This window comes from Afipia sp. GW821-FHT04G03, assembly GCF_059419985.1.
The window spans coordinates 681112-909672 of record NZ_JBWKSV010000002.1 but is presented as its reverse complement, the minus strand read 5'-3'; the positions used below and the strand labels follow the sequence as shown (position 1 = coordinate 909672).

Annotated in this window: 207 protein-coding genes, 3 tRNA genes, 1 other RNA gene and 1 pseudogene (2 of these 212 cut by a window edge); 110 read left to right on the top strand and 102 right to left on the bottom strand. The window is 61.8% G+C overall.

Annotation, left to right across the window (positions count from 1 at the left end; all coding sequences use genetic code 11):
* Positions 1 to 1894, bottom strand: the 5' portion of a protein-coding gene (locus AC07UB_RS13575) for a 3-hydroxyacyl-CoA dehydrogenase NAD-binding domain-containing protein (protein ID WP_492791001.1). Its footprint begins 194 nt before the window's first position; only the first 1894 of its 2088 coding nucleotides appear in the window; it begins with the start codon at positions 1892 to 1894; the stop codon falls past the left edge of the window.
* Between the two features lie 124 nt (positions 1895 to 2018).
* Here AC07UB_RS13575 and AC07UB_RS13570 point away from each other — a divergent pair, with 124 nt between their 5' ends.
* The 9 genes from AC07UB_RS13570 (at position 2019) to AC07UB_RS13530 (ending at position 12007) form a co-directional block, all read left to right on the top strand.
* A complete protein-coding gene (locus tag AC07UB_RS13570) occupies positions 2019 to 2900 on the top strand; it encodes an IclR family transcriptional regulator (RefSeq protein WP_492791002.1) in 882 nt (293 codons plus the stop codon).
* A 60-nt stretch (positions 2901 to 2960) separates the two neighbouring features.
* Positions 2961 to 3758: an ABC transporter ATP-binding protein gene (locus tag AC07UB_RS13565; protein ID WP_492791003.1), complete on the top strand. Its 798-nt coding sequence runs from the start codon at positions 2961 to 2963 to the stop codon at positions 3756 to 3758.
* A complete protein-coding gene (locus tag AC07UB_RS13560) occupies positions 3755 to 4468 on the top strand; it encodes an ABC transporter ATP-binding protein (RefSeq protein WP_492791004.1) in 714 nt (237 codons plus the stop codon). The genes AC07UB_RS13565 and AC07UB_RS13560 overlap by 4 nt, the downstream gene beginning before the upstream one ends.
* Positions 4469 to 4478: 10 nt before the next feature.
* The gene (locus AC07UB_RS13555; RefSeq protein WP_492791005.1) at positions 4479 to 5357 is read left to right on the top strand and encodes a branched-chain amino acid ABC transporter permease; all 879 of its coding nucleotides are present in this window, start codon (positions 4479 to 4481) and stop codon (positions 5355 to 5357) included.
* A gap of 2 nt (positions 5358 to 5359) precedes the next feature.
* A complete protein-coding gene (locus AC07UB_RS13550) occupies positions 5360 to 6373 on the top strand; it encodes a branched-chain amino acid ABC transporter permease (RefSeq protein ID WP_494653442.1) in 1014 nt (337 codons plus the stop codon).
* A gap of 139 nt (positions 6374 to 6512) precedes the next feature.
* A complete protein-coding gene (locus AC07UB_RS13545) occupies positions 6513 to 7742 on the top strand; it encodes an ABC transporter substrate-binding protein (RefSeq protein WP_492791007.1) in 1230 nt (409 codons plus the stop codon).
* Positions 7743 to 7909: 167 nt separating this feature from the next.
* Positions 7910 to 9139 (top strand): ABC transporter substrate-binding protein, encoded by a 1230-nt coding sequence (locus tag AC07UB_RS13540; RefSeq protein WP_492791008.1) that lies wholly within the window; start codon positions 7910 to 7912, stop codon positions 9137 to 9139.
* Positions 9140 to 9322: 183 nt separating this feature from the next.
* Complete coding sequence (locus AC07UB_RS13535; RefSeq protein ID WP_492791009.1) at positions 9323 to 10549, top strand: ABC transporter substrate-binding protein; 1227 nt, start codon at positions 9323 to 9325, stop codon at positions 10547 to 10549.
* A gap of 174 nt (positions 10550 to 10723) precedes the next feature.
* Positions 10724 to 12007 carry a glycerate kinase type-2 family protein gene (locus AC07UB_RS13530; RefSeq protein ID WP_494653635.1) on the top strand — a complete coding sequence of 428 codons (1284 nt, stop codon included), beginning with the start codon at positions 10724 to 10726 and terminating at the stop codon, positions 12005 to 12007.
* Between the two features lie 103 nt (positions 12008 to 12110).
* Here the strand turns inward: AC07UB_RS13530 and AC07UB_RS13525 are convergent, their stop codons facing one another.
* On the bottom strand, positions 12111 to 12623 hold the full coding sequence (locus AC07UB_RS13525) for a MarR family winged helix-turn-helix transcriptional regulator (RefSeq protein ID WP_494653438.1): 513 nt from the start codon (positions 12621 to 12623) through the stop codon (positions 12111 to 12113).
* A gap of 229 nt (positions 12624 to 12852) precedes the next feature.
* On the opposite strand from AC07UB_RS13525, the gene AC07UB_RS13520 reads away from it, so the two are divergent.
* The 4 genes from AC07UB_RS13520 to AC07UB_RS13505 all read left to right on the top strand — a co-directional run bounded on the left by AC07UB_RS13520 (position 12853) and on the right by AC07UB_RS13505 (position 17544).
* Complete coding sequence (locus AC07UB_RS13520; RefSeq protein ID WP_494653437.1) at positions 12853 to 13893, top strand: branched-chain amino acid ABC transporter permease; 1041 nt, start codon at positions 12853 to 12855, stop codon at positions 13891 to 13893.
* A 3-nt stretch (positions 13894 to 13896) separates the two neighbouring features.
* Entirely contained in the window at positions 13897 to 15666 is a 1770-nt protein-coding gene (locus tag AC07UB_RS13515; RefSeq protein WP_492791013.1) for a branched-chain amino acid ABC transporter ATP-binding protein/permease, read from the top strand.
* Positions 15663 to 16397 carry an ABC transporter ATP-binding protein gene (locus tag AC07UB_RS13510; RefSeq protein WP_494653436.1) on the top strand — a complete coding sequence of 245 codons (735 nt, stop codon included), beginning with the start codon at positions 15663 to 15665 and terminating at the stop codon, positions 16395 to 16397. The genes AC07UB_RS13515 and AC07UB_RS13510 overlap by 4 nt, the downstream gene beginning before the upstream one ends.
* A 139-nt stretch (positions 16398 to 16536) precedes the next feature.
* The gene (locus AC07UB_RS13505; protein ID WP_494653435.1) at positions 16537 to 17544 is read left to right on the top strand and encodes an adenylate/guanylate cyclase domain-containing protein; all 1008 of its coding nucleotides are present in this window, start codon (positions 16537 to 16539) and stop codon (positions 17542 to 17544) included.
* 74 nt (positions 17545 to 17618) lie between these two features.
* Here AC07UB_RS13505 and AC07UB_RS13500 read toward each other — a convergent pair whose 3' ends face one another.
* A complete protein-coding gene (locus tag AC07UB_RS13500; protein WP_492791016.1) occupies positions 17619 to 18773 on the bottom strand; it encodes an ABC transporter substrate-binding protein in 1155 nt (384 codons plus the stop codon).
* Positions 18774 to 19068: 295 nt separating this feature from the next.
* On the opposite strand from AC07UB_RS13500, the gene pobA reads away from it, so the two are divergent.
* Both pobA and AC07UB_RS13490 read left to right on the top strand, forming a co-directional pair.
* On the top strand, positions 19069 to 20238 hold the full coding sequence (gene pobA, locus AC07UB_RS13495; protein ID WP_494653434.1) for a 4-hydroxybenzoate 3-monooxygenase: 1170 nt from the start codon (positions 19069 to 19071) through the stop codon (positions 20236 to 20238).
* Between the two features lie 170 nt (positions 20239 to 20408).
* Entirely contained in the window at positions 20409 to 20840 is a 432-nt protein-coding gene (locus AC07UB_RS13490) for a PaaI family thioesterase (protein ID WP_494653433.1), read from the top strand.
* Between the two features lie 3 nt (positions 20841 to 20843).
* Here AC07UB_RS13490 and AC07UB_RS13485 read toward each other — a convergent pair whose 3' ends face one another.
* Positions 20844 to 21743 (bottom strand): LysR family transcriptional regulator, encoded by a 900-nt coding sequence (locus AC07UB_RS13485; RefSeq protein WP_494653432.1) that lies wholly within the window; start codon positions 21741 to 21743, stop codon positions 20844 to 20846.
* A 108-nt stretch (positions 21744 to 21851) separates the two neighbouring features.
* On the opposite strand from AC07UB_RS13485, the gene AC07UB_RS13480 reads away from it, so the two are divergent.
* Complete coding sequence (locus tag AC07UB_RS13480) at positions 21852 to 22478, top strand: pyridoxamine 5'-phosphate oxidase family protein (protein ID WP_494653430.1); 627 nt, start codon at positions 21852 to 21854, stop codon at positions 22476 to 22478.
* A 64-nt stretch (positions 22479 to 22542) separates the two neighbouring features.
* Here AC07UB_RS13480 and AC07UB_RS13475 read toward each other — a convergent pair whose 3' ends face one another.
* Complete coding sequence (locus tag AC07UB_RS13475) at positions 22543 to 23271, bottom strand: glutathione S-transferase family protein (RefSeq protein WP_492791020.1); 729 nt, start codon at positions 23269 to 23271, stop codon at positions 22543 to 22545.
* Positions 23272 to 23363: 92 nt separating this feature from the next.
* Here AC07UB_RS13475 and AC07UB_RS13470 point away from each other — a divergent pair, with 92 nt between their 5' ends.
* The 3 genes from AC07UB_RS13470 to AC07UB_RS13460 all read left to right on the top strand — a co-directional run bounded on the left by AC07UB_RS13470 (position 23364) and on the right by AC07UB_RS13460 (position 24662).
* On the top strand, positions 23364 to 24068 hold the full coding sequence (locus AC07UB_RS13470) for a helix-turn-helix transcriptional regulator (protein WP_494653427.1): 705 nt from the start codon (positions 23364 to 23366) through the stop codon (positions 24066 to 24068).
* The gene (locus tag AC07UB_RS13465; RefSeq protein WP_494653425.1) at positions 24065 to 24403 is read left to right on the top strand and encodes a YkgJ family cysteine cluster protein; all 339 of its coding nucleotides are present in this window, start codon (positions 24065 to 24067) and stop codon (positions 24401 to 24403) included. Before AC07UB_RS13470 ends, AC07UB_RS13465 begins: the two co-directional genes overlap by 4 nt.
* 76 nt (positions 24404 to 24479) lie before the next feature.
* Entirely contained in the window at positions 24480 to 24662 is a 183-nt protein-coding gene (locus AC07UB_RS13460) for a hypothetical protein (protein ID WP_492792708.1), read from the top strand.
* A 21-nt stretch (positions 24663 to 24683) separates the two neighbouring features.
* On the opposite strand, the gene AC07UB_RS13455 is transcribed toward AC07UB_RS13460, so the two are convergent.
* The 8 genes from AC07UB_RS13455 to AC07UB_RS13420 form a co-directional block, all read right to left on the bottom strand.
* Positions 24684 to 25088: a hypothetical protein gene (locus AC07UB_RS13455; protein ID WP_492791023.1), complete on the bottom strand. Its 405-nt coding sequence runs from the start codon at positions 25086 to 25088 to the stop codon at positions 24684 to 24686.
* A gap of 228 nt (positions 25089 to 25316) precedes the next feature.
* Complete coding sequence (locus tag AC07UB_RS13450) at positions 25317 to 26009, bottom strand: nitroreductase (protein ID WP_494653423.1); 693 nt, start codon at positions 26007 to 26009, stop codon at positions 25317 to 25319.
* A 5-nt stretch (positions 26010 to 26014) separates the two neighbouring features.
* Positions 26015 to 27259: an acyl-CoA dehydrogenase gene (locus AC07UB_RS13445; RefSeq protein ID WP_494653421.1), complete on the bottom strand. Its 1245-nt coding sequence runs from the start codon at positions 27257 to 27259 to the stop codon at positions 26015 to 26017.
* Positions 27260 to 27272: 13 nt separating this feature from the next.
* Positions 27273 to 28400 carry an acyl-CoA dehydrogenase family protein gene (locus AC07UB_RS13440; protein WP_494653419.1) on the bottom strand — a complete coding sequence of 376 codons (1128 nt, stop codon included), beginning with the start codon at positions 28398 to 28400 and terminating at the stop codon, positions 27273 to 27275.
* A gap of 30 nt (positions 28401 to 28430) precedes the next feature.
* A complete protein-coding gene (locus AC07UB_RS13435) occupies positions 28431 to 30335 on the bottom strand; it encodes an AMP-binding protein (RefSeq protein ID WP_494653417.1) in 1905 nt (634 codons plus the stop codon).
* 110 nt (positions 30336 to 30445) lie between these two features.
* Positions 30446 to 31204: an SDR family NAD(P)-dependent oxidoreductase gene (locus tag AC07UB_RS13430; protein WP_492791028.1), complete on the bottom strand. Its 759-nt coding sequence runs from the start codon at positions 31202 to 31204 to the stop codon at positions 30446 to 30448.
* Between the two features lie 37 nt (positions 31205 to 31241).
* Complete coding sequence (locus tag AC07UB_RS13425; protein WP_494653414.1) at positions 31242 to 32366, bottom strand: CaiB/BaiF CoA transferase family protein; 1125 nt, start codon at positions 32364 to 32366, stop codon at positions 31242 to 31244.
* 133 nt (positions 32367 to 32499) lie between these two features.
* A complete protein-coding gene (locus AC07UB_RS13420) occupies positions 32500 to 33222 on the bottom strand; it encodes a TetR family transcriptional regulator (RefSeq protein WP_492791030.1) in 723 nt (240 codons plus the stop codon).
* Positions 33223 to 33357: 135 nt separating this feature from the next.
* Here AC07UB_RS13420 and AC07UB_RS13415 point away from each other — a divergent pair, with 135 nt between their 5' ends.
* Both AC07UB_RS13415 and AC07UB_RS13410 read left to right on the top strand, forming a co-directional pair.
* Positions 33358 to 34530 (top strand): acetyl-CoA C-acetyltransferase, encoded by a 1173-nt coding sequence (locus AC07UB_RS13415; protein ID WP_492791031.1) that lies wholly within the window; start codon positions 33358 to 33360, stop codon positions 34528 to 34530.
* A 132-nt stretch (positions 34531 to 34662) separates the two neighbouring features.
* On the top strand, positions 34663 to 36216 hold the full coding sequence (locus tag AC07UB_RS13410; protein ID WP_492791032.1) for an acyl-CoA synthetase: 1554 nt from the start codon (positions 34663 to 34665) through the stop codon (positions 36214 to 36216).
* Positions 36217 to 36228: 12 nt separating this feature from the next.
* Here the strand turns inward: AC07UB_RS13410 and AC07UB_RS13405 are convergent, their stop codons facing one another.
* A complete protein-coding gene (locus tag AC07UB_RS13405; protein ID WP_492792709.1) occupies positions 36229 to 36849 on the bottom strand; it encodes a hypothetical protein in 621 nt (206 codons plus the stop codon).
* Positions 36850 to 36961: 112 nt separating this feature from the next.
* The gene (locus AC07UB_RS13400) at positions 36962 to 37423 is read right to left on the bottom strand and encodes an Lrp/AsnC ligand binding domain-containing protein (RefSeq protein ID WP_492791033.1); all 462 of its coding nucleotides are present in this window, start codon (positions 37421 to 37423) and stop codon (positions 36962 to 36964) included.
* Positions 37424 to 37535: 112 nt separating this feature from the next.
* Between AC07UB_RS13400 and putA the strand changes: the two genes are divergently transcribed.
* A complete protein-coding gene (putA, locus tag AC07UB_RS13395; protein WP_492791034.1) occupies positions 37536 to 40547 on the top strand; it encodes a bifunctional proline dehydrogenase/L-glutamate gamma-semialdehyde dehydrogenase PutA in 3012 nt (1003 codons plus the stop codon).
* A 2-nt stretch (positions 40548 to 40549) separates the two neighbouring features.
* Here putA and AC07UB_RS13390 read toward each other — a convergent pair whose 3' ends face one another.
* The 3 genes from AC07UB_RS13390 to AC07UB_RS13380 all read right to left on the bottom strand — a co-directional run bounded on the left by AC07UB_RS13390 (position 40550) and on the right by AC07UB_RS13380 (position 42773).
* Positions 40550 to 41047: a TPM domain-containing protein gene (locus tag AC07UB_RS13390; protein ID WP_492791035.1), complete on the bottom strand. Its 498-nt coding sequence runs from the start codon at positions 41045 to 41047 to the stop codon at positions 40550 to 40552.
* A gap of 13 nt (positions 41048 to 41060) precedes the next feature.
* Complete coding sequence (locus AC07UB_RS13385; RefSeq protein WP_492791036.1) at positions 41061 to 41948, bottom strand: TPM domain-containing protein; 888 nt, start codon at positions 41946 to 41948, stop codon at positions 41061 to 41063.
* Positions 41949 to 42125: 177 nt separating this feature from the next.
* Entirely contained in the window at positions 42126 to 42773 is a 648-nt protein-coding gene (locus AC07UB_RS13380; protein WP_492791037.1) for a LemA family protein, read from the bottom strand.
* A gap of 301 nt (positions 42774 to 43074) precedes the next feature.
* Between AC07UB_RS13380 and AC07UB_RS13375 the strand changes: the two genes are divergently transcribed.
* Positions 43075 to 43917 (top strand): enoyl-CoA hydratase, encoded by an 843-nt coding sequence (locus tag AC07UB_RS13375; RefSeq protein ID WP_492791039.1) that lies wholly within the window; start codon positions 43075 to 43077, stop codon positions 43915 to 43917.
* A gap of 64 nt (positions 43918 to 43981) precedes the next feature.
* On the opposite strand, the gene AC07UB_RS13370 is transcribed toward AC07UB_RS13375, so the two are convergent.
* The 3 genes from AC07UB_RS13370 to AC07UB_RS13360 form a co-directional block, all read right to left on the bottom strand.
* A complete protein-coding gene (locus AC07UB_RS13370; RefSeq protein WP_494653408.1) occupies positions 43982 to 45271 on the bottom strand; it encodes an acetyl-CoA C-acyltransferase in 1290 nt (429 codons plus the stop codon).
* Between the two features lie 109 nt (positions 45272 to 45380).
* Positions 45381 to 46019, bottom strand: coding sequence for a GNAT family N-acetyltransferase (locus AC07UB_RS13365; protein ID WP_494653406.1), 639 nt, complete (start codon positions 46017 to 46019; stop codon positions 45381 to 45383).
* 100 nt (positions 46020 to 46119) lie between these two features.
* Positions 46120 to 46332 (bottom strand): DUF1127 domain-containing protein, encoded by a 213-nt coding sequence (locus tag AC07UB_RS13360; RefSeq protein ID WP_494653404.1) that lies wholly within the window; start codon positions 46330 to 46332, stop codon positions 46120 to 46122.
* A 112-nt stretch (positions 46333 to 46444) separates the two neighbouring features.
* Between AC07UB_RS13360 and AC07UB_RS13355 the strand changes: the two genes are divergently transcribed.
* On the top strand, positions 46445 to 47368 hold the full coding sequence (locus AC07UB_RS13355) for a transcriptional regulator GcvA (RefSeq protein ID WP_494653402.1): 924 nt from the start codon (positions 46445 to 46447) through the stop codon (positions 47366 to 47368).
* Between the two features lie 128 nt (positions 47369 to 47496).
* On the opposite strand, the gene AC07UB_RS13350 is transcribed toward AC07UB_RS13355, so the two are convergent.
* On the bottom strand, positions 47497 to 48108 hold the full coding sequence (locus AC07UB_RS13350; protein ID WP_494655270.1) for an invasion associated locus B family protein: 612 nt from the start codon (positions 48106 to 48108) through the stop codon (positions 47497 to 47499).
* A 31-nt stretch (positions 48109 to 48139) separates the two neighbouring features.
* Positions 48140 to 56401 carry a hypothetical protein gene (locus AC07UB_RS13345; protein ID WP_494653398.1) on the bottom strand — a complete coding sequence of 2754 codons (8262 nt, stop codon included), beginning with the start codon at positions 56399 to 56401 and terminating at the stop codon, positions 48140 to 48142.
* 191 nt (positions 56402 to 56592) lie between these two features.
* On the opposite strand from AC07UB_RS13345, the gene AC07UB_RS13340 reads away from it, so the two are divergent.
* Positions 56593 to 58338, top strand: coding sequence for a winged helix-turn-helix domain-containing tetratricopeptide repeat protein (locus tag AC07UB_RS13340; RefSeq protein ID WP_492791046.1), 1746 nt, complete (start codon positions 56593 to 56595; stop codon positions 58336 to 58338).
* 256 nt (positions 58339 to 58594) lie between these two features.
* On the opposite strand, the gene AC07UB_RS13335 is transcribed toward AC07UB_RS13340, so the two are convergent.
* The 4 genes from AC07UB_RS13335 to AC07UB_RS13320 form a co-directional block, all read right to left on the bottom strand.
* Positions 58595 to 59422: an acid phosphatase gene (locus tag AC07UB_RS13335; RefSeq protein ID WP_492791047.1), complete on the bottom strand. Its 828-nt coding sequence runs from the start codon at positions 59420 to 59422 to the stop codon at positions 58595 to 58597.
* A 115-nt stretch (positions 59423 to 59537) separates the two neighbouring features.
* Entirely contained in the window at positions 59538 to 60320 is a 783-nt protein-coding gene (locus tag AC07UB_RS13330) for an outer membrane protein (protein ID WP_492791048.1), read from the bottom strand.
* A gap of 135 nt (positions 60321 to 60455) precedes the next feature.
* The gene (locus AC07UB_RS13325; RefSeq protein ID WP_492792710.1) at positions 60456 to 60809 is read right to left on the bottom strand and encodes an HdeA/HdeB family chaperone; all 354 of its coding nucleotides are present in this window, start codon (positions 60807 to 60809) and stop codon (positions 60456 to 60458) included.
* Between the two features lie 289 nt (positions 60810 to 61098).
* Positions 61099 to 62049: a DUF1254 domain-containing protein gene (locus tag AC07UB_RS13320; protein ID WP_492791049.1), complete on the bottom strand. Its 951-nt coding sequence runs from the start codon at positions 62047 to 62049 to the stop codon at positions 61099 to 61101.
* Between the two features lie 451 nt (positions 62050 to 62500).
* Here AC07UB_RS13320 and AC07UB_RS13315 point away from each other — a divergent pair, with 451 nt between their 5' ends.
* Positions 62501 to 63502, top strand: a complete 1002-nt coding sequence (locus AC07UB_RS13315) for a helix-turn-helix transcriptional regulator (protein ID WP_492791050.1) — start codon at positions 62501 to 62503, stop codon at positions 63500 to 63502.
* Between the two features lie 157 nt (positions 63503 to 63659).
* On the opposite strand, the gene AC07UB_RS13310 is transcribed toward AC07UB_RS13315, so the two are convergent.
* Together AC07UB_RS13310 and AC07UB_RS13305 are read right to left on the bottom strand one after the other, a co-directional pair.
* A tRNA-Arg gene (locus tag AC07UB_RS13310) sits at positions 63660 to 63736 on the bottom strand.
* 117 nt (positions 63737 to 63853) lie between these two features.
* Entirely contained in the window at positions 63854 to 65326 is a 1473-nt protein-coding gene (locus AC07UB_RS13305; RefSeq protein WP_492791051.1) for an ATP-binding protein, read from the bottom strand.
* A 337-nt stretch (positions 65327 to 65663) separates the two neighbouring features.
* Between AC07UB_RS13305 and rpmH the strand changes: the two genes are divergently transcribed.
* The 11 genes from rpmH to AC07UB_RS13250 all read left to right on the top strand — a co-directional run bounded on the left by rpmH (position 65664) and on the right by AC07UB_RS13250 (position 74772).
* Positions 65664 to 65798, top strand: a complete 135-nt coding sequence (gene rpmH / locus AC07UB_RS13300) for a 50S ribosomal protein L34 (protein WP_011471298.1) — start codon at positions 65664 to 65666, stop codon at positions 65796 to 65798.
* A 43-nt stretch (positions 65799 to 65841) separates the two neighbouring features.
* The gene (gene rnpA / locus AC07UB_RS13295; protein ID WP_492791052.1) at positions 65842 to 66225 is read left to right on the top strand and encodes a ribonuclease P protein component; all 384 of its coding nucleotides are present in this window, start codon (positions 65842 to 65844) and stop codon (positions 66223 to 66225) included.
* A 29-nt stretch (positions 66226 to 66254) separates the two neighbouring features.
* Positions 66255 to 68096 (top strand): membrane protein insertase YidC, encoded by a 1842-nt coding sequence (gene yidC, locus AC07UB_RS13290; RefSeq protein WP_494653393.1) that lies wholly within the window; start codon positions 66255 to 66257, stop codon positions 68094 to 68096.
* 106 nt (positions 68097 to 68202) lie between these two features.
* On the top strand, positions 68203 to 68868 hold the full coding sequence (yihA, locus tag AC07UB_RS13285) for a ribosome biogenesis GTP-binding protein YihA/YsxC (RefSeq protein WP_494653391.1): 666 nt from the start codon (positions 68203 to 68205) through the stop codon (positions 68866 to 68868).
* A 59-nt stretch (positions 68869 to 68927) separates the two neighbouring features.
* Complete coding sequence (locus AC07UB_RS13280) at positions 68928 to 69308, top strand: DUF423 domain-containing protein (protein ID WP_494653389.1); 381 nt, start codon at positions 68928 to 68930, stop codon at positions 69306 to 69308.
* Positions 69309 to 69384: 76 nt separating this feature from the next.
* On the top strand, positions 69385 to 70281 hold the full coding sequence (gene argB / locus AC07UB_RS13275) for an acetylglutamate kinase (RefSeq protein ID WP_492791056.1): 897 nt from the start codon (positions 69385 to 69387) through the stop codon (positions 70279 to 70281).
* Between the two features lie 88 nt (positions 70282 to 70369).
* The gene (locus tag AC07UB_RS13270; protein ID WP_494653387.1) at positions 70370 to 71419 is read left to right on the top strand and encodes a DUF1036 domain-containing protein; all 1050 of its coding nucleotides are present in this window, start codon (positions 70370 to 70372) and stop codon (positions 71417 to 71419) included.
* The gene (locus tag AC07UB_RS13265) at positions 71416 to 72117 is read left to right on the top strand and encodes a pyrimidine 5'-nucleotidase (RefSeq protein WP_494653385.1); all 702 of its coding nucleotides are present in this window, start codon (positions 71416 to 71418) and stop codon (positions 72115 to 72117) included. Before AC07UB_RS13270 ends, AC07UB_RS13265 begins: the two co-directional genes overlap by 4 nt.
* Before the next feature lie 76 nt (positions 72118 to 72193).
* Entirely contained in the window at positions 72194 to 73039 is an 846-nt protein-coding gene (gene dapD / locus AC07UB_RS13260) for a 2,3,4,5-tetrahydropyridine-2,6-dicarboxylate N-succinyltransferase (protein WP_494653383.1), read from the top strand.
* Positions 73040 to 73048: 9 nt separating this feature from the next.
* On the top strand, positions 73049 to 74203 hold the full coding sequence (dapE, locus tag AC07UB_RS13255) for a succinyl-diaminopimelate desuccinylase (RefSeq protein WP_494653381.1): 1155 nt from the start codon (positions 73049 to 73051) through the stop codon (positions 74201 to 74203).
* Positions 74200 to 74772 (top strand): phosphorylase family protein, encoded by a 573-nt coding sequence (locus AC07UB_RS13250; RefSeq protein ID WP_492791060.1) that lies wholly within the window; start codon positions 74200 to 74202, stop codon positions 74770 to 74772. Before dapE ends, AC07UB_RS13250 begins: the two co-directional genes overlap by 4 nt.
* A gap of 38 nt (positions 74773 to 74810) precedes the next feature.
* On the opposite strand, the gene AC07UB_RS13245 is transcribed toward AC07UB_RS13250, so the two are convergent.
* From AC07UB_RS13245 to def, 4 genes are all read right to left on the bottom strand, one after another.
* Positions 74811 to 75098 carry a GIY-YIG nuclease family protein gene (locus AC07UB_RS13245; RefSeq protein WP_492791061.1) on the bottom strand — a complete coding sequence of 96 codons (288 nt, stop codon included), beginning with the start codon at positions 75096 to 75098 and terminating at the stop codon, positions 74811 to 74813.
* A 74-nt stretch (positions 75099 to 75172) separates the two neighbouring features.
* Complete coding sequence (gene truA / locus AC07UB_RS13240) at positions 75173 to 75910, bottom strand: tRNA pseudouridine(38-40) synthase TruA (protein WP_492791062.1); 738 nt, start codon at positions 75908 to 75910, stop codon at positions 75173 to 75175.
* Positions 75910 to 76842, bottom strand: coding sequence for a methionyl-tRNA formyltransferase (gene fmt / locus AC07UB_RS13235; protein ID WP_494653378.1), 933 nt, complete (start codon positions 76840 to 76842; stop codon positions 75910 to 75912). Before fmt ends, truA begins: the two co-directional genes overlap by 1 nt.
* Positions 76843 to 76868: 26 nt before the next feature.
* Positions 76869 to 77384 carry a peptide deformylase gene (def, locus tag AC07UB_RS13230; RefSeq protein ID WP_494653376.1) on the bottom strand — a complete coding sequence of 172 codons (516 nt, stop codon included), beginning with the start codon at positions 77382 to 77384 and terminating at the stop codon, positions 76869 to 76871.
* Between the two features lie 172 nt (positions 77385 to 77556).
* Here def and AC07UB_RS13225 point away from each other — a divergent pair, with 172 nt between their 5' ends.
* Together AC07UB_RS13225 and AC07UB_RS13220 are read left to right on the top strand one after the other, a co-directional pair.
* Positions 77557 to 78771 (top strand): DNA recombination protein RmuC, encoded by a 1215-nt coding sequence (locus AC07UB_RS13225; RefSeq protein WP_494653633.1) that lies wholly within the window; start codon positions 77557 to 77559, stop codon positions 78769 to 78771.
* Between the two features lie 144 nt (positions 78772 to 78915).
* Positions 78916 to 80271, top strand: coding sequence for an AmpG family muropeptide MFS transporter (locus AC07UB_RS13220; protein WP_492791065.1), 1356 nt, complete (start codon positions 78916 to 78918; stop codon positions 80269 to 80271).
* A 22-nt stretch (positions 80272 to 80293) separates the two neighbouring features.
* Here AC07UB_RS13220 and AC07UB_RS13215 read toward each other — a convergent pair whose 3' ends face one another.
* From AC07UB_RS13215 to ffs, 6 genes are all read right to left on the bottom strand, one after another.
* A complete protein-coding gene (locus AC07UB_RS13215) occupies positions 80294 to 80863 on the bottom strand; it encodes a GDSL-type esterase/lipase family protein (protein ID WP_494653374.1) in 570 nt (189 codons plus the stop codon).
* A gap of 66 nt (positions 80864 to 80929) precedes the next feature.
* Positions 80930 to 81355, bottom strand: coding sequence for a hypothetical protein (locus AC07UB_RS13210; RefSeq protein ID WP_492791067.1), 426 nt, complete (start codon positions 81353 to 81355; stop codon positions 80930 to 80932).
* 44 nt (positions 81356 to 81399) lie between these two features.
* Positions 81400 to 82005, bottom strand: a complete 606-nt coding sequence (gene recR / locus AC07UB_RS13205) for a recombination mediator RecR (protein ID WP_492791068.1) — start codon at positions 82003 to 82005, stop codon at positions 81400 to 81402.
* A 2-nt stretch (positions 82006 to 82007) separates the two neighbouring features.
* Positions 82008 to 82328 (bottom strand): YbaB/EbfC family nucleoid-associated protein, encoded by a 321-nt coding sequence (locus tag AC07UB_RS13200; protein WP_492791069.1) that lies wholly within the window; start codon positions 82326 to 82328, stop codon positions 82008 to 82010.
* Positions 82329 to 82405: 77 nt separating this feature from the next.
* The gene (locus tag AC07UB_RS13195; protein WP_494653371.1) at positions 82406 to 84283 is read right to left on the bottom strand and encodes a DNA polymerase III subunit gamma/tau; all 1878 of its coding nucleotides are present in this window, start codon (positions 84281 to 84283) and stop codon (positions 82406 to 82408) included.
* Positions 84284 to 84355: 72 nt separating this feature from the next.
* Positions 84356 to 84452: signal recognition particle sRNA small type (gene ffs, locus AC07UB_RS13190), an RNA gene on the bottom strand.
* Between the two features lie 220 nt (positions 84453 to 84672).
* On the opposite strand from ffs, the gene AC07UB_RS13185 reads away from it, so the two are divergent.
* The 6 genes from AC07UB_RS13185 to AC07UB_RS13160 all read left to right on the top strand — a co-directional run bounded on the left by AC07UB_RS13185 (position 84673) and on the right by AC07UB_RS13160 (position 89661).
* Complete coding sequence (locus tag AC07UB_RS13185; protein WP_494653369.1) at positions 84673 to 85095, top strand: HIT domain-containing protein; 423 nt, start codon at positions 84673 to 84675, stop codon at positions 85093 to 85095.
* Between the two features lie 22 nt (positions 85096 to 85117).
* A complete protein-coding gene (gene nudC / locus AC07UB_RS13180; RefSeq protein ID WP_494653367.1) occupies positions 85118 to 86062 on the top strand; it encodes an NAD(+) diphosphatase in 945 nt (314 codons plus the stop codon).
* A gap of 79 nt (positions 86063 to 86141) precedes the next feature.
* Entirely contained in the window at positions 86142 to 87092 is a 951-nt protein-coding gene (locus AC07UB_RS13175) for a sugar kinase (RefSeq protein WP_494653631.1), read from the top strand.
* Positions 87093 to 87184: 92 nt separating this feature from the next.
* Positions 87185 to 87694 carry an Lrp/AsnC family transcriptional regulator gene (locus tag AC07UB_RS13170; protein WP_492791074.1) on the top strand — a complete coding sequence of 170 codons (510 nt, stop codon included), beginning with the start codon at positions 87185 to 87187 and terminating at the stop codon, positions 87692 to 87694.
* Positions 87695 to 87742: 48 nt separating this feature from the next.
* Positions 87743 to 88153 (top strand): hypothetical protein, encoded by a 411-nt coding sequence (locus AC07UB_RS13165; protein ID WP_494653365.1) that lies wholly within the window; start codon positions 87743 to 87745, stop codon positions 88151 to 88153.
* Positions 88154 to 88170: 17 nt separating this feature from the next.
* Entirely contained in the window at positions 88171 to 89661 is a 1491-nt protein-coding gene (locus AC07UB_RS13160; protein WP_494653363.1) for a methyl-accepting chemotaxis protein, read from the top strand.
* Positions 89662 to 89669: 8 nt separating this feature from the next.
* Here AC07UB_RS13160 and AC07UB_RS13155 read toward each other — a convergent pair whose 3' ends face one another.
* Positions 89670 to 91169 (bottom strand): phosphomannomutase/phosphoglucomutase, encoded by a 1500-nt coding sequence (locus tag AC07UB_RS13155; protein ID WP_494653361.1) that lies wholly within the window; start codon positions 91167 to 91169, stop codon positions 89670 to 89672.
* A gap of 145 nt (positions 91170 to 91314) precedes the next feature.
* Here AC07UB_RS13155 and AC07UB_RS13150 point away from each other — a divergent pair, with 145 nt between their 5' ends.
* A complete protein-coding gene (locus AC07UB_RS13150) occupies positions 91315 to 91917 on the top strand; it encodes a DUF938 domain-containing protein (RefSeq protein ID WP_494653359.1) in 603 nt (200 codons plus the stop codon).
* A 99-nt stretch (positions 91918 to 92016) separates the two neighbouring features.
* Here the strand turns inward: AC07UB_RS13150 and AC07UB_RS13145 are convergent, their stop codons facing one another.
* From AC07UB_RS13145 to AC07UB_RS13135, 3 genes are all read right to left on the bottom strand, one after another.
* Positions 92017 to 92556 carry a TIGR02281 family clan AA aspartic protease gene (locus AC07UB_RS13145; RefSeq protein WP_494653357.1) on the bottom strand — a complete coding sequence of 180 codons (540 nt, stop codon included), beginning with the start codon at positions 92554 to 92556 and terminating at the stop codon, positions 92017 to 92019.
* 172 nt (positions 92557 to 92728) lie between these two features.
* Positions 92729 to 95200, bottom strand: a complete 2472-nt coding sequence (gene hrpB, locus AC07UB_RS13140) for an ATP-dependent helicase HrpB (protein ID WP_494653355.1) — start codon at positions 95198 to 95200, stop codon at positions 92729 to 92731.
* A gap of 152 nt (positions 95201 to 95352) precedes the next feature.
* Complete coding sequence (locus AC07UB_RS13135; protein ID WP_494653353.1) at positions 95353 to 96663, bottom strand: UDP-glucose dehydrogenase family protein; 1311 nt, start codon at positions 96661 to 96663, stop codon at positions 95353 to 95355.
* A gap of 154 nt (positions 96664 to 96817) precedes the next feature.
* Between AC07UB_RS13135 and AC07UB_RS13130 the strand changes: the two genes are divergently transcribed.
* The 3 genes from AC07UB_RS13130 (at position 96818) to AC07UB_RS13120 (ending at position 101893) form a co-directional block, all read left to right on the top strand.
* On the top strand, positions 96818 to 97876 hold the full coding sequence (locus AC07UB_RS13130) for an acyltransferase family protein (protein WP_494653351.1): 1059 nt from the start codon (positions 96818 to 96820) through the stop codon (positions 97874 to 97876).
* A 134-nt stretch (positions 97877 to 98010) separates the two neighbouring features.
* Complete coding sequence (gene polA, locus AC07UB_RS13125; RefSeq protein ID WP_494653349.1) at positions 98011 to 101133, top strand: DNA polymerase I; 3123 nt, start codon at positions 98011 to 98013, stop codon at positions 101131 to 101133.
* Between the two features lie 55 nt (positions 101134 to 101188).
* The gene (locus AC07UB_RS13120) at positions 101189 to 101893 is read left to right on the top strand and encodes a glutathione S-transferase N-terminal domain-containing protein (protein ID WP_494653347.1); all 705 of its coding nucleotides are present in this window, start codon (positions 101189 to 101191) and stop codon (positions 101891 to 101893) included.
* Positions 101894 to 101929: 36 nt separating this feature from the next.
* Here AC07UB_RS13120 and AC07UB_RS13115 read toward each other — a convergent pair whose 3' ends face one another.
* Entirely contained in the window at positions 101930 to 102556 is a 627-nt protein-coding gene (locus AC07UB_RS13115; protein WP_492791085.1) for a glutathione S-transferase family protein, read from the bottom strand.
* Between the two features lie 160 nt (positions 102557 to 102716).
* Between AC07UB_RS13115 and pyrE the strand changes: the two genes are divergently transcribed.
* The 4 genes from pyrE to AC07UB_RS13095 all read left to right on the top strand — a co-directional run bounded on the left by pyrE (position 102717) and on the right by AC07UB_RS13095 (position 106550).
* On the top strand, positions 102717 to 103280 hold the full coding sequence (gene pyrE / locus AC07UB_RS13110) for an orotate phosphoribosyltransferase (protein WP_494653345.1): 564 nt from the start codon (positions 102717 to 102719) through the stop codon (positions 103278 to 103280).
* Positions 103281 to 103283: 3 nt separating this feature from the next.
* A complete protein-coding gene (locus AC07UB_RS13105; RefSeq protein WP_494653343.1) occupies positions 103284 to 104708 on the top strand; it encodes a sodium:proton antiporter in 1425 nt (474 codons plus the stop codon).
* A 34-nt stretch (positions 104709 to 104742) separates the two neighbouring features.
* The gene (locus tag AC07UB_RS13100; RefSeq protein ID WP_494653341.1) at positions 104743 to 105648 is read left to right on the top strand and encodes a ketopantoate reductase family protein; all 906 of its coding nucleotides are present in this window, start codon (positions 104743 to 104745) and stop codon (positions 105646 to 105648) included.
* Positions 105649 to 105773: 125 nt separating this feature from the next.
* Positions 105774 to 106550 (top strand): DUF2865 domain-containing protein, encoded by a 777-nt coding sequence (locus tag AC07UB_RS13095; protein WP_494653629.1) that lies wholly within the window; start codon positions 105774 to 105776, stop codon positions 106548 to 106550.
* Between the two features lie 6 nt (positions 106551 to 106556).
* Here AC07UB_RS13095 and AC07UB_RS13090 read toward each other — a convergent pair whose 3' ends face one another.
* Both AC07UB_RS13090 and AC07UB_RS13085 read right to left on the bottom strand, forming a co-directional pair.
* The gene (locus AC07UB_RS13090; protein WP_492791089.1) at positions 106557 to 106988 is read right to left on the bottom strand and encodes a hypothetical protein; all 432 of its coding nucleotides are present in this window, start codon (positions 106986 to 106988) and stop codon (positions 106557 to 106559) included.
* 130 nt (positions 106989 to 107118) lie between these two features.
* Positions 107119 to 107337: a hypothetical protein gene (locus tag AC07UB_RS13085; RefSeq protein WP_492791090.1), complete on the bottom strand. Its 219-nt coding sequence runs from the start codon at positions 107335 to 107337 to the stop codon at positions 107119 to 107121.
* Between the two features lie 226 nt (positions 107338 to 107563).
* On the opposite strand from AC07UB_RS13085, the gene AC07UB_RS13080 reads away from it, so the two are divergent.
* A complete protein-coding gene (locus AC07UB_RS13080; RefSeq protein ID WP_494653338.1) occupies positions 107564 to 108418 on the top strand; it encodes an acyl-CoA thioesterase in 855 nt (284 codons plus the stop codon).
* A 188-nt stretch (positions 108419 to 108606) separates the two neighbouring features.
* Positions 108607 to 109494, top strand: a complete 888-nt coding sequence (locus tag AC07UB_RS13075) for a hypothetical protein (RefSeq protein ID WP_494653336.1) — start codon at positions 108607 to 108609, stop codon at positions 109492 to 109494.
* A 78-nt stretch (positions 109495 to 109572) separates the two neighbouring features.
* On the opposite strand, the gene AC07UB_RS13070 is transcribed toward AC07UB_RS13075, so the two are convergent.
* A complete protein-coding gene (locus AC07UB_RS13070; RefSeq protein ID WP_492791093.1) occupies positions 109573 to 111189 on the bottom strand; it encodes a phosphoenolpyruvate carboxykinase in 1617 nt (538 codons plus the stop codon).
* 190 nt (positions 111190 to 111379) lie between these two features.
* Complete coding sequence (locus tag AC07UB_RS13065; protein ID WP_492791094.1) at positions 111380 to 112120, bottom strand: HugZ family pyridoxamine 5'-phosphate oxidase; 741 nt, start codon at positions 112118 to 112120, stop codon at positions 111380 to 111382.
* Between the two features lie 243 nt (positions 112121 to 112363).
* On the opposite strand from AC07UB_RS13065, the gene AC07UB_RS13060 reads away from it, so the two are divergent.
* The 5 genes from AC07UB_RS13060 to AC07UB_RS13040 all read left to right on the top strand — a co-directional run bounded on the left by AC07UB_RS13060 (position 112364) and on the right by AC07UB_RS13040 (position 116428).
* Entirely contained in the window at positions 112364 to 113065 is a 702-nt protein-coding gene (locus tag AC07UB_RS13060; protein WP_492791095.1) for a response regulator transcription factor, read from the top strand.
* 171 nt (positions 113066 to 113236) lie between these two features.
* Positions 113237 to 115063 carry a stimulus-sensing domain-containing protein gene (locus AC07UB_RS13055; protein ID WP_492791096.1) on the top strand — a complete coding sequence of 609 codons (1827 nt, stop codon included), beginning with the start codon at positions 113237 to 113239 and terminating at the stop codon, positions 115061 to 115063.
* On the top strand, positions 115063 to 115506 hold the full coding sequence (locus AC07UB_RS13050; RefSeq protein WP_494653334.1) for an HPr kinase/phosphorylase: 444 nt from the start codon (positions 115063 to 115065) through the stop codon (positions 115504 to 115506). The genes AC07UB_RS13055 and AC07UB_RS13050 overlap by 1 nt, the downstream gene beginning before the upstream one ends.
* A gap of 209 nt (positions 115507 to 115715) precedes the next feature.
* Entirely contained in the window at positions 115716 to 116117 is a 402-nt protein-coding gene (locus AC07UB_RS13045) for a PTS sugar transporter subunit IIA (protein WP_006022367.1), read from the top strand.
* Entirely contained in the window at positions 116114 to 116428 is a 315-nt protein-coding gene (locus tag AC07UB_RS13040; RefSeq protein ID WP_494653331.1) for an HPr family phosphocarrier protein, read from the top strand. Before AC07UB_RS13045 ends, AC07UB_RS13040 begins: the two co-directional genes overlap by 4 nt.
* Here the strand turns inward: AC07UB_RS13040 and AC07UB_RS13035 are convergent, their stop codons facing one another.
* Positions 116429 to 118138 (bottom strand): glycosyltransferase family 39 protein, encoded by a 1710-nt coding sequence (locus AC07UB_RS13035; protein WP_494653330.1) that lies wholly within the window; start codon positions 118136 to 118138, stop codon positions 116429 to 116431.
* A gap of 185 nt (positions 118139 to 118323) precedes the next feature.
* Here AC07UB_RS13035 and lepA point away from each other — a divergent pair, with 185 nt between their 5' ends.
* Complete coding sequence (gene lepA / locus AC07UB_RS13030) at positions 118324 to 120129, top strand: translation elongation factor 4 (protein WP_494653328.1); 1806 nt, start codon at positions 118324 to 118326, stop codon at positions 120127 to 120129.
* Between the two features lie 679 nt (positions 120130 to 120808).
* Positions 120809 to 120997, top strand: a pseudogene (locus tag AC07UB_RS13025) (YegP family protein); the annotation flags it as partial.
* Between the two features lie 195 nt (positions 120998 to 121192).
* On the opposite strand, the gene AC07UB_RS13020 reads toward AC07UB_RS13025, so the two are convergent.
* Positions 121193 to 123430: a putative bifunctional diguanylate cyclase/phosphodiesterase gene (locus tag AC07UB_RS13020; RefSeq protein ID WP_494653326.1), complete on the bottom strand. Its 2238-nt coding sequence runs from the start codon at positions 123428 to 123430 to the stop codon at positions 121193 to 121195.
* A gap of 365 nt (positions 123431 to 123795) precedes the next feature.
* Between AC07UB_RS13020 and mepA the strand changes: the two genes are divergently transcribed.
* From mepA to modC, 4 genes are all read left to right on the top strand, one after another.
* Entirely contained in the window at positions 123796 to 124749 is a 954-nt protein-coding gene (gene mepA, locus AC07UB_RS13015) for a penicillin-insensitive murein endopeptidase (RefSeq protein ID WP_494653324.1), read from the top strand.
* Between the two features lie 227 nt (positions 124750 to 124976).
* Positions 124977 to 125789, top strand: a complete 813-nt coding sequence (modA, locus tag AC07UB_RS13010) for a molybdate ABC transporter substrate-binding protein (RefSeq protein ID WP_494653322.1) — start codon at positions 124977 to 124979, stop codon at positions 125787 to 125789.
* Between the two features lie 5 nt (positions 125790 to 125794).
* Positions 125795 to 126490 carry a molybdate ABC transporter permease subunit gene (modB, locus tag AC07UB_RS13005; protein WP_492791106.1) on the top strand — a complete coding sequence of 232 codons (696 nt, stop codon included), beginning with the start codon at positions 125795 to 125797 and terminating at the stop codon, positions 126488 to 126490.
* A 1-nt stretch (position 126491) separates the two neighbouring features.
* Positions 126492 to 127163 (top strand): molybdenum ABC transporter ATP-binding protein, encoded by a 672-nt coding sequence (modC, locus tag AC07UB_RS13000; protein ID WP_494653320.1) that lies wholly within the window; start codon positions 126492 to 126494, stop codon positions 127161 to 127163.
* Positions 127164 to 127173: 10 nt separating this feature from the next.
* Here modC and AC07UB_RS12995 read toward each other — a convergent pair whose 3' ends face one another.
* Positions 127174 to 128046, bottom strand: coding sequence for an ABC transporter substrate-binding protein (locus tag AC07UB_RS12995; protein WP_494653318.1), 873 nt, complete (start codon positions 128044 to 128046; stop codon positions 127174 to 127176).
* A gap of 71 nt (positions 128047 to 128117) precedes the next feature.
* Here AC07UB_RS12995 and AC07UB_RS12990 point away from each other — a divergent pair, with 71 nt between their 5' ends.
* Both AC07UB_RS12990 and AC07UB_RS12985 read left to right on the top strand, forming a co-directional pair.
* On the top strand, positions 128118 to 129140 hold the full coding sequence (locus AC07UB_RS12990) for a FecCD family ABC transporter permease (protein WP_492791109.1): 1023 nt from the start codon (positions 128118 to 128120) through the stop codon (positions 129138 to 129140).
* On the top strand, positions 129137 to 129922 hold the full coding sequence (locus AC07UB_RS12985; protein ID WP_492791110.1) for an ABC transporter ATP-binding protein: 786 nt from the start codon (positions 129137 to 129139) through the stop codon (positions 129920 to 129922). The genes AC07UB_RS12990 and AC07UB_RS12985 overlap by 4 nt, the downstream gene beginning before the upstream one ends.
* Positions 129923 to 129925: 3 nt before the next feature.
* On the opposite strand, the gene AC07UB_RS12980 is transcribed toward AC07UB_RS12985, so the two are convergent.
* Positions 129926 to 131722, bottom strand: coding sequence for a potassium/proton antiporter (locus AC07UB_RS12980; RefSeq protein WP_494653316.1), 1797 nt, complete (start codon positions 131720 to 131722; stop codon positions 129926 to 129928).
* Between the two features lie 244 nt (positions 131723 to 131966).
* Between AC07UB_RS12980 and AC07UB_RS12975 the strand changes: the two genes are divergently transcribed.
* The 4 genes from AC07UB_RS12975 to radC all read left to right on the top strand — a co-directional run bounded on the left by AC07UB_RS12975 (position 131967) and on the right by radC (position 135824).
* Positions 131967 to 133280, top strand: a complete 1314-nt coding sequence (locus AC07UB_RS12975; protein WP_492791112.1) for a mechanosensitive ion channel family protein — start codon at positions 131967 to 131969, stop codon at positions 133278 to 133280.
* A gap of 6 nt (positions 133281 to 133286) precedes the next feature.
* Entirely contained in the window at positions 133287 to 134015 is a 729-nt protein-coding gene (sfsA, locus tag AC07UB_RS12970) for a DNA/RNA nuclease SfsA (RefSeq protein ID WP_494653314.1), read from the top strand.
* Between the two features lie 128 nt (positions 134016 to 134143).
* Positions 134144 to 134968 carry a type I methionyl aminopeptidase gene (gene map / locus AC07UB_RS12965; protein WP_492791114.1) on the top strand — a complete coding sequence of 275 codons (825 nt, stop codon included), beginning with the start codon at positions 134144 to 134146 and terminating at the stop codon, positions 134966 to 134968.
* A 136-nt stretch (positions 134969 to 135104) separates the two neighbouring features.
* Positions 135105 to 135824 (top strand): RadC family protein, encoded by a 720-nt coding sequence (gene radC / locus AC07UB_RS12960; protein WP_492791115.1) that lies wholly within the window; start codon positions 135105 to 135107, stop codon positions 135822 to 135824.
* A gap of 57 nt (positions 135825 to 135881) precedes the next feature.
* Here radC and AC07UB_RS12955 read toward each other — a convergent pair whose 3' ends face one another.
* The 5 genes from AC07UB_RS12955 to AC07UB_RS12935 form a co-directional block, all read right to left on the bottom strand.
* Positions 135882 to 136529: an AprI/Inh family metalloprotease inhibitor gene (locus AC07UB_RS12955; protein WP_492792715.1), complete on the bottom strand. Its 648-nt coding sequence runs from the start codon at positions 136527 to 136529 to the stop codon at positions 135882 to 135884.
* 83 nt (positions 136530 to 136612) lie between these two features.
* Entirely contained in the window at positions 136613 to 137596 is a 984-nt protein-coding gene (locus AC07UB_RS12950) for a 2-hydroxyacid dehydrogenase (RefSeq protein ID WP_492791116.1), read from the bottom strand.
* On the bottom strand, positions 137596 to 138396 hold the full coding sequence (locus tag AC07UB_RS12945; protein ID WP_492791117.1) for an ABC transporter permease: 801 nt from the start codon (positions 138394 to 138396) through the stop codon (positions 137596 to 137598). The genes AC07UB_RS12950 and AC07UB_RS12945 overlap by 1 nt, the downstream gene beginning before the upstream one ends.
* Positions 138393 to 139223 carry an ABC transporter ATP-binding protein gene (locus AC07UB_RS12940; protein WP_494653311.1) on the bottom strand — a complete coding sequence of 277 codons (831 nt, stop codon included), beginning with the start codon at positions 139221 to 139223 and terminating at the stop codon, positions 138393 to 138395. The genes AC07UB_RS12945 and AC07UB_RS12940 overlap by 4 nt, the downstream gene beginning before the upstream one ends.
* Before the next feature lie 10 nt (positions 139224 to 139233).
* On the bottom strand, positions 139234 to 140259 hold the full coding sequence (locus AC07UB_RS12935) for an ABC transporter substrate-binding protein (RefSeq protein WP_494653310.1): 1026 nt from the start codon (positions 140257 to 140259) through the stop codon (positions 139234 to 139236).
* Between the two features lie 151 nt (positions 140260 to 140410).
* On the opposite strand from AC07UB_RS12935, the gene AC07UB_RS12930 reads away from it, so the two are divergent.
* The 3 genes from AC07UB_RS12930 (at position 140411) to AC07UB_RS12920 (ending at position 143981) form a co-directional block, all read left to right on the top strand.
* Complete coding sequence (locus AC07UB_RS12930; protein ID WP_494653309.1) at positions 140411 to 141229, top strand: creatininase family protein; 819 nt, start codon at positions 140411 to 140413, stop codon at positions 141227 to 141229.
* Positions 141230 to 141365: 136 nt separating this feature from the next.
* The gene (locus AC07UB_RS12925) at positions 141366 to 141632 is read left to right on the top strand and encodes a hypothetical protein (RefSeq protein ID WP_492791120.1); all 267 of its coding nucleotides are present in this window, start codon (positions 141366 to 141368) and stop codon (positions 141630 to 141632) included.
* A gap of 333 nt (positions 141633 to 141965) precedes the next feature.
* On the top strand, positions 141966 to 143981 hold the full coding sequence (locus tag AC07UB_RS12920; RefSeq protein ID WP_494653307.1) for a carbohydrate porin: 2016 nt from the start codon (positions 141966 to 141968) through the stop codon (positions 143979 to 143981).
* On the opposite strand, the gene AC07UB_RS12915 is transcribed toward AC07UB_RS12920, so the two are convergent.
* From AC07UB_RS12915 to AC07UB_RS12900, 4 genes are all read right to left on the bottom strand, one after another.
* The gene (locus AC07UB_RS12915; protein ID WP_494653305.1) at positions 143978 to 145645 is read right to left on the bottom strand and encodes an FMN-binding glutamate synthase family protein; all 1668 of its coding nucleotides are present in this window, start codon (positions 145643 to 145645) and stop codon (positions 143978 to 143980) included. The genes AC07UB_RS12920 and AC07UB_RS12915 overlap by 4 nt on opposite strands.
* A gap of 197 nt (positions 145646 to 145842) precedes the next feature.
* The gene (locus AC07UB_RS12910) at positions 145843 to 146715 is read right to left on the bottom strand and encodes a patatin-like phospholipase family protein (RefSeq protein WP_494655269.1); all 873 of its coding nucleotides are present in this window, start codon (positions 146713 to 146715) and stop codon (positions 145843 to 145845) included.
* Between the two features lie 127 nt (positions 146716 to 146842).
* A complete protein-coding gene (locus AC07UB_RS12905) occupies positions 146843 to 147604 on the bottom strand; it encodes an N-acyl homoserine lactonase family protein (protein ID WP_494653627.1) in 762 nt (253 codons plus the stop codon).
* Between the two features lie 128 nt (positions 147605 to 147732).
* Positions 147733 to 148428 (bottom strand): HoxN/HupN/NixA family nickel/cobalt transporter, encoded by a 696-nt coding sequence (locus tag AC07UB_RS12900; RefSeq protein ID WP_492791124.1) that lies wholly within the window; start codon positions 148426 to 148428, stop codon positions 147733 to 147735.
* A gap of 328 nt (positions 148429 to 148756) precedes the next feature.
* Between AC07UB_RS12900 and AC07UB_RS12895 the strand changes: the two genes are divergently transcribed.
* On the top strand, positions 148757 to 149734 hold the full coding sequence (locus AC07UB_RS12895; protein ID WP_492791125.1) for a Bug family tripartite tricarboxylate transporter substrate binding protein: 978 nt from the start codon (positions 148757 to 148759) through the stop codon (positions 149732 to 149734).
* A gap of 155 nt (positions 149735 to 149889) precedes the next feature.
* Positions 149890 to 150312, top strand: a complete 423-nt coding sequence (locus tag AC07UB_RS12890; protein ID WP_492791126.1) for a CAP domain-containing protein — start codon at positions 149890 to 149892, stop codon at positions 150310 to 150312.
* A gap of 116 nt (positions 150313 to 150428) precedes the next feature.
* Here AC07UB_RS12890 and AC07UB_RS12885 read toward each other — a convergent pair whose 3' ends face one another.
* Positions 150429 to 151763, bottom strand: coding sequence for an enolase C-terminal domain-like protein (locus AC07UB_RS12885; RefSeq protein WP_492792718.1), 1335 nt, complete (start codon positions 151761 to 151763; stop codon positions 150429 to 150431).
* Positions 151764 to 151824: 61 nt separating this feature from the next.
* Positions 151825 to 152796 carry a Bug family tripartite tricarboxylate transporter substrate binding protein gene (locus tag AC07UB_RS12880; RefSeq protein WP_492791127.1) on the bottom strand — a complete coding sequence of 324 codons (972 nt, stop codon included), beginning with the start codon at positions 152794 to 152796 and terminating at the stop codon, positions 151825 to 151827.
* Positions 152797 to 152914: 118 nt separating this feature from the next.
* Between AC07UB_RS12880 and AC07UB_RS12875 the strand changes: the two genes are divergently transcribed.
* A complete protein-coding gene (locus AC07UB_RS12875; protein WP_494653302.1) occupies positions 152915 to 153604 on the top strand; it encodes a GntR family transcriptional regulator in 690 nt (229 codons plus the stop codon).
* A gap of 58 nt (positions 153605 to 153662) precedes the next feature.
* On the opposite strand, the gene AC07UB_RS12870 is transcribed toward AC07UB_RS12875, so the two are convergent.
* Positions 153663 to 153736, bottom strand: a tRNA-Arg gene (locus AC07UB_RS12870).
* A 133-nt stretch (positions 153737 to 153869) separates the two neighbouring features.
* Between AC07UB_RS12870 and AC07UB_RS12865 the strand changes: the two genes are divergently transcribed.
* Positions 153870 to 155228, top strand: coding sequence for a tyrosine-type recombinase/integrase (locus tag AC07UB_RS12865; protein ID WP_494653301.1), 1359 nt, complete (start codon positions 153870 to 153872; stop codon positions 155226 to 155228).
* Here AC07UB_RS12865 and AC07UB_RS12860 read toward each other — a convergent pair.
* The 9 genes from AC07UB_RS12860 to AC07UB_RS12820 all read right to left on the bottom strand — a co-directional run bounded on the left by AC07UB_RS12860 (position 155215) and on the right by AC07UB_RS12820 (position 165928).
* Positions 155215 to 157719: a bifunctional DNA primase/polymerase gene (locus AC07UB_RS12860; RefSeq protein WP_494653299.1), complete on the bottom strand. Its 2505-nt coding sequence runs from the start codon at positions 157717 to 157719 to the stop codon at positions 155215 to 155217. The genes AC07UB_RS12865 and AC07UB_RS12860 overlap by 14 nt on opposite strands.
* Before the next feature lie 147 nt (positions 157720 to 157866).
* The gene (locus AC07UB_RS12855; protein WP_494653298.1) at positions 157867 to 158121 is read right to left on the bottom strand and encodes a hypothetical protein; all 255 of its coding nucleotides are present in this window, start codon (positions 158119 to 158121) and stop codon (positions 157867 to 157869) included.
* A 156-nt stretch (positions 158122 to 158277) separates the two neighbouring features.
* Positions 158278 to 159303, bottom strand: coding sequence for a hypothetical protein (locus AC07UB_RS12850; protein ID WP_494653296.1), 1026 nt, complete (start codon positions 159301 to 159303; stop codon positions 158278 to 158280).
* A gap of 21 nt (positions 159304 to 159324) precedes the next feature.
* A complete protein-coding gene (locus tag AC07UB_RS12845) occupies positions 159325 to 159792 on the bottom strand; it encodes a hypothetical protein (RefSeq protein ID WP_494653294.1) in 468 nt (155 codons plus the stop codon).
* Positions 159789 to 160274, bottom strand: a complete 486-nt coding sequence (locus AC07UB_RS12840; protein ID WP_494653292.1) for a hypothetical protein — start codon at positions 160272 to 160274, stop codon at positions 159789 to 159791. Before AC07UB_RS12840 ends, AC07UB_RS12845 begins: the two co-directional genes overlap by 4 nt.
* A 12-nt stretch (positions 160275 to 160286) precedes the next feature.
* Positions 160287 to 160514, bottom strand: a complete 228-nt coding sequence (locus AC07UB_RS12835; protein WP_494653291.1) for a helix-turn-helix transcriptional regulator — start codon at positions 160512 to 160514, stop codon at positions 160287 to 160289.
* 851 nt (positions 160515 to 161365) lie between these two features.
* Positions 161366 to 164053, bottom strand: a complete 2688-nt coding sequence (locus tag AC07UB_RS12830; RefSeq protein ID WP_494653289.1) for a hypothetical protein — start codon at positions 164051 to 164053, stop codon at positions 161366 to 161368.
* Positions 164050 to 165279: an SIR2 family protein gene (locus AC07UB_RS12825; protein WP_494653287.1), complete on the bottom strand. Its 1230-nt coding sequence runs from the start codon at positions 165277 to 165279 to the stop codon at positions 164050 to 164052. Before AC07UB_RS12825 ends, AC07UB_RS12830 begins: the two co-directional genes overlap by 4 nt.
* Positions 165280 to 165310: 31 nt before the next feature.
* On the bottom strand, positions 165311 to 165928 hold the full coding sequence (locus AC07UB_RS12820) for a hypothetical protein (protein ID WP_494653625.1): 618 nt from the start codon (positions 165926 to 165928) through the stop codon (positions 165311 to 165313).
* 297 nt (positions 165929 to 166225) lie between these two features.
* Here AC07UB_RS12820 and AC07UB_RS12815 point away from each other — a divergent pair, with 297 nt between their 5' ends.
* Complete coding sequence (locus AC07UB_RS12815) at positions 166226 to 167053, top strand: hypothetical protein (RefSeq protein WP_494653285.1); 828 nt, start codon at positions 166226 to 166228, stop codon at positions 167051 to 167053.
* Positions 167054 to 167177: 124 nt separating this feature from the next.
* On the opposite strand, the gene AC07UB_RS12810 is transcribed toward AC07UB_RS12815, so the two are convergent.
* Positions 167178 to 167254: transfer RNA gene (locus AC07UB_RS12810), tRNA-Arg, on the bottom strand.
* Positions 167255 to 167408: 154 nt separating this feature from the next.
* On the opposite strand from AC07UB_RS12810, the gene AC07UB_RS12805 reads away from it, so the two are divergent.
* Together AC07UB_RS12805 and AC07UB_RS12800 are read left to right on the top strand one after the other, a co-directional pair.
* Positions 167409 to 168032, top strand: coding sequence for a YidB family protein (locus tag AC07UB_RS12805; RefSeq protein WP_492791129.1), 624 nt, complete (start codon positions 167409 to 167411; stop codon positions 168030 to 168032).
* Positions 168033 to 168126: 94 nt separating this feature from the next.
* Positions 168127 to 168399: a GlsB/YeaQ/YmgE family stress response membrane protein gene (locus AC07UB_RS12800; protein WP_494653283.1), complete on the top strand. Its 273-nt coding sequence runs from the start codon at positions 168127 to 168129 to the stop codon at positions 168397 to 168399.
* 63 nt (positions 168400 to 168462) lie between these two features.
* Here AC07UB_RS12800 and AC07UB_RS12795 read toward each other — a convergent pair whose 3' ends face one another.
* The 4 genes from AC07UB_RS12795 to AC07UB_RS12780 form a co-directional block, all read right to left on the bottom strand.
* Positions 168463 to 169245 carry an SDR family NAD(P)-dependent oxidoreductase gene (locus tag AC07UB_RS12795; protein ID WP_494653281.1) on the bottom strand — a complete coding sequence of 261 codons (783 nt, stop codon included), beginning with the start codon at positions 169243 to 169245 and terminating at the stop codon, positions 168463 to 168465.
* A 122-nt stretch (positions 169246 to 169367) separates the two neighbouring features.
* A complete protein-coding gene (locus AC07UB_RS12790; RefSeq protein ID WP_494653279.1) occupies positions 169368 to 170117 on the bottom strand; it encodes a VOC family protein in 750 nt (249 codons plus the stop codon).
* Between the two features lie 38 nt (positions 170118 to 170155).
* Positions 170156 to 170944 carry an enoyl-CoA hydratase gene (locus AC07UB_RS12785; RefSeq protein ID WP_492791133.1) on the bottom strand — a complete coding sequence of 263 codons (789 nt, stop codon included), beginning with the start codon at positions 170942 to 170944 and terminating at the stop codon, positions 170156 to 170158.
* Between the two features lie 43 nt (positions 170945 to 170987).
* Positions 170988 to 172193, bottom strand: coding sequence for an ABC transporter substrate-binding protein (locus AC07UB_RS12780; RefSeq protein WP_492791134.1), 1206 nt, complete (start codon positions 172191 to 172193; stop codon positions 170988 to 170990).
* A gap of 238 nt (positions 172194 to 172431) precedes the next feature.
* On the opposite strand from AC07UB_RS12780, the gene AC07UB_RS12775 reads away from it, so the two are divergent.
* Together AC07UB_RS12775 and AC07UB_RS12770 are read left to right on the top strand one after the other, a co-directional pair.
* A complete protein-coding gene (locus tag AC07UB_RS12775; protein WP_492792719.1) occupies positions 172432 to 173238 on the top strand; it encodes a thermonuclease family protein in 807 nt (268 codons plus the stop codon).
* The gene (locus AC07UB_RS12770; protein WP_492791135.1) at positions 173225 to 174730 is read left to right on the top strand and encodes a M48 family metalloprotease; all 1506 of its coding nucleotides are present in this window, start codon (positions 173225 to 173227) and stop codon (positions 174728 to 174730) included. The genes AC07UB_RS12775 and AC07UB_RS12770 overlap by 14 nt, the downstream gene beginning before the upstream one ends.
* Before the next feature lie 88 nt (positions 174731 to 174818).
* Here AC07UB_RS12770 and AC07UB_RS12765 read toward each other — a convergent pair whose 3' ends face one another.
* The 5 genes from AC07UB_RS12765 to AC07UB_RS12745 all read right to left on the bottom strand — a co-directional run bounded on the left by AC07UB_RS12765 (position 174819) and on the right by AC07UB_RS12745 (position 181440).
* A complete protein-coding gene (locus AC07UB_RS12765; RefSeq protein WP_494653276.1) occupies positions 174819 to 175778 on the bottom strand; it encodes a CarD family transcriptional regulator in 960 nt (319 codons plus the stop codon).
* Positions 175779 to 176037: 259 nt separating this feature from the next.
* Positions 176038 to 176376, bottom strand: a complete 339-nt coding sequence (gene fdxA, locus AC07UB_RS12760) for a ferredoxin FdxA (RefSeq protein ID WP_006022415.1) — start codon at positions 176374 to 176376, stop codon at positions 176038 to 176040.
* A 93-nt stretch (positions 176377 to 176469) separates the two neighbouring features.
* Complete coding sequence (locus tag AC07UB_RS12755; protein ID WP_492791137.1) at positions 176470 to 176739, bottom strand: RNA-binding S4 domain-containing protein; 270 nt, start codon at positions 176737 to 176739, stop codon at positions 176470 to 176472.
* Positions 176740 to 176905: 166 nt separating this feature from the next.
* Positions 176906 to 180298 (bottom strand): helicase-related protein, encoded by a 3393-nt coding sequence (locus AC07UB_RS12750; RefSeq protein WP_494653273.1) that lies wholly within the window; start codon positions 180296 to 180298, stop codon positions 176906 to 176908.
* A gap of 368 nt (positions 180299 to 180666) precedes the next feature.
* Positions 180667 to 181440, bottom strand: a complete 774-nt coding sequence (locus AC07UB_RS12745) for a DUF3108 domain-containing protein (protein ID WP_494653271.1) — start codon at positions 181438 to 181440, stop codon at positions 180667 to 180669.
* A gap of 460 nt (positions 181441 to 181900) precedes the next feature.
* Here AC07UB_RS12745 and rpmB point away from each other — a divergent pair, with 460 nt between their 5' ends.
* Positions 181901 to 182194, top strand: a complete 294-nt coding sequence (gene rpmB / locus AC07UB_RS12740) for a 50S ribosomal protein L28 (protein ID WP_492791139.1) — start codon at positions 181901 to 181903, stop codon at positions 182192 to 182194.
* Between the two features lie 58 nt (positions 182195 to 182252).
* Here rpmB and AC07UB_RS12735 read toward each other — a convergent pair whose 3' ends face one another.
* The 3 genes from AC07UB_RS12735 to cobS are packed head-to-tail and all read right to left on the bottom strand — an operon-like array spanning position 182253 to position 186213.
* Positions 182253 to 183278, bottom strand: coding sequence for an esterase-like activity of phytase family protein (locus tag AC07UB_RS12735; RefSeq protein WP_492791140.1), 1026 nt, complete (start codon positions 183276 to 183278; stop codon positions 182253 to 182255).
* Positions 183279 to 183281: 3 nt separating this feature from the next.
* Positions 183282 to 185180 carry a cobaltochelatase subunit CobT gene (gene cobT / locus AC07UB_RS12730; protein ID WP_492791141.1) on the bottom strand — a complete coding sequence of 633 codons (1899 nt, stop codon included), beginning with the start codon at positions 185178 to 185180 and terminating at the stop codon, positions 183282 to 183284.
* 37 nt (positions 185181 to 185217) lie between these two features.
* The gene (gene cobS / locus AC07UB_RS12725) at positions 185218 to 186213 is read right to left on the bottom strand and encodes a cobaltochelatase subunit CobS (protein ID WP_492791142.1); all 996 of its coding nucleotides are present in this window, start codon (positions 186211 to 186213) and stop codon (positions 185218 to 185220) included.
* A 299-nt stretch (positions 186214 to 186512) separates the two neighbouring features.
* On the opposite strand from cobS, the gene AC07UB_RS12720 reads away from it, so the two are divergent.
* Together AC07UB_RS12720 and AC07UB_RS12715 are read left to right on the top strand one after the other, a co-directional pair.
* Positions 186513 to 187160 carry a DedA family protein gene (locus AC07UB_RS12720; protein WP_492791143.1) on the top strand — a complete coding sequence of 216 codons (648 nt, stop codon included), beginning with the start codon at positions 186513 to 186515 and terminating at the stop codon, positions 187158 to 187160.
* The gene (locus AC07UB_RS12715) at positions 187157 to 187657 is read left to right on the top strand and encodes a DUF1801 domain-containing protein (RefSeq protein ID WP_492791144.1); all 501 of its coding nucleotides are present in this window, start codon (positions 187157 to 187159) and stop codon (positions 187655 to 187657) included. Before AC07UB_RS12720 ends, AC07UB_RS12715 begins: the two co-directional genes overlap by 4 nt.
* Here the strand turns inward: AC07UB_RS12715 and AC07UB_RS12710 are convergent.
* On the bottom strand, positions 187629 to 188282 hold the full coding sequence (locus AC07UB_RS12710) for a J domain-containing protein (protein ID WP_492791145.1): 654 nt from the start codon (positions 188280 to 188282) through the stop codon (positions 187629 to 187631). The genes AC07UB_RS12715 and AC07UB_RS12710 overlap by 29 nt on opposite strands.
* 139 nt (positions 188283 to 188421) lie before the next feature.
* Here AC07UB_RS12710 and AC07UB_RS12705 point away from each other — a divergent pair, with 139 nt between their 5' ends.
* On the top strand, positions 188422 to 188727 hold the full coding sequence (locus AC07UB_RS12705) for a BolA family protein (RefSeq protein WP_492791146.1): 306 nt from the start codon (positions 188422 to 188424) through the stop codon (positions 188725 to 188727).
* Between the two features lie 175 nt (positions 188728 to 188902).
* Here AC07UB_RS12705 and AC07UB_RS12700 read toward each other — a convergent pair whose 3' ends face one another.
* From AC07UB_RS12700 to AC07UB_RS12690, 3 genes are read right to left on the bottom strand one after another with little or no spacing between them, the layout of a single operon-like run.
* Complete coding sequence (locus AC07UB_RS12700) at positions 188903 to 190252, bottom strand: HlyC/CorC family transporter (protein ID WP_492791147.1); 1350 nt, start codon at positions 190250 to 190252, stop codon at positions 188903 to 188905.
* 24 nt (positions 190253 to 190276) lie between these two features.
* Positions 190277 to 191419 carry a 3-dehydroquinate synthase gene (gene aroB, locus AC07UB_RS12695; protein ID WP_492791148.1) on the bottom strand — a complete coding sequence of 381 codons (1143 nt, stop codon included), beginning with the start codon at positions 191417 to 191419 and terminating at the stop codon, positions 190277 to 190279.
* Complete coding sequence (locus AC07UB_RS12690; protein WP_492791149.1) at positions 191416 to 192039, bottom strand: shikimate kinase; 624 nt, start codon at positions 192037 to 192039, stop codon at positions 191416 to 191418. Before AC07UB_RS12690 ends, aroB begins: the two co-directional genes overlap by 4 nt.
* Before the next feature lie 189 nt (positions 192040 to 192228).
* Here AC07UB_RS12690 and AC07UB_RS12685 point away from each other — a divergent pair, with 189 nt between their 5' ends.
* From AC07UB_RS12685 to AC07UB_RS12660, 6 genes are all read left to right on the top strand, one after another.
* On the top strand, positions 192229 to 192375 hold the full coding sequence (locus AC07UB_RS12685) for a histidine kinase (RefSeq protein WP_492791150.1): 147 nt from the start codon (positions 192229 to 192231) through the stop codon (positions 192373 to 192375).
* 14 nt (positions 192376 to 192389) lie between these two features.
* The gene (gene xerD / locus AC07UB_RS12680) at positions 192390 to 193349 is read left to right on the top strand and encodes a site-specific tyrosine recombinase XerD (RefSeq protein ID WP_492791151.1); all 960 of its coding nucleotides are present in this window, start codon (positions 192390 to 192392) and stop codon (positions 193347 to 193349) included.
* Between the two features lie 166 nt (positions 193350 to 193515).
* Entirely contained in the window at positions 193516 to 194478 is a 963-nt protein-coding gene (locus tag AC07UB_RS12675; protein WP_492791152.1) for an acetyl-CoA carboxylase carboxyltransferase subunit alpha, read from the top strand.
* Between the two features lie 380 nt (positions 194479 to 194858).
* Complete coding sequence (locus AC07UB_RS12670) at positions 194859 to 196316, top strand: L,D-transpeptidase family protein (RefSeq protein ID WP_492791153.1); 1458 nt, start codon at positions 194859 to 194861, stop codon at positions 196314 to 196316.
* 128 nt (positions 196317 to 196444) lie between these two features.
* On the top strand, positions 196445 to 197815 hold the full coding sequence (locus tag AC07UB_RS12665; RefSeq protein ID WP_492791154.1) for an MBOAT family O-acyltransferase: 1371 nt from the start codon (positions 196445 to 196447) through the stop codon (positions 197813 to 197815).
* A gap of 11 nt (positions 197816 to 197826) precedes the next feature.
* A complete protein-coding gene (locus tag AC07UB_RS12660; RefSeq protein ID WP_492791155.1) occupies positions 197827 to 198912 on the top strand; it encodes a hypothetical protein in 1086 nt (361 codons plus the stop codon).
* Between the two features lie 7 nt (positions 198913 to 198919).
* Here AC07UB_RS12660 and AC07UB_RS12655 read toward each other — a convergent pair whose 3' ends face one another.
* Both AC07UB_RS12655 and secA read right to left on the bottom strand, forming a co-directional pair.
* Positions 198920 to 199792 (bottom strand): SDR family oxidoreductase, encoded by an 873-nt coding sequence (locus AC07UB_RS12655; RefSeq protein ID WP_492791156.1) that lies wholly within the window; start codon positions 199790 to 199792, stop codon positions 198920 to 198922.
* Positions 199792 to 202626 carry a preprotein translocase subunit SecA gene (gene secA, locus AC07UB_RS12650; RefSeq protein ID WP_492791157.1) on the bottom strand — a complete coding sequence of 945 codons (2835 nt, stop codon included), beginning with the start codon at positions 202624 to 202626 and terminating at the stop codon, positions 199792 to 199794. Before secA ends, AC07UB_RS12655 begins: the two co-directional genes overlap by 1 nt.
* A 374-nt stretch (positions 202627 to 203000) precedes the next feature.
* Here secA and AC07UB_RS12645 point away from each other — a divergent pair, with 374 nt between their 5' ends.
* From AC07UB_RS12645 to AC07UB_RS12635, 3 genes are all read left to right on the top strand, one after another.
* On the top strand, positions 203001 to 203957 hold the full coding sequence (locus AC07UB_RS12645) for a peptidylprolyl isomerase (RefSeq protein ID WP_492791158.1): 957 nt from the start codon (positions 203001 to 203003) through the stop codon (positions 203955 to 203957).
* Positions 203958 to 204145: 188 nt separating this feature from the next.
* The gene (gene argJ, locus AC07UB_RS12640; protein WP_494653262.1) at positions 204146 to 205387 is read left to right on the top strand and encodes a bifunctional glutamate N-acetyltransferase/amino-acid acetyltransferase ArgJ; all 1242 of its coding nucleotides are present in this window, start codon (positions 204146 to 204148) and stop codon (positions 205385 to 205387) included.
* A complete protein-coding gene (locus AC07UB_RS12635) occupies positions 205384 to 205788 on the top strand; it encodes a (deoxy)nucleoside triphosphate pyrophosphohydrolase (RefSeq protein WP_494653260.1) in 405 nt (134 codons plus the stop codon). The genes argJ and AC07UB_RS12635 overlap by 4 nt, the downstream gene beginning before the upstream one ends.
* A 642-nt stretch (positions 205789 to 206430) precedes the next feature.
* Here the strand turns inward: AC07UB_RS12635 and AC07UB_RS12630 are convergent.
* Positions 206431 to 207294 carry a methyltransferase domain-containing protein gene (locus AC07UB_RS12630; protein ID WP_494653258.1) on the bottom strand — a complete coding sequence of 288 codons (864 nt, stop codon included), beginning with the start codon at positions 207292 to 207294 and terminating at the stop codon, positions 206431 to 206433.
* A 99-nt stretch (positions 207295 to 207393) separates the two neighbouring features.
* Here AC07UB_RS12630 and AC07UB_RS12625 point away from each other — a divergent pair, with 99 nt between their 5' ends.
* Genes AC07UB_RS12625 through AC07UB_RS12605 form a run of 5 tightly spaced genes read left to right on the top strand, consistent with a single transcriptional unit; the run spans position 207394 to position 210337 of the window.
* Complete coding sequence (locus AC07UB_RS12625; protein WP_494653256.1) at positions 207394 to 208218, top strand: ComF family protein; 825 nt, start codon at positions 207394 to 207396, stop codon at positions 208216 to 208218.
* Positions 208219 to 208251: 33 nt separating this feature from the next.
* The gene (grxC, locus tag AC07UB_RS12620; RefSeq protein ID WP_492791164.1) at positions 208252 to 208527 is read left to right on the top strand and encodes a glutaredoxin 3; all 276 of its coding nucleotides are present in this window, start codon (positions 208252 to 208254) and stop codon (positions 208525 to 208527) included.
* Positions 208524 to 209414: a carbon-nitrogen hydrolase family protein gene (locus tag AC07UB_RS12615; protein ID WP_494653254.1), complete on the top strand. Its 891-nt coding sequence runs from the start codon at positions 208524 to 208526 to the stop codon at positions 209412 to 209414. Before grxC ends, AC07UB_RS12615 begins: the two co-directional genes overlap by 4 nt.
* A complete protein-coding gene (locus AC07UB_RS12610; protein ID WP_494653252.1) occupies positions 209411 to 209866 on the top strand; it encodes a DUF1178 family protein in 456 nt (151 codons plus the stop codon). Before AC07UB_RS12615 ends, AC07UB_RS12610 begins: the two co-directional genes overlap by 4 nt.
* Before the next feature lie 21 nt (positions 209867 to 209887).
* Positions 209888 to 210337 (top strand): EamA family transporter, encoded by a 450-nt coding sequence (locus AC07UB_RS12605; protein WP_492791167.1) that lies wholly within the window; start codon positions 209888 to 209890, stop codon positions 210335 to 210337.
* Here AC07UB_RS12605 and AC07UB_RS12600 read toward each other — a convergent pair whose 3' ends face one another.
* From AC07UB_RS12600 to AC07UB_RS12590, 3 genes are all read right to left on the bottom strand, one after another.
* Positions 210338 to 211237 (bottom strand): EamA family transporter, encoded by a 900-nt coding sequence (locus tag AC07UB_RS12600; protein WP_494653250.1) that lies wholly within the window; start codon positions 211235 to 211237, stop codon positions 210338 to 210340.
* Between the two features lie 99 nt (positions 211238 to 211336).
* Entirely contained in the window at positions 211337 to 212086 is a 750-nt protein-coding gene (gene ubiG / locus AC07UB_RS12595; protein ID WP_492791169.1) for a bifunctional 2-polyprenyl-6-hydroxyphenol methylase/3-demethylubiquinol 3-O-methyltransferase UbiG, read from the bottom strand.
* Positions 212087 to 212120: 34 nt separating this feature from the next.
* Entirely contained in the window at positions 212121 to 212576 is a 456-nt protein-coding gene (locus AC07UB_RS12590; protein ID WP_492791170.1) for a PH domain-containing protein, read from the bottom strand.
* A gap of 165 nt (positions 212577 to 212741) precedes the next feature.
* Here AC07UB_RS12590 and AC07UB_RS12585 point away from each other — a divergent pair, with 165 nt between their 5' ends.
* From AC07UB_RS12585 to AC07UB_RS12565, 5 genes are all read left to right on the top strand, one after another.
* Positions 212742 to 213995 (top strand): aspartate kinase, encoded by a 1254-nt coding sequence (locus tag AC07UB_RS12585; RefSeq protein ID WP_492791171.1) that lies wholly within the window; start codon positions 212742 to 212744, stop codon positions 213993 to 213995.
* 276 nt (positions 213996 to 214271) lie between these two features.
* The gene (ptsP, locus tag AC07UB_RS12580) at positions 214272 to 216539 is read left to right on the top strand and encodes a phosphoenolpyruvate--protein phosphotransferase (protein ID WP_492791172.1); all 2268 of its coding nucleotides are present in this window, start codon (positions 214272 to 214274) and stop codon (positions 216537 to 216539) included.
* Between the two features lie 58 nt (positions 216540 to 216597).
* Positions 216598 to 217680, top strand: a complete 1083-nt coding sequence (gene prfA / locus AC07UB_RS12575; RefSeq protein WP_492791173.1) for a peptide chain release factor 1 — start codon at positions 216598 to 216600, stop codon at positions 217678 to 217680.
* On the top strand, positions 217677 to 218567 hold the full coding sequence (prmC, locus tag AC07UB_RS12570) for a peptide chain release factor N(5)-glutamine methyltransferase (protein WP_492791174.1): 891 nt from the start codon (positions 217677 to 217679) through the stop codon (positions 218565 to 218567). The genes prfA and prmC overlap by 4 nt, the downstream gene beginning before the upstream one ends.
* Positions 218568 to 219014: 447 nt before the next feature.
* The gene (locus AC07UB_RS12565) at positions 219015 to 219755 is read left to right on the top strand and encodes a DUF4167 domain-containing protein (protein ID WP_494653246.1); all 741 of its coding nucleotides are present in this window, start codon (positions 219015 to 219017) and stop codon (positions 219753 to 219755) included.
* Between the two features lie 77 nt (positions 219756 to 219832).
* Here the strand turns inward: AC07UB_RS12565 and AC07UB_RS12560 are convergent, their stop codons facing one another.
* Positions 219833 to 220588 carry a methyltransferase domain-containing protein gene (locus tag AC07UB_RS12560; protein WP_492791176.1) on the bottom strand — a complete coding sequence of 252 codons (756 nt, stop codon included), beginning with the start codon at positions 220586 to 220588 and terminating at the stop codon, positions 219833 to 219835.
* A 128-nt stretch (positions 220589 to 220716) separates the two neighbouring features.
* Between AC07UB_RS12560 and gloB the strand changes: the two genes are divergently transcribed.
* Both gloB and AC07UB_RS12550 read left to right on the top strand, forming a co-directional pair.
* Positions 220717 to 221484, top strand: a complete 768-nt coding sequence (gene gloB / locus AC07UB_RS12555; RefSeq protein ID WP_492791177.1) for a hydroxyacylglutathione hydrolase — start codon at positions 220717 to 220719, stop codon at positions 221482 to 221484.
* The gene (locus AC07UB_RS12550) at positions 221481 to 221933 is read left to right on the top strand and encodes a cupin domain-containing protein (RefSeq protein ID WP_492791178.1); all 453 of its coding nucleotides are present in this window, start codon (positions 221481 to 221483) and stop codon (positions 221931 to 221933) included. The genes gloB and AC07UB_RS12550 overlap by 4 nt, the downstream gene beginning before the upstream one ends.
* Here the strand turns inward: AC07UB_RS12550 and yddG are convergent.
* The 3 genes from yddG to AC07UB_RS12535 all read right to left on the bottom strand — a co-directional run bounded on the left by yddG (position 221930) and on the right by AC07UB_RS12535 (position 224896).
* Positions 221930 to 222805, bottom strand: coding sequence for an aromatic amino acid exporter YddG (gene yddG, locus AC07UB_RS12545; RefSeq protein WP_492791179.1), 876 nt, complete (start codon positions 222803 to 222805; stop codon positions 221930 to 221932). The two genes, AC07UB_RS12550 and yddG, sit on opposite strands and share 4 nt — an antisense overlap.
* Before the next feature lie 54 nt (positions 222806 to 222859).
* Entirely contained in the window at positions 222860 to 223585 is a 726-nt protein-coding gene (gene phbB, locus AC07UB_RS12540) for an acetoacetyl-CoA reductase (RefSeq protein ID WP_492791180.1), read from the bottom strand.
* A gap of 135 nt (positions 223586 to 223720) precedes the next feature.
* A complete protein-coding gene (locus AC07UB_RS12535; RefSeq protein ID WP_492791182.1) occupies positions 223721 to 224896 on the bottom strand; it encodes an acetyl-CoA C-acetyltransferase in 1176 nt (391 codons plus the stop codon).
* Positions 224897 to 225196: 300 nt separating this feature from the next.
* Here AC07UB_RS12535 and phaR point away from each other — a divergent pair, with 300 nt between their 5' ends.
* The gene (gene phaR / locus AC07UB_RS12530; RefSeq protein WP_492791183.1) at positions 225197 to 225793 is read left to right on the top strand and encodes a polyhydroxyalkanoate synthesis repressor PhaR; all 597 of its coding nucleotides are present in this window, start codon (positions 225197 to 225199) and stop codon (positions 225791 to 225793) included.
* 66 nt (positions 225794 to 225859) lie between these two features.
* On the opposite strand, the gene AC07UB_RS12525 is transcribed toward phaR, so the two are convergent.
* Positions 225860 to 227566 carry an EAL domain-containing protein gene (locus tag AC07UB_RS12525; RefSeq protein WP_492792721.1) on the bottom strand — a complete coding sequence of 569 codons (1707 nt, stop codon included), beginning with the start codon at positions 227564 to 227566 and terminating at the stop codon, positions 225860 to 225862.
* Positions 227567 to 228185: 619 nt separating this feature from the next.
* A protein-coding gene (locus AC07UB_RS12520; RefSeq protein WP_492791184.1) for a hypothetical protein crosses the window boundary here: on the bottom strand, positions 228186 to 228561 show its 3' portion. 365 nt of this gene lie beyond the right edge of the window; the window shows 376 of its 741 coding nt (coding positions 366–741); its start codon lies beyond the right edge, outside the window; it ends in the stop codon at positions 228186 to 228188.

Genomic DNA, 228561 nt, shown 5'->3' with positions numbered 1-228561 from the left:
AGACCACATCGATGTCGCTCGGGCGCGCCGCGATCTTCTCTTCAAGGATGCGCGCACCCTCGTTGATCATCGGGTACATCAGGCGTTCAAGGATTTCATCGTCGCTGATCTGGCGGCGCTTGAGGCCGAGCTTGGCGGTGGTTTCCTCGATCAGCTTTTCGATTTCCGGATCCGGCAGCGGCGCGCGCGAGCCGGCTTCGTACTTGTAGTAACCCTTGCCGGTCTTCTGGCCGAAGCGCCCGGCCTCGCAGATCGCGTCGGCGATTTCCGACTTGATGCCGCGGTCCTGGCGCGAGCGCCAGCCGATATCGAGACCCGCAAGATCGCCCATGGCGAACGGACCCATCGGCATGCCGAACTTGGTGAGCACCGCATCGACCTGCTGCGGCAATGCGCCTTCGAACAGGAACTTTTCGGCCTGCTTGCCGCGAGCGGCCAGCATACGGTTGCCGACAAAGCCGTCGCACACGCCGACGACCACCGGCACCTTGGCGATGCGCTTGGCGATGGATACCGCCGTCATCAGCGCGTCCGGCGCGGTCTTCTCGCCGCGCACGATTTCGCACAGCTTCATGACGTTGGCGGGTGAGAAGAAGTGCATGCCCAGCACGTCCTGCGGACGCTTGGTCATGGCGGCGATGGCATTGATGTCGAGATACGAAGTGTTGGTGGCAAGAACCGCGCCGGGCTTGGCGAACTGGTCGAGCTTGCCGAACACCTCCTTCTTGATCGCCATGGTCTCGAACACGGCCTCGATGATGAGGTCAGCATCCTTGACGTTCTCGATGCCAACCACGCCCTTGATGAGACCCATGCGCTTGGCGGGCGCGTCAGCCGGAATGCCGCCGCGCGCGGCGGTGGCGTCGTAGTTCTTCTGCATGATGCCGAGGCCGCGCTTGAGCTGCTCCTCGCCGGTCTCGATCAGCGTTACCGGGATTCCGGCATTGACGAACGACATCGCAATGCCGCCGCCCATGGTGCCGGCGCCGATGATGGCGACCTGCTCGACCTTGCGCGGCTTGGTACCTTCGGGAACGCCCGCGACCTTCGCGGCTTCGCGCTCGGCGAAAAACGCATAGCGCTGCGCCTTCGACTGATCGCCGTTCATCAGCTTGAGGAAAAGTTCGCGCTCGGACTTCAAGGCCTGATCGAACGGCTGGTCGAGCGAGTGGCTGACGGCTTCGGCTGCGGCGAGCGGCGCTTCCAGTCCGCGATTGCGCTTATTTGCCGCGGCAGCCGCGTTGGTGAAGATCGACTTGTCGGCCTTGGCCGCGGCGAGCTTGGAATCGTCGTCGCGCAGCCTGAGCGCCGGACGCTTTTCCGCGAGCACCTTGCGCGCGAACGCTTCGCCGCCCACCGCGGGCGCTCCGTCGACGATTTCCTGGATCAATCCGTTCTTGAGCGCGTCCGCGGCGCCGATCGGCTCGCCGGTCACAATCATCTTGACGGCGAGTTCGGGACCGACCGCGCGCGGCAGGCGCTGCGTGCCGCCCGCGCCCGGCAGCAAGCCGAGTTTCACTTCCGGAAGGCCGAGCTTCGCATCCTTGGTGGCGACGCGGAAATGCGCGCCGAGCGCGAGTTCCAGCCCGCCGCCCAGTGCTGTTCCGTGAATTGCGGCAATGACCGGCTTCGGGGAATTTTCAATCCCGGCGATCACATCATGCAGGCTCGGCGACTGCGGCGGCTTGCCGAATTCGGTGATGTCCGCACCGGCAATGAATGTTCGCCCTGCGCACGCGATCACGATGGCCTGAACTTGGGGATCCGCCGCCGCGCTCTGAACGCCTTCCAGAATACCTTTGCGCACCGCAGCGCTCAGCGCGTTTACCGGAGGGCTATCCACAGTGACGATAGCAACCGCGTCACGACGTTCCACCTTGACCACTTCGCTCACGCAACTCTCCTTGGACTGCTTGTTTTCATGTTTCGCAGTGCGGAATTTAATTCCACATCTTGACACGGAGGGATATTTTGAAGCACGTCGCTTGTCAACGAAGACCACCCATGCGGCAGGACCGATGAAACGCCCTCCCAAAAAACCCGCGACAGATCGAAGTTTTGTCATCGCACTCTCGCGAGGGCTCGATGTCTTGCGCGCGTTTCGTCCGAGCGACGGCCTTTTGGGAAATCAGGAAATCGCCGCGCGGACAAATTTGCCGAAGCCGACCATCTCGCGGCTGACCTACACGCTGACAAAGCTCGGTTATCTCACGCCGGTTCCGCGCTTCGAGAAATACCAGCTGGCGCCCGCCGCGATGGCGCTCGGATATTCGGCGCTCGCCAACATGGGCATTCGCCATCTGTCCGATCCGTATCGCGACCAGTTGATGCGCGAGACCGGCGGCGCCGTCGCGATCGGCGCGCGCGACCGCCTGAGCATGATTTATTTCGGACAGAGCCGCAGCGAACTCACCGTCGGCGTGCTGCTCGACGTCGGATCTAAAGTGCCGATCGCAACAACCGCGATGGGCCGCGCTTACCTGTGGGCGCTGCCCGACGACGAGCGCGCGAACCTGATGCGCGAGATCAAGGAACATGTCGGCAGCAACTGGCCGAAGGTGCGGGACGGCATCGAACGCGCCGGCGAATGCATCGCCAAGCACGGCTTCGCGATGTCGGCCGGCGAATGGCACAGCGACATTCACGCCGTCGGCGTCGCCCTCAAGCTGAACGACGGAACCGGACCCTACGCCTTTAATTGTGGCGCACCGGCTTTCAAATTCAGTGAAGTTCTATTACAGAACTCTATTGGACCTCGCCTCGTGGCGATGGTAAGGAACATCGAAACCGCGCTGACGGGCAGTGTCGCGCGCGGATCGCAAAACAAAGAAACTACACACATCAAGAAAATGAAAACTCCAGGAGGGAAAGTTGCCCGTATTGTTGAGGGGATCAGATAGCCGCCGTCGTCGCGGATTCAGGCAGATCTGGGCAAGACAGTTCCACAAAGGAACCAAGGCATGATGCAGGCTCAGGTCGCGCAGGGGCATCAGCCTTTGCTCGCGGTACGCGACGTCAGCGTCGTGTTCGGCGGCATCATCGCGTTGAATGGCGTGTCGTTCGACATGAAGAAGGGCCAGATCCTCGGCTTGATCGGCCCGAACGGCGCCGGCAAGACGACGCTCTTCAATTGTCTCAGCAGGCTCTATCAGCCCAGCAAGGGCGATATCCTGATGGAAGGCGAGAGCATTCTCGATCGCCAGCCGTCGAAGATCGCCGAGACCGGTATCGGCCGCACGTTCCAGAACGTCGCGCTGTTTCCGCGGCTGACGGTGCGCGACAACATCCGCATCGGCGGCCACTGCCGCACCAAGAGCGACATCATCAGCGACGCCTTGAAGCTGCCGTGGATCCGCGAGCAGGAACGCCTTCTCAACGACAAGGTGCATGAAATCCTCGACTACCTCGAACTGCACGACGTCGCCGACCGCGAGGTCTCGGGTCTGCCGTTCGGAACGCAGAAGCGCGTCGAACTCGGCCGCGCGCTCGCCGCCGAACCGAAGATCCTGCTGCTCGACGAGCCCGCCGGCGGCCTCAACCATGAGGAGGTCTATGTGCTGGGCGACCTGATCTGCCGCATCCGCGACGAACGGCACATCACGGTTCTTCTGGTCGAACATCACATGGGACTGGTGATGAAGATCGCCGACCATGTCGTCGCGCTGAATTTCGGCAAGAAGCTTGCTGAAGGCACTCCGTCCCAGGTGCAGTCCGACCCCGACGTCATCAAGGCCTATTTGGGGAGCAAGGACTCATGAAGACGATGCTGACGATCAAGGATCTGCGGGCCTATTACGGCCAGATCCAGGCCCTTCACGGCCTTGAGTTCACGCTCAACGAAGGCAGCGTAACCACGCTGCTCGGCGCCAACGGCGCCGGCAAGACCACGACGCTGCGCGCGATCTGCAACATGATCCGCTCGACGGGCAATATCGAGTTCGAAGGCAAGCCGCTGACCGGCATGTCGACCGAAAACGTCGTCCGTCTCGGCATCGCCCACGTTCCGCAGGGCCGCGGCACCTTCACCAACATGACGGTTGAGGAAAACCTGCAGCTCGGCGCGATCTCGCGAAGCGACACCAAGAACATCGAGGGCGATATCGAGCGCATGTACGCGCACTTCCCGGTGCTCAAGCAGCGTCACACCCAGCAGGCCGGCACGCTGTCCGGCGGCGAACAGCAGATGCTCGCGGTCGCCCGCGCGCTGATGCTGCGTCCCCGGCTGATGCTGCTCGACGAGCCGTCGTTCGGTCTCGCGCCGCTGGTCGTGCGCGACCTGTTCGGCATTCTCGGCAAGATCAACCGCGAGGACAAGGTGACGATCCTGGTGGTCGAACAGAACGCCCAGCTCGCGCTTGAACTCGCGGAAAAGGCCTATGTGATCGAAACCGGACGCATCGTGATGTCGGGAAGCGCGAAGGAAATCGCGAACAACGAAGACATCCGCAAATCCTATCTCGGATACTGAGGACGCAGCCATGGAACTGTTTACCAACCAAGTCCTGGCTGGCATTGCCACAGGCGCGATCTACGCCTGCATGGCGCTGGCCATCGTCATGATCTACCAGGCGATCGACCACCTCAACTTCGCCCAGGGCGAAATGGCGATGTTCTCGACCTTCATCGCCTGGCAATTGATGCAGTGGGGTCTCGGCTTCTGGCCGGCCTTCCTGCTGACGCTCATCATCTCGTTCGCCGGCGGCATCGTCATCGAACGCGCGCTGTTCAAGCCGCTCACCAACGCGCCCATCCTGGCGCAGGTGGCGGGCTTCATCGCGCTGTTCGCCATTCTCAACAGCGTCGCGGGCCTGACCTGGGATTTCACGATCAAGCAGTTCCCCTCGCCGTTCGGGTCATCCGGCTTCCTCGGCAGCCAGCTGATCTCGACCCATCAGGCCGGCATGATCGGCGTCACGCTGCTGCTGCTGATCCTGCTGTTCATCTTCTTCCGCTTCACGCGCATCGGCCTCGCAATGCGCGCCGCGGCGTCGCTGCCTGAATCCGCGCGCCTCGTCGGCATCAACACAAGCTGGATGATCGCGCTCGGCTGGGGCATGGCCAGCGCCATCGGCGCCATCGCCGGCATGCTGATCGCACCGGTGGTGTTCCTCGAGCCCAACATGATGGGCGGCATCCTGCTCTACGGCTTCGCGGCCGCGGTACTCGGCGGCCTCACCAGCCCGCTCGGCGCGGTGATCGGCGGCTTCCTGGTCGGCGTCTTCGAAAACCTCGTGGGCACTTATATTCCAGGTGTCGGCAATGAACTGAAACTGCCCATCGCGCTGGCACTGATCATCCTCGTGCTTGTCATCAAACCGTCCGGCTTGCTTGGCCGCGCCATCGTACAGCGAGTTTAATCATGAGCACAGTTCAGGACTCAGTCTCCCAACCCGCAGCGGTCGCCGCGCCGTCCAAGAAATCGATGACGGTCGGCACCACCGCAACACTGGTGATGCTCGCACTGCTGGTTCTCACGCCACTGTTCGTGAAGAACTTCATCATCTTCCAGATGACGATGGTGCTGATCTACGCCATCGCCATCCTGTCCCTCAACATCCTGACCGGCGGCAGCGGACAGTTCTCGCTGGGCCAAAGCGCCTTCTATGCTGTGGGCGCCTATACCGCCGGCATCATGATGGAGCACATGGGCGTCAACTACGTGCTGACGCTGCCGGCGGCCGGCATCATCTGCTTCATCTTCGGCTTCCTGTTCGGCTTCCCCGCGTTGCGGCTTTCGGGCGTGTATCTGGCGCTCGCGACATTTGCTCTGGCGGTCGCGATGCCGCAATTGCTCAAGCTCGGCGCGTTCGAACACTGGACCGGCGGCGTGCAGGGTCTCGTCATCACCAAGCCGGACGCTCCGTTCGGCCTGAAGATGTCGCAGGACATGTGGCTGTACTACTTCACACTGTTCGTCTCGGCACTGATCTACATCCTGGCCCTCAACCTGCTGCGAAGCCGGTCCGGCCGCGCCATGATGGCGATCCGCGACAACCCGATTGCAGCCTCGGCCATGGGCATCGATCTGCCGCTGTACAAGACGCTGACATTCGGCGTCAGCGCCGCTTTCACCGGCATCGCCGGTGCGCTCGGCGCCATCGTGGTGCAGTTCGTGGCGCCCGACAGCTTCACCATCCAGCTCGCGATCGCCATCTTCCTCGGCATGGTCGTCGGCGGCGTCGGCTGGCTGCCGGGATCGCTGGTCGGCTCGGCGTTCATCGTGTTCGTACCAAATGTGGCCGAGCACATCTCAAAGGGCCTCTCGGGCGCCGTCTTCGGCGTGCTGCTGTTCGTGGTCATCTTCCTCGTGCCGCATGGTGCGCGGCAGGTGGCCTACATGATCGAGGCCTTGTTCCGCAGGAAAAAGACTTAACTCCTAAAGTCTGATTACATTCATCTGAATTCAGGCTTGTTGTTATCCGCCTGTTTGAGCATGATCTTTTCGGAAAACCGGTTTCCATCGAAACCGGTTTTTCGCTATGCGGAATACCGCACTCTAGGGAGAAATTAAAATGTTATCTAAACTCAAGTTTAGCGCGGCAGCTGTGTCGGCAATCGCCGCGCTCGCCATAACGAGCGGCAGCGCTCTCGCGCAAAAGAAATACGACACCGGCGCGACCGACACCGAAATCAAGATCGGCAACATCATGCCCTACAGCGGACCGGCATCCGCCTACGGCGTCATCGGGAAGATGGAAGAAGCCTACTTCAAGATGATCAACGATCAGGGCGGCATCAACGGCCGCAAGATCACCTTCATCACCTATGATGACGGCTACTCGCCTCCGAAGGCTGTCGAGCAGGCGCGCAAGCTTGTCGAGAGTGACGAAGTGCTGCTGGTGTTCGGACCGCTCGGCACGCCGTCGAATTCCGCAATCCAGAAGTATCTGAACGCGAAGAAAGTGCCGCAGCTGTTCGTCGCCACCGGCGCCACCAAGTTCGGCGAGCCGAAGGAGTTCCCGTGGACCATGGGCTGGCAACCGGCCTATCAGAGCGAAAGCCGCGTCTACGCCAAGCATCTGCTCGCGACCAAGCCCGATGCGAAGATCGCGGTCATGTACCAGAACGACGACTTCGGTAAGGACATGCTCAAAGGCCTGAAGGACGGCCTCGGCGCGAAGGCGTCGCAGATCATCGCGGAGGAAAGCTATGAAGTGTCCGAGCCGACCATCGACTCGCACATCATCAAGCTGAAGGCCTCGGGCGCTGACGTCTACTTCAGCTTCACGACACCGAAGTTCGCGGCGCAGAGTCTTAAGAAGGTCGCGGAACTCGGCTGGAAGCCGATGTACTTCCAGAGCAACGTCGGCGCGTCCGTCGGCAGCGTGCTCAAGCCTGCCGGCTTCGAGACCGCGCAAGGCATCCTGTCAGCGGCCTACGCCAAGGACGGCGCGGACCCGCAGTGGGACAACGATGAGGGCATGAAGAAATTCTACGCCTTCCTCGCCAAGTATGCGCCGGACATGAACAAGACCGACGGTTCGGTCGTGTACGGCTACGGTCAGGCGCAAACCCTGGTGCAGGTTCTCAAGCAGGCGGGCGACAACCTCACCCGCGAGAACGTCATGAAGCAGGCCGCAAGCCTGAAGGACTTCACCCCGGACACCTTGCTGCCGGGCGTCAAGATCAACACCAGTGCGACCGACTTCTACCCGATCGACCAACTGCAGATCATGCAGTTCAAGGGCGAGAAGTACGAACTGATCGGCCCGATCATCAACGGCGGAATGGGCGGCAGCTAAGGTTCGCGCTGCGAAACTGACTGAAGATTAAATCAGCCCCCTGCGACCCGGTCGCGGGGGGCTTTTCGTTGAACGCGCCCGGCAAAGGGTATTGAATATCTCCGGGCCGCAAAGAGCTCCAATCCAAAAAGCGAAGAGGACACACACCAGGATCAGGGAGTAAACGAATGACTATAACGAGATCTCGAGTTGCTATTGCCACGGCGGCTTTCGCCCTTCTCGCGGCGACAAGCACCGGCGCACTGGCCCAGAAAAAATACGACACCGGCGCAACCGATACCGAAATCAAGATCGGCAGCATCATGCCCTACAGCGGACCCGCTTCCGCCTACGGCATCATCGGAAAAACCCAGGCCGCCTACTTCAACATGATCAATGCCCAGGGCGGCATCAACGGCCGCAAGATCAACTTCATTTCCTACGATGACGGCTATTCGCCGCCGAAGGCCGTCGAGCAGGCCCGCAAGCTGGTCGAAAGCGACGAAGTGCTTTTCATCTTCAACTCGCTCGGCACGCCGTCGAATTCGGCGATTCAGAAATACATGAACGCCAAGAAGGTGCCGCAATTGTTCGTCGCCACCGGCGCGACCAAGTGGAACGACCCCAAGGAATTTCCATGGACCATGGGCTGGCAGCCCAACTATCAGAGCGAAGGCCGCATCTATGCGAAGTACCTGATGAAGGAGAAGCCGAACGGCAAGATCGGAATCCTTTATCAGAACGACGACTACGGCAAGGATTTGCTGAAGGGCCTGAAGGACGGCCTCGGCGCCAAGGGTGCGTCGATGATCATCGCGGAAGAACCCTATGAGACAACCGTTCCGACCGTCGATTCGCAGATCGTGGCACTGAAGTCCAAGGGCGCCGACGTCTTCGTCAGCATCACCACGCCGAAGTTCGGTGCGCAGTCGATCAAGAAAGTCGCTGAACTCGGCTGGAAGCCGCTGTTCATCCTGAACAACGTCGCCGCATCCGTCGGCTCGGTCATCAAGCCCGCCGGATTCGAAAACGCTCAGGACATCATCTCGGCGGCTTACGCCAAGGACGCCACCGATCCGCAGTGGAAGGACGATGCCGGCATGAAGGGATTCGACGCATTCCTCGTCAAGAACTTCCCCGAAGCCAACCGCACCGACGGCTCGGTGATGTTCGGCTACAACACCGCGATGACGATGGTGCATGTGCTGAAAGGCGCGGGCAACAATCTCACGCGTGAGAACATCATGAAGCAGGCGGCGAGCATCAAGAACCTTGAATTGCCGGGCTTGCTGCCGGGCATCAAGATCAACACCAGCGCGACCGATTTCGCGCCGATCAAGCAGCTCCAGCTTCAGAAGTTCAAGGGCGAGCGCTGGGAACTGTTCGGCCCGATCATCAGCGGCGAGGTGGGCGGCTGATCTTTCGCCCTGCGAAACGAAACTATTCAATCTGCTTCCGGACAGGCCTCTCTGCGACATTGTCGCAGGGGGGCTTTTCGTTTGAACGGTCCATGCAAACGGTATTGAATATGCCGCGAAGCAAAAAGCTTCCCATGCAAAAGCATGAAAAAAACATCAAGAACAGGTCAGGGAAACAAAAGAATGTCCGTCAAAAACATTCAGCGAGTTCTTTGTCTCGCTACCGTCGCGGCTCTCGCCGCCACAACGAGCGCGTTCGCGCAGAAAAAATACGACACCGGCGCGACCGACACCGAAATCAAGATCGGCAGCATCATGCCGTACAGCGGTCCGGCTTCCGCCTACGGCATTATCGGCAAGACCCAGGCGGCCTATTTCAACAAGATCAATGCTGAAGGCGGCATCAACGGCCGCAAGATCAATTTCATTTCCTACGATGACGGCTACAGCCCGCCGAAAGCCGTGGAGCAGGCCCGCAAGCTGGTCGAGAGCGACGAAGTCCTGCTGATCTTCAATTCGCTGGGAACGCCGTCGAACTCGGCGATCCAGAAATACATGAACACCAAGAAGGTGCCGCAGCTGTTCGTCGCCACCGGCGCAACCAAGTGGAATGATCCGAAGAACTTTCCGTGGACCATGGGCTGGCAGCCCAACTATCAGAGCGAAGGCATCATCTACGCGAAGTACCTGATGAAGGAAAAGCCGAACGGCAAGATCGGCATTCTCTATCAGAACGACGATTTCGGAAAGGACGTGCTCAAGGGCTTGAAGGACGGCCTCGGCGCCAAGGGTGCGTCGATGATCATCGCGGAAGAGCCCTATGAAACGTCGGTTCCGACCGTTGACTCGCAGATCGTCGCGCTGAAGTCCAAGGGCGCCGACGTCTTCGTCAGCATCACCACCCCGAAGTTCGGTGCGCAGTCGATCAAGAAGGTGGCGGAGCTCGGATGGAAGCCGCTGTTCATTCTCAACAACGTGGCCTCGTCCACGGGTTCGGTGATCAAGCCGGCCGGCTTCGAGAATGCGCAGGGCGTCATCTCGGCGACCTACGGCAAGGACCCGACCGACCCGCAGTGGAAGGACGACGCCGGCGTCAAGAACTTCGACGCGTTTCTGGTCAAGTACTTCCCTGAAGCCAACCGCGCCGACAGTTCGGTCGCGTTCGGCTACAGTTCAGCTCAGACCATGGTGCATGTCCTCAAGGCCTGTGGCGACAATCTCACCCGCGAGAACGTCATGAAGCAGGCGGCTAGCATCAAGAACCTGCAACAGGAAATGGGCTTGCCGGGTATCAAGATCAACACCAGCGCGACCGACTTCGCCCCGATCGAACAGTTGCAGATGATGAGGTTCACCGGAGAGCGCTGGCAGCTGTTCGGCCCCATCATCAGCGGCGAGATCGGCGGCTGATACGAAGCGCCTGCCGGGCGAGGCCTCGGATTTCCAGTTCTGAAATCCGGATTCCTCGCCCCGCACAGCCATATCGGACGACGTTTCCACCCTCCGCAATAACCTTGCGGAAGGTCTTTTACTGACCGGCTGATCGTGCGATCTCTGTCATCCCACAATGCACGCGATGACATGATGACCGATAAACGTCCCCTGCTGCGCGCGATGTTCGACGCCGCGGTCTCCGCCGCCCATCCCGACCGGATTCTCGGCAAGCACCTGCCTTCGCCGCCGAAGGGCCGGATCATCTGTCTCGCCGCCGGCAAGGCCGCCGGCGCTTTAGCCCATGCCGCGGAGCGGCATTATCTCGGCGAAGGGCGGATCGATCCGGCGCGGCTCTCGGGGCTCGCTACCACGCGGCACGGACACGGCATGCCGACCAGCCGCATCGAGATCGTCGAAGCCGGTCATCCGGTGCCCGATGAAGCGGGACTGAAAGCCACCGCCCGCACGCTCGATCTTGCCGCGAGCGCCACCGCCGACGATCTGGTTCTGGTGCTGCTGTCCGGCGGCGGTTCGGCCAACTGGATCGCGCCTACCGACGGCGTGTCGTTCGTACAGAAGCAGGCGATGAACAAGAGCCTGTTGCGGTCTGGCGCGCCGATCGGCGAGATGAACACCGTGCGGAAACATCTGTCGCGCATCAAGGGCGGCCGGCTCGCCCGCGCCGCCTCGCCCGCGCAGATCCTGACGCTCGCGATTTCGGACGTGCCGCACGACGATCCCGCGACCATCGCATCGGGACCGACCGTGCCGGACACCACGACGCTCGCGGATGCCCGCGAGATCGTCGCGCGCTACGGCATCAAGGCCGATGATGCCGTGACCAAGGCGCTGAACGATCCGCGCAACGAAAGCTGCAAGCCCGGCGACCCAGCCTTCGGACGCGCGGAATTCCGGATCATCGCGCGGCCGCAGGAATCGCTCAATGCCGCCGTCGCGATTGCGCGAGAGGCCGGCTACGAGATTCTCGATCTCGGCGCGGACCTTGAAGGCGAAGCGCGTGACGTCGCGGCCGCTCATGCGCGGATCGCACTGAAGGCACAAGCCGACGGCAAGAAACTCGCGATCCTGTCCGGCGGCGAATTGACGGTGACCGTGCGCGGCAACGGGCGCGGCGGTCCCAATCAGGAATACGTGCTGGCGCTTGCGGCGCTGTTCGCGGACACCAGGGGCATCTCCGTACTGGCCGGCGACACCGACGGCGCGGACGGCGGCGCGGGCTCCGCGGACGATCCGGCCGGCGCGTTGGCCGACCGGCGCACCTTCGCGAAAATGCGCGAACTGAAACTCGATCCTGCGGCGTACCTTGCCAACAACGACGCGACGGCGTTCTTCGCAACGACCGGCGATCTGCTGAACGTCGGCCCGACACTGACCAACGTCAACGACATCCGCATCATTCTGGTAGATGTGTAACGCGCTTCGTCATAGCGAGCGGAGCGAAGCAATCCAGTCTGGACAGCATCAAGCAAGGACTGGATTGCATCGTCGCAAGCGCTCCTCGCAATGACGTAACGTCCTAAAATTCTCCGGCGATCTTGCCCAGCATCGCCAGCAAGAGATCGCGGTTGTCTTTGCCGAGCAATTCCTCCAACCGCGCTTCGTGCCGGGTCTCGATCAATTTTTTGGCGCGCGCCAGAACGGCGCGGCCTTTCTCCGTCAATTTCAGGATATGCGAGCGGCGATCGTTGCTCGAGCGGACCCGAACGCAAAGATCGCGGCTCTCCAGTTCGTCGAGCATGACCACGAAGTTCGGGCGCAGAATTCCGAGCGTGCTGGCGATCTCGGTCTGGTTGCGTCCCGGATTGGCATCCACCAGCATCAGGACGGAAAACTGCGCCGGTGTCAGTTGCAGCGGTGCGACGCACCCGATGAAGTCGTCGAAAATCCTTAACTGGGCGCGCTTGAGCGAATAGCCGAGGAACTCGGACAGTGCACCGAGCTTGATCGGGCCGCTGGCCGCCGCCGGCTGCGCCAATCCCCGCGCCGGGCGCTTGGCTTTCGATGGACCGGCAGTTCTGGAAGCAACCATTGCGCTGTCTCGGGTGTACCGTCTCGGGTGTACTGTCTTGGACGCGCGGCCTCGGTAGCAAGGCGCGATCATTCTGCTATAAAGCCGGGCGCTCCGGCCTTGAGATTATAATCGATAATCGTTATGAAACATATCAAATAGCGACGGCGGGTTTCAACCGCTGATTGGAGCGCCGGGCCTTCAAAACCCGCGTTCGACGCTTGAGGAAGCGCCGCTTTAAGGGGATGACTTGGACAGCACGATCCTTCTGTTTTTGTTGCAGGACGGAATCACCAGCGGCGCGATCTATGCGCTGCTCGGTCTCGCGCTTGTTCTGGTGTTCGCGGTCACGCGTGTCATCCTCATTCCGCAGGGCGAGTTCATCACGTTCGGCGCGCTGACCTACGCGACGCTGGCCGCCGGAAAAATGCCGGGTACAGCACTGCTGGCGCTCGGGATGGGCGTCATCGCTTTCTGTTTCGATATGGTCGCAGGCCGCAACGCCATGTCGGCAAAGCGGGCAGCCCGTTCGCTTGCGGTGAACATCGTGCTGCCGCTGGCGATCTGGGGCGTCGCGATGGCGATGGCCGGGCGGCAGAACGGCGTCGCGGTCAACTTCGTGCTGTCGATCGTCATCGTGGCGCCTATTGGCCTCTATCTCTATCGCATCGCCTATCAGCCGATCGCCCATGCCTCGGTGCTGGTGCTGCTGATCGCGTCGGTCGGCATTCACCTCGCGTTGCAGGGACTGGGCCTCGTTTTCTTCGGCCCCGAAGGATTGCGCGGACCGGCGATTTCCGCCGCCGCGCTCACCATCGGGCCATTGAGATTCACCGGCCAGAGCCTCGGCATCTACGCAATCACGATCGTCCTGATCGTCGGACTATGGCTGCTGTTCGGCTACACGCTGTACGGCAAGGCGCTGCGCGCCACCGCCGTCAACCGCCTCGGTGCGCGCCTTGTCGGCATCCGCACCACCATCTCGGGACAGTTCGCGTTCCTGCTCGCCGCCATCATCGGCACGATCTCGGGTATCCTGATCGTGCCGATCACCACGATCTATTACGACACAGGCTTCCTGATCGGGCTGAAAGGCTTCGTCGCCGCGATCATCGGCGGGCTCGTGAGCTATCCCCTCACCGCCGCCGCGGCGCTGGTGGTCGGGATCGTCGAGGCGTTCTCGTCGTTCTACGCCAGCAACTTCAAGGAGGTCATCGTCTTCACGCTGCTGCTGCCGGTTCTCGTCCTGCGCTCACTGGCTTCGCCCGAAGTCGAAGAGGAAGAGGACTAGGGCATGACGCAGCGATGGGCCATGATCGTGTTTGCGCTGGTAATGGCGGTGATTCCGTTCATTCCGGGTATGCCGCCGTTCTGGATCGTGCTGCTCGACAATATCGGCCTCGCGGCGCTGGTGGCGATGGGCCTCGTGCTGCTGACCGGCGTCGGCGGCCTCACCTCGTTCGGCCAGGCGGCGTTCTGCGGCTTCGGCGCCTACACCACGGCAGTGCTGACCACGTCTTATGGATTTTCTCCGTGGGTGACGCTGCCGCTGTCGCTGATCGTCAGCGGCGGCGCGGCAGTCATTCTCGGTCTGGTCACGGTACGCCTGTCCGGCCACTACCTGCCGCTCGGCACCATCGCCTGGGGCATCAGCCTCTTTTACCTGTTCAGCAAGCTGGAATTCGTCGGCCGCAATGACGGCATCTCCGGCATTCCGCCGTTGGCGATCGGATCGCTGCAACTGACCGATCCCGGCAAGATCTATTTCGCGATCTGGTTCGCGGTGATCGTCTGCGCGCTGCTGACGGTCAACCTTCTGGACTCGCGCACCGGCCGCGCCATTCGTGCTTTAAGGCGCGGCCACATCGCTGCCGAAGCGTTCGGCGTGCAGACCGCGCGTGCCAAGCTTCTGGTTTTCATCTATGCGGCGGTGCTCGCGGGATTGTCCGGCTGGCTCTACGCGCATTTCCAGCGCGCCGCGAACCCGACGCCGTTCGGCCTCAACGCCAGCATCGAATACCTGTTCATCGCCGTGGTCGGCGGCGCAGGTTACGTCTGGGGCGCTGTGCTCGGCGCGAGCATCGTCGTGGTGCTCAAGGAGATCTTGCAGAGCTACCTGCCGCTGGTGTTTCACGGCAACGCGCAACTCGAGACGGTGATTTTCGGAATCCTGCTGGTGGTTCTGTTGCAGATCGCGCCCGGCGGCATGTGGCCGAAGCTCGCCGCGCTGCTGCCGTTCAGCGTCCGGTTGCCGAAGCCGCGCGCAGCCGACGCCCTGCCCCCACGCGCCAAGGCCGTCGCCACGTCGGACACGCTGCTCGACATCAAGGACGCCCGCAAGCAGTTCGGCGGTGTCATCGCCGTCAATGACGTGTCGTTCAACGTGCAGGCGCGCGAGATCGTCGCGCTGATCGGCCCGAACGGCGCCGGCAAGAGCACCACATTCAACCTGATCACCGGCGTGCTCCGGGCCTCCGGCGGCACGATTTCCATTCTGGGCCGGAACGTGGACAACGCGCCGCCGCAAGACATCGCGAAACTCGGCGTCGCCCGCACCTTCCAGCACGTCAAGCTGGTGCCCGACATGAGCGTGCTGGAGAACGTCGCCATCGGCGCGCATCTGCGCGGACATGCCGGCGCGATCGCCAGCATGCTGCGGCTCGACCGCAAGGACGAAGCTGGATTGCTGGCGGAAGCCGCGAAGCAAATCGCGCGCGTCGGCCTCGGCGACCAGATGCACCAGCTCGCCGGCAGTCTCTCGCTCGGCCAGCAGCGCATCGTGGAAATCGCCCGCGCGCTCTGCGTCGATCCGATCCTGCTGCTGCTCGACGAGCCCGCCGCCGGTCTGCGCCACATGGAAAAACAAAAGCTCGCGGCATTGCTGCGGCAACTGCGCTCCGAGGGCATGTCGGTGCTGCTGGTCGAACACGACATGGGCTTCGTGATGGATATTGCCGACCGCATCGTGGTGCTGGAGTTCGGCACCAAGATCGCGCAAGGCACCCCGGCGGAAGTTCGTGCCAATCCCGACGTCATCAAGGCTTACCTTGGAGCAGCGTCATGACATCAAAGCTGCTCGCCGTTGACGATGTGCATGTCTCCTACGGCAAGGTCGAAGCCGTGCGCAACGCCACGCTCGACGTCGGCGCCAATGAGATCGTCACCATCATCGGCGCCAACGGCGCGGGCAAGACCACGCTGCTCAACGCCATCATGGGCATTCTTCCGCTGACCGGCAGCGTCACCTTCGCGGGCCAGCAGATCGCCAGGCTCGAGATCGAGGATCGCGTCGCTTTGGGCCTGTGCATCGTGCCCGAGCATCGCGAACTGTTCGGCTCCATGACGGTTGAGGAGAATGTGCAGCTCGGCGGCTTCCGCGTGCCCCGCGCCGAGGCCGCGCGCGAGCAGGAGCGCGTTTACGCATTATTCCCACGATTGAAAGAACGGCGCACGCAGCTTGCGGGCACGCTGTCCGGCGGCGAGCAGCAGATGCTGGCGATGGGCCGTGCGCTGATGAGCCAGCCGCGCCTCTTGATGCTGGACGAGCCGTCACTTGGGCTCGCACCGCTGATCGTCGCGGATATTTTCCGCACCATCGGCGAACTGAGGCAGGCCGGCGTGTCGGTGCTGCTGGTCGAGCAGAATGCCCGCGCGGCGCTGGAAATCGCGGATCGCGCCTATGTGATGGAGCTTGGTGAATTCGTCATGAGCGGATCGGCGAAGGACATCAGCGGCGATCAGCGTGTGGTGGCGAGCTATCTCGGATTCCAGCACGCCGAAGAGAGCAAGCTCTGAGTTCAGCGCCGGCCCGCGAGGTTGGCCATCTCAGCGGTCCCAAGATCGTCCGGTTTCAGCAGCCGAAATCATCTAACAATATGTCCCGTTCTGGCTGATACTCGTTCCCGCAACGTCTTGTTGCGGGGGCATGTCGATTATGGATGCAAGGTCCGAGCGCAAACTGCGCATGTTCATGACGATCCTGCTCGCCGGCATGGCCGGAGGGACTGTTTTTATCTTCGTCAATGTCGGGTTCTCACCATTACAGTTGCTGATCGGCATGATTTACGGCCTTCTCATCAGCGCCGCCATCGGGGCTTTCGAATTTACTGCGGCGGGACCGATGCGCGACTGGCTCGGAGCACTGCCGTTCAGCGCCAGCCTTGCGGTTCGCAGCGCATTCTACGCCGCCGTCATTGTTCTCATCCAGTACTTTGAGCTTGGCGTCCGCATCGTCGGGATGACGCCCGATCCGGCCAAACAAGGATTCTGGGACGCCGTTATCTTTTCGGCGGTCCTGTCGGTGGTGCTTAATCTCGTCTTTGCGATCACCAACATCATCGGCCGTAACACGCTGCTGAATCTCGTGACCGGGCGCTATCACACCCCCGTCGAGGAAAACCGGTTCGTCCTCTTCGTCGATATCGCGGGATCGACGGCCCTGGCCGAGCGCCTGGGCGGCCTCGGCATTCATCGCTTTCTCGACAAGACGTTCCGCACCTTGACCGGGCCCGTTATCGATTATCGCGGCGAGGTTCTGGATTACGTCGGTGACGAAATCATCGTCACCTGGACGGAGGTGTCAGGGGCGGTGGATTGCCGACCGCTGCGCTGCTTTCTTGCGATGCGAGCCACCCTGCAGCAGCTTCAAGAACGGTTCGAGAAGGAGTTCGGCGTCGCACCGAGAATCCGCGGAAGCCTGCACTTTGGAAACGTGATTATCGGCGAGATCGGCGATATCAAGCGCGCCATCGTCTTCAACGGCGACGTCATGAACACGGCCGCGCGCCTTGAAGAGCAAAGCCGCAATGTCGACGGCGGCTTTCTCGCCTCCCGCGCCGCCATCGAGCGCTTCAAATCCGCGCCGCCAGTGCCGATGCATGATCTCGGCGTGCGGGACATCCGCGGCAAGTCCGATGGCACCGCCGTCATGGGCCTTGCCTGACGCAGGCGCGTCGCACAAACGAAAATGCCCGGCACAAGGCCGGGCATTTGTAGATCGGTCTCAAACAGCAGCGCTTACTTTACGACTTCATACTTGCCGTTCTTGACGGTCAGGATGATGCGCGAACGATCGTCGGTGCCGAAGCGATCCTTCTCGGTGAAGTTGTAGACACCCTGGCTCGCTGCGATTTCCTTCTCGGAGAGCAGCGCCTGACGAAGGCCTTCGCGGAATTCCGGCGTGCCGGGCTTGCCCTTCTTCAGCGCCACGGGAACGATGCGCTTGAGCACTTCGAACGTGTCGTACATGTGGCCCGCGAACTGGCTGCGGGTGTTGGCGCCGTACTTCTTCTCATACGCTTCGTTCAAGGCCAGTCCAGGCTTCTTGGTCAGCGCGCTGTCGGCCTGCCCTTCGGGAGCCATCACCGGACCTGCGGCCATGATGACGCCCTCCGCTGCCGGACCGCCGATGCGGATGAAGTCCATGCTCGCAGCGCCGTGGGTCTGATAGATCAGCCCCTTGTAGCCGCGTTCGCGCAGCGCTGCCTGCGGCAGCGCCGCGCCGGTGCCCGATGCGCCGATCAGGATGGCATCAGGATTGGCCGCGACCAGTTTCAGCGCCTGACCCGTCACCGACGTATCGGGACGCGCATAGCGTTCCTCGGCGACAATGCTGATGCCGCCCATGGCGCCAGTCTGGGTCTTGATGTCGTTCAGCCACAGATCGCCGTAGGAATCCGAGAAGCCGATATAGCCGACGGTCTTGATGTTGTTCTTCTTCATGTGCTCGTAGAGCACCTTGCCCATGATCGGCACCGGCTGCGGCATCACCGCGGTCCACTTTTCGCGTGCCGGCGTGATCGGCATCGGCGCGAGGCTGAAATGCGGCACGCCGACTTCATTGGCCACTGTGGACATCGCGATCGACGGCGGCGTGGTCGAAGAGCCGACGATGATATCCGCGTTGGATTCAGTCACGAACCGGCGCGCATTGGTGGTGGCGGCGGTCGGATCGCCGGCGTCGTCCAGCACGATGGTCTTGATCTTCGCGCCACCGATTTCGGTCGGCACGAACTCGAGCGCATTCTTCTCGGGAATGCCGAGCGCGGCAGCGGGGCCGGTGGTGCTGACGCTGACGCCGATAGTGATATCCTGCGCCGAAGCCAGGGTCACGGCGCCCGGCAGTGTCACGGACGCCGCCAGTACCACGGCCGTCCAGGTTAGGTTCTTCATCAAGTCCTCCCTAAAGTGCTCTTTTCAAGTTTCGTTCAGCGGCCGAAAGCGCGGCGTGGTGTTATTTGCGGTGCACCATCGCGTCCGGAATTTCCGCCATTCAGATAGAAGTTATCGGTCATTTGCAATGCCCGGCGCCTCTGCCATTGGTATGACAGTCAATCGGTAAGACAGTCCGGCTTTGACCACGTCGACAACCTTTTCCTATATTGTTATCTAGTATAATCAATTTTCCCGAGGCCGCAAAACCCTATTCGGGGGTTGGGAAACGATGCCGCAGGCGGGAGTGAAGTCGTTGCGAACACAGGTCGCCATCATCGGCGGAGGCCCGGCGGGCCATCTGCTCGGGCAGTTGCTGCACCATTACGGCGTCGACAACGTCATCGTGGAGCGCAAGGACCGCGACTACATTCTCGGGCGAATCCGGGCCGGTGTTCTCGAACAGGGCACCGTCGACCTGCTGGACAAGGTGGGCATCGCCGAGCGGCTGCACCACGACGGCCTGATCCACCACGGCATCGAACTGGCGTTCGGCGGCAAGCGCCATCGCATCGACATGACAAAAGCCACCGGCAAGGTGGTGACGGTTTACGGCCAGACCGAGGTCACACGCGACCTGATGGATGCGCGCGCTAGGACCGGCCAGAAAACCATCTATGACGCCGGCGACGTCAGCCTGCATGATTTCGAGGGCGAGCACCCGCGCGTGCGCTACGTCAAGGACGGCACGACCCATGAAATCGCCTGCGACTTCATTGCTGGCTGCGACGGTTTCCACGGTGTCAGCCGGCAAAGCGTCAAGCCGGATGCGCTCAAGACCTATGAGCGCGTTTATCCGTTCGGCTGGCTCGGGATCCTGTCCGAAACCCCGCCGGTCTCGCCCGAACTGATCTACAATAATCATCCGCGCGGCTTTGCGCTGTGCTCGATGCGCTCGAACACCCGCAGCCGTTATTACCTGCAATGCCCGCTCGACGATCACATCGACAACTGGTCCGACGACAAGTTCTGGGACGAGTTGAAACGCCGGCTCGATCCGGAAGCGGTGGATCATCTGGTCACGGGGCCGTCGATCGAAAAAAGCATCGCCCCGCTGCGCAGCTTCGTCGCCGAGCCGATGCGGTTCGGCCGCCTGTTTCTGGCGGGCGACGCGGCACACATCGTGCCGCCGACCGGCGCGAAGGGCCTGAATCTCGCGGCCAGCGACGTTCACTACCTGTCGCAGGCGCTGCGCGAATTCTATTCCGACAAATCGGCAGCCAGCATCGATGATTATTCGCGCCGCGCGCTCAGCCGGGTGTGGAAGGCCGAACGCTTCTCGTGGTGGATGACGTCGATGCTCCACCGATTTCCCGACACCGATGAATTCAGTTCGCGCATCCAGATCACCGAATTGAACTACCTCGTCGATTCCGACGCTGCAAAAACATCGCTGTCGGAAAACTACGTCGGGCTGCCGTACTGACGAGCGGCTGCTTCCTCGCCCTGCTCTTACGTAAAGAAAAAATGACACTGCCGCTGTTTCAAACATGCGGCGTCGTGTTGTTTCAAACTTGATTCCGAATGCCCGCACGCGCGGTCCGCCTTATGCTGCGGATCAGGCGATATGCAATGCGCAGCATTTGAAAGAGAAACATGGCAATAGCAGAAACTTCAGCCGACGTTCCGGACGGCTTCGAGCCGCATCCGCGGCGCAGTCCGATCACCGAGCCGTGGGAGCCGATCTATTTCAAGAAAACGTCGAAGGCCTACATTCTCGGGCTTCGGCTGGCGATGGCGCACACCAATTCGCGCGGGCTGGTCCACGGCGGGCTGATCGCAACGCTGGCCGATAACGCCATGGGATTGAGCTGCGGCGTCAACATGGCCGACCCGCAGCGGCTGGTGACCATCAGCCTCGCGGTCGACTATCTCGGATCGGCGAATGTCGGCCAGTGGCTTCAGGTCGACACCAACTTCGTCAAGGTCGGCGGTTCGATCTGCTTCGCGCAAAGCCTCATCACGGCTGACGGCGAACCCTGCGCGCGCGGCAATGCGACCTTCAAGATTTTGCGGAAGAAGGACTAGGCATCACGCCGTGCCGAAGCGCCAATCGGTTTGCGTAACGACCAGATCGATAAACGCCCTGACTTTCGCCGACAGCAGGCGCGAGGTCGGATAGACGATGTGGATCGGCAACGGTGGCAGTTCGAAATCGGCCAGCACGATTTTCAGCCGGCCCGCCTTGATCGATTCCGCAGCCTGATAGGCCAGAATGCTGACCAGGCCGCCACCCTGCTCCGCATACAGCAATGCCGCATCGGTGCTGTTGGTGGTGAAGCGCGACGCGGTCGGAACGCGCATCTCGCGGCCGTTCTCGACGAGACGCCACTCGGACTGCGAATTGCCTCCCGCGAACTGAATGATCTCGTGCCCGGCGAGATCGGACGGCTTCAATGGAGTGCCGCGTGTCTTGAGATAACGCGGCGAGGCCGCCACCACGCGGCGCATGTCTCCGACCATGCGGGCCACCACGCTGGAATCCGTCAGGTGGCCGATGCGCACCGCGAGATCAATGCCCTCGTCCACCAGGTTGACCATGCGATCTGACAGCCTGAGTTCGGCGCTGACATCCGGATATTTTTTCAGGTAGGCCGACATCAGCGGCCCGACATACAACCGGCCGAACATCAGCGGCGCGGAAACGATGATCTTGCCGGACGGCCGCGCGCGCTCGGCCTGAACCGAGCCGTCCGCCTCCTCGACATCGGCCACGATCCGCCGCGCGCGTTCCAGATAGCGCGCGCCGACGTCGGTCAGCGTTACCGAACGCGTGGTGCGCTGGAGCAGCCGCGCGCCGAGTTGCGCTTCAAGCCCGGCAATCAGCCGTGTGACGGCTGAAGCCGACAGCCCGAGCTTGCGCGCCGCCGGGGCAAATCCCTCAAGGTCGGCAACGGACACAAAAGCGCGCATGGCATCGAGACGGTCCATGGCATTATTTCATAATCTGCAACGATGAACTGTCAATGCCGGCGATTATGCTCGGCCGGAGATTGCCTAGATTCGAACTATGTTAGCGAGCGATCAGGAGGGCCAGTGATGACCGTTGCCCATGCTTTTTCAAGCGATGTCGCGTTTACGCTTGCGGTGAAGGAGATCCAGGCCCGCAAAGGTTCACGCGATGCCTATGCCCGCGTCGAGGAGAACGGCGGCTGGCGCACCGAGATCGACGAGTCGCTTGCGGCCTTCATCGGCGAACAGACCAGTTTCTTTCTGGCGACGGCCACCGCCGACGGGCAACCCTATATCCAGCATCGCGGCGGCCCGGCGGGCTTCATCAAGATCCTCGACAAGCAAACGCTCGCCTTCGCGGATTACAAAGGCAACCGGCAGTTCATCACGCAGGGCAACCTCACCGAGAATCCGAAGGCCTATATTTTCCTGATCGATTACGTCAACCGCCGCCGCGTCAAGCTCTGGGGCGAGGCGCGCGTGGTCGAGGACGATCCCGCGCTGACCGCCTCGCTGATGCCGCGTGATTACAAGGCAAAGCCCGAGCAGGCGATCCTGTTCAAGATCGCCGCCTGGGATACCAATTGCCCGCAGCATATCCCGATGAAATTCGACGCCGCCGATGTTGCAACCGCGATCGCAGCCCGCGATGAGCGCATTGCCGAACTCGAGGCCGAAGTCGCGCAGCTGAAGCAGCGGCACTCATCGACATAGCGACACGAGATAGTGGCAGCGGGGAGATGCTCGCTCTCCCCGGCCGCGGGGGAAGCAGGGTGCGTCACGCCGCTTCCGACAACCGCTGCCATGGATGTTCCGGATAGTACCGCCCCATCATCCGCTCGACATAGGCGACGAGATTGGAGAACTCCAGCACCCGGTCGCGCAACGGCGAATCGAAGAACGGCGTCAACAGGCCGGCCAGCACGCCAAAAACGATGGCGTCAGCGCCGCACGGACGATCCCCCATCAGATAGTCCTTCCAGCCAAGCTGCATCGACAGCGCGGACAGTGACAGCGTCCCGAACTCGACGATTTCCGGCAACGAATGGCGCGCAGGCCCCGCCATGCGGACAACGTCCGCCACACGCGCACGGGCATCATCCCTCAGCTGCTCGCGAATGGCATCCGGCGCGGCATCGAAAAAATGCGATGGCCCCTTGGCGAAATTCTCGGGGATCATCCAGCGCATATGGACCAGCATCCAGTACAGATGATTTTCGACCATGCGTTCGGTCGTCCAGGCTTCGGCGCGTTGGCGCTCGTCGAGCGCGGCATCAAGATCGATGCCACGGGTTTTTTCCAGATGCAGCCTGATAAAGGTGGTGTCCGAGATGCGCTCATCGCCATCGTCGATGTAGGGCAGTTGCCCCTTGGGCGAATCCTCGCGCGACCCCACCGCCTTGACATAGGCCAGCTTCGCCATTTTTAGCTGCACCTCGGCCTTCATGACATAAGGGCTGGCCTCCGGAAGGCCGAAATAAGGACCAAAACCGTAAAGCGTGATCATCGGGGCATCCTTTGAGCGTTGAAAAGATGCCCATTTGTAGCTACCCCCTGCTGCCAACGTGGTGTCAGCAGCGGACCTGCAGGACCAACAGAATGCGGCGCGCCGACCGGCTATTTCAGATCATTCAGGTGCTCCGGCGCACCGGCAAGCCGCTGACCGCGGAGGCCATTGCCAACGAACTGGAAACCTCGAAACGCACGATCTACCGCGACATCGCCACCCTTATCGGCCAGCGCGTACCGATCCGGGGCGAGGCCGGCACCGGCTATGTGCTGGAAAAAGGGTTCGACATGCCGCCGCTGATGCTGACCCCGGACGAGATCGAGGCGGCGGTGCTGGGCGCGCAGTGGGTTGCCGGGCGAGCCGATCCGGTGCTGGCGAAGGCGGCGCTGGATCTGATCGCCAAGATCGTCGAGACCATCCCGGAACGGCTGCAGCCGCTTGCGCTCGAACCCGCGAGCCGGACGCCGCTGAAACGGAGCGATACGCAGGACAGCATCGATATGACGCGATTGCGTGCCCATATCCATGCCAGCAAAAAAGTCCTGCTGCACTATTGCGACGAGCAGGGCCGCGACAGCCGGCGCACGGTGTGGCCGATTGCCGTCGGCTATCTTGAAACGGTACGGCATCTCGCGGGATGGTGCGAGTTGCGCAAGGACTTTCGCAGCTTCCGGATCGACCGGATCGCTCAGGCCGTGTTTCTGGACGAGAAATATCCTGAACGCCGCACGGCGTTGCGAGTCAAATGGATGAAGAGCATGCATGATGCCCGCATGCGCGAGTGCACATCATGACCGCGAGCGACAATCCCTGCCAAAGCTGCGGCGCCTGCTGTTCCTATTCGAGCAACTGGCCGCGCTTCACGGTGGAGGGCGACGCCGCGCTCGATCTTATTCCCGAGAAATTCGTCAATGACCGGCTGTCGGGGATGCGCTGCGACGGCGACCGGTGCACGGCGCTGACCGGCAAGGTCGGAATTTCCACGGCGTGCGGGATCTATGCCGTGCGGCCCGAGGTCTGCCGGACCTGCATGCCCGGCGATCCGGAATGCGCGATGGCGCGGCGCAGGTTCGGGCTTCCGGAACTTTCGGTGGAACTCACGGCAGGTTTCCTGCCGGATGGTCATTAATCGCGGAACGAAACCACCTCTTTGGGCGTCAACCATTCCACCGACAGAATTGCCTCAAGTGGAGGAGCACGATGCCATGCAGGAAACCGAAATTCACACCTATGCCCGGCAGTTGATGGAAATCCATGGGCCGCAGGCGATTGCAAAGGCCGCACAACGGGCGGTCGAGTGCGAAGCGCAGGGCGAGGCCGAACAGGCCAGGACATGGCGGCACGTTGAGGACGCATTGAAGATCATGCGTGGGCCGCGCCAGAGTTGAACAGGCGCGGTCGTCGTCGGCTCAGGCCGGCATTGCCGCGAAGTCGCTGTCGTCGTCCATCTCGTCCATCGCAGGAACGAAGGTGCTGAGCGGCTTGGTCGACAGCGTGATGCCGCGCCGGTTGCCGTAGGACGATGCGACTGGCTGTGACGACGGCGCTTCCCGCGACATCGCGAACAGTGTCGATCCGACGATGCCGCCCTGCTCGACCAGATCGCGTTCCGTGCAGGTCGCGGCAATGGCGAGGCTCATGCCGTGCAGATGCGCGCGCTTGTAACAGAACAGCGCCAGCATCGCCCGGACATCCGAAGACACCGATTCTACAAGTTGAGGAAGGCCATGTTCGCTGGCACGGTACAGGCTTCCGAGCATTTCGTCGCCCACGGGGCAGACATCGTTCTCAAAGGCTTCGCGGCTGGACCACATTGGTAATCTCCCGAGCGCGATCTGCCAAAAACGGAATTCACTTTTGCCGATTGCGCTGAAAGGGAAGATGCAGTGCAATTTCCTAACGCAGAGTTAACCACCCTCTCCGTTACGAGCCCGCGTTCATATTATGTAGAGGGTTACCGAAACGGGTTCCCTGACGTGATTCGGCTGTGTGATTCGGCGCGGCGCGCTTCCGAAACCGGCTTCCACTTTCGAGATCATGCCCTAGCCGATGAACGTCACAGCTTCCGGGATCGTCGCGCGGTTGGTGCGGTAGCTGTTGGCGAGATGCGTCGCGTCCGCATAACCGAATGAGATGCCGCACACCACGCGGCGATCCTCACCGACGCCGAGATGCTTGCGCACCACGTCCGCATGACCTGCCAGCGCTGCCTGCGGAACGGTCGCGAGACCTGCGGCCTGCGCGGCGAGCATGAAGTTACTGACATAGCCGCCGCAGTCGATCGCGCCATAGACGCCGAGAGCTTCGTCGCTGGTGATGATGGCCACATGCGGCGCACCGAAGAAGCGGAAATTTTCCAACATCTGCTTGTTGTATGCAGCCTTGTCGCCGCGCGGGATACCGAGCGCGTTATAGAGCTGGAAGCCGCTTTCGCGCCGGCGGTCCAGGTAGACGCCCTGATACTCGCGCGGAAACTCGAAATCGGTGACGGGCGGCGCGCGTTCGCTCGCCGCCTTGTACATTGCCTCGCCGAATGTCTTGACCGCATCGCCGGAGAAAATCGCAACCTGCCACGGCTGGCTGTTGCACCATGACGCAGTCTTTTGCGCGGCAGTCAGCACACGTTCGATGGTCGCGCGCGGCACGGGGGCAGACTTGAACGCACGACAGGAGTACCGCGCGGCCAGAAGCTTCTCCACGACCTCGATGTCGCGGTTGTCGGGCTGTGCAAGCATGGCGTTCAGCGTCCCTTGGTCGGAATGGCAATGAAGGGGACATCCTTGTCGACGCGGATGTCGCCCGGCAATCCGAGCACGCGCTCGGCGATGATGTTGCGCAGGATCTCGTCGGTGCCGCCCTCGACCCGCGTCGCGGGCGAGCGCAGCAGCATCGACTGGAACTGCCCGGCGGCCGCGACAGAGTCCGCATCGTTGAGAACGCCGGCAGCGCCCTGAAGATCGAGCGCGAACATCGCAATGTCCTGAAGCATCGAGCCCGACACCAGCTTGCCGATGGAGTTCTCGGGACCCGGACGCTCGCCGCGCGACAGCGCCGAAATCGAGCGATAGCTGGTATATTTCAGGCCGCTCGCCTTCACAGCCCAATTCGCGAGCTTCGAGCGAACGTTTTTGTCATCGATCGCCAGTCCGTCATCGAGCATCAGCTTGCTGCAAAAATCGAACATCTCCGGCACGCCGGTGACGATGCGCGCGCCGATCGACATGCGCTCGTTCATCAGTGTGGTGAGCGATACGTTCCACCCGTCATTGACCTTGCCGAGACGCTGCGAGTCCGGGATCCGCACGTCGTTGAAGAAAACCTCGTTGAATTCGGCCTGGCCGTTGGCCTGCTTGATCGGCTTCACCACAACGCCTGGGCTCTTCATGTCCAGGAAGAACATCGTGAGGCCCTTGTGCTTCGGCTGCGTCGGATCTGTTCGGGTGATGACGATGCCGTAGTCCGAGAAATGCGCCCCCGTGGTCCAGACCTTCTGGCCGTTGATGATCCAGTCGTCGCCCTGTTTCTCCGCGCGCGTGCGCAAACCGGCAACGTCGGAACCCGCCGCGGGTTCAGAGAACAACTGACACCAGATATTCTCGCCGGACGCGAGTTTGGGCAGATACTTCTTTTTGTCCTCTTCGCCGGCATAGGCCATCATGGTCGGGCCGCACATGCCCTGCCCAATCAGGAACACGCTTTCCAGTTTGATGAAAACGCCTTCTTCCTGCTGCCAGATGACTCGCTCGATGGGAGACGCGCCGCGCCCGCCATATTCCTTCGGCCAGTGCAGACAAGCCCAGCCGGCCTCGGCTTTCTTCTTCTGCCAGTTCTTCGACTCGGAGAGAATATCGCCGCTGCGCAACTTGATGCGGCCGACCGACGGTTCGGAAAGCTCGCTCTCAAGGTGCTTCGGTGCGTTGGCCTTAATCCACGCACGGGCCTCGGCGCGAAACGCGGCTTCCTGTGGAGTGTCATCGAAATTCATGGACGTGATCCTCTCAAGAAGCGTTTCGGAAGCGCATCCGGTCAATCAGCCGGTTCTCCCAGTAGGTCTGGCTTCCAAGCATCAGCGCCAGTGCATTGGCGCGGCGGTAATACAGGTGGCAGTCGAACTCCCAAGTGAAGCCCATGCCGCCATGAACCTGATTGTTGTTCTTCGCGCAGTGCAGGAACGCCTGCGTTGCGCTGACGCGCGCGGTGGCGGCAGCTTCCGGCAATTCTCCCGCATCCGTCGAAAGCGCCCATGCGCCATAATAGCAATTCGAGCGCGCCAGCGTCGCGGACACATACATATCGGCCAGAAGATGCTTCACCGCCTGGAACGATCCGATCTGACGCCCGAAAGCAATGCGATCCAGCGCATAGTCGCGCCCCATCTCCAGCGCGCGATCCGCGCCGCCGACCTGCTCGAACGCGACCAGCACCGCTGCACGATCGAGCACGCGGGTGAGAATGCTCCAGCCTTCGGTGGCAGCCCCCAACGGCTCTGCCTTGCACTTGTCGAAAACGATCTCGGCCTGACCGTGCGCCTGATCGATATTCGACAACGGCCTGCGCGTGACGCCTGCGCCATTGAGATCGACAATAAACAGACCGATATCGGTTTCGCGGCCGGTCGATCCGGTGCGCGCCGCCACGATGGCGAAATCGGCGATGGCGCCGTCCGGCACCGGCTTTTTGGTGCCGCTGACTGTCCCCTGCGAACCCGAGACATTGATCGCCTTCGGCGACGGATTGCCTGCGCCCTCAAACAGCGCCAGCGTTCCGATGGCTTCGCCCGACGCAATCTTCGGCAGCCATTTGGCTTTCTGCTCATCGCTGCCTGCGAGCATGATGGCTTCTGCCGCGAGGTAGATCGTGGACGAGAACGGCACCGGCGCCAGCGCACGGCCCATCTCCTCGGCGATCACGCAGAGTTCGAGATGCCCCGCGCCCGCGCCGCCAAATTCTTCAGGAATCGCGACGCCGAGAAAACCCATCTCGGCGAGGCCTTTCCATAGCGCCTTGTCATAAGGCGCGTTGCCTTCCAGCACGAAGCGCACGGCTTTCGGCGGCGAATGCTCGGCAAGATAGCGCCGCGCCTGATCGCGCAACTGTTTCTGATCGTCGGAGAATTCAAAGTTCATGGGTTTGCGACTCGTGTTGTGAACATGACATTATGTGAGGACGATGACGTCCGGCCCGGGCTTGTCGGCATAGAGTTGCCCGACTAGCGCGGCGCGGCGCTCAAGCCCCGCGCGCTGATTGATGTAACCCTTGTCGGTAAGTTCGTTGCCGTCGATGGATGGCGGCTCGGCCATCAGCATGGCGCGAACAATCTTCATGCTGCTGGCGCCGCCGCAGGCCTTGTTGTGCGCCAGCAATCCGTCGCGCAGATGTGCGCGAATCCTGGGATGGTTCACCACCGTCTCCATCGACGCATCCATGTCGTCGATCAGCCGGCGGCACGCATCGAGGTTCGGCCATGCCAACAGTCCGATGAAGGGGCGGTCCGGCCCCGCGACCAGCGCGTCCTGAATCACAGGCGATGCGGCTGCAATCGCATCGGTGCGCACAGAGCTGACCAGAACAAAGGTTCCTGTGGTGAGTTTGAAGTCCTCGACCACGCGGCCCGAGAAAATCAATCCCTTCGCAGGATCTTCCGGATCGACGAACACGCCGGCATCGCCGATGCAGTAGAAGCCTTCGTCGTCGAAGGCCTTTTGCGTCAGCTCCGGCTGGCCCAAATAACCGGGCGTGACGTTGACGCCGCGCAAACGCAATTCGTATTGCGGCCCGGCGGGAACCATCTTCAATTCGACGCCGGGGAACGGCAGACCGATCAGGCCGACACGCTCGGTGTCCCAGTAAGTGCCGGTGGAGGTCGGCGCGGTCTCGGTGGAGCCCCAGCCGGTATAGAACACGATGCGTTCGCCGGTGGCACGCACCGCCAGCGCCTGCATCCGCTCATAGAGATCGTCCGGCAACCGCGCTCCGCCATACGCAATGAGACCGAGGTCTTTGAAGAAGTTGCGGCACAGCGCGTCGTCCTTCTCCATCGCTGCCGCCAGCGCGGCGTAACCCGCTGGCACGTTGGCGTAGTAGGTCGGCGAAATCTCGCGCAAGTTGCGCAGTGTCTCGTCGATCATGCCGGGGATCGGCTTGCCGTCGTCGATGTAGAGCGTGCCGCCCTCCGTCAGAACCGGGTTGAACAGCGCGTTGCCGCCCATAGTGTGATTCCACGGCATCCAGTCGAGATAGATCGCCTCGGAATCACCGGGCGCGCGCGGGCGCACCTGCATCATCATGCGGGCATTGGCGCACATCATCTGCTGGGTATTGATGACGGCCTTCGGCATTCCCGTCGAGCCCGACGTGAACAGCAGCTTGCCCACCGTGTCCGGCGTGATTTGCGCAATCGATGCTTCGACAGCCGACGTCACCGGCGTCGCGGCGAGATCGGCGTAGGAGACACTCGTGATGCTGGCGGGCGCGCGATCGACATGCACGACCCTGATGCCGTCGAGGTCGAGCGCGGCCAGTGCTTTCTCAAAGGTGGGTCCGTCCTGCACCATCACCACGGCGGGCTTCACGAGGCCGAACAGATATTTCAGCTTGGCGTGATCCTGGCTCATCAGCGAATAGGCCGGCGACACCGGAGCTGCGGGAATCCGCGCCTGCATTGCCGCCTGCGTCATCAAGGCGTGTTCGATGGAATTGCCGCTCAGGATCGCCACCGGACGACCGGCGGGAAGTTTCATGTCCAGCAGCGCCTGCGTCAGCGCATCGGCCGTGCGCTTGGCCTCGCCGTAGGATACCTTGCGCCATTGCCGCTCCGGACCCTTGCGCTGCGCGAGCCAGGTATGACCAGGCCGCGCCGCGGCCCACTTCGCCAATGACGCCGGAATATGCGGCTCGAACGGATCCAGCGGCGTGCGCGATTTCAGGACGATGACGCCATCGGGACGGCGCTCGACGCCGATGTCCCGCGCAAGCCATTCGATCTTGCGGAACGGCGGCTTTTGCGGCGCCTGCGCCGTTTGCTTTTCAGCAAGACCCGAACCGGCAAAACTCGCACTCATCGCAGCTTCCTCCCGAGGAAAACCGGCGGGGGCTTTTTTATTATGGCGCCCCTCGCCGGCCGATTACGCGCAACAGGTGCGTGACGTATCACGCGCCTCGAAGTTTCCTGCTACCGCGGCGCCATGCGGATCGCGCCGTCGAGGCGGATCACTTCGCCGTTGAGCATCGGATTCTCCACGATATGCACGGCGAGATTGGCGTACTCGCTCGGGTCGCCGAGCCGCGCCGGATGCGGCACCTGCTTGCCGAGGCTGTCCTGCGCTTCTTGCGGCAATCCTTTCAGCAGCGGCGTCAGGAACAGGCCGGGCGCGATGGTCATGACGCGGATGTTGAGCGACGCAAGATCGCGGGCCACCGGCAGCGTCATGCCAACGATGCCGCCCTTCGACGATGAATAGGCCGCCTGGCCAATCTGGCCGTCATAGGCCGCGACGCTGGCCGTGCTGATGAACACGCCGCGCTCCTCGCCGATCGGAGGCGCCGTCTGCATCCGCTCGGCGACGAGCCGGATGCAGTTGAACGAACCGATCAGGTTGACCTTGATGACGCGCGTGTAGTCCGCGAGCGAGTAAGCGCCATTCTTGCCGACGGTTTTTCCGGCGTTGCCGATACCGGCGCAGTTCACCAGCACCCGAACGACCCCGTGCGCGGCCTCGGCCTTTGCAATCGCTTCCTTGACCGGCGCTTCCTCCGACACGTCGCCGACCAGCGCGAGGCCCTTGATCTCCTTGGCGACGGCTTCCGCGCCGTCCTTGTTCATGTCGATGACGGCGACCTTCGCGCCCTTTGCGGCCATGGCGCGCGCGGTCGCCGCGCCGAGGCCCGAGCCGCCACCCGTCACGAGTACTGAAATATCCTTGAGCTGCATGATCTGGTTTCCTGTTCTGGTTTTAGGGAGTGAAATCTTAAGACGCGCGAGCAGCGGCCGCTTGCGACCACTGCGCGAGAATGTCGGACGCCTGCGTCGGAGGAACAGCAGGCGAACCTTGAATCGCCGACGGCGTGCGCGAGAACCGTGGCGCGGGCGCGGGCTGAACGTGGCCATCCGCGGTCACGAAGGTCTTGCGCGCGGCGAGATGAGGATGTTTCGGCGCATCGAACATTCCCATCACGGGCGCCGCGCAGGCATCGGATCCCTCGAGAATATTGGCCCATTCGTCGCGCGTCTTGGTCTTGAACAAAGCGGCCATCTTGTCCTGCATGTTCGGCCATTCGCCGCGATTCATCTGCGCGTCGTAGCAATCCTCGGTGAGGCCGGCGAGCTGGCGCAGTTCCGCGTAGAATTGCGGCTCGAGCGCGCCGATCGCCATGAAGCCTCCGTCCTTGCATTCATAGGTGCGGTAGAAATGCGCGCCGCCGTCGAGCAGGTTGGTGCGCGGCTGGTCCGTCCAGCGCCCGATCGCCTTCATGCTGTGGAACATGGTCAGCATGCTCGACACGCCGTCGCACATCGCAGCATCGACGACCTGACCCTTGCCGGAGGTGCGCGCCTCGATCACGGCCGCCAGCACGCCAACAACAAGATAGAGCGCGCCGCCGCCATAATCGCCGACGAGATTCAGTGGCGAAACCGTTTCGCCGTTGCCGGCGCGGAATGAATCCAGCGCGCCGGTGATCGCGATGTAGTTGATGTCATGGCCCGCCGCCTGCGACAGCGGACCTTCCTGGCCCCAGCCGGTCATGCGGCCATAGACCACGCGCGGATTACGCTTGAGCACGACGTCGGGACCGAGGCCGAGACGTTCCATGACCTGCGGACGGAAGCCTTCGATCAGAACGTCGGCCGCAGCAATTAGGTCGAGCACTTGGCGGATGTGATCCGGGTTTTTCAGATCCAGCTCGATCACGCGGCGGCCGCGGTTGACGAAGTCCCGCACGTCGCGCTTGCCCTGTCCGGGCCGCGCAATCGACACCACATCCGCGCCCATGTCGGACAACAGCATCGATGCGAATGGTCCCGGTCCGATGCCGGCGAACTCGACCACACGCACGCCGCGCAATGGTCCCGTTGCCGCCGATTGCTCCTTCATACGCCTCTCCCGAACGAACGTCTTCTTGGTTTGGTTTAGAGCCTGATCAGCTTCGCAGAAATCAAACTCGTCGTTTTTCCATTTCGGCATGATCTTTTCCGAAAACGGTTCCCACTTTTCGGATCATGCCGTATCACGCCTTGGTGGCGGGCTGGTCCTGCGCGCTGGACGACATGCGCGCCTTGTCGGTCAGCAACCCGCCCAGCACCATTTTCGTCATGTGATCGATATATTGCCGCCGGACCTCGTCGGTCACGCCGCCCGATCCGACAAAATGCGAGTTCATCTGCCGGCCATAAAACAGATGATCGCATGCGCCGTTGAGGCTGATGTAGAACAGCGCCGGATCGACTTTCCGGAATTCACCGCTCGCCATGCCCTGCTCAAGCAGCCGCTTCACGAATTCGAACAGCGGGCCCACGAAGAAGCGATGAACTTCTTTCGCCGTGGCTGGGCTGCCCTGATGCAGCAGCAGATGGATCAGCCGGTTGAGATAGGGAACGCGGTAATAGGCATTGACGATGCCGGCGATGTGCCGCCGCATTTTTTCGGTTGGTGAAATCGGCTGGTCGAGCACGAAGGCCAGATTCGCCATTTCCGCGCCGGCGTCCCGCGCCAGCAGCGCCAGCAGCAAACCATCCTTGTTGCCGAAATGGTATTTTACCAGCGCGGCATTGACGCCGGATTTCTGCGCGATCTCGCTCAGCGACACTTCAGTCGTGTTTCGCTCGATCATCAAATCGCCCGCCGCCACCAGAAGCTTGGCGGCGGTCGCGTTCATCGGCGCGGCTTCCTTTTCAGGAGCGGGCTTCGGCGCGGCCCTGCGCGGGGCTTTTGTGGTGAGGGTCGACGACATGCATCTCTCTTTATAGGAACCGATAACTAAGCCGATGATCGGGCCGCGCTCAAGAGTTAATTGAGCGATTGACTAAATTGCCGTCGGCCTTTTTAATCCGCGCCAACACATAACAAGTCATCAGGGAGCACCACCATGGCCGAAGCCTATATTGTTGCCGCCGCCCGCACCGCAGGTGGACGCAAGGGAGGCCGCCTCGCTGGCTGGCATCCGGTCGATCTCGCCGCTTCCGTGCTGGACTCGCTGGTGGACCGCACCGGCGTCGATCCCGCCCAGATCGAAGACGTCATCATGGGGTGCGTGATGCAGGCCGGCGAGCAATCCAACAATGTGGCGCGCAACGCGGTGATGGCCTCGAAGCTGCCGGAAAGCGTGCCCGGCACTTCCGTCGACCGCCAGTGCGGTTCCTCGCAGCAGGCGCTGCACTTCGCGGCGCAGGCCGTGATGGCCGGCTCCATGGACATCGTGATCGCCGCCGGCGTCGAGGGCATGACCCGCGTGCCGATGGGACTTCCGGCCACGCTCGCCGCCAAGAACGGCTTCGGCACCTATATGAGCCCGAACATCCAGAAGCAGTATCCCAACATCCAGTTCAGCCAGTTCACCGGCGCGGAAATGATGGCGGAGAAATACGGCCTCGCGAAAGACGATCTCGACGCCTATTCCTACCAGAGCCATCAGAAGGCGATTGCGGCGACGCAGGCCGGCGCCTTCAAGAATGAGATCGTTCCGCTCACCATCACCCGCGCCGACGGCTCGACCGATACCCACAACATCGACGAAGGCATTCGCTTCGATGCCACCATCGAAGGCATTCGCGGCGTCAAGACGATTGCCGAGAACGGCAAGCTTACTGCCGCCAGCGCCAGCCAGATTTGCGACGGCGCGTCCGGCGTCATGATCGTGAACGAAAAGGGCCTGAAGGCGCTCGGCATCGCGCCGCTGGCGCGCATCCATCACATGACCATGATCGGCGGCGATCCGGTCATCATGCTGGAAGCGCCGTTGCCCGCGACCCATCGCGCGCTGAAAAAGGCCGGCATGTCCATCAATGACATCGACCTGTTCGAGGTCAACGAAGCTTTCGCGTCGGTGCCGACCGCGTGGCTCAAGGACACCGGCGCGGACCCGGCGCGGCTCAATGTCAACGGCGGCGCGATTGCGCTCGGCCATCCGCTCGGCGGCTCCGGCACCAAGCTGATGACCACGCTGGTCAACGCGCTGAAGCAGCGCAACAAGCGCTACGGCCTGCAAACCATGTGCGAAGGCGGCGGCATGGCCAACGTCACTATCGTCGAGCGGCTGTAACGGAATTCAAAAGGGCGGGTGCTTCACCCGCCCTTTTTTTTTGTGGCCTGATGACGGGCCCACATCCCATCCCCAATCAATCAACGAGCGGCAAAAGCCGCCGAGGTCTACGGGAAACGCCAAGGGAGCTTCATGTCTCATCCATCTGTTCACGCGCAGAAGAATCCCGACAAGATCGCCTACCAGATGGCGAAGTCGGGCGACGCCATTACCTATCGCGAGCTGGACCACCGCTCCAATCAGGGCGCGCAACTGTTTCGATCGCTCGGCCTGCGCACCGGCGATCACATCGCGCTGTTGATGGAGAACACGCCGACTTTCATGGAAATCTGCTGGGCCGCGCAACGCAGCGGGCTCTATTACACCGCGATCAGCCGCTATCTCACCCCCGACGAGATCGCCTATATCGTCAAGGACTGCGGCGCCAAGGCCGTCATCACGACGCCGAAATGCGTGGAGGCCATCGCGCCGCTGGTGACCAACGCTGCGGACGCGCCGGCGTTCTATATCGCCGGAGGATCGCATGCGGGATTTCGCTCGTGGGACGACGCGCTCGCCACCCAACCGGCGACTCCGATTGCCGACGAATCCGCCGGCTACGACATGCTGTATTCGTCGGGCACGACGGGCCGTCCAAAGGGCATCAAGCGCCCGCTGCTTGAACCTTCTATCCTGGTGCCGAATCCGCTGCTGAAACTGCTGTGTTCCGGCATGTGCGGCATGACGGAGGACAGCATCTATCTATCGCCCGCGCCGCTCTATCATGCGGCTCCGCTGCGCTTCAACATGATGTCGGCCGCACTCGGCGGCACCTCAATCATCATGGAATCGTTCGACGCGGAAGAATTTCTGCGACTGATTGAAAAGCACAGGGTGACGCAATCCCAGCTTGTGCCGACGATGTTTGTCCGGATGCTGAAACTGCCGGACGAAGTTCGCGCGAAATACGACGTTTCGTCGCTCAGGGGCGCGGTGCACGCCGCGGCGCCCTGCCCGAGCGACATCAAGGCGCGGATGATCGACTGGTGGGGTCCGGTGCTGATCGAATACTACGCCGGATCCGAAGGCAACGGCGTCACGGTGTCGACGTCGAAAGACTGGCTCGCGCATCGCGGCACCGTGGGCCGGGCCGTGGTCGGCACGATCAAAATTCTCGATGACGACGGCAAGGAATTGCCTATTGGCGAAACCGGCACGGTGTATTTCGCCGATGGCCCGAAGTTCGCCTATCACAACGATCCCGACAAGACGCAGCGCGCCTTTAACGATCGCGGCTGGTCGACACTGGGCGATGTTGGTTATCTGGACAACGACGGTTTTCTCTATCTCACCGACCGCAAGGCCTACATGATCATTTCCGGCGGCGTGAATATCTATCCGCAGGAAACCGAGGATATTCTGATCTCGCATCCGGCGGTGGCCGATGTCGCAGTGTTCGGCGTGCCCAACGAGGAAATGGGCGAAGAGGTCAAGGCGGTGGTGCAGCCGCATGACATGGCGCGCGCAGGCAAGGAACTCGCGGACGAGCTGATTTTATTTTGCCGCAAGCACCTGTCGCCGATCAAATGCCCGAAGAGTGTCGACTTTGAAGCTGAATTGCCGCGCACTCCAACCGGCAAACTGTTGAAGCGGCATCTGCGGGACAAATATTGGACGAAGGTGAACAAGTCTCCCGCCAAGGCGTGAGCGAGCGCGTGCTCACTCCTCCTTCAGCCACTGCTCCGCGAGCTTGACGTCGGGCGGCTGCGCGTAGCGCGTGGTCCACATGTCGACCACCCATTCCACGCGACTGACTTTTTCCACCAACACCGCCGTGTTATGCGGCGTCTGCATCGCCAGCACATTGCCGCGGTAGCGCGGATTGCCGACCGTGTGGTGCTTCAGCAAGCCCCACTCCTGCAGCACCAGCAGCATGCTGGACGTGTTTCGCGTGGTGTCCCAGCAATCGTAGTTGTTGGCGTCGGCGCGATTGCGGATGTCCGCTCGCGCCACGCGCGTCGTCGTGCCGATGATCGGGCCCATCCGCTTGTCGAACCAGACGATGGCCTTCTGAACTGCCACGCGTTCGGCGGCGGCGGACGCCTTGCCGGCGGCCATGATCTGCGAAAGCTGCTTCTGATCCGACGCGGTGAAGTCGAGCGACGCCCGGCGGCGGCAGACGAAACCGTAACACACCGTTATTCCGTTCGGCGACGGCGGATTGATCGATACGGACGAATAGAGGTCCGCCTGCTCCGGACTGAGTTGTATGGCGGGCGCGGCTCCGGCGCCGAGCACAAGACAAGCCAGAGACGCGACAATTGAGATAGATCGGGACATGACGTGGAACACGGCGATTTCCTGAACAAGCTGCGTTGCAGGACTATGGCCGATTTTCTACACAATCAACAGTTCATCGGCCTTATCGCCCAACGTTCCCGTGAACGCGCGATCACACCGGCAGCGGCGCGTCGCGCTTCACTTCTTCCATCACCGCATACGTCCGCGTCTCGCGCACGCCAGGCAGCGCCAGCAGTGTCTCGCCGAGAAACCGCCGGTACGCCGTCATGTCGGCAACGCGCGACTTCACAAGATAATCGAATCCGCCGGCGACCATGTGACACTCCAGCACTTCAGGCGCGCGACGCACCGCCTCGGCGAACCGTTCGAATACATCGGGCGTGGTCTTGTCGAGCAGCACTTCGACAAACACGAGCAGCCCCAGTCCGAGCTTGTGCGGGTTCAGCCGTGCACCATAGCCCTCGATGAAGCCGTCACGCTGCAACCGCTTGAGCCGCTCGCCGATCGAAGTTGGCGACAGCCCTATACGCTCGGCGAGCTCGACATTGGCGATGCGACCATCCGCCTGAAGGATGCCGAGGATTTTCCGGTCAATTTTGTCGATGTCGATCATTTATGCGGTAACTCTCCCATAATTCCGTATTTTATAATGAATTTTCCTTGATTTGTCTATCGAACCACGGCGAGGACTGGAGTTAGTATTCGGGTGATCCACGAGGGACGTCATGCTCAACCCATCCAGCCCTGTTCCATTCTTTGCAGCACCCTACGCGCCCGACGACAGCGAGATCGCCGCGCGGCTGCTCGCCATGCCGCCGCTGGACGCCGGACAAGAAGCCCGCATCGACCGCACCGCCACGCGGCTGATCGAGGCGGTACGCACGGGGGACGGCGGCTTTGGCGGTGTCGAGGACATGCTGCGCGAGTTCGCGCTCTCCACCAGGGAGGGCCTCGCACTCATGGTGATGGCGGAGGCGCTGCTGCGCGTGCCGGACGCTGCGACCGCCGACCGCTTCATCGAGGACAAGCTCGGCCAGGGCGATTTCGCCCATCACCAGACCAAATCCAGCGCACTGCTGGTCAATGCGTCGGCCTGGGCGCTCGGCCTTTCTGCACGCGTGATCCAGCCCGGCGAAACTCCGCACGGCACCGTCGGCCTCATCGCGAAAAGGCTCGGCCTTCCGGCGGTGCGCGCCGCGACCCGGCAGGCGATGCGCCTGATGGGAAATCATTTCGTGCTGGGCGAAACCATCGACTCGGCGCTCGCGCGCGCATCCGATGACGACGGCCCGTATCATCACCGTCGCTATTCGTTCGACATGCTCGGCGAAGGCGCGCGCACGTCAGATGACGCCACACGCTATTTCGAATCCTATGCGTCGGCGATCGAAGCCATCGGCCGCGCCGCAGGCAACGCGCCATTTCCCGACCGGCCGGGCATTTCCGTGAAACTGTCGGCGCTGCATCCACGCTATGAGGCGCTGAGCCGCGCGCGCGTCATGGCCGAACTCGTGCCGATCACGCTTGAGCTCGCGCAACGCGCGAAGGCGCACGACATGAATTTCACCATCGACGCCGAGGAAGCTGACCGGCTCGAACTGTCGCTCGATGTGATCGGCGCGGTTTTCGCGGATCCGTCTCTCGATGGCTGGGACGGTTTCGGGCTGGCCGTGCAGGCCTATCAAAAGCGCGCCGAGGCCGTGATTGATTACGTCCACGATCTCGCCCAGACGCATGACCGGCGCATGGTCGTGCGTCTGGTGAAAGGCGCTTATTGGGACACTGAGGTAAAGCGCGCGCAGGAGCGCGGTCTCGACGGCTATCCCGTGTTCACGCGCAAGGCGATGACGGACCTCAACTACATCGCCTGTGCCCGCAAGCTGCTCGGCCTGCGCCCGCGCATCTTCCCGCAACTCGCCACCCACAACGCGCTCTCGGTGGCGACGATTGCCGAACTGGCCGGCGACGACGAAGGCTTCGAGTTTCAGCGGCTGCACGGCATGGGCGACGCACTCTATGCGCAAATCCACGCCGACAAACCCGCGCTTGGCTGCCGCATCTATGCGCCAGTCGGCAGCCATCGCGACCTGCTGGCCTATCTGGTGCGGCGATTGCTGGAGAACGGCGCGAACTCGTCGTTCGTAGCACAGGCGGCGGACCCGAATATTCCCGTCGCATCGTTATTACAGAGGCCCGAGCACATCGTCACATCGCCGGATCAGGCGCGTCATGCCCGCCTGCCGCTGCCGCACGATCTCTACCTGCCGCGGATCAATTCGCGCGGCATCGAATTCGGCGACCGCACATCGCTCGACAATCTGTTGACATCGGTCGCCGCCGAAACTCTCCCCACGGATGCCGTGACCAACGCCACGGAGAAAGATGTCGCGATTGCGGTGGCGCTGGCGCGCACCGGCTTCGCATTCTGGGGCCGGACCTCCACCGACGCGCACGCCACGGCGCTGGAGCGCGCCGCCGATCTCATCGAACAGCGAATGTCGCGTTTTGTCGCGCTGCTGCAAACCGAAGGCGGCAAGACCATCGACGATGCGGTGTCGGAGATTCGCGAGGCGGCGGACTTCTGCCGCTACTATGCAATGGAGGGCCGGAAACTATTCGGCGACGGACTGCCGCTTCCCGGTCCCACCGGCGAGAGCAACACGTTGCGGTTGCGCGGGCGGGGCGTGATGGTCGCGATCTCGCCATGGAATTTTCCGCTGGCGATTTTCACGGGCCAGATCGCGGCGTGCCTGATGGCCGGCAACGCCGTCGTCGCCAAGCCTGCCGAGCAGACGCCGCGTATCGCGGAGGAGGCCGTGGCGCTGCTGCATGAAGCAGGCGTCCCGGCTTCCGCGCTTCAGCTCGTGCAAGGCGACGGGCGCATCGGCGCCGCACTGGTCGAAGGCAACGAGATCGCCGGCGTGGTGTTCACCGGCTCCACCGAGGTGGCGCGCTCCATTAATCGCGCGTTGGCCGCGAAGGACGGGCCCATCGTACCGCTGATCGCGGAAACCGGCGGGATCAACGCCATGATCGTGGATGCGACTGCATTACCCGAACAGGTTGCCGACGATGTCGTGACCTCGGCGTTCCGGTCCGCCGGACAACGCTGTTCCGCCCTGCGGTTGCTGCTGGTGCAGGAGGACGTGGCGGATCGCATGATCGAGATGATCGTGGGCGCGGCGCGTGAACTTCACGTTGGCGATCCGCGCGATCCGGCGACGCAAATCGGCCCGGTGATCGACGCCGAGGCGAAAGCGCGGCTCGATGCGCATATCGCGCGCATGAAAAACTCAGCGCGACTGCATTTCGCAGGTGACGCGCCCTTATCCGGTCATTTCGTCGCGCCGCACATCTTCGAGCTGGCGAGCGCGGACCAACTGACCGAGGAGGTCTTTGGCCCGATCCTGCATGTGGTGCGTTACAAGGCGGCGGATTTCGAGCGCGTGCTGCAATCCATCGCGGACAGCGGCTATGGCCTGACACTCGGAGTTCATTCGCGCATCGACGACACGGTCGCAGCGGTGATCGAGCGGCTCGCGGTTGGGAATGTTTACGTCAACCGCAACATGATCGGCGCGGTGGTCGGCGTACAGCCGTTCGGCGGCCACGGACTGTCGGGCACCGGGCCCAAGGCCGGCGGGCCGCACTATCTGCCGCGCCTTGCGGTCGAGCAGACGGTGACGATCAACACCGCAGCCGCTGGCGGCAATGTCGGACTGATGACGGGGGATTAGGGTTACAACACCACCGGCTTGTCCGGCAGTTCATTGCGGTGCGCGCCCGTCGCCGGGAAATGCTTCGCGAGCAGTTGCGTCGCTGCCCCAATGCCTTTCAGCACCCCGCCCTCGAAATTCCCAGCGCGGAATTCCGCTTCCATCGCCCGGCAGATGGTTTCCCAATCCGCTTGCGTGACCTTCGCATTGATGCCGCGATCGGCGACGATCTCGACGTCGCGGTCGGCGAGCAGCAGGTAGATCAGGATGCCGTTATTATGGGTCGTGTCCCAGAGCCGTAGCTCTCCGAAGACGTCGATGGCGCGGTCGCGCGCGGACTGATCTCGAAACAGCGGCGCGCCGTCGAGCGCGCCTTCCACCGCAAAGCGGATCTGCCCGGAGTGAGCCGCTTCGCTGGTCTTGATTGCCTTCTCGATGTTGGCCAGCGCCTGACGCGGAAACGCGCGCCGGACCCGCCAGCGATTGAGAAGAAGATGCTTGCCGATGCGCTTGATGCCCATTGCTATCTCTCGGCTACCAACTGCCCGATGCGCCGCCGCCGCCGAAGCTGCCGCCGCCTCCGCTGAACCCGCCGCTTGAACTGCTCGATCCGCCTGAACTGAATCCGCCGCCGTAGCCGCCCCTGCCACCGCCGCCGGAAGACATGACGCTGTCGCCGACCAGCGTGACAACGAAGGCGATCATTCCCCCGATGGCCGCGATCGGCAACACGCCGAGAAAGAACCAGATGAACGCTGCGACGCCGCCGCCCGCGACGAGCGAGCCGAGCAACCTTCCGAAGATCGCTCTGAAAATTCCGCCACCGACCAGCGTGAGAATAAGGAGAAACGGGAAATACTCGCCGATCGCGCTCAAGTCGGGCAGTTCGCCCTCGGGCTTCGGCGCAGGAAGTGGTTCGCCGTCGATCACCCTCAGGATGCGATCGACACCGTCGGAAATGCCGCCGGCAAAATCGCCGCTCTTGAACTTCGGCGTGATGATCTCGTCGATGATGCGCTTCGATGTGGCGTCATTGAGCGCGCCCTCGAGACCGTAGCCAACCTCGATCCGCAGCTTGCGGTCGTTCTTGGCGATCAGCAGCAACGCGCCGTCATCGACTTTCTTGCGCCCGAGCTTCCATTGTTCGACCACGCGCAGCGCATACTGTTCGATAGTTTCGGGCTGCGTCGTCGGCACGATCAACACCGCAAGCTGGCTGCCCTTGCGATCCTCGAAACTCTTAAGGGTCTGTTCGAGGGTGGCGGCCTGATCGGCCGACAGCGTCGCCGTCTGATCGACGACGCGTCCGGTCAAGAGCGGCACCGCGACGTCCGCCCGCACGACAAAGGTCGAGCCGGCAAACGCCCAGCACAGCATGGACGCGAGAACGACCGCGAGACTAGCCCTTCTTGCCGCTTTCATCACGCTAGTATCCCGTATTCGACGTTCGCTTCATTCTACCGCATCTCCCGAACGAACGTCGGATACGAAAGGACACTAGCAAACCATAATTCTAGTGATCCTTTGGTTCTGACATTCGTAGCACTCGCTGGAAGTGTGACACGAATGTCAGAACCGGATCACTAGCTGTCAGGCGCCCTACTTCGCGGGCGCCGGTGCAGGCGCTGGCGCGGGGACAGCAGGCGCGGCCGGCGGAGGTGCGTTGAAATCGACCTTCGGCGCGGTGGAAATCGACTTCTCATTCTCGACCGTGAAGTTGGCCTTTTCCTTATAGCCGAACACCATGGCGGTCAGGTTGTTCGGGAAGGTCCGGATGCCGACATTATAGTCCTGCACGGATTTGATGTAGCGATTGCGCGCCACGGCTATACGATTCTCGGTGCCCTCAAGCTGAGCCACCAGATCGCGGAACAACTGATCGGACTTCAGTGTCGGATAATTTTCCGTCACGACCAGCAGGCGCGCCAGCGCGCCGGTCAATTCGCCTTGCGCCGCCTGGAATTTCTGTAGGGCGGCCGGATCGTTCAGCACCTCGGGCGAGACGTTGACGCCGCCGACCTTGGCGCGCGCATTGGTCACGCCGAGCAGCACGTCTTTTTCCTGTTGCGCAAAGCCCTTCACCGAATTGACAAGGTTCGGCACCAGATCGGCGCGGCGCTGATACTGGTTCACCACCTCCGACCAGCTCGACTTCACCGATTCGTCGTTCTGTTGAATTGCGTTGTATCCGCAGTTCGTGAGGCTCAGCGAGGCGAGTGCTGCGAGGATGGTGAAAAACTTGCGCATGAATGATCTCCAGTAAGATGCCGGATGCCGGATGCCGCAACGGAACACGGCGGGCGCGGCACACCCGCGCCGGGATCATATACATCCGGATCGTCCGGGTCATTGTCTTGGTTGTTCTCTTTTTAGCTACTTTGATCTCGCAAAATCGATGAATGCGCGCAACCGCACGAGGATGACAGCGCAGAATCTGACCGGACCGGACACTGGCCACGCAACATGACAGCGTTGCGTCAGGTTTGTCTGGCGTCACGCCTCGGTTCCGTTCAAAGTTCTGTTTCAAAACTATCTACGGAGCAGCGCCATGACCGTCACATCCGCCGCAACGATCATCGACACCGGCACGGACGAACTGCTCTGCGAAGTGCGCGAGCGCGTCGCCGTCATCACGCTCAACCGTCCGCACGCGCGCAATTCGCTGTCGGACAATCTCACGCCGGCATTGCGCAAAATGATCAAGCTCTGCGGCGAAGACCCCAGTGTCGGCGCACTCCTTATTACTGGCGCGGGTCAAGCCTTCTGCGCTGGCGGCGACGTCAAGGGCATGGGCGGCAAAAGCGGCAGCAGCAATGCGCCCGAACTGACCTTCGACCAGAAGGTCTCGCGGTTGCAGGAACGCCAGCGCACGCTGACCGGCGCTCTCGTCAATGTCCGCAAACCTACCATCGCGGCACTCCCCGGCCCGGCCGCAGGCGCGGGTCTTTCGCTCGCTCTGGCATGCGACCTGCGGATCGCCGCGGAATCCGCGTTCGTCACCACGGCCTATGTAAAAATTGGGCTCAGCGGCGACTACGGGATGGCATGGCTGCTGACGCGCCTCGTCGGAACGTCGCGGGCGCGCGAACTGATGTTCTTCGGCGAGAAGATCGACGCCAGACGATGTGAGACGCTCGGCATCGTCAACCGCGTGGTTGCAGACGACAAGCTGCGCGACGAAGCCTTCGCTTGGGCGAAGACTCTCGCCGCCGGTCCCGCGACGGCGTTACGCTTTCTCAAGGACAATCTCGACGAAGCGCTGATGAACGATTTCCTGACCTCGCTCGATCACGAGGCCGAGCGCATGGTGCGATCAGCCGGAACGGCGGATCACAAGGAAGCAGTGAAAGCCTTCATCGAAAAGCGCAAGCCGGTATTCGGGGCAAGCTAGGCCGCTTTTTTTCAACAAGGCATGATCTTTTCCGAAACCGGTTTCCACTTTTCGGGATCATGCCCTAAGCCGCTTCCAGCAGCGCAACCGTGCCCTGCCCGCCATCGGCGCAGATACTGACAATGGCGCGGCTGCCTTTCGGCATCGCCGCCAGCGCCTTCACGGCCTGACTCAAGATGCGCGCGCCGGTCGCGCCGAACGGATGCCCGAGCGCGGTCGAGCCGCCGTTCGGATTCATGCGCTCGCGCGGGAATTTTCCGAACTCCGCCGTCACGCCGGCCTTGTCGCGGATGAATTCGGAGCTTTCCAGCGCCTTGATATGCGCGAGCACCTGTGCGGCGAACGCTTCGTGGATTTCCCAGAGATGGATGTCCGCATAAGTCAGCCCGTGACGCTTGAGCAGGCGCGGAATGGCATAAGGCGGCGCCATCAGCAGGCCCTCGGTGCGAAAATCCACCGAAGCCATTTCCCAGTCGATCAGTTTCACCCGCGGCGTGTTCGCGGGAAGCCGCGCAAGACCCTTCGTCGAGGCGACCCAGATGCTCGACGCGCCGTCCGTCAACGGCGATGAATTGCCGGCGGTCAGTGTGCCCTTGCCGCTGGTGCGATCGAACGCGGGCGACAGCCGCGCCAGCTTTTCAAGCGACGTGTCCTTGCGCGGAATGGTGTCGCGCTTCACGCCGCCGAACGGAATCACGAGATCGTCGAAGAAACCGCGATCCCATGCGGCGACAGCGCGCTGATGGCTTTCCAGCGCGATCTGGTCCTGCGCCTCGCGGGAAATATTCCAGACCTTGGCGGTGATCTCGGTATGCTCGCCCATGCTCATGCCGGTGGTGCGGTTGCTGACCGCCGGAATGTAGAGCCGCACATCACTCAGCTTGAGATCGATGGCGTGGGTGAGTTTCTGCCCAAGGGATCGAGCGACCTGAAACTGGCGCACCCAGTTTGACAGCGACATGCCGAGGCCGAGCTGAATCTGGCTGAGGCTATCGACGCCGCCGACCAGCGCAAGATTGCGCGCATCGCCGTCCATCATTCCGGCGGCTTCAAACACGCCCGCCATGCTGGTCGAGCACGCCATGACCGTTGAGAAGGCGGGGACAGTCGGGTCGACACCGGCATCCATGAGAATTTCGCGGGCGATATTGCTCCAGGTCAGGTTGGGCACGACATTGCCCCAGACCGCGAAGTCCGGCTTGCCGCCATTGAGGCGCCCGATCATGCTCTGGACGACGGGCACCGACAATGCGATGGCGTCGACGCCGCTCAGCGGGCCATCGACCTTGGCGAACGGCGTGCGGACGCCCGCCCCCAGCCAGATGTCGGTTTGTTTCGATGCGGACTCGGCCATGCGGAACTCCTGGATCGCGCACACGCGAGCGCTGCGAAAAGACTATGCGATCCAGTCGGTCGGTTACAAGCCAGCGCCGCGCGGAGATGGGGCAGCAATATCAATACGATCAGTGCACCGGCCCGGCGTCCTGCGAGAACCAGCCCGTCATCGCGACCTGCTTCCAGCTTTCGCACGGAATGTCCGCAGCATGATGTAGCGGCTTTTCAAACCGCACCTGCCGCCAGTCGCTCGCTCGCGGCATGAAGGTGAAGCCTGATTTGCGGGCGAGACCGATCATCTGCTCGTTGTTGCGGAGTGTTTCGCCGAACAGACGCAGCGCACCCAGCGCCGCTGAACGGCATTCCAGATTCGCCAGCATCGCGCGGCCAATGCCCTGCCCCTGCCACGCATCGCCGATCGACAGCCCGAACTCGCTGTCCTGTGTCGCGGCGTCGAAACTGTAGCGCGCCTCACCGACGATGGTGTCGAGGCCATCGACTTTCATTTCCGCGATCACCGCAAAACGATTGCCTTCTCCAATGTGCAGCGCCTTGTCGAGCTCCGACGGCGGCAACTCGCTCACAGCCCCCATCAAGCGGCTGTAACGCGAACGCTGCGATAACGACCTGAAGTAAGTCAGCAGCGCGTCGGCGTCACGCGGCGTGAGAAAACGCACCGTCAACGGCCTGCCGCCTTTCAGGCGAAGCACGTCGGTATAGCGGTCAAGATTGCTCGGGATGAAACGATGATCGGCGGCGGCAAGCATGGCGGCGCTCCATCGAAAATCGGTGCGGGTCGTTGCGACAAACAGTGAGACAAAAAGCGAGCCCGGTCCGGGGAGATCGGATCGGGCTCGCGCGCGTCGCCTAGGCACGCCAGAACGGCTTGTTCGCCTCGTAGGCAAAATCGCTCCAGCTGGCGCCGACGTCGTGGAAATCTTTGTCGGTGAGCCGAGCCAGTTCGGCCCGCCGCTTGTAACGCTGACGCCAGATGTGCAGCACATCTGCAACCGAAGTGAGCGGGTGGGCGAGAAAATCATGATGATGATTTGTCATCAGATCGTTTGAACAAACAGACATAGCGGCCTCCTGAAATCAACTTGATGGCGTTAATATCTGCCCGCATTACCCCGTTGACAAACGACAGCTTGTCCTCTGTAATATGAGAATATCTCATGCATGAGGGATCTTCATGATCGCCCGGCTCCCTTCTTTGAACGGATTGCGCGCCTTTGAGGCCGCCGCCCGGCATCTCAGCTTCACCAATGCGGCGCAGGAGTTGAACGTCACCCAGACGGCCATCAGCCACCAGATCCGGCGGCTTGAGGAGGAACTCGGCATCCGGCTTTTCATCCGGCAAAACCGGTCGCTGGCGCTGACACCACAGGCCGCCGAGTATCTGCCGGGCATCCGCGCCGCATTTCAGGATCTGCGCGCCGCCACCGACCGCCTGCTGCGCACCGGCAGCGACCGCGTGCTGACCGTCAGCACGCTGACATCGCTCGCAGTGAAATGGCTGCTGCCGCGGCTGGCGCCGTTTCAGGAACAGCATCCGGACATCGACGTCCGCATCACCACCTCGACCGAACTGGTCGATTTTCGTAACAGCAACGTGGACGCGGCGATCCGTTACGGGCGCGGGCAATGGCCCGGCCTGCGCTCCGACTGGCTGATGGCGGAAGATCTGTTTCCGGTCTGCAGCCCGGAACTGCTGAAAGGCGAGCGCGCGCTGCGGCAGCCTGAAGACCTCGCGCGCACCACACTGCTACATACGTCTGTCACGCGGGAGGACTGGCGTTTATGGCTGACGGCGGCCGGCCTTCCAGTTCGGATCGCGGAAAGTCCGGGACTGACATTCGATCTGGCGTTCATGACAATTCAGGCGGCGATCGACGGCCTCGGTGTCGCGATGGGACACACGGCCTATGTCGCGGACGACATCGCCAAGGGGCGTCTCGTGGTGCCGTTCGATATCACCATGCCGTCGGCGGGGTACTATTTCGTCATGCCCGAGGACAAGGTCGTGACGCCGGCCATCGGCGCGTTTCGCGACTGGCTGATCGCGACAGCCAAAGCGCGGCCGATCCCGACCAACATTGCGCAACCGAGATTATAGAAATCTCGCCGCTATCACTGCGCATCGTCTGCCGTGCTCATCGTTCACGGAATGCGCGGCTCATCTGATCGATGAAGGGCTTCATGAGATACGAGACGGCGGTTCATTCCTTATTGACCGGCTATCGATCAGTTGATTTTGTCATAACCTTCGGCAAAGCCTGAAAGCACAAAGGCCAGGTTCACATTCTCTTTGTTGAGATTCTGAAAGATAACCGAGAGGCGTTTTCCGGACTTCATCGATCCCAGCATGTCCAACGAAACAGTCGTCGCGGCGTAGCATCCTTTCAGATCGCAGGTTTGAATCGGCAGCACCTGCGGCTTGCTTTCATCGATCTGCAAACTGACTCCAGCCGGGAGGAACAATCCCACTGGAAGTTGAACCATCAACACGGGCTGACGCGTATCGGGAGGCAGCTTCACATTGACAGAAGCCACCAGCTGCCCCGTCTTGGTCATGTAAAGACTTTGCTCGACCTCGCAAAGAAGCACCGCCTTTCTGCCATCGCTCGCGCAACGCGACGTCCAGACCGGTTGAGGTGGCGCACTGCCGTCCGCCGGAGCGGGGGCCGCCGCAGCGCCGGTCGCGGTCGAGGGTCCTGGCGATTTCGGCGCGGCAGTCGCTGACTTCGTCGTCTTTTGCTGAGGCTGCTGCGCGATGGCCGGATTGGCGAGAGCGATGCAGGAAACGCCCGCAACCAAAAGAAGTGTCCGCGCTATCTGTCTCATCGTTCCATCCATCACATCGCTTCGCGCGCAGCTGAAATCGAGCCTACCACGCAATCTTGATACCACCTGTGCCGGCGTAAGCCAGACTTTGCGACGCAATCTGGGTCGCGAGCGAACTGAACAGCGCCACCTGCTTCGACAGAGTGAGCTCGCTGCCGATCACGATTTGGGCCGAATCCGCTGACGCAGGCGTGCCTACGGTGCTGAACAGAAACCCCGGTGCGGTGTTGAACGATGCCGTGATACGCCGATCCGGAAAGAATTCATGAACCCATACCGCTCGCAGGTAAGGAGCCAAGGTCACGCCATCTGTCAGCGCCAACCTGCTGTCCAACTGGAGACCGAGGGACGCCGGCAGGGACATCGTCGACTGCGATTGATACGTCAGTCCGAGAATCCCAGCGGGCCCGCCCGACGCTGGTGTTTCGATGTAGCTGCGCTGCCATGTGTTCGCGAACTGCAGGGCACCGAAAGGCGTCACCGCGATATTGCCGGCCATGTGCCGCCATCCCAGTTCGACGCGTCCGGAAAACTGATCGCTTGCGAACTGGCCCGACACGAATTCGCTCGGAAGACCGGCGACCGCGATTTCGCGGGTCATGCGATTGTCGAAGCGGCCATAGCCAAGACTGCCGCTTAGATAAAGCGGACCATCGCGGACCGCGCCATAGACACCCAGATGTCCGCCTTCGATGCGGCCATTGGTCGAGCGGTCAGCCACAGAGTATGTCGAACTGCTTCCACCCGCGCTAAATCCGAAGACGGCATTGTCGCCGAACTGCCGCTCGACGCCAAATCCGCCGCCGGCGCTTGTCGTCGCCGACCCCGGGGCTCCCGAAGCGGCGTTGCTGCCGATGGTCTGTCTCGATCCGAACGGAGCAGCCCAGGCGCGCCAGCGATCCGAGAAACTCGGCGGAGGAGCATTCCGGACATTCCGGAACGCGGTGTCCGCAATCACATCGGCAGGAGATACCGCGGCATAGGCCCGCGCGTTATCGTCGAACACAACCCCGTTGTTGTTGCCCGGCGCGCCGGCAACCCAGGAAGTCATCTGATCGAACATCATGGACGCGAAACCGGTGCCGGCGCCGAAACTGGCTTGCTGCGTGGCCGCCGTGCCGCCGCCGCCGACGGCATTATAAAATTTTGACAGTGCAGGCTGATCGGGCAGGTCGAACAGTGCCGATGCAATCGGCGCAAATGCGGGCGAACTGCGGGCGGTCTGGATGGCGTTGATCGCGTTGCCGATCGATGCGAACTGCGTCGGCAGGCCGACCGGATTGAACGTGACATTATAACCGAGCACCACGTCATTGGGATTTGGATACAGGAGTTTGTAGGTGACGATCGCAGAAGATGCCGCATCGAGCGTCAATCCGGCGTTGGTAAAGCCACCCGCTGCCGAGACAATCGTCATCTGATGATCGCCGGGCAAAACCTGCGCCTTGTTCAGGAAGTTGACCGAAACCTTTCCGGCCAAAGCTCCGGTGCCTGTCGCATTGATACGATCCGCCGTGCTCGGCCCGAAATCGAGGTCGAGTTGATAAGTGCCGCCCGTTGACTGCACGACATTGCCGGTCACCGCGCTCGTGAAAACATTGTTGATCGCGCCGGGCGACATCGTCCCGTTGTTGGTGAAGAAATTCCCGGTGCCGAGCATGACGCTCGCACCCATGTCGAACAAGGCTGCGGCTTTGTTGTTGAAGGCGTTGAGGCCCGTACCAAGATTAACCGAACCGATCATGGTGCCGTAGTTGTCGACCGTGTCGTCGCCACTGGTGGCGGTCATCGCATAACCGGCGATCCGGTTGATCGATGTAATCCGGCCGTGGTTGGTCAGCAGGTTGGTCGCGCCGTCGAGGAAGCCGACGCCCGCGCCGGTCCCGCTGCCGCCGGTGATCGTCGTGCCGGCGGTGACAGTGACGTCCATATTTCCATTGCCGGTGCCGCCCGCGCTCTGAACCAGCAACGCAACCGAGTTGAGGCCGATCGCCGCGACGTCGCGGTCCTGCGTCAGCGATACGCTCGCGCCGGTGCCGATACCGCCAGACGTGCCTTGAAACATGGGATCGAGGCCGAGCAAGTCACCAGACTTGCCGACAACGCCACCGCCGCCACCCACGCTCTGCACGAAGACGCCGGCAGCGTTGTCGCCGGTCATGATAATGGAGCCGTGGTTGACGACGCTCACGGTGCCGCCATTGCCGTTGCCCTGGGCCTGGAGCGCGAACGTCGCCGCTCCGTCAGCCGTTGCGATACCGCCGCCGCCGCCAACGCTCTGCGCGAAAAGACCGACAGAGCCCGCGCCCGTCATCACAATCGTGCCGGTGGCGGAGTTCGTGATCGAGACATCGCCGCCCAATCCGACCGAGCCGGAGCCGCCGCCGATCGGAACAACGGCGCCGATGGTCGCCGCGATGGCCGAGCCTCCCGAACCGCCGCCCCCGCCGACGCTCTGCGCAAAGATCGCAACAGAGTTGATCCCTGTCGTGGTGATCGCGCCGTCATTGGTGACGCTGATCGTGCCGCCGTTGCCACCATTACCACCTGCGCCGCCCACGGCTACGGTGCCGCCGCCTGCCGTCGCCGAAACGGTCAGCGCGGCACCGCCATTGCCGCCGCCCCCGCCAACGCTCTGCGCGAAGATCGCCGTCGAACCGGCGCCCGTTGTTGTGATCGCTCCGGTCTGGCGGTTTGTGATCGTGATGTCGCCGCCGTTGCCGCTTGAACCGCCGCCACCACCCACGCCGATTCCCACCGGCGCGGCGGCGCCGTAACTTCCTGACGTGCCGCCATTACCACCGCCACCGCCGATGCTTTGCGCAAAAATGCCGAGGGCGATAGCACCATTCGTGCGGATCGCGCCGTAGTTATCAATGGTGATGGCACCACCATTGCCGGAAGATGCGCCGTTGCCGCCAACCGAAATCGAAAGCCCGATTCCTCCCGACACAACATTGCCACCTCCACCACCGCCACCGCCGACACTCTGTGCGTAGATGCCGTAAGCCATGTCGCCCGATGTCGTGATCGATCCGGTCGCGGAGTTGGTGATGGAGACCGCACCGCCATCGCCGCTCGAACCGCCTGAGCCGCCAAATGCCATCAAGCCGTTGGCCGCAGCACCGCTGCCGCCGCCACCGCCGACGCTCATGGCCATGATGCCGTTCGCGCTCGCGCCGCTCGTTACAATGGCCCCGGTGTTGGAAACGGTGACGAGGCCGCCCGAACCGGAATTTCCGCCGGTGCCACCGATGGCAAGCACACCCGATGAGGCGCGTGCCGAACCGCCGCCGCCGCCGATGCTTTCCGCCATGATGGCGTGCGACTGAGCGCCATGGGTCGTGATCGATGCATTGTTGGTGACGCTGACGATACCGCCGTCACCGCTGCCGCCGCCGTCACCGCCGATCGTGATGATGCCTAGCAGATCACCGCCGCCGCTTCCGCCGCCGCCGCCGATGCTAGACGCATAAACACCGCGCGAATTACGTCCGTTCGTGACGATGTTGCCGCCGCTCGCGATGGTGACAGTCACGTCACCGCCATTGCCGCTCGAGCCACCCGAACCGCCAATGCCGAGCAGACCAACGATACCGGGCGAGGCGTTGCCGCCGCTGCCGCCGCCGCCGCCGATGCTCTGCGCCATGATCGCATCGGAATTGACGCCGCTTGTCGTGATCGCGCCCGAACTCGTAACGGTCACGGTATTGCCGGCTCCGGAGTTGGCACCGGTGCCACCGATCGCGATCTTCGGACTGAGGGGCGTCGCGTTGCTGATCGGGATGAGAATCGTGCTGGGGTCAACCGGCAAAGGCGTCAATCCACCGCCGAGGCCGACCGAGCCGTTGCCGCCTTCGCCACCACCGCCGCCGATGCTCTGCGCAAGAATGCCGACAGAGTCGTCGCCCGTGGTGGTAATGGCACTGTGGTTGTTGACGTTCACAGTGCCGGCATCGTTGCCAGATCCGCCATTGCCGCCCACCGCAATCGCAATGTTGATGTTGGTGCCTCCGCCCGGCGACGGGCAAACCGGCAAACCGCAAGCCGCGCCGAGCGCGAAGGCAAGCGAGTTGGCTCTTCCGCCGACGCCACCGCCGCCGCCGATGCTCTGTGCAAGAATGCCATGCGCGCCATCGCCGGTGGTTGAAATTCCACCGGTCTGATCGATGGTGACATTGCCGCCAATGTTACCCGTTCCACCGTCGCCGCCGACGGCAACCGACGCGTTGACGGTATTGCCGGGACTGCCCGCAGCAAAGCCAACAACAGCGCTGATCGATCCGCCGCCATTGCCGCCGCCGCCGCCGATGCTTTGCGCCTGAATGCCGTAAGCGCCATCGCCCTGCGTGCTGAGCAGACCGTTGTTGGTGACGTTGACTGTCCCGCCTGTTCCGCCCGCGCCGCCTGATCCGCCGATCGACACGCCCATGTTGACGCTGGTGGCCGTGCCGCCGACGCCGATGGCGCTGGCGACGGAGAACCCGCCGTTGCCGCCACCGCCGCCGATGCTTTGCGCAAGGATCGCCGTGGAATCCGTTCCGCCGGTAGAAATCGCGCCTGTATTGTTGACGGTGACGGCTCCGCCCGTGCCACCGACAGCGCCCGAACCACCAAGCGCAAAGTTCACGTTGTAAGAGTTGCGCTGCGCGAAACCGCCCGCGAATGAAAAGCCGCCGCTGCCGCCGCCGGCGCCGATGCTCTGCGCCAGAATTCCGAAAGATTGCGAGCCCGACGTCGAGATGCTGCCGTTACGGGTGACGTTCACAATGCCACCATCACCACCTGCACCGCCGGAGCCGCCGATGCTCAGTGCAAGGCTGAGATTGGTATTGCAGCCGCAGTCGGGCGCCGCTGTCAGGGAGACAGCGCCTGCGAAACCACCGGTGCCGCCGCCGCCGCCGATACTCTGCGCAAAGACCGCCGCCGATGTATCGCCAACCGTCGTGAGTGAGCCGGTGCTGTTGACGGTCACAGTGTTGCCGTTGCCGCCACCGCCGCCTTTTCCGCCGACGGACGCCGTCAATGCTCCCGACATCGCCGCGGAATTGAAAGCGAGCGACATGCTCTGGCCACCGTCGCCGCCGCCGCCACCGATGCTTTGGGCCAGGATCGCATTCGAGCCCTTGCCGCTGGTGAAGATGTTGTCGACGCTCGTGACATTGACCGTGCCGGCTTGTCCGGCGGTGCCGGCATTGCCGCCAACGCTGACGCCGACATTGACAAACGTCCCGGCCGTGCCCGCCGACAGCGCGCCGCTGAAGCCGCCGCTGCCGCCACCACCGCCGACGCTCTGTGCATAGATCGCGGAGGCGTCGTCGCCGGATGTTCGCATTGTCAGGGTCGAGCCCGGCGTCGATCCGACATTGCTGTTGACCACGACGCTGCTCGCATCCTGACCGCCGCTTCCGCTGCCGCCGACACTCACGCTTCCGGCGCCCGGTCCGGTCGTCAACGTCCCGGCGACGCTGAAGCCACCGTCGCCGCCGCCGCCGCCGATGCTTTGAGCCTGAATGCCGCGTGCGCGATCACCATCGGTCGAAACCGTTCCGGTATTGGTGACGGTGACCGAGCCCGCAATGCCACCGAGGCCACCTGCTCCACCGACACTGACACCCACCGCTCCGGTTTGCGCGCCAGCCGCCGAGAGACTGAATCCGCCGTTACCGCCGCCGCCGCCGACACTCTGCGCCAGGATCGCAGTCGATCCGCTTCCGCTGGTCGATACATTGCCATTGCTCGATACGCTGACACTGGCGGCATTGCCGCCGCCCGATCCGCTGCCGCCAACACTGACGGCCGCCGCGCCAGTCACGCCGCCGCCTGCGGAGAACGCCCCCGCGACGCTGAACCCGCCATTGCCGCCACCGCCGCCGATACTTTGCGCGATGATCGCCTGCGCATTCTCACCGTGGGTCGTGATGTTACCTGTACTCGACACCGAGACTGACGAGCTTGTTTGTCCGGCACCGCCGCTGCCGCCAAGACTGATGCCGACGGACGCCGCTCCCGGAACGAGGGGCGGCGTAAAACTGAATGCGCCGCTCACCGCGAAGCCGCCGTTGCCGCCACCGCCGCCGATGCTTTGCGCAACGATGCCGCGCGATTGCGAACCGAACGCAGTGATCGCGCCATTGCTTGTCACCGACACGGTGCTTCCGGTGCCGCCGCCACCGCCGCTGCCGCCAAGACCAATCGCCGCGGCGATGCCGCCACCGCTGGCCGCAACCGCGAACCCGCCGTCGCCGCCACCACCGCCGATGCTCTGCGCGATGATGCCGTTGGAATCCCGTCCCGACGTGGTGATCGCACCGGTGTTGCTCACCGTCACGTTGTTCGCAGCGCCGCCGCTGCCGCCCTTTCCGCCCAGCCCGACGGAGACGCTGACGCCTGACAATCCGGCCGCGACAGCAAATCCGCCATTGCCGCCGCCACCGCCGATGCTCTGCGCGGAGATGCCATTCGATTGACTGCCGCTGGTGGATATGGTCGCGGCGGTCGTCACCGTGACCGACGAACCCGCGCCGCCACTGCCGCCGGTGCCGCCAAGGGCGACCGCAGCCGAGAAGTCGGTCGGGCCGGATGCGCTGACTGCGAATCCCCCGTTGCCGCCACCACCGCCGACGCTTTGCGCAAGGATACCCGAGGCGCTATTGCCGGATGTGTTGATGTTGTAGGCCGGAGTGCCGCTCGTGCCCTGCACGATCACCGCGCCCCCCGCGCCACCGGCACCGCCGCTGCCGCCCATCGCCAGACTTAAAATGCTTGTAGTGAACGCAACCGAGTTACCGCCATTGCCGCCGCCGCCGCCGACACTCTGAGCCTGAATGCCGATTGAATTGACGCCTTGTGTGGTGATCGAGCCGCCATTGCTGACGGTCACGTTGCCGCCAACGCCGCCGCCGCCTCCGCTGCCGCCGAAGGAAAACGTGCCACCGGCTGTGCCGCCGTTGCCGCCACCGCCGCCAATGCTCTGCGCGAGAATGCCCTGAGAGTCCGCGCCCTGAGTGTTCAGCGTGCCCGTGTTGCTGACGCTGACGGTGCCGCCGGGCGTCGTCGAAGATCCGTTGCCGCCTAACGAAACGAGCCCGCCGGAATTTCCGCCGTCGCCACCGCTGCCGCCGACGCTTTGTGCGAAGATCGCGATGGACTTTGCCGCGCTGGTGGAGATGGCTCCGCTATTGGTGACCGACACATTGCCGCCGTTGCCGCCGCTCGATCCGCTGCCGCCAAGCGACACCAGACCGCCCGAACTGCCGCCACCGCCGCCACCGCCACCGATGCTCTGCGCGAAAATGCCGTAGGAGTTTGCCGCATGTGTCGTGATCGAACCGGCATTCGTAACGGTAACGGTCCCGCCATCACCAGCGCTTGCGCCGCTGCTGCCGAACGCGACGACGCCGTAGGAACCTCCACCGCCGCCGGCGAACCCGCCGATACTTGCTGCATAGATGCCGTTGGAATAGGTGCCGAATGTTTCGATGGCCGATGTCGACGTGGTCGAGACATTGACAGTCGAACCATAAGCCGCGCCGCCGCCGCTGTTCGATCCGCAATAAATTCCGGTGCAGTCGCCTGCGGAGCCTCCAGCGCCGCCGCGGCTCACGGCGCTGATGCCGTTTGCATCGGAGCCGCTGGTTCTGACAGATCCGTTGAGAGTTACCGATACCGCGTTGGCATGACCACCTTCGCCGCCGTTGCCTCCGCTTCCGCCGAGGCCGGCAGAATCGCCGCCGTTACCGCCGTCGCCGCCAACGCTGGCCGCGACAATGCCCGCCGCGCCGTTACCGGATGTCGAGATGGCGCCTGTGGCTGAAACGGTTACGGTGCCGCCGGCCCCACCGTCGCCGCCGCCGCGTCCATTGCCCGCGACATAGGCGTCGCCACCGCTACCGCCGTTGCCGCCTCGCGCTGTGACGACGATGCCGGATGCATTCGTCGTAACGATCGCACCGGAGCTTCCTGCCGAAGGATTTGCGCCGGGCTGCGAATAGGTGAGATTGAGAGTGTTGGCGCCGTTGCCGTTGTCGCCAGGCTGAACGCCGATTCCTACGCCGCCATCGCGGCCGTTGTCTCCATCATCGGCGCGGGCCGTAAGACTTAATCCCGATACGCCGCTGGAAGGCGTGACATTGTTGGTCAGGGAGTTGACGTTGAGGGTCGTGACCGAGTTGCCGTCATAGCTGACGCCGCCCGAGATATCCCCCGAGCAGTTGACGACACCGTCGCAAACGGCGGCCGCCGGAATGACCGACGCGACCAGACAGACGCAGCCGAGGACGGTGGCCCGCAACCGACGGACCATCCCAAATCGTCCCCCCTGATTCCGCAACGCTTGCCCTCCCCCCCGCAGCTAACAGCCCCGCGCTTGCAGCCCCCGGCCAGCGAAGCAGGGCATCTACATCTCATGGCGACGCAACAAGTGTCCTGAATCGGCAGGAATTTGTTCTGAAATTTTTCTGAAATTCCTTTTTCAAGCCGCGCGGGTTAAGCTGCTTGGATATTTCCTTCCTTCAGGAATGCGAGGACCGGGTGTTTCGCTTTGCGGGTTTTGCGCTGGATGAGAAGCGGGCCGAGTTGCGCGGCAACGATGGCGCGTTGATCAAGCTCCGTCCCAAGTCGTTCGACATGCTTCAACACTTCGCCAGCAATGCCGGCCGGGTCCTCAGCAAGGAGGAACTGATGGAGGCGGTCTGGCCTGACGTCCATGTCGGTGAAGACAGCCTGTTCCAGTGTATCCGCGAGATTCGCTCGGCGCTTGGCGACGACCAGCGGCAGATGGTCAGGCTTGTCTCCGGCCGCGGCTACCTGTTTGCCGCCGAGGTCTCGACCGGACCGGCCGACATCGCCACTCCCGCCCAGATTGCGCTGCCCGAGCAGGCCGTCGCGCCGACGATTATTCCTGACGCTGCAAGATCGCAGCGGATGTTCAGCCTGCGCGGGCCGGTCGCCATCGCGACCGTGGCTGCGCTTTGCATGATCATCGGGCTTGCGGTCGCGGCGCCGGCCTTCAGGTCCGGCCTCATCTTCAAGCGCACGCCGCCGACCGTTGCGGTGATGCCCATTGCCGAGTCTGGCGATTCTCCGGACGCAGGGATGGCAGGCGCTGTCACCAACCGCCTGATCGATGGCCTTGCCAGAATAGACTATATCCGGGTGATCGCGCCGCAATCGGCAGCCGACGCACATCAACCCGAGCAGGCGTCCATAACCACCGCACAAGCGGACTTCGTCGTGCGCGGCGAATTGCAGCGCGGTTCGCAAGCCTGGACCCTTCAGGCGCGCATGATCGAAACGGCGACTGGTGATATCCATTCCGTCGCCACGGTTTCGGTCGACCTCAACGACCTCGATCTGCAACTCCAGCAATCGCGGCTTGCGGCGGGAGCCGGTCATCAGCTTGCGCAGCAATTGAACCGGCTGCTGGAGAACAAGAAATCCGCGACCGGAGTCTCGCCCACCGGCAAGGCCAGAGTCACGATCGAACAGGCGACCGCCTCGATCAATCAAACATCACGCGAGCGCTTTGGCGTCGCCCAGACGATGTTGCAGAAGGAGCTTCTCGCCGAGCCCGATAACATCGACATCGCTGTCGCGCTCGCTGCACTCCAGATGCGCGGCATCCAGATGGTCTGGTACACCCCGACCGATGCGATCGCGGCGGAAGCGCAAGCCGGCGCGACGCTGGAGCGCGCGCTGCGAGCGAAACCCGACTCGATCCCGGTGCTGGAGACCTATTGCCGCTTCCTGAGCGCAACCAATCGTTTTGCCGACAGTCTTGTAACCTGCGCAAAGGCGCTGAATTACGATCCGTGGAATGGGCTTGCTCTTTATCTTGTCGGCCTCGGCCAGATTCACCTCGGCCGTTTTGAAGATGCGCTCGCAACATTCCAGCAAGCCGACCGTTTCGATACGCCGCGCGTGTCGCGCTGGACGTGGCTGCTCGGCGCGGGTTGGGCGAATGCTCTGCTGGATCGATACGACGATGCGCTGCCATGGGTGCAGCGATCAATCGACATTACGCCGGCGTCGGGGCGCTCGCACATGCTGCTGGCAGCAGTCTATCAGAAGCTGGGCCGTATCGACGACGCAAGGGCGGCCATGAAAAAAGGGCTGGAGTTACGGCCCGGCACCACGGCGCTGAACGTCTCCCCTCCGACGAAGAATGCCAGCCCGTCATTCGTGGAAGGGTCCGAGCGCCTGATCCGGTCCATGGTTGCGGCCGGGCTGCCGGAGGGCTGAACCCGACGGTACTTATCCGCAGGGATAAATACGAGTGCCTACCTCAACGGAGGTCAGCACCAGGTTCGAGATTTTATTTAAGTGATGGCAAAATGGCGCGCCATTCAGAATAAAACTGCGAACTCTTATACTATTGAAATTGTTACTTAATCCTACCAACGTCGAACGCTTCAGGTCGCGAGTTCGCGTTTCAAGCGGATGGTCCGGAAACCCGGATTAGCGCGATTGTTTCGATTGAAGGCCCTTCAGCGCCCGCTTATTGCGCCGACAAGACTGCGGCTTCGGCAGCGCAATCCGGCATCAAAGCTGATGGCGTCGCCTTGGCTGCGTTCACCTCCGCTTCTGCCGCCTTGAGATCGGCAAGAAAGGCCGGATCGGTCTGCAACCGCGCAACGGTCGCCGCTCCCATGATGCGCCCCGCATCGACGTCGCTCTGCCAGTGAGCGTTGCAGATCACCCGACTCTGGCCGAAGGCCAGACCACGCCGGAACAGCTCATTCGAGCGTTCGGGATTGATCTGTGAGAAAACCAGCGCCCATCCCCATCCGGCAGCGGTGTGGCCGGAGGGGTAGGAGCCGTCCCCCCGCAAGATCGCTTCCTGATCCGCTCTGCATGTCGCCTCCTCATGGACGACGAAGGGCCGAACACGATTGTACTTGTTCTTTACACCGTAGGTGGAGAGTCCGAAGTCGGACAACACCTTTTGCATCATGGCATAGAGCCGAGGGGTCTGCGTTTCGGTGATCTTGATACCCATCGCGCAGGAAAAATTGTCGGCCGCCTGCGGGAAGGCGAGATCGGCGTCTGTGATAGCAAGCTTCCAGCGGTCGGTGCCTCGCAGCGGGATCGTCGCCTTGCGCGCCTCTTCGTCCCTGGCCAGAGCCGCCGAACCCGCCTCAGGGGGCGGACCCAGCAGCACCAAGCTGTTCGGCAATTCGGACGGCTTCAGATAGCCGGGTGCAATCTTGAAATGTGGATCAGTGACGTTCGGTCGAGCTTCGCTCGATTGCGCGAGGGCCTGCCCGCAAATCGCGAGCAGCAAGAAGATGGATGCACCTGCGGGTCGAGCCAGGTTCGCAGTCATGGATCGTCTCCGTTCATTTCAATATCGCCGAGATGATCAAGCGACTGGAATTCCTTGAAATACGGGTCCCGACCGTCTGGCCGAGGCGCGCCACAAGGTGAGTGAGAGTTGCCGGTTAGAAACGGTAGGTTGCTGCAACGGCGGGACCGTGCAGGGTTACGTCGTACGAAAATCCGCCGTTGCGATAGTCGACGTGCAATGCGCGATAGCCGGCTTTCAACGTCCAGTTTTCATTCCATGCGTAGTTGACCGTACCCAATGCCTGCCACGTCGAGCGCGAGCCGACACCAAAGCCGCCAACGTCGCCTGCGACCGTCAAGGTCCATGGGCCGCCGAGATTCAGTCCGAGCCGGGCACCGAACGTGGGATCCGCCCACGTCTCGGATTGGCGATGATCAACGTGAAGATTCGCCAGACCAGGCTGGATCTCCAGCTTGTTGTTCAGGTTCCAGAACCGGATGCCTGCTCCGACATCCAGCGAAAGAGCCGCGTCCTCGTAAGTCCGGTAGAGGGCCGAGACTTGAATGGTCGTGCTTTGGGAGCGCACCTTCAGCGATGAGAAGAACGGACCAGGCAGGTTGCCTCCGGCCGTAACCTGACCAAATTGCCCGTCGACCAGAAAGCTCCACCGATCAGCGCGCATTTCTGCGGCAATCATCATCCCGCCGTCCAATTCCTTGAGGACATCTCGGAAACGGAGGCTGATGTCTGCTGCCGGCAGTGGCGGGAACGTCGCGCTCTTTCCGTCAATCGCGGTTGCCCAGAGATAGCTTGTGACGGAGAAGCTTGGTGCTGATGCGATGACAGGAGTGCGCGGCGAGCCGGGCTGTGGAAGATCGGAGGCCCAAGCTGGCATGTGCAATGATGCCGACGTCAACCCGATGACGAGATAGCGCACAACTTCCCCTGACATTGATGTCTTGACCTTGGCGCTTCCACAGCGTCACCGCCGCCACACGCAGCCACAGGACACGCGAGGAGGTGAACCGGCGCACGATCGGGCGGCACCCGATCGCGCGCGCTGCGTTCGTGTTTACTTCATCTTGATTCCCGCCGCGGCTCGCGCGTCTTTGAAGACAACGGCGATCGCCTCGATCATCTTTTTGCTCGGATTGGCTTTGCAATACACGATCACCTCGTGCTCGAGCTCTTTTCCTCGCTTGATGTTCAACAGGTGCTTGCGAGCAAGGCCATTGTACCAGCCGCTGTACCAGCTGGTGAGCATGTCCGCATCCTGCTGCCACGTGCCGGCGAGTTGAGCGCACGTCAGTTTTTGAACGTCCAAATACCCGTTGGCGTCGGCGTAGGTGCTGAGGTCGGTCTGCGCGCGCGCCGCTTGCATCGATGTGACGCCGACGACTGCTGCGATGATCAGTGTTCTGAACATAATGGTACCAATTCCACTTTCGGAAGCATCAGGGAGGCGGAATAGACAGCCGAGCTGGCGCCGATCCACTTGCGGATCATTTTGTGCGCACGCAGATCGCCAGTCTTGCCATTTCGTGCCAATCGCTATGCGGCGACCGCATTCCCCATCTAGAGACAAAGACGCGAACTGCGATCGCTTTTTTGCTTCGCTATGACATCAGCGGCAATTCGGGATGCGGGCGATTGAGGTGTGACAGTGAGGGGCGACGAAACCGATGTCTCCTCCTCGAAAGCCAATCCTTTGAGACTTAGATTGAGGGCTTCGCCTCCGGGAGTTTCCACTTGCCGCTGGCAAGGGGTTGCTCTGGCCGATAAAGCCGGACGGTGTAGTTCCAGCCTTCAACGATCGGCAGACAGTTCGGGATCTTGCCGTCACAGCCGCCGAACTGCACGGTCACAGAGCCGTCGGCATTCTTTTTCGCGGTGATGTCGTTGATCGAATAGGCATTGTATTCGTTTTTCTCGAAGAAGCCCTTCGCGTTGTACACGCTGACCGACCAGAACTCCTTCACCGGCACAGTCTTCGGCATATTGAAGGTGTAGACCGTCTTGCCGTCGTTCTTCGCAGGCGTGAAGCTTACGTAGATGGCGTCCTTGTCCGGAATGCCGCCCCATCCGGCAGCGGTGCCGATCAGGTGTTGGATCGGATCGACCTGGCCACGGGCGCCAAAGGAACCGCGAAACGACGTCTGGAACTTTGCCAGTCCGAGCAGCGCATTGCGGACGTCCGTCAGGCTTCCTTCATCCCAGTTTGGAAGCTCGAGCTTGCCTGTCGCCTTCTGGCTGACCTTGATGGCGTCCTGAAGCTTGTGGACCTCACCAAGGTCCTTCGGATCATTGGGATTAACCAGCGTCCGGATAGCGACGAAGGCATACCGGGTGCCAACAGATTTCTGCGTCAACGTAACCGGCTTTGTGCCGTAGGCGACGATTGGCAGGTAATGATCCTGATCGACGACCATCATCGACATGTAGCGCTTGCCCGTGTCGGGCAGCGAGAGCGTGACCGATCCGCCGGCAAGATCGAACACCGCAAACGAATAGAGCGTATCCCGATTCATGCGGATGACCGTTTGCTTATCGATCGATACGGGCTCCCGGGAATGCTGAAATTTGCCCAGCCCGCCTACGGCCTTTGCATTCGCCGCAAGGTAATGGTCGGTCTCGGCGCGGGCGAAATTGTCAACGGTGACCGGCATTTTGCTGTCTGGCGTCTGGGCAAATGCTGCACCGGTCAGTGCAACTGAAGCAAATGCGAGACTGATTCCAACCGAGTGGAACATGGACATACCTCTTCATTCAAAGCCGTGCTGAGTAACGGCGCGGGACCATTCCGCACGGCGCGGCGCGGGACAAGTCAAATGCCATCTAACCGATCACTGTCTGATCGGCATCCGAACTCTGTTCGGATCATTTTGAGAATAGACAGATCGCTAGTCTTGCCATTTCGCGCCAATCGCTAGCGACCGGGCCATCTGCAGGTGAATTATTACCACTGCGCACGCTGCGGCTACTTTGACGCGAACCGCTACGCTTCAAGACCGGCATGTGCCGGCAACAGAACGGCGAAATCTCGATGCTCGCCGGTAGCGAATCCGGCCAAATTCTGGTTGGTGGAAAGCTTCAACTCTATGATCGCGACGAGATCCGATGGTTAACATCCCTTTGACGCGCTGCCAGTTTCTTCTTCCTTTCGCCGGGATTCTTGACGATATCGGCGCGCCGACGAATTCGCTTCTGGAAAAGTTTCGGCTTCCGTCGTCTCTCGAGGCAAAGAGCGATCTCTACATCCCGCTACTGCCGGCAATCCGCTTCATGGAAACCGCCCAGAAAAGCCAGGGTATTGAAGAATTCGGATTCCTGGCCAGTCAGCGGCTGCACTTTTCCCATCTGCGAGAAAAAACTCGGGCCTTGATCGCTCACTCCCCGACATTGCTTGTTGCGCTACAGCATTCCTGCAGATGGGCGTCGCGGGAGGATACAATTCTGAATATGTGGATCGAGCACGACGACGATCACGTGCGGATTTGCAGCAGGCTCGCCGGGACAACCGGGCTCTTGCATCTGGAACACGCGCAATGGATCCAGAACATTTGCTCCATACACATCGTCCGGCAGTTTACAGGGCCGGACTGGATGCCGGCGACGATCGCCTTTGAAGCTCGCTACACGCCGAGTCCGGCGACGCAATCCTCCTGGCCAAATGTACGTTTTCTGTCGGGCCAGCACGCCGCTTGGATCGATGTGCCGAGCTCGCATCTGAGTCTCTCTAACTGCCCGATCGAAATAAGTCCGTCGCCGCGCGATGACGAAGATGGCCCTTCTGGCTATGACATCGTTGACTTACTTAAACTGATGCTGCCGTCCTATCTGGACGAAAGAACTCCATATCTTGCTGAAGTCGCGGAGATGGCGGGCGTTAGCACACGAAGCTTTCAACGCAAGCTCTCGCACATCGGCCTTACGTATTCAGACTTACTCGACACCGTCAGATATGAGAACGCGAGTAAGCTTTTGCGTGACACTGATTCCAAGATTATCGAAATCGCATTTTCTTCCGGCTACACGGATCCGGCACACTTCAGCCGCGCCTTCCGCCGAATTGCCGGTGTTACGCCGCGACAGTTTCGCGAGCAATCGCGGCTACGATAAGCGCCACCCGCAAGCGGACGTCGCCAAGGTCGCCTATGGGGCAGAACGCGAAAACCCTCGACCTGTCTGCAACGTCAGCTATCTGAAGAACACGGAAGAATACCACCGCGCCCACGAGCCGACATAGTTCGCAGTTTTATTCCGAATGGTGGGAAAATGGCGCGCCCGAAGAGATTCGAACTCCTGACCCCTAGATTCGTAGTCTAGTGCTCTATCCAGCTGAGCTACGGGCGCGCATTTCGCGGATTTGAGGGCCGGAGGCCGCTCCGCGAAAGAGCGCCATAGCTACCGGCTCCGGGATGGCTTTGCAAGATCGATAGGCAAGGGATTTCGGGCCAAAACGCAGGTTTTTCAAGCCCGGGCCCGCGCCTCCCGGTGGCTGAGCAGCTCCACGGCACGATCCGGAATCGTGATTCGGAACGCGGCTCCGATGGTCCCCTCCACCAAATGAAGCTCGCCGCCATGCGCGCGGACCAGTTCCGCTGCAATCGCGAGCCCCAATCCGGTCCCGCCGTCGCGTGACGAGCCCTGAAAGGCCTCGAACAAATGCGCGCGCGCCTTCTCCGGGATGCCGGGGCCGGTGTCCGAAATTTCCACGATGGTCACGCTGCCCTCGCGGCGGCCGGTGACGCGGATCTGCCGCGCCGCGTTCGATCTGTCGCTCCCCAGCGCCTGTGCTGCGTTCCGTACGAGATTCAGCAGCACCCGGAACATCTGATCGGGGTCGGCATCGACGGTGAGCCCGCGCTCGATGGCGCTGATCCACTCAATCGACGTGTCAGAGGCGATCCCCGCCGATTCGCGGACCTCATTGATGATCGGCTCGATCAGGATCATGCGGCGGTCAGGCGGCGCTTCCTGCGCCTTGCCATAAGAGAGTGTTGACTGACAAAACGCGATGGCGCGCTCCAGCGAGCGCATCAGCTTCGGCGCGAACCGCTGCACGCGCGGATCGGGCACGCTCGCCAGCTGATCGGACAGCAATTGCGACGACGCCAGCAGATTGCGCAGGTCGTGGTTGATCTTCGACACCGCAAGGCCGAGCGCCGCGAGATGGCTTTTCTGATGCAGCATCGACACGAGGTCGCGCTGCATGTCGGAGAGCTCGCGCTCCGCGAGGCCTATTTCATCGCTGCGTTTCGAGGGTTCGATGATCCGCGCCGTGCTTTCCGGATTCTCATGGAAGGCGACGAGGTTGGCCGTGACGCGCCGCATCGGCCGCACGAACAGATGGTGTAGGGCGTAGTAAATCAGCCCCGCGGTGATGATCGCCATCACCAGCGACAACAGCAGCACGTTGCGCGAAAAGCGGAACATCGCGGCGCGCAGCGGCTTCTCGTCGACCACCACCTCGATGAACTGCCCGCTGCCGGGGGCGGGACCGAGAATACGCATCACTTCGTCGCCGCTGTCGAGCATCACCTGGAATGCATCGACGATGGCCGACCACGCATTCATGTCGCGCATGTCGACATCGTGGTCGATCTTCGCCGGCATGTCAGCTGCGGCCAGAAGCCTGCGCTGCTGGCCGGTCTTGATGGCGACGGCGCGGGCACCGATGCTCGCCAGAATCTGGCGGGCCAACGCGTCGGGCACCATGCCGCTCGGAGCGGCGTCCAGCACCAGCGCCGCCGTGCTGGCCGCAGCCAACCGGTCGTTGAGCCGGTTCATCCGGAAATTGGCGATGGAAGGAACGTAGATCAGGACTTCGGCGATCAGAATCAGCGGAATGGTCAGCAGCAGCAGCTTGCCGGACAGCCCGAACCGCAGCCCGGTTGGGGGCCGGGCCGTGCTCCGATTGGGCTCTGGGCCGGATACCGCCATGGAATAAAAAGCCTGTCTTTTGCCGTGATTTCCCCGCGCAGGATGCGCCCGGCCGGGAGCCGGGTCAAACCCCGGAAATATCTATGGTTTAGGCCATAGCATGCCCCCGGCTGCCAAACCGGCTCCAGTTCATGTTAATAGCTCTCTCGATTGACGAAAACGGGAGCCTCCCGTATAAGCCCCGCCAACTGTCCTCGATGGCCCGGCTTGACCGGGCCGGTTCATTTTGGATCGAAATTGGTCCTCTTCAGGGCCAACATCGCAGGATTTCATCTCAATATCGGCGAATTGCCTCCGACACGTTGGTCGGACGAGCATTTGGCAGCGGAGAACGACCGTGAAGCGGACTTATCAACCCAGCAAACTGGTGCGCAAGCGCCGTCACGGCTTCCGTGCCCGTCTCGCGACTGTCGGCGGCCGCAAGGTTCTCGCCGCCCGCCGTGCGCGTGGCCGCAAGCGTTTGAGCGCCTGACCGGACCTTATCCGAGACACTTTCCCATGCGCCGGTTGAGATCATGGACCGGTTGAAGCAGCGCGCGGATTTCGTCGCAGCGGCCAGTGGACCACGCATGGCCGGCCCCGCCTTTGTGGTGCAGACCCGCGCGCGCGACGACGGTGGCCCGGTACGCGTCGGTTTCACTGTGACCAAAAAGGTCGGCACCGCCACGGAACGCAACCGCGTCCGGCGCAGGCTTCGCGAATTGGTGAAGCGACTCGACGTCATATCCATGCGACCTCACCATGATTATGTGATAGTGGGCCGTCGTGCCGCGCTGGACCGCGGCTTTGAAACCATGTTCAACGATCTGCGCTCGGCGCTCAGCCGCCTCGAGCGCCAGACGTCGAGACAGTCCAGCGCCTTAAACACTGCGAATTCCCAAACCCGCCCGGTCGAATGACGCGACCTGAACGATGCGAGCCCTAGAGAATGATTGAAAATCGCAACACCATCCTCGCCGTCATTCTGTCGGGCCTCGTGCTGATCGCATGGCAGTATTTCTACAACATTCCCACGATGGAAAAGCAGCGCGCCGCGCAGCAGGCCGAGCTTGCGCAGAAGCAGGCGGCTAACCCCGCGCCGACGCCGGCCAATCCTGCATCGCCGCAGCCGGGAGCGACCTCGCAGGCCCCCGTTCCGGGTGGTCCAACCGTCACGCCGGCCGCGACCGTGCCTGTGCAGAGCCGGTCCACCGTGATCGCCGCCGGCCCGCGCGTGAAGATCGAAACGCCGAGCATCAGCGGCAGCATCGCGCTGACCGGCGGCCGCATCGACGACGTCGCGCTGGTGAAGTATCGCGAAACCGTCGATCCGAAATCGCCCGCGATTGAGCTGTTCTCGCCGTCGGGCACCAAGGAGCCGTTCTACGCCGAATTCGGCTTCGTGCCGGCCGCAGGCGCGACGACGAAAATGCCGGACAAGGACACCGTCTGGAAACAGGAAGGCGCGGGCTCGCTGACGCCGGCGACGCCGGTCACGCTGACCTGGAACAACGGTCAGGGCCTGACCTTCAAGCGCACCATTTCCATCGACGACAAGTATCTCTTCACCATCAAGGATGACGTCGCGAATGTCGGCGACGCTCCGGTGACGCTGTATCCATTCGGCTTGATCTCCCGCCACGGCGCGCCGCACGTCTCGGGCTACTACATCCTGCACGAAGGCCTGATCGGCGTTCTCGGCGACCAGGGCCTACAGGAATACGGCTACAAGAAAATCGACGACGCCAAGGCGGTCGAGTTCAAGGTCACCAACGCGTGGATGGGCATCACCGACAAGTACTGGGCCGCGACGCTGCTGCCGAGCCCGAAGGCCTCGTTGCAGGCGCGCTACTCGTCGAACCTCGTAGGCACCCTGCGGACCTACCAGACCGATTACCTGCTCGACCCGATGACGGTCGCAATCGGCGGCACCGCGACGACGACGACCAGCCTGTTCGCAGGCGCCAAGGAAAGCGCCACCGTCGACACCTATGACAAGCAGCTCGGCCTCAACAAGTTCGACCGCCTGATCGACTGGGGCTGGTTCTACTTCATCACCAAGCCGATGTTCTGGGCCATCGACTGGTTCTTCCACATCTTCGGCAACTTCGGCGTCGCCATCCTGGCGGTGACGGTGCTAGTCAAGCTGATCTTCTTCCCGCTCGCCAGCAAGTCCTACGCGTCGATGGCCAAGATGAAGGCCGTGCAGCCGCAGCTCGCCGCGTTGAAGGACAAGTATCCTGACGACAAGATGAAGCAGCAGCAGGAGATGATGGAGATCTACAAGAAGGAGAAGATCAACCCGATCGCGGGCTGTCTTCCGATTCTGATCCAGATTCCGGTGTTCTTCTCGCTCTACAAGGTTCTGTTCGTCACCATCGAAATGCGGCACGCGCCGTTCTTCGGATGGATCAAGGACCTCTCCGCGCCCGACCCGACCAACCTGTTCAACCTGTTCGGCCTGCTGGCATTCGACCCGACCCAGCTTCCGGTGCTCGGCTATTACCTGCACCTCGGCATCTGGCCCATCATCATGGGCATCACGATGTGGTTCCAGATGAAGCTGAACCCGACCCCGCCGGATCCGACGCAGAAGATGATCTTCGACTGGATGCCGCTGATCTTCACCTTCATGCTCGCAGGTTTCCCGGCCGGTCTCGTGATCTACTGGGCCTGGAACAACCTGCTGTCGGTGCTGCAGCAGAGCTACATCATGCGCAAGAACGGCGCGAAGGTGGAGCTGTTCGATAATCTGAAGGCGGTGTTCGCCGGCAGCAAGAAAACGACGTAGCCCGGCGCCCGCTATTGCCTGCGCTTTCGTCATGCCCGGCTTCGTGCCGGGCATGATATTATTGGAGACGTCGTGATTTCATCGACGCATGACTGGATACCTTCGCATGAACGATAAAACCGATGCGGAGCTGATCGAGGCCGGACGAAAGATCTTCGCGGGCGACTGGCAATTCTTCTGGGCCTCGCCGTCGATCGAGACGCTGCCGCCGATGGCCGGCGTCGAGGTCGCATTCGCCGGCCGCTCCAATGTCGGCAAGTCGAGCCTCATCAACGCCCTGACCGGCCGCAACGCATTGGCGCGCACCTCGCACACGCCGGGCCGCACCCAGGAACTGATTTTCTTCGAGGGCCCGACGCCTGCGGACGGCAAGGATGCCGGGCTGCGGCTAGTGGACATGCCGGGCTACGGCTATGCGTCCGCGCCGAAAACCAAGGTTGCGTCGTGGACCACGCTGATCCACAAATTCCTGCAAGGCCGCGCCAACCTCGCCCGCGTCTATGTGCTGATCGACTCGCGTCACGGCTTCAAGGACGTTGATGCCGAAATCCTGAAAACCCTCGACAAGTCCGCCATGAGCTATCAGGTGGTGCTGACCAAGGCCGATCAGGTAAAAAAGTCCGAACTCGAAGCGACCATGGCCGCCACCCTCGCGACGCTATCGAAACATCCGGCGGCGTTTCCGGAATTGCTGGTCACATCCTCGCGCACCGGCGACGGCATGCCCGAACTGCGCGCCGCCATGATCCGTCTTTTGAGGGAAAGGGCATGATCCCGAAAAGTGGGAACCGGTTTTCGGTTCAGATCATGCCCAAACAGAAAGATTAGTTGATGACCCGGAATGGCGCGTTACGCCTCGCGGTCGTGCTGGCCGGATTGATGGGCGCCGCGGGTGTCGTACTGGCTGCGGCCGCCGCCCATCAGCCTGACGCAACACGGCTCGGCTCTGCGTCTTCAATGCTGCTGTTCCACGCCAGCGCCGTGATCGGCGCGGCACTGCTGACCGGGCACGGCATCGCCCAGCGTCACCTGGGCCTCACCGCGACCTTTGGCTTCATCGTCGGCGCTGCGCTGTTCGCGGGCGATCTGGCGATGCGCCAGTATGCCGGTCACGGATTGTTCACAATGGCTGCCCCGACCGGCGGCACGCTGCTGATTTTAAGCTGGCTTGTGCTGGCGATCGCCGCCGCCTGGCCGCGACGGGCTGCCTGATCCGCGATGCGGGCGCTTTGCGCCGCTGCCGCAATCGGCTAAACCCCTGCCACCCCCGCGTGAACGAGATCCCCTCATGATCGATTTGCACGACATCAGCCCGCAGGATCAGGCCCGCATCCTGTCCGAAGCGCTGCCGCATATGCAGCGGTACGACGAGGAAACCATCGTCATCAAATACGGCGGCCACGCCATGGGCGAGGAAAATCTCGCCAGGCAGTTCGCCCGCGACATCGTTCTGCTCGAGCAGACCGCGATCAATCCCGTGGTCGTGCATGGAGGAGGACCGCAGATCGCGGCGATGCTGACGCGCCTCGGCATCAAGTCGGAGTTCGCCTCTGGACTGCGCATTACCGACGCCGCGACCATCGAGATCGTTGAGATGGTGCTGGCCGGTTCGATCAACAAGCAGATCGTCAGCCATATCAACGAGGCTGGCGGCAAGGCCGTCGGCCTTTGCGGCAAGGACGGCAACATGGTGACCGCCACCAAGGCGACGCGCACCATGGTCGATCCCGGCTCGAACATCGAGAAGGTGATCGATCTCGGCTTCGTCGGCGAACCCGACAAGGTCGATCTTACGCTGCTCAATCAGTTGATCGGATACGAACTGATCCCGGTGCTGGCGCCGCTGGCGTCATCCGCCACCGGCCAGACCTTCAACGTCAACGCCGACACCTTCGCCGGTGCGGTCGCCGGTGCATTGAAGGCCAAGCGCCTTTTGCTCCTGACGGACGTGCCGGGCGTGCTCGACAAATCGAAGAAGCTCATTCCCGAACTGTCGATCAAGGACGCGCGCAAGCTGATCGCCGACGGCACGATTTCCGGCGGCATGATCCCGAAGGTCGAAACCTGCATCTACTCACTGGAAGCCGGGGTCGAGGGCGTGGTCATCATCGACGGCAAGACACCGCACGCGGTGCTGCTCGAACTGTTCACCAATCAGGGCACGGGAACGCTGATCCACAAGTGATGCGCATACTCAATGTTCGACGTCGTCCCCGCGAAAGCGGGGACCCATCTTCTTGTTGGCGAACAGCAACCACGATGAGTACGGCATAATGCGGAGCCTAAGGCGCACTGTGGGTCCCCGCTTTCGCGGGGACGACATCAAAATAAAAAGCGCCGTCACAGCTTTTTTGCTGCTCCTCATCTTTGCCACCCCCGCCCGCGCCGACCTGAGAATCTGCAACCGCATGAGTTACGTGGTCGAAGCCGCCATCGGCATCGACGACAAGACTGCGACCGCGACGCGCGGCTGGTTCCGCATCGATCCGGCGACCTGCCGCGTGGTGGCGATCGGGACCATTGCCGCGGATCGCATTCTGCTTCATGCGCGCTCGCTTCCCGTTTATGGCGCATCGCCCGCGCCGCAGAACGGCACCGACAATCTCTGCATTGCGCCGAAGGATTTCGTCATCGCGGCCGCGCGGAGCCAGTGTCGCGGCGGCCAGAGCGCTGCCGCCTTCACCGAGATCAAGCCGACCACCGGCGAGGACGGCCATCAGGTCGCGTATCTGGCGGAAGGCGCGGAATATGACGACGAGCAGGCGCGGCTTGCGGCGATCCAGCGGCTGCTGGTGATCGCGGGCTACGACGCCGCGCCCATCGACGGCGTGGACGGGCGAAAGACACAGAATGCGCTTGCCGCGTTCCTGAAAGCGCGCGGGCTCAACGCGGATGCTACGCAGGCCCCGAACTTCTTCGAGACCATGATCGCCGCGGTGGAATCTCCCTCCGGCACCGGCCTCACCTGGTGCAACGACACGCAGTATCGCGTGATGGCCTCCATCGCCACCGACGACGGCAAGGCCGTCACCAGCCGCGGCTGGTATCGCATCGAGCCCGGCAAATGCCTGCACCCGGATGTGACCGGCCAGCCGCGCAGGATTTTCAGCTTCGCCGAGGCAGTCGATACCGATGGCCGCACCATCAAGATCAACAGCCGCCCGCTGAACTGGGGCGGCAGCACGACGCTCTGCACCCGCGAGACGCAATTCGAGTTCACCGAGCAAGGCGACTGCGGCGCGCGCGGCCTCAACGCCAGCGGCTATGAACGCATCGACATGGCCGCGGGCACGGGCAAGACCTTACGATTTGGAATGCCATGACAAAAAAAGAAAAACGCGGCTTCGCCCATATCGAGACATGGGTGTTCGATCTCGACAACACGCTCTATCCGCATCACGTCAATCTCTGGCAACAGGTCGACGTGCGCATCCGCGATTTCGTCGCGCAATATCTAAAGGTGCCGAAGGACCAAGCCTTCAAGATCCAGAAGGATTACTACAAGCGCTACGGCACCACCATGCGCGGCATGATGACCGAGCACGGCCTCAAGGCCGACGACTTTCTCGCCTATGTGCATGAGATCGACCATTCGCCGCTGGAGCCCAATCCGGTGATGGGCGCTGCCATCGAGAAACTGCCCGGCCGCAAGCTGATCCTGACCAACGGCTCGCGCGCCCATGCCGGCAAGGTGCTGGAGCGCCTCGGCATCGCGAAAAACTTCGAGGACGTGTTCGACATCGTCGCTGCCGAACTGGAGCCGAAGCCCGCACGGCAGACCTACATGAAATTCCTCAAGCTGCACGGCGTCGATCCGGCGAAGGCCGCGATGTTTGAGGATCTGGCGCGCAACCTGGTGACGCCGCACGATCTCGGCATGACCACCGTTCTGGTGGTGCCCGACGGCACCAAGAATGTGGTGCGTGAGGACTGGGAGCTGGAAGGCCGCGACGCCGCCTATGTGGATCACATCACCGACGACCTGACCGGGTTTTTGGCGGCGATAAAGCCCTCAAACTGACCGCATCAGCTTGACTCAAAGCCGCCAAATCCCGACAAAAGCGCATCCCGCGACTGCTTTTTCCCAAGGAATCCCGATGTCACTGACCGCTCTCGAAACCACGCTGAATGCCGCCTTCGACGCCCGCGACACCATCAACGCCAATACCAAGGGCGAAGTGCGCGACGCCGTGGAGCTGGCGCTCAACCTGCTCGACAAGGGCGAGGCGCGCGTGGCCGAACGGCAGGCGGACGGAGTGTGGAAAGTGCATCAGTGGCTGAAGAAGGCCGTGCTGCTGTCGTTTCGCCTCAACGACATGTCGCCGATCACCGGCGGCCCCGGTGGTGCTGCATGGTGGGACAAGGTGCCGTCGAAATTCGAAAACTGGGGCGAGAACCGTTTCCGCGAAGCCGGCTTCCGCGCAGTGCCCGGCGCGATCGTGCGCCGCTCGGCCTTCATCGCAAAAAACGTCGTGCTGATGCCGTCCTTCGTCAATCTCGGTGCGTATGTCGATGAATCGACCATGATCGACACATGGTCCACCGTCGGCTCCTGCGCCCAGATCGGCAAGAACGTGCACATCTCCGGCGGCGTCGGCATCGGCGGCGTACTGGAGCCGTTGCAGGCCGGCCCCGTGATCATCGAGGACGACTGCTTTGTCGGCGCGCGTTCGGAAGTCGCCGAAGGCGTCGTCGTGCGCAAGGGCGCGGTGCTGTCGATGGGCGTGTTTCTCGGCGCATCGACCAAGATCGTCGACCGCGAAACCGGCGAGACGTTCATCGGCGAAGTTCCGGAATATGCGGTGGTGGTGCCGGGATCGCTGCCCGGCAAGCCGCTCAAGAACGGCCAGCCCGGTCCGTCGCTGTCCTGCGCCGTCATCGTCAAGCGCGTCGACGAGCGCACCCGCGCCAAGACCAGCATCAACGAACTGCTGCGGGACTGATACACACCGATGACCGATGCGCTGACCATCGCCCGTGATCTGCTGCGTTGCCCGTCGGTGACGCCAGCAGATGCCGGCGCGCTCGGCGTGCTGGAGAAGCTGCTGGGCGATGCCGGCTTCGACGTGCATCGCGTCACCTTCTCCGAGCCGGGCGCAGCCGACATCGACAATCTCTATGCCCGCATCGGCACCGGCGCGCCCCACATCACCTTTGCGGGACACACCGATGTTGTGCCACCGGGCGATGAGACCGCGTGGACCCATGGCGCATTCGCCGGCGACGTCAAGGACGGCATGCTTTACGGACGTGGCGCAGTCGACATGAAGGGCGGCATCGCCTGTTCGGTCGCTGCCACGCTTGAATATCTCAAAGCGAATGACGGCCAACCGAAAGGCTCGATCTCATTTCTGATCACCGGCGATGAGGAAGACGTCGCGGTCAACGGCACCGTCAAACTCCTGAAGTGGGCGGCGGAGCGCGGCGAAAAATTCGATCACTGCGTGCTGGGCGAACCGAGCAACGTCAACGAGATCGGCGACACCATCAAAACGGGGCGGCGCGGCTCGCAATCAGGAACGATCATTGTGGATGGCGTGCAGGGCCATGTCGCTTATCCGCACCGCGCATCCAATCCGGTGCCGGACATTGCCGCGCTGATCGCAGCACTGAGCGGTGATCCGCTGGACAAGGGCACCGAGTACTTCCAGCCCTCGAATCTCGAATTCACGTCGGTGGATGTCGGCAATCCGGCGTGGAACGTGATCCCCGCGCAGGCGCGCGCGCGTTTCAACATCCGCTACAACGACTGCCACACCCGCGAATCCCTGCGCGCGCTGATCAAGGATCGCGTGACCAAGGCGAGCGGCAACCGCATCAAGGCGCATATCGCGTGGGAGCCATCGAACGCCGACGTGTTCCGGACCAGGCCGGGGCCATTCACCGATCTCGTTGTCGCCGCCATCGAAGACGTGACGGGCCGCAGGCCTGAATTGAATACCGGCGGCGGCACGTCGGACGCGCGCTTCATCGCCAATTATTGCCCGGTGCTGGAATTCGGCCTTGTCGGTCAGACCATGCACCAGATCGATGAACGCACGCCGGTCTCCGACATAGAGAAGCTCACAAAAATCTATCGCGGCGTGCTGGAGCGTTACTTCGCATGAGCAGCCCGAACATGAGCGGCCATGTCGTCATTCTCACGGCGATCGACACCGAACTCAACAAGGCGCGTGCGCCTGAAGGCGTCGAGGTGATCTACACCGGCGTCGGCAAGGTCAACGCGGCAAGCATCGCGACGCTGGCGGTGATGGCGCTGCAGCCGAAGCTCATCGTCAACTACGGCACCGCCGGCAAGATCGCGCATATCCACAATGGCCTCGTGGAGGTCGCGCACACTGTTCAGCGCGACATGGCGGCGATGCCGCTGGCGCCGCGCGGACGAACGCCGTTCTCGCCAGAGATGGACCGGCTGTCATCCGGCTTCGGCAACGTGGTTTGCGGCACCGGCGACAGTTTCGTCACCGCGGTCGATCCCTGGCTGGTGGAAAACAACATCGACATCGTGGACATGGAGCTGTTTGCCATCGCGCATGTCTGCCAGCGTCATGGCGTGCCGTGGCGCGCCTTCAAGTTCATCACCGACGCCGCCGACGACAACGCCGCCGATCACTGGAACGAGAATGTCGCGGGCGGCGAAGAGCTGTTCTGGGACGCGTTGAAGGGGATAGCTTAAGTTCGTCATGGCCGGGCTTGTCCCGGCCATCCACGTTCTCAAGTTATAAAATCATATAGATCATTCCACTCTGGATTTTCAGCGAGAACGAGTCTGACTTTCCATTTTCTCGACCAATGCTTCATGTTGTGCTCGCGCTGAATAGCTGTCTGGATATTTTCATACTGCTCGAAATAAACGAGCCGCTTAATTCCATACTGTTTTGTAAAGCCAGCAACCAATCCGGACCGGTGCTCATAAACACGGCGAACGAGGTCGTTCGTAACGCCGACATACAGTATGCCGTTCGGCGCGCTGGCGAGTATGTAGACGTAACCTTCAGCCATACTTCTAATGATGAAGGACGTGGATAGCCGGGACAAGCCCGGCCATGACACCGAGAGCGCAGCGCGCAGCCGCCCTAATATTCAACCTTTACCAGATAGAGCCCATCCGGCGGCGCGACGGGGCCGCACGCGGCGCGGTCCCGCGCGTCCAGCGCGCTGCGCATATCCTTCGCCGTCCATTTGCCGTGCCCGACCCACACCAGCGAGCCGACCATCGAGCGCACCTGACTGTGCAGAAACGAGCGTGCAGAGGTGGTGATATTCACATTGTCGCCGTCGCGTGTCACGTCGAGCGCATCGAGCGTCTTCTCCGGCGACTTCGCCTGACATTCGGTATCGCGGAACGTCGTGAAATCGTGCTTGCCGATCAATACCTGCGCCGCCTCCTGCATCGCGCTCGCATCGAGCGGCCGCGCCACGCGCCAGGCATGACCGGCGTTCAGCGCGAGATTGGCCCGGCGGTTGGCGATCCGGTAGATGTAGTGTCGCTTGGTCGCGGAGAAGCGCGCATCGAATGTCTCCGGCACGATCTCAGCCGACAGCACGCCGATGGGATGCGGCCGCAGATGCGCATTCAGCGCGTCGCGCACGCGGTCGGCTTTGTAGTCCTTCGCAAGATCGATATGTGCGACCTGCCCCAGCGCGTGCACGCCGGCGTCGGTGCGCCCGGCGCCGTTGACGCGCACGTCGCTGCCGGTCATCGCCTTCACGGCGATTTCGAGTGCACCCTGCACCGACGGACCGTTGTCCTGATACTGCCAGCCGCAGAACGGCGATCCGTCATATTCGATGAGGAGTTTGTAGCGGGGCATCAGCTCACACGTACCGGCGGCTTGAGCGGCGTGCCGTTCAGAAACGCCTCGGCCTTCATCGGCGGCTTGCCGGCGCGCTGCAACTCCAGAATCCGGATCGCGCCGTCGCCGCAGGCAACGGTGAGCTTGTCATCGAGCAGATCGCCCGGCGCGCCGGAGCCTTTCGCCAGTTCACAGCGCAGAACCTTGATCCGCACGGGCTCGCCCTCGAGCGCAATCTCGAACCATGCGCCAGGGAACGGCGACAGGCCGTGAATATGCCGCAGCACCGCGCGCGCGGGCTTCGTCCAGTCGATCCGCGCCTCGGCCTTGTCGATTTTTGCTGCGTAGGTGACGCCCTGCTCGCTCTGCTTGGTCAATTGCAGCCGCCCGCGCTCCAGCGCGCCGATCGCGCGCACCATCAGGTCAGCGCCGAGCGGCGACAGCGCATCGTGCAGATCGCTGGCGGTCATCGCATCGGTGATCGCAAGCCGCTCCGCCATCGCGACGTCGCCGGTGTCGAGGCCGACATCCATCTTCATGACCATGACGCCGGATTCAGCGTCGTCCGCCATGATGGCGCGGTTGATCGGCGCGGCGCCGCGCCAGCGCGGCAGCAAGGATGCATGAAGATTGAAGCAGCCAAGCGGCGCTGCTTCCAGAATGGTTTTCGGCAGGATCATGCCGTAAGCGACGACCACGGCGGCGTCGGCGTTGTGCGAACGAAACTCCACTTCGGCTTCCGGTGTCTTGAAAGATTTCGGCGTCAGCACCGGAACGCCGAGCTGCCGCGCCGCCTGCTCCACCGGCGTCGGCTGCAACTTCATGCCGCGCCCCGCCGGTTTGGCCTCGCGCGTATACACCGCCGCGATCTCATGGCCATGGGCCGCGAGCGCGAGCAGCGTCGGCACCGCGAAATCCGGCGTGCCCATGAAGATCAAACGAAGCGGCATTTACAAATCGCTTTCGGCGACTGGATTTATTTCGCCGCGAGCTTGGCGGCCTTGGTGAACTTCTTCATCACGCGGTCGCGCTTGAGTTTCGACAGGTAATCCACGAACAGCACGCCGTTGAGGTGGTCGATCTCGTGCTGGATGCAGGTGGCATAAAGCCCGTCGGCATTTTCCTCGTGAACCTTGCCGTCGAGATCCATGAACCGCACGCGCACCTGCGCGGGCCGCTCGACCTCCTCGTAATATTCCGGGATCGACAGACAGCCTTCTTCATAGACCGAGAGTTCTTCCGACGCCGACAGAATCTCCGGATTGATGAAGACGCGCGGGTTGGTCTCGCCTTCCTTCTTGGACAGATCCATCGTGATCATCCGCAGCGGCTGCGCGACCTGGATCGCGGCAAGGCCGATGCCCGGCGCCTCGTACATGGTCTCGAACATGTCGTCAGCGAGCGCGCGGATTTGCGGCGTGATTTTCTCAATGGGCTTGGAGACGAGCCGAAGCTGCGTGTCCGGCAGGATGATGATGTCGCGAAGTGCCATGCTGCGCGATGTAATGGGAGCGCCCGCCGCGGTCAAACCTCTTGTTGCGCCAAGCGCTTGAGTGCGGCGATAGGCTGTTAACCGGCGATTAACCATAAAAATCAGGGACTTGTTAACCAAAAATGTTCCCTATTCGTTCGCATTTGTCGCCGAATCGCGCTACAAGGGCGGCATGAACGAGATCCTTTTCATTGTCGGCGATGTGCCGGTTCGCATGAGCGCCGCCCTCATCGCCTTCGGCGTGCTGGCGCTGCTGCTGCTTTTGACCATCGCCATCGTGATCGCGCGCTCCGGCCGCAAAGGGGCCGAGGCCGCCATGGCGCAGGCCGTGCGCGCCGACGAGCTTGAAGAGCGGCTGTCCGAAGTGCTGCGGATGCAGAGCGAATCCACCGGCCGCGTCCATGAGATGGGACAGGCGCTGGTGGGGCGGCAGGCGGAGATGTCGCGCGCCGTCAACGAACGGCTGGATTCGGTGACCCACAAGGTCGGCCAGTCGATGGAGCAGACCACGCGCAGCACGATGGATTCGTTGCGCGTGCTGCACGAGCGCCTCGGCATCATCGACAACGCGCACAAAAACCTCACCGATCTCACCTCGCAGGTGACGACGCTGCGCGACGTGCTCGCCAACAAGCAGTCGCGCGGCGCATTCGGCCAGGCTCGGATGGAAGCCATCGTGCAGGACGGGATGCCGAAGGGCTCCTACGCATTCCAGCACACGCTCTCCAACAACAAGCGGCCGGACTGCGTGATATTCCTCCCGGACCAGCGGCCGCTGTGCGTCGACGCGAAGTTTCCGCTTGAGGCCGTGACCGCGCTGCGCGACGCGCGCAGCGACGAGGAGAAAAAAGTCGCCACGCAGCGGCTGCGGCAGGACGTGATGAAGCACGTCACCGACATCGCGGACAAATATCTGATCCCCGGCGAGACGCAGGACACCGCGCTGATGTTCGTCCCGTCGGAATCGGTCTACGCGGAAATCCACGACGGCTTCGACGACGTGATCCAGAAGGCCTATCGCGCACGGATCGTGCTGGTGTCGCCGTCACTGCTGATGCTGGCGATCCAGGTGATGCAGCAGATCCTGAAGGACGCGCGGATGCGCGACGCCGCCGATCTGATCCGCACTGAAGTGATGCACATGTCGGACGATCTCGCGCGCCTGCGCGAGCGCGTCGTCAAGCTGCAGAAGGATTTCGGCAACGTGAATGAGGACGTTCGCCAGATCCTGATTTCCGCCGACAAGATTGAAAAACGCGCCGGGCGCATCGAGGAACTGGATTTCAGCAAATCCAGCGACCCGGCCGAAACGCCGCGTCTCGTCGCGCCCACCGGCAGCGATCTGTTTCCGCCCCACCCGCTGCGCAAATTGCAGGCGGGGGAATAAGGCTTGTCATTGCCGGGCTTGACCCGGCAATCCATCTTTTCATCGGTCTTGAAGATAGACCCCCGGATCAAGTCCAGGGGTGACGCTCCGTGAATGTCGCAGGCACGGCGGCCCATAGTCATCCGAATCTGCTAACACCCCCTCATGACAACGCCTGACACAGCCCGCACGACCCCGCCTCCCCGCGCCGCGTGGCGCGAGGCGATGGCGGTCTATCTGCAACCGCGCGTGCTGATCGTGCTGTTTCTCGGGTTCTCGTCGGGGCTGCCGCTCGCGCTCTCCGGCTCGACACTGCTGGTCTGGATGCGCGAGTCCGGCGTCGATCTCGGCACCATCGGCCTGTTCGCCCTTGTCGGCACGCCTTACACGCTGAAATTCCTCTGGGCGCCGCTGGTGGACGCGCTGCATGTGCCGGTCCTGACACGGCTTCTCGGCCGGCGGCGCGGCTGGCTGGTGTTCGCGCAACTGCTGCTGATCGCGGCGATCCTGCTGCTGGCGCTGACCGATCCCGCGCGGTCGCCGTTCTATGTGGCGCTCGGCGCGCTGCTGGTGGCGGCGGCCTCCGCGACGCAGGACATCGTGGTCGATGCCTTCCGCGTCGAAAGCCTGCCTGAAAGCGAGCAGGCCGCCGGCATGGCGTCGTATGTCGCGGCCTATCGCGTCGGCATGCTGATCTCGACCGCGGGCGCGCTGTTTCTGGTCAGCGGGTTCGAGGCAACCGGGCAAACCAAATCCCACGCATGGATGTGGGGCTATATCGCAATGGCCGGCATGGTCGTAATCGGCATGATCGCGGCGCTCATTGCCACCGAACCAGAGCAATCCCGCAAGGCCGAGCAGGCCACCAGCGGCGACAGCGCCATCACGCGCGTCATGACCGCCGCCGTCGGCGCGTTCACGGAATTCCTCACCCGCAAGGACGTCTGGGCGGTTCTCGCTTTCGTCATTCTCTACAAGTTCACCGATTCGTTTTCCGGCACCATGACCGCGCCGTTCGTGATCGATCTCGGCTTCACCCGCAACGACTACGCCGCCATCGTCAAGGGCGTAGGCCTCGCCGCAACATTGATCGGCGGTTTCGCCGGCGGCTTTCTCGCGCGCGTATGGTCGCTCGAAGCCTGCCTGTGGACCGGCGGCGTTCTTCAGGCGGTGTCGAATCTGGCGTTCGCCTGGCTCGCGTTCGTCGGGACCAACCAATGGGCGCTGGCGCTGGCGATCACGGTGGAGAATTTCACCGGCGCCATCGGCACGGTGATCTTCGTCGCCTATCTGTCGTCGCTCTGCCGCAGCCCGTTGCACACCGCGACCCAGTATGCGCTGCTTACAGCCTTTGCGGCGATTGGCCGGACTTATTTATCGGCAGGTGCGGGCTACGTCGCACAAGCCACCGGCTGGCCGATGTTCTTCGTGCTGAGCGTGCTGGTTGCGGTGCCAAGCCTGATCCTGCTGGCGTGGCTGCAGCGCCGCGGTCATTTCGCGGCGTTGCGAGCCACTGCCTGAGGCAGCCCCATTCTGATGCGGATCAAGCCGCCTTCTTCTTTGCGGCCTTGCTGACCAGCGAACCAATCGGTCCAATCGTCTTGCCGACCATCTTTCTATAGCCTGCCGCGTTGAAATGCTTGTCGCCGCCGCCGACAACGAGTGCGGGGTTCTGATGATCCGCGACATTGTAAACCGGCGGCCGGATTACATAGCTCTCAATTCCTCTTGCCCTCAACCGACTTACAATGCCCGCGACATGCGCCTGAACCTCCGCCATGCTTGCGCCGCGGCGGATATCGTTGATGCCAACCCAGATCACCGCGACCCGCGTGCCGGAAGGGACAGCCGAGTCCAGGCGCCCCGCCAGCCCGGCGCTGGTGTCGCCGTTGATGCCGCCGTTGCTGACACTCACGTTGAGGCCCCGGGCGTTAAGCGCGACCTGAAGCTGGCTCGGATAATTCTCGGAGGTTGAAACGCCCTTGCCGTAGACATTGCTGTCGCCGATCACCGCGACCTGAACCTGCGCGAGCGCCGAATGAATGGCCGCCGGAGACAAAAAGACAAAGGCGGCAAGAACAAAGGAAACAAACAGATTTCGCTGCAATGACATGACCTGCCCCACAACTGATGTCTAAACCAGCAGACTAGGGCGGGTGCCTGAACACCGTCAAGCGCTTCAATGCTTGGTGACAACACTCCACTTGGTGACGATGGCGTCGCTCAACTGACCGGCCGCCTGGGCGCAGGACAATTCATTCGCCTTCAGCGCGATGCTCTTTCCGATGAAGGGCTTGAGCGCCGCCGCTTCCGCGTCGCTGCTGGTCACGATCTGAAACGTTTCCGGGCCGGTTTCGAGATTGCACATGCCGGACGGCGCCGGCAGACGTCGCGGTTCGCTGGTGAGCTGATAGGTGATGACGCGCTTTTTCTTCGGGCCGGATCGCATCGCCGTCAGATTGCCCGACAGCACTTCGCCGGTGTTGATCGGCTTCGCCTTCTGCTGCGCAAGCGCGCCGGACGGCATGACCACGGCAAAACAACATGCAGCGAGGAGACCGGCCGTGCATGTTGCAAACCGGTTTACGAACAGACGTAGAATCATACCGCTTCCAATTCCGTGAATTTCAAATCGAGCCCGGAGTGATTTCAGAACAGCGTTCGCTGTCGCATGGCAGCGGATAGCGTCCCTTCGTCGAGGTAGTCAAGCTCCCCGCCAACAGGCACGCCGTGTGCCAGCCGTGTAACCTTGACGTTGGCGTCCTGTAACAAATCGGTGATGTAGTGCGCGGTGGTTTGGCCATCGACAGTGGCGTTCAAGGCAAGAATGATTTCCGTGACGCGCGGGTCGAGCGCGCGCGCAACCAGCGCGTCGATGGTCAAATCCTGCGGGCCGACGCCGTCGAGCGGCGACAGCGTCGCGCCGAGCACATGATAGAATCCGTTGGTGGCGTGCGCGCGTTCCAGCGCCCAGAGATCGGCAACATCCGCGACCACGACAATGATGGACGGATCGCGCCGCGTGTCGGTGCAGACCGTGCATGGATTTTTCGTGTCGATGTTGCCGCAGGTATTGCAGACCTGAATCGTGTCGATCGCCACCTGCAATGCCGACGCCAGCGGCGTCATCAGCGCTTCGCGCTTCTTGATCAGATGCAGCGCCGCGCGCCGCGCCGAGCGCGGGCCAAGCCCCGGCAGCCGCGCCAGCAACTGGATCAGACGTTCGATCTCCGGACCTGCAACGGCAGTGGCCATAACTAACCGAGACCCAGCCCCGGAGGCAGGCCGAGGCCGCCCGTCAGCGCCTGCATCTTCTCCTGCATGGCGGCTTCGGCCTTGCGGCGCGCATCGTTGAGCGCGGTCACCAGCAGGTCTTCGAGTATCTCGCGCTCGTCGGCCTTCACCAGCGACGGATCGATCTTCACGGCCTTCACTTCGCCCTTGGCGGTCATGCGCACATTGACGAGACCACCGCCGGACAGGCCTTCGACCTCGACGGTATCGAGTTCATCCTGCAACGCCTTCATCTTGGATTGAAGCTGCGCCGCCTGTTTCATCATGCCGAGAAAGTCAGCCATGAACGCGTGTCCTCTTATACTTATGTTCGGGCATGATCTGATCCAAAAACCGGTTCCCACTTTTCGGGATCATGCCTCTAGAGATCGTCGTCTTCTTCGGCGGCGGCGACTGGTCCGGTATCGTCGTCGCCGGACGCATTATCCGGCGCGATGCGCCGCACCTCCACCAGCTGCGTGCCGGGGAAACGTGACATCACGGCCTGCACGCGCGGATCCGCCTGCACGCCGTCGGTGAGCTTGTCCTTCGCCACCTGCGCTTGCGCGCGCAGCGTCGGCTGTCCTGCCTCATTGGAAACGGCGACCGTCCACCGCCGCCCGGTCCATTGTTCAAGCTTGCGCGACAGATCCTGGATCATCGAGCGCGCAGCGCTGCGCTCCAGCGACACTTCGAGCTTGCCGTCTTCCATCCGCACCAGCCGGACGTCGGCTTCCAGCGCGGCCTTGATCTGCAAATCGCGTTTTTCACCGGCCAGCGCCACCAGCTCGGCAAATGTCGTCAGACGCCGCGCAGGTGCTGCTTCAACAGGCGCGGGCGCAGGCACGCTCATTTGCGGGCGCGGTGACGTGTCGAGCGCAGGCCGCGTGCTGGACGCCACCGCGCGCAACTGCGAGCCCTCATCGCCGCTTGAAGACTGCATCCCGGACGAGCCGCGCGGCGAAGCATTGCTTGAGTGACCGGCTGCACCGTTCCCGCCCAGCGTCGGCGACGAACCGCCACCCTGATCGATCATCTTGATGGCTTCGTCGGGCGTCGGCAGATCGGCGACATAGGCGATCCGCACCAGCACCATTTCAGCGGCGGCCTGCGGCCGGGTCGCGGCCTGCACTTCGGCGATACCCTTGAGCAGCATCTGCCACATCCGCGACAGCACGCGCATCGACAGCTTGGCGGCGAAATCGCGGCCGCGCGTGCGCTCGGTTTCGCCGAGCGCCAGATTGTCCGCCGTCGCCGGCACGACTTTGACTCGCGTGACGAAATTCACGAACTCGGCGAGATCGCTCAGCACCACCACCGGATCGGCGCCGGTGTCGTACTGGTCGCGGAATTCCTTGAAGGCCGCCGCAATGTCACCGCTCGCCAGCGACGCGAACAGGTCGATGATCCTTGTCCGGTCCGCAAGGCCGAGCATCTGCCGCACGTCCTCGGCGCGGACCGTGCCCGCCGCGTGAGCAATCGCCTGATCGAGCAACGACAGCGAATCGCGCACCGAGCCTTCGGCGGCGCGCGCGATCAATCCCAGCGCTTCGGGTTCGGCCTTGACGCCTTCCTTGTCGGAGATGGCGGCCAGATGCGCCATCAGCACATCGGCATCGACGCGCTTGAGATCGAAGCGCTGACAGCGCGACAGCACCGTGACCGGCACCTTGCGGATTTCAGTGGTGGCGAACACGAACTTGGCGTGCTCGGGCGGCTCTTCCAGCGTCTTCAGGAAGGCGTTGAACGCCTTCTCCGAAAGCATGTGAACCTCGTCGATGATGTAGACTTTATAGCGCGCGCTTGACGGCGCGTAGCGCACGCCGTCGGTGATCTGGCGCACGTCGTCGATGCCGGTGTGGGACGCGGCGTCCATCTCCAGAATATCGATGTGGCGGCTTTCCATGATGGCCTGGCAATGCACGCCCATGGCCGGCATGTGGATGGTCGGGCCCTTCACCGAACCGTCCGGCAATTCGTAATTCAGCGCGCGGGCGAGAATGCGCGCGGTGGTGGTCTTGCCGACGCCGCGCACGCCCGTAAGAATCCAGGCCTGCGGAACGCGTCCCGCCTCGAACGAATTCGAGATGGTGCGAACCATCGCTTCCTGGCCAATCAGATCCTCGAACGTGCCGGGACGATATTTGCGCGCCAGCACGCGATAGCCGGGACCGGAACCTGTCGAGGGGGTTGGGCTTCCGCCGAGTTGAAAACCCGGCTGATCGTCCACAGTCGCGCCGGTCATGTCAGCATCGGTCATCAATCGATCCGCGATTGAGCACGCTAGGCACCAGGCGCGCGTTGCGCCGCTGCGGACGCACGAAAAAGAGAGGTAGGAGACTGACGAGCGACCCGATCCGGACCTCGTTAGGGCTGCTTCCTTCCGGACCTGACCCGGTTGGCGAGTGGCTCGTCCACCGCCAATCTCCCGGTCCCTATTTGGGGCCAAAAGCGCCGGAAAGCAAGCGCGCGGCGGACCTTCGCACCACGTTGTTTCAGCTTGCGAAATGGCCTGCATTCCGACCCTCCCGCCACGGGTCCCGCCCCGGCCGAACAAAGGCATGGAAGCCCCGCGCAAAGCCGGGCATGACAGGTGTTGTTCGCAGCACCGCACTCTGCAAAATTGCGGAACCCTTCCGAGAATCGTTCATGTCCGCCTCCCCCGCCTGGTCGCTCAATTCACAACTCGAAAAAGACACGATCAACATCGGCGATCTGCCGCTGTCGCGGGTGCTTGTGATCAAGGACGCGAATTATCCATGGCTGCTGCTGGTGCCGCGCCGCCCCGACGCCACCGAGATCACCGACCTTAGTGAAATCGAGCAGGCGCAGCTCATGACCGAAATCAACCGCGTCGCCCGTGCGCTGAAAGAGATCACGAAGCCCGACAAGCTGAACATCGCGGCGCTGGGCAATGTCGTGCCGCAGCTGCACGTCCATCTCATCGCGCGCCGGGCCACTGACGCCGCATGGCCGCGGCCGGTGTGGGGCGTGGTACCCGCGCTGGCTCACGACCCGCAGGAAGTCGAGACATTCATCGCAGCCCTTCGCCGAAAAATATGGCTAAGCTAATTTCCCACAGAGCTGAAAATCAATGACAACAAAAACAAGCGATCCCTTTCCGCTCGGACAACCGGGCTTCGTGTCCCATCCCATCGACCGTGCGGCGCATGTGCGCACCGACGCCGAGAAACTGTTCGCGCTGGAGGGCGACCGCAAGGCGCGCGCCTATGTGATGCATCGCGATTCGATCGTGGTGACGCAGGGCGCGGACGGCCCGCGCGCGCTACTGACGCTGGATGAGGCACGGAAGTTCGGCGCCAATCCCGGCACCATCTTTCTCGGCCTGCTCGAGGGCGCGGCGATTTTCGGAATGGGCATCAGCGCCGCCGCCGCCGAGGATCTGATGGGCCGCCAGGATGTCGGCGTGGAAAACCTGCGCGCCGTCGCCGCGAGCGGAGCTATACCGGCGCGCGAACTGTCCACCATTGCGATGGCGAAATCGCTGGTGAGCTGGCATCAGCGCCACGGCTACTGCGCCAATTGCGGCACGCGCACCGCAATGACGCAAGGCGGCTGGAAACGCGATTGCCCGAGCTGCAAGGCCGAGCATTTTCCGCGCACCGATCCGGTGGTCATCATGCTGGTGACATCCGGCGACAAATGCCTGATGGGGCGTCAGTCGCAGTTTCCACCGACCATGTGGTCGTGTCTCGCCGGATTCGTTGAAGCCGCCGAGACCATTGAAAACGCCGTTCAGCGCGAAATCCTCGAAGAGGCCGGCATCCACTGCACCGATGTGCGTTACTACATGACGCAGCCGTGGCCCTATCCGTCGTCGCTGATGATCGGATGCACCGCGCGCGCCACCACCACCGACATTGTCGTCGACAGGACCGAACTTGAAGATGCGCGCTGGTTCACGCGCGGCGAAGCGGTGGCGATGCTCGCCAGGACTCATCCCGAGGGCCTGACGGGCCCTCATCCGGTCGCAATCGCGCACCACCTTCTGGCGAACTGGCTCGCGGAAACAGCTTGAGGGTTCCCTTGAATGGGAACCGCATCGCGGGTCATTGATTGTCTTGATCACCGGCCATTTCGGGCGAGGCGCAGTGTCAGTGAATATCCACGATCAAGCACGCAAGACATCACCACGCATTGTCTGCATCGGCATGCCGGTACGCGATCTCATTTTTCGCGTGCCGGAAGTTCCTGCTCGCGGACAAAAGGAATATGCCAGCGAGTTCGTCGAGGTCGCCGGCGGTAATTCGCCCAACGCCGCCATTTCGATTTCACGGCTCGGCGGACGCGTTCTGCTCACAGGCCCGATCGGCGGCGCGCTCGCCGCGAGCAATGTCACCATCAACGACCAGTTCAGGAGCGAAGGCATCGACACCAGCGGTCTTGTTGTCGTCGATGATGTGGTCACGCCGATCTCCAGCGTCCTGATCGATCCGAGCGGTGAGCGCACCATCGCCACTTTTCGCGATCCGAAACTGTGGACCGTGGCGCTGCCGTCATCGGACATCCTGCTCGCGGACTGCGCCGCCATTCTGATCGAAAGCCGCTGCGCTGAATTCGGCACCGATGTATGCGCAGAGGCGCACCGCCGCGGCATTCCCGTCGTCATCGACGGCGACCGGATGATGTCGATGCGCGAAGGGCTGCTGCAGGTCGCGTCGCATGTCGTCTTTTCCGCGGAGGCGCTGCATGCCACCGCAGGCGAGAACGATGACGTGACCGCGCTGCGCAAGCTCGCACAGGTGACCCACGCATTGCTCGGCGTCACGTCGGGCGCCAAGGGCGTGATCTGGCTCGACCGGCAGGGCGAGCCGAAACACATGCCGGCTTTCCCGGTTCATACGGTCGATACGCTGGGCGCGGGCGACGCCTTCCACGGCGCATTCACGCTGGCCGTGGCGGAAGGACAGCCGCTGGAACAGGCGATGCGATTCGCCTCCGCGACGGCCGCCTTGAAATGCACCCGCTTCGGCGGCGCCTTCGGTTCCCCCCAACGTATTGAAGTTGACGCTCTTTTGGCCTCCAGCACGGCCGCCCTTCCCGCATAGAGGCTCTCTAAAGCCGCAAATCCGGGCTTGTCAGAGAATGTTTTTCTATATATGAGGGAAAGAACCCTTTTTTATGGAAGAAAGTTCTTCTCATGTCTGACGCTGCTGTAGCAATTCTTGATGCCCCGCGCCGCCTCGACGCCATCGACCGCAAGATTCTGACCGTTCTGCAGGACGATGCCTCCCTGTCGGTGGCCGAAATCGGCGACCGGGTCGGCCTGTCCTCGACGCCGTGCTGGAAGCGCATCCAGCGCATGGAGGCCGAAGGCATCATCCTGCGCCGCGTTGCGCTGGTGGACCAGAACAAGATCGGCCTCGGGATTTCGGTGTTCGTCTCGGTCGAAAGCGGCGACCACTCCGACGCCTGGCTGAAGAAATTCGCCGACGCCGTCAGCGCCATGCCCGAAGTGATGGAATTCTATCGCATGGCCGGCGACGTCGACTACATGCTGCGCGTGGTCGTGGCCGACATGCAGAGCTACGATATTTTCTACAAGAAGCTCATCAGCGCGGTGGCGCTGAAGAACGTCACGTCCCGCTTCGCGATGGAAAAGATCAAGTCGGTGACGGCGCTGCCGGTGCCGGCGCTCAGCGCGGCGTAAGGCCCGCTCTTCCAGGCCGATATTATCCACCAGGCGCCGGGCCCATCGATGGTCCGGCGTTTCCGCAGCTGCTTACCGAAATCCGAAATTTACCGGAACTTATTGCTTTTGCGCGATCATCCTGTCCGGTTGAACGGGAAAACCATCGTGCAACGTCGTTTGCTGACATGGCTCCTTCCGGCTGGCTTGCTGTTGGCGAGCTGGCTCGCAATCGCCTCGTTGTCGTTGCGGCTTCCCGTCGGTGCCGAAGCCGCGGCGATCATATTCCCGCCGTGGTGGACGACGCAGCAAAGCATGGCCGCGATCGCCTCGACCGACAACGCCATCATCAGAACCACAGCCATTCCGGCGATCATCGTCGTCCAGTTGGCCAGACAGGACGGCCTCGTCCGCTTGCGCAAGGCCGGCGCATGGTTCGCCATTGATCCACAAGCCCTCGCCAGCTGCTTCAAGATATGACGCGGAAAGAGCACGACATGCAGGCCGACAATTCAGATGCCGCCCCCACAGACATGGATGCCTTGCGCGAGACGGCAAGCAAGGCGCTCCTCATCCTGCTCTGGGTGCACGTGCCCCTGTCGGCCGCGATCGGCCTGATGCGGGATACCGACTGGCTGGTACCGGCATTCGTCATGGCGGCCATGGCCATGACGGCGACGCTGTCGTGGCGCGCGTCCGGAAGTTCGCCTGCGACCCGCCTTACCGTAGCGGTTGCGCTGATGGGCGGCGTGTCGCTCTTCGTCTATCAACTGTCAGGGCACCCCTGGCAAACCGACGGCCACATGTACTTCTTCGCGGCGCTCGCCGGCCTCGCCGTCTACTGCGACTATCGCGTGATCATCATCGGCGCCGCCGCGGTGGCGCTGCATCATCTTGCGTTGAATTTTCTTCTTCCGGCGGCCGTCTATCCCGGCGGCTCCGATTTCGGCCGCGTCGTTCTCCATGCCGTTATCCTCATCCTCGAAGCCGGCGCACTGATCTGGCTCGCCGCCAAACTTTCCGAACTGTTCGAAACCACAGCGCAAAAGACCGCCGAGGCAGAAATGGCGCTCGCCGAAGTTCAGTCGGCGCACGCCGGGGAAGACCGCGCCAAGGCGCAGCAAAGAGCGAAGGAAGAAAGAGAAGCGGCGATGCATGCACTCGCCGCGAGCTTCGAGCAGAAGATCGGCCATATCGTCGATGCCGTCGCAACGGCGGCGACCGAGTTGCAGGCTATGTCCGAATCGATGAGCGGCACCTCCGAGGAGGCGACACGTCTGGCGACCGCGGTCGCCGCAGCGTCGGCACAGGCAACATCCAATGTGGAAACCGTCGCCGCCGCGGCGGAAGAATTGACCGGCTCAATCGGCGAAATCGGCCAGCAGGTCACGCGCTCGACCCAGGTCGCCGGCAAGGCCACCGAAGAGGCCAAACGCACCAACACGATGGTCGAAGGCCTGTCGCTCGGAACGCAGAAGATCGGCGAGGTGGTGACATTCATCCAGGGTATCGCGAACCAGACCAACTTGCTGGCCCTGAATGCAACCATCGAAGCGGCGCGCGCCGGCGAGCATGGCCGCGGCTTCGCCGTGGTCGCCAGCGAGGTCAAAGCCCTCGCCAGCCAGACAGCGAAGGCGACCGAGGAAATATCCGCCCAGATACAAGGCATCCAGGCCACCACGCGCGAGGCTGTGAACGCGATACAGGAGATCGGCGGAACAATCCGCGAGATCAACGAAATATCCGGCGCGATCTCCGCCTCCGTGCAGCAGCAGGACGCAGCGGCGCGCGAGATCGCGGGCAATGTCGATCAGGCGGCGCGCGGCACGCGTGATGTGAATTCAAACATCGCCGGCGTCACCCGGTCTTCGGCCGACGTCGATGCGGCTTCGGCGAAGCTGCTTGAGGCAGCGACCGGACTGTCGGCGCAATCCGGGCGGCTGAAGACCGAAATCAACAACTTCGTCCGCTCGATCCGCGCGGCATAGGACGTCGTTCAGATCTTCTGATTGTACTCGCCGACTTCCGGATGGGTGCGCAGCACCGAATCCATCGCCTCGAACATGTCGCGCATGCGCGCCTCCGACACCGGGCTCTCGACCACGACCACAAGCTCAGGCTTGTTGCTTGAGGCGCGCACCAGACCCCAGCTGCCGTCCTCGCAGGTGACGCGCACGCCGTTGACCGTGACCAGATCGCGGATCGGCTGACCGGCCACCTTCGCGCCCTTCGCCTTCAGATCCTCGAAGTGCTTCACGACCTGCGTGACGATTCCATATTTAGTTTCGTCCGAGCAATGCGGCGACATGGTCGGCGACGACCATGTCTTCGGCAGCGCGTCCTTCAGGTCCGCCATCGTCTTGCCGGTTGCGCGATCCAGCATCTCGCAGATCGCGATGGCCGAGACGAGGCCGTCGTCATAGCCGCGTCCGACCGGCGCGTTGAAGAAGAAGTGGCCGGACTTCTCGAAGCCCGCCAGCGCCTTCAATTCATGGGTGCGACGCTTCATGTAGGAATGGCCGGTCTTCCAGTAGGTGGCCTGCGCGCCCTGCTTTTGCAGCACGGGGTCCGTGACGAACAATCCGGTCGATTTCACGTCGACCACGAACTGCGCATTCTTGTGGATCGCGGACATGTCGCGCGCCAGCATGACGCCGACCTTGTCGGCGAAGATTTCCTCGCCGGTGTTGTCGACCACGCCGCAGCGGTCGCCGTCACCGTCGAAGCCGAGACCCACATCGGCCTTGTGCTCGAGCACCGCATCGCGGATCGCGTGCAGCATTTCCATGTCTTCGGGATTCGGATTGTATTTCGGGAAGGTGTGATCCAGTTCGGTATCCAGCCGGATCACCTCGCAGCCGATGGCTTCCATCACCTGCGGCGAGAATGCGCCCGCTGTACCGTTGCCGCACGCGACCACAACCTTCAGCTTGCGCTTCAGCTTCGGGCGCTTGGTGAGATCGGCGATATAGCGCGCCGGGAAATTCTCGTGAAACTGGTAGCCGCCTGCCGGCTTCAGCTTGAACGCGGAATTGAGCACGATCTCCTTCAGCCGCGTCATCTCGTCGGGTCCAAAGGTGAGCGGACGATTCGCGCCCATCTTCACACCGGTCCAGCCGTTGTCGTTATGCGAGGCCGTCACCATGGCGACGCACGGCACGTCGAGCTCGAACTGCGCGAAATACGCCATCGGCGTCACCGCAAGCCCGATGTCATGCACCTTGCAGCCCGAGGCCAGCAGGCCCGAGATCAGCGCATACTTGATAGAGGCCGAATAGCTGCGGAAATCGTGCGCGGTGACGATCTCCTGCTTCTGTCCCATCTCGCCGATCAAGGTGCCGAGGCCCATGCCCAGCGCCTGAATACCCATCAGGTTGATTTCCTTGCCGAACAGCCACCGCGCGTCGTATTCGCGGAAACCGGTCGCCTTCACCATCGGCTCGGATTCATAGGCATAGGTATTGGGGACGAGTTCGGGCTTCGGCTTCGGAAACATCAATGGCCTCGCGGGAAAAACGAAAGATATCCTGCAGCCTTAGCGAATGCCGCGACTGGAGGAAAGGCGGGAGCGGAGTATTTAGGATCGAAATGCGGCATATTGGCAGCATCCTCGTACAGCCTTCATTCAGATCGAGCGCGCCATGACCGACAGCCGCCTTCAGTATCCCGCAACCGAGCGCAATCGCGACGCCATTCTCGGCGTCCTGCGCGGCGTGCTTCCCGCGACGGGCCTTGTCCTCGAAATCGCCAGCGGATCGGGCGAACACATCGTGCATTTCGCGCGGGCTTGTCCGGGCCTGACCTTCCAGCCGTCCGACCCTGAAGACGCGGCGCTGCAAAGCATCGCGGCATGGACGCAGCACACCGGCACAGCCAACGTGTTGCCGCCGGTGATGCTGGACGCCGTATCGGACAGCTGGCCGCTGGCGTCGGCCGACACCGTGCTCTGCATCAACATGATCCACATTGCGCCATGGCGCGCGACGGAAGGACTCCTGCGCGGAGCATCGAAACTGTTGGGCGAAGGCGCGCCGCTTTATCTGTATGGGCCGTACCGGCGCGCAGGCGTGGTCACCGCTCCGAGCAACGACGCGTTCGACCAAAGCCTGAAAGCGCGAAATCCGGAATGGGGATTGCGCGACCTGGAAGCCGTCGCAGCACTGGCGCGGGACGCGGGATTTTCAGCGCCGGCCGTGACCGAGATGCCGGCCAATAATCTCAGCGTGGTGTTTCGGCGGGCGTAATCGTCATTGCGAGCGAAGCGAAGCAATCCATGGCGGGAAACACGAAGCTGGATTGCTTCGTCGCGAGGGCTCCTCGCAATGACGGCGAATCGGACGGCCTTACTGTTCCATCACCAGCTTGCCGCCGGCCATTTCAAAGCGCTTGAGCTTCGACAAAAACGACAAGCCGAGCAGGTTCTCCGACAACGCTTCGTCGGGCAGCACCAGCGCGTCCACGTCACGCACCACGAGTCCTCCGATGTCCACCATCGCAAGGCGCGTGCGCGCGGCCTTGATCGAGCCGTTGGCGGTGGAGACGTTTGCCGTGTAATCGCTGGGCCGCGGTCGGACACCGATCTGCGCCGCGGATTTTTCGTTCAGCGCAATCACCGACGCGCCGGTATCGACCATGAACCCGAGACGCCGGCCATCCACGCGGCCTTCGGTCTGGAAATGACCGCGGCCGTCCCGCGGAATCGTCACGCTGCGGACGCCGGCATGTCCGGTTGTCTGCGGCTGCACCGACGCGAAAGCATTCATGGCCCTCGTCTTGTCGACGGCCCTGGCCTGCGCCTTTTCGCTGCTGATCTTGTCGGCGACCGTCGCCATGGACGTGCCCAGCACGATGAGAATGGCCGCCAGAATCATGATGCTACGCATAACGCACACACCTGTACTCAACCGGTCCGGCGTGAATCCGCCTTGAACTCGACCTGGACCTGACCATGCCGGACGGAACTTGAACCCAATGGCCCCGGCAAGAGAGCGTTTTCCGCGATAAGGGTGAGCGAAGCGTTAATTTCAGCGCCATCCGGGCGGCGGCGGGCGGTGTTTATGTCCCGCGCGGTTTGACGCGGCGGGTCGGCGGCGCGGAGGCGGGGTCTTCCGGCCAGGGATGACGCGGATAGCGGCCGCGCAGGTCCGTGCGCACGGCGGCATAGGAGCCGCGCCAGAAACCCGGCAGATCGCGCGTCACCTGCACGGGACGATGCGCGGGCGACAGCAATTCCAGCACCAGCGGAATCTTGCCCCTCGCAATCGACGGATGAACCGTGAGCCCGAACAGTTCCTGCAACCGCACGGCGATGGTCGGTCCCTGCTCGGCTTCATAATCGATCGGCAGCGACGTGCCGGTCGGCGCTTCGAAATGCGTCGGCGCATCGCGGTCGAGCCGCGCGCGGCTCTCCCACGGCAGCTGCGCCATCAGTGCCTCCGACAGATCGCCCGCCGAGAAACCTGCCAGCGAGGTCTTGTCGAACAATGCGGGCACCAGCCATTCGCCGCGCGTCTCCGCCAGTGCGCTGTCAGACAGGTCCGGCCATTCGTCCGGCGACGCCGCGCGTAGAAACATGATGCGGTCCCGCCATTGCTTGAGCGGCTTCGACCATGGCAAGCGGTCCATGCCGGCCGCGACAAGACCATCGGCCAGCACCCGCGCGGTCTCCGCCGAGGGTGAGACCGGCAGGGTTTGTTCTGACAGCGTGATTGCGTGCAGCTTCTTCCTGCGCCGGGCGCGCAGCGCCATCGCGGATCTGTCGAACGTCACCTCGTCGTCGGTCTGGATGTGATCGGCGAACTGCTGTTCGATTTCTGTTTGGGTGATCGGCGCAGCCAGAAGGATGCGCCCGTTCGCCGCCGTGCCGGTCAGTTCGGCCACCGCGATGTAAGGCGACTTCGCCAGCGCCGAGGTCTGTTCGATGGAGGCGCCACGTCCGTTGGCGAGCACGAACGATCCGTTGCCGCGATTGCGCGCCACGCGATCGGGAAAGGCGAGCGCAAGCATGATGCCCGTCGAGAGCGAATGATCGTCAGCGTCAAACGGTTCGCTCGCTGCCACCTGCCTCGCCCACCGCTCCGCCAACTGCCGCGCGCTTTGCGCGCGCTGGGAGCGGTCGCGGCGGAAGTTATCCAGCCGCGCGTCGAGATCGGCGCTGTCGCCGCCGAGTCCGCGCTCGGTGAGAATCGCCGCAATGTGCGCCGCCTCCTCGCCTGCACCCAGCCGATGCGAGTCCACGATCATGCGCGCGAGCCTTGGCGGCAGCGCCAGCGCACGCAGGCTATTGCCTTCCGGCGTGATGCGGCCTGCGTCGTCGAGCGCATTCAGTTCACGGAGCAGCGCACGCGCTTCGGTCAACGCAGGCAGCGGCGGGGAATCGAGAAACGCCAGCGTAGACAGATCGCTCGCGCCCCAATGCGCGAGGTCAAGCACCAGCGAGGACAAGTCCGCCGACAGAATCTCCGGCCGCGTGTAGGCTTCAAGCGACGCGGTCTGCGGCTCGTCCCAAAGCCGATAGCAGATGCCTGGCTCGGTGCGTCCCGCGCGGCCCCGGCGCTGGTCCACTGCCGCGCGCGAGGCACGGATGGTTTCCAGCCGCGTAAGGCCAATATCCGGCTCGTAACGCGGTACCCGCGCCATGCCGGAATCGACCACGATCCGCACGCCCTCGATGGTGAGCGAAGTCTCTGCAATCGACGTCGCCAGCACCACCTTGCGCTGGCCTTTCGGCGGCGGCGAGATCGCGCGGTCCTGCACGGCAGCATCGAGCGCACCGAACAGCGGCACGATCTCGGTGTTCGGATCGCTGACGCGCTCGCTGAGAAACGTCTGGGTGCGGCGGATTTCAGCGGCACCCGGCAAGAACGCCAGCACCGAACCGGCATCGGCGCGCAACGCCGTGGCGATGGCGTCCGCCATCTGCCGTTCGATCTGCACGTCCGGCTTGCGGCCGAGATAGCGCGTGTCCACCGGAAATGCGCGGCCTTCGCTGGCAATGACAGGCGCGTCGCCCAGCAGTTTTGCGACCCGCGCACCATCGAGCGTCGCGGACATCACGAGAATTCTTAAATCCTCGCGCAAGCCCTGCTGCGCGTCGCGCGCCAGCGCGAGCCCTAAATCCGCATCCAGCGATCGCTCATGGAATTCATCGAACAGAACGGCAGCGACACCGGACAATTCCGGATCGTCCAGAATCTGCCGCGTGAAGATTCCTTCGGTGACGACCTCGATCCGGGTGCTGCGCGAAATCTTCGAGCCGAACCGAACGCGATAGCCGACGGTCTCGCCGACCTTCTCGCCCAGCGTCTGCGCCATGCGCTCGGCGGCAGCGCGCGCGGCGATGCGGCGCGGCTCCAGCACGATGATCTTCTTGCCTTTCGCCCATGCGGCATCGAGCAGCGCCAGCGGCACGCGCGTGGTCTTGCCCGCGCCCGGCGGCGCGACCAGCACGGCGGTGCTGCTGCGCGCCATCGTATCGGACAACTCGCCGAGAACCGCGTCGATGGGAAGGGACGTGGAGAAGTTCATTGCATCATCATCGTCGTCCCCGCGAAAGCGGGGACCCATAACCACTGAAGGTCGTTGGCGCCATGTCTATATCAGCTTGCTCGGGAAGTATGGGTCCCCGCTTTCGCGGGGACGACATCGTATTTGGAACACAAGCGCGTCCTGGAGCAGACTCAAATCGCCCCGCGCCCGACGCTCTCATAGATGAAGCCGAGCGCTTCCATGTCCTCGCGGCGATAGATGTTGCGCAAATCGACGATCACCGGCGTCGCCATTTCGCGCTTCAGCCGCTTGAGATCGAGCGCGCGGAATTGCCGCCACTCGGTGACGATCACCAGCGCGTCGGCATCCTTGGCGACAGCATAGGCATCGTCGCAATAGGTGATGTCCGGCAGTTCGGTTTTCGCCTGCTCCATGCCCGCCGGATCGTAGGCGCGCACTTTCGCTCCGAGATCAAGCAGTCCCGTCACGAGCGGAATCGACGGCGCCTCGCGCATGTCGTCGGTGTCGGGCTTGAAGGTCAGGCCGAGCAGACCGACGGTCTTGCCGCGCAGGTTGCCGCCGAGCGCGGTCGAGACCTTGCGCGCCATCGCGCGCTTGCGGTTGTCGTTGACCGCCAGCACCGCCTCGACGATGCGCAGCGGCACATCATGATCCAGCGCGGTCTTCACCAGCGCGCGGGTGTCCTTCGGAAAACACGAGCCGCCGAAGCCGGGACCGGCGTTGAGAAACTTCGGGCCGATGCGGTTGTCGAGCCCGATGCCGCGCGCGACCTCCTGCACATCGGCGCCGACCTTTTCGGCAAGGTCCGCCATCTCGTTGATGAAGGTGATCTTGGTCGCGAGAAAAGCGTTGGCGGCGTACTTGATCAACTCCGCCGTGCGCCGCTCGGTGTACATGATCGGCGCCTGATTGAGATACAGCGGCCGGTAGACCTCGCCGAGGACCTTGCGCGCACGTTCGTCATCGGTACCAACCACGATGCGGTCGGGATGCTTGAAGTCACGGATCGCCGCACCCTCACGCAGAAATTCCGGGTTGGATGCGACCGCGACATCCGCCTGGGGATTGGTCTCGCGGATGATGCGCTCAACCTCGTCGCCTGTGCCGACCGGCACGGTGGATTTGGTGACGATCACCGTGAAGCCTTGCAGGGCCTTGGCGATGTCGCGCGCTGCGGCATGAACATAGGTGAGGTCGGCATAGCCGTCGCCGCGCCGCGACGGCGTTCCGACCGCGATGAACACCGCATCCGCCTTGCCGACAGGTCCGGCGAGATCGGTGGTGAAATCGAGCCGCCCCGCCTGCACGGACGCCGCCACCAGCCGGTCCAGATCGGGCTCGAAAATCGGAATTTCGCCCCGGTTCAGCGCGGCGATCTTGCCGGCGTCGGTGTCCACGCAGGTGACGCGATGGCCGAAATCCGCGAAGCAAGCCCCGGAAACCAGCCCTACATAGCCCGTGCCGATCATGGCAATCCGCATGAAGCACCTATCCCCAAAGCAAAATTAACGACGTTGTTTTCGCGGGCCTTTTAACGCAAATCCACGTGAATTGGGCACAACATTTGTATGAATAAAGGAGAATGAAACCCCTGCGCCCCAAAGTGGCGCCGGATTGGACCGAAACGAGACACCCATGAGCAATATCAGCACATCCGGCATACACCCGTCGCCAGCCTCGGGGCGGCTCGACTGGGTCGATTACGCCAAGGGCATCTGCATCGTCATGGTGGTGATGATGCACTCGACGCTGGGCGTCGAGGCCGCCGCCGGCAAGCAGGGTTTCATGCACCTGCTGGTGGAGTTCGCACGGCCGTTCCGGATGCCGGATTTCTTCCTGATCTCGGGGCTGTTCCTGGCGCGGGTGATCGATCGCGACTGGCGCACCTATCTCGACCGCAAGGTGGTCCACTTCGCCTATTTCTACGTGCTGTGGGTGACGATCCAGTTCGCCTTCAAGGCGCCTGGCTTCGCCGCCGAGCAGGGCTGGGTACATGTCGGCGTCATGTACCTGCAAGCGTTCATCGAGCCGTTCGGCACGTTGTGGTTCATCTACCTGCTGCCAATCTTTTTCGTGGTGACGAAAGCGACGTTGCGGATTCCGGCGCCGGTGATCTGGCTCGCCGCAGCGGCGCTTGAGATGACGCATATCACGACCGGCTGGACCGTGATCGACGAGTTCGCCTCGCGCTTTGTGTATTTCTATTCCGGCTACCTGTTGGCGAACTACGTGTTCGTGCTGGCCGATCGCGCGCGCGCCCAGCCGGGCGTCGCCCTGCTCGGCCTCGCCGCATGGGCGGTCGCCAACGCCGTGCTGGTGTTCTCCGGCTTCAGCGAACGGCCGGGCATTTCGCTCGCGCTCGGCTTTGCCGGCGCCTGCGCCATCATCATCATGGGCACGCTGCTCGCCCGCGCCAACTGGCTCGGAGCCCTGCGCTATTGCGGCGAGCACTCCATCGTCATCTATCTCGCCTTCTTCCTGCCGATGGCCATCGTGCGCGTGGTGCTGCTCAAGACCGGCATCATTCCCGACATCGGGCTGGTCTCGCTGATCGACACCGCCGCGGGCGTCCTTGGTGCGCTGGCGATGTGGTGGGGCGCGAAACGCGCCGGGCTCAACTTCCTGTTCGAGCGGCCGGCCATGTTCTGGCTTACGCCGAAACAGCCGCGCCCGGCCTTGCAGGCGGCAGAGTAAATCCATCCATCCGCGATGTCGTCCCCGCGAAAGCGGGGACGACACTGATTTTCCGGGAACGGCACCCAAGATTCCAGTGCGCATCTACCTCCCAAAGGGGTGTTAATCGCGGCCAAAATCCTTAAGTTGCCGCCATGCCGAAAAAGCCTGCATCCCCCGCGAAATCGCCCGCCGCCACGAAGGCTGAAAAGCCCGCTGCCGCGAAACCCGCCACCCAAGCTGCCGCCGCCAAACCGCCAGCCGCAACAAAGGCCGCTGCCTCCAGTGCGCCCTCAAAAGGCGACCACGTCTTTCTGGTGGACGGTTCCGGCTACATCTTCCGCGCCTATCACGCGCTGCCGCCGCTGAACCGCAAGTCCGACGGCTTGCAGGTCAACGCCGTGCTCGGCTTCTGCAACATGCTGTGGAAGCTGATGCGCGATATGCCGCCCGATAACCGGCCGACACATCTGGCGATCATCTTCGACAAGTCCGAAGTTACCTTCCGCAATAAATTGTATCCCGAATACAAGGCGCAGCGCCCGCCCGCACCGGACGATCTCATTCCGCAGTTCGCCCTGATCCGCGAAGCGGTGCGCGCGTTCGACCTGCCGTGCCTCGAACAGGCCGGTTTCGAGGCCGACGACCTGATCGCAACTTACGTCCGCGAGGCTTGCGAGCGCGGCGCGACCGCAACCATCGTCTCCTCCGACAAGGACCTGATGCAACTCGTGACCGACTGCGTCACCATGTACGACACCATGAAGGATCGCCGCATCGGCATTCCCGAGGTGATCGAGAAGTTCGGCGTGCCGCCCGAGAAGGTAGTCGAGGTGCAGGCGCTCGCGGGCGACTCGGTGGACAACGTGCCGGGCGTGCCGGGCATCGGCATCAAGACCGCGGCGCAACTGATCATCGAATACGGCGATCTCGAAACACTGCTCAAGCGCGCGCCCGAGATCAAGCAGCCGAAACGCCGCGAGGCGCTGATCGAGAACGCCGAGAAGGCGCGCATCTCGCGCCAACTCGTGCAACTCGACGATAGAGTTAAGCTCGACGTCCCACTCGACGACCTCGCCGTGCATGAGCCGGATTCGCGCAAGCTGATCTCGTTTCTGAAAGCGATGGAATTCTCGACGCTGACGCGGCGCGTGGCGGAATATTCGCAGATCGATCCGGCGGATGTCGAAGCCGACGCCGGCATGAAAAGCGCGTTCGCACCCGCCGATGTCGCCGCAGGATCGCCCGCCACGCCGGCGCTGGGCGGCGAGCCTGATCTGCTGGCCCAGGGTACTTCAAACGCAACGTCCAATGCCGGCCAGTGGTCCGGATCTGCAAAACCAAAGCAGGCCACAGACAACGGTGGACCGCAGACGCCGAAAGCGCTTGCCGATGCCCGTGCCGCCGAAGCACGCAGCGCGAAATTCGACCGCGCCAAATACGCGACAATCAGTTCGCTCGACGAGTTGCAGCGCTGGATCGCGCGCGCTTACGACATCGGCCATGTCGCGCTGACCATCGAGACCAGCACCGCCGATCCGATGCAGGCCGAGATTTGCGGCATCTCGCTTGCGCTCGGTGCGAACCAGGCCGCTTACCTTCCGCTGGCGCATACCAAGCCCGGCGACGGCTCCGGCCTGTTTGCCGGAGGCCTCGCGCCCGATCAGATCAAGGCCGCCGATGCGCTGGCCGCGCTGAAGCCGCTGCTCACGGATGTCGGCGTCATCAAGATCGGCCACGATCTGAAATTCGATTCCGTCGTGCTGGCGCAGCACGGCATCGCCATGGCGCCCATCGACGACACGATCCTGATTTCCTACGTGCTCGACGCGGGCCGCGCGAAACACGATCAGGAGTCGCTGGCGGAGAGCTGGTTCGGCCACAAGACCATCGGCTTCACGGACCTGACCGGCACCGGCAAGAACCGCATCGCCTACGATCAGGTCCCCGTCGACAAGGCGACCGCATACGCTGCCGAGCGCGCCGACATCGCGCTGCGGCTGTGGCGCGTGCTGAAGCCGCGCCTGCTGTCGTATCGCGTCAACACGGTCTACGAGACACTGGAGCGGCCGCTGGTGCCGGTGCTCGCGCGCATGGAACGGCGCGGCATTTCCATCGACCGTCAGGTGCTGTCGCGCCTGTCGGGCGAGTTTGCGCAGACCGCCGCACGGGTCGAAGCCGAGATTCAGAGGATGGCGGGCGAGCCGATCAATCCGGGAAGCCCGAAGCAGCTCGGCGACATCATGTTCGGCAAGATGGGCCTGCCCGGCGGCGCGAAGACCAAGACCGGCGCGTGGTCAACGTCAGCGCAGATTCTCGACGAACTGGCCGAAGCCGGACACGAATTCCCGAAACATGTTCTGGAATGGCGGCAGGTCACCAAACTGAAGTCGACCTATACCGACTCGCTGCCGGAATACGTCAACCCGCAGACCCATCGCGTGCACACGACTTACGCACTCGCGGCGACGACCACGGGAAGACTCTCATCCAACGAACCGAACCTGCAGAACATTCCGGTGCGCACCGAGGATGGCCGCAAGATCCGCAAGGCCTTCATCGCCGCCAAGGGCTACAAGCTGGTGTCGGCGGATTATTCGCAGATCGAGTTGCGGCTGCTGGCCGAGATCGCGGATATCCCGTCGCTGAAGCAGGCGTTCCAGGACAAGCTCGACATTCACGCCATGACGGCGTCGGAAATGTTCGGCGTGCCGATCAAGGACATGCCGGCCGAAGTGCGCCGCCGCGCCAAGGCGATCAACTTCGGCATCATCTACGGCATCTCGGCGTTCGGGCTTGCCAATCAGCTCGGCATTCCGCGCGAGGAAGCGGGTGCGTACATCAAGAAATATTTCGAACGCTTCCCCGGCATCCGCGCCTACATGGACGCGACGCGCGACTTCTGCCGCGAGCATGGCTATGTCGAGACGATCTTCGGCCGCAAATGCCACTACCCGGACATCAAGGCGAGCAATCCGTCGATCCGCTCGTTCAACGAGCGCGCCGCCATCAATGCGCGCCTGCAAGGCTCCGCCGCCGACATCATCCGCCGCGCCATGATCCGGATGGAAGACGCACTCGCCGAGAAGAAACTATCGGCGCAGATGCTGTTGCAGGTCCACGACGAACTGATCTTCGAGGTGCCGGACGACGAGGTCGCGAAGACGCTGCCGGTGGTGCAGCAGGTGATGCAGGACGCGCCGTTCCCGGCGGTGGCGCTGTCGGTGCCGTTGCAGGTCGATGCCCGCGCCGCCAACAACTGGGACGAGGCGCACTAGACGCCTCAATCTGCTTTGTCCTTCGACACACTCCCTGCTGGAACACATCGCCCACATGCCTGACCTGTCCGCCTTTCCGATCACCAAGCGCTGGCCGCCGAAGCATCCCGACCGCCTGCAGCTCTACTCGCTGCCGACGCCAAACGGCGTGAAGGTGTCGATCATGCTTGAAGAAACCGGATTGCCGTATGAGGCGCATCTGGTCGATTTCGGCAAGAACGACCAGCACACGCCTGAATTCCTGTCGCTCAATCCGAATGGAAAGATTCCGGCGATCATCGACCCTGACGGTCCCGGCGGAAAGCCGCTCGGACTCTTCGAATCCGGGGCGATCCTCGACTATCTCTCCGGAAAAACTGGCAAGTTCATTCCGCTCGACCCCGCGCGCAGGATCGAGACTATCCAGTGGGTCCATTTCCAGATGGGCGGTATCGGGCCGATGTTCGGGCAGCTTGGATTTTTCAACAAGTTCGCCGGCAAGGAGTACGAGGACAAACGTCCGCTTCAGCGCTACGTGAACGAGTCGAAACGGCTGCTCGGCGTGATCGAGCGCCGGCTCGACGGCAGGCAATGGATCATGGGCGACGACTACACCATCGCCGATATTTCAATGCTCGGCTGGGTGCGCAACCTGATCGGTTTCTACGAGGCTCGCGAACTGGTCGAATTCGATAACCTGCAGCACGTTCCTGCCTGGCTGGAACGCGGTCTGGCGCGGCCAGCGGTGCAGCGTGGCTTGACTATCCCGGCCCGGCCCTAAACCCGATTGCAGCGTGATGGGAAACATCTCGCCGCATCAGCCCAGCTTCACCTCAAACCCGCGCTTCACGCCGGGCCGCGCCATCATCGCATTGTACCAGCGCTCGACCTCCGGAAACTCGGCGAGCGGCACCTTGTGGCGCTCGTGACGCCACGCCCAGCCGAGAATGGCGAAGTCGGCCACCGACAGTTTGTCAGCGACGAACTCGCGGCCCCTGAGGCGGCGGTCGAGCACGCCATAGAGCCTGCGCGTCTCCTTTGAAAATCGCTCGAGGCCGTAGCGGCGGTCGTGCTCGTTCTCCAGCGCGATGAAATGATGCACCTGACCCGGCATCGGACCGAAACCACCCATCTGCCACATCAGCCATTCCAGCACCGGAATCCGCTCGCCCAGGTCCTTCGGCAGGAATTTTCCCGTTTTTTCCCCGAGGTACAAAAGGATCGCCCCGGACTCGAAGACGCTGACCGGCTTACCGCCCGGACCGTCCGGATCGACGATGGCGGGAATCTTGTTGTTCGGGCTGATCTTCAGGAAATCCGGCGCAAGCTGCTCGTCCTTGGAGATATTGATGGGATGCACCTTGTAGGGAAGGCCCATTTCTTCCAGCGCGATACTGATCTTGCGGCCGTTGGGCGTGTTCCAGGTGTAGAGATCGATGGTCATGGGCCTGCCTTTATTGATCTTGCGCTGTTGACGGTGTGCGATCCGCTGTGGAATGTCCACGCCAGCTTCGGTTTGGGCATGATCTTTTCCGAAAACCGGTTTCCACTTTTCGGGATCATGCCGTAAATTCCCGCAAATCCCTTAACTCGAAGAGATCGCCTTGTCCAAATCAGCGTCCCGCGCCCGCCTCAAAGACATCATCCACAAGCGTTCGTTCGGGCGTGGCGAAATCACCCTCGCCTCCGGCCGCAAGAGCGATTTCTATTTCAACCTCAAGCCCACCATGCTCGACCCTGAGGGCGCGGCGCTGCTCGCCGAACTGTCTCTCGACGCGCTGAAGGACGACCAGATCGATTACATCGGCGGGCTGGAAATGGGCGCGGTGCCGATCGCCGGCGCGATCGCGCAACTGTCGTGGCTCAAGGGACATCCCATCGCGGCATTCTTCGTGCGCAAAAAGCCGAAGGAACATGGCGCACGGCTCGCGGTCGAAGGCCTCGCCAAGGGCGAGAGCCTCGCCGGCAAGCGCATCGTCATCGTCGAGGATGTCACCACCACCGGCGGCTCGGCCGTCAAGGCCGTGGACGCCGTGAAGGACTCCGGCGGCGAGGTCGTGCTGGTGTTCACCATGGTCGATCGCGACGAAGGCGCGACCGAAGCGTTCGAGAAAGCCGGCATTCCCTTCCGCGCGCTCTACAAGGCGGGCGAGTTTTTGAAAGGCTGAGATTTGTTTGATCGATTTCATTCGCGGCGGCTCGCCGCGCTCTCGCTTTTTCTCCTGTTGTGCCCGGACGTCGCCTTCGCCGCCGAAGGCCTGAACGGCGCGAAGCTCTCGATCCTGTGGGCGCTGCCGTTCATCGGTATCCTGCTGTGCATCGCCACCGGACCGGTGTTCTATCCGCATGTCTGGGAACATCACTTCGGCAAGTTCACCACGCTCTGGGCGGCGCTCATCGTCGTTCCGTTGTTCCTGACCGTTGACATTTCCACCGTCACGACGACGCTCGCACACACGGCGCTGCTGGAATACATGCCGTTCATTCTGCTGCTGCTGGCGCTGTTCACGGTCGCCGGCGGCATCTATCTCGAAGGCAATCTGCACGACAGCGTGTTCACCAACACCGTGCTGCTCGCCGTCGGCGCAGTGATGGCCAGCATCGTCGGCACCACGGGCGCCGCGATGATCCTGATCCGTCCGCTGATCCGCGCCAACGACAGCCGGCGGTACAACGCCCATGTGGTGGTGTTCTTTATTTTTCTGGTCGCCAATATCGGCGGCGCATTGTCGCCGCTCGGCGATCCACCGCTGTTCATCGGATTCCTGAAAGGCGTCGACTTCTTCTGGACGACGAAACATCTTTGGCAAGAGACGCTGGTGGTCGGCGGAATCGTGCTCGCGATCTTTTTTGTGATCGACCTTTATCTGCATCACCGCGAAGGCCGTTTCTCGCAAAAGAAGGACCCGACGCCCGACTCGCCGCTGAAACTTCACGGCAAGATCAACCTCCTGCTGATCGCCGTTATCATCGCCGCCATCCTGATGAGCGCGCAATGGAAGCCCGGCGTGTCGTTCCACGTCGCCGGCGTCGAATTGCAGATACAGGATCTCGCGCGCGACGTGATCTTCGTTCTCGTGACGATCTGGTCGATCGCCATGACCCGCAAGGCGGATCGGGAGGCCAACGGCTTCTCGTGGGGGCCGATCCAGGAAGTCGCAATTCTCTTCGCGGGCATCTTCATCTGCATCGTGCCGGTGATGGCGATGTTGCAGGCGGGCGCGCAAGGGCCGTTCGCCGCCCTGCTCGGCCTCGTCACCAATGCCGACGGCAGCAACAACGCCGCCGCCTACTTCTGGCTTACCGGCATCCTGTCGTCGTTCCTCGACAACGCGCCGACCTATCTGGTGTTCTTCCAGCTGGCAGGTGGCGATCCGCAGGTGCTGATGACGGCGAAATCCGCGACGCTGGCGGCAATCTCGTCGGGCGCGGTGTACATGGGCGCCAACACCTATATCGGCAACGCGCCGAACTTCATGGTCTACGCCATCGCGCGGCAGGCCGGCGTGAAGATGCCGAGCTTCTTCGGCTACATGATCTGGTCCGTGCTGGTGCTGATCCCCACCTTTATCCTGGCGACGTTCCTGTTCTTCTGAACGGAGATTCTTCTACGGTCATGAAAGCGGCATCATGAAAGCAGCCGTCATGGGCGCCGGCGCCGTCGGGAGCTATATCGGCGCGATGCTGGCGCGCGCGGGTCATGACGTGACCCTGATCGCGCGGCCTCATCATGTCGAAGCCATCAAGGCGCACGGTCTTGTGCTTGAAAGCCGCAGCTTCCACGGCAGCATTCCGGTGCAGGCGACGGCGGACGCATCCGGCGTCGCAGGCGCGGACGTGGTGCTGCTGTGCGTGAAATCGGCCGACACCGAAGCCGCGGGCCGCGCGATCGCCCCGCACCTCAAGCCGGATGCCACGGTGCTGTGCCTTCAGAATGGCGTGGACAACGCGGAACGCCTGCAAGCAACCATCCGGCAAGTTGCCGTTCCCGCCGCCGTCTATGTCGCCACCGAGATCGCAGGCCCGGGGCATGTCAGACATAAAGGGCGGGGCGATCTCATCATCGGCCCTTCGCCGGCGAGCGAGAGCATTGCCAGGCAATTCAGCGACGCCGCTATTCCCACGACGGTTTCGAAAAACGTCATCGGCGAGTTGTGGGTCAAGCTCATCCTGAACTGCGCCTACAATGCGCTGTCGGCGGTGGCCGAACTTCCCTATGGACCCATGCTCAAAGTCCAGGGCGTCACCGACGTCATGGAGAGCGCGATCGGCGAATGCGTCGCGGTGGCTCGGGCGCTGAACATTCCGATTCCGGCCAACATCGGCGACACCGTGTTCGCGCTGGCCGGAACGATGCCGGCGCAATACTCATCGACCGCGCAGGATCTCGCGCGCGGCAAGCCCACTGAAATCGATTATCTGAACGGCTACGTCGTCCGAAAGGGCGCGGAGCTTGCCATTCCGACGCCGACCAATCTCGCGCTTCAGGTCATGGTCAAATTGCGCGAAGCCCGGCGCTCGCATCCGCGCTCCTAACCTCGCGTTTACCATCTCGCATTAAGGTCATTGACGCTGCGGCAATCGATGCCGCGGGCGTCAGCGTTGCGTGAGTGGGGCCAAAGTTGCGTAAACAGTTGCGTAGTTCGCGCGCGCCGCGCCGCATGGCGCTTGTTCTCGCTGCCGCCATGGCATTCGCGATAGCGCCCGGCGCGGCGTCCGCCGGCATTTTCGATTTCCTGTTCGGCAACGAAAAGCCTGAGCGGCCATCGCCGCAATCGCAAAGCAATTCCTTCGCCGATCCGCTGGGCCTTTTCTCCAATCCGAATCCCGCGCCCGCCCCGGCTGCATCCCCCGGCGGACGTTTCACCAGCTATTGCGTGCGAAGCTGCGACGGCCGCTATTTCCCTCTGACCTCGCGCGGCGGCAGCACGCCGGCGCAGATGTGCCAGGCGTTCTGCCCGGCGAGCCCGACCAAGGTTTATTCCGGCAACAGCATCGATTACGCGGTCGGCAACATGGGCGAGCGCTATGTCGATTCGCCGAATGCATTCGCCTATCGCAAGGCACTGAAAGCGGACTGCACCTGTAACGGCCGCGATGCCGCGGGCCTCGCGCCGGTCGATCTGACGCTCGATACCACGCTGCGCCCCGGCGACATTGTCGCCACCGCGAACGGGCTGGTCGCCTATTCCGGCACGAAGACAGCGAACGGTCAGACCACGGAATTCACGCCGGTGAACAGCTACCCCGGCCTCACGCAAGAGTTACGCGCGCGTCTCGGCGAAATGAAGGTGACGCCGGTAGCCGCGGAAATTTCCGAGGACAGTTTCACGCCGCCGGAAATAACCGGATCGCTGGCGCAGCCCAAGCTGTCGCAGCCTGCGGCGCCCGCGCCAAAGATCGCGGCCCCGAAAGCCAAGCGGGCTGAAGCGCGCTAAGGGCGCTTACCGCCCGACGATGACGCCGATCACGTTGGGTGCGGCGAGATATTTCTCTTCCATCGCCATGCGCGCCTTGGCCCGGATCTCCGGCGTCAGCAGCCCGCGATGTTCCGCGAGGATCATCCAGCAATAGCCCCACCAGTCGGCGAGGACGCCGGTGTCGTCGACCAGATCGTAGCCATGCTCGGCGGCGAAGATGCGCGCCCGCGCCTCATCCAGCGCATCGAGAAACGCATGGTCCTTCAGCGAGAACAGGTCGTCGCTGAAGTCGTCGGTGGTGTAGCCCCACACCGACATGCAGACCGCGTTGAACTCGCGGTCGATCTGGTCGTCGTCCACGACCCGTGTGCGGGAGGCGGTGTGGAGACGGGAGAGCGTGCGGGCGAAGTCCGCGATGCGCGTCAGCGCTGTGTTGTCGAACGCAATATTGGACATGTAGTCCTCAAGACCGATGACAGACCCTAGATGTGGTGGCGCGATGCGCCGAATCACAATGATATATCAATGACTTGCTAAAGTGTTCTTAATTTGTTCCTTTTATTTGGTACAGGCCGCCGCGCAAGCCTCAGGGCACGACCGTGATAGGGATCGATGCGAGTTCGGAAGAGAGTTTGCGCACAGCTTTTTCAGCCTCGGCCGGAAGCTGCTCAGGGGTGCAGCAAAACGGCACCTCGAGCCCCAGTTTCTTGCTGGAGTCGCTTTCCCATATCAGGCCGACGAATGACTTCTTCGCTACGAAGTCGTGCGTGAGACTGGCGATCTTGATGCCGTCGTTATCCGCCATCAGAGCCTCCCGATGTTACGTTTGGAATAGCGCGCCCATACTGGAATATAACGATTCCGGCGGGCGAGCAGTCAACCTGCCAGCGAGCAGCGTGTTCCTGTGGAACGATCGGAAAGCGTGCGCCCTTTCCTGACTTCGCCGCGCATGACGGCCATTACCTCGCGCGTCATTGAATCCTGGGGCGATCCTGCGAAGACTGCGGCAGATAAACGGAGTTGGCCCGACAATGCTGGAAAAAACATCCCGGAAAGCCGCCGATCAAACGTCGAGCGAGACCACCCATCCGTTCGACCGCGCCACGCAGGTCACGACGGTGGACGGCGGGCTGCGCGGGGCAGCCAGCGAAGACTATTTCGCCTTCGTCGGCCCGTTCGGCGGCGTCACCGCGGCAACCATGCTGCGCGCAATCATGCAGCATCCGGAACGGATCGGCGATCCGCTGTCGGTTACGGTCAACCTCTGCGCGCCGGTCGCAAGCGGTGGCTTCGATCTTGGCGTGCGCCTGATCAAGGCGACCCGTTCGACGCAGCACTGGTTCGTTGAACTCACGCAGGACGACGGTGTTGCGGCATTCGCCACCGCCGTGTTCGCGATCCGGCGTCCGTCATGGTCGCATCAGCCGGCAACCATGCCGCCGGTGCCGCCGTTCGATCAGGTCAGGCCGCTGCCCGAGAGCGGCATCGCGAACTGGGTGCGGCAATATCAATTCCGCTTCGTGGAAGGCGCGCCGGGCTACAACGCCACCCCGCTCGAGATTCCGGCCAGTGCCTATTCAAAGATGTGGCTCAGCGACGCCACGCCGAGGACCATCGATTTCCTGTCGCTGCTGTCGATGTCGGATACGTTCTTCGCACGCATCTTCCATGCCCGCGGCACCATCGTGCCGATCGGAACGGTGTCGATGACAACGGTTTTCCATGCCGATGCCGCGGACCTCGCCGCCGAAGACACCACGGCGGTGCTTGGCGTCGCCGATGCAAATATCTTTCACAAAAGTTTTTCGGACCAGACCGGCCAGTTGTGGTCGCCCGGCGGACGCCTGCTCGCGACCACCTCGCAGGTCGTGTATTTCAAGGCTTGAGACGACGGCGCGCCGTCCACAGAGGGGCTAATTGCCGCAGCGCGCTGTGACGGCGCCCCAATCCGCCTGTCATATTCGCAGGTCATGGTCCGGCCACCTGCTCGCGATCCGGCTCCTGTGACTGCGGTCCTCTCACCGCCATTTCCGGTTGTTGCGGGCGTGTCCAAGATCCCAACCGGAGTTTTTCCATGATCCAGAAATTGTCTCATCGCCTCGCAACCGTTGCCGTCGCCGCAGCGGCATCCGTGTTTGCATTCGCAGCCCATGCCGAAGTCGATAACAGCTCGCTGTCGTCGCCGGGCTTCCGCCCGCACGCCCGCACATTCGGCCTCGTCTACACGCTGCCGAAGGAAACCAACGACGTCCTCAACGTGACCGTCATGGGCCTGCTGCGCGAGAAACTCCTGAACGCGAAGCTTGAAGACGAGGCCGCCCGCTTCAACATTCCGCACGTAACCGTCGTCCACATTCATAGCGCGGACCCGACGACGCCCGAGAAGATGCTGAAGGCGTTGCCGAAGTTGCCGGGCGTTCTCAACGTCACCCTGAAAAATTTCTACACCACCGAAGCCGCCAAGGGCGCGGGACAGCCATGGTGGGTCGACCTCGGCATCGTCAAGGAAGGTGCGGACTTCGAGGCCATGATGGCGCTCAACACCGCCGCCACCGCCGCGCTCGCACCGCTGCGCGACGGCCCGCTGCCGCGCTGCACGGGGCCGGTCTACGCCGTCATGAGCGATGCCGCGAAGGATCTGGTGAAGACCGTCGGCGTCAGCGGCGTCAACGTGGTGAAGGACGGCAAGGAGCTGCGTTCGCACAATCCGCACAACACGCTGGTCTACAGCAACGTGAAGTTCACGCCGGAACTGAAGAAGGACTTCGATCAGGCGGCGGTCGAGTTCAACCAGATTCTTCCCGACGGCATTCCGGTCTCGTTCAAGACCATTTCGATCGTCGAACTGGGCTTCGCCGGAAACGTGCTGCGCGAAGCCTACCGGATCGACCTTCAGAACGGATCGATCCTGAACGTCGCGACAGGCAAGACCACGGGGACGACGACGGCGACGGCGCGCTGAATTCAGACGCCAACGCCACGCTTCAGACAAACGAAAGGGCGGCTCAATGAGCCGCCCTTTTTATTAATGCAAAAGCGATCACTCCGCCGCGAGCTTGACCTCGGGGGCGGCGGCGCGGACGTCGGCATCGACCTGCTTCTCGAACTTCTCGAAGTTCTTCTGGAACATCGCCACCAGACCGCGCGCGGTCTTGTCGAACTCCGCCTTGTCCTTCCAGGTGTTGACCGGATCGAGGATGTCGCTCGGCACGCCATCCAGCGCGGTCGGGACCGCGAAGCCGAAATACTTGTCGGTGCGGAACGTGGCGTTGCGCAGCGAACCGTTCAGCGCCGCGGTCAGCAGCGCGCGCGTCACCTTGATCGGCATGCGGCTGCCGGTGCCGTACTTGCCGCCGGTCCAGCCGGTGTTGACCACCCAGCAGTCGACGTTGTGCTTGGCGATGAATTCCTTCAGCAACTGGCCGTATTCGGTCGGATCGCGCGGCAGGAACGGCGAGCCGAAGCAGGCCGAGAATTCCGGCACCGGCTCGTTGCCGAGACCGCGTTCGGTGCCCGCGACCTTCGCGGTATAGCCCGACAGGAAGTGATACATCGCCTGCGCCGGCGTCAGCTTGGCGATCGGCGGCATCACGCCGAACGCGTCGGCGGCGAGCATCACCAGATTCTTCGGATGACCGGCGCGGCCGGTCCGCGATGCGTTGGGGATCGCCTCGAGCGGATACGCCGAACGTGTGTTCTCGGTCTTGGAGCCGTCGTCGAAATCGGGCTCGCGCGTGATCGGATCGAGCACGACGTTCTCGAGCACGGCGCCGAAGCAGATGCTGGCGTCATAGATTGCGGGCTCTGCCTCGCGCGACAGCTTGATGGTCTTGGCGTAGCAGCCACCTTCGAAATTGAAGATGCCATCCGGACCCCAGCCGGTCTCGTCGTCGCCGATCAGCGTGCGGTTCGGATCGGCGGACAGCGTGGTCTTGCCGGTGCCGGACAGGCCGAAGAAAATTGCGCTGTCGCCGTTCGGGCCGACGTTGGCCGAGCAGTGCATCGGCATCACGCCTTGCGCGGGCAGGAAGTAGTTCAGCGTGGTGAACACCGACTTCTTCATTTCGCCGGCGTACTGGCTGCCTGCAATCAAAACGATCTTGCGGGTGAAATCGATCGCGACGACGTTCTCGGACTTGCAGCCGTGACGCTTCGGATCGGCGCGGAAGCTCGGCAGATCGACGATGGTCAGTTCCGGCGCAAAGCTCGCAAGCTCGGCCATCTCGGGACGGCGCAGCAGCGTGCGGATGAACAGCGAGTGCCACGCCATTTCGGTGAACACGCGCGTCTTGATCTGGAATTTCGGATCGGCGCCGCCGTAGAGATCCTGCGCGAAGAGTGACTTGCCTTCGCAATGCTTGAGGAAATCCTGATACAGCGCTTCGAACTGCTCGGGCGTGATCGACTGGTTGCCGCCCCACCACATGGTCTTGTCGGTGAGCGCGTCGCGCACCGTGAACTTGTCCTTCGGGGATCGCCCGGTGAACACGCCGGTCTCTGCGACAAGCGCGCCGCCGGCCGACAGTTCGGCTTCATTGTTGCGCAGCGAATGCTCATAGAGCGGCGCTGTGCCGAGATTCCAGTTGACCTGTTTGAGGTTTTTAAAACCGAATTTGTCGGCGCCGAAGGCACCGTTGCGTACACCCGTCTCTTGCACTTTTAGAATCTCCCACAAAGACCGCGTATCGTTTCGCGCGCCTGTCGCCAAACGCCCCTGTCGCGGATGCCGGGGATCATAGCTCCCGGGCCTCAATCCGGCGACTTATTAGTAGCCAACGCGCGGCTTGCCAAGTCGATCCGTCATATTCGGCTAACGCAGACCGGAATCGGCTAAAACGGGTTGAATTTCACGGGCTTGGCAGAGCCCGCGCCCGGTCCGCCAGTCCCTTCAAAACATGCCGCAGTGCGGCGGGTGCGGCGATACGCTGCGGAAAGTCGAGCCGGAGCGTGCGCGATCCATCCTGCATGTCGAGCCCCTCGGGATCGCAGCCGGTACAACGCCATGCTCCCGGCGACGCACCGAGCAGCTTCACGGCATAAAGGTTCATGGTGTCGGCATGATCGGCGTTCATATGCGCGACAATGTCAGGCTCGGCCTCGATCAGCGCGTCCGCGCCGGCGAGATCGGTCAGGAAATCTTTCGGCGCGAGATCGACGATGCGGCCAAACCCCGCAACCAGATGAACGCTGCCCGGCTTGATCCGGAAGAACGAGAAATCCTTGAAGTCCACGAACTCCTCGGCCGACGGATGGGCCGCGAGATAGCGCCGCCGGAGTCTTGCGACATCGTCGCCCTGCGCTTCTTCCGCCGTGCCCGCCAGCATGATGCGCGCGCCTTCCAGCGGGTCGCCCGGCGCCCGCTCGTCCAGCATCAGCGACGCGCGCGGGTCGCCGAGAACATTTTTGGTGTGCAACGCCAGCCGCGAGATCAGCAGGATCGGCGTCCCGTCGGGCATTGATGCGACATTGACCAGCGAGCAATACGGATCGCCGCTACCCGCCATCAGCGTGGCCAGCGCGCCATGGCGGCTGCGGCCCAGCAGCGAGCGGGTGAGGCGGGCGGGTTTGACGGGAGCGGAAGGGTCCATTTTATGGGCTTGATTTCATTGGTTAACGGGCTTTTTTCGGGCCAAAAGGGGTTATATCGCGGAACAATCGCCTTATATAACCGTCAAGTTCCAGTAATCGCGCAGTTCAGGAACTTGGTCACATTTCAGCCCAGCTTGCATTGCTCGTTGGTCGGTGCCTGAACGCCTTATTTCACGGCACCCCGGTTCGGCCGGTCAGTACACAGTCGCCACGCCCACAACACCGATTTGGAAAGCAGGCTCATGCCCACAATCGCCTTGGTCGATGACGACCGCAACATTCTCACATCGGTCTCGATCGCGCTGGAAGCCGAAGGCTACCGCATCATGACCTATACGGATGGCGCATCGGCCCTCGACGGTTTCAAGACATCGCCGCCGGACCTTGCGATCCTGGACATCAAGATGCCGCGCATGGACGGCATGGAGACGCTGCGCCGTCTGCGCCAGAAGTCCGACCTGCCGGTGATCTTCCTGACGTCGAAGGATGAGGAGATCGACGAACTGTTCGGCCTCAAGATGGGCGCCGACGATTTCATCCGCAAACCGTTCTCGCAGCGTCTGCTGGTGGAGCGCGTCAAGGCGGTGCTGCGCCGCGCGGTGCCGAAAGATCCCACCGTGACGCAGAAGGAAATGGACGCCAAGGCGCTGGAACGCGGCCTGCTGCGCATGGACCCGGAGCGGCACACCTGCACCTGGAAGAACGAGCCTGTGACGCTCACCGTCACCGAATTCCTGATCCTTCAGGCGCTGGCGACACGCCCCGGCGTGGTGAAAAGCCGCAACGCGCTGATGGACGCGGCCTATGACGACCAGGTGTATGTCGACGACCGCACCATCGACAGCCACATCAAGCGCCTGCGCAAGAAGTTCAAGGCGGCCGACGACGACTTCGAGATGATCGAAACGCTGTACGGCGTCGGGTATCGTTTCAAGGAAACCTGATCGGTCAAGCAGGGATCCGCATCTATCATGGGCCGTAGCCCGGATGAGGCGAAGCGCAATCCGGGGTAAGCAAAACGATTGTTCCGGATTTCGCTTCGCCTCATCCGGGCTACGTTTATTACATTAGCCGCGTTATAGTGGCCGTGTTGGAAACAACGAACGGTTCAGCCATTGCTCGATCGAACGCAGAATGATCGCGACGACGATGCCGAATCCGGTGCGCCGCCGCTCGCTCCGGTGTCGGACGAGCAGTCCGCGGAGATCGAGCAGACCGGCCGTGGCTGGCGCAGTCCGCTCGACCTCATCAAGCGCGCAGGCCGCTACTTCGTCGCGCTGACGTTCTCCAGCCTCACCCGCCGCATCGTTTCGCTCAACCTGATCGGCCTGTTCGCGATGCTGGCCGGCATCCTCTACCTGTCGCAGTTCCGCGCCGGACTGATCGATGCGCGCGCGCAGAGTCTGCTGGTGCAGGCCGAAATCATCTCGGGCGCGATTGCCGCCTCGGCCACGGTCGAAACCAACGCCATCACCGTCGATCCGGAACGGCTGCTCGATCTCAAGCCCGGCGAAAGCTACGGCGCGAACGACGAGGCGCTTACCAGTATCGAATTTCCCATCAATCCCGAGCGCGTGGCGCCGGTGCTGCGCCGGCTGATCTCGCCGACCAAGACCCGCGCGCGCATCTACGACCGCGACGGCGTGCTGGTGCTCGACAGCCGCAATCTCTATGGCCGCGGCGACGTGCTGCGTTTTGAACTGCCGCCGCCGACCGCCGAAAAGCCCGGCTTCGCCGAGAAAACCATGATCGCGATCCGCACATGGCTCAATCGCGGCGACCTTCCGCGCTACCGCGAACTCGGGCCGGAGAACGGCAACGGCTATCAGGAAGTGCAGCAGGCGCTCGGCGGCCGCAAAGGCAGCATGGTGCGGATCAACGACCGCGGCGAGGTGATCGTCTCGGTATCGGTGCCGGTGCAGCGCTTCCGCGCGGTTCACGGCGCGCTGATGCTGTCCACGCAGGGCGACGACATCGACCAGATGGTCAACACCGAGCGGCTCGCGATCCTGAAAGTGTTCGGCATCGCCGCCGGCGTCATGATCGTGCTGTCGCTGCTGCTGGCCTCGACCATCGCTGGCCCGGTGCGCCGCCTCGCCGACAGCGCGGAGCGCGTCCGCCGCCGCATCCAGACCCGCGTGGAAATTCCCGACTTCTCCTCGCGCGGCGACGAGATCGGCCATCTGTCGCACGCGCTGCGCGCAATGACCGACGCGCTCTACAATCGTATCGAGGGCATCGAGCGGTTCGCCGCCGACGTCGCGCACGAGCTGAAAAATCCGCTGACGTCGATGCGCTCGGCGGTCGAAACGCTGCCGCTCGCAAGGTCCGACGAAAGCCGCTCGCGGCTGCTCGCCGTGATCGAGCATGACGTGCGCAGGCTCGACCGGCTGATCTCCGACATTTCCGATGCCAGCCGCCTCGACGCCGAGTTGCAGCGGCAGGATGTGGAGCCCGTGGACATTCGCCGCCTGCTCGACACGCTGACGTCGGTCGCCAACGAAACCCAGCACGGCACCGAAGTTACGGTCGAAGCCCGTTTCGAGGGCCGCCCCCGCGATACCTTCTCGGTGCCGGGACATGACCTGCGCCTCGGCCAGGTGATTTCGAATCTGCTCAGCAATGCGCAGTCGTTCTCGCGTCCTGGCAGCAAGGTCCGCGTCATCTGCCGCCGCCTCAAATCCGAAATCGAGATCACGGTCGATGACGACGGCGCCGGAATCCGGCCCGGCGCACTCGAAAAGATCTTCGAGCGGTTTTACACGGATCGCCCGGCGCAGGGCTTCGGACAAAATTCAGGACTGGGGTTGTCGATCTCCAAGCAGATCGTCGAAGCCCATGGCGGACGCATCTGGGCCGAGAACCGCGCCGGCCCGATCAATGCCGAAGGTGACGCCCGCATAGCCGGCGCGCGCTTCGTGGTCCGGCTTCCGGCCATATAATGTCCAACGACGTCGCGAGCGTTCATGCCTCAGCGGTGCTGGTCGGAGACCGCGCCATCCTGATTCGCGGACCCTCGGGGTCGGGCAAGTCCGCGCTGGCATTTGCGTTGATACAGGCCGGACGTACCGGGCAATTGGCCGCCACCACCCTGATCGGGGATGACCGTGTTCGCCTGACGGTGCGCAGCGACAGGCTGATCGTGCAAGGTGTCGAGGAACTGGCCGGCAGAATCGAAATTCGGGGCCTTGGAATCAGGACCGTCGCTTTTGCCGCAGAAGGCCCCGTGGGCCTCGTGGTTGACCTCTCCGCCGCCGACGCCGAGCGGCTGCCACCGCCACAATCCCTCCGGACAAGCGTTTCAGGGCTGGAAATCCCCCGAATTCCGGTTGCAGCTGGCTATGGCCCTTTGCCGCTGGTTCTGGCATTCCTTACGACAACTTAAGGTTTCAAAACCGAACCCGCGACCTTGTACTGATTGATAGCGACCATCCGGTCGCCATATAACCCCTACCCTCGCCACTGAAGACGGCCAGCGCGGACACCTTTTTTAAGGGGGTACGCGGCAAGATCCCCCCTTGCGCCGGGGCTCTGGATGGTCAACATGTGGCCCTTTCGTGCGGTGCATCAAAAAGCGCCCGCGAGGAGTTTTGGATGATTGGTCTAGTACTGGTGACCCACGGGCGTCTTGCCGACGAGTTCAAGGCAGCGCTCGAGCATGTGATGGGTCCACAAAAACAAATCGAATCGATCACGATCGGCGCGGAAGATGACGCCGATCTGTGTCGAAGCGATATCATTGAAGCCGTCAAGCGCGTCGACAGCGGCGACGGCGTTGCGATTCTCACCGACATGTTCGGCGGCACGCCCTCGAACCTCGCAATCTCCTGCATGAGCCGTCCCAAGGTCGAAGTGCTCGCCGGCATCAACCTGCCGATGCTGGTCAAGCTCGCCAAGGTGCGCGACGACAAGCCGCTGCCCGACGCCATCGCCGCCGCTCAGGAAGCCGGCCGCAAGTATGTGACGATCGCCAGCCGGGTCCTTGCCGGAAAATGAGCGGCGTGCCGGACAAGCAGAGTGCGCAGCCCGGCGTCATTGTCCGTGAACTTCCCATCATCAACAAACGCGGCCTTCACGCGCGCGCGTCCGCGAAATTCGTGCAGACGGCGGAAAAGTTCGACGCCGAGCTGACCGTCACCCGCAACGGCGAAAGCGTCGGCGGCACCTCGATCATGGGATTGATGATGCTCTCTGCGGGCATCGGCACATCGATCACCGTGGCGGCCAGCGGCCGCGAAGCGCAGGCCGCGATGGACGCCATCAGCGAACTGCTCGCCAACAAGTTCGGCGAAGAAGAAGCCAGCTGATTACTTCTCATCCTCCGTCTTCGCCGGCCCGACGATCCAGATTTTCCATTTCACCGCCGGTCCCGCCTTGCCGTGGAAATAACGCCGCGATGTGAGATCGATGCGCTCCGCGTTCGGCGCGGTGTCGTTCATCCACTTCTCGCAAACCGGCAACCGCGCATCCGACGTGTCGCACGCGCCGATGAATCCCAGTCGCAGCGCCTCCTCCAGACTGGTCAGGCCAGAGGCCCAGATCTCGCCCGGCGTGAACGGCGCCGGATGATCGGGGCTGTAGAACGTGACCGGCTCGCCGACTTCGGTGGTGCCCGCAACCACTGCGAGGCGCGTGTTGAACCGCGCGCGCCACGCCTCCGTCAGTTGCATGGCGAATTCCGACTTCGGTAAGAACGGCGCGCCCGCTGTGCCGTCGCGCCGCACCGTCTGCTCCGCGATGATCGGCGAAAGCGCCAGCATGATCAGGGTGAACGCCAGCCACATTAGCATCAGCCGGATCAGCGCCATCTGCGTCACGCGCAGCGCCGGAAGCGCAATCAGCGCCAGCGGCACCAGGAAGAACAGCGAAATGCCCCAGTCGGTCTTCATGTAGATGCCGAACGCCAGCGCCGCGAGCGGCGGCACGACGCCGACAATGATCTGGATGATCCAGATGTGGCGCGCCTGCGAAAGATAGACGCCGGGATTGGGACCGCGCATCCACGGCCGCTGCGCTGAGTCAGCCAGTTCGCGGAAGATGCCCTTCGCGCGCACCGACTTCCACCATTGCAGGCGCCACGCCAGCGCGATGCCTGCGAAGGCGATCGGAATCAGCAGCAGCCCGATATTGTGCGCGGCATAGATCAGCACCAGCCGCGACGTTTCCGCGAAAGTGCGTCCGCCATAGACGTCGTCGGCGTAGATCAGCGGCAGGAAATCCGCCTGCTTCAGCCACCACAGATGCGGCAGCATCGCGATGAAGCCTGCGGCAAACGCCACCCACGGTGCGGGCGAACGCAGAAACCGCATCCGGTCCGGATGAATCAGCGCCGCGAGGCCGATGGCGCCGATCATGGTCAGCACCCAGTATTTCGTCATCAGCGCCAGCGCCGCCGCAAGGCCGAGCCAGAGGCCGGCGCGCACGGTACGTTTCTCGAAGGCGTTGAGATACGCCAGCACCACCAGCGGCAAGGTCACCAGTTGCAGCAGGTCGGGATTGTACTTGAACCCCTTGAAGCTGAAGATCGGATAAAGCGCGAGCATCGCCACCGTGAACATCGCGCGGCGATGATCGACCACGCGCACCGCGATCAGCCAGCAGATCACGAGGCCGATGCCGACCGTCGTCATCGCCAGTGCGTAGGTCGCCCAGTCGGTGACGGGAAAGATCCTGAACCAGACGCCCGCCACCCAGCCGGCCAGCGGCGGATGCTTGCCGTAGCCGAGCAGGAACTTCTGGCCCCACGCATAGGCCTCGGCGACATCCATGTGGACGTCCTGCGCGCCTTTCAGCGCCGTGAGGATGACGGTCCAGAGCAACGCATGAACCACCGCGAAGCCGATGACGAACCGGAAGCTGGTGCTCGGATCGTGGGCGACCGCTGCGATCCACGCCGCCACGCGGCGGGTGACGGGGACATGGCGCAGGCGCGCTTTCTGCCGGGATCGCAGTCCGGTGCGCGGGCCGGGATTCTTACCCGTTCTGCGCCCGGTCTCGGTCGATGAAAGATCGGACATTGCGGTCAACCTGTGTCGGAACTGGCGCTTTCGCTGAAGCCATTTGCTAGCAGCGCCCAAGGGTGGCGGCAAGGATGGCCGCGGGAGTGGCGGACAACAGGAAAACCGCGCCAAATGGCCCGAAGTCAGTGCTTCGCGCACCCTATTCTGTTGCCGCTTGAGGGCCCGGATGCTATCCCGCGCCCATGACAACGAGCCCTATCGACAACATCCGCAACTTCTCCATCGTCGCCCATATCGACCATGGCAAATCCACGCTCGCCGACCGGCTGATCCAGACCACCGGCGGGCTGGAGCTGCGCGAGATGAAGGAGCAGGTGCTCGATTCGATGGACATCGAGCGCGAGCGCGGCATCACCATCAAGGCGCAGACCGTCCGCCTCAACTACAAGGCGAAGGACGGCAAGACCTACATCTTCAACCTGATGGACACGCCCGGCCACGTCGACTTCGCCTACGAAGTCTCGCGCTCGCTGGCGGCGTGCGAAGGCGCACTGCTGGTGGTGGACGCCTCTCAGGGCGTGGAAGCGCAGACGCTCGCCAACGTCTATCACGCGCTCGACGCCAATCTCGAAATCGTGCCGGTGCTGAACAAGATCGATCTTCCGGCTGCCGAACCCGAGCAGGTCAGGAAGCAGATCGAGGACGTGATCGGCATCGACGCATCCGACGCGGTGATGATCTCCGCGAAAACGGGGCTCGGCATTCCCGACGTGCTGGAAGCCGTCGTGACGCGCCTGCCGCCACCGAAGGGCGACCGCGACGCGACGCTGAAGGCGCTGCTGGTCGACTCTTGGTACGACGTCTATCTCGGCGTCGTGGTTCTGATCCGCGTCGTCGACGGCGTGATGAAGAAGGGCCAGCGCGTCCGCATGATGGGCACGGGTGCCGCCTATGACGTCGAGCGCGTCGGCTTCTTCACACCGAAGATGACGCAGGTGGACGAACTCGGCCCCGGCGAGATCGGCTTTATCACCGCCGCGATCAAGGAAGTCGCCGATACCCGTGTCGGCGACACCATCACCGACGACCGCAAGCCGGTCACCGAAATGCTGCCGGGCTTCAAGCCGGCCGTCCCTGTCGTGTTCTGCGGACTGTTTCCGGTGGACGCCGACGACTTCGAAACGCTGCGCGCTGCGATGGGCAAGCTGCGGCTGAATGACGCGAGCTTCTCGTTCGAGATGGAAACCTCCGCCGCGCTGGGCTTCGGCTTCCGCTGCGGCTTCCTCGGCCTGCTGCATCTGGAAATCATTCAGGAGCGCCTGTCGCGCGAGTTCAATCTGAACCTGATCGCGACGGCGCCAAGCGTCATCTACAAGATGCACCTCAACAACGGCAGCGAGATCGAGATTCACAATCCGATCGATATGCCCGAGGTGACGCAGATCAAGGAAATCGACGAGCCGTGGATCGAAGCCACGATTCTGACGCCGGACGAATATCTCGGCAGCGTGCTGAAGCTATGTCAGGAGCGGCGCGGCAACCAGAAGGAACTCACCTACGTCGGCGCGCGCGCCATGGTGAAGTATGAACTGCCGCTCAATGAAGTGGTGTTCGATTTCTATGACCGCCTGAAGTCGGTCTCGAAGGGTTACGCCTCGTTCGACTATCACCTCACCGACTACAAGCCGGCCGATCTCGTCAAGATGCAGATCCTCGTCAACGCCGAGCCGGTGGACGCGCTCTCGATGCTGGTGCACAGGACGCGCGCCGAAGGCCGCGGCCGCGCCATGGTCGAGAAGATGAAGGAACTGATCCCGCCGCATATGTTCGTGATCCCGATTCAGGCAGCGATCGGCGGCAAGATCATCGCGCGTGAAACCGTGCGCGCGCTGCGCAAGGACGTCACCGCGAAGTGCTACGGCGGCGACATCTCGCGCAAGCGCAAACTTCTGGAGAAGCAGAAGGAAGGCAAGAAGAAGATGCGGCAGTTCGGCAAGGTCGACATTCCGCAGGAAGCCTTCATTGCCGCGCTGAAGGTGGATAGTTGAGGTTAAGCGACAGTCGGACTCTCCGGGTCGTCCCCGCGCAGGCGGGGACCGATACTCCCTATCGTTGCGTTTGTGGCTGATGCCATCGCAATCTTCTTGACTTTACCTAACCCTGAATATATTCCTATGCCCATTCATCCTCCGCGCTCATGACGCGAAGGGATGAACCCCGCAGCCGCCACCCCACTACTACGGGGCGCGGCTGGTGGAGCGCCGGGAGGCGCAGCGTCCGCGCGGTGGGCTTCGCAACCTCACCGATGCACGACGCGCGCGCCTCGCGAGACGGACTCGCAATCCGCTCTCGTCACGGCACGCGGACGAACCTCTCGCAAAGGTTCGTCACAAGGGTGCCTCGCAAGCACTCTGGCGCCTCCCGGCGCTCCATTTCTTCTCAAGAGGAAATGAAAACGGGACGGGGCATTCCGCGCCCTCATGCAAGCGGATGCAATCTCATGCGCGATGAAAGTTTCTGCGCGGCAGCTCCACGTGATGGCGCTGCGCCGCGCACTTTTATTTCAGAATCAATACCATCGCGCTTTGTGACAAGCCCGTTCATCGCGCGTTCAAGTCGAATCTGTTGGCTGCTTCAGCGAGGGAAAAGCACGAGCCACGCTTGACTCTTCGCGCTCATCCATCGACGGTGCCGCGTGATCGACATTTCCAACCATCGGAGACAGTGATGGCAGCTTCCTACAAATTTGAAATCTACAAAGACAAGTCCGGCGAATTCCGTTTTCGCTTCCGCGCGCCGAACGGCGAGAAGATGTTCGCCTCGGAAGGCTATTCCAATAAAGCGTCCGCCAAGAGCACGATCAAGTCGATCGTGAAGCATGTCGGCAAGGCCGAGATCGACGACATCTCGAAAGCTGTGAAGGCCGCGCCGAAGGCAAAGAAAGCGAAGAAGTCCAAGAAGGCGAAATCCAAGAAGTGATTTCAGCGCTGGCGCGAGCCGCGCAGGCTCGGCGCTGAATGCGCTTCACAGACAGCAAAGCTCCGGCTCACGCCGGGGCTTTTTTCTTGATCGAAACTGGAAGGTTGCGCTTTCAAGAACGGAATGCGGTCGTCACGCCACCAGAATGCGGCCGGCCGACATTTGTTGCGGCAATCCGAGGGCGTTACGCTGGGCCAGCAGCAGCGCGGTGATCTCCGCGTTCGGCCGCGCGCGGCTAAACAGGAAACCTTGGCCTTCATGACAGCCTTCGGCGCGCAGACAGCTCAGCTCGGCTTCGGTTTCAACGCCTTCCGCCGTGATCGTGACGCCGAGACCGCGGCCAAGGCTGATGATCGAACGGACAATCGCCTGCCCGTCGTGATTGGAGCCGAGGTCGCGCACAAACGACTGGTCGATCTTGATCTTGTCGAACGGAAAGCTGCGCAGATAGCTCAGCGACGAGTATCCGGTGCCGAAGTCGTCCATCGAAATCCGCACGCCGAGCGCGCGCAGCGCGTGCAGCGTCGCCAGCACCTGATCGCTCTTGTCGAGCAGCAGCGTCTCGGTGATTTCCAGCTCCAGCCGTTTCGGCGAGAGCCCTGAGACTTTCAGCGCGTCCATCACCACGGACAACAGATTGCCGACCCGGAATTGCAGCGGCGACAGATTGACCGCGACGCGCACGTCGTCGGGCCATTGCGCCGCGTCCATGCAGGCGCGCCGCAGCATCAGCCCGCCGACCGCGTTGATGAGGCCGGTTTCTTCCGCGACCGGAATGAACTCGGCGGGCGAGATCATGCCGCGCTCGCCGTGCGGCCAGCGCACCAGCGCCTCGAAGCCGGTGATGCGCCCGCTCTTGAGTTCGACCAGCGGCTGGTAGTGCGGCTGAAGCACACCGTTTTCGATGGCGGCGCGCAGGTCAATTTCAATACGCCGGCGGGACTGCGCGCGGGCGTCCATTTCCGCCTCGAAGAAGCTGAAACTGCCGAGGCCTTCGCTTTTGGCGCGCGACAGCGCCATGTCGGCGTTCTTGAGCAGCTTCTCGGCGTCATCGCCGTCGCCGGGCGCGATGGCGATGCCGATGCTGGCGCCGCTGACGATGGTGTGGCCGTCGAACAAATAGGGCTCGCTGATCGCCGCGATCAGGCGCCTTGCCAGCATCGCGACTTCCTCCGGCCGCGTGATGCCTGCCTGCACCACGGCGAATTCGTCGGAGCCGAGGCGCGCGATGGCGTCCTCCTCGCGCAGCGACGAGCGCAGGCGCTTGGTCACGCCCTTCAGAAGCTTGTCTCCGATCGCATGACCCAGCGTATCGTTGATGGCCTTGAAGTTGTCGAGGTCGAGAAACAGCACCGCGGCCTTGTCGCCGTTGCGGCGCGTGTGCGCCAGCAACTCGTCGAGCCGCTGCCGCAGCAGGATGCGGTTCGGAAGGCCGGTCAGGCTGTCATGCTGCGCCATGAACGTGAGCCGCGCCTCGGCGCGCTTGCGCTCGGTGATGTCCATCAGCGCAAGCAGCACCGCGGGCTGATCCTCGAACACCAGCAGGCGCGAATAGATCGCGACGTCGATCAGCGAGCCGTCGGCCTTGACGTGCTTCCAGGTTCGCGCGGCGCGCTCCTCGGTGGTCTGGTCGCCGGTCCACGGCGCCGCCTGGTCGAACGCCTGAACGTCCGAGATTTTCAGCTTCTCGAAATCGCCGCGCGCATAGCCATAATGCGCGATGGCCGCGTCATTGACGCTGATGATGCGCTCGTCGTCCTGGGTGCAGACGATCATCGGAACCGGATTGCCGTCGAACAGCAGACGGAACGAGGCTTCACGTTGCTTCAATTCGGTGATGTCGACGCGCAGTCCGATCACGCCGCCGTCGCCGGTCAGGCGTTCCTCGATCAGGATACAGCGGCCGTCGGCCAGCGTCTGCTCATGGGCATCGCCGGGATGGTAAAGCTTCTCAAGACGCTCGTTGATCCATTCGTCCTCGCGGCCGACCGCTTCCGGATAATCGCCGCGCGCAACGCCGACCTTCAGCGTGTCGCGCAGCTTCGCCCCGTGCGCGAACAGGTCCGCGCTCTTGGCGTAGATCTCCGCGTATTTCTTGTTCCAGAGAATGTAGCGGCCGTCCGCATCGAGAAACACGATGCCCTGCGGAAGAATGTCGATTGCTTCGCGGAGCCGCGCGTCGGATTTCTGGGCGTCCGCGATGGCCGCCTCGGCTTCGGCGCGCTTGCGCACGATTTCGCCGATCTCGGACACCTTGCGGCCCCCGCTCAGCAGTTTCGGCGCGGCCTTCGGCCGTCGCACCGACAGCCTTGCCCGCGTCAGCTTCGCTTTTCCAGTCCTGCTTTTTGCTTTTGGCCGTTCTATCGGCATTGCCCGCCAGTTCCCCGCATTCTGCGCGGGTAGTTTTGGAGCAAGTGTCTGAAAAAAAGGTATCTCTCTGCGTCGCCTACGACTTTTGATTGAAGTCACGTGCTCCGCCGCGAAAGCGACGATGCCCAATTGCGAGGCTTTGCGGAGGCTGAAACGGGCGTTTGCGACGCCGGATACGGTCCGCGCGGCCGTTTATGATGGTCAGTGACCGCATTCGCGCGCGTCGTGATACGCAGATGCGCACCAAATATACCGGAGCGCGGCACTTCGCATCAATTCGCGTCAGTCTGCGGCGTGGCTAACGGATGGTTAAAACAGGCTGCACCGTCTCGTCGCTGAAGCGGCCTTGGGCTATAAGACGCGCCATGATCCGATTCCGACTGATTCCCGCGATCATCCTGATCTCTGTCGCCGCCATGTCAGCCGTGATCATCGCGGCAGATCAGGCACAGGCGCAGGACAGGGGCAGCGTCAATCCCAGGCCGCTTCCGCCGCTCGCCAATCCGAACGATCCGGCCGTGCCGGCCAAGGAGTTGTTTGGCCGCAAGCCGCTGCCTGCATCGCTTCCAGCAAAACCGATCGGCTTTTACGCCAAGGGATGCATCGCAGGCGCCGTGCCGCTGCCGATCAACGGACCGGCGTGGCAGGTGATGCGGCTGTCGCGCAACCGCAACTGGGGTCATCCGGATCTCATCGCGCTGCTCGAGAGGCTGGCGGTGAAGGCGCAGAAAACCGCCGGCTGGCCGGGACTTCTTGTCGGCGACATGTCGCAGCCACGCGGTGGCCCGATGCTGACCGGCCACGCCAGTCATCAGATCGGTCTCGACGCCGACATCTGGCTGACGCCGATGCCGAACCGGCAACTCTCCCGCGAGGAACGCGAGGAAACATCCGCGGTCATGATGGTGCGAAAGGACCGGCTCGATATCGATCCCAACACGTGGACGCCGTCGCACCTTCCCGTGATTCGCGCCGCTGCGCAGGAGCCGCAGGTGGAGCGCATTTTCGTCAACGCCGCAATCAAGAAGGCGCTGTGCCGGGAAGCGAAAGGCGACCGAAGCTGGCTGTCCAAGGTGCGCCCGATGTACGGTCACGATTATCATTTTCACGTCCGCATGAAGTGTCCGGCGGGCAGCACGAACTGCGAGGCACAGACACCGCCCACGGAGAGCGAAGGTTGCAGCGCGGGCGATCTCGCTTACTGGTTCAGCGACCGCGTGCTGCATCCCAAGCCGCCGGTGACACCGCCGAAGCCGAAGCCGCCGATGACGCTGGCGGATTTGCCCTCGGAATGCCGGCAGGTTCTGCTCGCGCCGTGAGGCGTGAGTGCGGGCGAAATCGCACACAAAATGACAATCCTGCCCGTCGCCGCGTAACAATCCGGGCTTTACCCGGCGGCCACGCCTGATATGGTCGCCACGAACGATGCTCCTGCATGCTGCGCGCTGCCGGGGTTGCCGGAACGGCGCTTCCGCTTGTCGTCAGATGAAATGATCAAAGCCGGTTTCCGCGCGCCTTTGGCGCGCGACCCGCTATGGAGCGCCCAATGACTTTGATGTCCCGTTTTCTCGTTGTGACCGCGCTTGTCTGCGCGCCGCTGTTCTCGCTTTCATATGCGCAGGACGCGAAGCCCACCGCCGCCGTGCAGGACAAGACCCTCACCGTATTCGCAGCCGCGTCCATGAAGAACGCGCTCGACGAAGCCAATGCCGCCTACACCGCCAAGTCCGGCATCAAGGTGGTCTCAAGCTATGCCGCGAGCTCGGCGCTCGCCAAGCAACTTGAACAAGGCGCGCCAGCCGATATCTTCATTTCGGCCGACACCGACTGGATGGATTACTCCGCCGGTAAAAAGACCATCAGCGATCCGACCCGCGTCAATTTGCTCGGCAACAAGATCGTGCTGATCGCGCCGAAAGATTCCAAGATCACGAACGTCACGATCGGACAGGGCTTCGATCTCGCCAAGCTCGCAGGCGATGGCAAGATCGCAACCGGCGACGTAAAGGCCGTGCCGGTCGGAAAGTACGCCAAGGCCGCGCTGGAAAAACTCGGGGCATGGCAGGCAGCTGAAACGAAGTTCGCCATGGCGGAGAGCGTCCGCGCGGCACTCGCACTGGTATCGCGCGGCGAGGCCAATCTTGGCATCGTGTACGAGACCGACGCCAAGGTCGATCCCGGTGTGAAGATCATCGGTGCCTTCCCGGCGGACTCGCATCCGGCGATCATCTATCCGGTCGCGGCGACCGTCAGCGCGAAAGCGGATTCCACCGGCTATCTCGCATTCCTGCGGTCTTCAGCGGCGAAGGCCGTCTTCGAGAAGTACGGCTTTACATTCCTCATCAAGCCGACATCCTGAGGCGCATGTTCGAACTCTCCGACGCGGACTGGACCGCGATCCTGCTCTCGCTGCGGGTCGCGGCCATTGCCACGCTGGTTGCCACGCCGCTCGGCATCGCGGTGGCGTGGCTGCTCGCGCGGCGCAACTTCTGGGGCAAAGGCGCTCTCGACGCGCTGATTTATCTGCCGCTGGTGTTGCCGCCGGTCGTGACCGGCTATCTGCTTCTGCTGACATTCGGGCGCAAGGGACTGGTCGGCGGATGGCTCGCCGATCACCTCGGCATCGTGTTCGCGTTCCGCTGGACCGGCGCCGCGCTGGCCTGCGGCGTGATGTCGTTTCCGTTGCTGGTGCGGCCGATACGGCTGTCCATCGAAGCGGTGGACCGCAAACTCGAACAGGCCGCCAGCACGCTCGGCGCGGCGCCATGGCGTGTGTTCCTCACCGTGACGCTGCCGCTCGCAGCGCCGGGCATCGTCGCCGGCATGGTGCTCGGCTTCGCCAAGGCGATCGGCGAATTCGGCGCGACGATTACATTCGTGTCCAACATTCCCGGCGAGACCCAGACGATTTCGGCGGCGATCTATTCGCTGACCCAGACGCCGGACGGCGACACCGCCGCGCTCCGCCTCGTGATCGTGTCCATCGCGATTGCGATGGCTGCTTTGATCGCATCAGAAATACTCGCGCGGCGGGCGACGCTGCGTCTGCACGGCTATTGATATGCTGTTGGTCGATGTAGAAAAGCAGCTCGGCAATTTCCGGCTCAGCGCGTCCTTCACGAGCGACGGACAGGTGACCGGCCTGTTCGGCAACTCCGGCGCGGGCAAGACATCGATCATCAACCTGATCGCAGGACTGATCGCGCCGGACCGCGGACGGATCGCACTCGACGGCGAAACTCTTGACGACACGTCGTCCGGTGTTCATGTCCCGCCGCACCGGCGTCGGATCGGCTACGTGTTTCAGGACGCGCGGCTGTTTCCGCATCTCAGCGTCCGGCAGAATCTCGATTACGGACGACGCATGAACGGCTTCGCCGCGGATTCGGCCGCCGAGACACGCACCATCGAACTGCTCGACATCGGCGATTTGCTGGATCGCCGATCCGCGCAATTATCCGGCGGTGAGCGCCAGCGCGTGGCGCTCGGCCGTGCCCTGCTGGCAAAACCGAAACTGCTGCTGCTCGACGAGCCGCTCGGCGCGCTTGATGACGAGCGCAAGGCGGAGATTCTTCCCTACTTTATCCGGCTGCGCGACGAAGCCAGCGTGCCGATGGTGCTCGTGAGCCACGACGCCGGCGAAATGCGGCAACTGGCGACCCATGTGGTGATGCTGAAGCGCGGCAAGGTTATCGCCAGCGGTGGCATCGACGTTTTGCCCGCGGCTGTTTAAACAAAAATATCTACTTCAGCGCCTTGATCGCTGTCGCGAGATAATCCAGCCCCTGCAGCAACGGCGGTCCGCCACACAGCGTATAACGCTCGGGAAGATCGATCCGCCGGTTCGCTCCGTAACGCGCCAGCAGCGCCGGGTGCGTGATGAACAGCGCGCCCTGATCCTGCGCTTCGCGCGGAGGATCCTGCAACACCAGCACGTCCGGACCATCGGTCAGCAGATGTTCCAGCGACGTGAATCCGCCCTGCTCCGCGGCCTTGAAGCCACCGGCTCCCGACGGCATCTGCGCGGGCGGCTGCAATCCGGCGATGGACAACATGCCAGAGACAAGACTTGCAGGACCTTCCCTGTAACCCTCGCGCTGGATCACCAGCGCCGTCAGTGGCGGTTTCACGGCGACCGCGGCCAGCCTCGCCTCGGCCTGTTCAAGCTGGCGAGCGAGCGCTTCGCCGCGCTCCGGATGGCCGAGCAGTTTTCCGATTTCGATCGCCTGCCGGCGCGCGTCGGCAAGATTGCGGATGAGATCGACATCCACGACCCGGATGCCCATCGCACTCAGCATGGCATGAATGGGACGATGACTGGGGCCGCCGAGCACCAGATCGGGTGCAAGGTTCACGACCGACTCCGCGTCCCAGTCCAGCAGCCTGAAGGACCCGGCCTTGTCCGTCATGACGGACAGGACGGGATTGACCGCATAGGGCGACAGTCCCGCGATCTGGCCGGGATCGGCCAGCGCAAGCAACAACTGGTCGGCGCAGAGATTGAAGGACACGACGCGCCGGGGCGCACCGTCCGCGCGCGCCATCCCCGCGGCGGCGCCAAACGCGGTAACCATGGCCAAAACAAGCAAGCCGCTGAAGATGGTTTTCTTGATCATGCCGGCCTGTTATGCCACGCCAATTGTGTTGCGTCAGCGGCCTTCAGCCGCCAGGACCTCATCGGATCAAGATGACCATCGATCGCCAGGCTCGTGAACAAGGCAATCTGCTGACAGTGACGCTCGCCATTCTGGTGGCTGCGCTATTCGCATTGTCGTTGATGACCGGGCCTGCGGATTTTTCACCTCGGGCGGTCGCGGCTGCGCTGTTTTCGGATCAGGGCGTCGTCTCGATCATCGTGCGCGACATTCGCCTGCCGCGAACGATTCTTGCCGCGCTGATCGGCGCCACGTTCGGATTGGCCGGCGCATCGCTGCAAGGGCTGCTGCGCAATCCGCTCGCCGAACCCTCACTGTTCGGCGCGCCACAGGCAGCGGCGGCGGCTGCCGCCGCGATCATGGCATTCGGCTTCGCAGGCGCGCTGTCGCTGGCTGTGCCGCTCGGCGGCATCGCCGGCGCATTGCTGTCGGTCGGTGCGCTGGTCGCTATCGCCGGACGCCGCGCGTCGCTGACGGTCACGCTGCTGGCAGGTCTCGCGCTTGCGAGCCTCGCCGGTGCGGCTATCGCGCTGATCCTCAATCTTGCACCGAATCCCTATATTGCGCTCGAGATCGCGTTCTGGCTGCTCGGTTCGCTGCGGGATCGCAGCATGGAGCATGTCTGGCTCGCGGCACCGTTCATGATCGTGAGCTGGTTCGTGCTGGCGCTGAACGCCGGCGCGTTCCGTGCGCTGACTCTTGGCGAAGACGCGGCAGCCTCACTCGGCGTCAATGTCGAGCGCACGCGCGTGCTGGTGGTGATCGGCGTCGCGCTCGGCGTCGGCGCTGCGGTTTCCGTGGCCGGCGCGATCTCGTTCGTCGGACTGGTCGCGCCGCATCTGGTACGCAGGTTCTACGGGTCCGATCCCGCGCGCGTGCTGCTGCCGGCGTCGCTCGCGGGCGCAGTGCTTCTGATGGCAGCCGACATCGCGGTGCGCCTGATCCCTGCCGTCATCGAGATCAAGATCGGCGTGGTCACCGCGCTGATCGGCGTACCGTTCTTCCTGGCGATGATCTTCCACGAGCGCCGCGCGCTGGAGGATAGTACCCAATGAAACAGAATGCTGCCCCGCGCCTCGTCGCTAACGCCGTCACGGTCGTCCGCGGTTCGCGCCGGATCGTAGACAGCGCCAATCTCACGCTGAACGCCGGCGAGTTCACGATTCTGGCCGGACCCAACGGCGCCGGCAAAACCACGCTGGCGCGCGTCATGGCCAATGTGATCGCAGCGGAAGGCACGGTGATGTTCGACGGCGGTAGTCTGCGCGATCTCGCGCCGCGCGTCAGGGCACGCGCCATTTCCTATCTGCCGCAAGGACATGAATTTCACTGGCCGATGCGCGTTGACAGCATCGTGGCGCTGGGCCGCGAACCGCATGCCGATCCGTTTTCGCAAACGTCCGCAAGAGACCGCATCGCGATTGAGCGCGCCATGGAGGCAACTGCCACTGGCGAGTTTTCCGCGCGGCTGATCACGACGCTGTCGGGGGGCGAGCGCGCCCGCGTCGCCATCGCCCGGGCGCTAGCCACCGAAGCGTCGGTGCTGATCGCAGACGAGCCGACCGCGTCTCTCGATGAACGCCATCAGCTTATCGTCATGGACCTGCTTCAGCGCATCGCGCATCAGGGGACGGCGGTGCTGGCCATCATCCACGATCTCGCGCTGGCGATGCGCTTCGCGGACCGTGTCGTTGTGATGAATGAAGGCCGCATCGTCGCCAACGATACGCCCGCGCTTGCGCTGACGCCGGAACGCATCGCCGAGATTTTCGGCATCTCGGTCAATCGCGTCGAGACGCCGGACGGCCCGCTGCTGCTGCCGTCCCGGGCGCTGTAGCTTTCAGGCTCCGAGCAGCCAGGTCCAGATGCGCGACAGCTTGCGTTTCGCAATGCTGATGCGGGTCACGGGAGCGGCCGGCGGCGCTTCGTCCTCCGGCAGGCGCAGACCGACCACGCTTACCCGCGCGCCGCCGATATGACGCGCCACCAGCACGATGGAATCGAGCGGCAAGGTTGCGCCGATACGTGGCGCCTGATCGAGGTGAATGTCGAAATAGTCCGCGAGCGTCAGATGCGCGTCGCTCGCCGCGATGGTGACGCCGTAGATGTCGGCCACATCCTTCAGGGTGACGTCACCCGGCATCGTGAAGTCCCCGAGCAGATGCGGGTCGGGCGCGGGCACGACATGCATGTCGACGAAGAACCGGTCCAGCGACTCGGCCTTCTCCGGCGGCGCAAGAAGATAAATGTAGTCGCCCTTGACCACCGGCTCGGCTTCGATTGGTGACAGAATTTTCTCGTCGCGGATCACCAGCGTCGGCTTCGACCACGATGGGATCAGACCACGTTTCAGAAACAGGCTGTTGGCGCGGACGGAATATCCGACGAGCTGCTGCTCGAGTTGCCCCGGCAGATCCAGTTCGATACGCCGTGGGCCGCGATCCGCGCGCGGAAGCGCCACGTGAAGCCACCTCGCGGCCGGACCCAGTGTCCACCCCTGACAGAGCAGTGAAATGATGACGATGACGAAGGCGACATCGAAATAGACCTGCGCATTGGGCAGTCCGACCAGCATCGGAATCGACGCCAGAAAGATCGCGACCGCGCCACGCAGGCCAACCCACGAGATGAATATCTTCTCCCGCCAGTTAAACCGGAACGGCGCAAGGCAAAGGAACACCGCGACCGGTCGCGCCACCAGCATCAGCACCAGCGCGACGCCGACCGCCGGAAGCACCGTCCCGAGCGTCCGTTCGGGCGACACCAGCAGACCCAGCATCACGAACATGACGATCTGCGCAAGCCAGGTGGCGGCGTCGAGGAAGGCGACAACGGAATTATGCGCGCGCGTCGGCCGGTTGCCGATCAACATGCCTGCGAGATAGACCGCCAGAAATCCCGAGGAGTGGCAAATCTGAGCGACACCGAAGATCACCAGCGCCGCGGTGGTGACGAATGGCGCGTGCAATCCCTGTGGCAAAGAAACGCGGTTCAGCGCCAGCACCACCAGCCATCCGCCGACAACCCCGATCAGGCCGCCGAGAAAAACCTCGCGCCCGAATTGCAGGGCGACATGAAGCGAACTGCTTTGGCCGATCGACAGCAGTTCCACCAGCACCAGCGTCAGGAAGATCGCGAACGGATCGTTGGTTCCGGATTCGACCTCAAGCGTCGCGCCGACGCGCGGACGCAGCCGCAGACCTTGCGCATGGACCAGCAGGAAAACGGCGGCCGCGTCGGTGGACGCCACCACCGCGCCAAGCAAGAGTGCTTCGGGCCAGCCGATGTTCAGACCGTATTTCGCGACCGGGGCCGTGATCAGCGCAGTCACCAGGACGCCGACCGTGGCCAGCACCACCGAGGGTGCCAGAACGGTCCGGATGGTCTGGAACCTGGTTTTCAAACCGCCGTCGAACAGGATCAGCGCCAGCGCCAGCGAACCGACCAGATAGGTGGTGCGCACATCGTCGAAATGAAGCTGCCCCGGCCCGCTTTCGCCGGCCGCCATGCCGACGAACAGGAAGACCAGCAGCAAAGGCGCACCGAAGCGCAACGCCAGCAGGCTCGACAGGATGCCCGCCATCACGAGAACCGCGCCGAGAAGAATGGCAATGCTGACCGAGTCGAGGGATGCCATTAGTTCATGTGTGTCCGCGCGCCGCTTTCCCGAAAATACCTGCACTTGCATCAATATCGTCGCATCGGCCCAGCGCCAACCGTTTTGTCGCAGTGATCACGATTGTGCCGGATTTACTGGTGTTAAGTCCCCGGCACACGCGATTCCCACGCGCTTGCGCCCCTCGAATGTGGGAATCTGGCATGCACTCGAATCGATCCGGGATGCCCATGCCGCGCTCCCTCTTTGCAAGGTCAAACTGACGATGGATTTGGACGACATCCAGCGGGCGCTGCAGGCGACAATCCGCTCCGCCGAGGCCTATCTCCTTTCGCCCTGGTTCTATTTCCAGGCCGGCGCCATCCTTGCCGCCGCCGGCCTATCGCTCGCGGCGGCGAGTTTCCTGCGCGCACGGGTCGACCCGACATCGCTGTCGATGGGCCTGCCGGCCCCGCTGCGGGTCCTGATCCGGGTGCTGATGAGCCGCGCCGGGACGATCATCTTCGCGCTGCTCACCAGCATCACCCGGGTTGTGCTGGTGCAGACCGATCTGCTGAGCCGCGGCTACCTGCTCTCGATTGCGACCAGCCTCGCCACAGCCTGGGTCATCATCCGGCTGGCGACCGGACTGATCCGCAACGAATTCGTGGTTCGCGCAGTCGCGGTGGCGGCCTGGATCGTCGCGGCACTCAGCATTATCGGCAAGCTCGACGAGGTGACGGCGGCGCTGGATTCGGTATCGATCCCGCTCGGCGCGCTGCGCGTCACGCCCCTGCTGATCCTGAAAGTCGCGGTTTCTCTGGGCATCGCGATGTGGCTGGTCGGCATGATCGGCAATTTTCTCGAATCGCGGATTTCGCGCTCGCGCGATCTGACCCCGTCGGTTCAGGTTCTCCTGATCAAAATGGTCCGCCTGCTGCTGATGGTGGCCGCTTTTGCGGTCGTGATGAGCGCCGCGGGCATCGATCTCTCCGCCTTTGCGCTATTTTCCGGCGCCATCGGCGTCGGCCTCGGCTTCGGCTTGCAGAAGATCGTCGCCAATTTCATCAGTGGCGTGATTCTGCTGGCGGACAAGTCGGTGAAGCCCGGTGATCTCATCACCATCGGCGATAGTTCGGGGAAGATCAGCGCGATGAACACGCGCTATATTTCCGTCGCGGCAGGCGACGGCCGCGAAATCCTGATCCCGAATGAAGATCTGGTGACCCAGCGCGTGGTCAACTGGACCTACACCAACAAGAACATGCTGGTGAAGGTCAATTTCGCGACCAATTACGACGCCGATCCGAACATCGTCTGCAAGCTTGCCATTGATATCGCATCCAAGACTGCGAACGTTGCGACCTTCAAGGCGCCAAATTGCCTGCTCACGGAATTCGCGGAAACAGGTATGAAGTTCTCACTGACATTCTGGGTGGCCGATCTCGATGTCGGCGCCGACAATGTCCGTAGCGACGTCATGCTGAAGCTGTGGAATGCCTTCAAGAGCGAAAACATCCGCGTGCCCTATCCGGTGCGGGAAATCCGTGTGCGCGGCGGCGCGCTGCCGGTCGAAACCGTCGTCGACGTACAAAGCTGACACCACATGCGCTTTACCAGCGAGCTTGTCCCGGCGACCCTGATCCGCCGCTACAAACGCTTTCTTGCCGACGTCGAAATGGCGGACGGTACGATCCTCACCGCGCATGTCGCCAATCCCGGCGCCATGACCGGGTTGCAAGCCGAAGGCGCACGGGTCTGGCTGTCGAAGTCTCCGAGCCTTGCGCGCAAGCTGCCCTACTCGTGGGAACTGATTGAGGTCGACTTTGGCGACGCGCGGGAACTCGTCGGCGTCAACACCATGCATCCGAACCCGATCGTGGCCGAAGCGCTGGCCGCCGGCACAATCCCCGAATTGGCAGGCTATTCGAGTACTCGCCGCGAGGTGAAATACGGCCGTGTCATTAACGGCAAGGGCTCTCGTGTCGACTTTCTGCTGGAGGATCCCGCGCGCGCGCCTTGCTATGTCGAGGTCAAGAACGTGCATCTCATGCGCCGGACCGGCATCGCGGAATTCCCTGACTCGGTGACGGCGCGTGGCGCGAAGCATCTCGATGAACTTGCGGAGATGGTCGCCTCGGGCGCCCGCGCGGTCATGCTGTTCGTGATCCAGATCGGCTCGGCACGCTCCTTCGCGCTGGCCCGCGACATCGACCCTGCCTATGCACGCGCTTTCGACAAGGCACGCGCTGCCGGCGTCGAGGCCCTGGCATGGACCTGCAGCCTGAGCCGCGACGAAGTCAGGCTGGCGCGTTCCATTCCGATCGATCCTTGAAAAACGCCCGAAATAAGCCCTGAAAGCAAGGCTTGGCAGCCCGGCGGTTGGCGCCGCTTGCGTTGGAGGCTGCATCCACTAAATTGGGGAGGAATTCAGCAATTCCTCGATTTGAAGCCAGATTCCTCATGAACTACGTCGAAGCCACCGAAACCTCACTGCGCAAAACCGGCCAGATCAAGCTGCACGGCCCCGGTGCCTTCGCAGGCATGCGCAAGGCGGGAGCGCTGGTTGCGCGTTGTCTCGACGAATTGTCGGCCATCGTCCGGCCTGGCATCTTCACGTCGCAGATCGACGATTTCGTCCGGAAGTTCGCCTTCGATCACAAGTCGTATCCGGCAACGCTGATGTATCGCGGCTACCGCTATTCGACCTGCACCTCCATCAACCACGTCGTCTGCCACGGGATGCCCGGCGACCGCCAGCTCAAGGACGGCGACATCGTCAATGTGGACGTCACCTATATCGTCGATGGCTGGTATGGCGACTCGAGCCGGATGTACGCCGTCGGCGAGATTTCGCGGCGCGCGGAACGGCTGATCGACGTCACCTATGAAGCCATGATGCGCGGCATTGCCGCCGTGAAGCCCGGCGCCACCACCGGCGACATCGGTCACGCGATCCAGAGCTTCGTCGAGCCGCAACAGATGAGCGTGGTGCGCGACTTCTGCGGACATGGTCTCGGTCGGATGTTCCATGACGAGCCGAACATCATTCATATCGGCCGCCCCGGCGAAGGCGTCGTCCTGCGGCCGGGCATGTTCTTCACCATCGAGCCGATGATCAACCTCGGCAAGCCGCACGTGAAAGTCCTCGCCGACGGCTGGACCGCGGTGACTCGCGACCGTTCGCTGTCGGCGCAGTTCGAGCATTCGGTCGGCGTGACCCAGGATGGCGTGGAAATTTTCACGCTCTCTCCCGGCAAACTGGACAAGCCGCCTTACAAGGCCTGATGTCTGGCGCGCGGGCCGCAATGTCCGTCTCCAACATTTCAGTGTGGGCTCTTGTTTCTTGATACGCTATAATGCCGGTTGCAAATGCGGCCGGGCGCGGCGATGCTCGCAGTATATTTGAGCACGTATTCGCGCCATGCCTATCGACCCCGACGATCCAGCAGCTCCGTCCGGATTTTCCGAAGCGCCGCACTATCACGGCCATCGCGAACGGCTGCGCGACCGCTTCCGCGAGGCAGGTGCGGATGCGTTGAGCGACTATGAACTGCTTGAGATGGTGCTGTTTCGCGCGCTGCCGCGGCGCGACGTCAAGCCATTGGCCAAGGCGCTGATCGTGAAATTCGGATCGTTCGCCGAGACGGTTCACGCGCCGGAGTTGCGTCTGAAGGAAGTCAGCGGTCTCGGAGATTCAGCGATCACCGAGATCAAGCTGATCGCGGCGACCGCGAGCCGGGTCGCAAAGGGGCAACTCAAGCAGAAGACCGTGCTGTCGTCATGGTCGTCGGTGATCGACTACTGCCGCGCCGCCATGGCCTTCGCCGACAAGGAGCAATTCCGGATTCTGTTTCTGGACAAGCGCAATCAATTGATCGCGGATGAATTGCAGCAGGTCGGCACCGTCGACCACACCCCGGTTTATCCGCGTGAGGTGGTCAAACGCGCGCTGGAATTATCCGCGACCGCTATCATTCTGGTGCACAATCATCCGTCCGGCGATCCCACGCCATCGACCGCCGACATCCAGATGACCAAATCGATCATGGCTATCTCGAGCCCGCTCGGGATCTCGGTGCACGATCACATCATCGTCGGGAAGAACGGCCACGCCAGCCTGAAGGGCCTGCGGCTGATGTAGGGCATGATCCCGAAAAGTGGAATCCGGCTTCGGAAAAGATCATGTCTCAAATAAACGCTACTGCCGCGTCAGCAGCAGCGGATCGGCACTGTCGGGAACGCGCCGCCATTGTGCATTATCGTCGGCCTCGAAGCGCCAGATTTCGCCCTTGGCCGATGACAGAAGCAGTTCGCCGCGCTCGATGCGCCATACCGTCGGCGCAAAAGCCGCCACAAGTGGATCGCAGCGCGGCTTCAGGTAGACCGCGAAATTCTCCGGCGTCGTTTCGGTGTTGGTGAGCGTCAGTCCGCAGATCGACTTGCCGCTGCCCCGCACCATCGCCCAGTCGCCGATCAACTGGTCAGCGGATTTCGACAGGGCACGGGCGGCAGCGAGATTCTGCAACAGATAAACCCCTTCTCCCTGCCGCAGTCCCTCGAAAATGCCGCTTTCGACCTCGGTCACATCGATGACTGACTGTCCCTTGGCGTCTTGCAGACGGACGATGTCGAGACCCTTCACACTCCAGGCTACAATGGCCTTGGTGAAAGGCATCGCATCGCCGCAACCTTTATCAAGTTCGAGTTTCAATCCTTGCGGTGTCGAATCGCTCTTGAGCGTGATGACGCAGGTTTTGTCGCGGCCCGCCGTCGACAACTCCCACTGCCCGATCATGTCGCCGGTGAGCGATCGCGTATCCTGCGCCGCGGCGTTCAACGCACTCATAACGAACGCGGCGAAGGCAAGCAGGCAAGCCTGCTTGCTCAACCACGATCTCATGAATCCGAAGCGCCCGACGCCGGTCACGATCAGCGGCCTTTCACCGGCGTCTCGGCGATCGGCGTGATCGGCGGCTTGCCGGCGAACCAGTCCTTGAGATTATCGACGACGAGTTGGTCCATCGCGTTGCGCGTGGTGATGGAAGCGGAGGCGATATGCGGCAGCAGCACCACGTTCTGCATTGTCTTCAGCGCGTCAGGCACCTGCGGCTCGTTCGCGAACACATCGAGGCCTGCTGCCATGATGGTGCCATCCTTGAGCGCCGCGATCAGCGCCTCCTCATCCACCACCGAGCCACGCGCGACATTGATGAGAACGCCGCGCGGCCCGAGCGCCTTGAGCACATCGGCGTTGATCATCTTCAACGTCGACGGGCCGCCGGGCGTGATCGCGATCAGCGTATCGACCTCCTTCGCCATCTCGATCAGGTTGGGATAGTGCTTATGCGTGACGCCCTTTGCCGGGTTGCGCGAATGATAGACCACCGGCACCAGCGACGCGTCCAGACGGCGCGCGATGGCCTGACCGATGCGGCCCATGCCGACCATGCCGACCTTGCGGTCACGCAGCGAGCCGGGACTGAGCGGAAAACTCCGCGTAGTCCAGTGTCCCGCGCGCAGATAGCGGTCCGCCTTGATGAATTCGCGCACCGTTGCGATCAAAAGGCCGAGCGCGGTGTCCGCGACTTCTTCGGTCAGAACGTCGGGCGTATTGCAGACGATGATGTTGTGTTCGGCAGCGTACTTGGAATCGATATGGTCATAGCCGACACCGAAGCTGGAGACGATCTCGGTCTTGGGAAACTTCGCCAGCATCGCGGCGTCAGCCTGCACCAGGCCGGTGACGGCGATACCGCGGATACGGGCGGCCACGTCGGGCGTCAGCCGGCTGAGATCGTGCTGGTTCTCGAATTTGTGCAGAACAAAATTTGCGGGAAAACCTCCATCGATCACCGGCTTCGACGGCCCGTAAACCAGCACATCGACCTTTTCCTGAGAACCATTGGCAGCCATTAGTTTTCCTTTCCAAGCGCACTTTCGTGCCAGCGTCGTAGCACAAGATAGGAGGCCAGCGAGAGGCCCAAATAAATGACAATTCCAGCAATCGAGAGCAACAACAGCGCCGCGAACATCCGCGGAATATTGAGCCGGTAGCCGGCCTCCGCGATCCGATACGCCAGCCCGGAACCCGCCCCGGCGGAGCCCGCCGCGATTTCGGCGACCACCGCACCGATCAGCGACAGCCCGCCTGCGATACGTAGACCGCCGAGAATATGCGGCAGTGCCGAAGGCAGTTTCAGATAACGCAGCGTCTGCGTCCGCGACGCGCCGTACAATTCAAACAGCCCGAGCAAATTGCGGTCGACCGAATTGAGTCCGAGTGTCGTGTTGGACAGCACCGGAAAAAACGCGACGATCCAGGCGCAGACCACGACCGCCGCGTGCTGTGGAAGATAAATCAGCAGCAGCGGCGCGATGGCGATCACCGGCGTGACCTGAAGGATCACCGCGTAGGGCAGCAACGAATATTCCAGCCATTTCGAGCGGCTGAACAGCACCGCGAGCGCAATGCCGCCGACGGCAGCCGCGATGAAGCCCTGAACAGTGGTAGACAGAGTCGTCAGCAGCGACCCAAACAGGATCGGCCAATCCTGAACCAGCGTCGTAAACACCACGCTCGGCGCGGGCAGCACATAGGCGGGAAGATTGTTGACACGGACGACCGCCTCCCAGATGGCAACGCCAGCGGCGAGTGCGAGCAGTGGCAGCACGATCTTCAGAAGCCGTGACGGCGATGTGTCGCGCGCCGTCATCGGACAATCCCGGCGTTGATGGGTCCGGTCATACTGGCTGTGGCGAGCCCCGCAGACACGTCGCGACAGTGACCTGCATATTCAGACGACGTGCGGAAATCCTCGCCGCGCGGCTCGGCGGCATCGATGCGAAATTCCTGCGCGATCCGGCCGGGACGCGATGTCATGATCAGCACGCGCTGCGACAGGTAGACCGACTCGAACACTGAATGCGTCACGAAGACGATGGTCTTTTCCAGCTTGCGCCACAGCGCGAGCAGATCGTTGTTCAGCCGAAAGCGCGTGATTTCGTCAAGGGCGGCGAACGGTTCGTCCATCAAAAGAATATCCGGATCGGTCACCAGCGCCCGCGCCAGGGAGACCCGCATCTTCATGCCGCCGGACAGTTCGCGCGGATAGACCTCCGCGAACTCCGTCAGCCCGACTTGCGCCAGCGCCTGATCAACGCGTGACGCTGCGACCGCCTGCGAAATGTGCGCGAGCGTGAGCGGAAGCTGCACGTTGTCGCGCACCGTCGCCCACGGCATCAGCGTCGGCTCCTGAAACACAAACCCGATGTTGTGATTGTCTTTCGAACGGCCCCGCGTCCCCGCAACATGCACCCGGCCTGTGGTCGGCTCGCTCAGGCCGGCAATGATGCGCAGCGCCGTGGACTTGCCGCAGCCTGACGGTCCAAGTAATGAAACGAACTCGCCGCTGCGAACAGTCAGGTCGAGCGGCCCAAGGGCTGAGACGCCGTTGCCATAGATCTTGGTGACGTCGCGCAACGATACCGCCGCGCCGCCCGGCGGCATATCGCCCACATCGTCAGCTTCGAGGAGGGACATATGCGCGCCGTCAGTTTTTCGGCCGCAGATCGAGGCCGATCGCCTTGTTGACGAAGCGCAGGGTGTAAGCCTTGCGGTAATCGATGTCGCGCCGCGTTACTCTCGCCTTGGCCATCTTGCTGTAAAAATCAGCCATGCGCGCGTCATTCATCGCCCCGATCCCATCCTTCAGCGCGTCTCCTGAATCCACGATGCCGTACTGCTTCATCTTGTCGACCGAATAGGCGAGCAGGTCGTCCGTCATGTCGGGATTGGCCTTCTTGATAAGGGCGTTGCCGGGACGGTTATCGCGGTAAAGGTAATTGTACCATCCGGTCACCGAGGCATCGACAAAGCGCTGCACCAGATCGGCCTTCTTCTCAGCATACGCGGTTCGCGTCTCGATCAGCGTCGAATAGGCGGTGAAGCCGTAGTCAGCAAGCAGGATCACGGTCGGCTTGAACTTCGCCCGTTTCTCGACGGCATAGGGCTCGGACGTCACATAGCCCTGCATCGCGCTGGCCTTGTCGGCCAGAAACGGCTGCGCATTGAAGGTGTAGGGCTTCACGTTATCCTCGCTGAAACCGTACTCGGATTTCAGCCACTGGAAATAGGTTGGCATTCCCTCCTTGGACACGAACAGCGTGAGCGGCTTGAGATCTTCAAGCTTCGTGACCTTGGATTCGGGATGCGCGAGGAACACCTGCGGATCTTTCTGGAAGATCGCCGCAATGGCGACCACGGGCACGTTGTTGGCGACCGCATCGAACGATTGCAGCGTGTTCGCGCTCATGAAGAAATCGAGCTTGCCGGCGATCAGCTGGATGCGATTGTTGACATTGGGGCCGCCGGGCACGATCGTGACATCGAGGCCGTAGCTCTTGTAGGTGCCGTCCGCGACGGCCTGATAGAAGCCGCCGTGCTCGGCCTGCGCCACCCAGTTGGTGCCGAACGACACCTTGTCGAGATCGGTCGCCGTTTGCGCGCTAGCGGGCATCCCCGCGGTCCAGAACGCCATTCCGATGATTAACGCTCGCAGCAAAAGGCCGGATGGCATCATTGGACTCCGTGGATCGTTTTGCCCCATGATGGGCAATGAAGGCGATTGGCTCGTCTGGGTGGCTGGCATCCTTGCGGCGCGACGCGCCCTGCGAAACTACCCTGCAAATTGCTCCAGATAAACGTCTGTTCGAAGAAACGTACGCGCGATGACCACAAGACCCCCGCACGACTGGACCGAGATGCGCCTGTCCGATGTCGACAAGGCCGATGCTTCGCGCTGGATCGCGGTGCTGCCGCTCGCCGCGACCGAACAGCATGGTCCGCATCTGCCGTTCGAGACCGATACACTGATCGCGCAGGCCTATCTCACGCGCGTTCGCCAGATCCTGCCGGATGATATGCCGGTCACTTTCTTGCCGATCGAACCGGTCGGCATTTCGACCGAACACACCGCCTATCCGGGTACCCTGACGCTGGCGACGGACGCCGCGCTGAACAAATGGATGGCGCTCGGCGATGCGGTGGCAAATGCGGGATTGAGAAAACTCATTATCGTCACAAGCCACGGCGGCAACAGCGCCGCAATGGCGCTGATCGCGCAGGATTTGCGCGCGAAGCATGAGATGCTGGCTGTCACCACAAGCTGGAGCCGGTTCGGCGCGCCGGAAGGACTGTTCAGCGCCGATGAAATCCGTTTCGGCATTCACGGCGGCGCGGTGGAGACCTCGATCATGCTCGCGGCGTTTCCGGATCGTGTCCGCAAAGACCGGATCGCTAATTTCGAATCCGCTGAAAAGAAAATGACGACGGAATTCCGCTGGCTCTCCGCGGGCCGTCCCGCGCCGTTCGCGTGGGCGATGCAGGATATCAATCCCAAAGGCGCTGTCGGCGATGCAACGGCGGCTACCGCCGAGAGAGGCCAAGCGCTGATCGAGCATGGCGCGCGCGCATTCGTCGAACTGCTGGCCGATGTCGATAAATTCGATCTTGTGCGCCTCTCAAATCGGCCAGAGATTCTTCGATAACCTATAACATATTGATAATATTATATTTTATTTCCTGATCGATTTTTCGCACCGGCATTCGAACCGAATTCCGAAAGCTCGCCACCAATTGGCATGCGGTCCAGACGGTCCGCCCCAAACAAGGATGGAGAGTTCAATGTCGATCAAGACCAAGATTGCCGCCCTCGCAGTTGCCGCTCTGACCCTGACCGGCGGTATCGCCGCCACCACCCAGGAAGCTCAGGCCGGCAAATTCCATCATCATCACGGCATCGGTATCGGCCTCGCCGCAGGCGCGCTGTTTGCCGCCGCTGCAGCCAGCAACGCTTACGGCTACGATGGTTACGGCTATCGCCGCTGCGGCTGGGTCCGCCAGTTCGACGCTTACGGCAACTACATCGGCCGCGTTCGCAGCTGCTACTGATCGAATTCAAGGTTGAGTTCGGCGCGACGCCTCATCCACGCCGCGTCGACCCAAGGACCCGCCCGGTTGTCCCCCCGGGCGGGTCATTTTTTTGCCTGCTCACACCCGCAATCCGCTCCTCAATTTTTAGCCAAACCGCTGCGTCGTGCGCTTGTCACACAGCGATGTCATGGCTCCGGCAGGCCGACACCGGCTACCCGACCACCAAATCCGTTGCTACAAACCCAGAATAGATACTTGCGAACTATTCGCAAATACATCCAAATGCTTGGAAATTGGGGGCGTTTCTGATGCCCTGCGACGCAACGACATCATTCCGCGAATCGGCGCTTCATGACACGGCGATCACATCATCCACGAATTCTGAGAGGAGCTATCGCCGGGCTTCTACTTGGCGCGACGCCACTTGAGAACGCTCTGGCCGCCGACAAGCCACTTGCCTGGCCGGTCAAGGCGCCGCGCGCCATTCCGGCTTACGACTGGACCGGCCTCTATGTCGGCGGGCACGCCGGCTATGGCGGCGGCAGTTTCGGTCCCGGCACCCATCCGCTTCCGCAGCAGGGCATCTTTTTTCCGCACAGCATCACGGGTCTGATCGGCGGCTATCAGGCGGGCTACAATCGTCAGCTTGCAAACAAGTGGGTGCTCGGCGTCGAAGCGGACGTGTCGTTTCCAAGTCCGCCGGATCAGCCGAAATTGGTGCCAGCGCCGTTCAACACAACGTTCGATTATTTCGGCACGGTGCGCGGCCGCGTCGGATACGCATTTGGAACCGTGCTGCCCTATGTCACCGGCGGCATGGCGTGGGGACGAACCCACGTGGATCTCAACAATGCAGCCGGCGAAATTGTCGACATGAAAGCCCGCATGCACCTCGGCTGGGTTGCGGGTGCCGGCGTTGAGTTTGCCATGGGCGGCAACTGGAGCGGCAAGGTCGAATACAACTACATCGATCTCGGCGCGCGGACTTACGGACTCGGCGATGTACCGTTGTCGAATGTCACCGCAACTCCTCAGGTTCACGCGATCAAGGTCGGCATGAACTACCGGCTGTGGGACACGCCGCCCTGGATTGCGGGCGACACGATCAAGCGGCCTTCGCTTCCGGAATCGAACGACTGGAACGTCCACGGCCAGACCACGGTGATCACGCAGGGCTATCCCGCCTTCCGCGCGCCGTATCAGGGCGTAAACAGTCTCCCTGGCGCCGGGCGCACCCGCGAGACATGGACCGTCGGCGCATTTCTCGGCTGGCGGTTGTGGGACGGAGGCGAATTCTATTTCAATCCCGAACTGGCGCAGGGTTTCGGGATCGGCGGCACGCTGGGCCTTGCCGGGTTCTCCAATGGCGAAGCGCAGAAGGGCGGCGCGGAATATCCGAGGTTTCGTGCCCAGCGTTACTTCCTGCGCCAGACATTCGGTCTTGGCGGCGAACAGGAAGACGTGGCCGACGCCGCCAATCAGTTGCCCGGCAAGCGCGACATCGACCGCGTCACGGTCACGGTTGGACGCTTTGCAATCGGCGATTTCTTCGATGGCAATTCCTTTGCGAAAGACCCGCGCATCGATTTCATGAACTGGGCGATGTGGGCGTCCGCGGCCTACGATTTTCCGGCCGACCTGCCCGGCCTTACGCGCGGCGCAGTCGTCGAACTCAATCGCAAGACCTGGGCAATCAGGGCCGGCCTGTTCCAGGTGCCGTCCCGACCGAACAGCGACGTCCTGACCTTCAAGACCGGCGGCGCGGTGGTGGAGTTTGAAGAGCGTCATACGATTTTCAGCCAGCCCGGCAAATTGCGGCTCGGCGTCTTCGCCAACCGCGGCAACACCGCCAGCTATCGCGATGTTCTCGGGATCAGCGCGGCGAATCCAGGCCTCGACATCAATGACATCGTCACCGGCGAGCAGCGCGAGCGATCGAAGTATGGATTCTATGTCAACGCCGAGCAGCAGGTCGCAACCGACGTCGGCGTCTTTGCACGCGCCAGCTGGAACGACGGTCAGAATGAAATCCTGTCATTCACGGACATCGATCGCAGCGTGTCGGGCGGCGTTTCAATCAAGGGCAGCTACTGGGGCCGGCCCACCGACACGATCGGGTTGGGCGGCGCCATCAACGGGCTCTCGGGCGCGCACCGCGATTTCCTCGCCGCAGGCGGCAAGGGTCTTCTGATCGGCGACGGCCGGTTGAACTACAGCAACGAGCGCATTCTCGAAACCTATTATGCGCTGGCCCTCGATAAAACGTTCACGCTCACGGCGGATTACCAACTGATCGTAAACCCCGCCTACAACACAGACCGCGGACCCGTCTCGATTTTCTCGGCCCGCCTGCACGGCGAGTTCTAGCCACGCACGGCAACCGGCGCGGATACCGTTGCAGGCGTCGCCGGAAGTGGCGCAAACGATTCAGCTTGTGCGAACGCCCAGGCATGGAAGCGCGGGTTATCGACCTTGCCTTCCAGCAGTTCGCCGGGACGAAGCTGCGGATAAAGCCGCGCGAACGACAGAACATCCGTTCCCGATATACGATGCGAGAAATGGATCGGACGGATTTCCTGCGGATGGCTGAGGCCCGCGGCTGCGATCAACTCGGCCAGCGCATGAAGCGTTGCGTGATGATAGTTGTAAACCCGTGTCGTCTTGTCCGGCACCACGAGCGCGCGATTTCGCGTCGGATCCTGCGTCGTCACGCCGGTTGGACAGCGATCCGTATGGCAGCTCAACGACTGGATGCACCCCAGCGCGAACATGAATCCGCGCGCGGAGTTGCACCAGTCCGCGCCCAGCGCCATGGCACGCGCGAGATCGAACCCCGTCGCAATCTTGCCCGCCGCACCGATCCGCACGCGATCCCGCGCATTGATGCCGATCAAGGCGTTATGAACGAAGCTGACGCCTTCGCGCATCGGCATGCCGAGATGGTCCATGAATTCGGCGGGTGCAGCGCCGGTGCCGCCTTCCTTGCCGTCGACCACAATGAAGTCGGGATAGATTCCGGTCTTGACCATCGCCTTGCAGATCGCGAGAAACTCCCAGCGATGGCCGATGCAAAGTTTGAAGCCCACCGGCTTGCCGCCCGACAGCCGCCGCATCTCGCCGATGAACTGCATCATCTCGATGGGCGTCGAGAACGCGCGATGATAGGCGGGCGAAATGCAATCCTCGCCCATCGCGACGCCGCGAATGCGCGAAATTTCCTCGGACACTTTCGCGGCCGGAAGCACGCCGCCATGACCGGGCTTCGCGCCCTGACTGACTTTCAATTCGACCATCTTGATCTGGTCATCGCTCGCGACCTTCGCGAACAATTCGGGGTTGAACGTTCCATCCGGATTGCGGCAGCCAAAGTATCCCGATCCGATTTCCCAGATCAGGTCGCCGCCATTCTCGCGATGGTAAGGGCTGACGCCACCCTCGCCGGTGTCGTGCGCGAAATTTCCCTTCTTCGCCCCGGCATTGAGCGCGCGCACAGCGTTCGGGCTGAGCGCGCCGAAACTCATGGCGGAGATATTGAAGACCGACGCAGAATACGGCTTGGTGCAATCCGGTCCGCCGATCGTGACGCGGAAGTGTTCGTCGGCCAGCGGCTTCGGCGAGACCGAGTGGTTCATCCACTCATAACCTTCGGCGTAAACATCTTCCTGCGTGCCGAACGGGCGCTTGTCGAGCACCATCTTCGCGCGCTGATAGACCACGGCGCGGGTGTCGCGGCTGAACGGCTTGCCGTCTTTCTCGCTCTCGAAGAAATACTGCCGCATCTCCGGCCGGATTTCTTCCAGCAGAAACCGGATATGCGCGGAGATCGGATAGTTGCGCAGAACGGCGTGGCTCTTCTGAAGAATATCGTTGATGCCGAGTATCGACAGCGATCCGAAAATTGTAATCGGAATTGCAAACAAGACGATGTCGTCGAAATCGTAAATCGCGCCGCAAACCAGCAAGACGGTGATCAAAATGCAGAGCGTCAGGACAATGAACCGCGGCGAAAACGGAAGCATGAGAGTTTGCATAAAAACCTCGATAGCGGGTTCGGCAAAACGCCGGGCATCGGTGAAAATCATACACGAAACCGGCGAGCATCGACATCAACAGTGAGGCGGAGATGAGAGACGCCCTGACGTCATCCTGTCATATCGCGCGCGTAGGGCTTGCAGTCCGAGGCTTGTTGCAGAGCAATATTTCGCCGCGGCCGGCCGTTATTCGACGATCAATGCCGGTGCGGACGCATCTCGCCTGGGATACCGCCCTTCTCGAGCCCACCATCGGCGAGCCACGCATCCGTGTTTTTGATCGCGCGCGTGATGTGGTCGTCTGTCCGGGTGAAATCATACGGCGAGCCTACCAGCGGACAGAGTGGCGGCACGACGTAGTAATCGATGCTCGGCTCAAGATACTCCAGTTCGGTAGTCATCTGACGGGAAATCAGCAGCGTCAGCGCGTGCAGCGCGGTTGCGACCGCGCCGACCGGGGGATCGGTCCCCGCGCAGGCAAACCCGGTCGGCATAATTATCAGCCGGCTCGCGCCTTTCGCGATGGCGACGCGGATTGGCGTGTTGCTCGATATGGCGCCGTCAGCAAGAAACCGGCCTTGATGCCTCACCGGCGCGAACGCTCCTGGAATCGCCGTGCTGGCCACGATGGCTTCGGCAGCGGAGCCTTCCGACAGCACCACCGTCTCGCCGGAAACGATGTCGGTGGTCACGATATGAACCGGCACGACCGCCTCTTCCAGATTCTTGTACGGGAGATGGTCCTCGATCAGCTTGCGGATGCCATCATGCGAAATGAGGAAATCGCGGCGCCACAAAAATCCGAAGAACGCATGGAGTGTCACCGGAAAGACATCACGCCGCGTCAGCCCTCGCCAGATGTCCGCCAGTTTCTTGACGCCATCCAGCGTCGGCGCGCCGGCATAATAGGCGCCATTCATGGCGCCGACGCTCGACCCCACCACAAGGTCGGCCGTGACCCCATGAGCCGCCAGCGCCTGCATCATCCCGACCTGAATCGCACCGAAACTTCCGCCACCTGCGAACACGAAGGCTGTCTTTGTTCCCGATTGACCGTCTCTGCCGTGCATTGCGTGCAAACTCGTCTCTACCTTATTGATCCCCGGCCGGTTCGCAGCGGACTGGTTGAACCTATATCAACGGGCGCTCAAGCATCGCAATCAAGATTGCTTGTTCGGCTCGCGAGGATATTCGGCGCTAGCCGGCGAATGAACGCTTCGGGTTTTTATGCAGCGCAACCGCATCGGCTGTGTCGCTTGCGCGCGGATAAAGTTCGCGTACCAGCGGATCGTGGCCGGGAATGACGCGATCGCGATGGCCTGCAAGCCGCTCCACGGTTTTCCAGCCTTCCATCATGTCGCCGAGGTTGTAGATGATCGGGAACGGGTTGCCGCGGTGCATGTTGGCGTAATAGTGCGCCGCATCGGATGCCAGCACCACGGGCCCGCGTTCGGTTTCGACGCGCACCACCTGCAAACCATCAGAATGGCCGCCGACGCGATGCAACGTCACGCCGGGCGCAATCTCATCATCGCCGTCATGAAACACGACGCGCTCGCCGAACACATGACGCACCATCAGCGTCACGTCTTCCACCGAGAACGGATGACGCAGCAGGCCATGGCACATGCAGCGGCCGGTGGCGAAGCTCATTTCGCGATCCTGCAGATGAAACCGCGCATTGGGAAAGCGGTCGAGGTTTCCGGCGTGATCGTAGTGCAGATGCGTGATGACCACATCGCGAATCGTATCGGGATGAACGCCGAACTGTTTGAGCGCATCGGCGGGATTGATCGTCAGCGTTCGCGACCGCTCGCGCGCGGCGACCTCGTTGAAACCGGTATCGACCAGGATGTCGCCGTCGCCGCCGCGGATCAGCCAGACATAATAATCGAGATCGGCGCCTTCGTTATGCGGATCCGGCATCATGAAATTCATATGCGGCGGCCGTCCCGTCATCGTCGCATAACGGATGGCGTAAATCTCGCGGTGATGGGTCAAGGCGTCCTCGTCGGCTGTTTTTCGCTTTTGCGCCAGTCTGCACACCGGCAGCCACGGCGACAAGCTGCGCGAGGGAATGCGTGCTCTTAAGCAAACGCCGTCGCGTAGACCGTCATGGCTCCGATTCCGATCGTCACGACGCCGACGACGCCTTGCAGCGTGCGATTGGCCCAGGTCAGCCAGCGCGCGGAGACGACAAGCGGCACCGCGATCACTGCTGACAGCGCGCCCATGCCCACCATCGACCCTACTCCGAACAGCAGTACGTACAGCAACCCATCCGCCGGGCTCGCGGCCTGCGTCACCGCAAGCACAAGCAATGCAGCCGAGCCGGCCATGCCGTGCATCAGCCCGACCAGCAGCGTTCGCCATCGAAAGCCGTGCGAGTGCGCGTGACTGCTGCGCTGATGCGGAACCGCATCCGCGGCATGGCTATGCAGATGAAAGTGCTCGGTGCCGTCGCCGTGACGATGCTGGTGGAAATGCACGCGGTCGCGCCACAGCCGCCACAGCACATGCGCGCCAAGCCCGACCAGCATGATACCGACTGCGGTTTCCAACGGACCCGAGACGTGTTCGGGAATGGCATGACCGAGCAGAATGGCCGCACCGGCGAAGACGAACAGCGTGACGGTGTGGCCCAGCCCCCAGGTCAGTCCATGCTTGACGATGTCGCCGAGATTGGCGCGCCGGGCGGCGATGCTGGATACCGCCGCGATATGATCGGCTTCGAGCGCGTGCTGCATTCCGAGAAGGAAGCCAAAACCCAGAATTCCGAACATCCGCGCTACGATCTCGCTTGAAAGGTCACCCCAGCGAACGCTTGCATGTGATGTATGACATCGTCAATAATTCATCATACTAAGGAGAGCTTGAGCGCGCCAGCGCGGGGCGGTCGACATCCTGGCAGCAGGGCACCGGCTTCAAATCTTCGACGCGGGGTGGCGCAGCGACGATAAGACCCGTTGTCCGGATGGCTGGCTTGCTGGATTATGCGCGGCTTTTCGCAGCGCTTACGACATCGCTGCCTATCTGTTTATCCATCACTCCGGAGCGATCCGGCAAAAACGCGGCGGCACAAGCTGTGCGCAAATTCAGGGAGGAAAGACCGTGAACGTCAAATTCGGTTGTTACGCTTTATTCACGCTGCTGGCTGGGTCTGTCATGACCAGCCCGGCCCAGGCTCAATCATGGCCGACCAAACCGGTCACTTTCGTTGTGCCGTTCGCAGCCGGTGGCGGCACCGACGCTTTTGCCCGCCCGCTCGCGGCCCAGCTCGACCAGCAACTGGGCCAGCGCGTAATCATCGAAAACCGCGCAGGCGCGGGTGGCACGGTGGGCGCATCGCAGGCGTCGAAGGCTTCGCCCGACGGCTATACTTTTTTCGTCGGCGCGGCTCATCACGCCATTGCGCCGGCGCTGTACCCCAATCTCGACTACAACCTTGAGAAGGATTTCATCCCCGTCGCGCTGATAGCGCGGCCGCCGCAGGTCATCGTCGTCAATCCCGACAAGGTTGCCGCCAAGACCCTCGCCGACTTCGTGGCTTACCTGAAGGCCAACCCGGACAAGCTCAACTACGGCTCTGCCGGGGCCGGCACCACGCATCATCTCGCCGGTGAACTGTTCAAGATCCAGACCAAGACACGCATCCTCCATGTGCCTTATCGCGGCGCGGGGCCTGCGATGCAGGACCTCGTCGCCGGCCATGTGCCGCTGGTATTCGACGGGCTTGGCTCGTCGGCACCGCAAATCCGGAGCGGACAGTTGCGGGCGCTCGCGGTTGCGGCTCCAAAACGTGTGCCGGCATTCCCCGATGTGCCGACCGCTGCGGAAGCAGGCGTCCAAGGCTACGAGGTCTCGACGTGGTACGGCGTTTTCGCGCCGAAGAACACGCCGCCCGCGATCGTGGAGCGCATGACCAAGGAATTGCAGAAGGCCTTGCAAAACCCGACGATCAAGGACGCCTGGGAACGCAATGGCTCTGACGTTCCCGATGTGACCGGCCCCGCATTCGCAACCATGGTGTCCGCGGAAACCGTGCGCTGGCAGAAGGTCGTGAGCGAAGCAGGCGTGAAGCTGGACTAGAGCGCACGCAACCGGCGAGACCAATCGATGTCGCGGTGAGAACTCGCCGCGACATCGCTTACCGCAGCAAATGCGAACCTGATTGCAGTTCGCCTTGAAACCGCCGACCTCGTGCCATACGCGATCGCCAACGGCTTAATCGGGGGGCGATGCAGATGAAAACTTTTCTTATCGTGTTTGTCCTCGGACTGGCGCTTCTCGCTCCTGCGAACGCAGCCGACTATGCAAGCCAGATCAGCGCCTATCGGCGCGCCAATGGACTCTCGTCAGTTCAGACAGACAGTCGCCTGACTGCCGTCGCGCTTCATCAGGCGCGCGCGATGGCGTCCGGTGGAACCGTAAGCCATACCGTTGGGGGCAGCTTCACCACCCGCGTTGCCGGATTGCGGAAATCACGCGCCGCCGAAAACATCGCGGCAGGCTTCAGGACATTCGCAGAGACGTTTCAGCAGTGGAAGGACAGTCCCGGTCACCGCGAAAATCTGCTGATGCCCGGCGCAAGAAAGGTGGGCGTTGCCTCCGTGGCAAATCCCGCATCGCCCTATCGCGTGTTCTGGGCCATGATCATCTCCGACTAGTTCCGCGTCGACATCTTGTGACCGAAGTTGAATCACGATCCCGGGAAGACGCGAACTTCCGACTTCCGGATTAGGAAAGCGTCGCATCATCCGTTGAGCGGTCGCGCGCTCCGATCTCAGCGGACCATTGCTGGCCGCTTGTTGTCGAACCGCCAACCAGGAATGAGAAATTGCATGGCCGCGGCATCATCGCGGGAGCCGTCGCCGATGCTCTTGTAACGTTCGTGAGCTGAGGCAACCTGCTCCATGTCGACGTCGATCCCGAGACCCGGCCGCTCGGGGACTGCAATGAACCCATCGACAATCCTGAATGGCTCTCGAGTCAGTCTTTGACCGTCCTGCCAAATCCAATGGGTATCGATGGCTGTCACACGGCCGGGTGCGGCGGCCGCGGTGTGGGTCACCATCGCCAGTGAAATATCGAAATGCGAATTGGAATGGGCGCCCCAGGTCAGGCCGAAATCGCGGCAGGTCTGCGCCACACGGACAGCCCCCTGCATTGTCCAGAAATGCGGATCAGCCAGCGGAATGTCGACCGATTGCAGCTGTATCGCATGTCCCATTTGCCGCCAGTCCGTCGCGACCATATTGGTTGCCGTTGGAAGTCCTGTCGCACGCTTGAACTCAGACATGATTTCGCGACCGGAAAGACCGTTCTCGGCCCCGCAAGGATCTTCCGCGTAGGCAAGAACGCCTGGGTTTTGTCCGCACAGACGGACAGCTTCTTCCAGCGACCAGGCTCCATTCGGATCGAGGGTAACTCGCGCCTTGGGAAAACGATGAGCCAGCGCGGCCACCGCCGCCATCTCTTCTTCACCCCGAAAAACGCCGCCCTTGAGCTTGAAGTCGAGAAATCCATAGCGGCCATGTGCCGCTTCGGCGAGGCGAACGACAGCTTCCGGGGAGACCGCCACTTCATCACGCAGCCGTATCCAGTCATCCTTCTCATCGCGGGTGCTTCGATATTTGAGGTTCGTTTTTGTTCGGTCCCCAACATAAAAGAGATAGCCCAGCACCTGAACCGCCTTACGCTGCTGCCCCTCTCCCAGCAACGCGGCAACCGGCAGGTTCAAGAACTGCCCCAGCAGATCGAGCAACGCCGACTCGACTGCCGTTACGGCGTGGATCGCAACGCGCAGATCGAACGTTTGCTGGCCACGCCCTGCATCATCGCGATTTGAAAATCGCGCCCTCATGGCATTCAGCACAGCGTTATAGTTGGCGACGGACTGGCCGATCACGAGCGAGCGTGCATCCTCGAGCGTTTGTCTGATGCGCTCGCCCCCCGGAACCTCGCCTGCCCCTGTGCGACCGGCGTTATCCTTCAGGATAACAAGGTTGCGGGTAAAGAGCGGACCGTGAGCGCCGCTCAAATTGAGCAGCATGCTATCCTCGCCGGCCACGGGGATGACGAGCATCTCCGTGACGACTGGTGCGCCGAGTCCACGCATGTTGACTTCTGCATCCGCTGACAAACTGGAATTCCCTAATTATTTGAAATCTACTGCGGACCTATTGCGGCGTTATTTTTCCCGTATCGACAACCACCTTCCAGCGCGCGATTTCCTCGGTCAGGAATTTCTTGAACTGGTCGCCGTTGCTCGCGACGACCTCAAATCCAATCGCCTCGAATTTTGTTTGAACATCCGGGGCCTTGGCCGAGGCTGAAAGTTCGGATTCCAGTTTGGCCTTTACCGCTGGCGGCAGCCCCTTGGGCGCGGCAATCGCTTGCCAGGAGTACACTTCAAGACCTCCGACACCCTGTTCAGTCATCGTCGGCACGTCAGGAAGTGTGGGATTTCGCTTCGCGCTGGTCACGCCCAAAGCCTTGAGCTTGCCCTCCTTAACATTCTGCGCGATTGCGCCCAGATTCTGGAACGAGACGTTGACGTGTCCGCCCAACAAATCGTTGATCGCCGGAGCACCGCCCTTGTAAGGGATATGAGCGCCCGACGTACCGCTCTTCTGCCAGAATAGCTCGGCTGTGAGATGATCCGATGAACCCACACCCGAAGATGCGAATGTCACTTTCCCCGGATTCTTCTTCAGATAGGCGATCAGCTCGGCGACATTGTTGGCTGGAAACTGCGGGCTCGCGACAAGAACATTGGGCGTGCGGACAGCGACAGAGAGCAGATCGAAGTCTGCGAGAGGATCGTACTTCAGATCTTTAAACAGGGCAGGATTTATGCCGTACACGCCGATCGACGCGACCAGTAACGAGTAACCATCAGGCGCGGCCTGCTTGATCGCCAGTGCTCCAAGTGTGCCACTGGCCCCTGCTCGATTCTCTACCAGGACATTCTGCTTTAAGCGCTCAGCCAGTTTTCCAGTGACCAGCCGCGCGGTAATGTCGCTCGCGCCGCCGGCGGGAAACGGGACCACAGCGGTAATCGTGCGGTCCGGATAGTCCGCAGCCTGTACGGCCATTGTTGGTAACACGGCAGCCAGGATACCCGCGACGGCGTATGCCAGACTCTTCATTTGAACCTCCCTGTATGCGGTTTCTGCGTTTTTTTGAGTGCTCCGCGAGATAACCACGGCAACCAGACAAACTAATGCATCAGTTGTCAAGCTAATGCATTAGTGAAAGAGTGCACATATGAGAGCTTCAGCTGCCTCCAATCATGACACTGCGCTGCCCGAGGGGCCTTCGGTTTTCGAGCAATTGCTCGCCGACATCATCTCCTTGCGCCTTCCGCCGGGGACGCCCCTGTCGCGAGTCGCGCTGCAGCAACAATTTCGACTGAGTTCGACGCCGATCCGTGACGCGCTTATTCGGCTTGAGTCAGCCGGGCTCGTCGACATCTTCCCGCAGAGCGGAACGCGTGTGAGCTTGATCGACGTGGCGCTCGCGCGGCAAGCGCAATTTCTTCGCCGTTCGATTGAGCAGGAGGTTGTGCGCGTCCTCGCAATCTCAGGAGACCCAGCGCTGATCGCCGAACTTCGTTCGATCATCGCGAACCAGCGCAACCAGGCCCGTGATGACAAGCTCGATGAGTTCAATCAATCGGATCTGGCTTTTCACAAGACCCTTTACGATGCGGCCGGCGTATCTCACCTCTGGTCACTGGTGCGGGAACAAAGCGGCCATGTTGACCGCATTCGAAGGCTTCATCTTCCTATCGGAAACAAGGCCAATCAGATCATTCGCGACCATTCGAAAATCGTCCGCTCAATTGTGCAACAAGATCCTGCTCTGGCGCAGACTGCGTTGCGCGATCATCTTTCGCGATCCCTTGCTTTCAGCAATGAATTGCGAATTCGGTTTCCCTCGTATTTTACAGGCTAGGTCGCGAATGGGCCAACCACTGCGATTGCATGTGTTGCCTTAAACGCATCAAAGGTATTGGCGATCCCGGGAAGACTCGAACTTCCGACCTGCGGTTTAGGAAACCGCACTCACAGCATTAACCAATGTCACACTTCCGCACGTTTCGCGCGTTAGAAAGGTCCATAAACATTGGTTTTTTGCGAGGTGTGACGTAAAGTGACGGGACGACGTAACGGCATATAACAGCCACTCCTCGTTACCCTAACGTTACCCCTGTGAGCCCATGTCCAAAGCCCTGACCGTCGAAAGCATCGAAAGAATAAAGCCCACGGCCAACCGCCGCGAGATAGCCGACGGGCTGTGTCCGGGTCTCTATTTGGTGGTTCAACCTAGTGGCGTCAAAAGCTGGGTCGTCCGCTATCGGTTCAACGGCCGTCCGCGCAAACACACATTAGGTCGGTATCCCACCTTGCGGCTTGGCGAGACCAAGGAAGCGGCCAAAGCCCGCATTGCGAAAGACCCCACTAGCGAGTCGCCCGATGCTCGTACGCGCGCCCGTATCGCTCTGCGGGCCGTGGCAATTGGGCAAGACCCCCAAACGGAGAAAACAGAAGCTCGCCTATCCGAGAAACTCGGACTAACCAAGGAAGAATTGGTAGGAGCTATCTTTCAAACGTACGACAGACAACATCTAGCGAAACTTCGGCCGTCTACGTCGTACGAACTTAGACGGCTTTTCACCAAACGAGTTTTGCCCAGGTGGCAAAAGCGCCGAATTAAGGAAATCGAAAAGCGTGATGTAATCGCCCTCGTAAATTCAATGGTTGAGCAGGGCGCGGCTGTATCGGCGAACCGCATGGTCGCTGCGTTATCCCATTTTTTCAATTGGTGCGTTGACCAAGCATACTTGGAACGGTCTCCATCTCAAGGAGTAAAAAAGCCGACGAAACAGAAAACGCGGGACCGCGTTCTATCCGACGAAGAACTGCGTTGGCTTTGGCTCGCTGCGAATGATGTAAGCTGGCCGTTTGGCCCTCTAACCAAACTGCTCATCCTGACCGGGACGCGCCTCTCAGAAGTATCGGACATGCCTGATTCCGAGCTTAACATGAAGGCCCGGCTCTGGACGATTCCGGGCGACCGCGCAAAGAACGGCGAAGCTCATGGGATTCATCTGACGAGCTTATCCGTCAAGGTTATCGACGATCTGCCGCGTATCAAGAGCAAAGCAGGGCTCGTTTTCACGACAACTGGTGAAACTCCGGTATCTGGAATGTCGCGAGCAAAGCGAGCGCTTGACTTAGCAATGCTCAGGCATGCCAAGGAAGAGGCCAAACAGAACAGCGATGATCCAGCCAAATCCAAGATTGCGCCTTGGGTCATGCACGATCTCCGCCGCACGATGGCAACTGGAATGGCGCGCTTAGGCATACAGTTGCCCGTTATCGAACGATGCTTGAATCATGTCTCAGGATCGTTCGGTGGCGTCGCCGGTATTTACCAACGGCACGACTTCGCAAAGGATAAAGTGCTAGCCTTTGAAGCATGGTCGGAACATATTGGCTCGCTTTTGGCAAAACCCGCTTCCAAGTCGAAAGTGAAGAAGGTCACGTCGAACGTTACCAAGCTCAAGACTTCTTGACGCGATAGGTCCAAAGCTTCCGATTGGTGTTGTAATCCGACTCCAGTCGCATTCCGCCAACTATGCGGCCCTGCTTCGACTTGAGGTAAGCACCAAGCGTGCTTGACGTGATCTTTGGCACGACCGCAGATATGGCGTCCAAGAGTGCGTCGTCAGTGCAGTCGGCAATCTCAATCAGATCACGCGCCGTCCATGAACGGCCTTCATCAACATTATCGCGTATGACGGAAAGCAAGTGCTCAAGGTCGTTGCGGTCCGGATCGTCAACGGCGATGAAGTTTCTAGTCTTGCATGGGTCCGGCTCCCCAAGCCACACAAGCGCGCCGCGCACAAGATTTGACCAATCTTCAAAACGTCCGAACGGCGTAAGCGTGTCCAGTCCGGGCCGACCGGCCGTCACGAACGCGCGCAATACCGTCAAGGCGGCCGTCACCAATTCGGCACGTCGTTTCGGAATCGCTGTTTTCAAGTTCACGGCAAACCGGCGCGTTTCCGGCCGCTCGACTCGTGCGTCCATCCGACAAAGTAGCGCGCGAGTCGTCATGTCCCCCTTAAAGGTGAGATTGTTTCCGCTCGCTAGGAGCAACGCGTTCGTCGGCACCGCGACCTTACGATTCTCGCCAAGGATCCGGCTTTGCCAAGATGCCTGAGTTAGTATCGTGCAGAGGGCGTCACCTTCGATTGGGCGCTTGACGTTATCGATCAGCAGAATCTGATCGTTCTGCAACAGCACGGAGAAGAGGCGCTTCTCATCCTCTTCCTCGGACGCGCCCTGCGACATTGCCGTTGTTAGACGGCCGGTCACGATCAGCGACACGGTGTCCATCGCCAAGGTCTTGCCGGTGCCCATCGTAGGCGCGCTGGTGCCGTGCATTGGTGCCGAGTGCAGAGTACGGCGGGTGACGCCTGTCAGCACGGCCGACAGCATTACAGAAAGACTCGCACTTTCGCCCTTCGCGTTTTTCACGAACGGGAAATCCTTAAATGGCTCTTTCATTATCGCCAGCGCGGCCATTGCCTCTGACTTCGATGGCTTTTCTTTGATATTCGGGTAATCGACGCCGCCCTTGTCCAGCAACAACCCCGATTCGGGATCGTAGCCGTCATCCTCCAACAACGTCCCGTCCCGGCGCAGCGTCGGAGTTTCGATTACGCCGTTGAGCACCGGCACGCCCCAACGATCATCACGGGCGAGGTAGTGATGCGCAAGAGCCATCGGCGCAGCAAAGCGGAGGCGCTTGGGATCGCCACCCTTGTTCGCTTTGACAGAATATAACGGCACGTGTTCGATCATGTATTCACGGAGCCGGAGCGCGCTTACCTCACGAATGGTAAGTGATCCTTTCTTCCGCCGCACGTCGTCGGCGTCGTTGGAATCTGAGTCTACCCGGACAGGATGAACGAGACGGCCGCCCATTTGATACAAGGGCACGCGAGCGGCCAACATCGCGGCTTCGGCGTGGTCCAACATGGCGGGCAACTTCGTCACGTCATACTGGATAGGTGCCACAAGCGCGGGCGTGTCGAAGTCGAACTCCTCGCCATCGTCTGGCAAGTCGTCGTCGAAATCGTCGGCCGCGTCGCCAGCGATTTGCAATTCGGAATGTCCAGCTTTGCGAAGATGAAATTCAAGCGTCTTCGATGTGTAGCCGTCGCCCTTGCTGGCGTGAAACGAATCCCAACGACGTCCGATCAAATAGGTATCATTTCCAAACTTCGAGTCACCGGTAGACCAATCGATGAATTCCTGCCGGGCCTCGCCACCGCTGGCGTGATGCACACTGGCGATCAGGGGAAACCATTTATCATTGGTGTTGAAATCGCAAGGATCAAGCACGGCCAGACACTTCGCGATGTGCTCGTTAGAATATGTCCCACCGTCAGCGCCTTCCGACCGTTCAGGGCGCTGGATCAAGTCCATGAGATTCTTCGGCACGCGCGGCAACAACTTGTCAACGCGTGGTGATTTGTCATCCCACACGTAGCGCTTTCTAGTCTCCGGATGAATGCATCCAGCTGCGACGACTTGGCGACCCAATGATTTGAATTCAACGCCGGGATAAGCTTCGAGAGTATCCACGACTCGCGTGCCGGGAAGCTTGCTTAAATAGTAGTGGTGCCCGCCCGATCCGGTAATGACATGCGGCCACTTCGTCGGGTCCAACCCAAGATCAAAACACAGATTCGCGAAGCCGTCGTCGCCGCCATTTCGCGGATCGATGTCTAACACCAATTGATCGTCGCGAAGTCGCACGCCGACGTTGTGATTTTCGGACTTGGCCGACTCGATAGTATTATGCGTGAAGTAGGTCTTCTTGGTCCAGTTGTTGTCCCGTGGCCGCTTGCCATCAAACACGACACGGCCGTAGCGCTCGGTTTTGCTGACATACGGGTGCAGCGGAATAAGCGTGAAGGTGTTTTGCGGATAGCGCCGGAGAGCGGTAACGTCTACCGTGCGGCGACCGCGTGGGTCATTGCTTTTGCTTGTCATCGCCTTTACTCCGTAACTTCAACCGGCGCGCGCGGGCCCGCCGCGCGATGCTGACTAGTGCGCGCTTCGTGATTACGGTCCTGGTGAGCGTGATCGCACACCGGATCACAACGTCACCATTAGGCAATAACGAAGCGCGCAAATGACTCACCAACTGGCCCGCTTCCCGGACGCATTCCACTTCGCGAAGATTGCCCGGTCGTCGATGCTGCCATCTGGCTTGACGAACGGCACGGGGCCACACGCGGCGATCACGGCGGCATATTGATCGGGTCGAAGTTCGCTCGTCGCGTTTACGCCTGCGACGCGCTGGAGAATGGCGCGCACCTCGGGCTGACCCGAATCGGCTTTCACGCGCTTGAGGGCGTCGTAAACGTCTTGGCTTGTGATTGACTGAGTCATGGTCGTTCCTTTTGTGTGAGTTGCACTGTCAGATAAGGAGAGGGAGAAGTCGCCCGGCCGAAGCGGAGTCCAGCCCTTCCGGCCGGGCAACCTACGGAGCGGCGAAATTCGGCGAAACTCCGCTCCGTTTCGTGCGGGTCATGGCCGCACGAATCCTTAGCCAAAGTCCTCGACATCGTCGGCTGCGTTGGATTCGCGCTCTTCGATTTGGAGCAGTGCACGCATATCGATGCGGCGGCGCTGCAAGCGCGGATCGTCCTTTACCGCTAACAAGAACCACGCTTCTTCCAAACGCTCTGCGGCCAAAAGCTTCGCGCGGAGTAGAGACAACTTCTCTTCTCGCTCTGGTACCGTTAGTGCATTTTCCGGCCGGGCCAGCGCGCCAATCTCCTTGCGTGCCCGCTCAACAAGCGCCTCGCGGTTTAACCAGACAAGCAGCGCGAACCCGTCGTTTCTAAACTCACTACCGACATACTGTTTCGGCCATTCCAGATTGCCCTGTACGGCACGCCGACTCGCGTGGCTCGGCTTGGCTAATCGGAAGAGCCCACGAAAATCTGGCGCGCCAGTAATGGCAACAGCATCAATAGTCGCGACCGCTTTTGCGAGTGCTTCACTCTCGGGGAGCCAAGCGATTTCAGCGCCCCGAATGGATGCCTTTAGCGCGTCGACGTGCGAACGAGCCTTCTCCAGTTCCTTCGCTGGCGTGCTATTCTTTGGGGCCTTCACCTCGGGAATATTTGGCCGCCATTTCGCGGACGCACGTTGTAGCGCGATCCACTCGTCAACTTGGGAAGTTTGGACGCTGCCACGGACGGCATTACGGGCTTGGCGATGCTCGTCTAGGACGGCTTTGGCCTCCGCCATGACGGCCTCTGCCTCGGCAAGCTGCGCCTTTACATTATGGCCGTCGAATTCGTCTTTGCGGTAAGCATCGTAAACTTTCCGCGTCTCCTGCCAGTGCGAAACAAGACGCTGATCATGAAGCCAAGCCGCTTCGGATTCAGACTCCTCTTGCATTTCGGCGCGCTTAAACTCTTTGCGCTTTGCAACGACGTGCGCGCCCATATCCTTGGCTCGCGTGTTCACCTGTGCTTGCGTAAGACCGTGCATGGCTTTGTCCTTCGGGATCGTTGCAGCAATGCGCTGCGATGATTGAAGGATAGACGGACTGCGATCCAACTCCTGATCCACACCGTTGGATCAGTCCCGATGCTTTGAACGATTCCGCTCTTCAAACTCTGACGGCGGCCGCCATTTGATTCCCCACTTCTTCAGAACATTCCGCACGCGACTGGCACCACTTTCGTTGCAAATCACATCCATAAGAACTTGCTCGGCGTCCTTCATTTCCGTGCCGAACGTAGCGCCTATGCAAGCCTTGGCCACAGCCTCTTCGCGGTACATGCGCTGATCCCAGTATTCAGCAAACTTCATCCAAGCCTTTGCGATCCTTTTGTCGCGGGCTCGAAGACCGTTTTCGTCTTGCGTCATAGACTCAGAGGCGGGTTTGGCGAACCGCCAAAGTTCGTACTCATCGTGTGTGATGAAGCTGTAGATCGTCTTTTCGCCGTTCGTTTCGAGGCGGATGCTCTGATCTAGCCAGTGCAAGATATGACCAAAATCGCCCGTAAGGGTCGAATACGCGAGCTTGCTTTTGAAATCACTCATGACCGGCGACTTCCGATCAGCGCGCAAAGCATAAACAACGCACGCACCCGACGGGACGCCATCGGCCAGTCGATTACACCGATCGAGGCAAGGGCGCAGGCGGCCTCTTCCGATTCCATCTGCCGAAGATCAGCCAGCGTGAAAGGGCGGGCTTCTTCGTCGCGTGGAATCGCATCAAAGATGCGGGCCGCACGAAATGCTGCTAGACGATCCGTTGTGCAATCAAGAGCCGACCGGAAGACATCCTCGGTAATGCTTGCTTCGCGCTTTAGTACGTCAATAGCAAACGCGTAACTCTGGCGCGAACCAAGTTCGGCAAGATGACGCGCGTCCGGACGTTCGCCAACGAGAAGGGCGTTGACGCTTGAAGTTGCATTGGCATTACCGGCGCGGTCGTGTTCCCGCTCGCGTCGGGCACGGGCTGCATGATCGCCGAAGTCGCGAAGCGTGCTGCTTCGCGCGATACGAAGAAACGATTCCATTTGGCCGCTCCATCACTGTGATGAAGCTGGCGGACGCGAGGCAATCCCACGCGCGATCATCGCGGATTCCCATGCTTGGATATCTGCGAGTTTGAAATATCGGAATCGGCCACCGAACAGCACGGGCTCTGGAAAGCCGTCCTTAGTGATCCGACGATGAAGCCACATCCGGCTCGCTCCGCCAAAGCGTTGGCGGACTTGAGACGCAGTAAGATATTCGGACTCTGATTTGGTTGTCATGACGCACTCCCTCGGCGTCGCGCTAGACGCAACGGCCAAGCCTCCGGATGAGGAGTCTGCAAGCTCCTAGTAGTAGGAGTGCTCGCGGAGTGGGGCCCGATTCCCCGGCGGTCTCTATTACCGCCTCGGCGTCACCGCATGGAAAACCACACGTTCGGATGATCTAGCCGGACCAATCCGACTAGAAAGCCTTCAGGCAAGCCCGTGATCGACACAACGCCTGAAATCGATTTCGGCGAACTGATACGCTAGGTTGGAATCTAGCGTCCTGCCTCTAACTGCAACATGTGCCACAGGGCGCGGACCGCAATCAACCAACGAATTGCCCCTTCCACTTTTTCGGCCGCGTCGTTCCAACATCGGGGCGCGTCGGCGTCGGCGGACTCACCGCCAGATCGGCTAGAAGGAAATGCTCCCGGCGTACCGTACTAGAATAAAAATCCAAGTTTTCAAATTTTTGAATCGCGCCCCGGATTTGCCCGCATCGCTTTTTGCGGTCCGGAAGGACCCGTGAAATCTGATCGATTGAAAAATTATTCTATCTTCGATGAAGTTCGCTTACATCGAATGAGATATAAAATTATTATAGATCGCCCATGAGCGCGACCATCGATCCACAGAAGAAGTGGCAGTACCGGCATGAACGTGACATCGCGTTACACTGGTTGCGGGTACTGCGGGTACTTGCGGGTACTTTTCCAGTCCATTCATTCTAGCTTAGTAATTTTCAGAACTGGATAGATAGAGAATAACAGCGCTGGAATCGGATTCTCAGTGGACCTGAAAACTACCCGCAAGTACCCGCAGTACCCGCAAATAGAGAGGTGGCGCTGCACATGACCGCTGATGAGTTAACGCTTGGTCAGCTTGCGTAAGAAACGCATTCGATGATCACCTTGTAACTCGGGCCGTGCAGCAATGATGGCGCTGAGTAGCCCGGCCAAGTCATACACGAAATTCTGCTGACGCTCGCTGATGCTTGCAGCTAGCAAGGTAAGCGTTTCATTTGGGTAAGCCGATACGATTTGTTCGGTCTTAGGCTGCTTGATATCCAACCCAAAGCCGCCGCTAACGTCCCAGACTTCAAATGGCTGAAGGAACGGAAGCACCACTTCCAACGCTTCAGCAAAATGACTCAATCCGACACTTGCTGGCAACCTCGCAAAGTCTTTTGATGATTGTGCCGATTGCAGAGCCGGTTCAAGCGGCCAAACCTCTGCGAAAAACGCCTTGCCAATTTGGGGCCATAACCGCGAGTCTTTCTCTCCGTCCTTTGGTTCTGTCTCCTCTGTCTTCGAGCGAAATAAAGTCGTAAACTGCCACGCCGCCGCGCTTCTCACATCATCGTTAGCTAAACCGAACGCGGTTCGCAAATTGGCGGTATCGACCGTTGTGCTATTTTGCGGATTCTTTGACCACACCCACAGAATCACGCACATCTCTGCTAGCCGCCGACGCGCTTCGGGAGAAAGCTGCGGCGAGCTAAGGCGTTTAAACGTAGCGAATTGAATTGTGCTCCACACTGATCGGGGCACCGCGCTGTATTTGGCAAACCCTTCCCAAATTCTGTCGCTTTCAATACCTGTCGCTAGCATCGGATGAATCACAAATTCATCAAGCCATGCTCGATCAGCGCGTGAGAAATAGTTCATCTGAATCGCCATGCGATTAACGAGCAGTTCCCGCGCTCTTCCCGTCAGCTTTCTAAGCTCAAGAACAAAATCCTCTGGCAAGACACGATCAGTGTGTTCCTTTGGTATCGTCGGACATCTCCGAACAAAGAACGACAACAAATGTCCAAGGGGCTCGTTTAGTGCTGCCGACGTCAAGTCAATCCCGGTGCTGTCTTGATTAGACGAGGACGCTTTATCATTCGCGATCTGGGCGGCGCAGGGCAGCAGCGCAAACCAGAGTCTATGAGCACCTTCAAACCTCGGAACCCGTTCGTCTGCCGCGTCAATCCAATAACTAAGTCGGTCCGCAATTGCAGCGAACAGAGACGGAGACAACGTCAATGCTGCTCTTGCGATCGCTTCGACTAACTCGCTATCAGCGGAAGGGTTTTCGGATTTCTCGTGCGCAAATGACAGCAAGAGGCTCCAGCCCTTTAAAACAACCTGCTCTTCCCCTCCGACAGTGGTCAACGCTTCTAGAATACGGCGCTTGCCGTCAGGCGTCTTCGCCATCGCTTCCGCATCGTTGCCCATACCAAATTGGGATTGATCATTGGCGAGTTCTTCCAACAACTTCGACGGATGGACGTCATCGAATTTGTCTGCATGTCCTTCGGGCACCCAGGTAACGCGAGCACCGGGCAATCCTGTCTCCACCGCCGCAACCAGACGAGGGAATTTATCGTCCCTCTGTCTGCGACTCTCAACAAGACCCACGATCAAATCAGACTCATTCACACCCGCGTCTACGAGGCGAGCTAACTCGTGATCACGGTGGTATTCAATCTCCTCTCCGGGAACGTCTTCTTCTGACGGAAAAGCTTGATTTGTTGGCCCTGCTAACAGGCGTGCTTCCAAATCTGCTTTATCGTTCGGCTGAAGATCGGCCCATCGAAGCGCGCGAAGAGTGGCAACTTCCGGAAATACCATCCAACGCCAAAACGCATCATCTTTAAGGGCGCTCAAAAAGCTTGCTACGACCTTCTCGTGGCCGGTATTTCGAAACCAAAGCGAAAAAGCAAACAATCGAACAAAGAGTCCGCCTGTTTGATCTTTCCAAGAGGCACTTATTCTCGTTGCCGCGATGGGATCGCTATCTTTTAGAGTATCGAACGCTTCGCCAATGAGGCGGACGAGAGGCACAAAGTTGTCGTTGTACTTATCAGCATCTGCATCGTCGTCATCTTCGTCATCTTCGGAAGGATTCTCTGTTTCTTTCGGAATGAATACCCGATGAACTAATATATTTGGCAGATCGCGCTCGTCGCTTAGCCAATCAATAGTCCGCGCACTGGCCAAGGCATCCTTTAGCGCGCTCGTGCCTCTCTCCAACAGATGGCTGAGAATATCGGTCGACAGTTTCGAAAGTTCTGCGTGACTGAGGCGTGTGCTGAAAAGATCAGAAGAATGAAAGACAGTTTCAAAATTCCAACGAACCCACCCCAATGGTTGCTCGCCCGTCGACTCCTGTTGCTTTCGTTCCATCCAATCAGAGAGTTCTTTAGCTTTCAGGCGGGGACGGATGCTGTTCACAACGACATCCATGTCCTCTTTGCGGACAGTCCCGTCCTGTATCTTATCTTTTAGCGCAAACAGGTTGAGGTAGTTAAGGTCATGAGCGCTTTCTCTCGCAACTTCGTGAAAGAGACGCCACAGCGTCTTCATTTCATTGGAGAGATCAGCGCTTCGAGCGGCGTGAGACTCGAGAAATTCGAATAGCCCAACTGTTTCGCTACCGAGCCGCCCGCGAATTTTCATTAACGCATCAATTGCCCAAGAGACAGTCTCCCTTTCGGCTAGTCGATCCTGCGCCCAAAGAGAGAGTAAATGCTCACGCTGTTGCATTCCGGTTCTTGCGACCATCATCGACCCACCTGAACATCGCTGTCGCCAGCGTCAATGGCTGCAATGAGTACGCTGATCCATCCGAAATCGACGCCACGCTTTATTAGATATTTGCTGGACTCTTCAAGCTCATCCTTATCGAGAACAGACATCAAGTCTTGAACAAAGGCTTTCTGGAACGGTGAAGCATCTTGATACTTCTCTCTTGTGTGCTCAGCCAACTGTCGCTCAATCCAGACAGTTTCGTCACGCGCCCAATCGGCCCATGCATTTATCGACTCCCATAGTGGCGCAAAAGGATTTCTTCCTTTCCGTCTCTGGAAGAAAATTGCTGTAATCTCTTTCGACTTCCACGCGGCTTGCTCAATAGCTTCTAGCCCGTTGGGCGGAATGTCAGTAATCGCATACGGAATCTTCATATCCGAAAATAAAGAGGCATCCTCTCCGATAGCATCCATCAAATAGCGCATTGGGGGATCATCCGCCGAGTAACCTACAAGGACAAGCGTATAGCGTCTAATTAGATCATAAATGTAATTTCCTATGACACCTGAGCGGAGATAAACCCGCGCAAAGTCACGACTCGAGAGAACGTAATTAGACGTCAAGTTATCGGTCGTGCTCAGGGCACCATGCAGATGGATAACGCCTTCGAAATCATGTGCACCAGAACGCGGTGCCATTCTTGCATCGAAGCTGATGGCCTCCCCGCCAATCTCTGCGGGCCACGCTTTTTCAAAAAGCAAATCGAAATTTGTCGTGACCAAGCGGCATGACGATGGCTTTGATTTATCACCCGACGAATTTGGCGCTAACGAGAGTCTAAGTAAGTCGGTGTGACTGTCGCTGTGCTCTTTCTCGCTAAGAATTTTTTCGACCGCGTTCCTAACGTGACGCGTTTTGGCTTTTCCCGGGATGTCCGGATCGAATCGTTTCTCTATGGCTGAAAAGAAGCGGTCATATTGCTTGTCGAAGAACAAATTGGCTTCGACTCGGCGATCAGAAGAGAGCCCTAGCGAGTCAAGATACTTGTTTTTGCCCGCCGCGCTCCGCCGCTTCTTCGCCGTTGCTAGTGCGGTAAACAAAGATTCGTTGAGTTCTTTATAAACATCTAAGGCGAGCCCGTCGAAAAGGGGTAAGCCGGAGGGCACCGAGACACCTGCGCCCGCGAGAAATAGCACATCGCCATCACGCCACTTTTTTATTAATGAGTTCGGTATGTCCGGCCCGTCAGTTACAAAGCGCATTTGCAATCCGCAGAAATTAGAAGATCAGTTTTTATATCGCGCCCTTGTGCTTCAGTGACTTCATCCCCGGAAAATCGTTTTGCTTCTCTGGACAAATGAATTCGTCTTCTACCAACCAACGGCCGCCAAACTTATCCCAAAAGCGGATCGCATCGAACTGACGGGCGAACTCATAAACACACCAGCTAATGTTTCCGCGATCCAGCTTTTCGCCCGTGGCTTCAAATGGCACGTTGTTATAGCGACAGCACGCAACGATATCGTCGTAGTTTTCTTGGACGTAGGCGTTCTGCAAAGCAACATGATACGGGTGCGAAGACTTCCAGTAGCGGCCTACCCTTTCGACTCGTCGCCGTTCGAACTCTGGATATGTTCGCAGGAAGTCTGGAAGGCGCGCAATCGCTTTTGCGATCCGCCGCGCTTCATCCGACGTGAGATGCTCCCAGTACGTGTCGAATTTCGCCTTATGAAGATGGTCGCGACTGTACACCCAAGCCACCGTGATACCGTTGGCGTCCTTGATCTGGAACGCATCCTTGCCAGCGCTTTCCACGCGCCACGGCGGCGGAAGTCGGCGTTTTGGCTCACTTGACACCATAGGAACAAAATAGGAACATGCTTCTGCGAGAGTCAACGCGGAACACAGCATGTCGGCCAATCCCCAACCAAATCCACAGGAGGAGTCGGAACGAATCGACGCGGCCACCGATCAGGCGATTGCGCTTGCGATGGAGACATGCGTTCGACTATCCGCGCGCTGACCTTGGCGAATGAGTTTTTGGAAACGGAGCTAAAAGCGAATACGTCGAAGGGTCGGCGTGGGTATGTACATGGCCGATTTAAAACTTACACAGTCTAACGCCATTCCGTGGGAGCATGAGACGGCGATGTTGACGAAGATCAGGGAGAGATATTACCGTCGAGAACACTGCTGACAGGGGATTTTGTGGCCAAGAAGACAAAGAAAACTGAGCCGCTGAAATCCGTTTCGGTCTCTCTGAGTGCTCGCGATCTAAAGACGCTTGAGCGCGGCATCCTAGACGGTCAAACCCGATCGAGCGCCATCAGGGAAGCATTGGAGGCGCTGAGGGAGAAGCGTAGGTATGCGGCTAAACGCGCTATCGAACGTCCGGTCACAAAAAGCGAACGGATATATGACGTGCGGCCAGACGTACTGCGTGAATATACGCCCAACAGTTTATCAGAGCGGCCGCGAGTAACTACCAACCTAGATCCCGTCATCATGAAGGGACTTGACGATCTGGCTTCGCAAACAGGTCAGACTAAAGCTGAGCTATTGCGTATTCTTATTGAAGATACGGTGGACCCCGACCGACCAGTGCCACTCAGTCGCGATGTTGTAGGGCGCAAGTCACAGGTCATCTTCTTTTCCGAGCTATTAATAACTGCACTTCAAGATGCGCTCGATTACGATCCGCTGCGGCACCATAACGGTCCGCCGCCAGCTCTTCGACTCGACGACGATGGGTACCTTAAAGAAGTCGGTGTACTGATCGCAGAGCTCAGGCGTCTTAACGTGAATTTGGAAAAGGCCGCGAAGGCGGACGCAGTTCAAAAGCCAAAACGAAGCCCCGCATCACGTAAGGCCGTTGACGCTTCGACCATCGAAGTGAAAAAGCACGTGAATACTTTTCTTAGTAAGTATGCTGCCACGCTTGGTACAGGCGCAGCCGCACTTAGCGTCGCTGCTGGCGGAGCGCTGCTGTATCAGCTTGGAGTGCCGCTTGAGTTTCTAAAGAAGCTGAGACCGTGATCGCTGATAGCACTGCAAGTGTCCACGATTCTGGTTGTCAATTCGGGAAAGGCAGGTGCTGATGTGCTGTTACCCCGACTGTTACCCCGGCGGTTTCAACGATACTCGAAAAGGCTATAAATACTGGCGATCCCGGGAAGACTCGAACTTCCGACCTGCGGTTTAGGAAACCGCCGCTCTATCCGGCTGAGCTACGGGACCGGTCGCATTCCTTACAGCGAATATCCTGCAAGAACGCCTAAAAGTTTCGCAATTCCATACCAGACGGCGCGCGCCACCGCCACCCCGCCTTGTAACCGTCATGACCAAACACTACTCTCGCCTCCGGGGCCAAAGTGACCGACAGGAGACGACAATGGGTTTGCTCGACATTCTCAATGGTATGCAAAACGGCCCGCGCGGACCGAGCGAGCCAAGCCAGCCGGGGGAAAGCAGCGGCGGGATGTCGCCGATCACCATGGCGATCCTTGCCCTCCTTGCCTACAAGGCGGTCAAGCACATCGGCGGAAGCCAGCCCGGCACCAGCCCGGCAGACAGCGCACCCTCCGTTCCCCCGCAGCTGCCCGGAACGACCACGGCCAGCGCTGACGGTGGAAGCGGGCTTGGCGGCCTGCTTGGTGGCGGCCTCGGCGATCTGATGAAGGGTCCGCTGGGTGGCGCACTCGGCGGATTGCTGGCAGGCGGCGCGGCCGGCGGCGCCTTGAGCGGCGGATTGAACGATCTGCTCAAGCAGTTTCAGGAAAAGGGCCACACCGAGACCGCGAATTCATGGGTCGGCACCGGCAACAACAAGCCGATTTCGCCGACCGACCTCGGCGCTGCGCTGGGCGCTGACCAGATCAACACGCTGACGTCGCAGACTGGCTTGTCGCGTGACGAATTGCTTGCGGGTCTCGCCAAGCAACTGCCCGACGTGATCAACCAGCTGACACCAAACGGCCGGCTGCCGACCGAGCACGAAGCCTCGCGCTGGATCTGATCGGCCTCATCAACTAGCGTGGAGCGAAGTCTTCGCTCCACGCCGATCCGGCACCTGATCCCGTCAGAATTTTGTTCATCAAGGATACCCAGCAATGCTTCATATTCTCATCGTCGGATTGGTCGCAGGTTTTGTTGCACGGCTTTTGTCGCCTGGTCCGAATAATCCGACAGGCTTCATCCTGACGATGGTGCTCGGGATTGTCGGTGCTTTTCTCGCAACCTTTATCGGTCAGGCCATCGGCCACTACGGTCCCAACCAGGGTGCGGGGTATATCACCGCAACCATCGGCGCGCTGGTTGTGCTGTTCATCTGGAACAGGCTGGTTGCCCGCGGCGTCGTGTCCGATCCCGGCAACAAGGTCTGAGCAGCATCGGCTCTGAGCAGGGAACCGACGCCCGTTCAGTGGCGATTGAACCGGCTCAAAGCCCTACCACACCAGATGCGAACCGGCGTCGATGCGGACGATCTCACCGGTCATGCTGCGTGATTCCGGACGGGCGAGAAAACAGACCAGTTCCGCAATATCCTCGGCTGCCGACGCGATCTTGAGTGGCGATTTCGCCGTCACCATCTCACGAACCTTGTTGGCGGCTTCTTCGCCACGCCCCTTCGTGAACCACGGCGTATCGATATAACCTGGGCAGACGGCGTTCACGCGAATGAGCGGCGCCAGCGCGCGCGACAGCGAAAGCGTGATGGTATTCAGCGCGCCCTTGCTCGCCGCATACGCGACCGACGATCCGATTCCGGCGATGCCCGCTATCGACGAGACATTCACCACGGACGAGGCGCGGCCCGAGTGATTTGCGCCCGCTTCGAGTAGAGCGCGCGCGGCGCGGATCATCTGATACGGGCCGATGGTGTTGACCGCGTAGATGCGCTGGAAGTCCTCGGCAGAAAGGCCGTCGAGGTTTCCATGATCCATGTGCTTGGTGACACCGGCGTTGTTGATAAGCGCATCAAGCCGGCCCCACGGCGCAGCTGCGACAACGATTTTCTTGCAGTCCTCGTCGCGCGAAACGTCACCCTGCACCACCACGACCTCGGCGCCCGCGCTTCGGCAGACATCCGCGGTCTGCTCGGCTTCCTTTTGGCTGGAAGAATAGTTGACGACGACGCGCGCGCCCTGCTTGGCCAGAATGGCGGCGGACGCCGCGCCAAGACCCGACGCCGAACCTGTCACGATAACTGTCAATCCATCCTTGGCCATCTGGTGTCCTTGTTGCGAGCTGCTATTGCGGGCGAAATCTAGCGATCAAATCCGGTCGGGAACAGCGCTTTCACGCCGGATCCGGTGCGCGAATATCAGGTGCGCAAAGCCACGCGCAACGCTCACGCAGCGAGATGAAAGTCGACGCCGCAGAGAAAGAAAGAGCTCCCGGTGACAGTATGCCCCCGGGCTTTCGCAGCAGCTAGGATCGCGGCGGGATCGCGGACACGGAACGTCAGCGCGCTCATGATCTCGTTGTCGCCTTTCGCAAAGCGGATTCTGCTATTGGACAGCACGATCTCCGGCACGTCCGCCGAATGGCCCACAGGAATGCCGATGATGCGGCCCCAGTGATCGGCAAGTCCCTGCGGATCCGGACTAGCCAGTTCAACCTCTGTCAGCGCCGTCGTGACATCGTCGCGGATCGCCTTGTGCCAATCGGGACCCGCCGGCGGGTAAGCACCCTGGATGTTGTCGCTGCCAGCCGTGTGATTGAATTCGATGAAAGCGGCGCGGCAGTCGCGCGGATGAAGCTGAACGCCGAGATACGGCGGCCGGTCGATGACATGAGACGTCCGCACGCCGATGCTCTCGGCGTTTGTCTGACGTTCGCGCGGATCGTCGCATGAGAAGATCGCCATATAGCCGCCGCGTCCCCCGGTCTTCTCCACGAAGCGCCCGGCGGCGGTGCCGTCGCGAAACGGCGCGACCACCTCGAGCAAAATGGTATCGACCGGAAGCAGCGCGTTTTCGAGGCCGTAACGCGCAACGTTCGGATCGCGATGGCAGATGTTGAGGCCCATGATCGCGGCGATCTCGCCGACCGTGGGCTCAAGACGCGGCGCAACGAGACAGATTTGGCGCAGCCTCATGAATTCCGCCACTCGTGTGTTCCTGTTTACCGCGCTCGTTAATGTCCCTTGAACACCGCGGCACGCTTTTCCATGAAGGCCTTGGCGGCTTCCAGATGGTCGGCGGTTTCCGAGCAACGCGTGTGGTGCGCGGCTTCGGCGTCGAAGCAGGCTTCGAGCGACAACTGCTCGGCGTTGTTGATGTTGCGCTTGATGTAGCCGAGCGTCACGGTCGGCCCCTGCGCCAGCGACATGGCAAGTTCAGTTGCCGCGTTGCCGACCTCGGCGTCGGGAACCACTTTCGTGACCATCCCGAGCGCGAGCGCCTCCTGAGCCGTCAAGACTGGCGACAGGAGATAAAGCTCGCGCGCCTTGGCGCTGCCCAGCATCTGGGTCAGGAAATATGTTCCGCCGTAGTCGCCGGAGAAGCCGACCTTGGCAAAGGCCGTGGTGATCTTGGCGGATGCTGAGGCGACGCGCAGATCGCAGGACAGCGCAATCGAAAGACCGGCTCCCGCCGCAGCCCCGTCGATCTGCGCCACCACCGGTTTTGTCATTTCGTGAAGGATGCGTGAGATTTCCATGCCGCGACGGAGGTTTCCGCGCTTTTGCTCGTAAGACAGCGTCGACTTGTTTTCCGCCATCGACTTGACGTCGCCGCCGACGCAGAACGTACCATTGGCGCCTCGCAACAGAACCGCGCGAACATCGGAATCGTCCGCCGCCCGCCGTGCGGCCTCGATCAGGCCCGCCGACATTTCCGCATTGATGGCATTGCGCCGATCGGGCCGGTTCATGGTGATGGTCAGAAGACCGCGATCGAGACTCTGCAGAACAGTGTCGGTCATGACGAAGATTCCCTGAATCGAAAGCGCGTTGAATACGGTGCTTTTATTTCTTGATCAGCGGACAGCGCGAGGCATCGAGCGACTGAAACGCCTGATCGCCAGGAATGGTCGCCAGCAGCTTGTAGTCATCCCACCGGCCCTTCGATTCCGACGGCTTCTTCACCTCGAAGAGATACATGTCGTGGATCATGCGGCCGTCCTCGCGGATCCTGCCGTTCTTGGCGAACATGTCGTTAATCGGCGTCGACTTCATCACTTTCATGACGGCTGCGGAGTCGGTCGTGCCTGCGGCTTTCACGGCCTTGAGATAATGAGTCACGGACGAATAAACGCCAGCCTGCGCGGAGGTCGGCACGCGCTTGACTTTGTCCATAAAGCGCTTGGTGAAGGCGCGCGTATCGTCGTTCAGGTCCCAGTAAAAAGCCTCCGCCAGCACGAGTCCTTGCGCTGTCTCGAGACCGATGCTGTCGATGTCGGTAATGAAGGCCAGCAGCGGTGACAGTTTCTGGCCGCCCTTCATCAAGCCGAATTCAGCGGCTTGCTTGATGGCGTTGATGGTATCGCCGCCAGCATTGGCGAGGCCTACCACTTTCGCTTTCGATCCCTGAGCCTGCAGCAGGAACGACGAGAAGTCCGAGGTGTTGAGCGGGTGCTTCACCGTCCCCAGCACCTTGCCGCCCATCTTGGTCACGACGTTGGTGGTGTCCTTCTCCAGATCCTGCCCGAACGCATAATCCGCCTGGAGGAAAAACCAGGTGTCGAGTCCGGTCTTCACCGTGGCGAGGCCGGTCGAATTCGCCTGCCCGAACGTGTCGAACACATAGTGCACGGTGTAAGGACCACAGGCCTCGTTCGTCAGCCGAACCGATCCGGGCCCGTTGAACATGATGATCTTGTTGCGCGCCTTGGCGATTTCGTTGGCGGCGAGCGCGGTCGCCGATGCCGCGACATCGACGATCGCCTCAACGCCCTGATTGTCGAACATGTCGCGGGCGATGCTCGATGACAGGTCGGCCTTGTTGAGATGATCCGCCGCGATGATTTCAATCTTGCGGCCGAGAACTTCGCCGCCAAAATCCTCCGCCGCCATTTTTGCCGCGGTCTCACTGCCCACGCCGGTTATGTCGGCGTAGAGACCTGACATGTCGAGAATCGCACCGAGTTTCAGGGGCGGATTGCCTTGCGCTGTTGCAGCGCCAGAGCCGAACACGAGGACAGATGAAATGATCCCTGCGAGGACTTTCTTCAATGTCGTCTCCCTTGTCGATCATACGCCTTGATTGGCGTCATCATTCGTTGTTTTCATCATGGCGCAACGATGCCTTCGCAGCAAGCAACCGGTCATGCGCCCGCCGATTTGCATGCGGGTACGCTTGACTCGCGGCGACGACGGGCAACACATTTCGCAGATCGAAATTGATTTCGCGCCACGCCCGCTTCCGCGCCTGCAAGGCTGACAGTCTGTGATTGCCCGACGCATTCCAATGATGGTCTGGTGCGCGGCGCTGCTGACGATGTTCAGTTGCGGCGAACTTCGCGCATCGTGCGCGCTCGCATTGCAAGGCGAAGGCCGGGTGAGCGCCGTTCTCGACGCGCGAACGTTTCGCCTCGACGACGGGCGCGAGGTGCGCCTCGCCGCAATCGAACTGCCGAACGAGGCCGCAGTATCCGGCAAAGACGTTTTAACATCGCTGATCGACGGCCGCGAGGTCACGCTGCACGGCGCTACCGACACGCCGGATCGTTACGGGCGCCAGGGTGCGTTTGTTTTCCTGAAAGATGCCGTCTCGATCCAATCGGAACTGTTGGCGCGCGGCGACGCGCTGGTGTGGGCGGAGGCGACCGACAAAGCCTGTTCCGATACATTGCGGGCTGCTGAGGCAACCGCACGCATCGCGAGGCGCGGCATTTGGGCCGGTTCCGCCGCCTTAAAAAACGCGGAAAGGCCCGACGATATTTTGACCCAAGTGGGACGGTTTGCCGTGGTGGAAGGAACTGTTTCGTCGGCCCGGTTGGCTGGCGCGACGTTTTACGTCAATTTCGGCCGCCGATGGACGCGGGACTTTGCCGTGACCATTTCAAGGCGCATCATACCGTCCATCGAAGCCGCCGGAATCGATCTTAAGTCTCTGAAAAACAAGAGAATTATGGTTCGTGGCTGGATTGAGAGACGTGGCGGCCCCCGGATTGAGGTATTGTATCCGGGACAGATTGAGTTGATGACGGCGGCAGATGCGGGCTTGCGGGATAATCTAACCGCGAAATCCATCGTGCCGAGGGATGAGGGCAAATAACGGCGTGTCGGAACCGGCGAGCCAGCAAAACGAGAAAGGGCCGAGCCGCATTTATGCGGCGGTCGCGCTGTGCGTCGCATTGACGCTCGGCGCTTGCGGAGACATGGGCCGCTTCCAAACGGCGACGAACCCTAATCTTGCTCCGATCAAGCCCAACAAGCCTGCTGCCCAGACGCCGGCCACCGAGCGCGAGCATGAGCGCATTCTCTCGTCATACGGCGGCTCCTACGACGACCCGCGGCTCGAGGCCCTGATTACCAAGACGGTCGACCGCCTTGTCGCTGCGTCCGACCGTCCCGATCTCGCCTACAAGGTGACGATCCTGAATTCGGGCGCAGTCAACGCCTTCGCGCTTCCCACCGGACAGCTTTATGTCACCCGCGGACTGATCGCGCTCGCCAGCGACACGTCGGAATTGTCGTCGGTCCTCGCCCACGAGATGGCGCATGTGCTCGCCAAGCATGCCGCGATCCGCGAGGATCAGGCGCGGCAGGCTGCCGTCGTGACGCGCGTTGTCGCCGACATGGGCAACGACCCGGACATGAGCGCGCTGGCGCTGGCCAAGACCAAGCTGACGATGGCGAGCTTCTCGCGTACGCAGGAATTCGAGGCCGACGGCATCGGCGTCAGCATCGCGTCGCGCGCCAAGTTCGATCCGTTCGGCGCATCCCGTTTTCTGACGGCAATGGAGCGCAACGCCGCCCTCAAGGCGAACCGCGCTCCCGCCGATCCGCGTTCGCTCGACTTCCTGTCGTCGCATCCGGCCACGCCGGAGCGGGTGCAGAACGCGCAGGCCAATGCGCGTCAGTATTCGTCGCCCGACAGCAACGAACGCGACCGCGACACTTATCTCTCGGCCATCGACAATCTCGTGTATGGCGAAGACCCCAGCGAAGGCTTTGTGCGCGGCCGGCGCTTTCTGCATCCCAAGCTCGGCTTCACATTCCAGGTACCCGACGGCTTCGTGCTTGAGAACACGGCGCAGGCCGTCGTCGGCGTTCGCGAAGGCGGCACGCAGGCCATGCGTTTCGATGTGGTGCGCGTTCCGGCGGAACAGACGCTCGGCGATTACCTGAACTCCGGCTGGATGGAGAACGTCGACAAGGCCTCAACCGAGGATCTGACCATCAACGGGTTTCCGTCCGCGACCGCGACAGCAAGCGGCGATCAGTGGCAGTTCAAGATCTATGCCTTGCGTTTCGGCAGCGACGTCTATCGCTTTATTTTCGCGGCGAAGAAAAAGACGCCAGAGGGCGATCGCAGCTTCCGCGACACCGTGAATTCATTCCGGCGGCTGACGCTGGCCGAAATCCAGGCCGCGCGGCCGTTGCGGATCAAGGTCGTGACCGTGCAGCCCGGAGACACGGTGGAGTCGATGGCGCAGCGGATGCAGGGCGTAGATCGTCCGGTCGACCGGTTTCGCGTGCTGAACGGCCTCGACGCGCGCTCCACCCTGAAGCCGCGAGAACGCGTGAAACTGGTCGTGGATTGACCCTGCGGCACCGTCGATCAATCAGGACTAAACAAAAAGCCCGGCTCTGCAGCCGGGCTTTTTCAATCTTGATTGTCAAAAAACTTTATCAGGCCGCTTCGTCCGCGGATACAGAGTCGTCGCCGTCGCTGTCATCCGAGTCGTCCGCCGCCGCTTCCGCACCGGCATCGGCTTCGGTCTTGGCGCCGCGGCGCGGGCTCTTGGCAAGGTTCGCCTCGATCTCCTTGACCGCTTCGGTTTCAGTGACGTGCTGAACGACGGCGATTTCGCGCGACAGACGATCGAGCGCCGCTTCATAAAGCTGCCGTTCGCTGTAGGACTGCTCGGGCTGTGATTCCGAACGGAACAGATCGCGCACCACTTCCGCGATGGCGACGATGTCGCCCGAATTGATCTTCGCTTCGTATTCCTGCGCGCGGCGCGACCACATCGTGCGCTTGATGCGCGCGCGGCCCTTGAGGGTCTCCAGCGCACGCTTGACCAGCGACGGGTCCGACAACTTGCGCATACCGACATTGGCGACCTTCGCCGTCGGCACTCGCAAGGTCATCTTGTCCTTGACGAAAGTAATGACGAACAACTCAAGCCGCGCGCCTGCGATTTCCTGCTCTTCGATCGCAAGAATCTGGCCGACGCCATGCGCCGGATACACCACGAACTCGTTGGTCTTGAATCCCTGACGCTGGGTCAAAGGCTTCTTCGGCTCCTCCACACGCGGTGCGGCGGCAACCGGCTTCGCGGCAGGCTTGCCGGCGACGGTCTTCACGGGAGCTTTTGGAGCGGGCGTCTTGGCGACGGCGGTCTTGGCAGGCGTCTTGGACACCGTCTTCGAGGGCTTCGCAGCGGACTTGGCGGGCGCCTTCGCGACAGGTTTTGCAGGCTTTTTGTTCGGCATTGTGCTTCTTTTGTTTTTTGAGGGTGTAGCGGACGCGCGAGCATCCTTCTTCGACGCGCTGCGGCTCGCAGCTGACGTCTTCTTGGTGCCCTTATCCTTGGAACCCTTGTCGTTTATTTTGGAGTTCTTTTTATGACGCGATTTGTCTGACACAGCGCCTCTGCGTGGAACCGCCACGCCCCTGTTTCAAAATGGTTTATCGGGAACCCGTCGGGGCCCTAAACGGGGACAAAAGGGGTTCGGCTCTACGAATGTGCCTAAAATAGCACATTTCCCGCAAAAATCAATGATTTATGCCCTTCCGCGCATGCCGTGCAGCGGCGACCGCCGCTCTGATCGCCGGTAGGGTTAAAAGTTATCCGCGATGGCGGGCGCCACAGGCTCGCTGGCCCGAGACACCGAACAGGCCAGTTCAGTCGCCAGAACCGGGATTGGCAGAAAAATATTTGTCGAACTTGCCTTCGACGCCGTCGAATTCCTTCGCGTCGTCAGGCGCATCCTTTTTCTGGGTGATGTTCGGCCACGACTTGGCGTATTCCGCATTCACCTCAAGCCACTTTTCGAGACTTGGTTCGGTATCGGGCTTGATCGCATCCGCTGGGCACTCAGGCTCGCACACGCCGCAGTCGATGCATTCGTCCGGGTGGATCACCAGCATGTTCTCACCCTCGTAGAAGCAATCCACGGGGCAAACTTCCACGCAGTCCATGTACTTGCACTTGATGCAGTTTTCAGTGACGACGTAGGTCATCCAAGGCTCCGGAAGGTCTAAATTCGAGGTTTGGCGTAGCGCAGGACGTGCATCGCCGCAAGGGAGGTTGTGCTTGGGATTATTGGCAAATAATCACTTCCGGAGCGATTGCAAATCAGCATAACTCGCCTGCGCCGCAGCGGCGTCCCCTCTCCGGTCAGAAAATCCGGTGATCTTCAGGACGCGCACCCGGCCGTCGAGCGCAATAGTCAGAACCTCGCCTGCTTTCACTGCGTGTCCTGGCGACGTCTGCCGCACACCGTTGATACGGACGCGGCCCTTGGCGACCAGGGCTGCGGCGTCGGTCCGGGTCCTGACGACCCGCGCGTGCCACAGCCATTTGTCGAGACGCTGACGATCCAAATCCGGTGTCCCGAATCCGAAGTTCGCTTGGTGTTTGCAGCGCCTTCCGTCGCGAACTTCGGATTCGAAAGGACACCGGCAGCTATAACTTCGGGGCGGCTTTGGTTCACAAGTCCGCTACGAGAGCCAATCAGGGAATAGGCGGACTTGCGAATCGCCGCACCGATTATTCCTTGCGAGTACCCGCGAGCTGCTCCTTGAGCGCCGCCAGCTTGGCAAAAGGCGAGTTCGGATCCGCGGGGCGGTCGCGCTCGCGCGGCGTGGCGCTTGTCGCATAGGTCCGGTGCGAACCGCCGCCGCGGTCGCGATCGTCCTTCCGTCCGTCGCGTGGACGTTTGTCGAACTTACCCTTGCCGCGTTCCTGATTGCGGTCCTTGCCTTTGAAACTCTCACGCGGAGGACGGCCGCCTCTGTCGTCGCGCTGATCCTGACGCTGAGGACGCGCCTGTTCTGCGGACGCGCCTTCGGCGGCAACCGCCGGAGCATCACCACGTGGCCGGCGGTTCTCATTGTTCCGGTCGCGGCGATGACGGCCGTGACGTTCGCGCTTCTCTTCGCCACCGGCAGGCGCTTCACCTTCGGTTGCGGGCGTCGCCGATTTATCAGGGCCCTTGTAACGGCTGCGATCATGGCGCGGACGGCGCTCATCCGAACGACCACCGGGCCGCCAGACTTCAACCAGTTCCGGTGCTGCGTCGGCAACGGCCTGCTCCGCTGGAGCGGCTTCGGCGATAACGGTCTCAGCTACATCGGCCGCGACGGCCTCCGCAGCTGCGACCGGCTCGGCCGATGCTTGCTCAGTGACCGCTTCGGCCACAGGGTCCACAACGGCTGATGCCGGAACGAACTCCACTTCGGGCAAGCGCGCCGCGGATGTATCCGCAGCGGTCGTCTCGGCAGAAATTGCAGTCTCGTTGGTGACGTCGGCGATCGACTCGGTTGCTTCGGCAGCCTCCGGGGCGACAGCGACCGCCTCGGATGACGCAACAGCGCCAGCTCCGGCTGGATCGGATTCAATCGCCGCCTCTGTCGTCGTCTCGGTCGCGACCTCAGTGCTCACTTCCGCAGGCGGAGCGGCGACGACCGGAAGCGGCGGCCGCTTCTCCATGCGATAGCCGAGCGCCTTCAGAATCGACGCAAAATCCTCTCCGGCCGAACCGGTCAGCGAGGTCATGGCCTGCGTTGCGGTGAACGAGCGGCCATCGAACGCGCCGGCAGGCTTGTCGCCAGACGAACCCGGACGCCACGACAGCGCGGGGCGGATCAAATCCGCGAGGCGCTCCAGAATATCGACGCGCACGGCGCGGTCGCCGGCGAGCTTGTAGCCGAGCGTGCGATAGGCGTCCTGATTGAGTGCCTTGTCCGCCGGAAACGACGTGCGTCCGCTCGCTGCCAGATGCTGCGCGCCGGTCAGCGCCGACCAGTCGGTGTTGTCGTTCTTCAGCGCCATCAGCAGCGACGCCAGTCCGCGCGCCGCGGGCTTCAGCAGTGCGGGGAGAAAAATATGATAGGCGCCGAAGCGCACCCCGTATTTGCGCAACGAAGCACGCGACGGCTGATCGAGATCCTTCATCTCGGCGGCAATCTTCGCGCGCTCCAGCACGCCGAGCGCCTCGATCAGCTGGAAGGCGATGCCGCGGGCGATGCCCGTGACGTCCTCGGCCTTCGACAGATCGAACAGCGGCCCCAGAATCTTTTCAATATGCGTCTTGAGCCACAGATCGAGCCGCGTCTGCACGGCATCGCGCGATGCGCCGGTCAGCCGCTCGTCGGCGATGATGCGGATGCGTGGACTGAGAACATTGTCGGCCGCAACGAGCTTGGCGACGGCGTCGCCGGTCCAGCGCAGCGTACCATCGGAAGCCAGCACGAACTGATCGTCCGGCGCCTTCGACAATTTCTCGGCGCGCGCGTCGATCTCGCCGGCCAGCGCCTTCAGCGCCGCTGCCTGCAAGGCCTTGGCATCCGAGCCCGCTTCAGCAGATTCCGGCGCGAACATGAATCCGTCGAGACGGCCAATCACATGGCCCTCTACGATCACTTCGCCGGTCTTCCCAATTTCAGTATTCAGCATCGTGTTTTCCCGCAAGCGGCGCATCAATACACTGGTCCGGCGGTCAACGAAACGCTCAGTTAGCCTTTCATGGAGCGCATCCGACAATTTATCTTCCACCGCACGGGCAATTCCCTGCCAGTGCTCGGGATCCGCCAGCCAATCGGGGCGATTTGCCGCAAACGTCCAGGTCCGAATCTGGGCGATCCGGGCCGATAATGTGTCGATATCGCCATCGGTGCGGTCGGTTTGCGCGATCTGGGCGGCGAACCAGTCGTCCGGAAGCCGGCCCTTGCGCATCAGAAATCCGAACAGCGTGGTGACGAGTTCGGCGTGGGCTGCCGGAGACAGCTTGCGATAATCGGGAATCTGGCAGGCTTCCCAGAGCCGCTCGACGGCGGCCGCGCCCTTGGCCATGTCACGGACGTCTTCGTCGCGCGCGGCATGATCGAGCACGCGAATGTCCTCGGCGACCGGCGCGCGGGTCAGGACTTCATGGTTGGGCGTGAGCGCCAGCGAGACCTGAAGTGCGGCCAGCGACGCGAAATCCAGCCGCGTATTCCGCCATTGCAGCATCTTCACGCTGTCGAAGGTATGGTTCTGCAACGCGTTGACCAGTTCCGGCTCGAACGGCGCACATCGGCCCGTGGTCCCGAAAGTGCCGTCGCGGGTAGCGCGGCCCGCGCGGCCCGCAATTTGCGCGAACTCTGCGGGCGTCAATCGGCGGAACTGATAGCCGTCGTATTTGCGGTCGGAAGCGAAAGCCACATGATCGACATCGAGATTGAGGCCCATGCCGACGGCGTCTGTCGCAACCAGATAATCGACGTCGCCGGACTGGAACATGTCCACCTGCGCGTTGCGGGTGCGCGGCGACAGCGATCCCAGAACGACGGCAGCGCCGCCGTGCTGACGCCGGATCAGTTCGGCAATGGCGTAGACCTCGTCTGCGGAGAACGCGACGATCGCGGTGCGCCTTGGTTGCCGTGTGATCTTGCGGTCGCCGACAAATTCGAGATGCGAGAGCCTCGGCCGCGTCACGATATTGGCGCCGGGCAGCAGCCGCTCGATGATCGGGCGCATGGTGGCAGCACCCAGCAGCAGCGTCTCGTCGCGGCCGCGCCGGTTCAGGATCTTGTCGGTGAAGACGTGACCGCGTTCAAGGTCCGCCGCGATCTGGATTTCATCTACCGCTAGAAACGACACGTCGAGATCGCGCGGCATCGCCTCGACGGTGGAGACCCAGTACCGCGCCTTCGGCGGCTTGATCTTCTCTTCGCCGGTAATCAGCGCGACCGAGTCGGTGCCTGCCCGTGCAGCGATCTTGTTGTAGACCTCGCGCGCCAGCAGGCGCAGCGGCAGACCGATGATTCCCGACGAGTGGGCGAGCATCCGCTCGATCGCGAGGTGGGTCTTGCCGGTGTTGGTCGGGCCCAGCACTGCGGTCACGCCAGCGCCGGGAGCACGATCATTCGGAAACAGCGGAGCGGAAGACGACAGAGGCATAATCAACAGGTCCGCATGACGCACACGACGCGGACGCCGCAGCCAGTTTGAAGGAAGTGTCTCACAATGCGACGTTTTTCACGCCGCAACTTAAGGTTTGGAACGAGTAAGGAACGAAAGAAGCCCGAATCGCTGACTCGCGGTGTGTTTGGCTTTATTACCTCCACATGTCGCACAATCTGCTGACCAGCAATACTAGATGAGGTTTGAGGATACTCCGCGCCAGCAGCAAATGAGCTGAATTCGTTAAAACCGGAGTCGAATCGGATTGGCCGAAGAGTCAACCCGATTCACAAACAAGATTTGTCACGGGCGCGATTTGCCACCGGATCCTTGCGCCGGGCATGGCCGCAGACCGCCAGCCGGCTTCAGTTTGTTTTGGCCGTCTTCTGCACCGAGATGAACTCCGTCGCTTCGATCATGCCGGTGCCGAGCGGGGTCGGAATCGCAATCCGGTAAGGAACGAGCACGCGCGTTCCGGCGATCGGCGCAAACCATATCTCCATGTCGCGCTGAGCGGTGACGTACTTGATCGAGGCGCGATCGGGAACGTAGCCCGCGATCGGCGTGAAGTAGACCGCACAGACCACCACAGGGCCATGGTAGCCCTTCTCGGCCTTGACCGTTTCCATGCGCTTGTAGTCGAGACGCAGATCGTAGCGCATCCTGCCGTCGAAGACCGACATCGTCTTGTTGCGGCATGCCTCGGGACTGACCGGATCGCCCGTTCCCGCCACGCGCAGCAGCGAACCCGTCATCGGATCGAGGACATTGCGGCGATGCGCGTCGGTCAGCGGAATTCGTTCCGGATTTTCCGGCGGCTCCGGCTCGATGGCGGACTCTTTCACATTGCCGCCCGAGAGCGCGATGCGAATGATCTCGGCCTTCTTCCCGTAATTGATCGTCGAGATGTAGTTCAGCGGCGCGAACTGGCCGGCGGTGATGCGGCCTTGCGCCGTACCGGTGCCGTTGCCTCCGCCGATGGACTTCATCAGCCCTGTGGTGGCTCCGCTGACGGCTGCCGAATACTGGTCTTCGGAAACATCCACTACCCAGGCACCCTTGCCGATCGGCAGTCCGGCAAGCGAGGCTTCGTACTTGGCATCCAGCCGGCCCTGGGCACTGGCGGACCCGGCCGGCATGGCCGACCCGGCGCAAGCGAGCAGCGCGCCCAGCAGGAGAAGTTCAGACCGGGCTATCCAGGAGACTGACCGGGCGAACCTTGGGAACCAGGGCATATCCACTGACAAAAGTCCTGTTGGGCCAATATATCTGTAAGCAAGCAATTTCAGCCGGAACCATCGGTGCGGCGCAGAGGCCGCAAAAGGAATTTCCGAAGGCCCGCTGATACCCTGTCTGGTCAGGGATTACGTCGATTATATGTTAGGAAATCACTGGTTTGACGGGGAAAATCGCCATTCCTGCCCGGTGGCCGATCGCGTCCGCCATGGCCGGATAAACCGCCGAAATCGCCTCCCAACCTTGACGCTGGGCGGCTGGACCCTTATAGCTCCGGCGTTCCTGAAATGGACGGTTCCAAAACCCCACGCGACCCCTTCGGGTGGTCCGGGGCGACACAAGATTTCGCCAAAGGATTACACTATGTCTCGGCGCTGCGAATTGACGGCCAAGGGCCCTCAGGTTGGCCACAAGGTCAGCCACTCGAACCATAAGACCAAGCGCCGGTTTTTGCCGAACCTGTGCAACGTCACGCTGATCTCGGACTCGCTGGGCCGCTCGGTGCGCCTGCGCGTGTCGACCAACGCGCTGAAGACTGTCGATCATCGCGGCGGCCTCGATGCGTTCCTGACCAAGGCAAGCGCCGACGATCTGTCGCCGAAGGCGCTGGAGCTGAAGCGTCAGATCGAAAAGAAGAAGCTCGCCGCGGCGAGCTGATCTTTCGGCCGACAATCCGATTTTGAAAAGGCCGGGCGAAAGCCCGGCTTTTTCTGTTTTACGGATCGACCAGCGTGAATTGAAGCAACAGCGTGCGCTGGATCATCGAGAAATTATCGTCCGAGACCATGGTCAGGACAGTTTCGCCGTCTTCAGTGACATGCGCGTCGATGCCTTCCATGTTGTCGATCTCGTATCCGAGATCCACATCGAAGATCACCGGTCCGTCAATTACGGCGTCCGGAACAATGGACTTTATCGGCACGCGACGGATGCGAATGCCGACACCTTCGAGCAGCGAGAACTTTCGCTCCAGCAGCAACAGATCGCCGGACGGCAGCAAAACAGCGTCGCTGATGTCGAATTTTTTTGTCCGCGCCACCGTGAACTGGCCCGGCGTCGGGCCGCCGATCAGAAAGCCCTGAATGTTTCCCGCCGCATCCAGCCCCGCCTCTGAAATCGCAATCAGCGTGCCGCCGAGCGGCTGCCCCTTCGGCACGAACACCAGTGCCTCAAGGCCTCTGTTGAACGGCAGCTTGCCGACATCGGGCGGCACCGGCACAACCTGACCGCGCGAAAGAATACCGCCCTTGCTGAAATCGAACCGCAGGATCTGGTTGACGCGTTCAAGGCCCACATAAACCGTCGACCCGTCGAGCGCGAGCGACTCGCTGTCGAACCAGCCGCGTGTGGTAATTCTCTTGCCGTCGCTGTCGAGCATCGGCGCGGATTTCACATCGGCCAATCCGGCCAGGCGTTTGCCCCGATAGACAATCAGCCCTGTAAACCAGTGGCCCTTGTCACTGATGGTGATGAACCGCTCGCCTTTTTTATCAAGCCGCAACCCCGACAGACCACCGAAGCGCCGAAACGGGGACGTGAGAATAAGTCCGCTGCGAAACTCCAGCGAGCCATAACGGACATGAGACGGGTCACGGGGATCGAAAGACTGGATCGGACGCGCATTCACCTCGACGGAGGCCGATTGCGCCGTGGCAGATTCGGCTGTGAGCGCCATCATGCCGGCCGGAAGCACCGTCGCGGCATTCCTTAGAAAACGCCGTCGACTAAGTTTGCGGGTCATGTTTCAGGAATGAAGTCTGCGCCGGCGCGATGGCGACGACGATTCCACCTGGGTTTCGCTGAACAGTTCGGCCAGCTTCTCGGTGATCGCACCGCCGAGTTCTTCGGCGTCCACGATGGTCACCGCACGCCGGTAATAGCGCGTGACGTCGTGGCCGATGCCGATTGCGATCAATTCGACCGGCGAGCGGGTCTCGATCTCTTCGATGATATGGCGAAGATGCCGCTCGAGGTAATTGCCCGGATTGACCGACAGCGTGGAGTCATCGACCGGCGCGCCGTCAGAAATCATCATCAGGATCTTGCGCTGCTCGGAGCGCCCGAGCAGCCGCTTATGCGCCCAGTCGAGCGCCTCGCCGTCGATATTTTCCTTGAGCAGACCCTCGCGCATCATCAGCCCAAGATTTTTCCGCGCGCGACGCCATGGCGCATCGGCGGACTTGTAGATGATGTGCCGCAGGTCGTTGAGGCGGCCCGGATTGGCGGGCTTGCCTGCCGCCAGCCACGCCTCGCGCGACTGACCGCCCTTCCACGCCCGCGTGGTGAAGCCGAGAATCTCGACCTTGACGCCGCAGCGCTCCAGCGTCCGCGCCAGGATGTCGGCACATGTCGCCGCCACAGTGATCGGACGTCCGCGCATCGAGCCGGAATTATCGAGCAGCAAGGTCACCACCGTGTCGCGGAATGTCGCTTCCTTCTCGTGCATGAACGAGAGCGGATGATACGGATCGGTGACGACGCGCGACAGCCGCGCCGGATCGAGGATGCCTTCCTCGAGATCGAACTCCCAGGCGCGATTCTGCTGCGCCATCAATTTGCGCTGAAGACGGTTGGCCAGCCGCGCGACGATATGCTGCAAATGCGCGAGCTGCTTGTCGAGATAGCTGCGCAGCCGCTCCAGTTCGTCGTGCTCGCAAAGGTCTTCCGCCGAAACGACCTCGTCGAATTTCGGCGCGAAGGCATGATACTCCGGCCCGCGATGTTCGTTCGCGCCGCGACTGGGCGGACGCTGAGCCTCGCCGGGCGTTTCGTCGTCGCTCATCTCGTCGTCATCGAAGGCGTCGCTGGCGGACGCCTGCGCGCTTTCCATGGCGTTTTCCGACATTTCCTCGGTGGAGGACTGGGCCTGATCTGCGCTCATTTCCTCGCCGGAATCGCCTTCGGGAGAACCGTCCGCGCCGGACTGGTCTTTCTCGCCGTCGCGATTCTCGTCCTGATTGTCGTCCTCGTCCTGATCCGCGTTTCTGTCGTCGCCAAGCTCCAGCGCCTGCAGCAAGTCATGGATCGCGTCACCAAACCGCGACTGGTCCTCGGTAAAATTCTTGAGCACGTCGAGGCGCGGCCCGATCTTGTCTTCAAGAACAGGCCGCCACAGATCGACCATCTTGCGCGCGGCAACCGGCGGCGTGAGGCCAGTCAGGCGCTCGCGCACCAGCATCGCCAGCGCGTCGGCCAGCGGCGCGTCGGCGCGGTCGGTGATCTCGTCGTACTTGCCGCGATGAAAATGATCGTCGAGCATCGCGGTCAGGTTCTTGGCGACGCCGCTCATGCGTTTCGCGCCGATGGCCTCGACGCGGGCCTGTTCGACCGCGTCGAACACGCCTCGTGCCTGCGGATTGCCCGGCGCCAGCTTGCGATGAACCTTGGGATCGTGACAGGCCACGCGCAGCGCAATCGAATCCGCATGACCACGCACGATGGCAGCGTCCTTGCGGGTCAGCTTGCGTGCCGGTTCGGGCAGCCGCGCCTTGCCCGGCGACAGGCCCGGACGCTCCGCGGCGAACGTGACTTCAAGTTCAGGCTGCTTGGCGATGGCCCGCAATGCCGACGTCACCGCCCGCTTGAACGGCTCCGTTGGCGATTCCTTCGACCCGGTCCTGAACTTGGTATTGGACGTGCTCATAAAACCTTTCCTCCCCGATCACGGGGAGAGGCAAATCCTAGCTCAAGGCCACGTTGACTGCGCTCTCCGGCAGCTCCGCATTGAAGCAGCGCTGATAGAACTCAGCCACCAGCGGGCGCTCAAGCTCGTCGCATTTGTTCAGGAAGGTGACGCGGAAGGCAAAACCGAGATCGCCGAAAATCTCCGCGTTCTCCGCCCACGTGATCACGGTACGCGGCGACATGACGGTGGAGAGATCGCCGTTGGCGAAGGCGTTACGCGTCAGATCCGCAAGGCGAACCATCTTGTTGACGATGTCGCGGCCTGCGTCCGTGCGATAGTGCTTCGCCTTGGCAAGAACGATTTCGACTTCTTCATCGTGCGGCAGATAGTTCAGCGTGGTGACGATCGACCAGCGGTCCATCTGACCCTGGTTGATCTGCTGGGTGCCGTGATAGAGGCCCGAGGTGTCGCCCAGACCGATCGTGTTCGCGGTCGAAAACAGCCGGAACGCCGGATGCGGCTTGATGACCTTGTTCTGGTCGAGCAGCGTGAGGCGGCCGGACACTTCCAGCACGCGCTGAATCACGAACATCACGTCCGGACGGCCGGCGTCGTATTCGTCGAACACCAGCGCGATGTTGTGCTGAAGCGCCCACGGCAAAATGCCGTCACGGAATTCGGTGACCTGCTTGCCGTCGCGAACGACGATTGAATCCTTGCCGACGAGATCGATACGGCTGATGTGGCTGTCGAGATTGACGCGCACGCAGGGCCAGTTCAGCCGCGCCGCGACCTGCTCGATGTGGGTCGATTTACCGGTGCCGTGAAAACCGGTGACCATGACGCGGCGGTTCTTCGAGAATCCGGCGAGAATGGCAAGCGTGGTGGCGCGGTCGAAACGATAGTCCGAATCGATATCCGGTACATGCGGATCGCCATTGGAATAAGCGGGGACTTCGAGGTCACTGTCGATCCCGAAGACCTGACGAACAGACACCTTCATGTCAGGGAGGCCTGCGGGTTCCTGCGACTTGGTCATGGCGGCGGTCATCAATCCTCCGTGGTCCCGGATTCTCCCGGGGCCAGACGTGCTTGCTGCGGGTGGGGTGCGTGTTTCAACCTAGCAGACAGATGCGGATGGCAGAAGCCCGCCGGGCAACGAAAGTTCCATTGTCTTTTCATTGAGATAAGCCTTTTCCGCGCCTTTGGTAGGTCTGCCCTGCGATTGCCGCGAGGCAGACCGGATTCGCGCAGGGCGGAATTCGCCGGCTTGCGGCCCTTCGGTCGCTTTGATGCCGGGTTGCCCGGTGTATGTTGAAACCTCAGGAATCGCGCCAGCGCGGGGGTCGTGTGAGTTCGTATCTCAGTGAACTGATCGGCTTCGTATCGCTTCACAGCGAAATCGCCTACGGCGTGATCTTCCTGGCGGCGCTTCTGGAAGCCATCCCGATTCTCGGCTCGCTCATCCCCGGATCGACCGTCATTGTAGCCCTCAGCGCGCTGGTGCCCGGCGGCGGCCTCAAGCTTGCGCCGATCCTGACGGCGGCCATTCTCGGCGCGATCATCGGCGACGGGCTGGGCTACTGGATCGGTCACAAGAAACAGCGCGACGTGTTGTCGGCATGGCCAATGTCGAAATATCCCGCCGTCACTCAGCAAAGCGAAATGCTCTTCGAACGCTATGGGGCTTTCGCTGTCATCTTCGCGCGGTTCATTGCCCCCATACGTGCCGTGGTCCCCATGATCGCCGGTGTGCTGGGCATGCCACCGTGGCGATTTTTCCCCTTGAACATCATCGCCATTCTTTTCTGGGCGCCCGCGCATGTGCTGCCGGGCGTGCTGGCCGGCTCCGCCGCCGAGAAATGGGGCGCGAGGATCGAGCATTATGGATTGCCACTGGCCAGCGGCATCATCGCCATCGGATGCATCGTCCTCGCCGTGCAGGTCTGGCGCAGCCGCCGACGGATTCCCAGGTCCGATAGCGGAGGACTTTCGTGAAGCGAAGCACGGACCGCGGCGAGCCTTTCCACGACAAAAATGTCGCGAAGGTGTTTGCCGCCTATCCCGATCAAATCCGCGCCAGACTGATGGCCCTGCGCACGATCATCTTCGAGACCGCTGCACATCTCGACGGCGTGGGTCCGCTCGAAGAGACGCTGAAATGGGGCCAGCCCAGCTATCTCACCACCGCGTCCGGCAGCGGCAGCACCATCAGGATCGACAGCGTGAAATCGGAAGATGCGCGCGTGGCAATGTATTTCCATTGCCAGACCGATCTGGTCGCGACATTCCGCGAACTTTACCCGACGCAAATGGTGTATGGCGGCAACCGCAGCATCCTGTTCGACGCCGCAGCGAAAATTCCCGAAAAGGCGCTGCGCCACTGCATCGGGCTGGCGCTGACCTATCACGCGCGCAAAGCGGCGGGGAAAACGCGGGCGTCAAAAAACGCTAAAAAGCCTGAGGTCAGGACGCGCCGCGCACGACCGTCTTGAGATAGTTGTAGGCCTTGATGATCTCGATCAGGCGATCCTCGGTGGAGCGGTCGCCGCCATTGGCATCGGGATGATGCTGCTTCACCAGCATCTTGTACTTCGCTTTCACCGTCTCAAGCGTCGCATCGGGGCCGAGCCCCATCACAATCAACGCCTTCTTCTCGGCGTTGAAAATCTTGCGAGTCTCGGCCTTCGGCTCCTCGGTATTCGAGCCCGGACCCGGCCGCCATTTGCCGCGCCCGTTCAGTTCGCTGAACACATGGAAAGGATCGGACGCAGTGTCGAGATCGGGATTGGCTTTGCTTTTCTTGCCGCCGTTCGCGCCCATCTTCCACGTCGGACGATGGCCGGTCAGCGCATCCTTCTGGTAGCTGGCAACCGCGTCAGGCGCCATGCCCTGAAAGAAATTGTAGCCCTGATTGTATTCGCGAACGTGATTGAGACAGAAATGCCAGTACTCTTTCTCGTGGCCACGGCCCTTGGGCGCGCGATGCCCGCCCTTGTTCTTGCAGCCTGGCGCCTCGCACATCACAGCTTCCTCGCGCGCAGCAGCCTGCTGCTTCGCGCTCAGCTTGTTGGGCTTGATGCGGATGCTGTCGAAGAATTTGGATGAGTCGATAGCCATGGAATATCACGACGCCTTGTTGGGAGCTTCAGGTTTTGACGCGAATTTTCTCGGTCGCGGACTATACATCGCCGTGACGGTGAATCGCAATTGAAACGGTCATTGACCTGAACGAATAACGCGCGATATTGCGCAGATCATGACCGCAAAAGATCACATCACAAAGAAGTTGAGCGAAGCTTTCGCGCCGGAAAGCCTCGATGTCGCAGATGAATCCCATCTACACGAAGGCCACGCAGGCCACAGGCCGGGCGGCGAGACGCACTTTCGGGTTTATATTGTGTCGAAAGCGTTCGAAGGGAAGAGCCGGATCGACCGCCATCGGATGATAAATTCGGTACTGACGGCCGAACTGTCCGGTTCCGTCCACGCGCTGGCGATCCACGCACATGCGCCAGGAGAAAATGCCCGGCGTCCTGCCCCTGCGGAAGCCTGCAAGCACTGAGAGATTGCCGAGCCGCTAGTGATCCGGTTCTGACATTCGTATCATATCCTTCGTAGGCCCTTTTACGAATGTCAGAACCAAAGGATCACTAGAATTATAATTTGCTAGTGTCCTTTCGTATCCGACGTTCGTTCGGAAGGCGCTGCGGAGTGAATCGAACGTCGGATACGGGACACTAGAACGACGTTCCCGCCTTCGGCTTTTTCTCCGGCACGTCGCTTTCGCGCGGCAACGGCACGATTCGCAGCGCCGTGATGCGGTTTCGCTCGCGCCTGAGCACCCTGAACCGGAAACCGTGAAACGTGAAACTCTGGCCGCGATCCGGGATCGAGCGCGCCTCATGAATCACGAGACCCGCGATGGTGGTGGCTTCCTCGTCCGGCAGATGCCAGTCCATTGCGCGATTGAGATCGCGGATCGGCACCGAACCGTCGACGACGACAGAACCATCCGGCTGTGCACGGACACCTGCGACCACGACATCGTGCTCATCGGAAATATCGCCGACGATTTCTTCCAGAATGTCTTCCAGCGTCACCATGCCTTCGACCTCGCCGTACTCGTCCACCACGAGGGCGAAATGCGTCTTGCGGCGGCGGAACGCCTTGAGCTGTTCCGACAACGGCCGCATCTCGGGCACGAACCACGGCGTCAACGCGATGGCTGCGACATCGATCTTGGAGAGATCCCCGTCCGTCGTCCGGATAGCGCGAAGCAGATCCTTTGCGTGAAGGACGCCGATGATGTTCTCCGGCTTCTCGCGCCACAGCGGGATACGGGTGTATTCCGATTCGAGAATTCCACGGATGACCGCATCGGGCGGCCCGTCCGCGTTGACGCTGACCATCTTGGTGCGATGAACCATCACGTCGGATACCGCGAGGTCGCCAAAGCGGAAGACGTTCTGGATGTATTCGGCCTCGCCAATCTCCATTTTGCCGTGCTCGGCTGATTCCTCCACGAGCCCTTCGATTTCGGAGTCGGTGAGGATTTCGTTCTGCGACGATTCCTTCACGCCAAGCATCCGCAAAATTGCGCGCGACGCACCGTTCAGCAGCCAGTTCAGCGGATAAAGAACAAGATAAGATGCATACAGCGGATACGCGATCCATTGCGAGACCGGCACAGGCTGTCGAATCGCAAGCGTTTTCGGCACCTGCTCGCCGATGACGATATGCAACGAGGAGAACACCAGAAAGCCGGTCAGGAATGCCGTAAAATGCAAAGCGGATTCCGGCATCCCGAGCGGTTCGAGAACAGGCCGAAGCAACGCCGCGACAGTCGGCTCGCCAACCCAGCCCAGACCGAGTGAGGCCATGGTGATGCCGAGCTGGCAGCACGCGAGATAGGCCTCCATGTTGCCCATCATTTTCATCAGCAGGCGCGCGCCGAAACGGTTCTGCTCGGCCATGGCCTTGACGCGAAACCCGCGGCTTTTCACCAGCGCAAATTCCGCCGCCACATAAAATGCGTTGGCCGCGAGCAGAAGAATGGCGATGAGCAGGTTGACGACAGCTGAGTTCATGTTTGTCCCGCGACTGCGTCGTCGTTATCCCGATAATTTTTCTTGAAGGAAATCACGAACCGCGGACGGATCGACATCGTTGGCGATCACCGCCTTGCCGATCTTTTCCAGCAGGATGAACGTGAGACGTCCGCGCTTCACCTTCTTGTCCTGCGCCATCAGCGCCAGCAGCGCGTCGGCATCCGCGAGGCCTTCCTGCTGAAAGCCCGCGATGTCCTGCAAACGGGTCGGCAGGCCGACCGACGCAAGATGACGCTGCACACGCGCGGCATCCGATATGGGAAGCATATTCAGGTGCGCCGAAAACTCGGCGGCGAGTACCATGCCAACCGAGACGCCCTCGCCGTGGAACAGCCGGTCGGAGAAACCCGTCGCGGCCTCCAGCGCATGGCCGAAGGTGTGTCCGAGATTGAGCAAGGCGCGGTCGCCGGTTTCACGCTCGTCGCGCGCCACGATCTCCGCCTTGGCGCGACAACTGGCCGCGATGGCATGTTCGCGCGCAGTTCCGCCCGTGAAGATGCCCGAATGATTGGCTTCCAGCCAATCGAAAAATTCCAGATCGCCCAGCACGCCATATTTGGCGACTTCCGCGTAGCCGGCGCGAAACTGGCGCGGCGAAAGCGTATCGAGCACTGCCGTATCCGCAACCACCAGCACCGGCTGATGAAACGCTCCGACCAGATTCTTGCCGTGCGGTGAATTGATTCCGGTTTTTCCGCCCACCGACGAATCGACCTGCGCCAGCAGGGACGTCGGCACCTGCACGAAATCCACGCCGCGCCGGACGATTGATGCCGCGAACCCGGCCAGATCGCCGATCACGCCACCGCCAAGCGCAATCACCAGATCGTTGCGCTCGATCTTCGCCGCGATCAGCGCCTCGGACACCTCCTGCAACACCGCGTAGCTCTTGGATGCTTCGCCTTCGCCCACCACGATGCGCGACGATGCGATGCCAGCATCCGCGAGTGCGGCTTCGGTTTTGGCAAGCCAGTGCTTTGCGACGGTGCGATCGGTCACGATGGCCGTGCGAGCGCCGGGCCGCAGCGCGGCGATGCGATGGCCGAGCGACGGCAGCACATCGCGGCCGATGACAATGTCATAGGCGCGGTCGCCGAGGGCGACGTCGACGGTCACCGGATTTGCAGTCTTGATGGGAACGGTCATTTCGTTTCGCTTGCGGAATGTGAAGACGCGCCACCGGACAGAAGATAGGCATGAAGCGCGCTGATGGCTTCATCGACGATTTTCTCGTGCGGCACATCGCGCGACGCAATGGTGAGATCGGCTAACTGATAAAACGGACTGCGCTCGCCGATCAGCCGCTCGATGGTCGCAGCAGGATCGGCCGTTTGCAGCAGCGGCCTGTCGGCGCGGCGCTTGACCCGCTTCAGGATGACATCGCCGTCCGCCTGCAGCCAGACCGAGACGGCCTTGTCGCGAATCCGGTTGCGCGTCTCCTCGCGCATGAACGCACCGCCGCCGGTCGCGATCACGCAAGAGCCGCCCTCCAGCAGGCGCGCGATCACCCGCGCCTCACCGTCGCGAAAATACGGCTCACCGTGCTGGGCGAATATCTCGGAGACAGTCAGGCCCGCGTGTGCGATCTCGATTTCATGATCGGCATCCAGAAACGGGACGTGCAGCCGCGCGCCGAGCCTGCGTCCGATGGTCGATTTGCCCGATCCCATCATGCCGACAAGCACAACCGACCGGCCGCCCAGAGCCGCTACAATGTCGGTCTCCTGGGTCGCGCCGTCCTGATGTCTGGCCGCAGTCTCGGTCATCTTTAAGGGCTCGATTTGCCGCTGGTGCGGCTGATTGGCCACCTATACTACTCCTGCCGATCCCGTTGCCAGAGACTCTTGCCGAAACGGCGCGAACATGTTGGTACTTTGAACCGTTGAACCGCCGCGTTCTGCCGGTTAACGAGCTTTGGAGCCCGTACTTCAAAGGTTAATTCCGAGGCCATCTCGATGCCCAGCCTGTTTCGCTTCCTGACTGTCGTCGCGGTGATCGGCGGGCTGATCTATGGCGGTATTTTCGCGCTCGCCAATTTCGTTAATCCAAAGCCCCGTGAAATGACAGTCAGCGTTCCTCCCGATAAATTTCTCAAGAAATAGATCGGTGGGGGATCATGCCGACGGACAAATCCTCCGATGCCCGGCTGGCCAGCCTGTTCCTCGACATGCTCGCCGCGGAACAGGGCGCCGGCGGCAATACGCTCGACGCCTATCGCGGCGATCTCGAAGACCTGTCCGAATTCCTCGCGCGGCGTAATTCGACGTTCCGCGACGCGGACACTCAATTGCTGCGCGATTATCTGGCCGACCTCGACACCCGCGGATTCAAATCGTCGAGCGTGGCGCGCAAGCTGTCGTCGACACGGCACTTGTTCCGTTTTCTTTTGAGCGAGCGCGTGCGCACGGACGATCCGGCTGCGATTCTTTCCGGCCCAAAGCGCGGCCGCGCGCTGCCGAAAGTGCTGTCGATCGCCGATGTCGATCGTCTTCTGACGCACGCGAAGACCGCATCGGACATGCCGGAGCAGTCGCCGCTGCAAAAACTGCGCGCGTTGCGGCTCTCCTGCCTGCTCGAAATCCTCTATGCGACGGGACTTCGCGTCTCCGAACTGGTGGCGCTGCCGCTGTCGGCGGCGCGGCGCGATGCACGCATGATCGTCGTGCGCGGCAAAGGCAACAAGGAGCGGCTGGTTCCGCTCAACGAAACCTCGAAGCAGGCCATGGCGGTTTATCTCGCGGCGCTGGAGGACGTTCATCGCGAACAGAAGAAAAACTCCGCCGCCTCGAAATGGCTGTTTCCGTCATCGGGCGAAAGCGGACACCTGACGCGGCAACATTTCGCGCGCGACCTCAAGGAACTTGCGGGAGCCGCCGGCATTGCACAGCGGCTGGTCAGCCCGCACGTGCTGCGCCACGCATTCGCATCGCACCTGCTGCACAATGGAGCCGACCTGAGAATCGTCCAGACGCTGCTCGGCCACACGGATATTTCAACAACCCAGATCTATACCCATATCGTCGAGGAGCGGCTGAAGAGCCTGGTCCGCGATCTGCATCCGCTGGCGGACAAATGAACATTAAAAGAACCAGCAAAATCAGTGCTTTTCATCGCGGCGCTTGACTTGGGACCGCTTCTTGACTTGAAAGGCCTCCCAAGACTTCATCGACACTCCACCGCGATCGACCGAATCCATTTGCGCGCCTCTTCGCCTCAAGCGCGCCGTCCCCTATATTTGTCACATGCCGGACCTGATGCGTAGCTATCTGGATTTTGAAAAACCTGTTGCCGAGCTCGATGCCAAAGTGGACGAGCTGCGCGCGCTTGCCGCCAGCGGCAGCGACATCAGCGAGGAAGTATCACGCATCGAGGACAAGGCGTTGCAGGCGCTCGACGACCTCTATGCCAATCTGACACCCTGGCAGAAGACCCAGGTCGCGCGTCATCCGCTGCGGCCGCACTGCGTCGACTATATCAAGACGCTGATCACCGAGTTCACGCCACTCGCGGGCGACCGCAAGTTCGGCGACGACGATGCGCTGGTCGGTGGCTTTGGACGTTTCAGGGGCGAAAGCATTTGCGTCATCGGCCAGGAAAAGGGGTCGACCACCGAAACCCGGCTCAAGCACAATTTCGGCATGGCCAAGCCTGAAGGCTATCGAAAAGCCGTGCGGCTGATGGAAATGGCGGATCGTTTCAGCATTCCGGTGCTGTCGCTGGTGGACACCGCTGGCGCCTATCCCGGCATCGGCGCGGAGGAGCGCGGTCAGGCGGAAGCCATCGCGCGATCCACCGATGCGTGCCTCAATCTCGGCGTCCCCAACGTTGCCGTCGTCATCGGCGAGGGCGGGTCCGGCGGCGCGATCGCAATCGCAACTGCAAATCGCGTGCTGATGCTGGAACACGCGGTCTACAGCGTCATCTCGCCGGAGGGTGCTGCCTCGATTCTGTGGCGCGACCCGGCGAAGGCTCAGGAAGCCGCCACCAACCTCAAGATTACCGCGCAGGATCTCGCCCGCTTTGGCGTGATCGACACCATTCTCAAAGAACCTTCGGGCGGCGCGCACCGCGATCCAGGCGCCATGGTCGCGCGAACGGGCGACGCCATCGCCCAGGCCTTCAACGATCTGCGAAGCCTCGATTCCAAGGCGGTCCGCGACCAGCGCCGTCAGAAGTTTCTCGAGATCGGCCGCCGGCTCGGGTAGTGCGGCCGGGGGATCGCGGCCGGCTTACGTGATGGCCCGCCACATCGTGGCTTTTTCTGGACACACGCAGCCCGGCACCACGCCAATTTCGGCTGCATTTTGATTTACTTAGCGTTGACCATAAAGCGGTCCGGGCCCTCGGCCGCGGCCTGTTCAGCTTGCGACCGGGGCCCCTTAAGGATAATAATTGCTCAATTGCTCACGTACGTTTTTAGCCAAAAAGCGAACGCCGCTTTTACGACGAAAACACGTGCGGCCTGTTAGAGCGGCAGCGATTTCCGGCGGCCAACTGTGCGCCACTTTGCCGGAACATTGTTTGCCCTGAAGGTCGCCGGGTTAGCTGGAGTTTGGGGATTGCCAATCTGCCGCGGAGCTTTGCATTGATCGGCCGCACGCATGTCCGCGCGCTGATGACGTCGGCTGTGCTCGCGGCTGGCGTTTTGCTGTCCGCATGTAACGGCGACAGTCTTTCGACCGGCGCCAAGGCCAACCGCCCGATCCCCGAAAAGCTGGTCGCCGAAATCGAAGCCAAGAACATGGACAAGGCATCGCCGATGCTGGTCCGCCTGTTCAAGCAGGAAGCCGAACTCGAGGTCTGGAAGCAGGATCGCAGCGGCAAGTTCGCGCTGCTCAAGACCTATCCGATCTGCCGCTGGTCGGGCGATCTCGGCCCGAAGATCAAGGAAGGCGACCGGCAGGCTCCCGAAGGCTTCTACTCGATCACGCCGGCGCAGATGAATCCGACCTCGGCGTATTACCTGTCGTTCAACATGGGCTATCCCAATGCCTACGATAAGGCGTGGGGACGTACCGGCTCGCAGTTGATGGTTCACGGCGACTGCTCGTCGCGCGGCTGCTACGCGATGACCGACGAGCAGATTTCGGAAATTTATGCGCTCGGCCGCGAGTCGTTTTTCGGCGGCCAGAACGCATTTCAGGTGCAGGCCTATCCGTTCCGCATGACGGCGCAGAACATGGCCCGTCACCGCAACAATCCGAACATGCCGTTCTGGAAGATGATCAAGGAAGGCAACGATCACTTCGAGGTCACCAAGCAGGAGCCGAAGGTCGATTTCTGCGAGAAGAAATATGTCTTCGATGCAGAGAAGCCTGCCGGCGCGACCCGTCCGCTGGCGTTCAACGCATCCGCGCAGTGTCCGGCCTATCAGATCCCGGCCGATATTGCCGACGCCGTTCAGGACAAGCAGCGTCAGGACGACCAGAAAATCGCGCAGCTGATTTCCCGAGGCACCACGACGGCCCGTTCGCGCGCCGGCATCGACGGCGGTATGCATCCGGTGTTCGCATCCAAGCTGCCCGAAGGTGAAGCCGCGATCGACAAGGACGTCACCGATTATGCGGTCGCATCCTATCTGCCCGCGCCGGGAACAGTTCCTTCGCATGCGACCATTCCGAAGGCACCGGAAGCCGCGCCATCCTTCAGCTTCACCTCATCGAACAGCGAGCCGATGGTCGCGGTGCCCGCGTCGCGCAGCACGCCAGCCAATGCGAATGCCAGCGCCAACGAGGGCAGCTTCCTCAGCCGGCTGTCGCGCAGCGTCGGCCTGCGTGGGTCCGACCCTGAGCCCGCTCCGGCAAAGCCCGCCGTCACCGCAGCACCGAAGGCAAAATCCACCAGCCAGACCAAGGCCGCCAGCACGCCGCCGCGGGTGATTCCGCTCGAGCGCTCGCAGCAGGCACAGACCCCGCCGGCCAAGCCTGTCGTTGCTGCCCCCGCTCCCGCCGTAACCGCCCCGGCGTCGCAGCAATCGCTGGCCGGAGCCCAGCCGGCCGTGCCGGCAAATTCCTTCGACAGCCGCTGGTCGACGGTCCGCTAGACGCCGACCGCGGCAGACCTGCTTTACTTTCAGTCCGCGTTATCCCAATCAATGCAGATCAATTTGGCATTGCGGGCCAAGCGATGCCTCTCCGCTGGCGTCCGCCCCGCATGATCGATCGTTGCTAAATGCTGTTTCAGTCCCAGTTTTACATTCTCGTTTTCTTGCCGGTCGCCGTCACATTGTATTATGCGTGCGCGCGACATATCGCGCTCCGGCAATGGGTGTTGATCGGAATCTCGCTGTTCTTCTACGGATGGTGGGATATTCGCTTCATACCGCTGCTTGTCGGCCAGATCGCCATCACATGGCTGCTCGCCATCGTTCACGAGCGAACCGGAAAAAATGCGGTTCTTGCCGTCGGCGTCGTGCTCAACATCCTGTCGCTTGCGACATTCAAGTATCTGGACTTTCTGATCGGCCTGCTCGAATCCGCGACGGGTATCGATCTGCCGCGCTCTCATCTGGTTTTGCCGATCGGCATCAGCTTTTTCTCGTTCCAGTTGATTTCCTACCTCATCGACCGCATGCGCGGCGATGCGCCGATCTATTCGTTCCGTCCTTTCGCGCTTTTCGTTCTGTTGTTTCCCCATCTCATTGCCGGCCCGATCGTGCGGCACAACGAGTTGATCCCGCAGTTCGCACAGGATCCTCGTGGCGATGCCATGTGGACCAATATCGGCTCGGGCCTCGTCATATTCATTGTCGGTTTCGCAAAAAAAGTGCTGCTGGCGGACCCGCTCGCCAAGATTGCCGACCCGCTGTTCAGGCGCGTCGGCGATCACGTGCTGAGCTTCGGCGACGCGTGGACCGCGACTCTCGGGTTCTCACTGCAACTGTTTCTGGATTTCTCGGCCTATACCGAAATGGCGATCGGAACGGCGCTCCTGTTCGGCCTAGTGCTGCCCGAAAACTTCCTGCGCCCGTATCTGGCCTGCAACCTCCGCGACTTCTGGCAACGCTGGCATATTTCGCTGTCGAAATTCATTCGCGACTATCTCTACATCCCGCTGGGCGGCAGCCGTCACGGCTGGGCGCGCTATGTGGTCGCCACGCTTCTCAGCATGGGGATTTGCGGCTTGTGGCACGGCGCGGGATGGCCGTTCATCGTGTGGGGGCTCTGGCACGGAGTCGGGTTGATCGTCTGCCGGGCGTGGCAATCGCTGCGCAAGCCGATGCCTGCGGCGGCAGGCTGGCTGATCACGATTACTTTCGTGACTTTGGGCTGGGTGATTTTCCGCACCGATAGCTTCACGAGCGCAGTTTCGGTTTTCGGATCGCTGCTCGGCGCCAATGGTTTCAGCGGCACGCTCATGAGTCCCAAACTGATTCTCATTGCCGCGCTCGCGTCGGTTCTCATCCCGTCGGCCCACGAACTCCGGGACCGGCTGCTGCGGCCGTATCCTGCATTGGCATTTGTGAGTGCGGTGCTCGCAGTCTTCTGCGTGCTGGAAGTCGGCAAGGGCGCGCCGGTCAACTTCATCTACTTCCAGTTCTGACAGGAACCGCGATGTTGCAGCGCCTGCGAACCTCGATAGCCGGAAAGAACAGCCAGGTCTCATGGCGCAGCTTTGCGATCCGGCTGATGGTTACCTTCGCGGCGGGCATCGCCGGACTGTATGCCTTCGTGCTGCTGATCGACCCCTACAATGTCGTCCCGTTCTCGCTGCCGATCGAACGGCCTCTGGTGAGCATCAATCAGCGATACATGTATCCGCAGATTGTGCGGAGCGGACGGTTCGATTCCCTGGTTGTCGGAACATCGACGTCCCGTCTGCTCGATCCGGAAATCCTCAATGCGGAGTTTGGTGCAAAATTTGCCAACCTCGCGATGGATTCGGCGACGGCATGGGAACAGAAGACCATGGCCGATTACTTTATCGACCGTGCCGGAAAGCCGCGCGTCATGATCGTGGGCATCGATCAGGTCTGGTGCACGCCGGACGCCGACAGCAATCGCATTACGTTCCGGGGCTTTCCGGATTTCCTGTACGACGGCAGCAAGTGGAATGACTATCTCTACCTTCTGAATCTTGAAACCATCGAGATCGCAGGAAGACTGCTCGGCAACCGCCTGGGATTTTATCCGGCGCGCAGCCGCTACGACGGATTTCAGGTTTTCGTGCCGCCCGATGCAACTTACGACGCCGAGAAGGCACGCCGTAACCTGTGGGGAGGGTCTCCGCCGCGAACGTACGATACCGATGCGCCGCCGTTCCAGCTTTCACAAATGCAGCGCGACAAGCTCAGTTTTCCAGCGCTTCAATGGCTGGACGATCTGCTCGGCAAAGCCGGCGACGGTATAAAGATCGTTGCCTTCATGCCGGTTCATGTCGCAGCACAGCCTCTGCCCGCGAGCGAAGCGGCGGCTGTCGAGGCGCAGTGCAAGGCGCGCATTGTCGGAATCGCCGCACGACATGGCGCCAAGGTGATCGATTGGCGCTATCCTTCGCCGCTCACGCGGCAGGATTCGAATTACTGGGATCCGCTCCATTATCGCATCCCCGTCGCGCAACGCCTCGCCCGCGACATGAGCCTTGCCATTCGCGAAGGCCGCCCGTCGGCGGACGGCACCTACCGGTTGCCGCTGCAATAGCAGCGGACTAATCGACCGCTGCGACAAGCTCCGCCAGTCCGTCCTGGAATGGCCGCGGATTCACCCCCAGAACCGAAACCATCTCGTCGATGGAGATCGACGTGTTCTCCCGGAAACGGTGGAGGATGTTCGGGTCGAGCGGCAACGAAATTTTCATCCGCCGCATCAGTTCAAGCGTCGTGATGACCGGGGACAGGGGAATGGGCACAATCGTAACATTCTGCCCCATCGCTCGTGCGCAGGCCCGGGTCATTTCATGCCATGGCATCGCCTTCGGACCCGCGATCGGAATAACATTCGGTCCCGGCCATTCGCGCAATGTCGCCGCAACGATTGCATCGGCGACATCATCGACATGGACCGGCTGAACGAGATGACGTCCGCCGCCAGGCAGCGGCAGCACTCTCGTCCTTCGAAGCAACTTGATCAGGCGGCGCAGGTTGTTTTCCTGAAACCCGCCATAGATCATCGTCGGATGCAGCATCACGCCGCGCCGTCCGCTGGCCAGAAATGCCGCCTCCGCAGACCGCACCAGTTCTGCGGCGGGCTCCGAGACCCGCGAGTAACGCCATGCGGAGCCGACCAGAACGAGCGGAATGTCGCGCTGAGGCAAAATATCCAGAATGCGGCTGGTGAACCGGGCATGGGCGCAGGACACCACAACATCGGCGTCGGCGACCAGCGCACGTAGCGAGTCGCCATCGGCGGTCGATGACAGGTCGCCGAAGCGATGCATCCCTGGGCCGTCAGCGGCCTGACCGTCGCGCTGACGGGACACCCGCGTCACGCGGTGGCCGCCGCTCGTTAAGCGACGGGCGACGCGCTGTCCTATATCCGACGACGATCCGAAGATGACGATCAACGGATCCGACGTCGGCATCAGGCATACTTGCCGTGGCAGTGCTTGAACTTCTTGCCGGAGCCGCAGGGACAGTCCTCGTTGCGGCCCACCTTGCCCCACGTCGCCTGATTCTGCGGATCGCGCTGGGCGGCCGGCACCGGAGCAAGCGACGCCTGCGCGAACGCCATTTCGTCTTCCCCGGTGTTCGGGTTGAGCTTGTGCGCTTCCATCTGCGGCAGTTCCGGCTGCTCATCCGGCGGCACGATTTCGACCCGCACCAATTGCGCAGTCACCGCCTCGCGCAGATGGCTGATCAACCCCTCGAAGAGCGTGAACGCTTCCGACTTGTATTCCTGCAATGGATCGCGCTGGCCGTAACCGCGCAGGCCGATCACCTGACGCAGGTGATCCAGCATGACGAGATGCTCGCGCCACAGATGATCCAGTGTCTGAAGCAGGATCGATTTCTCGACATAGCGCATGACGTCCGGGCCGAACTGGGCGGATTTCGCCGCCATCACCTCGTCGACCCGCTTTTCAATGCGGGCGAGCATTTCCTCGTCGGCGATGCCTTCTTCCTTGGCCCACTCCTCGACCGGCAGGTCGAGATCGAGCACGCGCTTCAACTCCTCGCGAAGGCCTGCAACGTCCCACTGCTCGGCGTAAGCCTGCGCAGGCACGTGCTTGGTGACCAGATCGTCAACCAGGGTGTGACGCATGTCGGCGACGGTCTCGGCGACATTCTGGTCTCGCATCAGATCGACGCGCTGATCGAAGATCGCCTTGCGCTGATCGTTCTGCACGTCGTCGAACTTGAGCAGGTTCTTGCGGATGTCGAAGTTGCGTGCCTCGACCTTCTGCTGCGCCTTCTCGAGCGCCTTGTTGATCCACGGATGGATGATCGCCTCGCCTTCCTTGAGGCCGAGCCGCGTCAGCATCGTATCGAGCCGGTCCGACCCGAAGATGCGCATCAGATCGTCTTCCAGCGACAGGAAGAATTTCGTGCGGCCCGGATCGCCCTGGCGGCCCGCGCGGCCGCGCAACTGGTTATCGATGCGGCGTGACTCATGGCGTTCCGAACCGATGATGTACAAGCCGCCGGGCTTGGTGATGGTCTTGGCCGGCTTGCTGCCCTTGGCGGGCTCGATCTCGATCACCTCTTCCGACTTCAGCACCATCTCGCGGAAGCGTTCGATGTCGGCCTTGATCTGGTCGACGATCTTCTGCTTTTCAGCTTCGTCCTCGATCCCGGCGGTGGCGGCGGCGGCGCGCATTTCCAACGATCCGCCGAGTTTGATGTCGGTGCCGCGGCCCGCCATGTTGGTGGCGATGGTGATTGCGCCCGGCACGCCGGCTTCGGCAACGATGTAGGCTTCCTGTTCATGGAAACGTGCGTTGAGCACCGCGAACAGCTTCGCCGGCTTTCCTGCGCGCGCGGCGGCGTAAAGCTTCTCCATCGACTTCGGGCTGTTGAAGTCGATCTGCTTGTAGCCGTTCTTGGCGAGATACTCGCCGAGCACTTCCGACTTCTCTATCGACGCGGTGCCGACCAGCACCGGCTGCATTCGCGAATTGGCGCGCTCGATCTCGGCCAGGATGGCGCGATGCTTTTCCTCTGCGGTGCGGTAAACCTCGTCGTCCTCGTCGAGACGCGCGATTGGCACGTTGGTCGGGACCTCGATGACTTCGAGTTTGTAGATGTCGAACAGTTCGTCCGCTTCGGTCGCCGCCGTGCCGGTCATGCCGGCAAGCTTTTCGTACATGCGGAAATAGTTCTGGAACGTGATCGAGGCCAGCGTCTGGTTTTCCGGCTGGACCGGCTGATGTTCCTTGGCTTCCAGCGCCTGATGCAGACCTTCCGAATAACGGCGGCCCGGCATCATGCGGCCGGTAAACTCGTCGATGATGATCACCTCACCGTCGCGGACAATGTAGTCCTTGTCGCGCTGGAACAGCGAATGCGCGCGCAGCGCCTGATTGATGTGATGGACGACGGAGACGTTCTCGACGTCGTAGAGGGAATCGCCCTTAAGCTGACCGGCATCGCGCAGCAGCGTTTCGATCTTCTCCATGCCCGCTTCGGTCAGCGTCACGGTCCGCTGCTTCTCGTCGACCTCAAAGTCGGTCGCCTTGTCGAGCTTCGGCAAGTAAGTGTCGATGGTGTTGTAGAATTCGGAGCGGTCGTCGAGCGGACCCGAAATAATCAGCGGGGTGCGCGCTTCGTCGATCAGGATCGAGTCGACTTCGTCGACGATGGCAAAGAAGTGACCGCGCTGGACCATGTCCTCCAGCCGGTACTTCATGTTGTCGCGCAGATAGTCGAAGCCGTATTCGTTGTTGGTGCCGTAGGTGATATCTTTCGCGTAGGCTTCCTTGCGCTCGAGGTCGTCGAGGCCGTGAACGATGACGCCGGTTGTCATACCGAGGAAGCCGTAGACCTGGCCCATCCACTCGGAGTCGCGCTTGGCGAGGTAATCGTTGACGGTCACGACGTGAACGCCATTTCCGGCCAGCGCGTTGAGATAGACCGGGAGGGTGGCGACCAGCGTCTTGCCTTCGCCGGTTTTCATCTCCGCGATATCGCCCTCGTGCAGCACCATGCCGCCGATCAGCTGCACATCGAAATGGCGCTGACCGAGAGTGCGCTTCGCGGCTTCGCGAACGGTCGCGAATGCAGGAACCAGCAGATCGTCGAGAGTCTTGCCTTCCGCGAGCTGCTTGCGGAACTCGTCTGTCCGGGCCCTCAGCGCCTCGTCGGACAGCGCGGCGATCTCGGGTTCGAGCGCGTTGATGGCATCGACGCGAGATTGATACCCCTTGATCCGCCGGTCGTTGGCGGAACCGAAAAACTTGCGGGCGAGCGCGCCAAGCATGAAAAATTCCTGTCTTGTCGTTTGGTCTTGCGGCAGCAGCCCTTAACCTGGCAGCCCTTTAATCCGTAAGAGGCCTATCCCAAAAATTGCTTGCAGGGCAAAGCCTTGCGCAAATTCTGGGCGAATCCGAGGGCAACAATCCTTGGAAATGAGTGCGGAATGCGAATTCCGAGGTTCACCCGCTCGGCCGCGGCAAAGCCCCGCGGCAGCCAGGAGCGCCTGCGGGAGAGATATGGGCCGTCCAAAGCCTTGTCAACGCGCGAACCTCTCAAGGATTTCATGATTTTGACGGCTTTTACGCGTTGCTTCCGCGCAGAGGTTGGGCGAGTGTCCCGCCTCCCGAACCGTCCGACTTTGACCTAAAAGGATTTTCCATGACCGTTTCTCCAAACCGCACAGCCCCTCTCAGCAGACTGGGCGCGCGACCTGGACTGAGACTCGGACTACTCACATCGACTGCGGCAGTGTGTCTCGCTGTCATCCTGATGGCCGGCCAGCCGCTTCGCGCGCAGGACGCCAACGCCGTGATCGCAAAAGTTAACGGCGCGGAGATTCGCCAGAGCGATTTGGCCGTGGCCGAGGAAGAGCTGGGGCCAAGCCTCCAGCAGATGGATCCGTCGACCCGTCGCGAGAACCTGATCTCGTTCCTGATCGACATGAAGATCGTCGCCAAGGCAGCCGACGCCAAGAAGGTCGGCGATACGGCGGATTTCAAGCAGAAGCTCGCGTTTGCGCGTGACCGCCTTCTGATGGACAGCCTCCTTGCGACGGAAGGCAAGACTGCCGTCACCGACGACGCCATGAAGAAGGTCTACGAGGACGCGACCAAGCAGGTCTCCGGCGAGAAGGAAGTGCGCGCTCGCCATATCCTCGTCCCCACCGAGGAAGAAGCGAAGGCCATCAAGGCCGAACTCGAGAAGGGCGCCGACTTCGCCAAGCTCGCCAAGGAGAAGTCGAAGGACCCGGGCGCTGCTGACGGCGGCGATCTTGGTTTCTTCACCAAGGAGCAGATGGTGCCGGAATTTTCGGCGGTCGCCTTCGCGCTCGAGCCCGGCAAGATCTCGGATCCGGTAAAATCGCAGTTCGGCTGGCATGTCATCAAGGTCGAGGAAGCCCGCGACCGCAAGCCCCCGGCCTTCGATCAGGTCAAGGGCCAGATCGAAACCTTCGTGGTGCGCAAGGCGCAGGCCGACTACGTCACCAACTTGCGGACGGCCGCAAAGGTCGAGCGGCTGGACAAGAAGGACGAACCCGCTGCGGCAACGCCAGCCGCGCCGGCGGCCAAGGCTCCTGAAGCCAAGGCTCCGGACGCGCCCGCCAAGAAAAAGTAAATCGACCTGTTTCCTTCTCCCCGCGTGCGGGGAGAAGGTGGCGAGCTTTTGCGAGCCGGATGAGGGGCCAGATGTTACCGATTTGCCCCTCACCCGACTTTCTCGCTTCGCTCGAAAGCCGACCTCTCCCCGCGAGCGGGGAGAGGTGATACAGAGCGCTCCTCCTCATCAAGGAATCGAGCACTCCCATGTCCACCGCGATTTCACCACTCGCCCCTACAAATGTCCCTGAGATGCCGCAGATCGACGGCGTGCGCCTTGCAACAGCGGCGGCCGGCATCCGCTACAAGAACCGCACCGACGTATTGATGGCGTTGTTCGACAAGGGCACCACGGTGGCGGGTGTTTTCACCAAGTCGAAATGCCCGAGCGCTGCGGTGGACTGGTGCCGCGCCAAACTCAAGGGCGGTGAAGCCCGCGTTCTGGTGGTCAATTCCGGCAATGCCAACGCCTTCACCGGTAAAACGGGAAAGCAGGCGACAACACTGACCGCTTCAATCGCGGCCAAAGCTGCCGAAACCACCCCGGCCAAGGTCTTCCTCGCCTCCACCGGAGTGATCGGCGAGCCGCTCGACGCGACCAAATTCAACGGCGTGCTCGGCGATCTCGCAAAGACGGCCGAGCCGGATGGCTGGATGAACGCCGCGCGCGCGATCATGACGACGGACACCTTTCCGAAGGTCGCTACCGCCACCGTGAAACTCGGCAAGACCAAGGTCACCATCAACGGCATGGCCAAGGGCGCGGGCATGATCGCGCCGGACATGGCGACCATGCTTTCCTTCGTCTTCACCGACGCGCCTCTGTCGGCTGCCGTCCTGCAATCGCTGCTCAAGGCCGGCGTGGAAGATACATTCAACGCGGTGACCATCGACGGCGACACCTCGACTTCGGACACCCTGCTGGCATTCGCCACGGGAGCCGCCGCAGCACGTGGCGCGCCGACCATCAGGCGCGCAAGCGACCCGCAGTTAAAGGCCTTCACCAAGGCGTTCCACGGCGTGCTGGCCGATCTTGCCGAGCAGGTCGCGCGTGACGGCGAAGGCGCGCGCAAGCTGGTCGAGATTATCGTGGAAGGCGCGACGTCAAAGCCGTCGGCGCGCAAGATCGCCATGTCGATCGCCAATTCGCCGCTGGTAAAAACTGCAATCGCAGGCGAGGACGCCAACTGGGGCCGCGTGGTCATGGCGGTCGGCAAGGCGGGCGAACCAGCCAACCGCGACAAGCTCTCGATCGCGTTCAACGGCATTCGCGTCGCCAGCAAGGGCGCGCGCGATCCGTCCTACGACGAGGCGGAAGTCTCCGCGCTGATGAAGCAGCCGAAAATCCAGATCAAGGTCGGACTTGGTCTCGGCAAGGGCCGCGACCGCGTGCTGACCTGTGACCTCACCAAGGAATATGTCGCGATCAACGGCGACTATCGCTCGTGATCAAGCTCACCCTCGTTGTCGCCTGCGCGCTGATCGATGCGGACAACCGCGTCCTGATCGCTCAGCGCCCCGAGGGCAAGACGCTCGCGGGCCTGTGGGAATTTCCTGGCGGCAAACTCGAACCCGGTGAACGTCCAGAGCCCGCGCTGATCCGCGAGCTTGCAGAAGAACTCGGCATCACGGTGGAGGAGCCATGTCTCGCGCCGCTGACTTTCGCCAGCCACGGTTATGACAGCTTTCATCTGCTGATGCCGCTGTACATTTGCAGAAAATGGCAGGGCGTGGTCACCGCGCGCGAGGGTCAGCAACTCGCATGGGTGCGCGCGAACAAATTGCGCGATTATCCGATGCCGCCCGCGGACATTCCGCTGATCGCGCATTTGACGGATTTGCTGTTGTAAATTGTCACGGCGAAGCGAAGCAATCCAAATTGCACATTCAGTGCCCGTCATTCCGGGATGCGCCGCTTGGCGCAGGCCCGGCCATGTGGGCTACGACGAAACATTTCGTGATGGGGACACAAATCCCCGCGCTCCGGACCTCTCTTATGTTCAGCACGTCCTGTTCGTGAGGGGCGCTTCTCGAGGGCGCTTTGAAGCGGAGCAGGATGCGGCGCCTGCACGTGTGTTTCGCAAGCACACGCTCGGGAGGCGCGATAAACGCAGACGGCGCAAGCTTGTCTGCGGGGTCACCGTCCGGGCCAACTACGTGGCTCTGCCGTTCGCGGCTGGACGCGGACAGGATGAAGGCGGGGAAATCCCGCCGGATCAGAACGCGCCGCGTTCGTCCTGTCCCGGAAGTACGGTCCTCTCGCCCAAAATCGCCGCAGTGGAGCGCCGTGAGGCGATGCGCTTCCGGACCACATCGTGTCGCAAGCGATGCCGGGAGCGAAACAAGACAACGTGCGCCTCGCGGCGCTCCATGCCCCTCGCTTCTTGAGGGGAGATTAGCGGACGCAACCCGCGCGTGGCGCGGGAATGAATGCGCGTGGCTGTTTGGAAACTGAATCGGAACTTGAAACATGCCGGCCGCATCTCTGATAACTATGACTTCAAATCCCGCACCTTGTTGACCGCGTCCGCCAGCGACATCTTCGCCGATCCCGGCTCCAGCGGCTTCTGCTGACTCTCGTGCGGCGCCCAACCCGAAAGCCAGACGACATCGAAGGTGGCGCGGATACGCCCGTCGGGATCGGAAAAACGCTCGGCATAGACCTGCGCCATCCTCACGAAGGTCGCGCGGCGCGATGGCGTGCGGCGGCGCTCGACGAGAATGTTGGTCGCGCCCATCCGCCGCAGGTCCTGCATCAGTGCGAACGCGTTGTCATAACGCACGACGATGCGATCCACATCGGTCACCGGCAGCGCGAAGCCAGCGCGTTGCAACAGCGCGCCCAGATCGCGCAGATCAACGAACGGCGCGACACGCGGCGACACGCCGCCCTCCACTTCGGCCTCGGCTGCCGCGAACGATTGCCGCAACTCCGTGAGCGTCTCACCACCGATCATGGCCGCGAGAAATAGTCCGTCCGGCTTCAGCGCGCGGCGGATTTGCGCCATCACGCCCGGCAGGTCGTTGACGAATTGCAGCGCGAGCGATGAGACCGCGAGATCGAGCGAGCCCTGATCAATCGGAAGGGTCTCATCGTCTGACGTCGGCAGATCGTAATATGTCCTCGTTCCGTTGAATGTCTCGCTCGACGGATTCCGGGAAGCCGCTCCCGGCGATCCGATATCAGCCACGGCAGCGAAGTTGCGTTTCACGACGCTCAGCCGTTCGGCCATGTCGTCAGCCACGCGGTCGGCAAGGAACGTCGCCGGGCCAAGACGGGCCGCGCGGCCCTGCCGGATGCGCAGCAATGCAAGGTCGAACAGGCGTGGCGGGGCATCGTTCCGGGAGACGGTCATGAGCCGTTCGTACGCTTTCCGGGACTCATCTGGCAATTGCCCCGAGGCGCGCTTGTCAGCGGCGGGCACCGGAACTAGCCTCCCCGGGGCAGGGAGATCATGTCAGAGCTTGAGCACGCATCACCGCGTCCTTTGAGCGTCCGGCTCCAAAGCCGGTTTTTTGGCGCGTTCAGGGCCGTTCGCGGAACGCTCGCTTCCATTCCCCGCCTTTCCCTTGATATCGCCCTGCCGACGTTGTGCATCTCCTGTCGCGAGCCAGTCGCGGGCGAAGGCGTTTGCGCGTCCTGCTGGGCGAAACTGTCGTTCATCGCGCCGCCATTCTGTGCGCGGCTCGGCATCCCTTTCGTCTACGATCCGGGGCCGGGCCTGCTGTCGATGCAAGCCATCGCCGATCCACCCGCCTATCACCGCGCCCGCGCCGCTGTCCGGTATGACGACGTGGCGCGAACGATGGTCCATGCGCTGAAGTATCAGGACCGCACAGACCTTGCGCCGACGATGGGCCGCTGGATGACGCGCGCCGGCCGTGAACTCCTGAACGACGCGGACGCCCTTGTTCCGGTGCCGCTGCACTGGCGGCGCGCGTGGGGCCGCCGCTACAACCAGTCCGGCGCGTTGGCAGGCGTGATCGGCAAATCCACGAACCTGCCCGTGGTCGGCGACGTCCTGCGCAGGGTCCGGCCCACATTGCAGCAGGTCGGACTTTCCAGGGCTGACCGCGCGCTGAACGTCCAGGGCGCGTTCAAGGTGCCACCGGAGAAGAAACCTGCCGTGCAGGGCCGCCGGATCGTGCTGATTGACGACGTTTTGACCTCGGGCGCGACGGTAGACGCCTGCGCCCGCGCGCTGTTGCGGGCCAGGGCTGCATCGGTGGACGTGCTGGTGTTCTCGCGGGTTGTGGACACGCTCCAGACCCCCATATAATTTGGATACTTCCCCGTTCCGTAAAGGCGAGACATGCCCGCAGTCATCGAGATCTTCACGCGGCCCGGATGCGGCTATTGCAGCGCCGCCAAGTCGCTGCTGACGCGCAAGAATGCCGCCTTCACGGAATACGATGTCGCGATCGACCCGAACTGGCGCTCCGAGATGGTGGCGCGATCGGATGGCGGCACGACGTTCCCGCAAATCTTCATCGACAAGCAGCATGTCGGCGGCTGCGACGATCTCTATGCACTCGACCGCGAAGGCAAGCTTGACGGCTTGTTGACCGGCCAGAAAGTCTCGTCATGACAGACAGCATTGAAACCGGCGCTCCGTTCACCGCGGCGATGGTGCAGATGCGCACCGCCATGCGGCCGGAAACCAGTCTGGCCGAGGGCATCAAACTGATCCGCGAGGCGAAGGACAAGGGCGCGGATTACGTCCAGACTCCGGAAGTCAGCAACATCATCCAGCAGAACCGTAAAGCGCTGTTTGAAATTCTGGCGAGCGAGGAAGACGATCTTTCCCTGAAGGCCTATCGCGAACTGGCCGCCGAACTGAAGATTTATCTCCACATCGGATCGCTCGCGCTGCGGGCGACGCCCGAACGCGCGGTGAACCGGTCGTTTCTGATCGCGCCGACCGGCAATATTCTGGCGCGGTACGACAAGATCCACATGTTCGACATCACCCTTGAAGGCGGCGAGAGCTATCGCGAATCCGCCAACTATCAGCCTGGCGAAGCGGCGGTAATCTCCGATCTGCCGTGGGGCCGCATCGGGTTGACCATCTGCTACGACGTGCGCTTTCCGGCGCTGTACCGCGCGCTTGCAGAAGCGGGCGCGTCGTTCATCACCGTGCCATCCGCGTTCACCGTCAAAACCGGTGAAGCGCACTGGCACACACTGCTGCGCGCCCGCGCCATCGAGAACGGCTGCTTTATTTTCGCAGCCGCGCAGGCCGGAAAACACGAGAGCGGACGAGAGACCTACGGTCATTCGCTGATCATCGATCCGTGGGGCGAAATTCTTGCCGAAGGTGGCGTCGAAACTGGCATCGTGCTGGCGAAAATCGATCCCGCCAAGGTGCAATCGGTCCGCAACAACATTCCATCATTGCAGCACGGCCGCCGCTTTGGCCTCATCGATCCGAAAGCCGGGCCGGAGCATCTGCATCTGGTCCGGGGATCGGCATGATCCGGTACGCGCTGCGCTGCGAGCGCGGCCACGAATTCGAAAGCTGGTTTCAAAGCTCGTCCGCTTACGACAGCCAGCACAAGCGCGGGCTCGTCTCCTGCCCGGCCTGCAACTCCACCAAGGTGGAGAAGGCCATCATGGCGCCGCGCATCGCCCGCAAGGGAAAATCCAGATCGGTGACCGCACCCGCCGAGGAGACATCATCGACATCACTGGTGATGGCGCCGCAGGAACGCGAGCTTGTCGCAAAGCTGAAAGAACTGCGCGATCATGTCCTCAAGAACGCGGACAATGTCGGGAAGAAGTTTCCGGACGAAGCCCGCAAGATGCACTACGGCGACATCGAACACCGCGCGATCTATGGTGAGGCCACCACGGAAGAAGCACGCGCGCTGATCGACGAAGGCGTCGAAGTTGCACCGCTGCCGATCTTGCCGGATGACCGGAACTAGAATCATTCTGACAGGCTCCTCATGAGTCCCGATTCAATCTCATGGTCCGGCTCATGGCAGATGTGGGCCCTGCTCTCGGCAGTGTTCGCCGCGCTCACCGCCATCTTCGCCAAGATCGGCGTCGAGGACGTCAATCCAGACCTTGCGACATTCATCCGCACCGTCATCGTGCTGGCGAGCTTCGCAATTATTCTTTTCGCCACCGGCCAGTTCAGAGCGCCCGGCGCGATCAGCGGACGGACATGGACATTCCTCGTGCTGTCGGGGCTCGCCACCGGCGCGTCGTGGCTGTGTTATTTTCGCGCGCTCAAGCTCGGCCCTGCGACGCTAGTCGCGCCCATCGACAAACTGAGCGTGGTGCTGGTCGCCCTGTTCGCGTTCGTTTTTCTGGGCGAGCGCCCGTCCGCCACCGGCTGGCTGGGCATCGCCCTGATTGCAGCGGGCGCGGTGCTTCTCGCCGTCAAGAAATAATCAACTCGCCACCAGCATCGCGACGCCAATCAGTATTAGCGCGATGCCGCTGAGTTCGCGGAGCGACAACGGCTGCTTCATCGAATAGTAGGCAACCCCCTGCGCGAACAGCACCTCGACCAGCGCCAGCGTCCGCACATTCGCCGCCGCGGTGAGCGCGAAGGCGAGAAACCAGAACAGCGAGGCGAACGATCCCATGAAGCCTGCGAACATCGACGGTTTCCAGAGCCGGAAGATCGCGGTCATGGTTCCTGGCGAGCGCACGATCAGCCAGCCCGACAGCACGATGGTTTGCATCAGCAGCGTCGCCACCAGCGTCAGGCTGGCCGCCGTGACAAAGCTCACGCCGGTTACATTAAGAATGGCGCCGCGATAACCGACCGCCGACAGCGCAAAGAACGACGCCGCGACAAGGCCGAGCACGGTCGGCTTCAGGCTGCCGAACCCCTTCACGCCGCCGGGCCGCAGCGCGGTAATTACGACGCCGATAGTGGCGATCAAAATGGCCGCGACCTTCAGCACCGTGAGATGATCCGACAGAAATACGAAGCCGAAGATCGCCGCCTGGATCGCCTCGGTCTTGAGATACGCCGTCGTGACCACGAACGACCGCTCGTTCATGGCCATCAGCATCAGGGCGGTGGCGAAAATCTGCGCCATGCCGCCGACCACCAGCCACGCCCAGAAACCGGCCTCGGGCCAGGACAAGCGATCGCCATTGGCGGCAAGAATCAACCCAAGAAAAACCAGCGAGAACGGAAATCCGAACAGAAACCGGATATGGGTCGCGCCGAGTGTGCCGAGTTGCGCCGTCAGCCCGCGCTGCATCGCATTGCGCACGACCTGCCCCGCCGCCGCCAGCAGGGTGAAGGGAATCCAGAGCCAGATGAGTTGTGTCATGAGGAAAATGAAAACCAGTGCAGCGGAAGCGCCGGATTCAGAAAAGTCTATACTTGACGCACACGGTCAACCGGCGCGGCCACATGTCAGTAATGCGGATTACGTCGCCGCTTCCGCGACCACCATGTAATTGACATCCATGTCGGACGAGACGCTCCAGCGATCCGCGAGCGGATTGTAGACCACCCCCGCCTGATCGCTGATGGCGAGCTTGTTGCGCTCGAGATGATGCGTCAGTTCAGCCGGCGTAACGAACTTGTCCCATTGATGGGTGCCGCGGGGCAGCCAGCGCAGCACGTACTCGGCGCCGACGATGGCCAGTGCGAAACTTTTCCAGTTCCTGTTGATGGTGGACACCACCATCATACCCGACGGTTTGAGCAGCGCCGCGCAGCGGTCCAGAAACGTCCCGACATTGGTGACATGTTCAACCACTTCCATCGCCAGCACGATGTCGAAGCGTTCGCGCGGGTTGATCTCCTCGATGGTCGTGCAGCGATAGTCGATCAGCAGGTGGGACTTGTCGGCATGCAATTTCGCAACCGCGATATTGGTCGCCGACGGATCGACACCGATCACCTGCGCACCCAGCCGCGCCAGCGGTTCGCAGAGCAGCCCGGCGCCGCAGCCGATATCGAGAATGCGCAATCCCGAGAGACAGCCCAGGCTCTTCGGGCTGCGGTCGAACTTGCGGCATGCTGCATCGCGGATATAGGCCAGCCGCAGCGGATTGATCTTGTGCAGCGGCGCCATCTTGCCCTTGGGATCCCACCACTCGTCGGACAGCTGCGAGAACCGCGCGACTTCGCCGGGATCGACCGTGGACGCAGGTGAAGAATTTTGATTCATGCCGGGCGTTCTGACTCTTGTCGCGTTCGAGAAATTATCGTGCCGTGATGTGGTTGCGGAATTCGATCGGCGCACCGATCATCTTTATCGTCTTGGTGCCCTCTCCGACACCATTCACCTTGACATCTCCCCATCCAAAAATCCGTCCCGCGATGCTCTGGGTGACATCGACGCTTTCGATTTTATCCAGGCTCATCTCAAAGGTCTGACGCTGGATAAACCCCTCCTTGTGAACCACTCGGAGCGAGGTGACGTCCGTTTCGGTGGTCCAGCGCTGGAACCACGCCCGGAACAGGAGAACGCCTCCGAGAAGCGCGAACAACGCGCTCGCCGCCAGGAGTGGAAAGATGACCCCACCACCCGACCCGACCAGGCAGATGGCCGCCACCGCGAGGCACGACAATCCGGGCACGTAGACGATCCCGTGAATCGTGGTGGAATACAGAATCTTCTCTCCCGGCTGCAAAATATCGTCGATATAGCGGCCCATTCCCATCCTCAACTATGGCTGCGGCAGGCCGCCGGTGTTGCTTGCCCGCGACCTCATGGGTATGTATAGCCGCCTTTTCGGGGCCGCGCTGCCGTTTTGCGCGGAACTGACCCCTTCCCGACAACCAGCCTGACCAGACAGCGCCATTCGCCGAGATTTTAGAAAATGGGCCGCCTTGTTATGAAATTCGGCGGCACGTCCGTCGCCAATATCGACCGCATCCGCAACGTCGCGCAGCATGTGAAGCGCGAGGTCGATGCCGGCCATGACGTGGCCGTCGTGGTGTCGGCGATGTCTGGAAAGACCAACGAACTCGTCGGCTGGGCCACCGAGGCCTCGGCGCTGCATGACGCGCGCGAATACGACGCCATCGTGGCCTCCGGCGAACTCATCACGGCGGGCCTGCTTGCCATCGTCCTGCAGTCGCTCGGCATCCAGGCGCGCTCGTGGCAGGGCTGGCAAATCCCGATCCTGACCGACGATGCACATGCGTCAGCCCGCATCACCGGGATCGACGGCGGCGAACTCATCAAGCGCTTCAAGGATCGCAAGGAAGTCGCCGTGATCGCCGGCTTCCAGGGGATCCATCAGCCGACGGGGCGTGTGACCACGCTCGGGCGCGGCGGCTCCGACACCTCTGCGGTCGCCATCGCGGCCGCGATCCATGCCGATCGCTGCGACATCTATACTGACGTCGACGGCGTCTACACCACCGATCCGCGCGTGGTGCCGAAGGCGCGGCGGCTTGAGAAGGTCGCGTTCGAAGAAATGCTGGAAATGGCGTCTCAGGGCGCCAAGGTGCTTCAGGTCCGTTCCGTGGAACTGGGCATGGTTCATAACGTGCCGGTGTTCGTGCGATCGAGCTTCGACAAGCCGGAAGACATCGACCCGCACGGCACACCGCCGGGAACGCTGATTTGCAGTGAGGAGGAAATCATGGAGAGCCAAGTCGTCACCGGCATCGCCTTCTCGAAGGACGAAGCCCAGATTTCCGTGCGCCAGATCGACGACAAGCCCGGCGTTGCCGCGGCCATCTTCGGTCCGCTGGCCGATGCCAGCATCAATGTCGACATGATCGTCCAGAACGTGTCCGAGGACGGCAAGACCACCGATCTCACCTTCACTGTGCCGGCTTCCGAATACACCCGCGCCAAGGACACCATCGCCAAGGCGAAGGACAAGATCGGCTACAAGGCGATGGATTCAGCCACCGATGTCGCCAAGGTGTCGGTGATCGGCATCGGGATGCGAAGCCATGCCGGCGTCGCCGCGCAGGCCTTCAAGGCCCTGTCCGAGCGCAACATCAACATCCGCGCCATCACCACCTCCGAGATCAAGTTCTCGCTGCTGATCGATGCTGCCTACACCGAGCTGGCCGTCCGGACGCTTCACACGCTCTATGGACTGGATCAGGCGTAGCGCTTTGCTCGTCCCTCGGCGGATTTTTGCCGAGGCCGTTCTGCTGGAACAGATCTGATATTTGGCAGGTGTTTTGCTTGGCAAAACGCGCCTCAATTCGATATAGCCTCAGGATAAGGCACGCGCGCCCGCGCCTCTGGTTCCGAACCGTCGGATACGTTCCGGAATCAGTAAAAAGCAAAGGCGCGACCAGAAAAGTCGTTATTTTACTTGGAGTTAACGCTATCGCGGCTGAACACGCGCCGCGCTGGAGTTGCAGGGTAGGGATGTCAACGGATGCGGAGCGCGCTGGGAGGCCCCCGCGTCTTGTTGAGACGGCTCCGCGAAGTGATGGCCGAACAGGTCAGCGCTCAGGAACGCCTCGACAAGATCGTGGTGCTGATCGCCGCCAACATGGTGGCGGAGGTCTGCTCGACCTACGTGCTGCGCGTCGACAACACCCTTGAGCTTTACGCCACCGAAGGTCTGAACCGCGACGCCGTCCACCAAACGGTTCTGACCGCGCATGAGGGCCTCGTCGGCCTTGTCGCTTCCGAGGCGACGCCGCTGAACCTATCGAACGCGCAATCGCATCCAGCGTTCTCGTATCGCCCGGAAACCGGCGAAGAAATCTACCATTCGTTCCTCGGCGTGCCGATCCTGCGCTCGGGCAATACCCTCGGTGTGCTGGTGGTGCAGAACCGCGCTCACCGCACCTATGTCGAGGAAGAAGTCGAGGCGCTGCAGACCACCGCGATGGTCGTTGCGGAAATGATCGCGTCGGGCGAATTGTCGTCCATCGCCAAGCCCGGCGCCGAACCTGCCGCGCGCCACTCGCTGCACAAGACCGGAGCCGTGCTGTCGGACGGCATCGCGCTCGGTCACGTGGTGCTGCATGAGCCGCGCGTCGTCATCACCAACTACATCGCCGAGGACCTGCCGAAGGAACTCAAGCGGCTCGACACCGCGATCCTCAAGCTGCGCGCCGATCTCGACCGGATGCTGGAGCGCGGCGACGTGGCCGACGGCGGCGAACATCGTGACGTGCTCGAAGCCTACCGCATGTTCGCCAACGACCAGGGTTGGCAGCACAAGCTGCATGAGGCCGTCGCGACAGGTCTCACCGCGGAAGCCGCCGTCGAGCGCGTGCAATCCGACACCCGCGCCCGCATGCTGCGCTCGACCGATCCGTATCTGCGCGACCGCCTGCACGACCTCGAGGACCTCGGCCACCGGCTGATGCGCCAACTTGTCGGGCAAGATCACGCGCCCTCGCGGGAGCAGTTGCCCGACAACGCCATCCTGATCGCGCGCTCGATGGGCCCGGCTGCGTTGCTCGACTACGACCGCAAACGGCTGCGTGGCCTCGTGCTGGAAGAAGGCACCGCCAACTCGCACGTCTCGATCGTGGCGCGGGCGCTCGGAATTCCCGCGGTTGGCGAAGTGCCGAACGCGGCCGGCATCGCCGATCCCGGCGACGCCATCATCGTCGACGGCACCTCGGGTTCGATCTACATCCGGCCGTCGCAGGAAATTCAATCGGCCTATGCCGAACGCGTGCGTTTCCGCGCCCGCCGGCAGGAGCAATATCGCGAGTTGCGCGACAAGCCTTGCGTGACCAAGGATGGTCAATCGATCGACCTGATGATCAACGCCGGTCTTGTGATCGACTTGCCGCATATCGACGACACCGGTTCGTCCGGCATCGGGCTTTTCCGCACCGAATTGCAGTTCATGGTGGGGCAAAGCCTGCCGCGTACCAGCGAGCAGCTTGCGCTGTATCGGTCGGTGCTGGATGCCGCCGGCGACAAACCCGTGACGTTCCGCACCCTCGACATTGGTGGCGACAAGGCGCTGCCTTACATGGACACGATCGTCGAGGAGAATCCGGCGCTCGGCTGGCGCGCGATCAGGCTGGGGCTGGACCGGCCGGGATTGTTGCGCGGACAGATTCGCGCGCTGCTGCGCGCCGCATCCGGGCGCTATCTGCGCGTGATGTTTCCGATGATCTCGCAGGTCGATGAATTCGATCAGGCCAAGCTCGTGATCGAGCGCGAGCTGACTTATTTGCGCCAGCACGGCCACACCCTGCCCGAGCGCGTCGATGTCGGCACCATGGTCGAAGTGCCCGCCCTGCTCTATCAGATGGACGAACTGCTCAAGCGCGTCGATTTCATTTCGGTGGGATCGAACGACCTGTTCCAGTTTCTCTTTGCTGTCGATCGCGGCAACTCGCGCGTCACCGACCGGTTCGATACGCTGTCAGCGCCGATCCTGCGTGCATTGCGCGACATCGCAAAGAAGGCCAATGCTGCGGGCAAATCCGTTTCGTTGTGCGGCGAGATGGCGTCACAGCCGCTCGGGGCGCTGGCGCTGATTGCGCTCGGCTACCGCTCGCTGTCGCTCTCGGCGACCGCGCACGGTCCGGTGAAGGCGCTGATTCTCGATCTCGACGCCAAAAAGGCCGAAGCGATGATCACGCCGCTGCTGGATGCTCCGGCCGGGAGCGTCTCGATCCGCGGCAAGCTGATGGAATTCGCCGAAGCCGAAGGGCTTTCGTTGTAGCGACGCTTCCGGACCGTTGCGAAGCCGCTGTTGAATTCATCCTTGATTGATCGACCTCATGACCACTCTGCCCGAAGCCAAACTCGATACCTTGCTGGCGCGTCACGCCTCGCTCGAGGCTGAGCTGCTCGGCCAGGTGAATTCGGAAACCTATGTCCGCATCACCCGCGAACTGAGTGAGCTCGCGCCGGTGGTCGATGCCGTGAAGGCGTATCGCGCCGCGGTCGTGGAGATCGCCGGCATCGACGCTCTGATCGCCGATCCTGCCACCGAATCCGACATGCGCGCCATGGCTGAGAGTGAACGGACGGACCTCGAGGTACGCCGCGACGAACTGGCGCAGAACATCCGTGTCGCATTGCTGCCCAAGGACGCGATGGACGAGCGCAACGTGGTGCTCGAAATCCGCGCCGGCACAGGTGGCGACGAAGCTTCATTGTTCGCTGGCGACCTGTTCCGGATGTACGAACGCTTCGCATCGCTGCAGGGCTGGAAGGTGGAATTGATCTCTGCCTCCGAGGGCACCATGGGCGGCTACAAGGAAATCATCGCCGAGGTGCAAGGCCGCGGCGCATTCGCCAAACTGAAGTTCGAATCCGGCGTCCATCGCGTGCAGCGCGTGCCCGACACCGAAACTCAGGGCCGTATTCACACCTCGGCGGCAACGGTGGCGGTGCTGCCGGAAGCCGAGGAAGTCGACGTCGTCATCAAGAACGACGAACTGCGGATCGAAACCATGCGCGCGCAGGGCGCGGGCGGGCAGCACGTCAACAAGACCGAATCAGCGATCCGCATCACGCATATCCCGACGGGTATCGTCGTCATGATGCAGGACAGCCGCTCGCAGCACAAAAACCGCGCCAGCGCGATGAACATCCTGCGCTCGCGTATTTACGACGCCGAGCGCCAGCGCATCGATGCGACACGTTCAGCCGACCGGAAAGGTCAGGTCGGCTCGGGCGACCGCTCCGAGCGCATCCGCACCTACAATTTTCCGCAGGGCCGCGTCACCGACCACCGCATCAATCTCACCCTCTACAAGCTACCACAGGTGATCGCGGGCGACGCCTTGAACGAGTTGGTGGACGCGCTGACCACTGAGCATCAAGCCGCCCAGCTTGCGGAACAAGGCAACACGTGAGCGCGGCTCAACCCTTCGCAGGCCTCACCGTCGAAGCGGCGCGGCGCGCATTGGCCGCCCGGCTCAAAGACAGCGACATCGAAACCCCCGACCTCGATGCACGGCTGCTGGTCGGCGCGGCACTGCATCTCGATCATACCGGCCTTGCAGCGCGGGCCACCCGCCGGATCACCGATGACGAGGCGAAAGCCATCACGCAATTCGCGCAACGCCGGCTCGCGCGCGAGCCGGTCGCTCGCATTCTGGGCCGCAAGGAATTCTGGGGTCTGGATCTTCGCGTCTCGGAGGCGACCCTGGTGCCGCGTCCCGATACCGAAACGGTGATTGAAGCGGCGCTTGAAATTCTCCGCAACAAGGCCCGCACCGGCGACGCCATTCGCATCGCGGACATCGGCACCGGCTCTGGCGCCATTCTGCTGGCATTGCTGTCGGAATGCCCCAGCGCGACCGGCGTCGGCACCGACATCAGCCCGGAGGCACTGGAGATCGCCGCGTTGAACGCGCGCGATCTTGGTCTCGCAAGCCGCGCCGCGTTCGTTCGATGCGACTACGCCACGGCGCTCTCCGGCTTGTTCGATCTTATCGTCTCGAACCCGCCTTATATCCGCACCGCTGACATCGAGACGCTTGAGCGGGACGTGCGCGATCACGATCCGCATCTGGCGCTCGACGGCGGTGCGGACGGCCTTGAAGCCTATCGCGCGATCACGCCCCAGGCGGTGACGCTGCTCGCGCCCGGCGGTGCCCTGATATTCGAGATGGGGCATGATCAAAGCGCGCAGGTGAGTGAAATCATGTGCGCGGCGGGATTAACCCTGCCAGGCCCGCCGCGGGCTGATCTGAGCGGGGTTTATCGCGCCGTCATGGGGCGAAAAGCGGCGCTTTAAAGGGGTGATTGGAACAAAAAACCTCTTGGAATATTGACCCGGAGCGACTACGTTCCAGACACACCATCGGTTCAGGGTCGTGGCCCCCGTTAAGGAATACGGGTTGAAGCCAGAAGTCTCGCAAGGGACACCCGCCGGATGAAAGGTTCCTAAAAGACGGGTCATGACGGGCGCGAAGGCTGAAAGAGCTGCGCTGCCTGGGACCGCAAAGCGAACGAAAGCCTGATATTGCGCTTGAAAACTCAACTGCAAAACATCGCGCCTGCTGGCTCAGGCTGATCCGGCCCTGATGGCTTATTGCCTTCGGGCATTTGGAGAACGCGTCTTTGCTGAACGCGAAACACGGCAACTACGATTTGAAACTGGACGGCAGCGCCACTTGCGCGAATGCACTGCGCCGTGTCCGCACACCAACCACCACGATCCTGAATCGGTAGAAGGCACCACATGAGAAACGGCCCGAATAACAACAAGCGTATGCGCAGCCGCAATAACAATAATAATAACAACAATAATAATAATAACCGGCGCGGCCAGAACCCGATGACCCGGGTTTTCGAGTCCAACGGACCCGACATCAAGATTCGCGGCACCGCATCTCACGTCGCAGAAAAATACGTTCAGCTTGCGCGTGATGCGCGCAGCTCCGGCGATCCGGTCGCTGCGGAAAATTACTACCAGCACGCTGAACACTATTTCCGCCTGATCGCGGCAGCGCAGGAGCAATTCCGCCAGAACCAGCCGCAGCAGCAGCCCGTGCCGCGCATCGATGGCGATTCGCTCGACGACAATGGCGACGACAGCGACAGCTATTCCAACTTCGGCGCGGAGCCGGGATTCGGGCCGGGGCATCAGCCGCAGCCCCAGCCGCAGCCGCAATTTCAGCAGCGCGAGCAGCAGCCATTCCCGCGCGAGCAGCAGCAGCCCCGCGAGCAGAACTTCCGCGATCGCGATCATCGTTCGCAGCCGCAGCCTTCGGTGCAACCTTCCGAGAGCGAGCCGGTCGATCGCCTTCCGTCCTTCATCACCGGCGGCGCACAGCCGCAGCCTGCCGGAAATGGAGCAGAGGCCAACGGCAATCAGAACGGCGAGCGCTTCGGCCATCGCCGCCGCCGGCGTCCGCCCGGCCCGCGTCCTGAAGGTCAGGCCGCACAGCCTTCATCGGAAGATTTCTCGGCTGGCGAGTAAGTCCGGCTGACATCGCGTCAATTCGATTGCCCGTCTGAGCGCCGCTCAGGCGGGCTTTTTGTTCAGCCCCGTGTTGTTCAACCGGCAGACGGCTCGTCGTCATACCGTGTCGTCGTCGGCACCAACACAGGCGGCATCGACGGTATCAACCGCGTGCGTTCGCGATGCGCAGGAATCGCGCGATAAACCTGCTTCGACGCTTCCACAATGTGGACGCCTGCAAACGGCGACGACACCGCCGCGCTCATACGCTCCCACGCCATCGCTGACCGCAGAACCCAGCCGCTCTCGAATGGCGGTACGAACAGCGCCTCGCCCCACGCCGTCGGCGTGAACCAGGTCTGCCGCAACAACTGCGTGATCTGCGAGCGCGAATAGGGCCGGCCGTGGCCGAACGGCGTGTTGTCGGTTCGCGTCCACACACCGCGGCGGTTGGGAATAATCGCCATCATGCGGCCCGACGGCGCCAGCACGCGCCACACCTCGCGCAGCAATCCTTCCGGGTCGTCGGATATTTCCAGCGCGTGAACCAGGAGAATGCGGTCGACGGCGGCATCGGCCAGCGGCAGCGAAAATTCATCCACCAGCGTCGAGAGCGTCGGACGCGCCGTGGGCCATTTGAGCACGCCCTGCGCGGCGGGCATCAGTGCGATGCACCGCTCGGCATCCTCGCGAAACAATCCCAGATACGGCGTCGGATAGCCGAGCCCAGCGACACGCAGGCCATCGGCATGCGGCCAGTGCCGCTGGATACCGCGACTGATCAGCCGCCGCGCTACGGTTCCGAGGCGCTGCGAATAAAAATTGCGCAGGTCGATCACGTCGATTGTCATACCGTCACTCTAACACGCCGCATCGCGAGATGCAGCGTCCGCCGGACGATCAACGGACCAGCGTTAACGTATTTCACTCTGCAATATGACCGTGTTAGCGTGGCCTATCCTCGACGAATGGAGACGTCATGACTGCCGAGATTCGCCTGTTTCCCTGCCTGTCCGATAATTTCGGCTATCTCATTCACGATCCGGTCACCAAGGCCACCGCCTCGATCGACGCACCGGAGGCCGGCCCTATCATCAAGGCATTGCAGCGCGAGGGCTGGACGCTGACTGACATTCTCGTCACCCATCATCACAATGACCATGTGGGGGGCATTGCCGAACTCAAGGCAAAATATAACTGTCGCGTGGTTGCGCCTCACGACAAGGGAACGGCGATCGCACAGGTCGACGAACGCGTGAAGGAAGGCGCGAGCGTCAAGGTCGGCAACCTGACAGCGCGTGTGCTGGAAACGCCGGGTCACACGCTCGATCACATCAGCTACGTGTTCGATGACGACCGCGCGCTGTTTTGCGCCGACACGCTGTTCTCGATCGGCTGCGGCCGCGTGTTCGAGGGCACCTATCCGATGATGTGGGAATCGCTCCTCAAACTGCGCGCGCTGCCGAACGACATGCGCGTCTATTGCGGTCATGAATACACCGCCTCCAACGTCAAGTTCGCACTCGGCATCGAGCCCAACAATCCGGCATTGAAGGCGCGCGCCGAGGAAGTTGCGAAGCTGCGCGCCGCAAACCAGCCGACAATCCCGACGCTGATCCGCGACGAGAAGGAAGCCAACACCTTCCTGCGCGCCGACGTTCCGTCCGTTGCCGCCGCCGTCGGGCTTGCGGGCAAGAGTCCGGCTGAGGTGTTCGGAGAACTGCGCGAGCGCAAGAACAAGGCATGACACAAGGCTTGACCGGGCCGTCAACAGCGCTGTCGGCGGGCGAGATCATCGCATGTCTCGATCTGAAGCCGCATCCAGAAGGCGGGCATTATCGCGAGACATTCCGCGATCCGCAAACCGCCACAGGGAGCCGCGCGGCCTCCACCGCGATTTACTTCCTGCTGGCCCGCGGCGAGAAATCGCACTGGCATCGCGTGGATGCAGCGGAGGTCTGGCACTATTACGCCGGCAGCGCATTGACGCTGCGGATCGCCGACGGCGACGGCGAGCGCGCGATCCGGCTCGGATGCGATTTGACAGCAGGCGAACTGCCGCAAGCCGTTGTGCCTGCCCATGCGTGGCAGGCGGCCGAGAGCAGCGGCGACTGGACACTGGTCGGCTGCACGGTCGCGCCCGGTTTCGACTTTGCAACGTTCGAGCTTGCGCCGCCCGGCTGGTCGCCGGGTTAGGATGATCGTTTGGCGATCATATCCTTCGCGGCAATGAGGCCGCCGCCCGCGATCAATGCGGCTGCAATGGCCAATGTCGCTGTGGGTTTGGCGAACCCTGCAACAATGAGAAACGCCGTGGACAGCAGCGGTGTAGCGTAGGACGCAGCCCCCAGCACGCGGATGTCGCCGCGTTTCATGCCGATGTCCCACGCGAAGAACGCGATGCCCACCGGACCGATGCCGAGCGCCACGATGGCGAGCCACTGCAAAGCGGTTTCCGGCAAGATCGTGACTTCAAAAGCGAAGTGACACGCCGCCGCCAGAACCGCCGTGGCCAGGCAAAAACCCGCGACTGCGTCCGTCGGCACCGATGCGAGCTTGCGCGACATCACGGAATAGCCGGCCCATACGAATGCTGCGACAAAGGCAGCGACAAAGCCGGGAATATGGGCGGGATCGAACTGAGACCCGCTATTGCCGGCAAACAGCACGACCGTGCCGGCAAAACCGAGTACCGCGCCAACGATGTGATGCGGCGCGAGGCGCTCGCCCGGCAGCAGCGAGGACAACAACACGATCAGCAGCGGCCAGAGATAGTTCAACAGGCCCGCCTCCGCCGGCGGCGCGAGGCGCAGCGCCAGGAAATACAGCGCGTGATACCCGAACAGTCCGCCGATCCCGACCAGCCAGACCAGAACAGGCTGCCGCAGGGCGCGGATCGCGGACGGCCGCCACAGCCATGTCAAAGGTCCCACACACGCCCCGATGGCGAACGTCATCGCCAGCAGCTGAAACGGCGGGACGCGGCCTGTCGCCACGGTAAACGCGGCAAGCAGCGACCACATCAGAATGGCGGTCAGTCCGATCAGAGTGGCAGCGGACGAGGTCATCGCGGATCAATGCCATTCAATCCGCGACAACGCCACTCCTTCGGCCGGGAGATGTTAGTGCAGATACTGCCCGCCATTGATCGTCATCGTCGATCCGGTGATAAAGCCGGAATCGTCGGACGCAAGAAACAGCACGGCGCGTGCGATTTCCTCGGGCTCGCCGAGGCGGCTTACCGGAATCTGCGGAATGACGTTTTTCTCCAGCACATCCTTCGGCACCGCTTGCACCATTTCCGTGTTGATGTAGCCGGGGCAGATCGCGTTCACGGTGATGCCGCCGCGCGCATTCTCAAGCGCGAGCGCCTTGGTGAAGCCGATGTCGCCGGCCTTCGCCGCCGAATAATTGACCTGTCCGAACTGCCCCTTCTGGCCGTTGATCGATGAAATGCTGATGATGCGGCCGAACTTGCGGGTGCGCATCCCCTCGATGACCTGCCGCGTCATGTTGAACAGCGAACCGAGATTGGTGTTGATGACGGCGTTCCACTGGTCGAGCGACATCTTGTGGAATGGCACGTCGCGGGTGATGCCGGCGTTGTTGACCAGCACATCGATCGGCCCGAGATCGGCTTCAACTTTCTTGACCCCGTCCGCGCATGCGTCGAACGCGGCGACATCCCATTTGTAGACCGGGATTCCCGTCTCGGCCTTGAATTTCGCGGCGGCCTCGTCATTGCCGGCATAACTTGCCGCAACCTTGTAGCCGGCGGCTTTCAACGCCTTGCTGATCGCAGCGCCGATGCCGCGTGTTCCACCTGTTACCAATGCCACGCGTGCCATGTTGAGTATCCCCTCCGTCACTGAAGTGTTTTTGGAAAACAAGTATTCAGGCCATTTGCAACAACAGCAAGAAAAAATGCCCGGCAGAATGCCGGGCATTTAGACTTTGTATTGTGCAGTGCGTTCGAAAGAACGTTACCGCTCAACGCACATTGCGATGCCCATGCCGCCGCCGATGCACAGCGTCGCGAGACCTTTCTTGGCATCGCGCTTCTGCATTTCATGCAGCAGCGTCACCAGCACGCGCGCGCCCGATGCGCCAATCGGATGACCGATGGCAATTGCGCCACCGTTGACGTTGACCTTGGCAGGATCCCAGCCGATTTCCTTGTTCACAGCGGACGCCTGAGCAGCGAAAGCCTCGTTGGCCTCGATCAGATCGAGATCGCCAGGTTTCCAGCCGGCTTTCTTAAGCGCAGCGCGCGATGCGGGGATCGGGCCTGTGCCCATGATCGACGGATCGACGCCGGCCTGCGCCCACGACACGATCCGCGCGAGCGGTGTCTTGCCTTCCTTGGCGGCCTGCTTCGCAGTCATCAGCACCAGCGCCGCGGCGCCATCATTGATGCCCGACGCGTTGCCGGCGGTCACGGTGCCGTCCTTTTCGAAGGCGGCCTTGAGCTTGGTCATCGCTTCCACCGAGGCGCCGTGGCGCGGGCCTTCATCGGCTTCCACCACGATGTCGCCCTTGCGGGTCTTGACGGTGAACGGCACAATTTCATCCTTGAACTTGCCGGCCTTCTGCGCCGCTTCGGCCTTGTTCTGCGAACCAACGGCGAACTCGTCCTGCTGCTGGCGAGTGATCTGGAACTGCCGCGCGACGTTCTCCGCGGTGTTGCCCATGTGGTAGCCGTTGAAGGCATCCCACAATCCATCCTTGATCATGGTATCGACGAGATCGAGTGCGCCCATCTTGACGCCACCTCGCAAATGCTGGGCATGCGGCGACATGCTCATGGATTCCTGACCGCCGGCGACCACGATCTCGGAATCGCCGTTCATGAGGGCCTGATAACCCAAGGCCACCGTGCGCAATCCCGATCCGCACAGCATGTTGACGCCCCAAGCCGGGCTTTCCACCGGGATACCGGCCTTCATGGCAGCCTGACGTGCCGGATTCTGCCCCTGAGCCGCAGTCAGGATCTGGCCCATGATGATTTCGGAGACGCGGGCGGGCTCGATGCCGGCCCGATCGAGCGCGGCCTTGATGGCGACGGCCCCTAGGTCGTGGGCGGGGATATTGGCGAATGCGCCGTTGAAGGTGCCGACCGGGGTGCGGGCAGCGCTGACGATGACGACATCGTCGGACATGGACATCTCCTGATTTTGAAGTCGATAAGGACTCGGGGCCGCGAGGGGAATGCCGCCGGTGGGGCCGGCTAGCTCTCGCTCTATCCTGTTAACCTAGCCTTTTCGTGTCAATCGGCCAAAGGCATTCTGGCCGTTTGCTGGGCGTTTCGGCCGCCGCGCCATGCCCGGACATTAACCGTGCTGCACAAAACGGTAGCCGTACCATTCTGAAAGTGCTTAGTTTATTGCGATGCATTGTTTGCACTGCCCTCGGCGACGTTCGCCGGTTCCATTCCTCGCTAAGTAGGTATGTGTGAGTCCATGGCAAAATCCGATCAGCCAATTACGATTAAAAAGTATGCCAATCGGCGCCTCTACAACACCGGCACCAGCACTTACGTGACGCTTGAAGATCTCGCGGCCATGGTGAAGGAAGGCGAGGATTTCCTCGTCTACGACGCGAAAACCGGCGACGACATCACCCGCTCAGTGCTGGCCCAGATCATTTTCGAACAGGAAAACAAGGCCGGACAGAACCTGCTGCCGACCACGTTCCTGCGCCAGCTGATCCGCTTTTACGGCGACAGCATGCAGATGATCGTGCCGAAATATCTGGAGCAGTCCATCGATACGCTGACGCGCGAACAGGAAAAATTCCGCAAGCAGATGACGAATACCTTCAGCATGACGCCGTTCGCGCCGCTGGAAGAACATGTTCGCCGCAACATGGAAATGTTCGAACGCACGTTCTCGATGTTCAAGCCTTTCGGTGCGCCGCTGCGCAAGGAAACGCCGTCAGCCGAATCCCCGCCGACCGCGAGCGAGCCCGAAGCGGATATCGACGATCTCAAGCGTCAGATGAAAGAAATGCAGGATCGTCTCGAGCGCATGTCCCGGGAATCAGAAAACAAGAGCTGATTAGCAGGATTTCTGCAGGACGCGGCAAATCCGCTTGTCGCAACCTGCCGCCGCAAGTTGTCGATGTCAGCTTGCGGCTGACGCCGCCGGTTTGGCGCACCGGGGCTGGGTCGCATCCATGACCCACGGCTTCGTCAGCGAAGCCAGTCCTGTCAGCCGCCCCTGGATGTAATCGCAGCCCCAGCCCTGCAACAGCCTGGCCGATTCCTCGTCCTGCACCCATTCGGCGACGGTCTTGATGCCGAGCCGGTGCGCGAGATCGATCAGGGTTTGCACGAAGGCGCGGTCATCCGAAGAGCGCGCGATGTTCTGCACGAACGCACCGTCGATCTTCACGATATCAACGCCGAGCTTGCGCAGGTTGCGAAATGACGTGTAGCCGGCGCCGAAATCGTCGATCGCGATCCGGCTGCCGAAGTTCTTCAGGCGCGTGACGAATCCGCGGACATCGTCCAGATTCTGGATCGCCACCGTTTCGGTGATCTCGACGATCAGCCGTTCGCCGACCCCGGGATGTGTCTGCATCAGGGACTCGATGCTGGCCCACCAGTCAGGGTCCATCGCCGTACCGGGGGAAATGTTCAGGCTCAGCTGCACCTGCGGTGCGCTTGCGAGCTCCGCGATCACCAGCTCCAGCACGCGGTGATCGACAAGCCTGATCAGGCCGAGCTTCTCGGCGACCGGCACGATGTCGGGCGACAGCGAGTAAGCGCCGTCCTCCTGACGCATCCGCACCAGACATTCGTGAAACGCAGGCTGCCGTGAGATCGTGGTGACGACCGGCTCGTAAGCCATCACGATACGGCGTTCGTTCAGCGCGGTGACGATCTCATCGGTGACGCGGATGTTGACCCGGCGCTGCGCATCGCGCTCCACGTTCGGATGCCAGACCATCAAGGAGCCCCGGCGCCGCGCCTTGGCGAGAGCCAGCGCCTCCTGAGTCCGGCTCATCGCGTCTTCAACGGTGTTGGCGTGCCGCAGCGCATTGATGGCGCCGATCGATGCGGTCAATGCCACCGGACCCGATCTGGTCGGCACCACCTCATCGCGAATTCCGGACAGAAATCGCTCAGCGGCGATATTCATGTCATCGACAGAGCAATTCTTCAGGATTAGTCCGAATTTGTTGCCGGAGAAACGGCCGAGCACATCGCCACCGCGCAACCGCGCGCGGATACGCTTGGCAACTTCGAGAATGACCTCGTCGGCGACTTCATAGCCAAAGGCGTCGTTGATCTGCGCGAGGTGATCGATGCCGACCAGCATGAAGGCGAAGGACGATCGGAACCGGCCGGCTTCCTCGATAGCCTCCGCCAGCGCAGCCACCAGGCGTGTGCGATTGAATTCGCCGGTCAGCGGATCGTTCTGTGAAAGCTTCAGGAGTTGCTCGTCGCGGGCGTGGCGTTCGTTATTGACGCGAATGATGCCGTGGGCATGGGACGGCTTCCCGTCGGGGCCAGCAAACCAGCGGCCGCATTCATCGATCCAGAGCACCGGCGCCGATATGCCCGCGCGCAGGCCGTACTCGATCTGATAGGGCACGCCCTCCCCGCAGTCGGTCGCGGTCGAATTCAGCACGGCGTCGTTGCGGATGCCGCGCATCGGCTCGATCAGCTTTGAAAACTCGCCGGCCTTCAACAACGCAGGTTGTGGAATATCGGGAAGAACGGCCGCGACGTTGTCGCTCCAGTGCAGGGTGTCGCCTACGATGTTCCACGAGAAGCTCGCCTGTCCGAGGATGGCGAGAAGATCCGGACCGGCCACAGGATGGATGCGGCGGCCCGACAGGCTGTCCGCAGGTGCGACGGCAGGCCCCGAATGGAGCGAGGATTGGAACCGCGTGACTGTCAAAGCTGCCTCGTTCCAGGACGCGCGTACGGGTGATTCGTGACTGGGATTGAAGTGTCTGGTGCCCGGGAGTCTAGGTCAACTTCCTGAATAATCTGGCAAACAGCTTGATTATCAATGTCCTGAAGCAGGTAACCCCATGCCAACCACATCCGGCACAGCCCTTGCGATGTCTTGCTGGAGAGGCGCAATGCGTCTCAAAATGAGGCAGGCCCCTGAAGCGCCATGATTATTTCCAGGATCACACCGACCGGCCGAGGCTCACACACGCCGCAATCTGCGGCTCGGCAAGAAGCCACGGACGCGCCTGTCGCGAGCCGGGCGGTGGTTCCTGTCGAGCTTGTGGCCCCGACGGTAACGCGGCGCTCGGCGCGGCCGGACGCATCGTTCGTCGCACATCTGATTGCGATGGCCGAGCAGACGCCGCAGACGCGAGCCCTGCGGCGGGCAACACCGTCCGACGCACGCACAGTGTACGACCGCGCAACCGGGCAGAGCACGAACAACTCCGGCAGGATGCTATCGCAAACCGCGTGAGCCGCGGTCAGGGCTTCGGTGGGGTTTTGGTTCCGGGCTCATGATCCGACACGAGGTCGGCAACGCTCCAGTCCGCGATCTTGCGCTCGGGCGCAGGAGCGGCGCTCTCTGAACTCCGGACGACATCAAGCGACGGCCTCGGCTTGGGTGCAAGCTCAGGCTGCGGCTCGGTGCGAAGCTGTGGCTCCGATCGCGGCTCTGGCGCGCGATCAAACACCGGCTCGACCGGCTTCGGATCCGTCCGACCGAATGACGGTTCGGACGGAGCGAGACGGGTCGAGGCCCGCGCAGCGTCTCTCGTCACGTCAGTTGGAGTCGGTACAACCGCCGACTCGGCGGCGGGCGCTACAGATGCGGGCATCGCAACCGGGGCGCGACGATGT

What these genes read in the sequence shown, in the direction of transcription:
- AC07UB_RS13570 (WP_492791002.1), top strand. Translation starts at nt 2,019, where the DNA reads ATGAAACGCCCTCCCAAAAAACCCGCGACAGATCGAAGTTTTGTCATC.
- AC07UB_RS13565 (WP_492791003.1), top strand. Translation starts at nt 2,961, where the DNA reads ATGATGCAGGCTCAGGTCGCGCAGGGGCATCAGCCTTTGCTCGCGGTA.
- AC07UB_RS13560 (WP_492791004.1), top strand. Translation starts at nt 3,755, where the DNA reads ATGAAGACGATGCTGACGATCAAGGATCTGCGGGCCTATTACGGCCAG.
- AC07UB_RS13555 (WP_492791005.1), top strand. Translation starts at nt 4,479, where the DNA reads ATGGAACTGTTTACCAACCAAGTCCTGGCTGGCATTGCCACAGGCGCG.
- AC07UB_RS13550 (WP_494653442.1), top strand. Translation starts at nt 5,360, where the DNA reads ATGAGCACAGTTCAGGACTCAGTCTCCCAACCCGCAGCGGTCGCCGCG.
- AC07UB_RS13545 (WP_492791007.1), top strand. Translation starts at nt 6,513, where the DNA reads ATGTTATCTAAACTCAAGTTTAGCGCGGCAGCTGTGTCGGCAATCGCC.
- AC07UB_RS13540 (WP_492791008.1), top strand. Translation starts at nt 7,910, where the DNA reads ATGACTATAACGAGATCTCGAGTTGCTATTGCCACGGCGGCTTTCGCC.
- AC07UB_RS13535 (WP_492791009.1), top strand. Translation starts at nt 9,323, where the DNA reads ATGTCCGTCAAAAACATTCAGCGAGTTCTTTGTCTCGCTACCGTCGCG.
- AC07UB_RS13530 (WP_494653635.1), top strand. Translation starts at nt 10,724, where the DNA reads ATGACCGATAAACGTCCCCTGCTGCGCGCGATGTTCGACGCCGCGGTC.
- AC07UB_RS13525 (WP_494653438.1), bottom strand. Translation starts at nt 12,623, where the DNA reads ATGGTTGCTTCCAGAACTGCCGGTCCATCGAAAGCCAAGCGCCCGGCG.
- AC07UB_RS13515 (WP_492791013.1), top strand. Translation starts at nt 13,897, where the DNA reads ATGACGCAGCGATGGGCCATGATCGTGTTTGCGCTGGTAATGGCGGTG.
- AC07UB_RS13510 (WP_494653436.1), top strand. Translation starts at nt 15,663, where the DNA reads ATGACATCAAAGCTGCTCGCCGTTGACGATGTGCATGTCTCCTACGGC.
- AC07UB_RS13505 (WP_494653435.1), top strand. Translation starts at nt 16,537, where the DNA reads ATGGATGCAAGGTCCGAGCGCAAACTGCGCATGTTCATGACGATCCTG.
- AC07UB_RS13500 (WP_492791016.1), bottom strand. Translation starts at nt 18,773, where the DNA reads ATGAAGAACCTAACCTGGACGGCCGTGGTACTGGCGGCGTCCGTGACA.
- AC07UB_RS13490 (WP_494653433.1), top strand. Translation starts at nt 20,409, where the DNA reads ATGGCAATAGCAGAAACTTCAGCCGACGTTCCGGACGGCTTCGAGCCG.
- AC07UB_RS13485 (WP_494653432.1), bottom strand. Translation starts at nt 21,743, where the DNA reads ATGGACCGTCTCGATGCCATGCGCGCTTTTGTGTCCGTTGCCGACCTT.
- AC07UB_RS13480 (WP_494653430.1), top strand. Translation starts at nt 21,852, where the DNA reads ATGACCGTTGCCCATGCTTTTTCAAGCGATGTCGCGTTTACGCTTGCG.
- AC07UB_RS13475 (WP_492791020.1), bottom strand. Translation starts at nt 23,271, where the DNA reads ATGATCACGCTTTACGGTTTTGGTCCTTATTTCGGCCTTCCGGAGGCC.
- AC07UB_RS13470 (WP_494653427.1), top strand. Translation starts at nt 23,364, where the DNA reads ATGCGGCGCGCCGACCGGCTATTTCAGATCATTCAGGTGCTCCGGCGC.
- AC07UB_RS13465 (WP_494653425.1), top strand. Translation starts at nt 24,065, where the DNA reads ATGACCGCGAGCGACAATCCCTGCCAAAGCTGCGGCGCCTGCTGTTCC.
- AC07UB_RS13460 (WP_492792708.1), top strand. Translation starts at nt 24,480, where the DNA reads ATGCAGGAAACCGAAATTCACACCTATGCCCGGCAGTTGATGGAAATC.
- AC07UB_RS13455 (WP_492791023.1), bottom strand. Translation starts at nt 25,088, where the DNA reads ATGTGGTCCAGCCGCGAAGCCTTTGAGAACGATGTCTGCCCCGTGGGC.
- AC07UB_RS13450 (WP_494653423.1), bottom strand. Translation starts at nt 26,009, where the DNA reads ATGCTTGCACAGCCCGACAACCGCGACATCGAGGTCGTGGAGAAGCTT.
- AC07UB_RS13445 (WP_494653421.1), bottom strand. Translation starts at nt 27,259, where the DNA reads ATGAATTTCGATGACACTCCACAGGAAGCCGCGTTTCGCGCCGAGGCC.
- AC07UB_RS13440 (WP_494653419.1), bottom strand. Translation starts at nt 28,400, where the DNA reads ATGAACTTTGAATTCTCCGACGATCAGAAACAGTTGCGCGATCAGGCG.
- AC07UB_RS13435 (WP_494653417.1), bottom strand. Translation starts at nt 30,335, where the DNA reads ATGAGTGCGAGTTTTGCCGGTTCGGGTCTTGCTGAAAAGCAAACGGCG.
- AC07UB_RS13430 (WP_492791028.1), bottom strand. Translation starts at nt 31,204, where the DNA reads ATGCAGCTCAAGGATATTTCAGTACTCGTGACGGGTGGCGGCTCGGGC.
- AC07UB_RS13425 (WP_494653414.1), bottom strand. Translation starts at nt 32,366, where the DNA reads ATGAAGGAGCAATCGGCGGCAACGGGACCATTGCGCGGCGTGCGTGTG.
- AC07UB_RS13420 (WP_492791030.1), bottom strand. Translation starts at nt 33,222, where the DNA reads ATGTCGTCGACCCTCACCACAAAAGCCCCGCGCAGGGCCGCGCCGAAG.
- AC07UB_RS13415 (WP_492791031.1), top strand. Translation starts at nt 33,358, where the DNA reads ATGGCCGAAGCCTATATTGTTGCCGCCGCCCGCACCGCAGGTGGACGC.
- AC07UB_RS13410 (WP_492791032.1), top strand. Translation starts at nt 34,663, where the DNA reads ATGTCTCATCCATCTGTTCACGCGCAGAAGAATCCCGACAAGATCGCC.
- AC07UB_RS13405 (WP_492792709.1), bottom strand. Translation starts at nt 36,849, where the DNA reads ATGTCCCGATCTATCTCAATTGTCGCGTCTCTGGCTTGTCTTGTGCTC.
- AC07UB_RS13400 (WP_492791033.1), bottom strand. Translation starts at nt 37,423, where the DNA reads ATGATCGACATCGACAAAATTGACCGGAAAATCCTCGGCATCCTTCAG.
- putA (WP_492791034.1), top strand. Translation starts at nt 37,536, where the DNA reads ATGCTCAACCCATCCAGCCCTGTTCCATTCTTTGCAGCACCCTACGCG.
- AC07UB_RS13390 (WP_492791035.1), bottom strand. Translation starts at nt 41,047, where the DNA reads ATGGGCATCAAGCGCATCGGCAAGCATCTTCTTCTCAATCGCTGGCGG.
- AC07UB_RS13385 (WP_492791036.1), bottom strand. Translation starts at nt 41,948, where the DNA reads ATGAAAGCGGCAAGAAGGGCTAGTCTCGCGGTCGTTCTCGCGTCCATG.
- AC07UB_RS13380 (WP_492791037.1), bottom strand. Translation starts at nt 42,773, where the DNA reads ATGCGCAAGTTTTTCACCATCCTCGCAGCACTCGCCTCGCTGAGCCTC.
- AC07UB_RS13375 (WP_492791039.1), top strand. Translation starts at nt 43,075, where the DNA reads ATGACCGTCACATCCGCCGCAACGATCATCGACACCGGCACGGACGAA.
- AC07UB_RS13370 (WP_494653408.1), bottom strand. Translation starts at nt 45,271, where the DNA reads ATGGCCGAGTCCGCATCGAAACAAACCGACATCTGGCTGGGGGCGGGC.
- AC07UB_RS13365 (WP_494653406.1), bottom strand. Translation starts at nt 46,019, where the DNA reads ATGCTTGCCGCCGCCGATCATCGTTTCATCCCGAGCAATCTTGACCGC.
- AC07UB_RS13360 (WP_494653404.1), bottom strand. Translation starts at nt 46,332, where the DNA reads ATGTCTGTTTGTTCAAACGATCTGATGACAAATCATCATCATGATTTT.
- AC07UB_RS13355 (WP_494653402.1), top strand. Translation starts at nt 46,445, where the DNA reads ATGATCGCCCGGCTCCCTTCTTTGAACGGATTGCGCGCCTTTGAGGCC.
- AC07UB_RS13350 (WP_494655270.1), bottom strand. Translation starts at nt 48,108, where the DNA reads ATGGATGGAACGATGAGACAGATAGCGCGGACACTTCTTTTGGTTGCG.
- AC07UB_RS13345 (WP_494653398.1), bottom strand. Translation starts at nt 56,401, where the DNA reads ATGGTCCGTCGGTTGCGGGCCACCGTCCTCGGCTGCGTCTGTCTGGTC.
- AC07UB_RS13335 (WP_492791047.1), bottom strand. Translation starts at nt 59,422, where the DNA reads ATGACTGCGAACCTGGCTCGACCCGCAGGTGCATCCATCTTCTTGCTG.
- AC07UB_RS13325 (WP_492792710.1), bottom strand. Translation starts at nt 60,809, where the DNA reads ATGTTCAGAACACTGATCATCGCAGCAGTCGTCGGCGTCACATCGATG.
- AC07UB_RS13320 (WP_492791049.1), bottom strand. Translation starts at nt 62,049, where the DNA reads ATGCCGGTCACCGTTGACAATTTCGCCCGCGCCGAGACCGACCATTAC.
- AC07UB_RS13315 (WP_492791050.1), top strand. Translation starts at nt 62,501, where the DNA reads ATGGTTAACATCCCTTTGACGCGCTGCCAGTTTCTTCTTCCTTTCGCC.
- AC07UB_RS13305 (WP_492791051.1), bottom strand. Translation starts at nt 65,326, where the DNA reads ATGGCGGTATCCGGCCCAGAGCCCAATCGGAGCACGGCCCGGCCCCCA.
- rnpA (WP_492791052.1), top strand. Translation starts at nt 65,842, where the DNA reads ATGGACCGGTTGAAGCAGCGCGCGGATTTCGTCGCAGCGGCCAGTGGA.
- yidC (WP_494653393.1), top strand. Translation starts at nt 66,255, where the DNA reads ATGATTGAAAATCGCAACACCATCCTCGCCGTCATTCTGTCGGGCCTC.
- yihA (WP_494653391.1), top strand. Translation starts at nt 68,203, where the DNA reads ATGAACGATAAAACCGATGCGGAGCTGATCGAGGCCGGACGAAAGATC.
- AC07UB_RS13280 (WP_494653389.1), top strand. Translation starts at nt 68,928, where the DNA reads ATGACCCGGAATGGCGCGTTACGCCTCGCGGTCGTGCTGGCCGGATTG.
- argB (WP_492791056.1), top strand. Translation starts at nt 69,385, where the DNA reads ATGATCGATTTGCACGACATCAGCCCGCAGGATCAGGCCCGCATCCTG.
- AC07UB_RS13270 (WP_494653387.1), top strand. Translation starts at nt 70,370, where the DNA reads ATGCGGAGCCTAAGGCGCACTGTGGGTCCCCGCTTTCGCGGGGACGAC.
- AC07UB_RS13265 (WP_494653385.1), top strand. Translation starts at nt 71,416, where the DNA reads ATGACAAAAAAAGAAAAACGCGGCTTCGCCCATATCGAGACATGGGTG.
- dapD (WP_494653383.1), top strand. Translation starts at nt 72,194, where the DNA reads ATGTCACTGACCGCTCTCGAAACCACGCTGAATGCCGCCTTCGACGCC.
- dapE (WP_494653381.1), top strand. Translation starts at nt 73,049, where the DNA reads ATGACCGATGCGCTGACCATCGCCCGTGATCTGCTGCGTTGCCCGTCG.
- AC07UB_RS13250 (WP_492791060.1), top strand. Translation starts at nt 74,200, where the DNA reads ATGAGCAGCCCGAACATGAGCGGCCATGTCGTCATTCTCACGGCGATC.
- AC07UB_RS13245 (WP_492791061.1), bottom strand. Translation starts at nt 75,098, where the DNA reads ATGGCTGAAGGTTACGTCTACATACTCGCCAGCGCGCCGAACGGCATA.
- truA (WP_492791062.1), bottom strand. Translation starts at nt 75,910, where the DNA reads ATGCCCCGCTACAAACTCCTCATCGAATATGACGGATCGCCGTTCTGC.
- fmt (WP_494653378.1), bottom strand. Translation starts at nt 76,842, where the DNA reads ATGCCGCTTCGTTTGATCTTCATGGGCACGCCGGATTTCGCGGTGCCG.
- def (WP_494653376.1), bottom strand. Translation starts at nt 77,384, where the DNA reads ATGGCACTTCGCGACATCATCATCCTGCCGGACACGCAGCTTCGGCTC.
- AC07UB_RS13225 (WP_494653633.1), top strand. Translation starts at nt 77,557, where the DNA reads ATGAACGAGATCCTTTTCATTGTCGGCGATGTGCCGGTTCGCATGAGC.
- AC07UB_RS13220 (WP_492791065.1), top strand. Translation starts at nt 78,916, where the DNA reads ATGACAACGCCTGACACAGCCCGCACGACCCCGCCTCCCCGCGCCGCG.
- AC07UB_RS13215 (WP_494653374.1), bottom strand. Translation starts at nt 80,863, where the DNA reads ATGTCATTGCAGCGAAATCTGTTTGTTTCCTTTGTTCTTGCCGCCTTT.
- AC07UB_RS13210 (WP_492791067.1), bottom strand. Translation starts at nt 81,355, where the DNA reads ATGATTCTACGTCTGTTCGTAAACCGGTTTGCAACATGCACGGCCGGT.
- recR (WP_492791068.1), bottom strand. Translation starts at nt 82,005, where the DNA reads ATGGCCACTGCCGTTGCAGGTCCGGAGATCGAACGTCTGATCCAGTTG.
- AC07UB_RS13200 (WP_492791069.1), bottom strand. Translation starts at nt 82,328, where the DNA reads ATGGCTGACTTTCTCGGCATGATGAAACAGGCGGCGCAGCTTCAATCC.
- AC07UB_RS13195 (WP_494653371.1), bottom strand. Translation starts at nt 84,283, where the DNA reads ATGACCGATGCTGACATGACCGGCGCGACTGTGGACGATCAGCCGGGT.
- AC07UB_RS13185 (WP_494653369.1), top strand. Translation starts at nt 84,673, where the DNA reads ATGTCCGCCTCCCCCGCCTGGTCGCTCAATTCACAACTCGAAAAAGAC.
- nudC (WP_494653367.1), top strand. Translation starts at nt 85,118, where the DNA reads ATGACAACAAAAACAAGCGATCCCTTTCCGCTCGGACAACCGGGCTTC.
- AC07UB_RS13170 (WP_492791074.1), top strand. Translation starts at nt 87,185, where the DNA reads ATGTCTGACGCTGCTGTAGCAATTCTTGATGCCCCGCGCCGCCTCGAC.
- AC07UB_RS13165 (WP_494653365.1), top strand. Translation starts at nt 87,743, where the DNA reads ATGGTCCGGCGTTTCCGCAGCTGCTTACCGAAATCCGAAATTTACCGG.
- AC07UB_RS13160 (WP_494653363.1), top strand. Translation starts at nt 88,171, where the DNA reads ATGCAGGCCGACAATTCAGATGCCGCCCCCACAGACATGGATGCCTTG.
- AC07UB_RS13155 (WP_494653361.1), bottom strand. Translation starts at nt 91,169, where the DNA reads ATGTTTCCGAAGCCGAAGCCCGAACTCGTCCCCAATACCTATGCCTAT.
- AC07UB_RS13150 (WP_494653359.1), top strand. Translation starts at nt 91,315, where the DNA reads ATGACCGACAGCCGCCTTCAGTATCCCGCAACCGAGCGCAATCGCGAC.
- AC07UB_RS13145 (WP_494653357.1), bottom strand. Translation starts at nt 92,556, where the DNA reads ATGCGTAGCATCATGATTCTGGCGGCCATTCTCATCGTGCTGGGCACG.
- hrpB (WP_494653355.1), bottom strand. Translation starts at nt 95,200, where the DNA reads ATGAACTTCTCCACGTCCCTTCCCATCGACGCGGTTCTCGGCGAGTTG.
- AC07UB_RS13135 (WP_494653353.1), bottom strand. Translation starts at nt 96,663, where the DNA reads ATGCGGATTGCCATGATCGGCACGGGCTATGTAGGGCTGGTTTCCGGG.
- AC07UB_RS13130 (WP_494653351.1), top strand. Translation starts at nt 96,818, where the DNA reads ATGAGCAATATCAGCACATCCGGCATACACCCGTCGCCAGCCTCGGGG.
- polA (WP_494653349.1), top strand. Translation starts at nt 98,011, where the DNA reads ATGCCGAAAAAGCCTGCATCCCCCGCGAAATCGCCCGCCGCCACGAAG.
- AC07UB_RS13120 (WP_494653347.1), top strand. Translation starts at nt 101,189, where the DNA reads ATGCCTGACCTGTCCGCCTTTCCGATCACCAAGCGCTGGCCGCCGAAG.
- AC07UB_RS13115 (WP_492791085.1), bottom strand. Translation starts at nt 102,556, where the DNA reads ATGACCATCGATCTCTACACCTGGAACACGCCCAACGGCCGCAAGATC.
- AC07UB_RS13100 (WP_494653341.1), top strand. Translation starts at nt 104,743, where the DNA reads ATGAAAGCAGCCGTCATGGGCGCCGGCGCCGTCGGGAGCTATATCGGC.
- AC07UB_RS13095 (WP_494653629.1), top strand. Translation starts at nt 105,774, where the DNA reads ATGGCGCTTGTTCTCGCTGCCGCCATGGCATTCGCGATAGCGCCCGGC.
- AC07UB_RS13090 (WP_492791089.1), bottom strand. Translation starts at nt 106,988, where the DNA reads ATGTCCAATATTGCGTTCGACAACACAGCGCTGACGCGCATCGCGGAC.
- AC07UB_RS13085 (WP_492791090.1), bottom strand. Translation starts at nt 107,337, where the DNA reads ATGGCGGATAACGACGGCATCAAGATCGCCAGTCTCACGCACGACTTC.
- AC07UB_RS13080 (WP_494653338.1), top strand. Translation starts at nt 107,564, where the DNA reads ATGCTGGAAAAAACATCCCGGAAAGCCGCCGATCAAACGTCGAGCGAG.
- AC07UB_RS13075 (WP_494653336.1), top strand. Translation starts at nt 108,607, where the DNA reads ATGATCCAGAAATTGTCTCATCGCCTCGCAACCGTTGCCGTCGCCGCA.
- AC07UB_RS13065 (WP_492791094.1), bottom strand. Translation starts at nt 112,120, where the DNA reads ATGGACCCTTCCGCTCCCGTCAAACCCGCCCGCCTCACCCGCTCGCTG.
- AC07UB_RS13060 (WP_492791095.1), top strand. Translation starts at nt 112,364, where the DNA reads ATGCCCACAATCGCCTTGGTCGATGACGACCGCAACATTCTCACATCG.
- AC07UB_RS13050 (WP_494653334.1), top strand. Translation starts at nt 115,063, where the DNA reads ATGTCCAACGACGTCGCGAGCGTTCATGCCTCAGCGGTGCTGGTCGGA.
- AC07UB_RS13045 (WP_006022367.1), top strand. Translation starts at nt 115,716, where the DNA reads ATGATTGGTCTAGTACTGGTGACCCACGGGCGTCTTGCCGACGAGTTC.
- AC07UB_RS13040 (WP_494653331.1), top strand. Translation starts at nt 116,114, where the DNA reads ATGAGCGGCGTGCCGGACAAGCAGAGTGCGCAGCCCGGCGTCATTGTC.
- AC07UB_RS13035 (WP_494653330.1), bottom strand. Translation starts at nt 118,138, where the DNA reads ATGTCCGATCTTTCATCGACCGAGACCGGGCGCAGAACGGGTAAGAAT.
- lepA (WP_494653328.1), top strand. Translation starts at nt 118,324, where the DNA reads ATGACAACGAGCCCTATCGACAACATCCGCAACTTCTCCATCGTCGCC.
- AC07UB_RS13020 (WP_494653326.1), bottom strand. Translation starts at nt 123,430, where the DNA reads ATGCCGATAGAACGGCCAAAAGCAAAAAGCAGGACTGGAAAAGCGAAG.
- mepA (WP_494653324.1), top strand. Translation starts at nt 123,796, where the DNA reads ATGATCCGATTCCGACTGATTCCCGCGATCATCCTGATCTCTGTCGCC.
- modA (WP_494653322.1), top strand. Translation starts at nt 124,977, where the DNA reads ATGACTTTGATGTCCCGTTTTCTCGTTGTGACCGCGCTTGTCTGCGCG.
- modB (WP_492791106.1), top strand. Translation starts at nt 125,795, where the DNA reads ATGTTCGAACTCTCCGACGCGGACTGGACCGCGATCCTGCTCTCGCTG.
- modC (WP_494653320.1), top strand. Translation starts at nt 126,492, where the DNA reads ATGCTGTTGGTCGATGTAGAAAAGCAGCTCGGCAATTTCCGGCTCAGC.
- AC07UB_RS12995 (WP_494653318.1), bottom strand. Translation starts at nt 128,046, where the DNA reads ATGATCAAGAAAACCATCTTCAGCGGCTTGCTTGTTTTGGCCATGGTT.
- AC07UB_RS12990 (WP_492791109.1), top strand. Translation starts at nt 128,118, where the DNA reads ATGACCATCGATCGCCAGGCTCGTGAACAAGGCAATCTGCTGACAGTG.
- AC07UB_RS12985 (WP_492791110.1), top strand. Translation starts at nt 129,137, where the DNA reads ATGAAACAGAATGCTGCCCCGCGCCTCGTCGCTAACGCCGTCACGGTC.
- AC07UB_RS12980 (WP_494653316.1), bottom strand. Translation starts at nt 131,722, where the DNA reads ATGGCATCCCTCGACTCGGTCAGCATTGCCATTCTTCTCGGCGCGGTT.
- AC07UB_RS12975 (WP_492791112.1), top strand. Translation starts at nt 131,967, where the DNA reads ATGGATTTGGACGACATCCAGCGGGCGCTGCAGGCGACAATCCGCTCC.
- sfsA (WP_494653314.1), top strand. Translation starts at nt 133,287, where the DNA reads ATGCGCTTTACCAGCGAGCTTGTCCCGGCGACCCTGATCCGCCGCTAC.
- map (WP_492791114.1), top strand. Translation starts at nt 134,144, where the DNA reads ATGAACTACGTCGAAGCCACCGAAACCTCACTGCGCAAAACCGGCCAG.
- radC (WP_492791115.1), top strand. Translation starts at nt 135,105, where the DNA reads ATGCCTATCGACCCCGACGATCCAGCAGCTCCGTCCGGATTTTCCGAA.
- AC07UB_RS12955 (WP_492792715.1), bottom strand. Translation starts at nt 136,529, where the DNA reads ATGAGTGCGTTGAACGCCGCGGCGCAGGATACGCGATCGCTCACCGGC.
- AC07UB_RS12950 (WP_492791116.1), bottom strand. Translation starts at nt 137,596, where the DNA reads ATGGCTGCCAATGGTTCTCAGGAAAAGGTCGATGTGCTGGTTTACGGG.
- AC07UB_RS12945 (WP_492791117.1), bottom strand. Translation starts at nt 138,396, where the DNA reads ATGACGGCGCGCGACACATCGCCGTCACGGCTTCTGAAGATCGTGCTG.
- AC07UB_RS12940 (WP_494653311.1), bottom strand. Translation starts at nt 139,223, where the DNA reads ATGTCCCTCCTCGAAGCTGACGATGTGGGCGATATGCCGCCGGGCGGC.
- AC07UB_RS12935 (WP_494653310.1), bottom strand. Translation starts at nt 140,259, where the DNA reads ATGCCATCCGGCCTTTTGCTGCGAGCGTTAATCATCGGAATGGCGTTC.
- AC07UB_RS12930 (WP_494653309.1), top strand. Translation starts at nt 140,411, where the DNA reads ATGACCACAAGACCCCCGCACGACTGGACCGAGATGCGCCTGTCCGAT.
- AC07UB_RS12925 (WP_492791120.1), top strand. Translation starts at nt 141,366, where the DNA reads ATGTCGATCAAGACCAAGATTGCCGCCCTCGCAGTTGCCGCTCTGACC.
- AC07UB_RS12920 (WP_494653307.1), top strand. Translation starts at nt 141,966, where the DNA reads ATGACACGGCGATCACATCATCCACGAATTCTGAGAGGAGCTATCGCC.
- AC07UB_RS12915 (WP_494653305.1), bottom strand. Translation starts at nt 145,645, where the DNA reads ATGCAAACTCTCATGCTTCCGTTTTCGCCGCGGTTCATTGTCCTGACG.
- AC07UB_RS12910 (WP_494655269.1), bottom strand. Translation starts at nt 146,715, where the DNA reads ATGCACGGCAGAGACGGTCAATCGGGAACAAAGACAGCCTTCGTGTTC.
- AC07UB_RS12905 (WP_494653627.1), bottom strand. Translation starts at nt 147,604, where the DNA reads ATGACGGGACGGCCGCCGCATATGAATTTCATGATGCCGGATCCGCAT.
- AC07UB_RS12900 (WP_492791124.1), bottom strand. Translation starts at nt 148,428, where the DNA reads ATGTTCGGAATTCTGGGTTTTGGCTTCCTTCTCGGAATGCAGCACGCG.
- AC07UB_RS12890 (WP_492791126.1), top strand. Translation starts at nt 149,890, where the DNA reads ATGAAAACTTTTCTTATCGTGTTTGTCCTCGGACTGGCGCTTCTCGCT.
- AC07UB_RS12885 (WP_492792718.1), bottom strand. Translation starts at nt 151,763, where the DNA reads ATGCGTGGACTCGGCGCACCAGTCGTCACGGAGATGCTCGTCATCCCC.
- AC07UB_RS12880 (WP_492791127.1), bottom strand. Translation starts at nt 152,796, where the DNA reads ATGAAGAGTCTGGCATACGCCGTCGCGGGTATCCTGGCTGCCGTGTTA.
- AC07UB_RS12875 (WP_494653302.1), top strand. Translation starts at nt 152,915, where the DNA reads ATGAGAGCTTCAGCTGCCTCCAATCATGACACTGCGCTGCCCGAGGGG.
- AC07UB_RS12865 (WP_494653301.1), top strand. Translation starts at nt 153,870, where the DNA reads ATGTCCAAAGCCCTGACCGTCGAAAGCATCGAAAGAATAAAGCCCACG.
- AC07UB_RS12860 (WP_494653299.1), bottom strand. Translation starts at nt 157,719, where the DNA reads ATGACAAGCAAAAGCAATGACCCACGCGGTCGCCGCACGGTAGACGTT.
- AC07UB_RS12855 (WP_494653298.1), bottom strand. Translation starts at nt 158,121, where the DNA reads ATGACTCAGTCAATCACAAGCCAAGACGTTTACGACGCCCTCAAGCGC.
- AC07UB_RS12845 (WP_494653294.1), bottom strand. Translation starts at nt 159,792, where the DNA reads ATGAGTGATTTCAAAAGCAAGCTCGCGTATTCGACCCTTACGGGCGAT.
- AC07UB_RS12840 (WP_494653292.1), bottom strand. Translation starts at nt 160,274, where the DNA reads ATGGAATCGTTTCTTCGTATCGCGCGAAGCAGCACGCTTCGCGACTTC.
- AC07UB_RS12835 (WP_494653291.1), bottom strand. Translation starts at nt 160,514, where the DNA reads ATGACAACCAAATCAGAGTCCGAATATCTTACTGCGTCTCAAGTCCGC.
- AC07UB_RS12830 (WP_494653289.1), bottom strand. Translation starts at nt 164,053, where the DNA reads ATGATGGTCGCAAGAACCGGAATGCAACAGCGTGAGCATTTACTCTCT.
- AC07UB_RS12825 (WP_494653287.1), bottom strand. Translation starts at nt 165,279, where the DNA reads ATGCGCTTTGTAACTGACGGGCCGGACATACCGAACTCATTAATAAAA.
- AC07UB_RS12820 (WP_494653625.1), bottom strand. Translation starts at nt 165,928, where the DNA reads ATGCTGTGTTCCGCGTTGACTCTCGCAGAAGCATGTTCCTATTTTGTT.
- AC07UB_RS12805 (WP_492791129.1), top strand. Translation starts at nt 167,409, where the DNA reads ATGGGTTTGCTCGACATTCTCAATGGTATGCAAAACGGCCCGCGCGGA.
- AC07UB_RS12800 (WP_494653283.1), top strand. Translation starts at nt 168,127, where the DNA reads ATGCTTCATATTCTCATCGTCGGATTGGTCGCAGGTTTTGTTGCACGG.
- AC07UB_RS12795 (WP_494653281.1), bottom strand. Translation starts at nt 169,245, where the DNA reads ATGGCCAAGGATGGATTGACAGTTATCGTGACAGGTTCGGCGTCGGGT.
- AC07UB_RS12790 (WP_494653279.1), bottom strand. Translation starts at nt 170,117, where the DNA reads ATGAGGCTGCGCCAAATCTGTCTCGTTGCGCCGCGTCTTGAGCCCACG.
- AC07UB_RS12785 (WP_492791133.1), bottom strand. Translation starts at nt 170,944, where the DNA reads ATGACCGACACTGTTCTGCAGAGTCTCGATCGCGGTCTTCTGACCATC.
- AC07UB_RS12775 (WP_492792719.1), top strand. Translation starts at nt 172,432, where the DNA reads ATGGTCTGGTGCGCGGCGCTGCTGACGATGTTCAGTTGCGGCGAACTT.
- AC07UB_RS12770 (WP_492791135.1), top strand. Translation starts at nt 173,225, where the DNA reads ATGAGGGCAAATAACGGCGTGTCGGAACCGGCGAGCCAGCAAAACGAG.
- fdxA (WP_006022415.1), bottom strand. Translation starts at nt 176,376, where the DNA reads ATGACCTACGTCGTCACTGAAAACTGCATCAAGTGCAAGTACATGGAC.
- AC07UB_RS12750 (WP_494653273.1), bottom strand. Translation starts at nt 180,298, where the DNA reads ATGCCTCTGTCGTCTTCCGCTCCGCTGTTTCCGAATGATCGTGCTCCC.
- AC07UB_RS12745 (WP_494653271.1), bottom strand. Translation starts at nt 181,440, where the DNA reads ATGCCGGCCGGGTCCGCCAGTGCCCAGGGCCGGCTGGATGCCAAGTAC.
- rpmB (WP_492791139.1), top strand. Translation starts at nt 181,901, where the DNA reads ATGTCTCGGCGCTGCGAATTGACGGCCAAGGGCCCTCAGGTTGGCCAC.
- AC07UB_RS12735 (WP_492791140.1), bottom strand. Translation starts at nt 183,278, where the DNA reads ATGACCCGCAAACTTAGTCGACGGCGTTTTCTAAGGAATGCCGCGACG.
- cobT (WP_492791141.1), bottom strand. Translation starts at nt 185,180, where the DNA reads ATGAGCACGTCCAATACCAAGTTCAGGACCGGGTCGAAGGAATCGCCA.
- cobS (WP_492791142.1), bottom strand. Translation starts at nt 186,213, where the DNA reads ATGACCGCCGCCATGACCAAGTCGCAGGAACCCGCAGGCCTCCCTGAC.
- AC07UB_RS12710 (WP_492791145.1), bottom strand. Translation starts at nt 188,282, where the DNA reads ATGGCTATCGACTCATCCAAATTCTTCGACAGCATCCGCATCAAGCCC.
- AC07UB_RS12705 (WP_492791146.1), top strand. Translation starts at nt 188,422, where the DNA reads ATGACCGCAAAAGATCACATCACAAAGAAGTTGAGCGAAGCTTTCGCG.
- AC07UB_RS12700 (WP_492791147.1), bottom strand. Translation starts at nt 190,252, where the DNA reads ATGAACTCAGCTGTCGTCAACCTGCTCATCGCCATTCTTCTGCTCGCG.
- aroB (WP_492791148.1), bottom strand. Translation starts at nt 191,419, where the DNA reads ATGACCGTTCCCATCAAGACTGCAAATCCGGTGACCGTCGACGTCGCC.
- AC07UB_RS12690 (WP_492791149.1), bottom strand. Translation starts at nt 192,039, where the DNA reads ATGACCGAGACTGCGGCCAGACATCAGGACGGCGCGACCCAGGAGACC.
- AC07UB_RS12685 (WP_492791150.1), top strand. Translation starts at nt 192,229, where the DNA reads ATGCCCAGCCTGTTTCGCTTCCTGACTGTCGTCGCGGTGATCGGCGGG.
- xerD (WP_492791151.1), top strand. Translation starts at nt 192,390, where the DNA reads ATGCCGACGGACAAATCCTCCGATGCCCGGCTGGCCAGCCTGTTCCTC.
- AC07UB_RS12675 (WP_492791152.1), top strand. Translation starts at nt 193,516, where the DNA reads ATGCCGGACCTGATGCGTAGCTATCTGGATTTTGAAAAACCTGTTGCC.
- AC07UB_RS12665 (WP_492791154.1), top strand. Translation starts at nt 196,445, where the DNA reads ATGCTGTTTCAGTCCCAGTTTTACATTCTCGTTTTCTTGCCGGTCGCC.
- AC07UB_RS12660 (WP_492791155.1), top strand. Translation starts at nt 197,827, where the DNA reads ATGTTGCAGCGCCTGCGAACCTCGATAGCCGGAAAGAACAGCCAGGTC.
- AC07UB_RS12655 (WP_492791156.1), bottom strand. Translation starts at nt 199,792, where the DNA reads ATGCCGACGTCGGATCCGTTGATCGTCATCTTCGGATCGTCGTCGGAT.
- secA (WP_492791157.1), bottom strand. Translation starts at nt 202,626, where the DNA reads ATGCTTGGCGCGCTCGCCCGCAAGTTTTTCGGTTCCGCCAACGACCGG.
- AC07UB_RS12645 (WP_492791158.1), top strand. Translation starts at nt 203,001, where the DNA reads ATGACCGTTTCTCCAAACCGCACAGCCCCTCTCAGCAGACTGGGCGCG.
- argJ (WP_494653262.1), top strand. Translation starts at nt 204,146, where the DNA reads ATGTCCACCGCGATTTCACCACTCGCCCCTACAAATGTCCCTGAGATG.
- AC07UB_RS12630 (WP_494653258.1), bottom strand. Translation starts at nt 207,294, where the DNA reads ATGACCGTCTCCCGGAACGATGCCCCGCCACGCCTGTTCGACCTTGCA.
- AC07UB_RS12625 (WP_494653256.1), top strand. Translation starts at nt 207,394, where the DNA reads ATGTCAGAGCTTGAGCACGCATCACCGCGTCCTTTGAGCGTCCGGCTC.
- grxC (WP_492791164.1), top strand. Translation starts at nt 208,252, where the DNA reads ATGCCCGCAGTCATCGAGATCTTCACGCGGCCCGGATGCGGCTATTGC.
- AC07UB_RS12615 (WP_494653254.1), top strand. Translation starts at nt 208,524, where the DNA reads ATGACAGACAGCATTGAAACCGGCGCTCCGTTCACCGCGGCGATGGTG.
- AC07UB_RS12610 (WP_494653252.1), top strand. Translation starts at nt 209,411, where the DNA reads ATGATCCGGTACGCGCTGCGCTGCGAGCGCGGCCACGAATTCGAAAGC.
- AC07UB_RS12605 (WP_492791167.1), top strand. Translation starts at nt 209,888, where the DNA reads ATGAGTCCCGATTCAATCTCATGGTCCGGCTCATGGCAGATGTGGGCC.
- AC07UB_RS12600 (WP_494653250.1), bottom strand. Translation starts at nt 211,237, where the DNA reads ATGACACAACTCATCTGGCTCTGGATTCCCTTCACCCTGCTGGCGGCG.
- ubiG (WP_492791169.1), bottom strand. Translation starts at nt 212,086, where the DNA reads ATGAATCAAAATTCTTCACCTGCGTCCACGGTCGATCCCGGCGAAGTC.
- AC07UB_RS12590 (WP_492791170.1), bottom strand. Translation starts at nt 212,576, where the DNA reads ATGGGCCGCTATATCGACGATATTTTGCAGCCGGGAGAGAAGATTCTG.
- AC07UB_RS12585 (WP_492791171.1), top strand. Translation starts at nt 212,742, where the DNA reads ATGGGCCGCCTTGTTATGAAATTCGGCGGCACGTCCGTCGCCAATATC.
- ptsP (WP_492791172.1), top strand. Translation starts at nt 214,272, where the DNA reads ATGCGGAGCGCGCTGGGAGGCCCCCGCGTCTTGTTGAGACGGCTCCGC.
- prfA (WP_492791173.1), top strand. Translation starts at nt 216,598, where the DNA reads ATGACCACTCTGCCCGAAGCCAAACTCGATACCTTGCTGGCGCGTCAC.
- AC07UB_RS12565 (WP_494653246.1), top strand. Translation starts at nt 219,015, where the DNA reads ATGAGAAACGGCCCGAATAACAACAAGCGTATGCGCAGCCGCAATAAC.
- AC07UB_RS12560 (WP_492791176.1), bottom strand. Translation starts at nt 220,588, where the DNA reads ATGACAATCGACGTGATCGACCTGCGCAATTTTTATTCGCAGCGCCTC.
- gloB (WP_492791177.1), top strand. Translation starts at nt 220,717, where the DNA reads ATGACTGCCGAGATTCGCCTGTTTCCCTGCCTGTCCGATAATTTCGGC.
- AC07UB_RS12550 (WP_492791178.1), top strand. Translation starts at nt 221,481, where the DNA reads ATGACACAAGGCTTGACCGGGCCGTCAACAGCGCTGTCGGCGGGCGAG.
- yddG (WP_492791179.1), bottom strand. Translation starts at nt 222,805, where the DNA reads ATGACCTCGTCCGCTGCCACTCTGATCGGACTGACCGCCATTCTGATG.
- phbB (WP_492791180.1), bottom strand. Translation starts at nt 223,585, where the DNA reads ATGGCACGCGTGGCATTGGTAACAGGTGGAACACGCGGCATCGGCGCT.
- AC07UB_RS12535 (WP_492791182.1), bottom strand. Translation starts at nt 224,896, where the DNA reads ATGTCCGACGATGTCGTCATCGTCAGCGCTGCCCGCACCCCGGTCGGC.
- phaR (WP_492791183.1), top strand. Translation starts at nt 225,197, where the DNA reads ATGGCAAAATCCGATCAGCCAATTACGATTAAAAAGTATGCCAATCGG.